The following is a 228,627-nucleotide window of genomic DNA, read 5'->3' as shown; positions in this document are numbered from 1 at the left end:
TGTCGACGACCTCGTCCACGGTGGTCGGAACGGGCAGGCCGAGGGTGCCGTAGGTGGCGTACTGCTGGACCTCGAACAGCTCCGCGACGGACCAGACGACCGCCTTGGGACGGCCGGTGGTGCCGCCGGTGTAGAGCAGGAGCTCGCCGTCGTCCGGCATCGGCTCTGGCCGGTGCTCCGGCGCCTCGGTCAGGGCGTGGAACGGCACCGCACCCGCAACGGCCGGTGCGTGGCCCGGCTCGTCGGCCCGGTCCTCGGGCATCCCGTCGGGCGTGTCGTCCGGGATCTCGAGGAGCAGCCGCAGGCTGGTCGCCCGCGGCTCGACCTCGCGCACCACCGCGGCGAGGGACCGCGGGTAGACCAGCGCGACGGCGCCGCAGTCCTCGAGCAGCGGCAGCGCCTCGTTGGACCGGTAGCGGAAGTTCACGGGGACCGGCGCCGCACCGAGCGTGAGGGCCGCGAACACGGTCACCAGGTACTCGGGGCAGTTGTAGGAGTAGATGGCGACCTTGTCCCCGTGTCCGACGCCGTGGTGACGGAGCAGTCCGGCGAGACGGGCGGCGTCACCCTCGAGCCGGCGGTAGCTCATCGGCCCAGCGGCGGAGACGACGGCGGTGCGCTCCGGGACAGCGGCAGCGACCTGCCGCCAGACCTCGCCGTACGTGCGCATCTACCGGTAGTACCGCAGGACGAGCCGGGCGACGCAGGCCGGTTTGGACCAGCCCTCGGTCTCGAAGGCGACGTCGGCGTGGAGCTGGTAGCCGCCGGAGACCTCCGTGACGTCTGCGACGGTGCCGCTCAGCCGGACGCGAGAGCCGACTGGGACGGGGGCGGGGAACCTGAGCTTGTCGATGCCGTAGTTGACACCGGTGCCGACCTCGTCGACGACGAGCACCTCCGCCATGAGGGGTACGACGAGGGCGAGGGTGAGGTAGCCGTGGACCACCGTCGTGCCGAAGGGGCTCGCCACGCCGGCGGCCTCGTCGGTGTGGATGGGGTTGTCGTCCCCGGTGAGGTCCGCGAACCGCTGCACCTCGTCCTGGGTGATCGTGCGCCACGCGGAGGGGCCGAACGGCTTCCCGACGAGCCGCGGCAGCTCGCCCACGCTCGCCCGCAGCACGTGCTCGGCCTCAGGTTCGGTCACGGCCATCGTCTCCTCCGTCAGCGTCGTCGTCAGCGTGAGCAGATTACTATCGAGCGCCGACTGGCCAGTTCTGCATGTCCGGCCCGCGCCTGCTCGTCGAACGTCGGATCGACGACACGCCCGGTCGGCCGGGTGCGCCTAGACCGCTCCCCTGTCGACCGCGACCGCGGCCGGTGCGTCACGCGGCGTGCCGTCTGGGTGCCACAGGCCCGAGGCGCCGCGCCGGTGAGAGCCGACGAGGTGCGTGTCGATGATGCCGATGGCCTCCATGAGGGCGTACATGGTCGTCGGGCCGACGAACGCGAACCCGCGCCGGCGCAGCTCCTTGGACAGCGCGACGGACTCTTCGCTCCTGCTCGGCACGTCCTCCGGGGTACGCGGCCTCGGTGTCCGCTCGGGCCGGTAGGACCAGACGAGCCGCTCCAGGCCGCCCTCCTCGCGCAGCGCGATGGTGGCACGGGCATTGGTGCGGGTCGCCTCGATCTTGCGGCGGTTCCGGATGATGCGGGCGTCCTGCATGAGGCGCTCGACGTCGTCGTCGGTGAGGGCGGCGACGGCATCGGCGTCGAAGTCGTGGAAGAGCTCCCGGAAGGCGGGCCGCTTGCGCAGGACGGCGGCCCAGGACAGGCCCGACTGGAACGCCTCGAGGCTGAGCCGTTCGAAGACGGCCCGCTCGCCGCGCACGGGCATGCCCCACTCGGAGTCGTAGTACTCGCGCAGCAGCGCGTCGGTAGCGGCCCATGCGGGACGAGCCAGGCCGTCCTCGCCGACGACAATCCCGTCACGCATGTGTCCCGCTCCAGCAACGGCGTGGGTCTGCTCGACATCGCCGGTGGTGCCGTCGGTCTCGGACGACGTCGTCATGGAGGCTCCGGAATCACGAGGGGCAGGGGTTCGATGATGCCACGGTGTCGATGCCCGTAGGCGCCCGCTCCGTCGCCTCACCGAGGGCAGCGTCGGCGTCCAGCAGCGCGCCGTCCGCCTCGTCCGCCGCCCATCGCAGCGGGTCGGACGCGGCACGGACCGGTGCGATCTGGGCCTCGAGGTAGACACGGTCCGGCTCGGTGATGGCGAGCTCCGCGCGCCGGCGCAGAGCTCGTGCCGCGCCGAGGAGCCGGGCGGCGCGGCGAGCCTGACCGCGCCGCGCGGCGATCGCGCAGGCGATCTCGAGGACGTCGACTACCAGCTCGTCGTCACCCAGCCCCAGGACCACCGAGCCTTGCTCGACGAGGCATTGCTCGGACGCGTCGAGGTGACCGGCCCGGAGGTACGTGGTGGCGATGTTGATATGGCCGGCCGTGATGCCCCACGCGTCACCGAGTCCCCGATCGAGCTCGAGACTCTCGCGGAACAGCGGAAGGGCGGCATCGTGGTTGCCGGCGTCGAGCTCGAGTGCGGCAAGGTTCGACACAGCTGTGGCCAGCGGACGCGTCATACCCGTGGCTCGAGCAGTGTCCGCTGCCTCGGTCCACAGGGCGCGGGCGCCCTCGGGGTCACCGAGTGCCCGGTGCGCACCTCCCAGGGCGTTGAGGGACCGGGCGACCCCGCGGGCATCCCCGCGTCGGCGGTGGTGGGCCAGAGTCCGCGTCAACAGCTCGCGGCTCCGGTCGGCGTCGCCGGTCTGCAGGGTGAGCACGGCCAAGCCATGGAGCACGTCCATGTGCTCGTCGGTGTCTCCCTCGGCGGCCGCGGCCGCAACGGAGAGCCACCTGCGTCCCTCGGTCCGGTGTCCGCAGCCATACCAGAACCAGGCGAGCTGCTGGCACAGCCGGAGTCCGGTCCGGATGTCGGCCGGTCGGTCGAGCCCGTCGGTGCCGAAGCACCACGTCAGGGCGCCGCGCAGGTTCGGCCCCGCGGCGACGAGCCGGTCGCGTCCCAGGAGGTGTGCCGACGAGCGCAGCTGCGGCCCGGCCGACTCGGCAAGGTCGAGGTAGTGGCCGGCGTGGCGTCGCCGGGTGTCGTGCTCTTCGCCCTCCTCCGCGAGTCGCTCACGACCGAACGCCGCCACGGTGCGCAGCACCCGCAGCCGCGGCTCTCCGTCCGGCGCTTCGCGCACCATGACGAGGCTGGCGTCGATCAGCTCCGCGATCAGATCCAGGGGCTCCGCGTCGTCGTCCAGGACGGCGGCAGCCGCCTCGAGGTCAAACTCACCGTCGAAGACGCCTAGCTGGCGGAAGGCACGCCGCACGGGTGGTGGCAGCAGGTCATAGCTCCACGCGATGGCGGCCCGCAGCGTGCGCTGCCGGTCCGGCACGCCGACAGCGGACGTCACCATCTCGAGACAGCGGCCGACCCGGGCGCGCATGGCTCGCGGACCGAACATCTTGGCGGCCGCGGCCACGAGCTCGATGGCGAGCGGCACTCCGTCGAGCTGGCGGCACACGGCCACCACGTCCGCGACGTTGTGATCGTCCAGCACGAACGTCGGCCGGACCAGCCGCGCGCGCTGGACGAAAAGATCGACGGCCGGGGCGAGCGACACGTCCGGCAGGCTCGCGCCCTCCGGAACCTCCAGAGGCGACAACGGGAACTCCTGCTCCCCGGTGATGTGGAGAGGTCGCCGGGACGTCGTGAGCACCCGCACGCTCGGGCCTGCCCGCACCAGCTGGTCGACGACGTCGGCCGCACCGTGGAGGTGCTCGAGGTTGTCGAGGAGCAGCAGGAGGTCACGCGTGGCCAGGTCCTCGAGTAGCTGCGCAGGATCGTCCAGCTGCTCCGCCATCCCGAGGGTCTCGGCCAGCGTGGACCACATGACGTCCGGCGACCGGATGGGCGCCAGCGGCACGAAGTGCACCCCGTCCCGGAACGCTCCGTCGAGATCCGTCGCGACCGCGGCCGCGAGACGGGTCTTTCCGACGCCGCCCGGCCCGGTGACGCTGACGAGTCGGCACCCCTGCTCGGTCAGGAAACCTTCGAGCGCACGGCGTTCGACGTCGCGACCGACCAGCGTGGTCGAGAACTGCGGGACGCTCGAGCCGCGACCGAGAGTCCGCGGAGGCGGGAAATCGGCGTCGAGCCCGTCGGCGAGCAGCTGGTACAGGCGGGTCGTGCCGGGCAGGTCCCGGAGCCGGTGCTCGCCGAGATCCTTCGCGCCGGTCCCGGGGACGTCACCGGCGAGCCGGCGGGTCGCCTCGGTGAGAAGGATCTGCCCGCCGTGCGCCGCGGCGGCGACCCGGGCCGCGCGGTGGACGTCCAGGCCGACGTAGCCGTCCTCGTGTCGACGTGGCTCACCGGTGTGCAGGCCGGTCCGGATCCGGACGGCCGCATCGCCCGGCCAACTGACCTCGGCGATGGCGCGTTGTGCCGTCAGGGCGGCGGCGACCGCCTCCTGAGCTCTGGAGAACGCGACGAAGAAGCTGTCACCCTCGGTCCCGAGCTCGTGCCCGCCGTGCCGCACGAAGGCATCGCGCTGGATCCGGCGCTGGAGCGTGACGACCTCGGCATACCGGTCGCCGAGACGCCTCAGCAGGGCTGTGGAGCCTTCCATGTCCGAGAAGAGCATGGTCACGGTGCCGTCGGGCAGCGCCCTGTAGTCGTGGGACGGTCCCGCCCGTGGCTCCGTCACGCCGGCCCGTCCTCGCGGTGGTGCAGCTCGGCGACGGCGCGCAGCTTGTCGAGGTCGACCGTGCCAGCGGCTGCGACAGCGAGCCTGACCGGAGTGGACGCCCGGACCGTCGAGGTGCGCAGGCCCCCTTCGAGCAGGGCCCGCTCCCCCAGGACGGCTCCCGGTCCGACCCGCCCGACGGTGCGGTCGTCGACATCGACGTCCAGCACCCCGTCCAAGACCAGGTAGAGGTCCTCGCCCGGTTCCCCCTGGACGGTCACCGTGGTGCCGGTCGGCAACCGGCGGATCTCCGGGCGCGTGCCGGCCCGCATGATGGTCGCCGAAAGCTCGCGCTCCAGGGCCGACTCGGCCTCGACGACGAGCGCCTCGGAGTCCTGGGCGCCCCAGGGCGTCCGCGCGCCGAAGGAGTGCGCCAGCCAGCGCTCGAGGTCGGTCAGGCCGCTCTTGAGGACGAGGTGGCCGTCCGGGCCGTACACCCAGTGTCTGGGGAAGGAGCTCGCGCCCGGCATGGCGATCTCCGCACTGCCGTTGGCGCGCAGCGTCAACGTCAACGTCGTCCACGCGATGGGTGCCTGCCACAGGAAGTACGGCGCGTGCGGCACCGGGCGGGGCAGCGGCACACCGGTCCGGCAGCCCACTGTCTGGGTGAACCGCACTGCCCCGGCGCGCTGATCGACGACGGGCTCGTGCCGCAGCACCGGCAGGGAGTACGCCGCGAAGGTCGCCCCAACGCCGGCGAGCCGGACCGTCGTCGCGCCGAGGATGATGTCGGAATCGGGCGTGTAGCCCGACTCGGTCGGATTGCCGTCGTCGTCGAATTCCGCCCATGCCTGCAGGTGGTTGACGAAACGGAACCGGTCCTCGGCGCGCAGACCGTGGACTGCGCCCAAGCCGGCCACGGTGTCGTCGGGCGGCGTGTCGTAGTGCGAGAGCCCCACATCGAAGCCCGCCTTGAGCCAGCCACGGACGGACTCTGAGGGGATCCAGGACAGCGACAGTGCCGCGGACTCGACGCGCATGGGGACCTCCGGTGGTGTGGACACCGAACAAGGCTCATTCAACACCTCCGCCCGGGCGGGCAGGCGCCGTTCTGTCAGCAATGTTCGAGCGGACTTGCGTCGGCAAAGACCCATGCAGAAAACGCCCGCGAACCGTTGGGCTCGCCGCTAGCCTGCCCTCACAGGGGAAAGCGGACAGGAGTTCCCATGCAGCTCACGATCAGTTCCGAGGACCCGCTCGAGCAGGTCCTGCGCGCTGTCGGTGCCATGTACGGCGTAGATCTCGTTCCCGTCGAAGACGTCGACGCTTCACCGGGTGAACATTCCGGCGCTCCCCCGGGCAAGGGCAAGGACGGCGAGCGCACGGTCAAGATCCGTTACGACTGACGGCTGTCCGGGACTGTCACATCAATGAGCCCGACGACGACCGCCAGGCGTCGACCTCGGCGCGCAGCTCGTTGCGTCGGGCGTCGTCGACCCAGGCGGACTCGACGGCGTTGCGGGCCAGTGCCCTCAGGTGGTGCGGCCCCAGGTCGAGCGCCTCGGTGGTCCGGTCGACGACCTCGTCGAGGTAGGCGCCGAAGTAGGCCGGGTCGTCCGAGTTGATGGTGACGACGAGGCCGGCGTCGAGCATCCGGCGCAGCGGGTGATCGGCGAGCGTCTCCACGCCCTTGAGGCGGACGTTGGACACCGGGCAGACCGTGAGCGGGACCCGCTCGTCGACGAGCCGCCGGACGAGGTCCGGGTCCTCCATCGCCCGCACGCCGTGGTCGACCCGCTCGACCCGGAGGATGTCGAGGACGTCGGCGACGTTCTGCGCGGGCCCCTCCTCGCCGGCGTGCGCCGTGCGGCGGAGCCCGTGGGCGCGGGCGAGCTGGAACGCGGGCGCGAAGTCGGCGGCGTGCGCGGTCAGCTCCGTGGAGCACATGCCGATGCCGAGGACCGGCGCGCCGAGGTCGATCACCTCGCGGACGGTCTCCAGCGCCTCCCGGCCGGGCAGGTGGCGCAGGACGGTGACGATGAGTCCGCTGGTCAGGTCGTGCTTCTCGCGGCTGGCGGCCAGGGCACTGGTGACACCGTCGAGAACCTCGGCGGCGCGCAGCCCGCGGCCGGTGTGCGCCTGGAGGTCGAGGAAGACCTCCGCGTGCCGGACGCCGGCCGCGGCCGCCCGGGACAGGTACGCGTCCGTCATCTCGTGGAAGTCCGCACCGGTGCGCAGGACCGCCATGTTGGCGTTGTACAGCTCGAGGAAGGACTGCAGGTCCGCGAACGCGAAGCGCGAGCGCAGGTCGTCGACGTCCGCGTACGGCAGGTCGACGCCGTTGCGCTCGGCAAGCGAGAAGACGAGCTCCGGTTCCAGGGTTCCCTCGAGATGGAGGTGCAGCTCGACGACAGGCATCTGCATGCCGTCCAGTATGGCCGCGCGCGGCGACACGGGACGCCGGGCGTCCACAGGCGCCGCCTCGCCATGACAATGGGAGCCATGGCTGCCTCCCCCGTCTCGTCCGTGATCGTCGTCGGCGCCGGGATCGCCGGTGCCTCCACCGCATTCGCGCTGGCCTCGCGCGGCGTCGCCGTCACCGTCGTGGACGACGCCGCCACCGGCCAGGCGACGGCCGCCGGTGCCGGCATCGTCGCGCCCTGGATGTCGGCCTCGACCGGCCGGTTCTACGACCTGTACGCGGCGGGCGGCGCCTACTACCCGACCTTGCTGGAACGGCTGGCCGCGACGGGCGTCACGACGGCGGACTACCGCCGGACCGGCGCGCTCGTCGTCCACCCCGACGACGGTGTGCTGGCCGAGGCCGCGGCCCGCATCAGCGAGCGGGTCGCCGCCGCCGGCGACGTCGCGGGCCACGTCGAGCGGCTCGACGGCGCCGACCTGCGCGAGCTGTTCCCGCCGCTGGCGCACGGGCTCGGCGGCTTCCTCCTCACCGGAGGCGGCCGGGTGGACGGCCGCTCGCTGCGGGACGCGCTGCTGACGGCGGCAATCCGTCACGGCGCCCGCCGCATCAAGGGCACCGTACGGCTGAGCACCGTCGGCGGGCGCACCACGGCCGAGGTCGACGCCACCGCGCTGGAGGCCGACGCCGTCGTGGTGACCGCGGGCGCGTGGAGCGCCCGGTTGCTGGCCGCGGTCGGCGCCGACCTGCCGGTGGAGCCGCAGCGCGGGCAGATCACGCACCTGCGGCTCGAGGGCGTCGACACCTCCAGATGGCCGACGGTCAATCCACTCTCGGACCACTACCTCGTGGCGTTCGACGCCGGCCGCGTGGTGGCCGGCGCCACCCGGGAGACCGGAAGCGGCTTCGACCCGCGCGTGACCGCGGCCGGCCAGCATCAGGTACTGCACGACGCGCTGTCGATCGCGCCGGGGCTGGCGGACGCCACGCTCGTCGAGACGCGGGTGGGGCTGCGTCCGCTCGCCGACGACCTGCCCGTGGTCGGCGAGGTCGACGACGGCGTGTGGGTCGCGACCGGCTACGGAGCGGGCGGCCTGACGATGGGGCCGCTGCTCGGTGACGCGCTCGGCCGGGCCGTGCTCGGCGAGGACACGCCGGAGATCTCCGGCCTCGCGCCCCGGCCGACCTGACACGGCGCGTCGACCGGCAAGCCGGATGGGACCGGCGGCCGCGCCGCCCGAGGTGAGCGCGAAGACGACGGGTCAGAGCGAGGACGTCTGCGGCGCGAAGATCTCGTCCAGCGCCTCCTCGTCCTCGGCCGTGGGAGTCCAGGCGGCGGCGTCGGCGTTCTGCCGGACCTGCTCCGGCGTCGTGGCGCCGGCGATGACGCTGGCGACGGCCGGCCGGGAGGCGAGCCAGGAGAACGCGACCTGCAGCTCGGCCACCCCACGCTCGCGGGCGAAGTCGCTGTAGGCGCGGACCTTGCCCATGAGGGCCTCGTTGGCCAGCAGTTCCTTCTTCGAACGGCTCAGGCGGCTCCCCTCCGGGGCGCTGCCCGAGGCGTACTTGCCGGTGAGCAGCCCGTTGGCGAGCGGGAAGAACGGGAGCAGTCCGAGACTGTAGTGCTCCGCCGCCGGGACCACCTCCCGCTCGGCGGACCGCGCGGCGAGGCTGTAGTGGTTCTGCGCGGACACGAACGGGGTGTACCTGCTCCGTTCGGCCACGTGCGCGGCCTCGGCGATCTGCCAGCCGGCGAAGTTCGAGTGCCCGACGTAGCGCACCTTCCCCGCCCGGACGAGGTCGTCGAGCGCGGAGAGGGTCTCCTCGATCGGGGTCTGCGGATCCGGGGCGTGGATCTGGTAGAGGTCGATGTGGTCGGTGCCGAGCCGCCTGAGGGACGCCTCCGCGGCCTTGACGATGTAGCGACGCGAGCCGCGGGCACCGAAGTCGGTGCCGTTGGCGCCGCGGGCGTCCATGCCGAACTTGGTGGCGACGATCGCCTCGTCGCGGCGCCCGCTCAGTGCCTGGCCGAGCAGCGTCTCGCTGAGCCCCGGCTCGCGGCCGTACGTGTCGGCGGTGTCGAACAAGGTGATGCCCGCGTCCAGGGCGGCGTGCACGACGGCGGCCGTGCCGTCGACGCTCTCGGTCACGGTTCCCGGCCGGCCCAGGTTGTTGCACCCGAGCCCGACGGTGGAGACGGTCAGTCCGGAACGGCCAAGTCGTACGTGGTCCATGCGCTCGAGCCTAGGACGCGCTCGCACCGCGCGCCGGGCAGGCCCGCATGCCGGGCCGCAGCTCAGCCATCCGGCTCAGCTCAGACGAGCTCGGTGAAGTACCCCGACATGGCCGGGTAGTAGTCGTCGAACTGCACGTCCTCGATCGGCTCGCCGCCGAGGTTCGCGGCCAAGCGGTCCAGGTAGTACTCCCAACCGGGACCGACGCTCGGGAGCACCTCGGGATCGGTGAGCTCCTGGACGAACTCGAGGTGCGTACCGTCCCCGTCCTCGGCGAGGGTGATCGCGAACGACCAGGAGTCGCCGCCGGTGGTGGCGGTCGGTCGTGGGCTCATGCGGTGCTCTCTCCTTCGCTCCTGCTCTGCTCGGCCCCCGGACGCCGTGCCGCGGCGGGCCGGCGGTCCCGCACTACTCGACGTACCTCGAGATCGAGGGCGTCGAGGGCGTGCTCGGGCACGGGCGGTGCCGCCCGGAAGCGGTCGGCCCAGTCCGTGACGGCGTCGAGGGCCTCGGCGCGCAGGACGTACCAACGCTCCCTCCCCCGGTCCTCGGCGCTGACCAGACCGGCGTCGGCGAGAATCCGGAGGTGCTTGCTGATCGCCGGCCGCGAGATCTCCTGCGAGGCCGTCAGGTCGACGACGCGCCTCGGTTCGCCGGCGAGCTGCTCGATGAGCGCGCGGCGGACCGGGTCGGCCACGGCTCGGAACACGTCCACCCGCAAATGGTAACCGTTGCGTTACCAATTGGCGAGCAGCGCACCGGCCGAACCTGTCCGACGGCGGCGCCGGGTCAGCCGGGATGGATGCCGAGGTAGTCGAGCTGGGCCCGGACGCTGTGCGCGGCGGCCCACCGGCGGTCCGCGGCGATGGGGCCGTACACGGCGTCCACGAGCCCCTCGATGCCGACCGCCCCGGCCTGGACGGCGGCTCGGATCTCCTCGAGCCGAGAGGTCCGGTGCTCCTGCAGACCCGTCAGGAACTCGTCCGGGTCGTCGACGGCGGGTCCGTGCCCGGGCGCGAGGCGCTCGACGGCTCCGTCACCGACCAGCGCGCGAAGTGCCGACAGCGAGCGCAGGTAGTCGCCGAGGTCGCCGTCGCCGGCGATGACGGTGGTGCCGCGGCCGAGGACGGTGTCGCCCGTCAGGAGCAGCCGGTCGGCCGCGACGAGGAACGAGACGGAGTCCGAGGTGTGCCCGGGTGTCGCGACCACCTCGACGGCGAGACCACCGACGGCGATCCGCTCGCCGTCGCGGAAGGCGTCCCCGTGCCCGCCGCCGCGCACGGGTGCCCCGCTGGCCTCGACCAGGCGTGCCACGCCGGCGGTGTGGTCGCGGTGGTGGTGCGTCAGCAGGACCTGGGTGACCCGGCCGCCCTCGGCGGTCGCCGCCTCGAGGACGGCGGCGAGGTGTCCGTCGTCGTCCGGCCCGGGGTCCACGACGGCAACGTCCGTGCTGCCCGGCTCGCGCAGCACCCAGGTGTTCGTGCCCTCCAGGGTCATCACGCCCGGGTTGGGGGCGAGGAGGCAGGTGGCGCGCTCGGTCAGCGGGCCCGACGTCCACGGATCGGTGGTCACGCGACGTCCACCTCGATCCGGTGCAGCCCGGTGGCGCCGTCGGGCACGGTGCCCTGGACCTCGGAGGTCTGCACCTCGCCGTCGTGGTTGGTCGCGCGGACCTCGAGGGTGTGCGAGCCGGGAGCGGCGTCCCAGCGGTAGACCCACTGGCGCCAGGTGTCGACGGTGACCTCGTCGGCGAGCTCGGCGGGCTGCCAATCTCCGCCGTCGACCCGGACCTCCACGGCCGCGATGCCGACGTGCTGGTCCCAGGCCACGCCGGCGACGATCACCTCGCCGGCATCCCGGGTGCGACCGGCGCGGGGGACGTCGATCCGGGAGGAGATCTTCACGGGGCCGCGCGGTGCCCAGCCGCGCTCGGTCCAGTAGGCGGTCTGGTCCTCGAAGCGGGTGACCTCGAGCTCGGACAGCCACTTGGTGGCTGAGACGTAGCCGTACAGACCGGGCACGACGACGCGGACCGGGTATCCGTGCTCGGGCGGGAGGTCGCTGCCGTTCATGCCGACGGCGAGCAGCGCGTCCCGGTCGTCCATGAGGACCTGGAGGGGTGTCGAGGCGCTGAAGCCGTCGACGCTGCGTGAGAGCACCATGTCAGCATCCTCGCGCACGCCGGCCCGTTCGAGAACGGTGCGCACGGGAAGGCCGAGCCAGAGGGCGTTGCCGATGAGATCACCGCCGACCTGGTTCGAGACGCAGCACAGGGTCACCCAGGACTCGACGAGGTCCTCGGCGAGGAGGTCGTCGAGTGTCAGGACGACCTCCTGCTCGACCATGCCGTGCACCCGCAGCGTCCACTCCTCGGGGTCCACACGCGGCACCACGAAGGCGGTGTCGATGCGGTAGAAGGTCTCGTTCGGCGTCCGGAAGGGCGCCAGCCCCTGGATGTCCAGGTCTGCGCCCGCCGGGAGGGTTGGGGCCGGCGTCGCGGGGGCGGGCAGGTCCAGCGGCGGTGCGCTGACCGGGCGGGCGCCGCCGGAGAACCGTGCGACCGTCCCACCGACGACGGCGAGCCCGCTGACCGTGCCGGCACCGAGCAGGAGGCGGCGGCGGTCGAGGACCTTCCGGTCGGCCATCGCACGCTCGGGGTCGACGGGCCTGGCCGGCGCGAGGAGACCCATGAGGGCGAGCGCGCCGGCCACGGCGGAGGCCAGCACGGGCCAGGTGGCCACGACTCCGCCGTCGGGGCGCGTGAGGGTGGCGCCGGCCGCGATGACGGCGAGCACGGCGAGGACCGCGGCGCCGCGACCGCGTGCGGCCCGTTCGGACAGGCCGGCCGCCACGGCGAGCGCGCCCATGACGACGGTGATCCCGATCCCGAGGGCGAGCTTGTCCGCGGTGCCGAACAGGTCGATCGCCAGGTCCTTGAGCCACGGCGGGGTCCGGTCGATGAACGCCTCGGCGACGGCCTCGACCGGTCCGGGCCCCGTCCCGCCGAGGTAGGCGACCAGCTCGGCGAGGCCCACGGAGGCCCCCGTGACGCCGAGACCGACGCGCGCCGCACCTCTGCTTGAAGCCATGTCTCGAGCGTACGGAGCCGAGGGCCCCGGAAGCGCCCTTCAGAGCGATCCGTAAGAAGTCCGTCATCCCAGGCGGAGCGGTCTCGGGGCCCTGCTTGGCATTCGGCGGGCGCTCGGCGGGTGCGCGGCGGGCGCTCGGCCGGCGCCCGGGGACGGCTCAGGCGCGGGCCAGCACGGCGCGGAGCGGCTCTGGTGCCCGCGCCGGCCCGGCCGCCTCGACGAGGCGGCGGGCGTAGGCCTCCTTGCGGCCGCTCGTGGTGCCGAGGAAGCGATGCAGCTGCTGGGTGACCGGCTGCTCGCGGTGTGCGGGCTGGCGCTGGAAGCGACGAAAGCGGGCGAGGTCCTGGTGCCGCTCGAGCACCTCTTCGACGGCGTCGGGCCCGAGGGCCCGGATGAGCTCGTCCTCGAGGTCGCGGACGCAGACGAAGAACCCGGCACGCTCCGTCTCGGCGCGGGTGGTGACGGTGGCGATCCCCGCCGCGGCGAGCGCCCGGTGCACGAACGGCACCTCGCGGGTGTCGCACAGCCCCACCACGGGGAGGTCGAGGCCGCGCGGTCCCAGCCGGAGGAGGAACCGGCCGACGCTGGTCGCCCCGCCCATGGGCACGATGGCGACACCGTCCGCGTCGAGGTCGCGCCCCTGGCAGATCGCCAGTGCCGCGAGGGCCGCCGCGTCGCTCGCGCCCTCGACGAGCACGACGGCTCGCGCACCGTCGATCAGTCCCGACGGTGCGAGTCCGGGTGCGGGGTGGACGTCCACAACGGGACCGACGATACGGCCAGCCGGGCGATGGACGCGATGATCGCTACCCGGAGAGCAGCACTCCCGCCGTCTTGGCGGCCGCCGCGGCACCGGTAGGGCACCTGCGGGTCAGTCGTTGCGCTCGCTCAGGCTTCGCAGGCCCGTCATGCGCCGGCGGTACTCCTCCTCGTCGATCTCTCCGGCGGCGTAGCGCTCCGCGAGACGGGCCTCGCCGGCACGCCGGCCGGCCAGCCGGTGACGGCGCCGGCTGCCGAGGACGACGGCGGTGATGCCGCCGGCGATGATGAGGAACCAGGCGATGGGGAACACGATCCACCAGCCCGGTCCCCCGGCGCCGGCGTGGTGGCCCCACCCTTCGGCGAGCACCGGGGCTGCCTGCAACATCTCGTTCATGGCGTTCTCCTTCGTCGTGCTTGTGGTGATCTCCGGTCACGTCCGGACGGGTCGCCGGCTCGTGCTTCCAGGCTGTTCCGCCCGGGCGCGTGGGTCGTCAGCACGTCGCTGATCTTTGGGCGCGTCCCGGGACGCAGCCGGTCCGCTGGTCCGTGCGCCGCCGGGCGTAGCGCGGTTGCGCCCGGTGCGGCCCCAGGGTTTGACGACCGACAGGACCATCGCGGCGAGGACGGCCGTGGTCGAGACGATGGGTGGGAAGATCAGCTGCCCGACGGCGAGGTCCGGCGCGCCACCGGCAAGGAAGTCACCGCCCCGGTCCGCCGCGTCGACGACGCCGGGCCGCAGGGCCACCACGGTCAGCGTCGTGAGCACGAGCGTGAGGACGAGCTTGGTCGCGACCCACCAGTACCGCAGGACGCCGTACTTACTTCCCAGGCCCAGCAGCACGCCGCTGATCAGCGTCAGCAACGCCACCGTGACCAGCGGTACAAGAGCGAACATCTCCAGGGCCCGGAACGCCACCGCTCGGGTCTGCAAGGACTCGGTCGTCGCGGCGGTGAGCACGAGCGCCCCCATGACGACGTCCATCCCGAGCCACGATCCGGCCGCGGCGATGTGCGTGATGAGCACGGCACGGCGCGAGCGCTTCCCCAGCCGCCGAGGTCGGCGTGCCGTCGCGAGCTGTTCCATGACGATCCTCCTTCCGTCCGGAGCAGCGTCGCCACCGCTGCTCCGATCGTCGTCACACGTGTCGCGTACCCCCGAGTACGTCAGCGGACGTACTGTGACGCCATGGAGACGGACGTCCTCGTCGTCGGAGCCGGACCCACCGGGCTGATGCTGTCGGCGTGGCTCACCCGTCTCGGCGTGGCGCACGAGCTGGTCGACGGCAAGGCCGAGCCGACCCGGCAGTCCCGGGCGTTGGGCGTGCACTCGCGCTCGATGGAGATCTACGCGCAGCTGGGGATGATCGACCCGGTGCGTGACCGCGTCACCTGGGCGCCGCGGGTCCGTCCCGGCTGGGAGTCCCGCGCCGCAGCCGGTGGCCTGCCGCTCGGCCGGCTCGGCAGCCGGCAGACGCCCTACCCGGGCGTGCACATCCTGGAGCAGTCGGTCAACGAGCGGCTGCTGCTGGCGCATCTGGAGTCTCTCGGCGGTCAGGTCAGCTGGCGGCACAGACTTGAGACGCTCACCGACCACGGCACCCACGTCGAGGCCGGGCTGGAGGGCCCCGACGGGCAGCGCACCGTCACGGCCCGCTGGTGCGTCGGCGCCGACGGTGCCGGCTCCCGCGTGCGCACGCTCAGCGGAATCGGCTTCGGCGGCGTGACCAACCCGCAGACGTTCTGGCTCGCCGACGCCCGCGGGGTGCGTGGCACCACCGAGGGCGCCATCAACATCCGAGCCGGCTCGGACCGGTTCCTGATCACCTTCCCGATGCCCGGACGGGGGCACCACCGCATCATCGGCATGGTCTCCGACACCCGGGGCGACGGGCCGGGCGGCGACGGGAGCGAGATCGCCGAGGACGACGTCCGGGGCCCGACGGCACGTCAGTTCGGCGTCGAGTACGACGTCGCCGACTGGTTCACCACGTACCGCATCCACCACCGGGTGGCCGAGCGCTTCCGGTCCGGGCGCGTGCTCCTGGCCGGCGACGCCGCCCACGTGCACTCACCGGTGGGTGCACAAGGCATGAACACCGGGCTGCAGGACGCCCACAACCTGGCCTTCAAGCTGGCCGACGTGGTGGCGGGCCGGGCGCACGAGCGACTGATGGACCGGTATGCCGCGGAGCGCGTTCCGGTCGCGCACCGCCTGGTCGGCACCACCGACCGGATCTTCCGGGCCGTGATCAGCCCCGCACCTGCAGCCGTGCGCGTGCGCCGGTTCGTGGTGCCCACCCTCGTCCCGCTGATCGGTGCCCTGCTGCCGCTGTTGCCGGGCAGCGAGCGGATCGCGCAGTACATCGGGCAGACCCGCATCCACTACTGGATGAGCGGAGCCGACCGCCGCCGCGGCAAGCGCGGCAAGGTCGTCGGTCGACGGCTGCCGTGGACCGGCGCCAACCACGACTGCCTCACCGCCGCCACGTGGCAGGTCCACGCCTACGGATCCCCGCTGCCGCCGCTGGAGGGCCTGCCCGTGCTGGTCGAGCAGACGCACCGGTTCGATCCGAGGCACGAGCTCGGGCTGACGCCGGAGCGCTGGCTGCTCGTCCGGCCCGACGGCTTCGTCGCCGCCGCGGCGGTCCCCGAGGAAGCAGGAACAGTCTTCGCCGAGGTGCTGCGCGAGCACGGTTACCACGACGAAGTCCTGGTGGCGCAAGGGTCCGTACGCAGTCGGACGTAGTCGGGAAGTCGACACCGGATGGACGCGCCGAGGTCGCCGGCGGCCCACAGTGGCCCCGTGAGCACGACGGGTGGGCGGCGCTGGGGAGCCACGGACGTGCTGCCCGCCGTCGTGCTGCTGCTCGTCGCCGTGCCCGGCACGTTCGGCGCCGGCCGGTTCGGTCCGGACAGCGGGCGACCGTCCGACGCGCTCGCGCTGATGCTCGTCGGAGCCGCCGCGGTGGCGTTGCTGTGGCGCCGGCGTCTGTCCCTGGTCGTGCTGGGCGTCGTCTCGGTCCTGACGTCGGCGTACCTGATCCTCGGGTACCCGTTCGGGCCGATCCTGCTCGCCTACATGGCTGCCGTGTACTCGGTGGCGCGGCACCAGCCGCTGCGGCGGGCGGTGCCCGCCGCCGTCGTCTCGCTCGTGGTGGTGCTCGCCCATGTGATCGTCGGCGACGGGCAGGAGCCCGGCCGCGCCGGCCTGGTGGCGGGCTCCGCATGGGCGGTCGTTCCCTTCGCCATCGGTGTGACCGTCCGCAACTCCGCCGAGGCCGCCGACCGGGCCCACGCGGCGGCGGTTCGGCAGGGCGTGGACTCCGAGCGCCTGCGCGTCGCCCAGGAGGTGCACGACGTCGTCGGGCACGGCCTCGCCGCGATCAAGATGCAGGCCGACGTGGCCCTGCACCTGATGGACCGCGACCCCGCGCAGGCGAACCGGGCGCTGCACGCGATCAGTGAGTCGAGCGGTGAGGCGCTGCGGGACCTGCGCGGCACGCTGGCCGCCGTGCGGGGCGGTGCCGACGCTCCTCGCGAACCCGGACCCGGCCTGGACCGGCTCGGTGAGCTGTGCGAACGGATGGAGGCCTCCGGGCTGATCGTGACGCTCACCGTGCCGGAGCGTCCGCCGCGGGTCGCGGGACCGGTCGACGTCGCCGCGTACCGGGTGGTGCAGGAGTCGCTGACGAACGTCCTCAAGCACGCCCGGGAGCGGGTGGCGCACGTGAACGTCGGGCACCGCGACGGCCACCTCCTCGTCAGGGTCTCCAGCCCCGTGCCGCCGGACGCCCCGACCGAGATCACGCCCGGTCTGGGTATCCCGGGCATGCGGGAACGGGTCACCGCGCTCGGCGGAGCCTTCCGGGCAGGAGCGGCGCACGGCATGTTCGAGGTCGAGGCCGTGATCCCGACAGGAGAGCTTCCATGACCGACCCGATCACCGTCCTGGTGGCAGACGACCAGGACCTCGTCCGGGTCGGGCTGCGCGCCCTGATCGACAGCGAGGACGACCTCGACCTCGTCGGCGAGGCCGCCGACGGCGTGGCTGCCGTCGCCGAGACCTCCCGGCTGCACCCGGACGTGGTGCTCATGGACATCCGCATGCCCGGCATCGACGGGCTCGAGGCCACCCGCCGCATCTGCAAGGACCCCGACGTGGGCGGAACGCGCGTGGTCGTGCTGACCACGTTCGAGATCGACTCCTACGTCTTCGAGGCGCTGCGGCACGGCGCCAGCGGCTTCCTGCTCAAGGACACCAGCCCGCCGGACCTGCTGGAGGCCATCCGGCTCGTGGCCGCCGGCGAGGCGCTCCTGTCCCCGTCCGTCACGCGCAAGGTGGTCGAGGAGTTCGCCGCGCACACCGGCCGGCCGACGACGCCGCACCCGTACCTGCACACCCTCACCGACCGCGAGCGCGAGGTGGTGACGCTGGTGGCGCAGGGGCTGAGCAACCAGGAGATCGCCGATCGGCTCTTCGTCTCCCCCGCCACCTCCCGCACGCACGTCTCGCGCGCCATGATCAAGCTCGGGGCACGGGACCGGGCCCAGCTGGTGGTCTTCGCCTACCAGTCGGGCCTGGCCTAGCGAGCTGTCCGGGACGCCCATGTCCCGAGCCCCCGGACACCCGCCCGGAGACTCGTCTCGCGGGTTCGAGAGGTCCAGGCCCGCTGAGAGGGAGGATATGGCTGCTGTCCACCGCCTTTTCCTCCCTCTCAGCAGGCCGGCTCGCCGGCTCGTCGGCTCACCGACTCTCAGCGCACCTGCTCCAGCCAGTGCGGGCTGTGCATCAGGCCGAGGACGTTGCCGAACGGGTCGAGCACCGCCGCGGTCACGAAGCCGGCCTCCCGCACGATGACCGGCTCCAGCTCGGTGGCGCCGAGCTCGAGCAGCCGTGCCTGGGCGGCCCCGACGTCGTCGACGTGCCAGTACGGGGTGGCTCGCCCCGGCCCGGCCGATTCCCGTGACTCCGGCAGGTAGCTGCTGTCGATGAGACCGAGCTCGTCCTCGTGGTCGCCGATCCGGAACTCGACGTACGCGGGTTCCTCGGCGCTCGGCCGGAGGAAGTACGGCTCGACGCCCAGCATCTCGGTGTACCAGGCGACGGCACCGCGCAGGTCGTCGACGTAGAAGGTCACGGTGGTCAGTCCTCGCAGCATGGATCTCTTCTCTCGTGGTCGTGTCCTGAGCTGTCGAGACCACTCTCCTCGTCAAAGTTCTCACGGCATGAGCACTTTCCCTGCGAGAATTCCCCCTGTGCGTGCGGAACGGATGGTCGCGACCCTGTTGCTCATGCAGTCCAGGGGACGCGTGACCGCGAGGGAGCTGGCGGCCGAGCTCGAGGTGTCGGTGGCGACGGCGCGGCGGGACCTGGAGGCGCTGGCGGGCGCCGGCATCCCGGTCTACCCGCAGCCCGGCCGTGGCGGTGGCTGGTCCCTCGTCGGCGGTGCCCGGACCAACCTCAGCGGTCTCACCTCCGAGGAGTCGCGGGCGCTGTTCCTGCTGCTCGGACCGGCGGCCTCGACATCCCCGCAGGTGAGCTCCGCGATCCGCAAGCTACTGCGCGCGCTGCCGGGAACGTTCCAGGCGGACGCCCAGGCCGCGGCCGCCGCCGTTCGGGTGGACGACGCCGGCTGGGGCGAGCTGAAACCGGGCCGGCCGACCGGGGTCGAAACCGTCGAACGGGCGATCGTCGATCGCACCAAGGTCACGCTCGACTACACCAACCGCACTGGGCGGAGCAGCCGGGTGACCGTCAGCCCGCTACGCCTCGTCGACAAGGACGAGACCTGGTACCTGCTGGCGCTGCGTGACAGGGACGGTGGCGACCCCGGTGCCCGCGGCACCGGGCGTCGAGGCGGGCGTGGAGGCGCGCATGGTCGAGGTACTCGTGGAAGCGCCCCTGGGGAACGATCGCTGCGGACCTACCGGATGGACCGGGTCGGCGCCGTCGAGCCGAGCGGCGAGTCCGCCGAGGTGCCCGCCGATCTCGATCTCGACGCCGAGTGGCAGCGCGTCGTCGACCACTCCGAGCGGCACCGCTCGCTCGTGACGGCGACCGTGACGGTGGACCCGCGGCACGTGTGGATCCTGCGCGACAACTTCGGACGGCACCTGCACGAGCTCGGGCCGGCCGACGACGGTGCGCACGTCGTCGTCCGGGTCGCCGCGCACACGCCGCGGTCGGTGGCCGAGCAGCTCGCCGGCTGGGGCGCCGCGATCGAGGTTCTCGAGCCGGACTCGGTCCGCACGGAGCTCGCCCGGATCGGCGCCGAGCTCACGGCGCGGTACGGCGAGCCGGGATGAACTGGGGGGCGTGACGACCGGCTCAGCCGGGCACGGACTCCGACCGCCGCGCCAGCGCCTCGACGACGCGAGTCATCGAACCGCCGAGGTTCCACCTCGTCGCCAGGTCCGCGGCGGCGTCGGGATCGACGGGGGCCGCCGGCAGCGCGTCGTCGACCTCGGGGACGGGCGCGTCCGGCGCGACCTTCACGACGGCGGGCGCCGCCTCGAGGTAGTCGCGCGCGGCCGCGAACTTCGCCTGGTGCCCGGCGCTGACCTTGCCGGCGTCGACGGCGGCGAGCACCCCGGCGAGGTCGCCGTACTTGGCCAGCAGCGAGGCGGCGGTCTTCTCCCCCACGCCAGCCACGCCGGGCAGTCCGTCGCTGGGGTCGCCGCGCATCGTTGCCATGTCCGCGTAGGCCTGCCCGGTGGCGACGCCGTACCGCTCTCGCAGCATCGCCTGGTCGACGAGCTGGAGGTTCTTCAGGCCGCGGATCGTGTAGAGCACACTGACGCCGGCGTCGTCGTCGACGAGCTGGAAGAGGTCACGGTCGCCGGTGACGACCTCCACGGGCGCGCGACCCGCGGCGACCTCGCGCGCCACGAGCGTGCCGATGACGTCGTCGGCCTCGTACCCGGGTGCGCCGACCCGGGCGACGCCCAGCGCGGCCAGGGCCTCGATGATGACTGGCACCTGGGCGGTCAGGGCGGGCGGGACCACCTCGGCGACGCCGTCGTCCGAGAGCCGGTGCTCCTTGTACGACGGGATGGCCGCGACGCGGAACGCCGGCCGCCAGTCCTCGTCCCAGCAGGCGACAAGCCGGCCCGGGGCGCGGTCGTTCACCAGCTGGGCGATCATGTCGAGGAAGCCGCGCACCGCGTTGACGGGAGTCCCGTCCGGGGCCGTGATGGAGTCCGGCACGCCGTAGAAGGCGCGGAAGTACAGGGACGCGCTGTCAAGCAGCAAGAGCGGCCTGCGCTGTTCACTCACCATGGTCTCCATCCCACTCCTGCTTGGTTGCGGGTCCTGCCGCACGTCCGATCATCTCCAACAGGTGACCGTGGAGCTGATCCAGTCCGTCCGCCAGCGGGTGTGCCGAGAGACCGGTCACCTGGGGGACGAGGTCATCCCGCCCGATGTCTCGAAGCAGCTCGTCGAGCCCGCACGTATCGAGCCGCACCTCCGCGAGGCGGGGCTTGCCACGGAGCCCCACAGTCACGTTGAAGTCTGTACAAGCCCCGGGATCGGCTCTTTCGATCCCCGGCGCTAACCGCGGAAACCTGGAGCGGAAATCCCGATACTTCGTGCAGAAGATGACGCTCACGTCATCGGCGCCAAAGCCCGGATGGCCGGATTGGAAACCGGCGACGGTCATCAGGGGATCCAGCCGTGCACATACGTCACGACCGACGGTGGCCGCTTCTTCGGAAGGCCTGACCGACATGGACACGGCGATCACCCCGGCGCCGCGGCGTCGCCTGGAGCTTCACTCGTCATGGTCGTCGTTCTCCTGGCTCGTCGGTGAGTCGTCTGTGATCTCGAGCAGCGCGCCGACGAACACGGCGAGCCGGTCGAGTGCCGCGTCGAGCGGGACCTCGTGAAGGCCCTCCAACCGCGGGAGCAGGTCTTCCCGGCGCACCTCGCGCAGCACGTCGCCGAAGACCTGACCGTCGAGATTGATCTCGGTGAGGCGCGGATCACTCACGGGAGCGGCCTCGACGGTGAGATCGGTGCAGGCACCGAGCCAGGCGTCGTCGTCCTCGTCCACGACCCCGGGGAACCGAGAGCTGAAATCGGCCTGGCTGGCGCAGTAGATGACGCTGACGCACGTCACCATGCCGCCCTCGACGCCGAAGCCCACCTGACCACGCTGGAAGCCACGCGCCGTCATGATGGGGTCCAGCCGCGCGCAGATGCGTGACCCGACGGCCACCGCGTCCTCCGGCGGTGGCGGCGTAGGCGCCAGGGCGGGTCGAGGCTCCATCGGCATGGCACCAGGATGCCGTATGCCCCCACCGGCGGACAGCACCATGCCGCTCACATCGCCCGGGCGAGGCTGCGGCGCAGCGTGATCGCGCCGAGCGCCAGCAGCACCGCCGCCATCGCGGCGAGCACGCCGAGCTGGGGCAGCACGTCGATCAGACTCGCGTCGTGGCGCTGGATCTCCGCGAAGGCCTCGTAGGCCCACGCGTGCGGGGTCACGTGGGCAACCGTCTGCAGCGAGTCGGGGAAGAGCTCGAGCGGCACCATGCAGCCGCCGAGCGCGGCGAGCACGAGCCCGAACCCGACACCGGCGCCGGAGGCGGCGCCCTCGTTGTCCATGACCGAACCGAGCACCATCGCGGCTCCGGCCGAGACGGCGGCGAACAGGAGGAGGACGAGCAGCGACAGGCCGAGGTTCCCCCAGTCGACACCGAAGGCGAGCGCGGTCACCGCCATGATGTAGACACCCTGGAACAGCGCGATGACGAGCCGTCCCAGCGCCTGACCGCCGAGCACCCGCCGCGCGGAGACCGGGGCCACCATCACTCGCCGGATCACGCCGAGACGGCGGGACTGGATCAGCGTGGCGCTGCCGGCGAGGGAGATCAGGAAGACGAAGAGCAGCAGCTGGGAGCCGGCTCCGACGTCGAACTGCCCGACACCCGAGAACTCCTGGGCGACCTCGGAGGTGTCCACCGTCTCGATGCGCAGCCGGCCGACCTCGGACTCGGCGTCGGCGATGGCCTCTCGCGCGGCGTCGGGACTCACGCCCGCCGACGTGAGCGCGACAACCTCCGCCTGCTCGAGCGCCACCTCCTGGACCGCGGTACGGACCACCTGCATGGCGGCCGACGACGACGCCTGGCTGCTGGGCACCACCGTCAGATCGACAGGGTCCCCGGCGCCGTAGGCGGCCGCGTCACCCCTGTCGATCACGAGCCCGGCGTCGGCGCGCCCACGGGCGACCTGTTCGAGCATCTCCTCTTCGCTCGCCCCGGCGACCGTCACACCGTCGTCCTCGAGCGCCCTCTCGACGGCGGAGTGCAGCGCACCGCCCGGCCCGACGACGACCACCCGCCCGGAGGAGGCGGCGTCACCGAACTGTGCCCCGATGACGAGCACGAGGAGCAGCGGGAAGATGAAGACGAAGAAGATGTTCGAGCGGTCCTTGAAGAACCGGCGCAGCTCCGCCCCCGCAATGGTCGATGCGGCCCTCACAGGGCACCTCCCCGGTCCGGCACCAGCCGTGAGGCGGCCAGGCAGACGACCGCGAAACCGAGCATGATGGCGACCGGTGCGCCGATGTCCGCGATGCCGCCACCACCGCCGGAGATGCCGAGGCCGCGCGTGAACGCCGCGATCGGGTTGAGGTCCAGCACCGTGCCCAGGGCGCCGGACGCCGTGATCGGAAAGAAGGACCCGCCGGCCGCGCCGAGCCCGACGGCGAGGATCGACTGCGCGATGTTGGCCTGCTCCTCCGTGCGGGCGACCTTGACGATGACGAACATCAGGGACGTCGCGGCCGCGACCACGCAGACCACGAGCACGCCGACCACGAGGGGCGAGCCGAACTCGGCGCCGAAGAGCAGCGAGCCGACCGTGAGCAGGACGGTCGTCGCCGCGACGCCGAGGATGAAGCTCACGAGCGCCTTCGACACGACGATGAGTCCGGGGCGGAGCGGGGCGGCACGCAGGCGTGCGAGCGTGCCCTGCTTGCGCTCGGTGAGCATGCCGAGGACCCCGAACCCGACGGTGAACAGCAGGAACAGGCCCGCCTGGCCGGCTACGAGGGCGGCTCCGGTGTCGAGCTGCTCGTCCGACGCCTCGCCCTGGGTGAGGGTGATCGACGTCGAGGCGGCCGCCACCTGGTGGGCGATCCGCTGGAGCTCGGCCGGCGGCAGACCGAGCTGGTCCCCCGCCGTCGAGGCGACGGTGCCGGCCCGGTACTGGTCGAGCACGGCCTCGGTGACGGAGCGCAGCACGTCCACCTCGACGCTGGCGTCGTCACCCTCGACCATCTCGACGACGAGGTCGTCTCCCGACGTGACGGCAAGCTCGAAGTCCTCGGGGACCAGGATGGCGAGCTGCGCCTCGCCGTCGGCGACCATGGCGCGCGCCTGGTCACTGCCGACCTTCTCGATCGTCACCTCCATGCCCTGGATCTGACCCAGTGTCTGCAGCAGCGCGCCCGCGAGCGGGTCGTCGGCGGGAGCCGAGGCGGCGACCGTGGTCTCCCCCAGATCGACGTCGTCCATCCCGCCGAAGACGAGGTTGAGGACGGATATCAGCGCCAGGGGCACGACGAGCCCGAAGATCAGGACGGACTTGTCACGGATTCGCTGCCGCAGGTCCGAGGCTGTCAGGGTCCATAAATTTCGCACGGCTCAGTCCCGCAGGGCCTTGCCGGTCAGGTGCAGGAAGACCGACTCGAGGTTCGGGCGGGTGATCTCGACGTCGCTGAGCGTCATCCCGGCGTTGCTCGCGCCGGTGACGAGCGCGGCGACGGCGGACGGAGCGTCCCGCACCGTCAGGACGAGGACGTTCGTGTCGACATCGACCCGTTCGACGGCGGGCAGGTCGCGGAGCGCGACGGCCGCGGTCTCGATCTCGCCGCCGCCCGTGAGACGGACCTGGTCGACGGCGCCGATGAGCCGGACGAGCTGCTCACGGGTGCCCTCCGCCTGGATCCGGCCCGAGTCGACGATGGCGATCCGGTCGCAGAGCCGTTCCGCCTCCTCCATGTAGTGGGTCGTGTACAGCACGGCCATGCCCTCGACCGAGAGCGCCTCGACCGACTCGAGAATCGCGTTCCGGGACTGCGGGTCCACGCCGACGGTCGGCTCGTCCAGGATCAGCAGCGAGGGCCGGTGGAGCAGCCCGACGCCGATGTTGAGCCGCCGCTTCATGCCGCCGGAGAACTCCTTGGTGGCGTCGTCGGCGCGGTCCCGAAGGCCGATGAGCTCGAGGACCCCGTCGACGCGGCGGGTCAGGTCCTGGCGGCGCAGGCCCTGCAGCCGCCCGAAGAAGGACAGGTTCTCCCGGGCGGTGAGCTCGGGGTAGATCGCCAGGTCCTGCGGGACGAGGCCGATGTGACGGCGGACCGCGACCTTCTGCTGCCCGACGGGTGATCCAGCGACCGTGACGGTTCCGGCGTCGGCGCGCACGAGCCCGGCGATCATCGAGATCGTCGTGGTCTTGCCGGCCCCGTTGGGACCGAGGAGACCGTACGTCTCGCCCGGGGCGACGCGGAAGGAGACGCCGTCGACCGCGGTCAGCTCGCCGAAGCGGCGCACCAGGTCGTCGACGACGAGGACGTCCGGCGGCTGTGCGCCTGCAGGCATGACTCTCCTTCAGCAATTCCGGGTGTGTTCACAGCATGCCGTCCGCGACCCGCTCGGCCTATGACATTTCGGTCACGATTCCGTCACCGAAGGTATGCCCCGGTCAGTCCTTTGGGCGACGAGCGAGAACGCCGCCGGGACGAGGTCGCGCTGCTCGGGCGGCAGCGCGTAGCCGGTGCCGGAGGGACGCATCTGCGGCAGAGCGGGCCACGGCAGCGTCCGGTGCTCGCCGAGTTCCACGAGGCGCAGGCCCGCGCCGAGGAGCGAGCCGACGACCTCCGAGAGCGGGTGCGGCCACTCGTAGTTGCGGGAGTTCTCGATGCGCGTGTGGTCGCCGTCGGTGTAGGTCACCTGCTCGTCGTAGGTCTGCGCCCAGCCGTCGCCGAAGTAGCGGTAGCCGACCCGTAGCTCGCCGGCGCCGTCGTCACCCGGGTCGGTGCTGTCGTCGAGCGTCGCGAGGAACGGGTGCTGGTCACGTAGGTAGAGGATCCCGCCGGGCCGCAGCAGATCGGCGACGGCGCGACCCCAGCCGGCGAGGTCGGCGATCCAGGTGAGCACGCCGGTGGAGGTGTAGACGACGTCGAACGTCTCCCCCACGGCCTGGGCCGCGGCGGTGACCTCCGCCTCGACGTACCGGATCGCGGTGCCGGTGTGCTCGGCGAGCTCGCGTGCGGCGGCCAGGCTCGCGGGCGAGATGTCCACACCGGTCATGCGGGCGCCGTAGCGCGCGAGGGAGAGGGTGTCGGTGCCGATGTGGCACTGCAGGTGCACGACGTCGAGACCCGTCAGGCCTTCCGGCGGCAGGTGCGGGGCGAGTAGCTCGATGTCCTCGCGGGCGACGTCGGAGACGTGCTCCGGGTCGGTCAGGTACCTGTCGACGCCGTAGGCCTGGCTGCTGACGTGCACGGCCGCGCGGTCGTCCCAGTTGGCCCGGTTGGCGGCGATGGCCTCCCCTGGGTCGACCCGCACGGGGCGCATGGGCTCCCACTGCTGCGACACGAGCACGGACCCTACTCGCAGCAGGTGCGGCGGGCGAGGGAATATCCAGGTGCGCATCGGCCGGACCTTCCCGGCGACGTCGCATCGAGCCGCACCCGCGCGCGAGGGGCACTTCCCTCAACTCCCGCGCGAGGGCTACTCGAAACACCGCGGGCTACAGTTGCGCCTGTCGCCTTCGACGCGGGGAGTAGCCCTCGCTCGATCGACGGGCCAGCGCGAGGCTCGAACGGCAGGCCGGCACGAGTGAGCCGGCCGGCCACGCGAAGCCCTCAGCCGGCGACCTTCGCGTCGTCGGACACCGTCCATTCGTCCCGCACCTGCCCGAGGTGCGCCGTCATGATCTCCTCGGCACGGTCGGCGTCCCCCGCTCGGAGGGCGTCGAGCAGCGCGGTGAGCTCGGCCGCCGAGGCGCGCAGCTGGTCCGCTCCCGCGAGGTTGAGCCCGTAGAGACGCGTCTGGTCACGCAGGGTCGCCACGAACTTCGCGAGCCGGTTGTTCCCCACCAGCTCCAGCAGGGCGAGGTGGAAGTCGCGATCGGCGGCGATGAAGGTCTTGACGTCGTGCTCGGCCGCGGCACGGGCGCACCGTTCCGCATGGGTACGCGCCTCGCCGTCGCGTCCGTGCGTGCCGCGCTCGGCCAGGCGGCGCATCGCCGGGACCTCGAGCATGAGCCGCAGCTCGTAGATCTCGTCGAGGTCGCCGTCGGTCAGCGGGGTGATCTGGAAACCGACGTTCGGCACCACCTGCATGATCCCCTGCTCGACGAGGGTGAGCATGGCCTCGCGCACCGGCCCGTTGGAGGTGCCGAGCTTGGCCGCCATGCCCGCGGCGCTGTAGGTCTCCCCCGGCCGAATCTCGCCGGAGACCATGGACTCGCGAATCACCGCGAGAGCCTGGTCCTTGAGCGTGGCGCGGGTCAGCTTCATGGCCGGCGCACCGCCTCGTCGTCCTCCTGGTCCTCGGGCGGGACATGCCCGAAGCGGTGCAGCGTCCGGGAGATGGCCTGCTCCCGCAGCACGGTGAGCATCTCCCGGCGGCCGGTGGCCAGCACGGGCCCGGCGAGGACGCTGACGGCCGGCGAGGTCAGCGCGTCGGCGATCTCCTCGGCCTCAAGGCCGACGCCGACGACGCGGACGCGGTCGACCGGCCGGCGTCGGATCCGCTCGACGAAGTCCTCGGTCGGCTCGGCGAGCGTGTCGAGCTCACCCAGGCGGCGCAGCCCGGCGCGGGCGTTCTCCCCCGACGGCGAGAGCGCCTTGAGCGCCGCCGACGTCTCCGGGTCCAGGCTCAGGCTCACCGGGCTGCCGGCGAGCTCCGCGGCCAGGAGGACCCGCACCAGCTCGACGACGGCGGCACCCGGCACGGTCCGCACGGTCACCGGCACGGGCCGGTACCGGAAGACATTCGCCTCGACCGACAGGCCCGACTCGTCGGCCTCGACGCCGAAGACGGCGTCCCAGGCGGCGGCGTCGGAGCCGACGGCGGCACGCAGCCACGACCGGTCGGCCTGGGAGGTGACCAGCCCGGTGTAGTCCGCCAGGGCGGCGCGCGTGACCCGGTCGAGGTCGGCCTGGTGCGTGGGTACGCCGTCGGGCGCGAAGCTGCCGAGCTGGGCGACGTAGTTCGGTCCGCCGGCCTTGGCGCCCGGCCCCACCGAGGAGGCCTTCCAGCCGCCGAAGGACTGCCGCCGGACGATGGCGCCGGTGATGTGCCGGTTGACGTAAGCGTTGCCGGCCTCGACGCGGTCGAGCCAGGTGTCGATCTCGCTCTCGTCGAGCGAGTGCAGCCCGCCGGTGAGGCCGTAGGCGACGGCGTTCTGCAGCACGAGGGCCTCGTCCAGGCTGTCCGCGTACATCAGGCCGAGGACCGGCCCGAAGGCCTCGGTGAGGTGGAACCACGAGCCCGGCTTGACGCCGTCCTTGAGACCCGGGGACCATAGGCGGCCCGTGTCGTCGAGCTGCTTCGGCTCGACCAGCCAGGTCTCCCCCGGCTCCAGCGTCGTCAGGGCGCGGCGCAGCTTGTCGCCGGGTGACTCGATGACCGGGCCCATGGTGGCGCCGATGTCGGTCGGCCACGCCACCCGCAGGGACGCGACGGCGTCGATCAGCTGGCGGCGCAGCCGCTCGGATGTGCCGGCGGAGCCGACGAGGATACCCAGCGACGCGGCGGAGCACTTCTGCCCGGCGTGGCCGAAGGCACTCTTGACGAGGTCGGCGACGGCGAGGTCGTAGTCCGCCGCCGGGGTGATGACCAGCGCGTTCTTGCCGGAGGTCTCGCCGAAGACGCGGGGGCCGCCGGCGCGGCCGGTGCGCCAGGAGATGAACAGCTCGGCGGTCTCGGCGGCGCCGGTCAGGATGACCGTATCGACGCCGTCGTGGGCGACGAGGGCCTTGCCGACGTCACCCTCGTCGCACCGGACCACCTGCAGCATCTCCTCGGGGACACCGGCGGCGTGCAGGGCCGCGACGGCGATCTCGGTGCAGCCGGGCACCGGGGGCGCGGGCTTGATGACGACGGCGGAGCCGGCGGCGAGCGAGGCGAGCACGCCGCCGATGGGGATGGCGATCGGGAAGTTCCACGGCGGGGTGACGAGGGTGAGGACATCCGACGTGAAGGAGGCGCCGTCGGTGTGCAGGGAGGCGCGGGGTTCCAGCTCGAGTGCCCGGTCCGCGTAGTAGCGGGCGAAGTCGATGGCCTCGGAGACCTCGGGGTCGGACTGGTCGATCGTCTTCCCGCCCTCGTGGACGGCCTGGGTGATGAGGGCGCCGCGGCGGGCCTCGAGCTCGTCGGCGGCGCGGCGCAGGATCGCGGCACGCTCGGCGGCGGGGCGGGCGGCCCAGGCCGGCTGGGCGTCGCGGCCGGTCCGCACGACGTCGTCGACCTCCTGCTTCGAGCCGAGGACCCGTGAGGTGAGCGGGGCGGGCTCGGCGTTCACGACGTCGTGGCCCCAGTCCCGGACGCTCGGCAATGCGGGGTCGGAGTCCGTGGCGTTGGTGAACGACTCGCCCGCGGGCTCGTGGTCGGGGCTACGGCGGGGCTGGTCCGGCGTCGTGGACATGGCGGGGACGGAGGCGCGGAAGCGGATCTCCTGGCCGCTCATCGCGCTTTCCCCGCCGGCGAAGAGGGCGTGCACGAAGTTCTGCGGCTGGGCGTTCTCCTCGAGCCGGCGCACGAGGTAGGAGACGGCGACGTCGAAGTCCTCGGGTGCCACGACCGGGGTGTAGAGGATGACGGTGCCGACGGTGTCGCGCACGGCGCGGGCCTGGCTGGGCGCCATGCCCTGGAGCATCTCGACATCGAGGGCCGCGGCCACGCCGCGACGCTCCGCGAGAAGGTGGGCCGCGGCGACGTCGTAGAGGTTGTGGGAGGCGACACCGAGACGCACGGCGCCGGCCAGCTCGGGGCGCAGCGCGCGGTCGACGAGACGCAGATAGTTGGCGTCGACGTCGGCTTTGGTGGTGTAGGGGGCCTGCTTCCAGCCGTGCAGCTCGGCCTCGACGTTCTCCATGGACAGGTTGGCGCCCTTGACGAGCCGGATCTTGATGCCGGCCCGGCCGGCAGCGACGCGCTCCTGGGCGAATGCGACGAGTCGCTCGAGGGCGTGGTTGGAGTCCGGCAGGTAGGCCTGGAGGACGACGCCGGCCTCGAGGTCATGGAACTCCGGCTCGGACATCAAGGTGGTGAAGGCCTCGATCGTCAGGTCGAGGTCGCGGTACTCCTCCATGTCCATGTTGACGAAGGAGTGCGGGCTGCGGGCCTTGGCGGCCCGGTAGATCGGCCGGAGCCGCTCGAGGACGCGGTTCACCGTGCCGGCCTCGTCCCAGGGCGAGATCTGGGAGACGAGCGAGGAGACCTTGATGGAGACGTAGTCGACGTCGTCGCGCTCGAGGAGGGCCAGGGTGCGCTCGGCGCGGGACTGGGCCTCGCCCTCGCCGAGCACTGCCTCGCCGAGGAGGTTGATGTTGAGGCGGAAGCCGTCCTCGCGGGCCTTCGCGAGACGCTGGGCGAGGGCCGGGTCGTGGGAGTCGACGACGAGGTGGCCGACGAGCTGGCGGAGGCGCTTGCGCGCCAGGGGGACGACGAGCCCGGGCGCGAGCCTGGCGGCCTTGGAGCCGACGGCGAGCAGGGCGCGGTCCGTGGGGGCGAGGAAGCCGGCCGCGCCGGCGGAGATCCCGGCGAGCTCGCGGGCGGCGACACGAGCGTCCTCGGGTCGGGCGACGCGGTCGACGAAGCGGACGGCGAGGTCGAGGCCCTCGGGGTCGCTGACCAGCGCGGCGAGCTGCTCGGAGGTGGCGCGCTCGGCGTTGTCCTGGCCGGCCTCGGTGGCCTCGAGCCACGCCTCGGCCACGGCGACGGCGTCGTCGGTGAGGTCTGCGAGGTCGCTGCTCAGGCCGGCGGGGCCGACCGTATCGGTGGGGGCAGCGGCGCCGGCGGCGTGCTGCGACGTCGTCTCGGCCGGCGGACCGGGCTCGTCGGGGTGGCTTGCGGCGGGTGCGGACATGTCTCGTCTCCGAAGGCCGATGAGTGATTAACTACCTGTTGGCGAACCTAAGTGCGCGCGGCCGGGCGGTCAAACCGACGCACGCGCGGATGTTCCCGGCGGCGCGTCTAGCGCCGGCCTGGAGGGCTCAGGTGGCCGGGTGAGGGCTCCAACTGGCCGCGTGAGGGCTCAGCTGGCGGGGGTGGCGGTCCAGGCGAGCAGGTCGTCCAGGCCGAGTGCGTTGACGATGCGTTCGCGCGCGATCCCCTGCCGCTGCACGCGCTCGCACCCGTGGTCGAGGAAGTCGAGCTGGCCCGGCGCGTGGGCGTCAGTGTCGATGGCGAACAGGCAGCCCATCTCGTCCGCAAGATCGAGCAGCCGTGTCGGCGGGTCACGACGCTCGGGCCGCGAGTTGACCTCGACGGCCACGTCGAAGCGCCGACACGCCTCGAAGACGATCTCGGCGTCGAACTGCGACTCGGGGCGGGTGCCGCGGCCGCCCAGGATGAGCCGGCCGGTGCAGTGGCCGAGCACGTCGACGTGCGGGTCGGCGATCGCGGTCACCATGCGTCGCGTCATGGCGGTGGCGTCCATCCGCAGCTTGGAGTGGACGCTGGCGACGACGACGTCGAGCTCGGCCAGGAGGTCCGCGTCCTGGTCGAGCGTCCCGTCCTCGAGGATGTCGACCTCGATGCCGGTGAGAATGTGGAACGGCGCCAGCTCCGCGTTGAGGTTCGCGACAGCCTCGAGCTGCTGGCGCAGCCGTTCGGCGCTCAGCCCGCGTGCGACCGTCAGGCGCGGCGAGTGGTCCGTCAGGGCGAGGTACGAGTGGCCTGCGGCTATGGCGACCTCGGCCATCTCACGGATGGGACTTCCGCCGTCGGACCAGTCCGAGTGGGCGTGCAGGTCGCCGCGCAGCCAGGATCGGACCGTCTCCCCGCCCTCGACGAGCGGGAACTGCGCACGGTCCTCGATCTCGGCGAGGTACGGCGGCGTGGTGCCCGAGGCGGCAGCCGAGGCGACGGCGGCGGTGCGGGGTCCGACGTCGGGCAGCGTGGCCAGGGTGCCGGCCGAAATGTGGTCCTCGAGCTCTGTCGGCTGAAGGGTTCCGAGCCGGCGGGCGGCCTTGCGGAAGGCCTTGACGCGGTGAGTCTCCGCGAGCTCACGTTCCAGCAGGTACGCCACGCGCTCGAGCGCCGAGACCGGATCCACGGAACGAGCCTACTGCGGGCAGTGAGCGAGGCGACGCCGCCAGGAGCCGACGTCGATCACGCATTAGTGCGGACCGGCGCCGCATCGGCGTGGGACACCTCGTCGTCGACGGTTTCGTCGGGAGCGCCCCTGGCTCTCTCCTGACCCCGGGCGGCGTCCCAGCCCGTTCGGACGCGGTTCGCCATGGCCCGCCACGTGACGTCGCGGATGAAGATGGCGTCGATGGCGATCATCGCGAGCGAGAACCAGGGAAGGCCCATCAGCACCGCGATGCCGACGTGGAAGCCCCCGATGCCCACCAGGGCGATCACCCGCGTGAAGCGCTGGAGCAGCATCATCGGGAAGAACATCTGCAGGATGATGGACGCCCACGACACGGCCGCCACCGCCGGTGCCCACGTCCCGAGCAGATCGCTGAGCTCCGGCCAGGTCCCGAAACGCTGCGTCTGCAAGGGGTTGTAGATGGCGTAGCCCTGCTGCCAGGGTGCACCGCTGGCTTTGTAGAGCGCGCCGGACGCATAGACGAAGGACACGTGGCAGGTGACGACGACCAGCACGAGGTTGTGGAACAGGTTCGTCAGCCACAGCGGCATCAACGCCTCGCCGCGCCACTTGCGCTGGAGCCAGCTGCCGGTGTGCGTGCTGGAGTCGGCCCGCCGACCGGCGTCGAAGGACCAGCGTGCTGCCGTGTCCGCGAAGAGCAGCGACATCAGCACGATCCGGTACATGTTATCGCCCTGGTCGCCCACCGAGGCGTTCATCTCGATGAAGCTGACCCACATGACGAAATAGACCGGCAGCACGATCTTGGTCCGCCACCCGAGCAGCAGGAGGACCGCGAGCCCGAACAGGGACAGGTAGGCCAGCGTGAAGGCGAGGTCGTTGAGCGCGAGGCGGTGGAAGAGGCTGAAGATCCAGATCTGTGGGAAGTCGCTGAGCGGCTGAGCTGCCTCGCCGTTCCAGGCGGAGCCGCTGCCGAAGGTGTACAGCCGGGTGCTGTAGTTGCTGATCAGCAGGCCCATGCCGGTCAGCGCCAGGAGGATGCGCGTGACGGCCAGGCCGTACAGCGCGTGTTTCGAACCGAGCAGCCAGTTCTCGACGAACCGCCCGCCCGCGACCAGGCCGTTCTTCGCTCCCCCGGCAAGGTCACGGACCAGGGCGGAGGTGAACCCTGCCGCTGCCCGCCCGTATCCCGCGGCAGCACCGCGCAGGTCGGCGCCGCTCACTGGCCCGACGCCTCTACCGCGGCGCGGAAGGTCCGGGCGAAGTTCTCCCGCGACTGGCCCGGCTCTTCGATGAGCCCCCGCCATCCCAGCGGCGCCGACTGCACCGGCGGCCGTTCGGCGTCCGGGTCGTTGCGCTCGCCGAACGGCACGACGTTCTGCCGGCTGGCGATGAACTGGATGTGGTCGACGTTCTCGCCCCACATCGCGTAGGCCACCTGGGTGGCGTAGGCGGTGGCGACGCGTTCCGCCGCCATGTAGTCCTCCACCGCGGCCTGGTTCCCGTGCGCATCGAGCCCGTCCTCGAGCCGGTCTCGCCAGTCATGACCTTCGTAGAACCCGAGTGCGGCGACCTCCTGCTGCTCCTCGCTGAGCGAGTCGAAGGCGCCCTTGAAGTCGGACGCGACGCCGCTCGCTTGGACGCCGGCGCGAGGCGGGGTCAGGTTGTGCGTCAGCATGGACAGCTCGGCGGCCGTGGCATCCACCCAGTCGGTCGTGCGCGTCACCCCGCCCTCGGTGACCTCGGCGCGCACCTGGAGGCGGTACTCGCCGTTGATCGGCTCCGGGGCGAAGACGCTCCAGCTCTGCCCCTGCATGGGAATCATGTATTCGTGCAGCAGGTTTCCGGGGACGATCTGCCGCAGGCCCGAGGCAGGGGCGATCCACAGGAACGTGGCGAATATCTGCCATGCCGCGAAGACCGACACCACGACGAGCACGGTGCGTCTGAGGAATGTCGATCCGGGTGGCAGATTTGTGGTCGATGTCGTGGATTCCGACATGGTCGATTCCTTTTTTCTTTCTCCGCGTCACTCCGACGCTCAAGTGAACCGAGGTCCGGCTCCGTGATCTCGTGGATCGCGGAACCGAACCCCGGTTCATCTAGCTGACGAGAAACTCAGCTCGTCATGTTCTTCCTGCTGCGCATGCGCTGCGTCATGAGCAGCGCGCCGCCGGCGAGGAGCAGCAGACCGGCAACGAGCGCGAGCCCGGTGCTCGAGCCGGCGCCGGTGTCGGGCAGCTGCCCGACACCGTTAGCGTCGGCGTCGTCCGAGGCGTCGTCGTCGGCCGTGGCGTCGCCCGCATCCACAACCACGAAATCCGTGTCGGAGTTCTCGTCCGAAACCTGCCCGGACTCTTCTCCGACGAGGACAACGTAGTGGTCGCCGAGCTCGAAGTCGCTGTCGACGGCGAACTGGAACGTGACGTTCCCGGACTCGTCAGCGGTGGCTTCGAGGTCGAACGGCGTCGAGTTGACGGTCGCGGTGACCGACTCGCCAGCGGCGAACCCGGTCCCGTAGACCTCCTGCTCGACACCGGTGCCACGGACGATGCGCTCGTGCTCAACCCTTGCCGTGAGCCCGTCGGCGCCGTCGTCGTCACCAGCAGCATCGGCCGAGGCGGTCGTCGACGAGTCAGCGGTCGACGCAGCCGAAGCCGCAGCAGCCGCGTTGCCGTCGGCAGCAGCCGTGGCGTCAGCGTTGGTGTCGTCGCTGGCGTCAGCGTTGGCAGCAGCCTGAGCAGCGGCCGCAGACGAGGCATTGGCGTCAGCAGTCACGTCAGCCGTGGCGTCCGAAGAGGCGTCCTCGTTCGCCGCAGCCTGAGCAGCCGCAGTCGCGTCGACGTCCGAGGCGGCCGAAGCCGTCGTGGAGGCGTCAGCGTTCGCCGCAGCCTGAGCAGCGGCCTGGGCCGCAGCGTTGCTGTCGTCGTCTGCGTTGGCCGAAGCCGCAGCCGCCGCCGCAGCGTTGGCGTTGGCGTCCGTGTCCACGTCAGCAGTCGCGTCCACGTCAGCAGTCGCGTCCACGTCAGCAGTCGCGTCCACGTCAGCAGTCGCGTCCACGTCAGCAGTCGCGTCCACGTCAGCAGTCGCGTCCACGTCAGCAGTCGCGTCCACGTCAGCAGTCGCGTCCACATCGGCAGTCGCGTCCACATCGGCAGTCGCGTCCACATCGGCAGTCGCGTCCACATCGGCAGTCGCGTCCACATCGGCAGTCGCGTCCACGTCAGCAGTCGCGTCCACGTCAGCAGTCGCGTCCACGTCAGCAGTCGCGTCCACATCGGCAGTCGCGTCCACATCGGCAGTCGCGTCCACATCGGCAGTCGCGTCCACATCGGCAGTCGCGTCCACATCGGCAGTCGCGTCCACATCGGCAGTCGCGTCCACATCGGCAGTCGCGTCCACGTCAGCAGTCGCGTCCACGTCAGCAGTCGCGTCAGCGTCAGCGTCCGGGTCGCTATCGTCCGGGTCCAGACGCACCGTCGCCGAGGCGAGATTCACATCCGCCGCCGACCCCGAGGGTCCCGGCAGCAGCGCGATGGCGACAGCGCGCTGGGTGAAGGAGCCTTCGTCCTGAGCGTCCGCAGTCGTGAAGTTGCCGGGAGTCTCCTGGACGTTCACCGTCACCGAGAGCGCCTCGTTGACCACGTCGAGAACCGGATCCAAGGCGGTCACGACGTCCTCCACCAGCGGACCGACGAGATCACCGAGAGCGGCGTCAGCGATCACCGGACTGATTGCCTCCTCGAGCAGCGGGAGGATGTTGCCGACAACGGCATTGGTGACCGGGTTGATCAAGTCTCCGATATCCAGATTAGCGACATTGGTGCCGTCGAGGTCGACCGTCGGGTCGTCTGAACCCTCCGCGCCGACGAACTCGGCGAGCGTTCCGTCGATGTTGACGTGGACGCCACCGACATCGAGGCCGCCAGCCAGATTCACGTCGCCAGTGATGTCGACCGTGAGCTCGGCCGCCGTAAGCGCGTCGCTCACGGCCTGGACCACGTCGGCCTCAAGCTCGTTGAGGATCTCCTCAACAGCGCCATCGACGGCAGTCTGGAGGACTGCCGAGCTCAGGAGGTCGGTGTTGACGGGAAGATCGTTCAGCGTCGCCACGCCGAGAAGGTTGGCCAGGTCGAGGCTTACCTCTCCCGTGCTGAGGTCGATCGTGACCGCGCCGTCTTCGCTGGTGAGGGGCTGGCCGAGCACAGGGTCGAGTGCGGCCTCGAGGTCGACGTCCAGGGTTGCATCGACACCGAGCTCGTCGACGCTACCGAGAGAAACGCCACCCAGACTGAGGACGTCGTTGATCGTAGTTTCGAGGTCACCAAGGAGCGGGTCGACGGTGCCGTTGACCACACCCGCCTCACCGTCAATGTCGTTGACAAGGCCAGAGGCGCCTTCAAGCGTGCCCAGGAGCGTACCGCTCAGGTCGCCGACCGCCGGGCTGGTGAAGACGAGCGTGCCGTCGGAGATCTGGTAGTCGCCGACGGGGTTACCGTCTTCGTCGTAGGTCGCCGACGCGGAGAGAGCACCAAGGTCGAGCCGGAGATCGCTGATGACTGCGCTGGCGTCGGGTGACTCGGCGAGAATCGGACCGAGATCGACGTAGGCGTTCTCGGTCGGGTCCTCGGGGGCGCCAATGTCAATTGCGCCTTCGGAGGTGATGGCGCCCGACGAGGCGAACGGGATCTCGCCGCTCTCGGCGCTGGAGTACTGACCCAGTGCGCCGACTCCGATGACGCCGTTCAGACCGAAGAGCTCGATGCCTTCGCCGAGCTCGATGTTCAGCGCCTCGATGACGCTGACCTCGAGCGGGCTGTTCGACGTTCCGGCAGCGCTCGGGTCGGCGTTGTACGCCGGCGCGAGCTCGACGACGTCGTCGAGGTTGACCGTTCCGCCGCCACTGAGGACCCTGCCCTCAGCCTCGGCCCGGTCGGACGGTAGCGCGGCCGCCGGGGCCATCGCGCCTGCGGCAGCGAGAGCACCCACCGCCCCCACTGCAATTCCTGCAGCCAGACGGCTGCGCCATTCTGAAAGAATTCTCACGCACTTCCCCCAATAAGAATTATGCGAGGCCGGATGACCCCCCTGCTGCCCATCCGATTCGCATGCCCGCACCCATCCGAAAACAGGCGTCGTCGGGTCTTTTGAGTCGCGCTGAAACGACTCTGCGACCTTACTCGATGGCCGAGGAGATCCGGCCGTCGTTACCGAACCGTTACCTTCCTTCTCGGCATATGGGATAAACGCTCAATCATCGGCGTCCGCCATACACCAGCTCACGCCGCAATGCAACCCTTGCTCACCGGGATGTCGGGCCCTTCTGTTCACCAGGACTTTCCGGTGAGTTCGACAGGGTCGCGCGCCGGCGAGCAATGGATGAAGTCGCCACGTTTCCCGGCGAAGACCGCGCCGAACCCGCCCGGTCGCGGAGCGGGCCTGTACCGAGCGAGCGTGACGCTTCGCCTATGGCACGATGCGGATCGCAGCTGGGCGGTCCAATCTCGAACGCACTTCAGGTCGTCGGCAGCGGAGGCTCTCCCGGGTAGGTCCCGAAGGACCACAGGTTGCCTTCTGGGTCGCGTACGACGAACTCCCGGCTGCTGTAGTCGGTCACGGCGAGCGGCCGCACGATGTCGGCGGCGCGGCTGACGACACGCTCGTAGAGGCTGTCGACATCACGAGTCACGATGTAGCCGCCGGCCGTCCCCGGTTCCCGCATCCACTGCCCGCCCGGACGGTACGTCCCGAGCATGAGGCCGCCCGCTCCGGTCACGCGAGCTGCGCGTGCTGGACCACACCGTCGTCCTCGTAGCGGGCCGCCACGACGAAGCCGAACGTGTTGACGTGGTAGTCGGTCAGTGCGGGCGCATCGGTCGCCTGCAGGGCGAGGTACACGGTGGGGTTCTGGGCCTTCCGGCGCGTCGTCGGTTCACTCATGGGCCCACCCTGACGCCGCGCGGTGGCCACCGTCTTCAAGGTTCCGGAACTCCTCCGCGACCCAGCCGAGCGGGGAGATCCCGGCGTAACGTGCGAATTCTCGGCTCAGATGCGCCTGGTCGCTGAAGCCGGTGTCGGCCGCAACCCCGGCGAGGTCTGCGTGTCCGTGCGTGCGAATCTGGTTGGCGATCCGCTTGGTGGCGTGTTCGAAACGCATCAGACCGGCGACGGCTTTGGGCGACCGACCGAGCTCGCGGTGGAACAGCGTGCCGAGGTGGCGGGGTGTCAGGCCCACGGTCCGAGCGACTGAAGCGACCGGCAGCGTGCCGCGGCTGCGTTCGAGCAGGTGCCAGGCATGAGCGACCTCCGGCCGGAGCCGATCACGCACGTCCGGGTCGTAGCGCCGGACGAGCTCGTCGGCGACCAGCCGGAACGCCTGACGCAGGTCCTGCGCGTCGGTGAGCCGCTCGTGGAGCCGGGTCCCCCAGCGGCCGAGGAACGACGTGCCGTCGAATTCGGTGACACTGAGCTCGGCGGCCCGGATGCCGAAGACCGCGCGGGCGGCGAGCGGATGCATCGCCAGCTGGACACCCGCCTGCGCCGGACGCTGGTGGACATAACTCGCCGTCGTGTGCAGGCCGCCCAGGATGATCGGGGCCGGGTGCACCGACGCGAGGGCGGGCTCGGTCGCCGCGGCTTCGACTCCGTCGTCGAGCGCGACGATGAAGGTCAGCCGGGACGAGGGAAGCCCGCGGTGAAGGGCGTCGGGCAGCGCATGCGCCCGGTACCCCACCATCGAGCTGGCGCCGGGCGCGCTGCGGGGCGGAGCCTGCACGAATTCCCACGCAGGCTCATGGTCACTCATGGCCCGAAGATACGCGGCGCGTCCTGTCAGGCAGAAGGAGCATCGTCGGCGAAGGCCAGGAATCCGTCGATCAGCAGGCGGCGAACCTGGGGCAGCAACGACTCTCGGAGCTCGGCAGCGTCGACGTCGAGCAGCGCGGCGATCGCAACGGTGAGCTGCCCGACGGCGAGCTCGCCGTCGCACGCGCCCACCAGTGCCGCGAGCGAGGGGTCGGCCGTGACGGTCCGCGCGAAGCCGCCACCCTGGCGGAGCTCGATGACGCTCGGCTCCGGCGTACCGGGCATGTGGTGGCGGGCCTCGGTCACGTCCCGCGCGACCGTGAGTACGGCGTCGGCAAGCGCGTCGTCGTCCATCGTCGTGAGCCGGTCGTGGGCGGCGAGCGCGGCGGCGAGACCCGTGCCGAGCGCGCTCTGGGTGCCGAGCGGCTGCGGGAGTCGCTCGTACCGCGACAAGGTGGGTCCGCCGTCGGCCCGCCGGAGGAGCACGTACCCGAGCCCGACGGCGGTCACGCCCCGGTCGGCGAAGTCGTCCAGCCAGGCCTCCAGCATCTCGGCGTGACGTGGCGTGCCGGGCCGCGTCCCGCCGTCGCGGATCCACAGCTCGGCGTACTCGATCGGGTTGAGCTGCTCACGCTCGACGACCCACGCGTCGAGGGGCACGGGCGACGACTCGACCCACTCACGAACCCTGTCGAGACCGTCGTGGCCCTCCCGCGACTCCCAGTTACCGAGCAGCTGGGCGACGCCTCCCGGTTCGAGATGTGTGCCGACGCCCGTGACGACCGCCTCGACGAGCGCGTCACCCATGAGACCGGCGTCGCGGTACTCGTAGGCGGGTACGCCGTCGGCCCGCGGTGTGATGACGAACGGCGGGTTGGAGACGATGCGGTCGAACGTCTCCCCCGCGACCGGTTCGAACAGACTCCCGTGACGAGTGCCGATGCCCTCGACGTCGTTGAGGAGCGCGTTGAGGTCGGCGTACCGCAGGGCGCGACGCGAGACATCGGTCGCGACGACCGCGTCGCCGTCACGTCGGGCGCGGAGTGCTTGGATGCCGCACCCGGTGCCCAGATCGAGCACGCGGCGCGCGGGTGTGGGCAGCTGCAGGCCGGCGAGCGTCAGGGAGGCTCCTCCTGCGCCGACCACGTGGTCGGCGGGCAGAGCGTCGCCAAGTGCCGCTTCGTCGAGGTCGCTCGCGATCCACCACTCGCCGTCGCCGGACCCGTCCGCGAACGACTGCGGGCGCACCAGGGCGAGCGGGACGACAAGATCGCGGTCGACCTTCGCGAGGCCCAACCCAGCCAGGCCGCGCGCACCGAGCCGCGGCAGCGCGTCGTCGACCGCGTCGACCGGCTGCGGGACACCGAGGGCGAGCTGCCGGCCGAGCGTGGCCAGCGCGTCGGTGCGCTCGCCGAGCGCGCGTTCGGCGGGTCTGCGCAGGCCTCGGCCGATCGCGTCGTCGGCCGCCTCGCCCCATGCCTCCCGCAGGGCGTCGGAGCGGAAACCGGACGCGCGAAGGTCCGCGGCCAGCGCCGCGCACAGCTCAGGATCTGGCGTCGGCAGTGACGAACCATCGGCTACGTCACCACGGTGGCTCCGCGACGGGGGTGCGTCGAGCGCATCATTCACGGGCCAAGGTTCCCATGGGCGTGAGCTACGGCCGCTCGACCGACTGTGCCAGTAGGCCAGTCTCCTGGGTCACCGAACGCCTCAGGGCCGAAGACGCCGAACGGTTCCCGCGCCGGAACGCGAGTCCTCGGCCTGCCCCAGGTTCGTCTCCCCCAGCCGTGGCGGGCCGACCCGGCAACGCGCCTGAAATCATCTCGCTTCTGCTCGTCTCGATCGATACGTTCGCGAGAATGTCCGCACCGCCGGGGCCCCCGAGATCCACGGCCCAGCAGGTCTCACACTGAAAGTAGGTTGCTTCAATGGCTTGTCGAATCAGTGAGCTTGTGCTCGATTGCCACGATCCAGAGGCGCTGGCGCGGTTCTGGTGCGAGGTTCTGGACTTCATCGTGCTCGATCGCGAGGACGACGGTTCGGTGGAGATCGGGCCGCGCGAAGGATTCGGGGGCCCTCAGCCGACGATCGTCCTCAGCCGCAACGACGAGCCGAAGAACGGGACGCTGCGGCTGCACATCGACGTCAACGCCACAGACCGCGATCAGAACGCCGAGCTCGAACGCCTTCTGAACCTTGGTGCGCGCCCGGCCGACGTCGGGCAGACAGGAGAGGAGCAGTGGCACGTCCTGGCCGACCCCGAAGGCAATGAGTTCTGTCTACTCAAGGCTCGGCTCGCACCACTCTGACGGCCCTCGTTCGCAACGAGGACGTCGCCCCGGCGCAACGAGGAGTCGCCCCGGGTTTCCGGGAGCGGTTCAGGCAGCGGCCTCCGGGTCCTAGCGTCTCGAGCCGCCCGCTACGACCGCGGGCCGGCACCGGCGTCGGCTAGCCAACGGCGCATCCGGGTTGCCCAGTCGTGATCGGACCGGTCCGGGGCCAGGGCTGCCGCGAGCAGCAACCTCGCCTGCCACGGAGACAGGTCGCCGGCCGGGACCGCACCAGCGGCGATCAGATCGGCTCCTCCCCCGGTGTACAGCCCCGACACGGCGCCCGAGCCGGTGCGCGAGGACATCACCACCGGGAAACCCCGGTCGAGCAGTCGAACGAGCGCCGACGTCACCGCGGGCGTCGTGTTGCCCGAACCGAAGGTGGCGACGACCAGGCCCTGTGCCCCGGACGCCACCGCCGCGTCGATCTCGGCCTCGTCCGCGCCGAGATACTGCGGCACGAGAGCCACGCGTGGAAGGTCCGTCGTGCCCGGCTCCAGCAGTGGGCCCGGCACCGGCGGCACGGCATGGCGGCGCACGCCGCTCTCGTCCACATGACCGATCGGGCCGCGGCCCGGCGCCGTGAAAGCCTCAGGGGCGAGGGTTGCGGACTTGTGGACACCGATCGCGGGGAGCACGAGGTCGGCGAACACGACGGTGACACCCGCGTCCGCCGCGGCGCGGTCGGACGCCCAGGCGAGCGCTGCGGCAAGGTTGCGTGGACCGTCCGGGGCGGAGTCGTCGAACGCGCGCTGCGAGCCGGTGACCGCCACGGGCGCGGGACCGAGTGCGAGCGAGAGCAGGAACGCCGTCTCCTCCATCGTGTCGGTCCCGTGCGTGATCACGACCCCGTCGGAACGAGTCAGAGCCGCACGCGCGGCCTCGACCAGGGCGAGCACGTCGGGCACGGTCAGCGCCGAAGAGCCCACGCCCGCCACATCCCGGACGTCGACCTCGCCTTCGAAGCCCCACACGGCCCTGGCCCTGTCGAGCACGTCCGCGCCCGGCACACCGTCCGAGGTGTTGCGGACACCGTCGCGGCTTCGTGCCGCGATGGTCCCTCCGGTCGCGAGCAGTGTCAGGCCCGGCATAGGTCCTCCAGTCAGGGCTCATGGGTGGCGGTGGGCCCAAGTATCGGCCCTGGCGCCCGTGACAGCCGAGTGGCGCGCGCGACGGCGAGGAAGCCGACCGTGGCGAAGACCGCGGGAACGGCGGCGACCACGGGCAGCACCTCGACCGACCACCGGTCCACCACCCCGCTGCCGAGCGCCGCGCCGACGGCGATCCCGAGGTTCATCGCCACGGGCATCAGGGTGCCGGCGGTCGACCGGTGCTCGGGCCCGGCGGCCCGCATCATCGCCACTTGCACCGCCGGACCGACCGCTCCGGTCGCCACACCCCACAGCACCACGAGACCGATGTCCACGCCGCCGTGCCGCCCGAGCAGGACAAGGCCGATCAGGCTCACGGCAACGACCGCTGCCATCACGACCGGCGTCCCGCTGGGGAAGCGATCGCTGGTGGCACCGACGAGGACGACACCCGACGCGCTCACGAGACCGAAGACGAGCAGCAGGGCCGGCGTCGGTACCGCACTCGGCAACACCAGCTCGGCAACGAAGGTGAAAGCCGCGAAGTGCGCCACCAGGATCAGCCCACCCAGGGCGCCGATCACGAACACCGGCCGCAGCTGTCGGCGCGGGGCGACGACGGTGCTGCCGGTCCCGGGCGTGCCCGGGGCCGACACGTCGACCACCCGGGTACGCCGGAGAACGACGTGGACGGCGAGCGCCGTAGCGAGCCCTAGCAGGGCCAGCACGACGAACGGCACGCGCCATCCCCACAGGGCCGCCGCGGCGTTCCCGGCGGGAACCGCTGCGACAGTGCCCAGCGTGCCACCGAAGAGCACGATCGCCGTCGCACGCGCGATCCGATGCTCGGGGACGATGGACGCGGCGTACGTGTTGACCGTGGACCACAGGAGCCCGGTCGCGGCCGCCGCGACGAGGCGTGACCCCATGGCCAGGCCGTACGTGCCGGCCCAGGCCGTCGCCAGGGTCGCGCCGGAGAAGACCACAAGTGCGACGGCGATCACCGTGGACCGGTCGAACCGGGCGGTCAGCCGTGCCAGTGGGAAGCTCGCGACCACGACGGTCGCTGCCCAGGCCGAGACGAGCAGTCCGGCCTGCGCCACCGAGACGTCGAGGTCGGCCGCGAGCACCGGCAGCACCGCGGTCGGCATCATCTCGCCGCTGACCACGACGAACACCGCCAGGGTGAGCGTCAGCAGGCCGCTCCAGGGCAGGGCTGCGGGCGCGTGCGAGCCGGCCGGTGGCGCGTCGAAGGCGGGAGCCTGGCCCCCGCGAGAGTGTGATGTCTGTTCCATACCGGAGACGCTAGAGTTTGACACTGATGTCAATGTCAAGGCCTGGGTCGAGGAGGTCTCGATGAAGATCGGCGAGCTGTCCCGGCGAACCGGCGTTGCCCCGCGGCTGCTGCGCTACTACGAGCAACAAGGCCTCATCACGGCGGGGCGTGCCGAGAACGGTTACCGCGAATACATCGAAGACGATGTCGCACGCGTCCAGCGGGTCGCCTCGCTCGTGCGCTCCGGCGTCCCGACCCGGCTCGTCCGGGCGATTCTCGACCTCGAGGGCATTCGCTCCGCCGAGCTGGCTCAGACGTGCACGCGCTCTCTCGCCGAGCAGCTGGCGACGGAGCTCACAGAGCTGGACGAGCGCATCGCGTGCCTGACGAAGAGCCGGAACACGATCCACGACTTTCTCACCAGCACACGGCACAGCGAGCTGGTGAAGACGCCGCGCTGACTCGAGCGCGGCGCCGGGCTCCGGGCCGGTCCGGCGCTACTCCTGTCCCACCAACGCCGCCACGTTCTCGACCACCTCGACCTCGGCGTCGAGGCGCGAGGCGTCGCGCACCGTGCGATCGCCGAGCGGCTCGGACAGGCGCACCGTGTCGATCATGCGGACCCCGACATCCGGGCATGCCTTGTCGTGACGGGTCGCCTCTCGGACGATGACCTCCGCGAGGAGAACCACCTCGTCGCCGTCCTGCTCCTCGACCGCCACCTGGTAGGGATCACCACAGCCGTCGCTACCGCCGATGTATTCGACCACCAGGTCGGTCCCGCCCTCGCCCATCGGCGCGACGCGCGAGACCGGCGCGTCCCTCAAGCGGTCGAAGCCGATGAACACCGTGTACAGCAGCAGGAGAGCACCGATCGTCAGCACACCGGTGACGAGCCACAGTGCCGAGGCCCGGATCCGGTCCCGTACCTCCTTCGGCAGTTCTCCCACGACCACATCCTGCCGCGCCACGCCACTGCGCGCTCACCGGCGCCCGCGCTCAGCCGGCATCCCGACGCTGCGGCGACCATCCCGGTCATCGGTTCCCCGTCGACCCGGCAGTGTTGGGCCACTTGTGGCAGTAATCGTTTTCTGATTGGCTCGGAAGCATGCGTGGCCACTACCAGCAGCAGATCCGAGGAAACCGATGAACCCATATGCCATGCCCACGCCCGTCGCACCGCGAACGGCACCGCCCCGGACCGCCTACCTGATCACCAGCGGCGACTTGCGCGAGTCGGCGAACGTCGCCGCCTGGCCCCTGCAGGTCGAGCTCGAGCGGCTCGTCACCGAGCAGGTCCGCGAGGCCGGCTGGGACGTCGTGCGCGGCTTCGAGCCCGACACGGCCGCCGGCCACGGCTTCATCTCGAACCAGCGCATAGGCCTCGAGGTGTTCCGCGACCTCCCGATCGACGCGCCGCTGATCGTCGCGATCGCGAACTGGCAGTACAGCCACCACGTCCTGGCGGGCCTGCGCTCCCACACCGGCCCGATTCTCACCGTCGCGAACTTCGAGCCCGCCTGGCCGGGACTCGTGGGCCTGCTCGGCCTCAACGGCTCGCTGACCAAGGCCGGCATCCGGTACTCGAGCCTCTGGACGGTCGACGGCACCGACGCCTGGTTCGGCAACAACCTTCGGCGCTGGCTCGAGACCGGCGAGATCACCCACGACGAGTCGCACGTCCGAGACCTTCCGGAGCTCCCCGGGACGGCGGAGACGGAGCTCGGACGGGCACTGGCCGACCAGCTGCTCACCGAGAAGGCGATCATCGGCGTCTTCGACGAGGGCTGCATGGGCATGTACAACGCCATCTTCGACGACGAGCTGCTCAACCAGCTCGGCATCTACAAGGAGCGGCTCTCGCAGTCCGAGCTCTGGGCGCAGATGCAGACCGTCAGCGACGAAGAGGCCGACGCGATCGGCCGGTGGCTCACGGACGCCGGCATGGCATTCCGCCTAGGTTCCGACCCGACGACGGAGCTGACCGAGGACCAGCTGCGCTGGCAGTACAAGATGTACATCGCGGCGCTGCGCATCAGCGACGACTTCGGCCTCGACGCCGTCGGCATCCAGTACCAGCAGGGCCTGAAGAACATCTGCCCGGCCTCGGACCTGCCCGAGGGACTGCTCAACAACGTTCAGCGACCCCCGGTGACCAGCCGCGACGGCTCCCGCGTCCTCTACGAGGGCAAGCCCCTCCCCCACTTCAACGAGGTGGACGAGGGTGTCGCCGTCGACGCGCTGGTGACCAACCGCGTCTGGACCGCGATGGATCTCGACCCCGCCACCACCCTGCACGACGTGCGCTGGGGCGAGGAGTACGACGGCCGCTACGTCTGGGTCTACGAGATCTCCGGCTCCGTCCCGGCGTCCCACCTCATCGGCGGGTACGCCGGCGCCGAGGGCTGGCGCCAGGGCCACGTCTTCTTCCCCGCCGGCGGCGCCACCATCAATGGTGTCTCCCGTCCGGGTGAGATCGTCTGGTCCCGCGTCTACATCGCGGACGGCGTGCTGCACGTCGACATCGGTCGCGGCAGCGTCGTCGAGCTGCCCGAGGAGGAGACCCGCCGACGCAAGGAGGCGACGAACCCCGAGTGGCCCATCGCCCACGTCGTGCTCCACGGTGTCACGCGCGACCAGTTCATGGGCCGGCACAAGGCCAACCACGCGCAGATGGTCTACGCGCCCGACGGCGAGACGGCCGACAAGGCCCTGGAGGCCAAGGCTGCGCTCTTCGAGCGCCTCGGCGTCCGGGTGCACCTGTGCGGCGACGTGGCCCTGTGAGGCGCGTCCTCTGAGCCCGCACACGGTGCCGATCAAGCCCTGATCGGCCATCCGCCCCGGTCGGGAGTCAGAGCTTGCTCGGCGGGCGTGGACGGATGAGGCGTCAGCCGGTGGGCAGGTGGCTGCGCGTCGGCATCCGGGGCCCGCGGCGCGGCTGGCGTATGCCCGCCACCTCGACGAGGCGCTGCACGCGGTACCGGTGGGGACGGAAGGGTTCGAGCAGCTCGGCCAGCCCGGCGTCGTCGACGTCGTAGCGGCCGGTCAGCGCCCAGCCGACGTCGCGGGCGACGTTGTAGTCACCGAAGCTGACCGCGTCCGCGTCCGCGTGTGTGCGCATCCGCACCTCTGCGGACGTCCACGTCCCGATCCCGGGCAAGGACTGGAGCCGCCGGTCGGCCTCCGCCGATTCGACGGCGGCCGCCCGCTCGAGCGAGGGCGCCACCTTCGCCGCACCGACCACCGCCCGCCAGCGGGCGGGCGTGATGCCGAGACGGAGCCACTCGTAGGACGGGATGCGGGCCATCGTCGCGGGTGCCGGCGGGAGCCACAGCTTCAGGTCGACACCCGGCCCCGGCGCGCGTTCGCCGAAGAAGCGGACCAGGCGCCGGTAGCCGGCGAAGGCCTCGGAACCGGTGACTTTCTGCTCGATGATCGCCGGCACGAGGGAGTCGATGATCAGCCCCGTGCGGGGCAGCCGCAGATCCGGGAAACGACGGGCCAGCTCCGCGACCGCCGGGTGCCGATCGGCGTCGAACCCCGACGTGTCGTCCTCTGCGCCCAGCAGCGCGGGTGCCGCACCGACCGCCCAGTCCGCGCCCTCGCCCCAAGCGCTGGCCCGGACCTCCTGGCCGAGGTCGAGGCGCAGGGTGGCCGGGCCGTCGGGCGTCCGCAGCGCCCGCCACCACACACCCGCGCCGCGACGGGAGGTGGGGTCGGCAGGGCCGTGGGTCAGGGACGCGAGGGTCGGTCCGGGCCGAAGCGGCCAGTCGGGCGCCCAGGCGCGCTCGGCGTCCGGCCGGTCGGTGGACTGCACCCGTTCAGCGTAGGCACGCGCGCCCACGTCGGCGGCACGCGCGCCCACGTCGGCGGCACGTGCCAGGATCGACGTGTGCTCCTCGCCGATCTCGTCGAGACCCACGCCGCACTGGCGGCGACCCGCTCCCGCCTGCGCAAGCGCGAGCTTCTCGCCGCGGCGCTGCGCGAGGCGGCCGCGGGCGAGCCGACCGAGGTCGAGGTGGTGGCCTCCTTCCTCTCCGGGCGTCCGCGGCAGCGGCGGACCGGCCTGGGTTGGCGCAGCCTCGCCCAGCTTCCCGAGCCGGCCAGCTCCCCCGCCCTGACGCCCACGGACGTGGACGCCTCGCTCGAGAAGCTCGGCGCGCTGGCCGGCGCGGGTTCCCACGCCGCCCGCGCCTCCGCCGTCGGGCGGCTGTTCTCGGCGGCGACGGCGGACGAGCAGCAGTTCCTGCGCGCGCTGATCCTCGGCGAGCTGCGGCAGGGTGCGCTGGACTCGCTGCTGCTCGACGCGATCGCCGCCGCGGCCGACGTGCCACTGAAGGCTGTCCGGCGCGCGGCCATGTTCAGCGCCCTGTCCGGGCCGATCGCCCGGGCGGCGCTGTCCGGCGGCGCCGCGGAGCTGGAGTCGTTCCGGCTGCAGGTGGGCCGGCCGGTGCGTCCGATGCTGGCCTCCTCGGCGCCGGACGTGGCGGCCGCGATGGACAAGCTGGGTGACGAGCGGGTCGCGGCGGACGCCAAGATCGACGGCATCCGGGTGCAGGTCCATCGCAAGGGCCGGGAAGTGACGGTCTTCACCCGTTCCCTCGACGACATCACCGACCGCGTCCCGGAGGTCGTCGAGGCGGCCCAGAGCCTGGCGAGCGACGCCGTCGTGCTCGACGGTGAGGCCGTCGCGCTCGACGCCGACGAACGCCCGCGCCCCTTCCAGGAGACGGGCTCACGGACGATGAGCCGCGACGGTGCCGCACTGCGCGAGCAGGTGCCGCTGACGGTGTTCTTCTTCGACGTCCTGCACCTCGACGGGACCGACCTCATCGACGCCCCGGCCGCCGAACGGTTCGCCGCACTCGATCGGGTGGTGCCCGAGGAGTCGCGGGTGCTCCGCCGGGTCACCGGCGAAACCCAGGAGGTCCAGGACTTCTTCACCGAGCTCGTCGCCGGCGGGCACGAAGGGCTCGTCCTGAAGGACCTTGGCGCGCCCTACGACGCCGGCCGCCGCGGCTCCGCATGGGTGAAGGTCAAACCGCGCCATACGCTCGACCTCGTCGTGCTCGCGGTCGAGTGGGGCAGCGGGCGGCGGCAGGGGTGGTTGTCCAACATCCACCTCGGAGCACGCGACGGCGACGGCTTCGTGATGCTCGGAAAGACGTTCAAGGGGATGACCGACGAGACGCTCCAGTGGCAGACCGAGCGGTTCCTGGAGCTGGAGACCACCCGCGACGGCCACGTGGTCCACGTCCGTCCCGAGCAGGTCGTCGAGATCGCGTTCGACGGCGTGCAGCGCTCCACGCGTTACCCGGGCGGGATGGCGCTGCGGTTCGCGCGGGTGCTGCGCTACCGCGACGACAAGACTCCGGCCGAGGCGGACACCGTCGAGACGGTGCGGGAGCTGGGGCGAGTCACCGGCGAGGCGGCGGGGTAGCGACCGAGCACCGGTCGGCGCCGCCAGCTGCCGGTGCGGTCGCGACGCGACCCCAGCCGGCGGCAAGGGCTCGGCGCGCGGACGAGCGAGGTGTGCGTCAGGCCGCCTTGAAGTCCTCCAGCTCGGCGTAGGTGACCCAGCGCTGCGCCGTCGAACCGAGCGGGTGGCAGGCGACGAGGGTCATCAGACGGCCCACGGCGGGTCCTTCGGGGTTGTGCGGGTCCTCCTCGACGACGCGCACCTGATCGGGCGTGACGATCTCGTACTCGCTCACCACGTACGTGTACTTGCCCTGGTCGGTCGTCACGACGATCTCGTCGCCGACCTCGAGCTCGTTGATGCGGTACAGCGGCCGGGAGTGCAGGGTGCGGTGCCCGGCCATCGCGAAGTTGCCCATCTCGCCGGGCATCTCGCTGGACGGGAACCGACCGAGGCCGAGGTTGTCGAGCACGTGGTCGGTGATGCCCTCGCTGATGGGGTACTCCTCGTCGCCCCAGCTGGGCACCCGCATCGTCGCGAAGGTCTCGCCCTCGGGCACCTCGTCCGGGACGATGACATCCTCGAGCGACTCGGCGGCCTCGGCGGAGGCGTCGTCACCCTTGTAGGGCACGTCCTCGGTGACCACGGGCTTGTCGACGGCTGCGTAGGCCCGCGGCGCCGCCTCGGGCTGGAGCGCGACGGCGGCGGCTCCTCCCCCGGCCGCGAGCACGAGGGCGACAAGGACGGCGATGAGGACTCTGGAGCGAGACTTGCCCTCGCCGGTGCTGCTCATGGCTCTCCCCCGGTGATGTGCGCGTGGGTCAACTATGACCCCAGCACAGGTCGGCTCGCCAGATCTGCAGGTGAAATCTCGGTGACCGCCGCGCGTACGAGAGCCGACGGACGAATCGATGTGCCTGCGAACACCGCTGCGTGCAGGGGCCCGCGTAGGCTCGTCCGCGGCCGTCTCTGTCGAACGAAGCGGATCTTTGGTTCTCATGCACGACGATGTCTCCCTGACCACCGAACGGGCCCGGCGGGTACTCACCGAGCGGGTCTGGCCCGCGATCCATTCCGAGTCGGCGCCCCTCGAGGTCTCCTGGCACGAGCTGCCCGGCGAGCCCATCGCGCCCTCCGAGGGGCTCGCCCTGGACTACACCCCGTACGAGGTGGGCACCCCGTGGGGCGCCGCCTGGGCCACGACATGGTTCCGGTTGCGTGGCACCGTCCCCGCGCAGTGGGCGGGGCGCGAGGTCGAGGCGGTCATCGACCTCGGGTTCGACAAGGACCGGCCCGGCTTCCAGTGCGAGGGCCTCGTCTACCGCGGCGACGGCAGCCCGGTGAAGTCGGTGAACCCGCGCAACCAGGTCGTGCCGCTCACGCAGTCCGCCAGCGGCGGCGAGGAGATCGAGCTCTACGTCGAGGGCGCTGCCAACCCTGTGATCCTCGACGCCCACCCCTTCCTGCCGACGGAGCAGGGTGACATCCAGACGTCCTCGGCGCGCAAGCTGTACGAGACGCGCCGGCTGGACCTGGCCGTTCTCGAGCGCGAGGTCCACGACCTCGCGCTCGACGTCCAGGTGTTGCTCGAGCTGCAGGCCGAGCTGCCGGCCGGGCCACGCCGGATGCGGATCCTGCAGGCGCTCGACGATGCCCTCGACGTCCTCGACCTCCAGCGCATCCCCGAGACGGCCGCCGACGCCCGCGCGCAGCTCGCCGACGTGCTCGCGAGTCCGGCCGAGCCGAGCGCCCACGTCATCTCGGCCGTCGGGCACGCGCACATCGACTCCGCGTGGTTGTGGCCGCTGCGGGAGACCATCCGCAAGGTGGCCAGGACGACGGCGTCCATGGCCGAGCTCATCGAGGGCACCGAGGATTTCGTGTACGGCATGTCCTCCGCCCAGCAGTACGCCTGGGTCAAGGAGCACCGCCCGGAGGTGTACGCCCGGATCAAGGAGGCCGTCGCCGCCGGACGCTTCCTGCCGCTCGGCGGCATGTGGGTCGAGTCCGACACCGTCATGCCGGCCGGCGAGGCACTGGTCCGCCAGTTCTCGCAGGGGCAGCGGTTCTTCGAGCGCGAGTTCGGGATCCGCTCCCACGGCGTGTGGCTGCCGGACAGCTTCGGCTACTCCCCGTCGCTGCCACAGCTGATCCGGCGCTCCGGTTTCGACTGGTTCTTCACCCAGAAGATCTCCTGGAACCAGGTCAACGTCTTCCCGCACCACACCTTCGAGTGGGAGGGCATCGACGGCTCCCGCGTGTTCACCCACTTCCCGCCGATGGACACGTACAACTCCGAGCTCTCCGGCGAGGAGGTCGCGCTGGCCTCCCGGCAGTTCCGCGAGTCGCGGCACGCCACCGGCTCCATCGCGCCGGTCGGGCACGGCGACGGCGGAGGCGGCACCACCCGCGAGATGGTCGGCAGGGCGAAGCGTCTCGCCGACCTCGAGGGCAGCGCGCAGGTTCGCTGGGAGCACCCCGACGAGTTCTTCGCCCGCGCCCGGCGCGAGCTGGAGACGCCACCGGTGTGGGTCGGCGAGCTCTACCTCGAGCTGCACCGCGCGACCCTGACCTCACAGCACAAGACCAAGCAGGGCAACCGCCGCAGCGAGCACCTGCTGATCGAGGCGGAGGTGTGGGCGGCGACCGCCGCGGCGCGCTCCACGGCGGACCGGCCCTTCGCCTATCCCTACGACGAGCTGGACGAGCTGTGGCAGCGGGTGCTGCTGCACCAGTTCCACGACATCCTGCCCGGCACGTCGATCGCGTGGGTGCACCGCGAGGCGGCGGCCGCGTACGAGGAGATCCGCTCGGGCGCCGAGGCCGTCATCGACCGCGCGCTGGGGGCGCTCGTCGGTACTGGTGACAGCTCCGTCGTCGTCAATCCGGCCACCGCGGCACGTGCCGGGGTGCCGCCGCTCGGCGCCGCCGTCGCCGGCGACCTCCCGACGGCGGAGCGGACCGGTCTGCACGAGACCGACACCGGATACGTGCTGGAGAACGACCTGGTCACCGTGACACTCTCCCGGGAAGGCCACGTCACCTCCGCCGTCGACAAGGCGTCCGGGCGCGACGCCGTCGCGCCCGGACGCGAGGCCGGGGTCCTGCAGCTGCACCAGGACTTCCCGAACAAGTGGGACGCCTGGGACGTCGACCGGTTCTACCAGAACAGTGTCACCGACCTGCGCGACGTCACGTCGATCTCCGCAGCGGAGCAGGACGACGGCGCCGCCGCCGTCACCGTCGAGCGCACCTTCGGCGGCTCCTCCGTCCGGCAGGTCATCTCCCTCGAGCCGGGCAGCCGAACCCTGCGGTTCGCCCAGACCACCGACTGGCACGAGACGGAGAAGTTCCTCAAGGTCGCCTTCCCGCTCGACGTGCGCGCCGAGCACACGGCCGCCGAGACCCAGTTCGGCTACCACAAGCGGGTCACCCACACGAACACCAGCTGGGAGGCCGCGAAGTTCGAGACGTCCATGCACCGGTTCGTCCTGGCCGAGGAGCCCGGCTTCGGCGCCGCCCTGGTCAACGACTCGGTGTACGGCTACGACGTGACTCGCACGGTCGGCGACGACGGTGCCGCCCCACAGGTGACCACCACGCTGCGGCTGTCGCTGCTGCGCGCGCCGCGCTTCCCCGACCCGGAGACCGACCAGGGCGCGCAGACCCACGTCTACGGGCTCGTCGTCGGGGCGGACGTGGCCGAGGCGACGGAGGCCGGCATCGCGATGAACCTGCCCGAGCGCACCGTGCGCGGCGACCACGGGTTCGACCCGCTTGTCACCGCGTCCGGCGAGGGCGTCGTCGTCTCCGGGGTCAAGCTCGCCGACGACCGGTCCGGTGACCTCGTCGTCCGGGTGTACGAGGGGCTCGGCCGGCGCGCCAAGGGCTCGGTGACGGTCGACGCGCCGGTCTCCCGGGCCCGCACCGTGAACCTCATCGAGGACGATCTCCAGCAGGACGCCGTCGAGCTCGACGGCGGCACCGCTGCGCTGGCACTGAGCCCGTTCGAGGTGCGCACGCTGCGGTTCACGCTCGCCTGACCCCGCCACCGCACCTTCGAAGGCCGACCCGGGCCCACTCCGGACGGCGAGGGCCGGAAATCTTGTCGCGCGACTCCCATTCCGCGACGGCGGCGTGCCCATCGGTGCCATCCTCGGAGGCATGCTTCTGGGAGACGAGGTGAGGACATCGCCGAGCACCTCACGATCCGCGCGCCCGGCCGCGCGGATCGGCCGCCTGGTGCCGCTCGAGGGCCCGGTCGAAGGCTGAGGGCGAGAAGCGGGGGGCGATGGGAACTCAGCGCGTGGGGCGGCCGACGATCACCGACATCGCCAAGCGGGTCGGTGTCTCCACCGCGGCGGTCTCGTTCGCCCTCAACGGCCGCCCAGGTGTCAGCGAGCACACCCGCAAGCGAATCCTCGAGGCCGTCGATGAGCTGAACTGGCACCCGAACCGGGCCGCTCGCGCGCTCAGCGGCAAGCTCGCGGACACGGTCGGGCTCGTGGTGGCCAGACCAGCGCGGACCATCAGCATCGAGCCGTTCTTCGCCCAGCTCCTCTCCGGCCTGCAGGCGCGCCTGTCCGCTGACATGGTGGCCCTGCAGCTGCTGGTCGTCGAGGACATGGCGGCCGAGATCGCCACCTACCGGCGATGGGCGGCCGAAGGGCGTGTCGACGGCTTGGTCCTCCTCGACCTGGAGGTCGACGATCCGCGACCGGAGATCGTTGCCGCCCTCGGCCCGCCGGCGGTGCTGGTCGGCGGCGCCGGTAGCCCCCAGCCGCTCCCTGCTGTGTCCACCGACGACTTCGACGCGATGCTGCAGATCATCGAGCACCTCGTCGGGCTCGGTCACCGCAGGGTGGGACACGTCGGCGGGATCCGAGACTTCGTGCACTCGGCACAACGCGTGGCCGCCCTGGAGGCCGCGGCGCGCGACCACGACCTGGACATCACCAGCATCCCGACGGACTTCTCTCATCAGGAGGCCGCGGCCGCCACCACACACCTGGTCCGGCAGCCCGACCCGCCGACCGCGATCGTCTTCGACTCCGACATCGAGGCTCTGGCCGGTGTGGCCGCGCTCCGCGACGCCGGCATGTCGATCCCCGACGACGTCTCGGTCGCCTCGTTCGACGACTCCGAGCTGGCTCGCCTCGTCGCACCGCCGCTGACCGCGATGACGCGCGACGCCTTCGCGCTGGGCGGGTTGGTCGCTGAGGTGCTGGTCGCCCGGATACGCGGCGCACAGGTGGACGACGTGGTGCGGGCCCCGGCGTCCGTCCTGACACCGCGAGCGAGCACCGGGCCGGTCCCCGCGTCATCGTGACGCACGCCTGGGTCGTGCAGTCCGTGCACGACGCGCGGTGCAAGCTGCCCTGACATCCACAGGGTGCGGCGGTGGCCGACGGCGGTCCCCAGCCTGAGAACCGGTGTCGGACCGACGTGCCACGATTGCTTCCGTCATGAACGTACTCGCGGCACTCACCGACGACCTGCTGGCCCACCACTTCGGGCCCAGGACGCTCGCCCGCGCACGCGGCTACGTCGACCGCCTGCACGGCCGGCCGTCGGTGAAGGATCTGACGAACGACGCCGTGACCGTCACGGCGTCGGTCCGCGGCACGGAGCCCGCGCCGTACCAGGTCGAGTTCCATGCCGACGTCGGCGAGCCGGGCAACGGCACGTCGCTCGACGGCGGATGGGTCGCCAGCGTCTGCAGCTGCCCGGTCGGCAGCCTGTGCAAGCACGGCGCCGCCGTCGCCCTGGTCCTGCGGCAGACCTTCGTGGGAACCAGCAGCGTGCCGGCATGGCAGCGCCAGCTCGACGCCCTCACCGGTGAGCTGGCGAGCCAGAACCAGCCCGTGGCGACCGACGAGCTCGCGCTGCAGTTCTCGGTCAGGCCGCCGTCGCGCTACAGCTACTCGGACGCCCCGAGCTTCGGCCTGCAGCCCGTACGCCGCGGTGCCAAGCGGAAATGGATCAAGACGGGCGCCGGCTGGTCCGACCTGCCGACCGCCATCGCGCAACGCCGGATCCACCCCGGCCAGGTCGACGCGCTCGAGGCGCTGTACCTGGCGTTCGACGCCCACGGCTACGGGATCGCCGGGAATCGGGCAGCGCCACTGCAGAGCTTCGGCCACCACCTTCCTCGCCTGCTGCGGGACGCCGAGCAGGCCGGCATCGAGTTCCTCACGACGGGCGCGCTGCGCTCGGTCACTGTCCGCGAGGAGCCGTTGACGCTCGCCGCCGACGCCACGTCGCGAGGTGCGACCACCCGGCTCGAGCTCGGCGTCGCGGTCGACGGCGAGGTCTGGCAGGGCGAGCGCCTGGTCCTGCTCGGCGGGCCCCGCCCCAGGACCGTGGCGCTGCTCGACGACGGGCACCTCCAGATCGCAGCCCTCGCAGCCCCGGTCCCGTCGTCCGCGCTGCGCCTGGTCGAGGGCGGCCCGATCGAGGTGCCCGCCGGTGATCTCGACGCGTTCCGCGACCGCCTCGCCGGACTGGTCCAGCACGTCGACGTCCGATCGCCGGACGGTTCGGTCGACGTGCCCCAACCGCTGCGCCCGATCCTGCGGGTCACCGTCACCTGGCGCAGCGCCACGGCGGCGGAGCTCGAGTGGAGCTGGTGCTACGGCGAGTCGCGGCACTGCACGCTGGACAGCGACGACAGCCTCGGCGGGGTGCGGGACCACACTGCCGAGTCGGTGATCGTCTCCTCCGTGCCGGCAGACGTCCGTGGCCGCGCCGTTGCCGCCGACGGCGACGCCCTCACCCTGGCGATCCACGACCTGCCGTACCTGCGCGAGCTGGACGACGTCGAGGTCACCGAGCGGCACCGGCCCGACTTCCGTGCGGCGACCGAGGCGCCCGAGGTGACCTTCGACGTCGTCGAGGCCTCCGAACCCACCGGGGACGACCCGGACTTCACCGACTGGCTCGACCTCGGCGTGACCATCACGGTCGCCGGTGAGTCGATCCCGCTCCCCCAGGTGCTCGCCGCCCTCACCCTCGGCGACGACTTCCTCGTGCTGCCGAGCGGGCTGTACCTGCCCACCGACATCCCCGAGCTCACCGACGTGCGCGAGGTGGTCGAGGCCGCCTCCCAGCTGCGCGAGCGCGACGGCGACCGGATCAGCGTCGGCAAGCACGATCTGGGCGTGTGGGCACAGCTGGCGGAGGTCGGCGTCGTCTCGCGGCAGGCGGCGCAGTGGGTGGAACGCGCGCAGGCGTTGCGCGACCTGACCGACATCCCACAGCCTGAGCCGGAGGGTCTGACCTGTGAGCTGCGCAGCTACCAGCTCGACGGCTTCTGGTGGCTCGCCTTCCTCTACGAGCACGGCCTCGGCGGCATCCTCGCCGACGACATGGGCCTGGGGAAGACGCTGCAGGTCCTCGCCCTGATCCAGCACGCACGCGGTCGGGGCACCGACGAGCCGTTCCTGGTGGTCGCGCCGACCAGCGTCGTCACCGCCTGGGAGCACGAGGCGAGCCGTCACGCGCCCAACCTGCGGGTCGGCGTGGTCCGCCGTCGTACCGACGACGTGGGCGCGATCGCCGCGAGCTCGGACGTCGTCCTCACCACCTACACCCTGCTGCGCCTCGACCAGGAGGCCTACGCCGCCGGCTCCTGGGCGGGGCTCGTCCTGGACGAGGCCCAGCAGGTGAAGAACCACCAGAGCAAGACCTACGCCGCCGCCCGCAAGATCGACGCGGAGTTCCGGCTCGCCGTCACCGGGACACCGTTCGAGAACCGGCTGATGGAGCTGTGGGCGTTGCTGTCGCTGACCGTGCCGGGCCTCTATCCCTGGCCGCGCCAGTTCACCGACCGCGTGGTCAAGCCGGTGGAGAAGGACGGCGACGAGGCGGTGCTACGCCGATTCCGGCAGCGCATCCGTCCGTTCATGCTGCGGCGCACCAAGGAGGTCGTCGCCAAGGACCTTCCGCCGAAGCAGGAGCAGATCCTCGACGTCACCCTCACGCCCAGGCACCGCAAGCTCTACGACGCCTGGCTGGCCAAGGAGCGCCAGCGGATCCTCGGACTCGTCGCCGACTTCGACCGCAACCGGATGGCGATCTTCAGCGCGCTCACCAAGCTGCGCCAGCTCGCGCTGGACCCCGCGCTGGTCGGCGAGGACAGCAAGGCCGGGTCGGCGAAGCTGGACCTCCTGCTCGAGCACGTGGCCGAGCTGACGGCCGAGGGACACCGGGCGCTCGTGTTCAGCCAGTTCACCTCGTATCTGGCGCGCGTGCGCGAAGGCCTCGAGGAGGCGGGCATCGCGTCGACGTATCTCGACGGCTCGACGCGCGACCGCGGCGCCGTGATCGAGGAGTTCCGTTCGGGCGCGGCGCCGGTGTTCCTCATCAGCCTCAAGGCGGGCGGCTCGGGACTGACCCTCACGGAGGCGGACTACGTCTTCGTCCTGGACCCGTGGTGGAACCCGGCCGCCGAGGCTCAGGCCGTCGACCGGGTGCACCGGATCGGCCAGCACAAGAACGTGCACGTCTACCGGCTCGTGGCCGCGGACACGATCGAGCAGAAGGTCATGCAGCTCAAGGCGCGCAAGGCCGAGCTGTTCGCGCAGGTGATCGACGGCGACGGCGCGGCCTCGACGGCGATCGACGCCAACGACATCCGTCAGCTCTTCGCGGAGTAGAGCAGGCCCTCAGGTCCCGGACGTCGGCGGCTACCGCAGCATGCCGTACGCACGGTCCGCCCGGATCCGCAGCGCCACCCGGCGCTCGCCGATCATCGCCCGGCGGAACGCGTCCCAGTCGGGGTGCTCGCCGCCGAGCGCGCGGTAGACCTCGACCAGCTCCTCGACCGTGTCGTCGTCCGGCGCGGCCGCGACGGGCGAGAGCTCGGCCGTCCCCTCGATGACGACGTAGGACCAGAAGGTCTCACCGTTGACGTGCAGGGCCGTCCACGGGTCACGCCGCAGGTTGTGGTACTTCGCCCGCTCGGCGGTGATCGAGATGTGGATGACGCCGTCGTCGTCCGTGTACTGCAGGACGTTGGACAGCTGGGGGCGGCCGCTGCGGCGGATCGTGGCCAGCGTGGCCTCGCTGCGCGCACGTGCCGCCTCGAGCGCCTGTGCGATCTCCATGCCGAGGCAAGTACCGTGCCGGCAGATCTATTCCGGAGGCCCTGAGACACCGTCCGGTCCTCGCACCGCCGGCGTAACGTGAGGCCGGCCGCCGGAGCGAGGCCGGCCGCGAGCGCAGGAGAGACATGACGACGGGGACATCCGAGCCGCTGTGGACCCGTGACTTCGTCCTCGCCACGATCGTCAACCTCAGCGCCTCGACGGTCTTCTACCTGCTGATGACGACCCTGGCGCGCTACGCGTCCGAGGAGTTCGGCGCCGGCGACAGTCTCGCCGGCCTGGCGGCGAGCATGTTCATCGTCGGGGCGATCTTCGCGCGCCTGCTCGGCGGGAACCTCATCGAGCTGGTCGGGCGGCGGCGGATGCTGGTCGCCGCGCAGGTGGTGTTCCTCGTCGCCTCGATCAGCTACCTGCCGACGACCTCCCTCCCGCTGCTCCTGATCGAGCGGTTCGTCCACGGCCTCGCCTTCGGGATCACCAGCACGGCCACCATCACGATCGCGCAGAGTCTCATCCCGCCGTTGCGGCGCGGCGAGGGGACCGGCTACTTCACGCTCAGCAACACCGTCGCGACGGCACTCGGCCCCTTCCTCGGTCTGACCCTGATCGACGTCTTCGGGTACCAGGGGCTGTTCTGGGGCGCGGTAGGGGTCTCCACCGTCGGCATCACCGTGGCGCTGGTGCTGCGGGTGCCGCCGGTCCACATCGCCTCCGAGGACCTCGCGAGGATGCGGCGGTTCCGGCCACGGGACCTCCTCTCGGCCGAGGTGCTGCCGATCGCCGTGTTCATGGGTGTCATCGCGACGGCGTACGCGGGCATCATCACCTTCCTCGACTCCTATGCCTCGTCGGCCGGCCTGAGCGCCGGAGCGGCCGCGTTCTTCCTCGTCTACGCGGGCGTGCTGTTCGTCTCCCGGCTCTTCGTCGGCCGCATCCAGGACCGTCGGGGCGACAACGTCGTGGTGTACCCGGCGATCCTCTCGCTCGCGCTGGGTCTCGCGGTCCTGTCCTTCGCGACCACGGACGCCATGGTCGTCGTCGCCGGCGCCCTCGTCGGGCTCGGTTTCGGCACGATCATCTCCTCGTGCCAGGCGATCGCCGTCGGCCTGACGGGTCCCGGGCGGCTCGGCGTCGCGGTCTCGAGCTTCTACTTCATGGTCGACGTCGGTACCGGTTTCGGCCCTGCTGGTCTCGGCGCGCTGGTCTCGGCGGTCGGCTACAGCGACATGTACCTCGTCCTGGCGTTCGTCGTCCTCGCCTCGTCCGGCCTCTACTTCCTGGTCCACGGACGCCGCGCACCCAGGTCGTCGGCCGGCCGCCGTCCGGCATGACGGCAGCGGCGCACCGTCCCGGCCGCGCGTGGTTTGATCGAACGAGACCCGTCCAGGCGAGGAGGAGCAACCATGCACGGTGAGCAGGAGACGCACGCGTGCTGCGCGCCGTCGTTCGAGCACGACGGCGCCGCCGCACCCGCCGCCGTCACGATCGAGACCGGCGTACGTCGGGCCGGGCGGCAGCCCGGCGACGGGCCGACCGACGACGCGAGCCGCCACACCGTCGAGCAGGTCGCCCTCCCGGGCGGCGTCTTCCGCATGGGCGACGCCCACGGCGACGGCCACCCAGGCGACGGGGAGGGCACGGTCCACGAGGTCGAGCTCGAGCCGTTCACCATCGACGCCACCTCGGTCACCAACGCCGACTTCGCCCGGTTCGTCGCGGACACGGGCTACCGCACCGAGGCCGAGCAGTTCGGGTTCTCGGCCGTCTTCCACCTGGCGCTGCAGGCCGACCGGAGGCAGGACGTCGTCGGCCGGCCCCCGGACGCACCGTGGTGGCTGGGCGTGCGAGAGGCCGGCTGGCGACGCCCGGGCGGGCGGCACTCGTCCGTCGAGGGCAAGGACGACCACCCCGTCGTGCACGTCAGCTGGAACGACGCCCAGGCCTACTGCGAGTGGGCGGGCCGACGGCTGCCGACCGAGGCCGAGTGGGAGTACGCCTCCCGCGGTGGGCTGACCTCAGCCCGCTATCCCTGGGGAGACGAGCTGGACGCCGACCACGGCTGGCGATGCAACATCTGGCAGGGACCCTTCCCGCGCTCGAACACCGAGGAGGACGGCTACCTCACGACGGCGCCCGTGCGCACCTACCGACCCAACGACTTCGGCCTGTGGCAGACCGTCGGAAACGTCTGGGAGTGGTGCGGTGACTGGTTCTCCCCGAACTACTACGACGAGTCCCCGAGGAAGGACCCGCAGGGCCCGGCCGAGGGAACGGCGCGGGTGATGCGCGGCGGCTCGTTCCTGTGCCACGACTCCTACTGCAACCGCTACCGCAACGCGGCGCGGTCCTCGAACACGCCGGACTCGTCCATGGTCAACGGCGGCTTCCGTACCGTGGCGGCCTGAGGGCCGCCGCGGCCGTCCGTCCCTTCACCGGCCCGAGGCCCCCCAGTGCTGCCCCTCAGCGCAGGCGCTTGCGGTAGGCGCCCGGTGAGCAGCCGCAGGTGCGTCTGAAGTGTTCGTAGAAGCTGCTCTGGGAGGCGAACCCGGCCTCGTGGGCCACCTCGCCAGTGGTCCGGGAGGTGGTGATGAGCAACCGCTGCGCCTCCGCCACCCGGCACCGTGTCAGGTACCCGCCCAACGTGATTCCCACCGTCTGCCGGAACAGCCCCATGGCGTAGGTCGGCGCGAGGTGCGCGGCGCGGGCGACGTCGAACGGCGCGATCGGGTCGCGGAAGTGGGCGGCCATGTACTGGGCCATCACGGCGACGTGCCGCACCCCCGTCGCCCGTTCGACGTCGTGCCCCTCGGCCTCCGGCTCGCGGCGGGGAGCCTCGACGGCGGCCGCTTCGCCCGGCCCGGCCGTCGCCGACTCGCGGTGGTGCTTCAGGGCCCGGCGCACGAAGGCCTGCGCCTCGAGCAGCGCGATCTCCGTGTGGTCACCGGTGAGCTCGTGGCGCCACGACTCGAACAGCGCCTCGGCGTCCCCCGGCACCGCGTCCACCGGCACGATCACCGGTGCCATGCGCAGGAGCGTGCACACGTCGTGGTCGGGCAGCGACCAGCTGAGGACGGTGCTCAGCGGGATGTGCACCCAGCACACGTCCCCGCTCCGCGGCTCGATCAGCCGGTGCGGCGTGGCCGCCCAGAACATGGCGATCTGTCCCGCGTGCACGCTGACGCGGGAGCCGCCGAACAGGTAGTCGAGCCGGCCGCGGAGCACGACGTTGATCTCGAGGTCGTCGTGGCGGTGCGGGCGCTCCATGGTCGGCGGGTCGCCGCGCCGGACCCACAGCGCGGAGTCGAGATCCTCCACGACGTCGGTGGGCGCATCGGTACGGGGCAGGGCGATGGAGGGCGCGTCGTCGAGCACACCGGCACCGTAACGGACGGACCTGAGGATCCTGGAATTGTGGCACCCGAACGCGGAGGTTCTGCCGGGTGCAGCGCTCCTAGCGTGGCCCTATGACGACGACGCATCCCAAGATCACCATCATCGGCGCCGGCGGGTTCGTGTTCCCCTTCCGCCTCATCGGGGACCTCGTGAGCTTCCCGGCGCTGCGCTCCGCCACCCTCTCCCTCATGGACATCGACGCCGGCCGGCTCGCGCGAGTGGCCGGCGCCACCCGCGAGCTCGTCACCCATCACGGGTTCGACACCGTCGTGGAGGAGACGACGGACCGCCGGCAGGCGCTGCAGGACGCGGACGTCGTCATCATCACCTTCCAGGTGGGCGGGGTCGAGTCCTACCGCCACGACGTCGAGATCCCGCGCCGCTACGGCGTCGACCAGACCGTCGGCGACACCGTCGGCCCCGGCGGCGTCTTCCGCTTCCTGCGCTCGGTCAACGCGTACGAGGCCATCGCCGCCGACGCGCGCGAGGTGTGCCCGGACGCGCAGGTCATCAACTACGCCAACCCGATGGCCATGGCGACCGCCTTCCTCAACGCCAAGGGCTTGCGCACCGTCGGGCTGTGCCACAGCGTCCAGGGCACCACCCGGATGCTCGCCCGCACCCTCGGCGTCCCGTACGACGAGGTCAGCTACAAGTGCGCCGGCATCAACCACCAGTCGTGGATCCTCGAGTTCCGCCACGGCACCGAGGACCTCTACCCGCGGCTGCGCGAGACCATGCGCGTCCGGCACCTGCCCGGGCAGGCCGCCGCCGGGCTCACCGTCGACGACGGCGACCACAGCGAGGCGGCCGAGGCCGCCAGCACCTACGAGGGCGGCAACGAGCAGGTGCGCACCACGATCATGGACGCGTTCGGCTACTTCCAGACCGAGTCCAGCCACCACGCCTCGGAGTACCTGCCGTACTTCCGCAAGAATCCGGAGCTCGTCACCGAGTACATCCCCGAGCGCTGGGACTACTACGAGATCTGCGCGAGCCACGACGAGAGCGGCGACGTGCATACGCAGCTCGCGAAGCTCAAGGACAACCTGGCGCCGTCCGTGGAGTACGGCGCGAGCATCGTCAACTCGATGGTGACCGGGAGGCCCTCGGTGATCTACGGCAACGTGCCGAACTCGCTCGGTTCTTCCAGCGGCTCCGGCGGTTCCAGCGGTTCCAGCGGGGCCGGCATCATCTCGAACCTGCCGTCGGACGCGTGCGTCGAGGTGCCCTGCCTGGTCGATCACAACGGCGTCCAGCCGACGGCCGTCGGAGACCTGCCACCGCAGCTCGCGGCGGTCAACCGGACCAACATCGGCGTGCAGACCCTCGCCGTGCAGGCTGCTCTCACGGGGAACCGGGAGAACGTCTACCACGCGGTCATGCTGGACCCGCTCACCAGCGCCCTGCTCACGGTCGAGCAGATCCGGCAGATGACCGACGAGCTCCTCGAGGCCCACGCCGAGCTGCTCCCGGAGGCGCTCAAGCCGGCGGCGCGCCCTGTGACCGTCTGACGCTCACCGGCTGACTGCCGGCGCTCGCCGGTGCCGGCGTTCGAACCTCGGTGCTCGATCGTCGGCACTCGACGAGTGGCCGCACCGACCCCCGGCCGCCGCGTCACACAGCAGCGCGGGGCCCCACGTCCGCCGCCGCTCGGCAAGGCACCTCGACGGAGAGGACCAACCATGCACACATCCCCCGCCACCGCCGACGTCTCCCGGCGCCGGTTCCTGGCGGTCGCCGGCATCTCGGTGGCCGGTGCGCTCGCCGCCTGCTCGGGTGCGCCGACCGAGACCAAGCACCTGCGGCTGTCCTCCTGGAACATCCCGCTGGACCTCGAGTCCTACCAGCGGATCGCCGACGAGTTCGTCGCCGACCATCCGGGCACCAGCGTCGCGGTGGAGGTGACCACCGGCAGCTTCCACCAGTGGTTCATCACCCGGCTCGCCGCCGACCTGGCGCCGGACATCATCCGGATCACACCGCAGCAGATCGGCCGGTACGCCGCCAACGGGAGCCTGATCGACATCTCGGCGGCCGTCCCGGACAGCTACCCGGAGGACTACTCCGACGCGTTCTGGGCGATCGGTGCCCGGGAGAACGGCCTCTTCGGCGTCTTCCAGCACACGGACAACTTCATCACCTACTACCGCCGATCGGTCATGGAGCAGATCGGCGTCACTCCCCCGGACTCGCTCGACACGGCCTGGCGCTGGGACGAGTTCCTCGAGGTCGCCGCCGAGGTGAAGAAGGTGACCGGCCAGTACGCGTTCGGCTACGGCTGGTCGGGTACCCAGACGGCCTACCGGTGGCTGCCGATCGTCTACCAGAACGGTGGCGCGTTCCTCGGCGAGGACGGTGAGACACCCAGCATGGACACCGAGGAGGCCATCGGGGCGCTCGAGTTCGGTCACCGCTGGTACGCGGACGGCCTCGTCTCCCCCTCCAACATGTGCAAGTCCGGGGGCGGCGACGTCGCCCGCAACCTGTTCCTCACCGGCCAGATCGGCATGATGCTCAACAACCCGGAGTCGATCGCCCAGCTCGACGAGGAGATGCCGGGCGAGTGGGGCACCTCCTACATGATCCGCAACGAGGACGAGGCTTCCGACCTCGGCGGCAACGCCCTGGCGGTGACGAAGTCGTCGAAGCACCCGGAGCTCGCGGCCGAGCTGGTCGCGTACATCACCAACCGCGAGAACGTCGTCCAGTTCTGCCACGACGGCAACTGGCTGCCCGCCCGGTCCTCGCTCACGGCGGAGGACATCGACTACGCGAGCAACGTCGACACGATGCAACGGTTCATCGACCAGGGCACGACCATCCCCATCGAGATGGTCCGCGCCGAGACCGGCCAGTACTTCAGCTCGTTGAACACGGTGTTCGCGGACTACGCCGACCTGTGCTTCCTCGGTGAGCTCACCCCCCGAGAGACGTCCGAGCAGATGATGGAGGCGATGCGCGATGTCACAGAGCAGTGACGTGACCACGCCGGAGATGGCGACCACCCGCACCGGCCGCACCACCCCCGGGAGCCCGACAGGCGACCCGGATGCGACTCCCCGGCGCCGCAGATTGGTCGCGCCGTACCTGTTCGTGAGCCCGGCGGCGCTGCTGTTCCTTGCCTTCTCGCTCGTGCCGATCGTCATCGCCGTCACGCTCAGCTTCCAGGAGACGGCGTCGCTCGGCGACGGCGAGTGGGTCGGGTTCGACAACTTCGAGACCATGACGGGCGACGGCCTGCTGCGCACCGCGTTGCTCAACACCCTCGTCTTCACCGTCGGGACCGTGCCGACGGCGATGCTGATCGGGCTCGGGCTCGCCGTCGCGCTGAACCGCCCGCTCCCGGGCCGGTCGCTGCTCCGAGCCGCGTTCTTCGTGCCCATGGTCGCGGCCGGCGTCGTGGTCGGCGTCGTCATGTCGTGGATCTTCAACGGCGACTACGGGGTGCTGAACAACTTTCTCCAGGTGTTCGGGCTCGAGCGCGTCCCGTGGCTGACCTCGCCCAGCATCGCGATGTTCACCCTCATCGCGGTGGTCGTCTGGACCCGGATCGGCTTCTGCATGGTCATCTACATGGGCGCACTGCAGTCCGTGCCGTCGGAGCTGCAGGAGGCGGCGGCGATCGACGGCGCCTCGCCCTGGACCCGGTTCCGCCGGGTGACCTGGCCGCTGCTCGGGCCGACGACGTCGATCCTCGTCATCCTCAACGTGGTCTTCTCGATCCAGGCCTTCGACGTCATCTACGTGATGACCGGCGGCGGTCCCGGCTTCTCCACCACGGTGCTCATCCAGTACGTCTTCCGGTCCGCCTTCGCCGACGCCCGGATGGGCTACGCCGCGGCCCTCGGCCTGCTGCTGGTGGCGATCCTGCTGGTCTTCACCCTGCTCAGGCAACGCGCGAACCGACGAGCGGAGGAGCTCCTGTGAACCCGCGTTCCCGCAGCCGACGCTGGCTGCTGACGGCGGCACTGACCGCCCTCGCCGCCCTGATGATCTTCCCGATCTACTGGATGGCCGTCTCCGCCCTCACACCGGGCGGCCAGTCGCAGAGCCGAGAGTTCTACCTCTGGCCGGACGACCCGACCACCGCCAACTTCGTGGAGGTCTTCTCGACCCAGCCGGTGTGGCAGTGGCTCGGAAACTCGCTGTTCGTGGCCGTCATCGGCACGGCGCTGAGCGTGTGCGTCTCGCTCGGCGCCGGCTACGCCCTGGCGAAGTTCCGCTTCTTCGGCCGAGGCCTCATCTACGCCGCCTTCCTGGTCACGATCATGATGCCGATCCAGGTGACCCTGGTCCCGGCCTTCCTCGTCGTCGCCCGGATCGGCCTCGTCGACTCGCCCTGGGCGGTGATCCTGCCGACCCTGTTCGACGTGGTCGGCATCTTCATCGCCCGCCAGTTCATGCTCGGCGTGCCCGACCCCCTCCTGGAGGCGGCACGGCTCGACGGCGCCGGCGAGCTGCGAACGTTCCTCAAGGTGGTGCTCCCGACCTGCGGCCCGCTCGTCGGGGTGCTGGTGATCCTCGGTTTCATGACCCGGTGGAACGACTTCCTGTGGCCGCTCGTGGTCCTGCAGGGCAACGAGAACTTCACGGTCCCGGTGGGGCTGTCGACGCTGACGAACAACCCGGCGTTCTCCTCGCCCTGGGGCGCGGTGATGGCGGTGGCAACGGTGACCGTGCTGCCGCTGCTGATGGTCTTCCTCGTCTTTCAGCGCCAGTTCGTGCAAGGCATCGCCAGCTCGGGGATCAAGTAGCGCCCGCCGCCCGTGCCCGACCCAGACCCAGGCCCCTACCCGACCCGGCACCGGCACCGGCCCAGAAATGTGCTGTTCTTGCTGCTCGCCGCGACAAGAACAGCACATTTCTGCGCACCAGGCCCGGCCCGGGCGAGTGACACGGTGGGCGCGTCACATCCCGAAGCGCCGCCGGAGCTCGCGGGCGTGCCGGCGGGAGACCTCGACCTTGCTGCGCTGCCGGTCATCCATGACGAGCACGAGCGCACCGCGGAAGTCCGGGACGAGCTCGCGGACGTGGTCGAGATTGACCAGGTAGGACCGGTGCGTGCGGAAGAAGTGGCCGCGCAGCCGCCGCTCGAGCTCGTTGAGCGAGAGGGTGACGAGGAGCCGCTCGTCGGCGAGCTTGAGGGAGGAGTAGCCGTGCGTCGCGCTGGCGTAGACGATCGAGGCGCCGTCGACCAGCACCGTGCGTCCGTCCCGCTGGACCGGGATGCGCACGAGCGGCTCGACGTCGGACCCCGCCCCGTGTCGCTGATCGTGCCCGTGCCCCTGCCCCGGCCCGTGCCCGTGCCCGGATGAGGCCCCGCCGTCGGCCCCGGAACGCTCGGCGCCGGCCGTGAGGGCACGATCGAGCGCCCGCCGGAGCCGGTCGCTGTCGAACGGTTTGACCAGGTAGTCCGCGGCCGAGAGGTCGAAGGCCTCGACGGCGTGGTCCGGGTAGGCGGTGGTGAAGATGACCTTCGGCCGGTGCGGCAGCTCGCGCAGGGCGGCGGCGACCTCGAGGCCGCTCCCGCCCGGCATCCGCACGTCGAGCAGCACGAGGTCGTACTCCAGCGACTGCAGCAGGAGCAGGGCCTCCTCGCCGTTGGTGGCCTCGCCCACCACCTGGACCTGGCCGATCTCCTCGAGCAGGTAGCGCAGCTCGGCCCTGGCCGGGGCTTCGTCGTCCACGATGAGGGCGCGGGGGCGCATCCGTTCAGACTAATGGGCACGCGCCAGGCCGGTCCGGGCACCTGGAGTCGAACCCCGACGGGCACCTGGAGCCCCCTCCCCCGACGGGGCACCTTGAGTCGGACCTCCGACGGCCACCTGGAGTCGAACCCCGACGGGCACCTGAAGTCCCCCCCCCCGACGACTACCTGGATTCGGACCCGCAGCGACCGGTGGCGAGCCCGGTCGACGCGTGCGCGTCCTGAGGGCTCTGCTGCCCGCATGTCACGGGCGGCGGGGCCGTCCTGTCTAGGGCTTCGACGAGGGTCCGCGACGGACGGGCCCCGTCCCACACCGAGGAAGGACGCCGCTCATGAACGACAAGACCACCCATCAGCGGGTCGCCCTGGTCACCGGGGCGAACAAGGGCATCGGCCGGGGCGCTGCCGAGCAGCTCGCGGGGCTGGGCATGACGGTCCTGGTCGCCGCCCGGGACACGGGCCGGGGCGAGGAGGCTGCCGCGGGCCTGCGGGCCGCGGGCGGCGAGGCACACGCGGTCACCCTGGACGTCACCGACCCGGCAACGATCGAGGCGGCCGCGAAGCAGATCGAGGAGACCTTCGGCCACCTCGACGTGCTGATCAACAACGCAGGCATCACCGGCTCCGGGCAGGTCTCGCCGGCCGACGCCGACGACCAGGTGCCGAGCTCCGTCGACCTCGACATGGTGCGAGCGGTGTTCGAGACGAACGTCTTCGGGGTGATCGCGGTGACCAACGCCATGCTGCCGTTGCTGCGGCGGTCACCGGCCCCGCGGATCGTCAACGTCAGCAGCCACGCCGCGTCGCTGACGATCTTCAGCGACCCCCACGGCCCGCTGGCCGCGCTGCTTCCGTCGGCGGCGTACTCGCCGTCCAAGACGGCGCTGGGCGCGCTGACGGTGCAGTACGCCAACGAGCTGCGCGACGACGGCATCCTCGTCAACGCCGTCGCCCCCGGCTTCGTCGCCACGGACAGCAACAACCACAGCGGGCACCTCACGGTCGCTCAGGGCGCTGCCGTCCTGGTTCGGCTGGCCACGGCTGGGCCGGACGGACCGACCGCCGGGTTCTTCGGCGAGGAAGGCCGGGTGCCGTGGTGACAGCGGACCGGCGCCACCGGCGACGGATCCCCAGGCCGGGTGATGTCACAACCGGGCGGCGCTGTCTTGTCTCAGTGTCAACAGGCAGCTGACCGAGGAGGAGCAACATCATGCACGTGTTCGTGGCAGGCGGGACCGGGGTGCTGGGCCGACGGCTGGTCCCACAGCTGGTGTCCCGGGGCCATCAGGTGACCGCGACGACGACGAACAAGGCCAAGCTGGGGGTCCTGGAACGGCTGGGTGCCGACGGCGTCGTGATGGACGGGCTGGACGCGGCGTCGGTCGGGGAGGCGGTGGCGGCCACCCGCCCGGACGCGATCGTCCACCAGATGACCGCGATCTCGATGGCGCATGCCGGAAAGCCCGACATGCGGCATCCCGACCGGTGGTTCGCCACCACCATCGAGCTGCGCACGAAGGGGACCGACCACCTCCTGGCCGCCGCCGAGGCGACCGGGGTGTCCCACGTCGTCGCGCAGAGCTATGCCAACTGGAACGGGATCCGGCAGGGCGGATGGGTCAAGACCGAGGAGGACCCGCTGGACCCCGAGGAAGGGACCAAGGCCCGTCCTGGGGCGATGGCGATCAACCACGTCGAGGACGCGGTCGTCAAGGCCGGCGGCGCGGCCCTGCGGTACGGCGGCCTGTACGGCCCCGGCGCCACCGAGGACCAGGTCGAGCTCGTGCGCAAGCGACAGTTCCCCCTGGTCGGGGGCGGCACCGGGTACGGCTCGTGGGTACATCTCGACGACGCGGCGAGCGCGACCGTCCTGGCGGTGGAGCAGCGAGCGCGGGGCGTCTTCAACATCGTCGACGACGAGCCGGCTCCGGTGAGTCAGTGGCTGCCCTATCTTGCTGAGTGCGCCGGTGCGCGGCCGCCGTGGCGGGTGCCCAGGTGGCTGGCACGGCTGCTGGCGGGAGAGGTCGCGGTGACGATGATGACCGAAGGACGGGGCTTCTCCAACGCGAAGGCCAAGCGGGAGCTCGGCTGGGAGCTGCGGTACCCGTCGTGGCGGCAGGGCTTCAGGGAGGAGCTGGGATGACCAGGACTCGGGAGTTCGAGGAGCTGCGGCCGCTGCTGTTCTCGATCGCCTACCGGATCCTGGGGAGCGTGAGCGAGGCCGAGGATGCGGTCCAGGAGACCTGGCTCCGGTGGGATGCCTCCGAGACGACGCCCGACTCTGCCAAGGCGTTCCTGTCCGCGGTGGTGACCCGTGTCTCGATCAATGTGCTGAAGTCGGCACGGGTCCGTCGCGAGGCGTACGTGGGGCCGTGGTTCCCGGAGCCGCTGCTCGAGGACCCGTACCGGGAGCCCGAGCGCTCGGCGGAGCTGGCCGACTCGATCTCCATGGCGGCGTTGGTCCTGCTCGAGCGGCTCAGCCCGCTGGAGCGAGCGGTCTTCGTCCTGCGGGAGGTGTTCGGCTTCGACTACGGCGAGGTCGCCGCCGCCGTGGGCCGTTCGGAGCCGGCGTGCCGCCAGCTCGCGGTCCGGGCGCGGCGCCACATGGATGCGGGCAGGCCCCGCTTCGAGGCTGACCGGGAGGAACGCAACGAGCTCGCCGGGAAGTTCTTCGACGCCTTCCGGGATGGACACGTCGACGCGCTTCGCGAGCTGCTCGCGGCGGACGTGAACATGATGAGCGACAGCGGCGGCAAGGCACCGCAGTGGGGCACGGGCATCTTCGGCGCCGAGAACGTGGCACGTCTGCTCGCCGCTCTGGTCGCACCCTTCGCCCGAATCGGCGGAACCGTGGAGCAGCACCCGGTGAACGGCCAACCCGGTGCGATCTTCCGCGACCATGACGGCAGGGTCCTCAACACCTTCGCTCTGGACATCGTCGACGGGCAGATCCAGACGATCCGCACGGTCATCAATCCGGACAAGCTCGGGCACGTGGGCCCGGTGGCGGACGCCTTCGCGGTGCTGCGCGAGACCCAGCGGGCTCGCCGGGACATGAGCTGACCGACGGTCCGCTCAGCGCAGCGGGACGCGCAGGTCGACGACGGTCCCGGACCGGGTCGACTGGATGCTCAGGTCGTACCGCTCGCCGAAGAGGGAGCCGAGCCGCTCGGAGATGTTGCGCAGGCCCACCCCGCCGCCGGCGCGGGTCTGGTCGGGTTCGCCGTCGTGCTCGACCGGGCCCGCCGGGGCGACGCCGCCGTCGCCGTTGGTCAGGCGGGCCAGCACCTCGGGTCGGATCCCCACGCCGTCGTCCGAGACGCGGATCGAGGTGGTGCGGGTCAGCGGGTCCACGCGGGCCTTGAGGTGGATGGTGCCGCCCTCGACCTTGTCGGCGATGCCGTGCTTGACGGCGTTCTCGACCAGCGGCTGGATCATCAGCACGGGCACCCGGCTGGTGAGCACCTGCGGGTCGATGTCGTAGCGCACCCGCAGCCGGTCCCCGTAGCGGGCCTGCTCGAGCGACAGATAGGTCCGGACGAAGAAGTACTCCTGCGCGAACTCGGCGAAGTGACCGTCCTGGCGCACGGCGTACCGGAAGAAGTCGGACAGACGCAGCAGCAGCTGGCGCGCCTCTTCGGGATCGGTGCGGGCCTTGGACGCGATGGTGTTGAGGATGTTGAACAGGAAGTGCGGGTTGATCTGGGCGCGTAGCGCGTCCAGCCGCGCGTGCGCGGACAGCCGGCGCTCCCGGTCCATCTCGGCAAGCTCGAGGTGCAGGGAGAGCATGCTGGCCATGTCCTCCACGAGCCCGCGCGGCGGCGGCTCGGGCTGGACCCGGTAGACCTTGAGCGCCCCGACCACGCGCGAACCGATCGCCAGCGGCGCGATGACCGCCGTCTGCAGGGGGCAGTCCGCCTCCGGGCAACCCATACCCGAACGGTCGCGGACCACGACGGTCCGCCCGCGCTCGATGGCGCGTGCCGTCACCTTCGTCTGCAGCGCGCCCCCGACCAGGTGGTGGTCGGCGCCCGGGCCGACGAACGCCAGCACCCGCTCGCGGTCGGCGATGGCGATCGCGTCCCCGCCGAGCAGCGGACGGATCAGCTCCGCGGTGCGCCGGGCGGCGTCGGGCGTCAGGCCGGAGCGCAACGGCATGGAGCGGCCGGCCGCGGCGATGGGGCGCACGCCCGGGTCCGGCTGCGGCCCCGCCAGCCGGCTCCCGCGCGGCCCCCGCAGCGCGGAGGGATAGCCCAGGACCGCCGCGACACTGAGCACGGTGCCCGCGGCCAGGGTCGGCAGGACGCTCAGCGCCGGGTCCACGAGCACCTGCGTGACGAGGTACACCAGCGCCCAGAGGCCGACGAGGACCGCGGCCAGGATCGTGCTACCGCCGCGCACCGCGCCACCCCCTCCCGAAGCGCCGTCCCGCGGCCCGCCGGTTCTCGACCGTCAGCCGCGCCAGGCGCTCCGCGTGCCGGTCGGCGGCCGTGCCGTGCATCCGTAGCCAGGCCTGCTCGACGTCGGGTGGAGCCGCGGTGCGCCGGGAGACGAGGATGGTCACCGCCGCGGCGACCGGCGCGACGACGAGGGTCGGGGTGACGAGCATCTCGCGGAGCACCGCGGTCTCCACGAAGTTGCCGACGGTGAACATCGAGACGGCGAGGACCGCGCCCGTGAGCATGCCCGCCGTGGCGCCGGCCGCCGTGGTCCCCCGCCACCAGATCGCCAGGAGGAACACCGGCGTGAAGGCCGACCCGGCGACGGCGAACGCCCACGTCACCATGGTCGCCACCATCGACGGCATGACCGGCGTGAACGAGTCCGGCCGGATCGCGAGCGCCAGCGCCGCCGCCGCGCACGCCGCCACCAGCGTGGTCAGCCGGCCGGCGTTGACGGCCTGGCGCTGGGTGGCGCGCGGGTTGATGTGGCGTTCGTACACGTCGTGGCCCCACGTCGCCGCCGAGGCGAGCAGCAGCCCGGCGATGGTGGACATGACGGCGACGAGGGCGCCGGCCGCGACGACGCCGAGTCCGGCGTCGCCGCCGTAGATGCGCCCGAGCACGGGCAGTGCGTGCTCGGGCACGCGGAGCACGCCCTCGACCGTGAGGTCGGCCAGCCACGGCCGGTCCGCCACCGCCGAAGGGATGAGCTCGCGCGCCGCGGTGCCCAGCATGACCGCGAGCGCATAGAAGAGGCTGGCCAGGCCGAGCACCCACACGGTCGTGGTGCGCGCGGCCTTGCCGGTCGGGGAGGTGAAGTACCGGTTCATCACGTGCGGCAGGCCGGCGGTCCCCATCGCGAGCGTGACGATGAGGGCGAACTGGCCGAGACGGCCGTAGCGGGACCCGGGCTCGCCGAAGGACGCCGCGGTTCCCGGCTCCGTCCGGCTCTGCTCGGTGGCCAGCTCCCAGCCGTCGGGGCCGTGGGTGGGATTCTGCAGCGGCTGGGCGCTGAGGTCGTCGATGGCCTCGCCGTAGCGGAAACCCTCCCCCACGACGGTGGCGGTGAGCCACACGAGCGCGGCCAGCAGCAGCAGGAACTGCACCGCCTGGGTCCAGGTGGTACCCCGCATCCCGCCGAGGGCCACGATGCCGGCCACCAGCGTGGTCGAGACGAGCACGCCGGTCGCGTACGGGGACAGCCCGGCGACGCCGGCACCGACGAGGAGCTGCCAGGTGATGCCGCCACCGACCGCCTGCGGGATGAGGTAGGACAGGATGACCAGCTGGACGACGCCGACGGCGACCAGCCGGACCCGCTCCGAAGCCAGCCGGCGGCCGAGGAAGTCGGGGATGGAGAACTCCCCGAACCGCCGCAGCGGAGCCGCGACGAACAGCAGCACCGGTACGAAGCCGGCCGCGAACCCGACGGCGTACCAGGCGCCGTCGAGCCCGGAGACGTAGACGGCGGCCGCGACCCCGAGGAACGAGGCTGCGGAGAAGTAGTCCCCGCAGATCGCCCACGCGTTCGTCACGACGCCGACGCGCTGGCCGGCCAGGTAGAAGTCCACCGTCGACGTGCCTCGCGGGCGCATCACCACGGAGACGCCCAGCACCACCGCGAGCACGATGGCGAGCGCGGCGATGCTCGCGCTGTTCACCGACTGCCGCCCGGCCGGTCGGCGTCCTCGTCATGTCCGCCGTCATGCCCGGTGCCGTTGTGCCCGGTGCCGGCGGGCCCCGCCTCCGCGGCCCCGGCTTCGGCCGGTCCGCCGAGCATGCGTGCCTCGACGGCGGTGGATAGCCTCGCGGCCGCGATGCCGAGCAGCGCGAAGAAGGCGTACAGGCCGAAGGCCGCCACGACGAACCCCGGGCTCATGCCGCCCACCGTCCGGCTGTGGGACCACCAGTCCAGGGTGAGGGAGAGCGCCGGGAACCCGCCGACGGCCACGAGGAAGACGACGAAGTACCCGACGGCGACCCGGCGCAGCGTCCGGAACGCCGCGTCCACCTCCGCGGGGGTGTCGCGGGCGTCGAGCTCGTCCACGACGTCGCCATCGAGGTCGGCCCGGACGCCGCCTGTGCCGTCAGCCATGGCGGGCACCCTATTGGCGGCGTGGGGTCGTGGCTACGTCCCCTGCCGAGCGGTCACCAGGCGGTAGCCGGTGCGCAGCAGGATCACGGCGCCGCCGGAGACCATCACGAGTCCGATGCCGGGCAGCATCTGGCCCCAGGCGTCGGTGATCGCGCTGAGGTAGACGAGCCTGCCCAGCTGCCACCCGGCGATCACGGCGACGGCGAGTCCCGCCGCCAGACAGTGCCCGATGGCGATCTTCCGGTAGGGCAGCAGGGCACCGGCGATGGCGATGAACGCGGCGCTCAGGGTCCACAGCCCGGGGCCGGCCAGGCCGGGCAGCGACCCGACCGGTGTCATCACCCACGGCAGCAACGAACCCACGAGAGCCAGGACGCCGCCGAGGAGCATCCCGAGGCTGCCGGGGTGGAAGACACGCTTGCGGACCGCCGGTGCGTTCGCGCTCGTCGTCGAGGCCATGCACGTGATGCTAGGCGACCCCACGCCGGGCACGGCCACGCGATCGGCGAACGGTCCCGCCGGATCAGTGAGCGGTCGTTCTCGCGGCACGAGCGGTCACGACGGTCGAAGCCTTCCGGTCAGTGCGCCAGAGCGACCGCTCGCAGACCCAGACCCGCCGTCCGGCGGGTGCCTCTTGTGCGCGCGTCGCCGGGTGCTGTTCCCTCCAGAACGAGGGCTGGACGTGCCTCTGGACAGAGTTGCCCAGAAGCAGATCGCGACGAAGGGAGCGTCCATGGCCGACACGGCGCACGAGAGCGACACGGGTGGCGTCTCTCCACCTCCGGACAACAGCTGGCGCAGGCGGTACTGGCGCCGGAACCTCCGGCTCATGGTGGTCCTGCTCGTGATCTGGTTCGTGGTCTCGTTCGGGTTCGGCATCTTGCTCATCGAGCCGCTGAACTCCATCGAGATACTCGGCTTCCCGCTCGGCCTCTGGTTCGCCCAGCAGGGATCCATCTACACCTTCGTGATCCTGATCCTCGTCTACGCGCTGCGGATGGACCGGCTCGACGACGAGTTCGGCGTGAGCGAGCGCGACGGGAACGGTGATCGGCTGCGAGCGACATCCAGGGCTGGACCCTCTTCTTCATCGTCCTGACGTTCGGTACCTACATCTTCATCGCCTGGCGCAGCCGGGTGAAGGAGACCGCCGGCTTCTACGTGGCCGGCCACGGCATCCCGACCGTGGCCAACGGTGCTGCCGTCGCGGCGGACTGGATGTCCGCGGCGTCGTTCATCTCGATGGCCGGCCTGCTCGCGTTCCTCGGGTCGGACGGGTCCGTCTACCTGATGGGCTGGACCGGCGGGTTCGTGCTGCTCGCGCTCCTGCTGGCGCCGTACCTGCGCAAGTGGGGGAAGTTCACGGTGCCCGAGTTCGTCGGGGACCGGTACTCGGAGGCCGTCCGCATCATCGCGGCGGTCGCGGCCATCGTCGTGTCCTTCACGTACGTCGTGGGCCAGATGAACGGTGGCGGCATCGTCTTCAGCCGGTTCCTCGGCCTGCCGATCGAGGGCGGCGTGGCGGTGGCCGCGGTCATCATCTTCACGTACGCGGTGCTCGGCGGGATGAAGGGCATCACCTGGACCCAGGTGGCGCAGTACACCGTGATGATCATCGCGTACCTGATCCCCGCATTCGCCGTCGCCCAGCAGATGACGGGCATCCCCGTCCCGCAGATCTCCTTCGGGCAGATCCTCGCCGAGCTCGACGCGCTGAGCGCGGACTTCGGGCTCTCGGCCTACACGGAGGCCTTCACCGCCCGTCCACAGATCGACGTCTTCCTCGTGACGATGTCCCTGATGATCGGCACGGCCGGCCTGCCGCACGTGATCATCCGCTTCTACACGACCAAGTCAGTCCGGGGCGCACGCTTCTCGGCGTTCTGGGCCCTGTTCTTCATCTCCCTGCTGTACACCACCGCTCCCGCGGTCGGCGCGTTCACGAAGCTGAACCTGCTGCGCGGCGTGCAGGGCGTCTCGGCCGACAACCTCCCGCAGTGGGTCGACAACTGGGCCGCGACCGGCCTGGTGACCGTGAAGGAGAACGCGGCGGCCATCACCTCGGTGAGCAACGACCCGGCGTCCGGGGCCGACCTCATCATCAACAACGACATCCTCGTGCTGGCCAGCCCGGAGATCGCCGGCCTGCCCGCGCCGATCGTCGGCCTGGTCGCGGCCGGCGGGATGGCGGCGGCCATGTCCACGGCCGCCGGACTGCTCCTGGTGATCTCCTCGTCGTTCTCGCACGACCTGTACTTCCGGGTGGTCAAGCGCGAGACGACGGACCGGCAGCGCCTGATGGCAGGCCGTATCGCCATGGGTCTGGCCGTCCTGGTCGCGATCTACTTCGGGATCAACCCCCCGGCGTTCGTGGCGCAGGTGGTCGCGTTCGCGTTCGGTCTCGCGGCGTCCACGTTCTTCCCGGTCCTGCTGCTGGGCATCTTCTGGAAACGGGCCAACGCCATCGGTGCCGGGACCGGCATGGTGGCCGGCCTGCTGTTCACCTCGACGTACATGATCTACACGCTCGAGGTGTTCGGCAGCCAGGCGCATGACCACATCATGGGCATCAGCCCGGAGGGCATCGGCGCCATCGGTGCGGTGGTCAACCTGGTCTTCACGGTCGTCGTGTCGAAGCTGACGCGCCCGCCGTCGGAGCACATCCAGGAGATGGTCGAGGGCATCCGGTACCCGGCCGCACTCGCGAGGAGGGAGAAGGGGGCGTAGTCACGCCGCCGGGTGCCCGCGGCCGACGGTCGCGGGCACCGGGCGGCCGGTGGCGGCCTGGGTCTCGGGGCCGCTAGGAGCGTCGCACGCGCAGCATGGACCACGAACCGGGCGGCAGCTCGACCGTCGGCTCGCCCTGTCGCAGCGGTACGGCCTCGTGCGTGGCCGGTGCCACGGCGTCCGGGCGGTCGGGACCGTTCGTGGCTCCGAGCTCGGGGCCGCTGAGGCACGTGTGCACGATCGTGCGGTCGCCCGCCGGCGCGCCCCGTAGGTCCAGCTCCGCCGCGACGGCCGTCTCGGTCGAGCGGTTGACCACGAACACGACGTGCTCGCCGTCGTCACCGCGCACGGCGGCGACGTCCAGGACGGGGACGTCGTCGTGCCCCGTGGTGGTGCTCCGCGGGCAGCTCACGCTGGGACGCAGCGACGTGCCGCGACCGTGACGCGCGGTGAGCGCGAACGGGTAGAACGTGGGCTGGCGCCACACCGTCCCGGCGCCCGGCTCGGTCCGGATGGGGGCGATGACGTTGACGAGCTGCGCGAGGCATGCCATGCGCACGCGGTCGCTCGCCCGCAGCATCGAGTTCAGGAAGCTGCCGACGACGACGGCGTCGGCGAGCGTGTAGGTGTCCTCGATGAGCCGCGGCGCGTGCGGCCAGTTCCCCAGGTCCCGGGGGCGGGAGTTGTACCAGACGTTCCACTCGTCGAAGGAGAGCGAGAGTCGCCGGTTGTGCCGCCCGGCCGCGCGGGCGTAGTCCACGCTGGCGACGACGGAGCCGATGTACTCGTCGATGTCGACGCCCGCGGCGAGGAAGTCCGCGGTGTCGGCGTACTTGTCCGGGTCTGCGTACATGTGCATGGAGACGTGGTCGACGTGCGGATAGGCGTGCTCCAGCACGGTCGCTTCCCAGCTGCCGAACGTCGGCATGATCGGCTTCGACGTCCCGCAGGCCACGACCTCGATCGACGGGTCCACCCGCTTCATGGCGACGGCGGTCTGCGCGGCCAGCTTGCCGTAGTCGTCGGCGCTCTTGTGCCCGAGCTGCCACGGACCGTCCATCTCGTTGCCCAGGCACCACACCTTGACCCCGTACGGGTCCTCGGTGCCGTGCCGCCGGCGCAGGTCGGAGGCCGGCGTGCCCCCCGGGATGTTGCAGTACTCCAGCAGCGCGACGGCCTCGGAGATCCCGCGGGTACCGAGGTTGACCGCCATCATCGGGTCCGCTCCGACCGTCCGGCAGTACCGGAGGAACTCGTCGGTGCCGACCTGGTTGGACTCGACGCTGCGCCACGCCAGGTCCAGCCGTTCCGGCCGCTCGGACCGCGGGCCGACGCCGTCCTCCCACTCGTAGCCGGAGACGAAGTTCCCGCCCGGGTAGCGCAGGATCGTCGGGCCGAGCTCACGGACGAGTTCGGCGACGTCGCCCCGGAAGCCGTCCGCGTCCGCCGACCCGTGCTCGGGGGCGTAGATCCCGTCGTACACGCAGCGGCCCATGTGCTCGACGAACGAGCCGTAGACCCTCGGGTCGACGTCGGCGATCTCGTAGTCGTCGTCGACGACGATGCGGGCGGGCGTGGTCATCCAGGGCTCTCCTTGTTTCGGCGGCGTGGTTCGACGGCGTGCTCCGTCGTCGTTGCGCAAGCGTGCTCAGCAGTCGTCCCGGCAGGTCACTGGCCGCCGAGCCCGGTCGTCGCCACGCTCTGCACGATCTGACGCTGGAACAGCATGAAGACGATGATGAGCGGCAGCCCAGCCAGCGTGGCCGCCGCCATCTCCTGCGAGTAGATCTGACCGTAGGCGCTGAGCACGTTCGGCAGGCCGACGGGCAGCGTCATCAGCTCGGGCTCGCTCGTCACGATGAACGGCCACAGGAAGTTGTTCCAGGCGTTGATGAACACGAAGATTCCGACGGCGGCCAGGATCGGGCGCGAGAGCGGCAGGACGATCGACATGAAGATCCGTAGCCGCGAGGCACCGTCGATCCGTGCGGCCTCCTCGAGCTCGACGGGGACGCCGTCGAAGAACTTCTTGAGGATGAAGACCATCACGGGTGCGATCACCTGGGGCAGCGCGATGCCCCAGTAGGTGTCGACCAGCCGCCAGCTGACCATCTGCTGGAACAGCGGCACCACGAGGATCTGCGGCGGCACCATGATCGAGCCGATCGTGAGGGCGAACAGCAGGTTCTTGCCCCGGAAGGTGGTGCGCGAGAACCCGTAGGCGGCGAGCGCCGAGACCACCATGGTCAGGACGGTGACCATCAGCGCGACGACGACGCTGTTGAGGAACCAGTTCTGGAGGTTCCCCGCGGCCAGCACGTCCCGGTACGAGTCGAGCGTGAAGCCGTCGGGCGGGATCCACGACAGGGGCAGCGCACCGGCGTCGGCCTCGGTCTTGAAGGAGGTGTTGACGGCCCAGGCCATGGGGATCAGCCACAGCACGGTCATGACGAGGAGGGCGCCCCAGGTCAGGACGCGCGGGCCCCAGGAAGTGCCGAGGAGGAGCCGTTCCTGCTCGGTCTGCGCGGTCAACCTCCGGAGTCTCCCCCTGCGCGGGCTCCCGGTGGTCAGCGGAGCTGCGGACGTGGCGGTCATGCGGGGGTCTCCCTCCGGCGGGCGATGAGCACCTGGGCGATCGAGACGATCACGATGAGCGCCAGGAACAGGTACGACAGCGCGGCCGCGTAGCCGAGGCGGTAGCCCGTGAACCCGGCGTCGTAGACGTAGAGCAGGAAGGACTGGGTGGCACCGTTCGGTCCGCCCTTGGTCATCAGGTAGATCTGGTCGAACACCTTCAACGAGGACAGGATCTGCAGGATCAGGACCACGCCGGTGATGCGCCCGAGCTGTGGCAACGTGATGTTCCACAGCCGGCGGAAGGGGCCGGCACCGTCGATGGAGGCCGCCTCGTACAGGTGGTTCGGGATCGCCTGCATCGCCGAGAGGTAGAGCAGGAAGTTGAACCCCACCGTCCACCACACCGTCGCCATGGTGACCGACCACATGGCTGCGTTCTCGTCGGAGAGCCAGCCGATGCTGCCGATGCCGAGCGAGGCGAGCGTTTGGTTCACCAGGCCGAGGTTCTCCTCGAGCAGCCAGCTCCAGATCATCGCCACGGTCGCGACGGGCAGCAGGTAGGGCGCGAAGAACGCCAGCCGCCAGAGCCACTGACCGCGCACGCCGGTGTAGACCACGATCGCCATCAACAGCGCGATCAGCACCAGCGGCACCGTGCTGATCAGGGTGAAGAACGCCGTGTGGCCCAGGGCTCGCCACGCGGTCGGGTCGGACAACGCATTGGCGTAGTTCGTGAGCCCGACGAAGTTCGGGGCGCCACCGACGAGCGACTGGTCGGTGAGGCTGAGCCAGATGCCGTAGACGATCGGCCAGATCATGAACAGCACGAAGAAGACCAGGAAGGGGAACACGAACCAGCCGGCGGACCAGGACCGCTTTCGCCGACGGCGGTCGTTGCCGCTGCCTCCACCGCCGCCACCGCCTTCACCCGGCGCCGGGGCTGCTGAGCTTTCGCGGGTCTTCGTCAGCGCATCCGTACTCACTGCACACCACCTGTGGTCGGGTTGGGTTCGGCGGCTCTCTGCTCGCAGTACCGGACGAGCTCATCTGCGGCGCGTGCCGGGTCGCCGCCGAGGATCGCGTTCTGGACCGGGAAGCCGGCCTCTCGCTGGAACTCGGACCCGGACCCGGTGAACCACGCCTGGGGGTCCAGCGCGGCGGTCTCGGACGCCTGGACGTAGTCGCGCTGCGGCTCGAGCTGCTGGTACTCGGAGGTCTGGGTCACGGGTGTGTAGGCGGGGATGTGGCCCGCCTCCGCCCACGTGATGCTGGCCTTGAGGAACTCGGCCACGAACTGGTGCGCCTCACGCCGCTTGGCCTCGTCGGCGGCCAGCTGGGCGGGCAGGACGAAGGAGTGGGAGTCGGCCGCGCCGGCCGGCTCTCCGAGGATCGTGGGGAACGGCGAAGCACCCAGGTCGGGGACCTCCGCGTCGCGGAACGTCGTGAGCTCCCACTCGCCGTTGAAGTGCATGGCGGAGCGGCCGTTGACGAAGGACGCCTCCGACGCCGCCGACTGCTGGTTGGGCAGGGCGCGGGTGCCGTCGAACAGCTGACCGAGGAAGGCCATCACCCGCTCCACGCCGTCGACGTCGATGTCCACGACCCCCTCGCCGAGCTCGAACTTCGTGCCCTGCTGACTGAGCAGCGACCAGAAGATCCGCCATGCCTGTGAGTCGTGGTTGATGTGCCCGAAGCTCACCGGCGTCAGGCCGCTGGTGGCGTGGAGCTCGTCGAGGGCGGCGAGGAAGTCGTCCCCGCCCTCGAACTCACGGAGCACGCCGTCGGTGGTCAACATCCCGGCAGCGTCGAGCGGCTCGCGCTGATAGAAGCTGATGAAGGGGTGGGTGTCCATGGGGATCGCGCGCTGCTCGCCGTCGAAGACGCCTCGGGACCACAGCTTCTGGTCGAAGTCCTCGGGCCGGATCCCGAACTCGGCGAGGAGGTCGAGGTCGAACGGCTCGAGCAGGCCGCCCGGCGCGTAGCCCGGCAGACGGGACAGGTGCAGGATCGCCAGGTCGGGGCCGCGCCCGCCGGTGGAGGCCATCGCGAGCTTGGTGTAGTACGGCTGCCCCCACTCGAGCACGGTCGAGTGGACCGAGCCGACGATCGGCGTGATCTCGGCGAGGATCTCCTCCAGGAGCACCCCGTCCCCGCCGGAGAAGAGGTTCCAGAACCGGACGCTCTGGCCGGAGGAGTAGTCGCCGGTGAACCGGGCGCAGGAGCCCAGGACGGGTGCGGCCAGGCCGAGCAGACCCGCTCCGAGCACGGTCCGCCTGCTGGGCCCTGGCTGATATGGGGTCATGCCGACGCTCCTCGAGAGCTGGTGGGTTCTTGCGCCGCCGACCCGCCGGCCGGCGCAACCGCCTGGGCGAGGGAGGACGGTGGGACACGGACGTCGGACGCCCGGATCGGCGTGCCGGCCGGGATCTCCCTGGTGACGACGGCGCCGTCCAGGAGGTAGAAGGGCACCACGTCACGCGGCGCCCGCCGGCCGAGTCGCGGCTCGACGCCGGCGATGTCGTGGTGGTGGCCGGCGACCGTCAGCCGTTCGCCGGCCGGCAGCCGGCCCCGCGCGACGCCGTACATCACCATCGGTTCGGGGTCCGACTGGTTGTCCGGCGCCGGCGCCGACCCCGACGCCATCGGTGAGGTGCGGCGAGCCGCCGCGACGATCGAGCGGACGGCCTCCAGGCCCATCAGGTGGTGCGGCCAGTAGACGCAGGCGTAGCGACGGTCCCGGCTGATCACGTGCCCCTTGGCGGCGAGGACGTCGAACGTGCCGGGGTCGTCGCCGCGGACGACGGCGAAGACCCCGCCGCCGAAGCTGGCCTCGTCGCTGCGTCGCAGGAGCGTGAAGACGTCGACGACGCCGTCGGTGCGGCGGATGCCGCCGTGCTCCCGCGCGGCGTAGACGTCCGCGAGCTCCGGGACGCGGACGAGCGGGTGGTGGAGCGTGTCGACGTCCGCGTCGAGGCCCAGCGCGTTGGCGGCGACGGTCATCTCGCACACGTCGGCGGCCGAGCGCAGGTCCACAGGCCCCAGCGCGTCGGCGCGCGCGGCGAGGACCTCCTCGACCGAACCCTCGAGCTGCCAGAGGCCGCGCAGCGAACCGTCGTCGACCTCGTTCTCCAGGTACCGGCCCCGGCCGGTCGCCGCGTCGAGGACGACGTCGTACTCGCCGGCCTTGCCGGCGGCGAGTACGTCCAGGCCGCACTCCCGGGCCCAGGTCACCAGAGCGACGAGGTTCGCTGGCTGGTCACCCTCGACGGGCAGCAGCCGGACCCCGGCCGCCGCCGCGGCCGCCTCGAGCTGCGGCCCGGCGGTGGCGTGCGCCTCCTTCGTGACCATGACGACGTGGCGGCCGGCGACGATCGCTGCGGACGCGACGTCGTAGCCGGTGGTGGCGCGGCCGGTGGCCTCGACGACGACGTCGTAGGCGGCCGGGTCGAGCAGCTCCGGGTCGGCGACGACGGCGATCCGGCCCGCGCCGACCGCGTCCCTGACCTCAGCGCGGTCGTGGCACTGGATCAGGTCCGCTTCGGCGTAGCCGGACGAACGGCAGGTCCGGCGCAGGGCGGCGATGTCGAGGTCGCACAGCACGGCGGGACGGATGCCGGGGTGCCGACGTGCCGAGGGCAGCAGCGTGCGGGCGAACCCGCCGGCCGCTCCGGTGAGAGCGAGACGAACGGCGTCGTCGTCGCCGTCCCGCTCTGGCCGCTGCGGAACCTTCATCGATCTCCCTGCGCCGTCGTCGCCGCTCGCTCAGCACACCCGAGGACCGGGTGTCGATACGGACGAACCTAGAGCGGTTTCACATGTGCGTCAACATCTGTATCGTCGTTTCACATGCCGGAAGAAGCGCTGCCCATCGGTGTCGTCGCCGACGACCTCACCGGAGCGACGGACCTCGCCCTGATGGCGTCCGAACGAGGGCTGCGGAGCGTCGTGTGCGTCGACGTCCCCGCGGCGGGCACGGTACCGCCGGACGCGGACGTGCTCGTCGTCGCGCTGCGGTCCCGGACGGCGCCCGTGGCCACCGCCGTGGACGCCAGCCGCCGGGCGCTCGGCTGGCTCCGCCAGCAGGGCGCCCGCCGCTTCCACCTCAAGTACTGCTCGACCTTCGACTCCACGCCGCGCGGGAACATCGGCCCCGTCCTGGAGGCGTTGCTCGACGATCTCGGCTCGCCGACGACGGTGGTCGTGCCCTCGTTCCCGGCGACGGGCCGAACGGTCTACCGCGGCTATCTCTTCGTCGGGAACGAGCTCCTCGCGGAGAGCTCGATGCGCGACCACCCGCTGACGCCCATGCGGGACTCCCACCTCGTCCGGCTCCTGCAGCCGCAGATGAGTGGCCGCGTCTCCGCCGTGGCGCTCGAGCACGTGCGCGGCGACCTGCCTGCTGCCTTGGACGCCGCCCGGCGCGGCGGCGTGCGCGCCGTCGTCCTCGACGCGATCGAGGACGGGGACCTGGCCGCGATCCACCGCGCGACGGCGGACCTGCCGCTGACGACCGGCGCGGCCGGGCTCGTCACCGCGTGGGGGCGTGGCGGCGAGTCGGCGGCCGTCGCCGTCGGCGCACCCGGGCCGTCGGTGAGCCTGGTCGGCAGCCAGTCCCGGGCGAGCCGCGAGCAGGTGGAGCGTGCCCGCGCTCACCAGCCGGTGCTGGCGATCTCTCCGCCGGCGGGTGAGGACGGCGTCGCGCCGGCGGCCGACCGGGCCGTCGGCTGGTGCCTGGAGCGCTGGTCCGAGGACGCCGAGCGGCCGGTGCTCGTCCACGCGGCGCCGCCGGACAGCGACGTCTCCCCGGACGAGGCCGCCCTGCTGGAACGCACGTTCGCGCGGACCGCGGCGACGCTGGCCGCCCGGGGCGTGCGCCGGTTCGTGGTCGGCGGCGGCGAGACATCGGGGAGCGTGATCGCCGCGCTCGACGTCCGGACCCTGGCGATCGGCCCGGCGATCAGCCCGGGGGTCTGCTGGGCGTCCGGGGAGTTGGCGCCCGGGGACCCGGGCACGGGACTCGCCGGCGAGGGCACGAGCACGAGGGCCGCCCCGGGGACGACCGGCGAGGTCTCCGCCACGTGCGCCCTCAGCCTCAAGTCGGGAAATTTCGGAGGCCCCGACTTCTTCGTCGACGCCTGGGAGATGCTGCGATGACGCCGGCCACCGGACCAGCCGGCGACCCGGCCGGGGACCTGGGCGCCGCCGGGCGGGCCGTGGTCGCCGCCGGGCGGGCCGCGGTGGCCGCCGGCCTCTCGCCGGGCACGTCGGGCAACATCAGCGTCCGCGACGGCGACGTCGTCCTCATGTCACCCACCGGCGCGCGCCTGGACGCCCTCACCGCCGACTCGCTGTCCGTGCTCGGCCTCGACGGTGAACCGGTCGCCGGGCCGGCCCCGTCGAAGGAACGCTGGCTGCACCGGGCGATGTACCGGCGCGACCCGGCGGCCCGTGCCGTCGTCCACGTCCACAGCCCCTACGCCGCCGCGGCGTCCTGCCTGCCACCGTGGAGCCCGACCAGCGCGCTGGCGCCCCTGACGCCGTACTTCGTCATGCGGGTGGGTCAGACGCCGCTGGTGCCGTACGCCGCTCCGGGTGATCGGCGCCAGGCCGACACGCTCGAATCGCTCGAGGTGCCGCTGCGCGCCGCGCTGCTGCAGAACCACGGCCCCGTGGTCGCCGGCGTGGACCTCGACGCGGCCGTCGACTCGGCGGTCGAGCTCGAGGAGGCAGCACGGCTGACCGTGCTGCTCTCCCCCGCCCGGCCGCGGACCTTGACGGAGGGCGAGGTCCTCGAGCTGGCGGAGCGCCACGGAAGCCCCTGGACGCCGTCGGCGGGCGGTCACACGTCATGAACGCCTGGCGGCGGCCTCTGTGATGACGCGTGATGATCTGTTAACGTCCGGACGATGACGGCCGGCGGCAGCAGTGCGGGGAGCGAGAGCGCGGAGAACCAGCCACCGCTCGCGCTGATCCCCGAGCAGCGCCGGCAACGGATGGTCACCCTGCTGGAGCAGGACGTCGTGCTGTCCGTCCGTGAGCTCACCACCAAGCTCGGCGTCTCGCACATGACGGTGCGCCGCGACATCGCCGCCCTGGAGGCGGAGGGGCGCGCCGTCTCGGTCACCGGCGGGGTGCGCCTGGCCCGTCACCTCCACTCCGAGCCCAGCTACGAGGTCAAGGCCGTCACCCACCTCGACCTCAAGGAGGCCATCGCGGCGGAGGCGGCCAGTCGGGTGAGCTCGGGTGCGGCCATCTACCTCGACGCCGGCACGACCGTCGCCGCGCTCGTGCCGGCGCTGCTCACGCTCACGGACCTGACGGTGGTCACCAACGACTTCACCACCTTGAGCCTGCTGATGGACCACGACCTCGAGCTGGTGCACGTCGGCGGCCACGTCGAGAACCGCAACCGGTCGAGCATCGGGCGCCTGGCCGCCGCGACCCTGCGCCAGATCAACGTCGACGTCGCGTTCCTGAGCGCCAGCTCGTGGGACGGCACCCGGGGGGTCACCACGCCGTCGGAGTCCAAGGTGGACGTCAAGCACGCGGCGATGGAGGTGGCCTCGACCTCGATCCTGCTCGCCGACGCGACCAAGTACGGCACCTTCGCGATGCACCGGGTTGCCCCGCTGACGGCCTTCGACGAGGTCATCACGGACACCGGGTTCTCCGGCGACGCGGCGAGCCAGCTGCGCGCCGGCGGCGTGCCGCTGACCCTGGCGGGGCCCGAGGGATAGTGTCGGCGACGCACGCTGCTCGTCCGATCGGCGGGACTACCGAAGGAAAAGCCTTCCGGATCGGCGCCCTACCCTTACGGACGCCGCCACCACGTCGATGGGCGTACCCGTCGACCGCGAGCGGGCGCCGTCCCGTCGGTGTGGTGGGGGCGTCGACGTGCGGAGCGGGCCGCTCTGCTGGCTGTCCGGCCCTAACCTCTCGGAACCTCGTTCGAACGAACCCTGAACGCTAGCCAAGAGTCGGTGCCGCCCGGCCACCGGGGAGCGGGATGATCGCACCGTGGTGATCCTCGGGTGGGTGGTACTGACGGTGCTCTTCGTCGCCGAGCTGGCGGCCATGGCGGCGTTCGGTGTGTGGGGCTGGCAACAGGAGCCGCGGTGGTTGCTGGTGTGGGTGCTGCCAGTGGCTGCCGCCGTCGCCTGGTACTTCTTCGCCGCGCCGCGGGCGCCATACGGCGGACACGGGGTCCGGCCGGCGGTGAAGGTGGGGGTGTTCGGGCTCGCGGTGCTTGCCCTGCACGGCGCGGGGCACACAGGCTGGGCGGTCGTGCTCGGGGTCACCGCCGTGGTGGTGCACCTGCTCGCCCTCCTGCCAGGCATCCGCGCACTCACCTCGGCTCCGGCAGCCCCGCCGAGCAAGCGGTAACTGCGCGTCTGCGCACTTGGACGAGCAGTTAGGGCTTGTTCGGCGGTCAGTGGCCGCCCTCGGGCAGGGCGACGGCGAGGCCGGCCGTGAGTCCGCCGTCGACCTTGAGCTCCGCGCCGGTGATGAAGGAAGCACGCGGGCTGAGCAGGAACTCGACGGCCTCGGCGACCTCCGCCGGCTGGGCGACCCGGCCGAGCGGGTGGGCACGTCCCCAGTCGGCGACCAGATCGTCCGGGTCGCCGCCCTCGCTGAACTGACCGGCCGCCCACCGCAACATCGGGGTGTCGACCGAGCCGGGGCACACGGCGTTCACGCGGATGCCCTCGCGGGCGTGGTCGACGGCCATCGCCTTGGTCAGGGACACCAGGGCGCCCTTGCTGGCGGAGTACGCGGCGACGCCGGTCTGCGTGGCGAAGGCCTGGACGGACGCGACGAGGACCACCGCCCCCCCCCCGCCACGCGCCCGCAGGAGCGGCACGCCGATGCGGCAGGCGTTGAACGCACCGCCGAGGTTGACGTCCATGACCTCGCGGTACAGGTCCGGCGACGTGGCCTCGACGGTGCCGTACCGCTGGATCCCGGCGGCGCACACCACGGCGTCGAGCCCGCCGTGGCGCGACTGGATGTCGGCCGCGACCTCGTCGAGCCGTTCCGTGTCCGTCAGCTCTGCGGCGATCGGTACGAAGTTGCCGGGTGCGCCGTCGAGCGCGGACCCCGTGGCTGCGAGCGCGGTCTCGTCACGGTCGATCCCGAGAACCACGCCGCCACGCGAGACCAGCGCCCTGGCGACGGCGGCGCCGATCCCGGCGGCCGCGCCGGTGACGAGCGCGACTTTGCCGTGCCAGCTCAGCGAGGACTGGTCGGCGCTTGCGGTCGGGTCCGTGGTCATGTGGCTCCTCGGGACGGTAGGGCTTTCTCGGTGGGGCGCTCAGGTCTTGGCCGGCGGGGCCGGCCGGACGAGGACGTCCTCGTGGTGCAGGGTCAGTGAGAGTGTGCCGGCGGCCACCTGGGCCAGGCGCCGGCGCCGGTAGGGCCCCGCGGCAGCGTCGAGCTCGGGTCGCTGCTCGCACGCCGCGCCCAGCCAGCCGGCGAACCATTGCGCGACCAGTTCCGCGTGCTCGGCGCCGAGCCTCCACGGGCTCGGCCAGACGATGACGTCACGGCCGAGTGCCGCGAAGCCGTCGGCCACGGCGCGCACGGCGTCGGGACCTGCGGTGGCGCGCCGCTGGTGGAGGTTGAACGCGTCGGCGACGTCGCCGTCGAGCGGGTCGGCCGGGGCGAGCTCGACGCCGCCGCTGACGCTGAGGGTGATCAGCACGGGGCATCCCACGCTTGCGCAGCTCGCGACGAGGCTGTCCAGCTCGTCGGCGGTCATCATGTCGAGCAGTGCGGACGCACAAATGAGGTCCGCGCTGGCCAGCTCCTCCGGCGCGAGCCAGGCGACGTCCTGGCGACGGGTCTCCACGGTGACCACGGAGCCGTCGGCCGCCTCCCCGGGCGGGTTCGCCGCGGCATGGAGCAGCAGGTCGGCGTCCCTGTCGTGCAGCACCCAGTGCTGGGGCCCGTCCAGCCGCGGGCCGAGCCAGCGGGCCATCGACCCCGTGCCGCAGCCGAGGTCGTGGATCTCCAGGCCGCCACCGCTGCCACCGACTCGGCCGGTGAGAGACGGGAGCGAGCGCCGCACCTCTTCGACGAGGTGGGCGGAGCGCGCGGCAGCGTCGGCCGGCTCGCGCAGCTCCAGCCAGCGGGAGCTGACCCGAACCGTCTCGATCGTCATGTTTCTCCCTGCCACGGGTGAACCGAACGCCGGCACCTTCCGTAGTAGAAGGTACGACGACTTCAAAGACGGAGGCGCGATGGTCACGGTTCAACGTGCCCTGGAGGCGGGCCTCGTCGGGCTCGCCGCACTCCTCGCCGTGCTGGCGACGACCGTCGGGCTCAGCATCCGGTCCGCCGGCATCGGGCTGGCGTGCGGCGTCGTCCTCGGCGTGGCGGTCATCCGGTACGTCCGCGGTAGGGCCGTGACGCTCGGACCGGCCGATCTGGTGACGTTCTTCCGCGCCACGTTGACCTGCGCGGTGGCGGCGCTGGTGGCGGACTCCTACCTCGGGCAGCCACCGGTGACGCTGCTGGTGGCGCTGGCCGGGGCCGCGCTCCTCCTCGACGCCGTCGACGGCATCGTCGCCCGGCTCACCGGCACGGCATCACGGTTCGGCGCCAAGATCGACGGCGAGGCCGACGCGTTCCTCCTCCTGGTCCTCAGCGTCTACGTCGCCCAGTCCGTCGGCGCGTGGGTCCTGGCCATCGGGGTGGTGCGCTACGTGTTCTCGGCGGCCGGGTGGGTGTGGCCGTGGATGTGGGCGCAGCTCCCCTACCGCTACTGGCGCAAGCCGGTGACCGCGGTCCAGGGTGTCGTGCTCGTGGTCGTGGCGGCCGAAGTCGTCGCCCCGTTGCCGATGTACGCCGCGCTGGGCGTGGCGCTGGTCCTCCTGACCGAGTCGTTCGCGCGCGACGTGCTGTGGTTGTGGCGCCATCGCCCCTCCGCACGCGTCGGCAGCCGCGCGGCCAGCGGCACGGCCAGCGGTGCCGGCAGCGGAGCAGCGGACAGCAACAGCACCGCTCCGGCCCGACGCCTGCACCCGGGGATGCCATGAGACAGGACGAGCGCGGGCATTTCGACCAGGCTCTCCGGGGCGCCCGGATGACGGCGCACGATCCCGACGAGTTCGTCGGCCAGGAAGGTCTCATGCGGGCCGGGGAGATCCTCGAGCTCGCCCGCCGCGCCGGTATCGGGCCGGGCGTCTCGGTGCTGGACCTGTGCTGCGGCGTCGCCGGGCCGGGACGCTTCCTCACCGCGGAGCTGGGCAACAGCTACCTGGGCGTGGACTACAGCGCGAGCGCCATCGACCTGGCGCGCGAACGCGCCGGCGACCTGCCCTGCCGCTTCGAGGTCTCGCACGTGCCGCCGGTCCCGCCCGGGCCGTTCGACGTGGTGCTGCTCCTCGAGACCATGCTGGCCTTCGCCGACAAGGAGGGGCTGGTGCGGGAGGTCTCCGCGGCGCTCCGCCCCGGCGGGCGGTTCGCCTTCACGGTCGAGGAGGGCCGTCCGCTGACGGACGCCGAGCGCGAGGCCATGCCGGACGCCGACACCGTGTGGCCGGTCGCCCTGCCGGATCTGCTCGCCTGCTTGGAGCGGGTCGGCCTCGAGGTGACCTGGATCCAGGAGTGCAGCCGCCACCACCAGGCGGTGGTCGAGTCCCTGCTCGCCGCGTTCGTCGCCGACGGCCGGTCCATCGCCGAGCGCGTGGGGCACCTCGCCCTGGAGGAGCTGCTCGTCGCGCACCGGTTGTGGAGCGGCTGGCTCAAAGACGGACGGGTGCGCAAGTTCGCCGTCGTCACCCGCCGGAGCTCCGGGCACGCACGCCGGAGCGCAAGACACGCGTCGATGAACCGCGTGGGGGTGCCACCTCGTCCTTGTACGTGACGGGCCGGTGCGCCCCGCGGCGCGGCCGGCGATCGAACGATGGGAGAACGTCATGACGATCCGGGTTCTGACCGCGCTGGCGGTCCTCGTCTCGGCGGCGGTGCACCTCTACCTCTGGTTCAGCTTTGCCAGCGGCGACGACGTGCTCGGCCCCGGCTTCATGCTCAACGCCGTCGGCGGGGTCGTCATCGCCCTGCTGCTGCTCGCCTGGCGGCACTGGCTCCCGCCGCTGCTCGCCATCGGGTTCGGGCTGGCGACACTCACCGCCTTCGTGCTCGCCACCCAGGGCATGCTCTTCGACGTGACCGCCAGCTGGGGAGGCTGGGAGGTCTGGACCGCCGCCGCGGCCGAGGTGGTGGCGATCGTCGGCGGCGTGCTGATCCTCGCGCGGCGCGGGCGCTCGGGCTCAGGTGCCCAGCGTCAGCACCACGCGACCCCCCGGCGTGCGCACCTCGACTGACTCGATGTCCTCGCGGCTCGCGGCGGTCCCGGCCGCGAGCCGCATCGTCGCGCCATCGACCGACTTCCAGCTGCCGACCTGCTCCGTCTCCCCGTCGCGCGTGCGCACCACCAGGACGTAGTCCACCTCTGGCGGAAGCTCGTACTCCACCGAGTCCGGCTCGTAGGAGCAGGAGAGACGGAGCCGGGTCCCCCACGCCACGTCCTCCATCAGGACCGTCGCCTCCACCGGGACCTCGCCCACTGGTTCCATGGCCTCCGGCTCGGCAGTCGCCGTGACGCTCGGTTCCGGGGTTCCTACGCCGTCGTCCGCTACCTGCGACACGGTCACCGGCACGGCGACCGCCGCGGCGGCAGCAGCGGCGAGCCCGGCCACGGCGAGGGTGCGCCGGCGCCGGCGACGGCGAACGGCGCGCACCAACGACGGCACCAGGTCAGGCGCCGGCTCGTCCAGCGGGCGGGTCTCCAGCAGCGTGGCGTCGACGCGGCCCAGCAGGGCCGGGATGCCGGCGAAGTCGCGCACGGCGCTCGTGCACTCCTCGCAGCCGTCCAGGTGCCGCTCGAAGGCGAGCCGCTCGGCGGGCGAGAGTGCGCCGAGGACGTACGCTCCGGCGTCGTGGGCGAAACGGCAGCTCATGCGCTCACCCCCATCTCTTCCAGGGCCAGCTTCAAGGCACGCAGGGCGTAGTGCGTGCGGGACTTCACCGTGCCCTCGGGGACCCCGAGGCGCCGCGCGGCGTCGGCAACCGGACGCCCCCGGTAGTAGCACTCCAGCAGCACGGCCTGGTGCTCCGCCGAGAGCTGGGTGAGTGCCTCGGCCACGACCCAGGACAGGAGCAGCCGGTCGCTCTCGTCGTCCTGCGGGCCCTCCTCGGGGATGTCTGCGACCGGGATCTCGTTGTGCGAGCGGCGGCTGCGCCACTGGTCGATCACGATGTTGCGGGCCACGGTGAACAGCCACGCACGCACCGCCGGCGGCGGCGCCTCGAGGATGGTGCGGTGCCGCCAGGCGCGGAGCATCGTCTCCTGGACGACGTCCTCGGCCCGCGCTCGGTCGTTGCTCACCTGGCGGAGGCAGAAGTGCCAGAGGGCGGCGGCGTGCTCGTCGTGCAGCTGCTGCATGAGCGCGCCCTCGTCCTCAGGCATTCCACCCTCCTCGCCCGTGAAGAGATACGTGCCTGCAGCGGCTGGGGTTCATCGCCGCCCGGTCCCATTGTGCGTCTCGGGACCGTAGGCGCCGAGGAACCGGTCGCGGAAGGCGTCCATCCGCCACACGGGGGCGTCCGGGTCCGGGCACAGCCCGTGGCCCCAGCCCCACCCGGAGATTCGTTCGAGGACCGCGGGATCTCGGGCCAGGATCGCGACCGGGACGTCGTGGCCGGCGCCCTCGCCCGAAACGATCGTGGTCGGCTGGTGGTCGCCGAGGAGCACGATCACCGTGTCGTCGTCGCCGTGGGTGGCCACGAAGGAGACGACGGCGTCGAGCGCGTACTCGACGGAATCGGCGTAGGCGTCCTGGACCCGTCGCGGTGAGGTCCAGATGTCGCTCCGGGACGGCAGCCGCTCGGGCATGCCGTCGTAGACCGAGCCGTCGCCGACGCTCTGCGGGTCGATCATCGGTGGTGTGGGGACCCAGGGTGCGTGGCTGCTGATCAGGTCGATCTCGGCCATCACCGGCGGCCGGTCGTCCTCCGCCAGCTCGCGGCGCGCGAAGGTCTCGAGGGTGTACTGGTCCGGCATCGTGGCGTAGCCGAACTCCGGGCCCTCGTAGCCGAGGTTGCGTGAGTCGTAGATGTGGTCGTAGCCGTAGAAGGCGCCCTGCGGCCAGTCGCGGTTGTTGGCCGGGACGGCGGCCACCGTGCGCCAGCCGGCTCGTCCGAACAGGCGGCTGAGGGTGAGACGTTCGCTGGTGACGAGCACGTCGTAACGCTGCTGGGTGTCGGTCCACATCCCCGACTGGAGGGTGCCGTGCGCCAGCCAGCTCTTCCCGCCGAAGGTGGGTGAGGTCAGGAACGCACTCCGGCCGGCGAAGCCCTCCTCCGCCAGGCGCGCGGTGGCGTCGTCGAGGGCCGAGTCGAGCCGGTCGGAGAACCAGGCCCCCTCGACGGAGACCCGGCCGAGGCTCTCCACGAACACGAACAGCACGTCCTTGCCCCGCAGGCCAGTCAGCAGATCGGCCGGATCGGTGTCGCGGTACGGGTCCTGCTGGGCGGCCTCGGCGAACTCCCGGCGGTCACGCAGCTCGGAGGGGATGTGGCTGATCTGGCCGTAGAGGTAGCCGGCTCCCTCCCGCGACGCCACCGGTCCCGCGGCGCCGCGCACGTCCAGCACCGCGAGCACGACCCACACCGCCAGCAGGGTGGCTACCACCTTCGTGGCCGGCCGTCGGTGACGGGCCGCGACCCGCGTCAGCCGCCGCACCGAGAGCGGCACCAGGACCAGGAGCGCGAGAGCGAGCACTGCCGCCGCGACCAGCAGGACCGTGCCGAGCAGCCCGCCGAACAGGTCCCGGACGAGCGCGTTCAGGTCGCCGGCGTAGCGCCAGTCGATCATCGGGTCGAACGGCCGGTTGAGCGCGTGCCACATCGCCATGTCGAGCAGCTTGAAGACGGCGGTCAGGCCGAGCACGATCCCGACGGCGACGGCGATCGCCCGTCGTAGGCGAGCCGTCCGCGGGCGTAGGGCGAGTGCGACCGCGAGCAACGCCAGGAGCACGATCGGCAACCGCACGAACGCGGCGAGCTCCAGGTCGCTGACCCGGTTCGGCACGGTGAGCACCACGAGGACCAGCAGGGCCGCCAGCACCGTCAGGACCCACGCACCGACGGCACGCCTCGTCGGTCCGGGACCCGCACCGACGGCGCGCGTCGCCGGTTCGGGACCGCGGTGAACCCGGCGCACACCAGCTCCGTTCTTCACGGGTGACAGGGAGTTACACGTGCTACGAACGAGACGGCCGCGGCTGCGGTTCACTCGACGCCGGTGAGGTGGTGCGATGCGGGAGGGCACACCTGGCCGCACGACCGGCCGCGCGACGGCGGTCCCGTGGCGGTGGGTCCGCACGATCGTCGGCGCGGTGGTGCTCGGCGTCGTCGTCTGGCAGACGGGCCTGGCCCCGTTCGCCGACGGTGTCCGGGCGCTCGACGTGGTGACGCTGGCGGCCGCCGCTGCCGTCGCCGTGGTGACCACGGCGGCGTGCGCGTGGCGGTGGCACCTGGTGGCTCGAGGGCTGGGCGTCGACGTCGCCATGGGCCCGGCGGTGGCCTCCTGCTACCGCGCACAGTTCCTCAACGTGACGCTGCCGGCCGGGGTGCTCGGTGACGTCCACCGCGGTGTCCGGCACGGCCGTCTCGCCGGGTCCACGAGCCGCGGGTTGCGCTCGGTCGCGTGGGAGCGGTTCGCCGGCCAGGTGGTCCTGGTCCTCATCGTGGTGGCGACGCTGCTGCTCGTCCCCTCCCCGGTCCGCCTCGCCGCGCCGGCGTTGCTCGCGGTCCTGGTCGCCGCCGCGGCGGTGGCGGCGCTAGCCCTCCGGCTCGTTCCGTCGACGGCCACCGCGTCTCGCTTCGGCAGGCTGCTGCGCGGACTCGGTGACGACGTGCGCCACGGGCTCCTGGCACGTGCGGCGTGGCCCGGCGTTGTGGTCACCTCGGTGGTGGCCGTCGCGGGCCACGTCGCGACGTACCTCCTCGCCGCCCGGGCCGTCGGGGTGACGGCGCCGCTGCTGACTCTGGTGCCCCTCGCACTGCTGGTGCTCCTGGCGGCGGGGCTACCGCTGAACGTCGCGGGATGGGGCCCGCGCGAGGGCATGGCGGCCTGGGTGTTCGGCGTCGCAGGACTCGGCGCCGAGCAGGGAGTCGCGACGGCCGTCGCGTACGGGGTGATGGTGGTGTTCGCCAGCCTGCCGGGCGTCGTCGTGCTGGCGGTGGGCTCCGCCCCGCGTGCTCGGGGTCGGGCGGTGCAGCCCTCGACGCGCGCCGGCGGACCGCTTCACAGGTCGCCGACGTAGGTCCACAGATCGCCGCTGAACGTCACCGCCCACAGACCTGGCGCGCCAGCCGGAACGACGCGGCACACCACCGCGTCGACGGTCTCGCCCGGTAGGACAGGACGCGCGAGCTCCTCGACCTCGTTGTCGTACGCCTTGCACCGCGTGCTCTCGACGGTGCCGTCGAACCGCTGGAACGCGAAGGCCGCCTCCGCGCCGATCGCTCGGGGCTCCGAGCTCGTGTTGGTCACCGCAACCGGCACACCCCACAGCTCGTAACCGTCACCGCGCGGATCGTAGAACCCTTGGGCGACAACCTCCTCGGTCACCTCGACCGGCTCGTGGAAGGCGATCTCCCAGACGCCGTTCGTGATCGCACTTCCCCACCCCATCGGGTTCTCCCACGCGCCGTGGTGGCCGTCGGGGTTTCGCTCGTGCGGGACGACGGGTTCCCTGAGCGGCTCGCCGTCACCCGGTGGCGGACCGGTCAGCGGCTCGGCGGCGGCGGGCGGCTCGGTGAGCTGTTCGTTGTTCGATGTCGGTTCGGTCCGCTGACCGGCCGAGACTTCCCACGTCGCTGTCGAATCCGCGGCGGACTGTCCCTCACCGCGGCCCGCCACCGGGTCGGACGCCACCTTCCACAGAAGGACGCCGAGCACCAGAACCACGGCGGTTCCGGTGACGACTGCGGGCACCATTCCACGGCGCGACGACGTCGCAGATCGTTGCGGCGTGCTCATCCGTCCTCGTTTCCTCGGCCGCACCACCCCGCGCGGCGCGAACTGACGTCAGCTTGGCAAGCCGGCGAGATCCGCCGTCGGGAGGTTGTGGACAACGTGCGACCACGCAGCTGTCAACAGGCGCCGTCTCGGTAGGTGTGATTCTCAGAAGCAACCGCGCCGAGGGTTTATCGTTTCTCAATGTCGTCTACAAGCGGTGCCAAGTGGTTTGGCATGACGAAGCGGAACCAAACTCTGAAGGACCGGCGATCAGAGGCCGGTCTGGCCAAGAGCCTCGTCACCGTCATCGGTGGCCTCGCCGTACTGAACGGCCTTGCCGGAGTCTTCGTCCTCCTGTCCGGTCATTGGCTCTTCACCAACGGTGACGCCCGACGGCCGACGATCGCCGAGCTGCCGCAGTCTGACTTCACCTTTGTCGAGGGCCAGACGGTCTACCTGACCGATCTGCCCCTGTGGATCCGGCTGGTCTTCGCACTTCCGGGCAGCCTCCTCACCCTGATCTATCTGGTTTCCGCGCTGTCTGTACGACGACTGGTCATCCAGATAGGTCGGGGCGAACCCTTCAGCGTGCGGGCGCGCCGGTCGCTCGCCGCGTTGAGCCTGACTCTTCTCAGCGGCAGCCTCCTGGACCTGATCATCACGTTCACCTTGGAACATTCGATGCCTGAACAGATCACCGCGCATCTGCATGGTCAGGGCATCCAGCTGGCCAGCTTCTCCCACGGTCCGAACTGGCACGTCATGCTGCTCGTCCTCGGCGCCATCTCCTCAGCCCTGCTCGCTGCCTTCTCCGACGGCGCTCGCCTGCGCGAGGAGGCCGAAGGTGTCGTCTGAGCGCGCGCTCTCGAGACCGCACCGCATCCGCTGCCATCTCGACGACGTCCTGCGCGCCCGGGGCATGACCCTCACCGAGCTGTCGGAGCGGACAGGCATCACGATGGCGAACCTGTCGATCCTCAAGACCAACAAGGCGCGCGCGGTCCGCTTCACGACGTTGACGATCCTGTGCGACGTCCTCCGGACGACGCCCGCAGAGCTGTTCAGCGTCGAGCCGCGGGATGGCTGAGGTCGCTGCCCGCGCCACGCAGATCTGCACCACGTCGTCCAGGGCGAACAAGCCGGAAGTGCCCGTCTGGTGCGGTGAATGGGACCTTAGGGCTTGTTCGGCATGGACCCGACAGCGGATGACCGATCGAGCGGCGCGATGCGGTCGGGGCGGGTCCCGGTCACTTCTCGGCCGAGAAGCTGTGCTCGATCATCCAGGACGGGAACTGCGGGATCTTGAGGTCGACGACGAGCGGTGCGCGGCGCTCGCCGTCGACCCATCCCCGGACGCCGGCCAGGTCTTCCACGCTGCGGACCGTCACGGCCGCGCAGCCGAACCCGCGCGCGACGGCGGCGACGTCGGTCTCCGGGAACGTCACGGTGGCCAGGTCGTCCGTCTCGGGGGCGAAGTGGTGCACCTCGGCCCCGTAGGCGGCGTCGTTGTAGACGACGATCACCACGGGCAAGGACTCGCGCACGGCGGTGTCGAGCTCGGTGAGGCTCATCATGAACCCGCCGTCGCCCACGCCGGCGATGGCGATCCGGTCGCGGCGGGCGACGGCCGCGCCGACGGCGGCACCGATCGCCAGGCCGATGGACTGGAAGGCGAGCGGCAGGCAGTACCCGTCGGCGTCGGGGATGGAGAAGAACATCGCCGGGTAGCCGTTGAAGTTCCCGCCGTCGGGCACGACGATCCGGTTGTCGGGCAGCATCTCGTCCAGCGCGATGGTCGCGGTGCGCGGATCGATCGTCGTGTCCGTCCCCATGTCTTCGAACGGCTGGTCCTGCCACCGCACGCCGGAGACGATCCGGTCGCGCACCTCCGGCGTCCGGTAGCCCTCGTCCGGCCGCGCGCTCAGGCGGCCGGTGGCCGCCGCGGCCACCGGCGCCGCCTCTCCGAGGACGCCGTGATCGGGTTTCGCGTGCCGGCCGATCGCCTCGCGCTCGACGTCGACCTGGACGACGCGGGAGCCGGCCAGCAGCGTCCCGTCCCGGGTGGTCCACGTGTTCAGGCTCGCGCCGAAGGCGACAACGGCGTCCGCGTCCGTGATGAGGTCGACCACGTCCGGCGGCGAGAAGCCGCCCATGGTGTCGAGGTACCAGGGATTGCCCGCGAACAGGCCCCTCGCGACGCCGGATGTGGCCAGCAACGCGCCCGACGCCTCCGCGAGCGCCTCGATCTCCTCGCGGGCGTACCGGGCACCGCGCCCGCCGACGATCAAGGGCCGGCGTGCCTCCGACAGCACCCGCGCGACCACCTCTGCGCCGTCCTCGGACGTGCCCGACGGCGCGACGGGGACGGCCGCTGGGATGCTCTCGGGCGAGAAGTCGATCTCCCGCTCCTGGACGTCGAGCGCCATGTTGAGCACCACGGTGCGCCGCTCGCCCGCCGCTCGGTGGAACGCGCGAGCAGTGTCCGCGACGGCGGTGCTGCCCTTGTGCACCCGCTCGACCTCCGCGCCGAGCGCCGTGATCGCGCTCTCCTGGTCGATCCAGAAGTTCGACGTCTTCGTCGTCGGCGGGGTGTCGCCGGTGACGACGACGATGGGCGTGCGGCTCTTGGCCGCCTCCGTGATGGCGGTCATCGCGTTCGTCAGCCCGCAGCCCTGGTGGAGGCTCACCACCGAGACCTCGCCGGTCATCCGCGAGTACGCGTCGGCCATCATGGTGGCGCCGTGCTCGTGCCGGGCGGCCACGTACCTCGCGCCCTGATCCGTCATGGCCCGGGTGGCCCAGAAGTTGCCGCTGCCGACCACCCCGAAGACCTGGCCGACCCCGAGCGAGACGAGCGTCCGTCCCACCGCTTCCGCTACGCGCATCTGATGTCTCCTCTGACTGACGACTCGCTCTCAGACTACGGAAGGTTCGCCACGTCTCCGGTCAGCTCGTCGGCGACGCCGGTGACCAGCTCCGCGGCCCGCTCGAGCGCACCGTACTCGTGCCCGCTGAGCGACCACTCCTCGACCCCGACCACCCCGCTGCGGCCGAGCCGTGCCGGCAGACCGAGGAACGACGAGCCCGGCGCGTAGCCGGTGCCGTCGGTCGCGATCGATGTCGGCAGGACGCCACCGTCGCGCATGCCATGCAGCATCCGCGCGACCCCCTTGGGGCTGCTCCAGCCGCTGGTGCGTCCGGACTGGAGGGCGGACCACCGCGCGAAGAAGCCCTCGATGTCTTCCACGACCCGACGGCGGGCCGCCTCGTCGAGGGCGACGTGCGCGCCGTCGACCCGGATCTGGCTGAAGATCGGTACCTGGGCGTCGCCGTGCTGGCCCAGCACCCAGGCCTCGACCCGCTCGACGCCGACACCCAGCTCTCGCGCCACGGCGGACCGGAAGCGGGTGCTGTCGTTGAGGCTGTACCCGAGGACCTGGTGCGCCGCGAGGCTCGAGGTGCGGCGAAGGCACTCGGCCAGGATGTCGATGGGGTTGCTCAGGAGCAGCAGGGTCCCGTCGTCGCCGACGCTGTGCTCGACGGCGGGCACCAACGTGCGCAGCAGCTCCCAGTTCACGGTCGCGAAGGTGAGTCGCGAGCGACCGGGCTCCTCGGGCCTGGAGGCGGCGACGACGGTGACGTCGGCGGGCGGGAGCTCCTCCGCGGGCACGACGTCGATGCGTGGCGCCGACAGGCCAGCGGTGACGGCGGCCTCGGTGACATCCCAGGCGTGGGCGCGAACGAGGCCCTCTCGCGGGTCGCTGACGGTGACGTGCCGGCACAGCCCCGACGTCACGATCTCGTACAGGACACCGGAACCGATGAGCCCGCCCGCGCCGAGGATGGCCACGCTCGCGGGCCAGGGCGTGTCCGAGTCCCTTGTCTGTTCCGACATCAGTGGTCGCCCCTCTCGTCGAATTGATATCCACTCTTCCATCGATCGGGAACCAACCTCTGGAAGCATGCGCCCGTGCCCAGACTCGTCGTCATCACCGGCCCGGTCCTGGCGCGCTGGCTGGACTAGGTCACCGGGCTGTGGCTCGACACGACGGGTCAGAGTCCCGAGGAGACCGTGGAGGCGATTATGGCCGACGGCATGGTGGCCTCGCGCTCCTAGCCGAAGGTCGCGGTACTAGCCGAAGCACTCAACGCCCCAGGATCTCCTGGCCGCAACCGCCGGTCACGAAAAGGCGGGGCCCGATGTCGCCAGCACACGCCCCGTCCAGGTTCTCGAGCATCCGGCGCATGGGCGCCTGCGTGAGAGGACGTGTGCGGGAGCGGACCGAGCCAGTGTCCGGTGCTCCGGCCCGTACCGCATGAGGATTGGCTGCCCGGCGTGCATGAATGGCAAGCGCAGCAGTTCGCCAGGAAATCAGAATCCGGGACGCCCGAATAGTTGTCCGCTGGCGAGGCAATACGACTCCTGCATTACCTCTTCATCAGTCAAGCTCGTTGAAGGCCGGTATCGCCCTGATTTGATCGGTCAGCAGGCCGTTGGTGTAGACACCGCCGGCCGCGTCGAAACGCGCGCCCCCGAACCGGTCGTAGTAGCAGCCGCCCGCCTCGGTCACGAGCAGCACCTGTGGGGCGTGGTCCCACGCGCCACCAGCGGGAGCGATCACGGCATCCACGCGTCCCCCGACCAGCGCGATGATGTCGCCGAGCGAATCCGCCGACCAGCGGGCGTGCAGAGCGATCGCCTTGGCCAAATGCGAACCACTTGCGACGAACCCACCTATCCGCGCGTGAGCTAGGCGAGCCGTCCGCGAGACCTGCATCCGCTGAGCGTTCTCGGGCGACTCTTCGGCGTGACCGCGCCATGCTCCTTCGCCGCGGATGGCCCACCATCGGATTCCCTCGGTCGGCCGAGTGATGATGCCTAACGCGAGCTCGCCACCAATCGTCAGCGCAACATGAGTCCCCCACGACCGGCGGCCGGCCAAGAAGGGCTCCGTCCCGTCGATGGGGTCGATAATCCATTGCCGGTGCCGTTGCCCCGGACTTCCGCCACCCTCCTCGCTCAGCACACCGTCACCTGGACGCTGCTCGCGAAGAATCTTGATGAGAGCGGCCTCCACCGCGACGTCTGCCGCACTGACGATTGTGCCGTCGTCCTTGACCGAGGTGCTGACAATGCGACGGAAATAGCGAAGGCTCACGGCGTCGGCAGCGTGCGCCAGCCGATGGAGCAGCTCCAGATCATCGCAGCTCATGAAACCGATCAAGGCTCGAGGCCGAGCGTGCCCTCATCGTCATGACCCCACTCGCACTGCTCCGACGCCTCGTCGAGAACCCAAGATCTCGGATGTCTCGCACGTGTTGTCAGTGTCCGGAGTCGAGTGGGCCCTGTGTCCACCCGGGGCGCGTCGCGGGCACAAGGTCGCCGACCACGCGGACCAGCGCCACCGCCTGCTGGACGATCGCGCGGCGGGTGACGTCGAACGTGTCGTCGCTGATCGCGAAGTCGCTCCCGAAGTGCTGCATGTCGGGCGTGTGGATGTGTCCCGCGGGGATGTCCAGACCCATCCGGTCGCGCAGGAGCGTGTTGCGGTAGGCGCTCTCGTTGGAGAGGTAGTTGCCTCCCCCGCCTCGGTACGACGCCGACCCTGCCGAGGGTTCGACCGGCGCCTCGGGTGGTGGGTACTCGTGCGGGACCGGGTCGTTGCGTGCGACGCGCTCGCTCGAGCTCGGCTCGGGGAACTCCGTGAAGCGGGTGTTCCAGACGACGCCGTACGCGACGGTCCCGTCGGGCCAGGTCGAGCGCGGCGGGCGGGTTACGTCCGCTCCGCTGCTCGCGGCGATCATCTGCTCGACGGGCAGGCTCGCGCGCGTCCACTGGGGCGGGTCGTGGAGGTCGAACGTCTCACGTCCGCCCAAGCGAACCGGGATCTGGATGTTGGCGTCGGGGTTGTCGGTCGCGAGCTGCGGCCGGCCGTCGACCGGAGCCGCCGGGGTGACGCCCTCGTTGTCGGCACGGGCGCCGCGGTAGCGCGCGTTGAACTCCTCGAGGTGGAACTCCGACCCGCCGCCCTGGCTGAGGGTGAGAGACGCGTGCACCTGTTTCGGCCCGGACCGCATCCACGGGCCGACCGTGTCCTCGAGGTAGCCGCGGTCGAAGGCCGTGTACCTGACGGGCAGGATGTACGCCTCGATCCGAGCCTCGGTGCCGTCGGGTCGGGTGTGGCTGGTGCCGTCGAGCGCGAGCGCCGCGGCACCGGAGGGGTTGCCGTGGCGGAGGTTGTTGCCGGCGGCGTCGGCAGTGGTGCCGGTGTCTCCGCCGTCGAGCGTGTACGGGTCGAAGCCGCCGACGAGCACGCGGGCGCGCCCGTCGGGGAAGTCGATGTCGGTCATGCCGCGCGAGGCGCGGTCGAAGGCGTCGCGCAGGTGGTCACGCTCCTGCGCGGTCAGGTCCGGTCCCGGCCACAGGCGGATCGTCAGCAACGCGAGCACGCGGGTCCAGTAGAGCGGCCGGTCGTCGCTCGCGGGCAGGTTGCCGCGCTCGACCCGCCCCTGGGCGCGGTCGACCGCGGCACGCCAGAGCCTGCTGCCGTGCTCGGCGGCCACCTGGCCGGCCTCCTCGGCGGAGGTCGTCGTGTCCAGGGCCGCGCGCAGGATCGGCACGACGTCCTCGAAACCGCCGCCGTGGATCATCAGCTCCGCGAACGGGACCGACTGCGGCAGGGAGGCGTCGTCGTCGTCCGGAAGCCGCAGCTCCAGCCTGTCCTCCTCCACCGTCATCCCTGCGACGCTACCGAACGAAGCCGCCCTTCTTGTGCGCATCGACGACGAGAGCGTCACGCTTGTGCCGTGACGAAGGAGAAAACGTGAACGAGACGACACCGCGGACCGTGGTGCTGACCGGCGCGGCGGGCCGGATCGGCGGACACCTGCGCCGGGTCGACGGCGGGCTCGGTGGCCGCGGGTGGCGCCTCCGCCTGCTCGACGCCGGGCCGATCGACGACGCCGCCGGGGGCGAGGAGCCGTTCGTCGCCGATGTCGGCGTCGAGGAGTCGACCGAGGTCCTCGTCGAGGCCATGACCGGTGCGGACGCCGTCGTACATCTGGCCGGCATCGCGAGCGAGGACGTGTGGACGCGCCTCCGGCGCACGAATGTCGACGGCACCTACCGGGTGCTGGAGGCGGCGCGACGTGCCGGGGTGCGTCGCGTGGTGCTCGCCAGCTCGAACCACGCCGTCGGCTTCTACCCGAGCCACGAGGTCGCACGTACCGACCAGACCGTGCGGCCCGACTCCTTCTACGGAGTCTCCAAGGCGGCGGTGGAGGCGCTCGGCAGCCTGTACGCCGACCGGTACGGCCTCGAGGTCGTCTCGCTGCGCATCGGCCTCTGCGCCGAGCGACCACGCTCGACGTTCGACCTGGGCATCTGGCTGAGCCCTGCCGATGCCGTCCGCCTCGTCGACGCCGCCCTGTCTGGTCCGGTGGAAGGCCACGTCATCGCCTTCGGCGTCTCCGCGAACAGCCGAGGGTGGTGGGACCTGTCCTCGGCGCTCGCGCTCGGTTACGAGCCGAGAGACGACGCCGAGACGTTCGCCCAGGACGTCGAGGAGTACGCGGGACCGCAGCTGCTCGGGAACGGCATGACCCGCAAGGAGCCGACGCCGTAGCCAGACCTCCGCAACCTCGGACTCATCTCGCGGACTGTGCCTGGCTTGTAACCGGAATTGCTGTCCGCTACCGTTCCGGAGGACGCCTTCTCCGTCGATGCTCGGAGACCCCTCTCAGTACGTCCGCATCCTGTGCGTCCGACGGAACCTTCCCGCCGGCGACGACGGCGCAAGCCCGGGCTCACCTACCCCTCGGGTCCGAAGAGCCGAGCGTGTGGTTGGGCGCTCCGCGAGCGGCAGAACGACGGATGGGATGACCATGACGCAAGGACCCGAACGCGGCCAGACGGTGCCGGCCCGGAGCGGGCGCGCACCGATGGCCGGTGAGGACATGACCACCCGCGAGCGGGTGCGGCTCGTCCTCGTGCTCGGGTTCCTGATCGCGATCGGTCCGTTGACGATCGACATGTACCTCCCGGCGCTGCCGTCCATCACCGAGGACCTGATGACCACGGAGGCCGCGGTCCAGCTCACGCTGACCGGCACACTCGCTGGGCTCGCCCTGGGGCAGCTGTTCCTCGGTCCGCTCGCGGACGCGTTCGGGCGCCGCAGGCCGCTCCTGGCCGGCGTCGCCGTGCACATCCTCGCCTCGATTGGCTGCGTCATCGCACCGAACCTGGCCACCCTCGGCACGCTACGGGTGCTGCAGGGCCTGGGCGCCGCCGCCGCGACGGTGGTCGCCATGGCGGTCGTGCGTGACCTGTTCTCCGGTCTGGCAGCGGCCAAGCTCCTGTCCCGGCTGATGCTGGTGATGGGCGCCGCGCCGATCCTCGCGCCGACCCTCGGTGGCCTGGTCCTCGGCGTGACGTCCTGGCGGGGCGTCTTCGTGGTGCTCGCGGTGCTGGGGATGGCGATCCTGACCGTCGTCGCGCTCCTGCTGCCCGAGACCCTGCCGGTCGCCAGGCGCCGAACCGGCGGCGTGCTGGACACCGTCCGCGACTACGGCCGGCTGCTGACCGACCGCACCTACGTCGGCCTGATCCTGGTGGCCGGGTTGGCCATGGCGGGCATGTTCGCCTACGTCTCCGGCTCCTCGTTCGTCTTCCAGGAGCAATACGGCCTCAGCGAGCAGCAGTTCGGATTCGTCTTCGGCGCCGGTGCGATCGGCCTGGTCGCCGCCACCCAGTTCAACGTGCGCCTGCTGAGCCGGTGGAGCCCGTCGCAGATCCTGACGACCGCCCTGGGGTGCGGTGCTGTTGCCGGGCTGGTTCTGCTGCTTCTTGCGGCCACCGGCTTCGGCGGCATGTTCGGCATCCTGGTCCCGCTGTGGCTGGTGCTCGCCTCGGCCGGCCTGGCGCTGCCGAACGCACCAGCGTTGGCGCTGTCGCGGCACGGCGAGGCCGCCGGCACCGCCGCGGCACTGCTCGGCGCCGTGCAGTTCGGCGTCGGCGCCCTCGCCGCTCCGTTGGTCGGCATCCTGGGCGCCGGCGCGATCGGCATGGCGCTGACGATCGCTGGCGGCATGGTGGCGGCCAACGTGGTCCTGTGGCTCGTGGTGCAGCCGTGGCGGCTGCGGAAGGAGCCGACCGCGCACACCGTGACGGCTCGGCCGGGCGAGTGAAGTAGCAAAAGGCGTAGCGCTCGGACCGCTCCCCAGGATTGCATGGCCACCATGCCCACACCCCAGCTCGTTCTCGGCACGATGTACTTCGGCACGCGTCTGGACGACGCCGAATCCTTCGCCCTCCTCGACCGTTTCGTCGAGGCGGGCGGCCGCTGGCTCGACACCGCCGACTGCTACTGCTTCTGGGAGGCCGAGTCCGGGCACGGTGGTCAGAGCGAAGCGGTGATCGGCCGCTGGCTCGCCGCCAACCCGTCGATGCGCAGTGAGGTCCGCATCTCCACCAAGATCGGCGCCGAGCCACAGTTCCCCGGCGGCTTCCCCGAGCACGTCGGCGGCCTCTCGGCGCAGGCAATCCGCGATGCCTTCCTCGGCAGCCGCGACCGGCTCGGCGTCGACTCGGTCGACCTGCTCTGGGCACACATCGAGGACCGGTCGGCGCGCCTGGAGGAGACGGTCGAGGCGATGACCGACCTCGTCACCGCGGGAGCCACGCAGGCGACCGGATTCTCCAACCACCCGACCTGGATCGTCGAGCGCGCCCAGCACCTGGCCCGCGGACTCGGACGACCGGCCTTCACGGCATTGCAGCACAGCTACTCGTACCTGCAGCCCCGCCCGTACGCCCCGATCGACGGGCAGGACCACCGGTTCGGCATGCTGACCGACGAGCACCGCGACTACGCCCGGTCCAACGGCCTGGACGTCTGGGCGTACAGCCCGCTCCTGCAGGGGCGGTACGACCGCGACGACCGGGACTTCACGTCCGCGTACGAGCACATCGGCAACGAGCGGCGGCTGGCCGCCCTGCGTCAGGTGGCGGATGAGCTCGGCGTCTCCCCCGGCCAGGTGGTCCTCGCCTGGCTGGTCGGCTCGACGCCGTCAATCACACCCATGCTCGGCGGCAGCACGGTCGAGCAGCTCGATGCCGCCCTGGTCGGAGTCCAGCTGACGCTCGCCCAGGAGCAGCGCGGGCTGCTCGACGCCGCGAGCTGAGCCCCGCTCGACAGGCCGAGCCGAGCTGCGCTGGATCAGAACAGGGAGAGCTGGGTCGGCTCGGCAGCAGCTGGCGGTGCCGCGTCCGGCTCCTCCGCCGTCGGGTCCCGCGCCCAGCGCCGTGACGGGCGTATGTCAAAGCCGTGTCGGCGGCGCAGCCGGCCCGACCGCTCTCCCAGCCACTGCCGATACTCCTTCGACGCGTACGAGCCGCCGCCGTAGAGGCGGCGATACTGCGGCACGAGTGCCGGGAACTCGCGGGCGAGCCAATCCATGAACCACTCACGCGCGCCGGGACGCAGGTGCAGCGCACCGGTGGTCACGTCGGAGGCGCCGGCGTCCGCGAGCGCGGAGTACAGCGCGTCGAGCTGCTCCTCGGAGTCCGTCAGCCACGGCAGGATCGGCATCGCGAGGACGGTGCACTCGAGGCCCGCGTTCGTGATCGCCCGGACGAGGTCGAGGCGCGCCTTCGGGTTCGGCGTGCCTGGTTCGACCCGCTGCTGCAGCTGCGGGTCGACCATCGCCAGCGACACGGCGACGGACACCGGCACCGTGCGCGCCGCCTCCTCGAGCAGTGGCAGGTCACGTCGCAGCAGCGGTCCCTTGGTCAGGATCGAGAACGGGGTCCCGGACTCCGCGAGGGCCGTGATGATGCCGGGCATCAGCTGGTAGCGGCCCTCGGCCCGCATGTACGGGTCGGAGTTCGTGCCGAGTGCCACGTGCTCCCGTTTCCAGGACGGCCGGGCGAGCTCCTTGCGCAGCACGTCGACCACGTTGGTCTTGACGATGATCTGGGTGTCGAAGTCCTGGCCCGAGTCGAGGTCGAGGTACTCGTGCGTCTTCCGAGCGAAGCAATAAACACACCGGTGCAGGCAGCCGCGCGTCGGGTTGATGGTCCAGCTGAACGGCATCGCCGACTGCTCGGGCACGCGGTTGAGCGCGCTCTTGGACAGGACCTCGTGGAACGTGACGCCGTCGAAGTCGGGCGTGCGGATGCTGCGAACCAGACCCTTGAGCGGCAGCAGTGCCGCCTGGTCCGTGCCGTCGATCCGCTGGGCTTCCCATCGCATGCCGCCATTCGAACACACATTCGATGCTCGGTCCACGTCTTGCCACGGGCGTCTCGCTCCACTCCCGAAATCCTTCTGGCGGGCGACAAAACTCCCCCTGGGGGCGGACGCTCTTTCGACAGGCCCTGTGGCATTCTGAGGTCGTCTATCACGGTCGCTACGAGGGGGTCACCATGTCGCAGGATCAGAATCCGTACGGGCAGCGGGGTAATCAGCCCGAACAACCGCAATACGGGCAGCCGCAGTCCGGCCCGCCGCAATACGGCCAGCAGCAGCCACCGCAGTACGGCCAGCAGCCGCCCGCGGCGCCTCAGTACGGTGCGGAGCCGTACGGCCAGCCGACTGCACCGCCCGAGCGGCCGCGGAGCATCGACCTCGCCGTCAAGCTGATGTACGTCGGTGCGGTCCTGAGTGCGCTCGGTGCGATCCTCGGCTTCGCCTCCATGGACGAGATGCGCGCGATGGCCGAAGAGACGGCCCAGCAAGCGGGTACTCCGGAGATGGTCGACACCATCATGGCCATCTCGACCGGGACGATCATCGTGACCTCGTTGATCGCCGTCCTGCTGTGGATCTGGATGGCGATCAAGAACGGCCAGGGCAGGTCTTGGGCACGGATCGTCGCCACGATCCTCGGCGGGATCTCCATCCTCAGCTTCCTGTTCACCATGGGTCAGGGAGCGACGACCACGCTGCAGCTCGTGCTCGGTGTCGTCCAGCTGGCGCTCGCCATCGCGATCCTGGTGCTCCTGTGGCAGCGCACCTCGTCGCAGTACTACGCGGCGAGGTCGCAGAAGAACTTCTGAGGGCCGCGCCGCGTCCCGTCCCCCAGGGACAGCACGGCACACCTGGCGGACGGGATCCGTGCGACTGACGGACGAGATCCGTGCGACGGCGGGACGCCCGGTCAGCCGCGGCTCTCCCCCGCCCGCACCAGCCCCGACTCGTACGCGAGCACCGCGAGCTGGACCCGGTCGCGCAGGCCGAGCTTGATCAGCAGCCGCGAGACATAGGTCTTCACCGTCGCCTCGCTGAGGAAGAGCCGTGCCGCGATCTCGCCGTTCGACAGGCCGCGGGCGACCAGGCGCAGCACCTCCGCCTCCCGGTCGGTGAGCGCGGGCAGGCTCGCCGAGGGCACCGGGGCGGCAGCGAACCGGTCGAGCAGCCGGCGGGTGAGCCGCGGGGCGAGCATCGCGTCGCCGCGGGCCACCACCTCGACGGCCCGCACCAGGTCGGACGGGGCGAGGTCCTTGAGCAGGAATCCGCTGGCACCGGCCCGCACCGACTCGAAGACGTACTCGTCGAGGTCGAACGTCGTCAGCGCGAGGACCTTCACGGACGGCTGTCGGGCGATGATCCTGCGCGTTGCCTCGATGCCGTCCAGGCGCGGCATCCGCACATCCATGAGGACGACGTCGGGCCGGGTGCGGGCCGCCTCGGCCACCGCCGCCAGCCCGTCGCCCGCCTCGCCGACGACGTCGAGCCCGCCGTGCTCGAGGATCAGCCGGAAGCCACCGCGCAGCAGCTCCTGGTCGTCGACGATCAGCACGCGGGTCATGCGGGCTCCAGTGGGAGTTCGGCCTCGACGGCGTACCCCCGCCCGGGCAGCGCCCCGGTGCGTAGCCGGCCACCGTAGAGGCTCACGCGCTCGTGCATCCCGATGAGGCCGTGCCCGGACCCGCCGGTCGACGGGTCGCCGTGCCCGTCGTCGCGGACGTCGATGCGCAGCTCGGCGCCGGCGAAGTCGAGGACGACGGCGACGTCGGTCACCGACGTGGCGTGCCGGCGGGCGTTGGTGAGCGCCTCCTGGACAATGCGGTACGCCGCGAGGTCGAGCCCAGCGGGCAGGTCACGCACGTCGCCGCGGACCTCGAGCCGGACCGGCAGGCCGGCGGCACGTGCGTCGGCGATCAGGGACTCCAGGGCGGCGACGCCGGGCTGCGGTCCGCGCAGGGCCGCGTCGTCCGGGTCGCGCAGCATCGTCACCACCCGGCGCATCTCCCCCATCGCCTCGGTGCCGGTGCTGCGGATGGCGCCGAGCGCGCGGCGCACCTCCTCGGGACGGTCGGCCACGAGCTCGGCCGCGCCGGCCTGGACCACCATCACGCTCATCGCGTGCGCGACGACGTCGTGCAGCTCGCGCGCGATGCGGGTGCGTTCCTCCAGGACGGCCGCGAGCGCCCGCTCGGCTGCCTCGACCTCGGCCTCGATCGCACGCCGCTGTGCGGCCTCCGCACGGGCGGCGGTGACCCGCTGCCAGGTGCCGAGCGAGTAGGCGACGACCAGCAGGCTCCAGTGGAAGATCAGCTCGCCCGCCCCGCCGAGCCCCGGGATCGTGAGGTCGGCGTAGATCATCACGGCGGCGATCAGTCCGCCGCCGAGGTATGCCCGCTTGCCCTCGCCGTAGCGCGCGACGGCGAAGCTGAGCAGGACCAGCGGCAGCAGCTGGCCGTAGAACAGCAGGTGCACCACGTCCGCCGCATGGAAGGCCACCATGGCCACGGACCCCACCGCGACTGCCGTCAGCGGACGCTTGCGCCGGAACCAGACGGCTGCGGCGAGCGCCGCGACCTGCAGCGTGCTCGCGACCAGGTGCCCGTCGCCGGTGCGGGAGCTGAACGGCACCCAGATCTCCGCCAGACCGCTCAGCAGGACGACGGCGGCGACCAGCGCGTCGACGAGTCGCGGCCACCAGCGCACCATGGATCAACGGTAGGGAACAACCACCCTCCGCGACGTCATACCAGGGATGACATCTGAGACCACCTCCGGCCGACGACGCCGGTGGCGGCCCGGCGGTTCGCTGGAGCCATGACTCAACACCTTCGCATCCTGACCGCGGTTGCCCTCGTCGCCACCGCCCTCCTCAGCCTCCTCTGGACGCTCCTCGAGCCCCCGCTCCCCGCGGAGGGCCTCCTGACCGCGCTGGCCGACGGCGGCACCTCCGTCGCGGCCAGCGGTCTCCTGTTCGCGTTCGCGCAGCTGCTCTTCGCCGTCGGCATGGTGGGCCTGGGCTGCTGGTTGCGCTCCGCCAGTCCCCGACTGGCCGCCACCGGAGCGAGCTTCGGCGTCCTCGGCGCCTTCGGCCACACGCTGTGGGCCGGCGTCATGCTGGTGCAGATCGTCATGGCCGCCGACGCGGCGAACCACGACGTGCACGCGGCACTGGTCGCGGATCTGGAGGCGTCACTGTTGTTCCTACCGTTCTCGATGCTCGGTCTGGCCGGGACCGTCCTCGGCGTGCTGCTGCTCTCGATCGCCTTGTGGCGCTCCCGCCGGGCACCGCGGTGGGCGGCGCCGGCGCTCTGGGCCTTCCTGCTGGTGGAGTTCGTCGGCACCAGCCTCAGCGACTGGGCAACCTACGTCTCCGGAGTCCTCTACCTCGCCGCGTTCGCGGCCCTCGCCGCCCGCATCGCCACCGAGCGCGCGGACGTACCGACCCCGGCGCCTACCGCCTAGCCCGGCACGTGCCGCGACCCCGACGAGATCGTCGTCGGGGTCGTCGATGACCGTGGCCGTGACCGGTGCGACGCGCGGCGCGCGGCGCGGATGTCTACCCGAATCAACCTCACCGCCCTGGTCCGGAGACGTTCGATAGCGTGTGCAGTCCGCGACCCGGGCAGGCCGTTCTCACGGACGAGCCCAGCTCGGCAGACGAAGGAGTGGTTCATGCCCGCGGCCTCCACGCCGTCAGGTGTCATCGCGATCATCCGGCTCCGTGAGCAACGAGCGGTCGACGAGATCTTCCAGGCGCTGCTCGACGGAGGCGTCCGGGCGGTCGAGGTCACTGCCGACACCCCGGGTGCCTTCGAGGCGGTGACTCGGTGGCGCGGGAAGGGCTCCGCCCTGGTGGGCGTCGGCACGGTGCGCACGCCGGCGATGACCCGGCGGGCCATCGACGCCGGTGCCGAGTTCCTGGTGACCCCCACCACCATGCCCGAGGTCCTCGAGATCGCCGGCGCGGCCGGCGTCCCGGTGGCGGCCGGCGCGCTGAGCCCCACCGAGATCGACACCGCCTGGCACCACGGCGCCGCTGCGGTCAAGGTATTCCCGGTCGACACCGTGGGCGGACCGGCCTACATCCGGGCCGTCCAAGCTCCCCTGTCCGACGTCCCCCTGGTGCCGACCGGCGGTGTGGACGCGAGCGCCGCCCGCACCTATGCGGGCATGGGTTGTGTGGGCGTCGGTGTGGGCAGTGCCCTCGTCGACGAACGGATCGTCGCGGCCGGGGACTGGTCCGAGCTGCAGTCACGCGCCGCGGCACTGGCGGCCGCGTGGTCCCAGGGCCTGGCGGGCTGACATGGCGTGGCCACCCCTCGCACGCCCGCTCGGCGAGACCCTCGACGTCGCCGGCGTCGGCGAGGCCATGCTCCTGTTGCAGGCCACCCCGCCCGAGACGGTCGCGGACGCGTCCTCGATGCTGGTCGACGTCGCGGGCGCGGAGCTCAACATGTCCGCCGCCGTCGCTCGCCTCGGCGGAACCGCCGCGCTCCTGACCCGGCTCGGCGCGGACTCCCCCGGCACGCGCATCCGGCACGCCATGAGCTCGCTCGGCATCGACACCGCCATGGTCACCGCTGACGACTCCCGGCCCACCGGGCTCTTCCTGCGCGAGACTCCGCCCGACGGCAGCCGTCGGGTGACGTACTACCGCGCGGGCTCCGCCGCCTCGGCGATGGACCGCTCGGACGCCGAGCGGCTCTGGACGACGCCGCCGCGCGCCGTCGTCCTGTCCGGTCTGACGGCCGCGCTGGGCACCGGGCCGCGAGAGCTGGTCACGGCGATCGCGGAGGCCGCGGCGGACCACGGCACGAGCGTCGTCGTCGACGTGAACCTGCGGCAGGGCTTCGGCGATCTGGACGCCGTCGTCGCCGCCCTCGGGAGGGTCCTGCCTCGCACCGACCTGCTCGTCCTGGGCGACGACGAGTCCGAGCCGGTCCTCGGGGTTACGGAGCCGGAAGCGGTCTTCGCCGCCGCCCGCGAGCACGGCATCGGCGAGGTCGTGCTCAAGGGCGGTCCGCGTGGGTGCTGGTTCCAGGATGACGACGGAACGCCGCGACACCTCCCCACTCGGGCCGTGGAGGTCGTCGATCCCGTCGGCGCCGGCGACGCCTTCCTCGGCGGATATCTCGCGGCCCGCCTCGCCGGCGCCCCGACCGGCGCCGCGGCGGAGCTCGGGTCCGAGCTGGCCGCCGGCGTCATCGGCGCGTTCGGGGACACAGCGGGACTGCCGGATCCACCCGCCGCACGCGCGGCCCTCGCCGCGGCGGTACAGCGGGGGATGCGGGCCTAGCCCCCGCGGACGCCCCGAGCGTCGTCGAGGACCCACGGTCACGACGACGTCGGCCGAACGGCGACCGGCAGCCGAACCCGTTGCGCCGCACCGTCTCCGCTCGGACCGAGCAGCCCGACGAGCAGGTCCATCGCCGTGCGGCCCAGCTCAGCACCGTCGACATCGATCGCCGGGGCGGTCTGCATGCCGAGGGCGTCGACGACGTCGGACTCCAGGCTCACCGTCACGTCGCCCGGCACGCTCTTGCCCCGGGCGGTCAGGGCGAACATGGCACCGAGCCCGATCGCGGTGGCGTACGGGACGACGGCGGACGCACCGGCCGCCAGCACCGGTTCGACGGCCTCGACCCCCGCCGAGAACGTCGCCGGGTACGGGCCCAGCACCGTCAGCTCGGCATCGCCTTCCGTCGCCGCCGCCCGCACGGCCGTCGTGCGCTGGCCGTTCTGCCAGGACCCGTCCGGCCCGCCGAGGTAGGCGATCCGCTCGTGCCCCTCGTCCACCAGCGCCTCGACCAGAGCCCCGAAGGCACGTGCGGTGTCGGCCACCACGGAGGCGAGGCCGTCGAGCTCGCGGTCGACGAGCACGGTCGGCTTGAAGGAGCCGGCGGCACGGACCACGGCATCGTCCGCACGCGGCGCGATCACGAGGAAGCCGTCCACCTGACCGGCGAGCCGCTCGAGCGCGTCCAGGTCGCCGGCGTCGTCGAGCTCGTAGACCGAGATGGTCAGGTGCAGGTCGGAGTGGGCCGCCCGCTCCTGCGCCCCGCCGATGATCGGGGCGAAGAAGAGGTTCTCCAGCGTCGGGACGACGACGGCGACGATCCCCGTGCGGCCGCGCGCCAGCGACCGCGCGGCGCGGTTCGGCACGAAACCGAGTCTCTCGGTGGCGTCCACCACTCGCGCCACCGTGTCCGGGGCCACCAGCTCCGGACGCCCGAGCGCACGGGACGCGGTCGCCTTGGAGACACCCGCGAGCGCCGCGACGTCCGACAGCGTGGCCACATCAACCGCCTCTCGCAACGGTCAGGTCGGGCCCGGCCCAAGACGTTCCACAAGATGAACCGGGAGTGACGGGCGCGACAACGACCCGCTAGTGTCCCACCGTAACCGGTTCCACAACCGGTTACATCCGACCGAGTACGCAGATGTGTGCGCGGGAGCTTGCGCACGTCGTGCGTCGGCCTGCCGCACTCCTCAGAGAGGTTCCGGAGGCGACGGCGTGGGTTCTCGACGGCAAGGGCTGCTCATCGTGCCCGGCCTCGCCGTGCTCCTGGCAGGGTTCTTGATCCCGTCGGTGATCATGCTGCTCGCGCCGCCGGGCGTCACCACTGGCGAGGTGCTCGCGCGGCTCGGCCGAATGCTCACCGACCCCTTCGACCTGACCATCATCGGCCGCACGATCGGGCTCGGGCTGATCGTCACGGTCCTGTGCCTCACGCTCGGGTTCCCGCTTGCCTACCTGCTGGCTCGCTCCCGGTCGCGCTGGGCCGGTCTCCTCCTCGCGCTGGCGATCTTCCCGCTGCTGCTCTCCAACGTCGTGCGCACGTTCGGGTGGCTGGTCATCCTCGGCTCCAACGGCGTCATCGGCCAGGCGCTCACCGCGCTGGGGCTGGTCGAGGACGCGCCGCAGCTGCTCTACACGCCCGTGGCGATCGTCCTGGGCCTGACCCAGCTGTTCATGCCGCTCGCGATCATCGCCACGTACTCCGCCGTCGCGCAGGTCCCCGCCGGTCTCGACGAGGCCGCCCGCGGGCTCGGTGCCGGCCGCGCCAGAACCTTCTGGGACGTCGTCGTCCCGCTGTCCTGGCCTGGCGTCGTCGTCGCCGCGACCCTCGTCTTCGCCGGCTCGATCACCGCCTACACCACGCCCTACCTGCTCGGTGGGTCGCGCCAGCGGATGCTCTCCACACAGCTGTACTCGTACTCGACGGCCACCCTCGACTGGGCGGCGGCCTCCGCCACGGCGCTGATCATGACGGTCCTGGTGTTCGCCGTCTCGGGCTTCTCCACGCTGGCCGGCCGCAGAGGAGCGACCACGTGAGCACCAAGCATCCCGTCATGGCGACCATGGCGGTCCTCGCCTACATCATCATGATCGTCCCGATCTTCTTCGTCGTGACGACGGCGTTCACGGCCGGCAGCACGCTCGAGTTCCCGCCGCAGGGGTTCTCCCTGCGGTGGTTCGAGGAGGCGGCGACGTACGAACCGTTCACCTCCGCGCTGGTCTCCAGCGTGGAGCTGGCGCTCATCGCCACCGCGGTGTCGCTCGCGCTCGGCGTCCCGGTCGCCCTCGGCATCCACCGCGGCCGCATCCCGGGGAAGAACCTGGTCGAGGGCCTGTTCCTCTCGCCGTTGATCGTGCCCGAGCTGGTGGTCGGCCTCGCGCTGTTCCAGCAGCTGATGGTCGGGCTGGACATGGCGAACTTCCCGACGCTGGTCATCGGGCACACCGTCCTGATGTTCCCCTACGCCGTTCGGGTGACCGGGGCCTCGCTCGCCATGGCGGACCCGGCGCTCGAGGAGGCGGCGCGCGGCCTGGGCGCCTCCCCCGTACGCACGTTCTGGACCATCACGCTGCCGCTGCTGCGTCCCGGGATCTTCTCGGCCGGGCTGCTGAGCTTCGTGACCTCTTTCAACAACGTACCGCTGTCACTGCTGCTGCAGACCCGGCACTTCCGCACGCTGCCGGTGACGATGCTCGACTACGTCCAGCAGCGCTACGACCCGATGGTCGCCGCCATGTCGACCCTGCTGCTCGCCCTGACCGTCGTCATCGCGCTCGTCGCGGAACGGACTGTGGGCTTCGCCAAGATCTTCGGAGGGATCAACCGATGACCGTCGCTGCCGAGCTGGTCGACGTCAGTCAGGTCTTCGGCGACTTCGCCGCCGTCGACCACGTGGACCTGACTATCGAGGAGGGCAGGTTCACCACGCTCCTCGGGCCGAGCGGCTGCGGGAAGACGACGACGCTGCGGATGCTCGCCGGATATCTCATGCCCACCTCCGGACGCATCCGTATCGGCGGCGTGGACGCGACCCGGACACCGCCGGAGAAGCGTGACCTGGGCATGGTGTTCCAGTCCTACGCGCTCTTCCCGCACATGAGCGTGGCCGAGAACGTCGGGTACGGCCTCAAGCTGCGCCGAGTGCCCCGGGCTGCGCGGCGCGAGCGCGTGGCCGAGACTCTCGACCTGGTCGGGCTCAGGCACCTGGCGACCGCGAAGCCGGGCAAGCTCTCCGGCGGGCAGCAGCAGCGCGTCGCACTGGCTCGAGCCATCGCCATCCGGCCGAGGCTCATGCTGCTCGACGAGCCGCTGTCCAACCTCGACGCCCGCCTGCGCCTGCAGATGCGTGCCGAGCTGCGCCGCATCCAGGCCGAGACCGGCCTGACGATTGTGCTGGTGACCCACGACCAGGACGAGGCGCTCGAGCTCTCCGACGAGATGGTTCTCATGCAGGACGGCCACGTCATGCAGCACGGGTCCCCGCGAGAGGTCTTCCCCGCGCCCGCCAACCGGTTCGCCGCCGAGTTCCTCGGCTACGAGAACTTCCTGACCACCGCGGACGGCGCCACCCTGACGGTGCGGCCGGAGCATGTGGACCTGGCCACCGAGGTGGCCGACGCCCCCGCCGGCGCCCTCACCGTGCCGGCCACCGTCGTCGACGTCGCCTACCGGGGCGTCGACATGCTCGTCACGCTCGCCGCGGTCGACCCGAGCGGCGCCGACGTCAAGCTCCTCGCCGACGTCCGCGCGGGCGCCGCCGGGCCGTTGGCCGCGGGTGACCGCGCCGTCGCCACGATCTCCGCATCCCGCCTCGTCACCCTGCCCGCCTGACCCACTGCGTCCCGCCCGCCCGAGCTCGCCCGTCCCGGAAGGAACCGACCATGACCCGAACCGCACACCCCCGCAGCCGCGCTGCCGCCGTCGGCCTGACCGCCGCGTCCCTGGTCCTCGCCGGTTGCTCCGGCGGCACGGACGACGGCGGGCAGGACGGTAACGGCGCCAGCGACACGGTCGTCCTGAGCACCTTCCCGTTCGGGGTCGAGGAGTTCCAGGAAGCGGTGATCGACCCGTTCACCGAGAAGACGGGCATCGAGGTGGTGGTGGAGACCGGTTCGAACGCGGACCGCGTCTCCCAGCTCCAGCTCGCCGACGGCGACCCGGGCATCGACGTCATGCTGATCTCGGACTACTACGCCGCGTTGGCCCAGGACAAGGGCCTCTTCCAGGAGCTCGACGCCGGTCAGGTGCCGAACCTGGAGACGATCGCCGACTTCGCCGTCGAGGACGCGTACCACGGCCCGGCGTACAGCTACCAGCTCAACGGCACGATGTACCGCACCGACGAGCTCGACGCCGAGACCGCGGCGGACTGGGAGCTCTACGGCGACGAGCAGTACGCCGGCCGGGTGGCGCTGCCGGACATCTCCGTCACCGCGGGCCAGCTGATGATCTCCGGCGTCGCCGAGACCTACGGCGACGGCCCGTACGACATCGACACCGCTTACGCCAAGCTCGGCGAGTGGGCGCCCGGGATCCTGCAGTTCTACAGCTCCACGACGGAGGTCACGAACCTGCTCACCCAGGGCGAGATCATCGCCGCCGACACCATCAGCGGCTTCGCCACCGACCTGGTGGCCTCCGACGAGCCGATCGCCTGGACCGCTCCGGCCGAAGGCCGGTTCATGGCGACGAACCGGGCGATGATCCCCGACGGTGCCCCGAACGCCGAGGGCGCGCACGCCTTCGTCGACTACCTGCTCTCCGCCGAGGCGCAGACCTCGTCGGCCGAGCTCGTCGGCGACCTGCCGGTCAACCCCGAGGCCACCGTCCCGACCGAGGTCACCGACGTCGTCGGCGACATCGCGGACGACCCGGTGGCCGCCGGCTACCAGACCCTGGACCCGACCCAGCTGGTGCCCAACCGCGACGAGTGGGTCGAGCGGTTCGCGCGCGAGGTGTCGGGCGCCTGATGGTCCAGCCGCGAGTCCAGGAGCTCATCGACCGGCTGCCGAAGGTGGATCTGCACTGCCACCTCATCGGCACCACCCGGGCCTCGACGTTCGCCGAGCTGACCCGGCGGGAGAAGCTGGCGCTGCCCGCGTCCCCCGAGCAGATCTACGCGAGCGTCAACTCCAAGCCGCCGGACCCGACGCTGTACAGCGACACCCGCGTGCCGGTGCCGCAGGGCCCGAGCGCGGACGAGCCGGCGGTGTCCTACCCGCTGTTCCAGGTCTCCAGCTGGGTCAACGACGCGCTGCGCGACGGTGACGACTACACCCGCCTGGCCTACGAGGCGTTCGAAGCGGCGCACCGTCAGAGCGGCACCGCGCACCTCGAGGTCTCCTTCGACACCCTCCCCGAGCAGCTGACCTCCCTGGGCTACACGGGCATGGTCGAGGCGATCGCCGAGGGGGTGCGGATGGCCGAGCGGGAGTTCGGCATGACTGGCCGGCTGATCGCGGCGATCGACCGCTCCGGCACCGCTGAGCAGGCGCTCGAACGGGTCCGGGAGGTGGTGGCGATGCCGCACGAGTATGTCGTGGGCATCGGGTTGGACAACCTCGAGACGAAGGGCCCGCCCGAGCGGTTCGCGGAGGCGTACCGGCTCGCCGGCGAGGCGGGTCTGCGGCGCACGGCGCACTCCTCCGAGCACGCCCCGGTGGCCGCGAACACCATCACCTGCCTCGACCTGCTCGGCTGCGACCGGATCGACCACGGCTACTTCGTCCTCGAGGACGACGCCGTCGTCGCGCGGGTCCGCGAGGAGCAGGTGCCGTTCACGGTCGTCTCGACGACGTCGCGCCGGTCCTGGCGGCCGTGGCGCCGCGCATCGATCGCCGCGATGCTCGAGGCGGGCCTGAACCTCGTCCCGGCGTCCGACGACCCGGGCATGTTCCCGACCACGCTGGCGGGCGAGTACCGGATCCTGGCCGACCAGCTGGAGGTGCCGGCCGAGCGGCTGGGTGCGATGGCGCTGGCCGGCGTCGAGGCGTGCTGGCTGCCGGAGGAGCAGAAGGCACCGCTGCGCGAGCGCGTCCAGGCAGAGGTGGCGCGGTTCGCCGCCCAGGTCTGAGGAAGGTCCGAGGGCTGCCCGCTCGCTCCCCGCGTCGGCAGTTCCCGGCGCGGGGGGACGTCGGCGGCTCAGCCGCGGCGCGGCTGGTGCCCGAACCGCCTGGGCGCCCGGCTCGAGCCGTGCACGTGGGGATCGACACGCCGTTGGCCCGCCATGGCACCGGCCGGGTGCCGGTCGATCACCGGCTTCTCCTCCCCCGCCTCGACCATCCGCTCGAGCAGGCGTTCACAGAGCTCGTCGGCGATCTCCCGGTGCGACGGCAGGCCGATGAGGTTGTCGAGCTCGTACGGGTCGTGGTCCAGGTCGTACAGCTCGGCCTCGACGTAGCGGTCGCTCGACGCGGCGTGCCAGGGGTCGGCGTCGGGCGCCGTCACGAAGTACTTCCACCGTGACGTCCGGACGGCACGCCCCACCACGGACTCGCTGACCTGGATGAAGGCCTCCTGCGGCCAGTCGGCGGCCGCCTCGCCGTCGGGCTCGGCGAGCAGCGGCAGCATCGAGCGACCCTGCATCTGCGGGGGCACGTCCAGGCCCGCGGCGTCGAGCAGGGTCGGCGGAAGGTCGATGGTGCTGACCGGGCGGTCGATCCGGCGTCCGCCGTCGAATCCTGGTCCGCTCAGCGCCATGGGCACGCGCACCGAGCCGTCGTGGCAGGAGCGCTTGTACTCGCTGTTGCGGGTCTTGAAGTGGCACCCGTGGTCGGAGGTGAACGCGATGATGGTGTTGTCCAGCTGATCCATGCTGCGCAGGGCGTCGAGCAGCCGGCCGAACCCCTCGTCGACACGGCGGATCTGGCCGTAGTAGCCCCCGATGTGTCGGTGCACGGTGGTGTCCTCGGCCGCGGCGAGCGTCGCCAGGTCGGGCGGGAGCCACCGACCCTGGTAGCGCTCCTCGTACCCGGTGGGCGCGGGGTAGGAGTCCGTCTCGTTCTGGTGGTGCGGCTCGATCAGCGAGCAGAACAGGAAGAACGGCTGCCGCTCCTCACCGTCCTGCCCCTCCGCGGCCTGCTTGTCATCGACCGAGCCGCCGGCCGGGTCGGCGTGATCGCCGACGAAGCGGATCGCGGCGTCGAACAGCGCGTCCGAGCGGTACCCCGGCAGCATGACCGGCTCGCCGTCGTCGTCGAACACGACGACGCGGTAGGCGTCGGAGGTGAACTCGAGGACGTTGGCTCCCAGCCACGACTGGTAGCCGCCGCGCTGGTCCCGCGGCACGGGCTCGGTGTCCGAGAGGTGCCACTTGCCGATGTACCCGGTGGCGTAGCCGGCGCCACCGAAGTGGTCGGCCAGGGTGCGGCAGTCCTCGGGCAGCGGGATGCCGTTGCGGAAGCAGCCCGTGGTCGTCGGGTACTGCCCCGTCTGGATCGCCGCCCGTGCGGGCGCGCACACGGGCTGGGGCGTGACGGCCTGCACCGCGTGGGTGCCCGATCGGGCGACGCGGTCGAAGGTGGGCGTGAGATCCAGCGGGTTCCCGTGCACCCCTGTGCTGTCCCAGCGCTGCTGATCGGTGAAGACCACAATGACGTTCGGCCGCTCGGCCCGATGACCAGACATCCATCTCCTCTGTATTGGTCCTGCTCGACTGCTCGATACCGCGCCACTACTTGATGCCGCTCAAGGTGATGCCACGGACGAAGTAGCGCTGCGTGAGCAGGAAGATGAGAGCGGTCGGCAGGAACAGCAGCACAGAGCCGGCGGCCGTCAGGTGCCACAGCGTGAAGTATTCCTGGTTGAACAACGTCAGCCCGACCGGGATGGTGCGCATCTCCTCCGTGGTGGTCGCGACCAGCGGCCACAGGAACTCGTTCCACTGGAACACGAACGTGAACAGGCCGAGCACCGCGAGCGCGGGCTTGACCTGCGGCAGAATAACCTTGACGTAGATCCGCAGCTCGGACGCGCCGTCGATCCGCGCGGCGTGCATCAGGTCGTCCGGGATCGGCTGGATGAACTGCCGCATCAGGAAGATGCCGAACGCGTCCATCAGGAACGGCGCGATGAGTCCCTGGTGGGTATTGATCCAGCCGATGTTCGACATCATCGTGTAGAGCGGGATCATCCGGACGAACAGCGGCACCATCAGCGTGACCAGCAGCAGCAGGAACAGCGTGTTGCGCAACGGGAACCGGAACTTCGCGAAAACGTACCCGACGAGCGGGTCGAAGATCATGTGCGCCAGCGTGATCCCGCCGGCGACGATGATGCTGTTCAGGATGAAGTGGCCGAACGGTGCCCGCTCGAACAGCTCGGCGTAGTTCTGCCACTGCAGCGCCTCCGGCCAGAGCACCGGATCGGCGGACATCGTCTCCGTCCGGGTCTGCAGGGACAGCGACAGCATGTAGATCAGCGGCAGCACGGTCGCGACCGCGGCGAGGGTGAGCAGGACGTAGCAGGCGATCCGCGCCGCCGGGCTCATGCGCTGAAGCATCAGTACTGCACCTCCCCCCGGCGGCCCGCCCGTAGCTGCAGCACCGTGAACGCGATGATGACGAGCAGCAGCAGGAAGGACAGCGCCGACGCGTAGCCGAAGTCGCGGGACGTGAACGCGACGTTGAAGACGTGAAAGATGTAGAGGTCGGTCTCGTTCGCCGGCCCGCCGCCGGTGATGATGTAGGCCTGCGCGAACGCCTGCAGACCGCTGATGACGGACATGACGGAGACGAACAGCGTGGTCGGGGCGAGGAGCGGCAGGGTGATCTTCCAGAAACGCTGCCACGAGCTCGCGCCGTCGATGGTCGCGGCCTCGTGATACATGTCGGGGATCCCCTGCAGGCCGGCCAGGAACAGCACCATGGTGTAGCCGACGTTCATCCACAGCGTGACACCGATGATCGTGGCCAGCGGGTGGGTGGTGAGCCACATCTGCGTCGGCATCCCCAGGCTGTCCAGCAAACGGTTCAGGATGCCGAGCTGGGGGTCGAGGATGTTGCGCCACAGCAGGCCGACGATGGCGACGGACGTCAGGTACGGCACCAGCAGCGCCGCCCGGAAGACGACCCGGCCCCGCAGCGGTTTGTCGACCAGCAGAGCGAGGGCCAGCCCGATGACGAGGGCCCCGAGCGTCGTTCCGGCACCAAAGATCAGGGTGACGACGAAGGAGTTGTGCACGGCCCGGTCGGAGATGACCCGGACGAAGTTCTCCAGGCCGGCGAACTGGTCCGCCTGCGGGCCCGTGTGGAACGAGTTCCCGAGGATGTTGATGATCGGGCCGTAGTACATGAGCCCGAAGAAGATGAAGGCCGGGATCAGGAACAGATACGCCGTCAGCGCGTACCGGCGCGACATCGTCATGCGCCATCTGCTCGGCGGCCCTGTCGATCCCGGACCGGTTGCTGTGGGGTCGGCCGTGCCGGCGGCAGGGCCGCCCGCACGTGGTCCGACCCGTGTGTCGGGTCGGTTCATGAGTCAGCTCGCCAGGACCCTCTCGCCGGCCGTGACGAAGGTCTGCACGGCCTGTTCCGCGGGCGTGTTGTTGATGACGACGTCCTGGTAGAGCGTCTTGAACAGCTCGGTGATCTCGCCGCTCTTACCGGTCAGGCGCAGGTTCGACGAGTAGTCCACCGCGTACGGGAAGGCGTCGGCGAACACCGAGAAGCGCTCGTTGTTCTGCACCATCTCGGACTGGGCCCACGACTTGCGCGGCATGAGCATGCCCGCCTCCTCGGTGACCTGCTTCTCGACCTCCAGCGAGGTGAGCCGCTTGATCAGGTCCCATGCGGCGTCGGGATGCGCCGCGTTGGCCGGAATGAACATGCTGCTCCCGGCCTGCACACAGGCCTGCTCCACGTTGCGGAAGGCGGGCGCGATGCCGAGGGGCAGGTCCGGACTCGTCTCCTCGATCGGAAGGAGGTCCCACGGCCCGGTCAGGATCATCGCCGCGCGGTTCGCCGAGAGCAGCTTCTGCGGACCCGAGTAGTCGGTCCCGGGCGTCGGGATGGGTGCGACCTTGTGCTTGTGCACCAGATCGGCCTGGAACTGCAGGGCTTCGATCGCCTTGTCCCGCGGCGCCAGCAGCTCCTGCGTGTCGGGGTCGTAGTACCGCACGCCGTTCTGGAGCAGCCAGGACCACGCGTAGCTGTGGTCCTGGTTGAGGGCGATGCCGTGCACGTCGTCGGTGGTGAGCTCCTGCGCCGCCGCGAGGACGTCGTCCCAGGTCTGCGGCACCTCGACGCCGGCGTCGTCGAGCATCGCCGTGTTGTAGAACGGCAGGACGCACGTCAGGTGCAGCTGGATGCCGTAAGTCTCGCCCTCGTAGGAGACCCGGTCGAGGGTGGTCGGCTGCCAGTCGTCGGGATAGCCCATCTCCTCGCCGTCCCGATCGATGTACGACTGCAGCGACATCGCCTCGCCGCTGATCGCGAACTCCTGCACCCAGCTGGTGTCCTCGACCAGGTCCGGGGCGTTGCCCGAGGCGAAGTCCGAGAGCAGGCGGGTGCGCAGGTCAGGCCACTGGTACTTCTGGAAGTTGATGCTGAGGTCCTTCTCCTCGCCGAACTCCGCCAGCACCTCCTCGTACGTCTGGTACGCGTGTCCGGCGTTCCAGTAGACGGTGAACGCGTTGCCGGACCCTTCACCGCCACCTCCGCCGGTTCCGCCGGGTTGCTCGGGCGCACCGGAGCCGCATGCTGTGAGCGACCCGGTCAGGCCGGCGACTGCGCCGACGCCCGTCCACTGGAGAAGCTGGCGACGGGTGGGTTGTACAGCCATGGTGGTTCTCCTTCTCGCGACGTTGCGAACACGGGTCAGGTCGACCCGCGCGGGACGAATGCCCACGGGTTGGTGATCTCGCGCTCCGGGAGGCGCTCCTTCGCCAGGAGTCGATCGAAGAGCAGGCGGGACACCTCGGTGAAGTCCTCGGTCGTGGGCGGACCGACGGTGCTCAGGCGGGGACGGGTGATCTCGGTCTCGGGAAGGTTGCCGCAGCCGACGACGGCGACGTCGTCGGGAATGGCGAGACCGGCGTCGCGCGCCGCCCAGATGGCACTGATCGCCGAGCGGGCGGAGGCAGCGAAGATGGCTTCCGGCCGGTCCGGCCGCTGCAACAGCTCCGTGGCCGCCCGGTAGCCGGCGACGCGCTCGTCGGCGCCCTCGACGATGAGGCTCTCGTCGGCGTCGATGCCGTGCCGTGCCAGTGCCCACAGGTACGCGCCCATCCTCGCCGACTCGGCGCGCGTAGTCGGGTTCGTGACCTCTTCGTGGTGGCCGAGGAACGCGACCCTCCGCCGGCCGCTGGAGAGCAGGTGGTCCATCGCCTCCCCGCACGCCTCCCGCTCGGGCGCCCGGACGACGTCGAAGCCCGCCGGCCGCACGGTGTTGTTCATGACGACGAGCGGGAGGCCGCCGCGGGCGAGGTCGCCCAGGCTCTCCTCACGGAACCGGAACACGTTCGACGGCGCGATCACGGCGCCGTCCGCGATCCGCTGGTGCAGCAGCCTGGTGGCCTTCTCGCCACGCTCGTCCGAGCCGACGACGATGGTGATCAGTCCGTAGCCGATGTCGTCGGCCGCGGCGTGCAGGTCCCGTGCCAGCTGGTCGATGACCGGGACACCGATCGAGTCGACCACCAGGCAGATCTGCTCGGTCTTCTGCCGGCGCAGGCTCTGGGCGGCGCGGTTGGGCGAGTAGTCGAGCTGTCGAGCGGCGGAGAGCACCTTCTCCCGCGTCGGAGCCGGGATTCGGTCGATCATGCGCCCGTTCATCACGTAGGACACCGTCGCCACCGACACCCCGGCCAGCGCGGCGACGTCCTGAGATGTCCAACGGCGAGCCATGCTTAAACCTTTATACGCACGTCGCCGGACGTCAAGAGGCACGAGCAAATACGCAGGCCATCGCTTTGCTGCGGCGAGTTGTGGCAGCGCTTAAACGATGCTGGACCCTACACGTACACGGGCAACGCCGGCCGAGTGGTGCACGCTGCACCATCCGGCAGGTGCGGCACGGCCAGGTCCGCGACACGGATCACGCTCGACAGGTTCGGCGGCCCTGCGAGGAAAAGAACGTCGCGATCACGACACGACCTTCTGACCACACGAGCCACCTCGGACCGCAGTGCGGCGCCGTGCGGCGGCGTCAGGCAGCGTCGGTCCGTCGCTGTCGACGGTCTTCGGATGCGCTCGGCTCTGGTGCTGCCCGACTTTGTCGGGGTGCGCCCGGCGGTGCGGGAGGTCGGGAGGTGTAGGTGTGCCCGGTGGGGGTGACGATGGTGACCGGTGGCCCGGTCGAGCCTGGCGATCCCGTCGAGCCTGCCGCGCCGTCGGAGCTGGCTCGGGTGGACCACCAGGGTGCTTCTTTGGCGTAGTTGCACGCCTCGCAAAGTCCTTCGAGGTTGTCGGCTTCGGTAGCTCCACCGCGGGTGTGCGGTTGCACGTGGTCGATGTGGCGGATCGGGGCGTCGCACCACGGGGTCCGACAGGTCTGGTCCCGAGTGGTGATGTAGCGGGCCAGGCCGGCGGGTGCGCGCCGGGCGGCGGATTCCATTGCGACCAGGGCGCTACCGCTCGGGTCGGTGAACAGGCGCCGCAGCCAAACCCCGACAGACCCGCTACCGGCTTTTGTCGACGTACTGGTACCGGTGCTGGAGAGGTCCGTGCCGGTCGTCGAGGTCCCCGTCGTGCCGGTCGCGGTACTGCTGGCGGTGTCTTTGTGGTCGGTCTGGAGGGCCGTGGTGACCAGGTCGCGGGCCCAGCCGGCGGGCACGGTGCCGTGACCGGGGATCACGGCGGGCTCGGTATCGGCGCCGAGGAGGGACCGGTCGGTCATGATGAGGTTGACCTGGACCGGGACGTCCTCGGCGCGGGACTGTCCTGTCACGCGTTCGACGAGGGTGTCGGCCATGACCTGCCCTCGGGTGCGCTCGTCACCCCTGGAGCGCGCGGCGTCGGCCTCGCCCTTGAGCGCGGCGTAGACGGCGACACCTTCGCCGACGGGCAGCAGTCCGGAGAGCTGGCTCATGGTGTCCGGGGCCGGCCGCAGGGTGACCCGCCGGTCCGCTTCGGCGCGTTTGGCGCGGTTGACCAGGGCTTCGGGCTCGAGATCGGCACCGAGCCGGCGGACCTCGGCGACCAGCTGCCGGTCTCCCCACCCCTCCAGACCAGCCGGGTCGGCGCAGAGCTCTTCGTCGATCTCCTCACGATGCTCCCGGGTCAGGCACGCGGTCTCCTTGACGAGCAATGTGGCGCGCCACTCGCTGAGCTGCCCGCCCGCCAGGGCGGCGATGGTGTGCGGCATCTCCGCGGTCAGGGCCTTCGCCAGTCCGAGCTGGACCACACCACGCGAGGGCGAGACCCGCCGGGCCAGGGCCACCTGGGCCGCGACGCCCGCGCCACGCCGGGCCGCCGGCACCCCCGCGGCCCTTTGTGCTTCCCGCACCGACGCATCCAGGTCCGCGGCCAGCGTGGCCTGCGCGGCGGCGATCGAGCCGGTGACCTCTTCCAGGGCGCGCAACAGATCGACCCGTTCGGCGTCGGTCATATCCCGATCCATCGCGGTCAGACCCTCACGGAACTCCACGAGCTGGCCCACACTCAACCGCATCGGAGCCTCTGTGGCGGCCGATCTCCTCGGCGTCGCCATCTCGGCGCTCTCCGCTGGCTTCGTTGCCTCCACGTTCCTCGTAGCCTTCGGGTTCCTCGTCGCCTTCGGGCGCTTGGGGCCCCTGCCGCCCTTGCCGCGCCTCGGCTCTGCCGGCTTGGTGAACCTGGTCGGCGAGGCGGCCTCGCCGGACGCGGCAGTAGCCGTCACCCGGGATGCCTCTCCCGAGCTAGCGGCGGCTGCTGCGTCGTTGACCATGAGTCGAACACTAGTACGACCCACTGACATGGCGGACCTTCCGCGGAATCTCGCCGCTCGGAGCCACCCTGCGACGACACCCAGTGATCGCAGCCACCGGCAGGCCATCGCCCTGCCGGTCCGCTCGCAGGGCACAACTCGCGGACGACTCCAATGACATGCACCGAACAACTGACATCTCACCGCGACGAGGACCCGGCGACCCGCTGATCGGGGGTTGCCCCTGTCCGACGAGCAAGTGACGTCTCACCGAAGCAGCGACGTTTCCCCCGTTGGCGGAGAAGGGCGGTGCGGCAGTCAGTAACCGGCGGCCTTGTCTACCACGTTGCGCAGGGGCTCGCCCGTCAGGAAGCGGCGGACGTTGTCGAGGTAGATGTCGACGCCACGTGCCTTGGTCTGTGGCGTCGTCGCCCCGTTGTGCGGCGTGACGATGACGTTGGGCAGGGACCAGAACGGGCTGTCGGCCGGCAGGGGCTCGACGCCGTGCGCGTCGAGGCCGGCGCCGGCGATCCGCCCGTCCTGCAGAGCGGCCAGGAGGGCGTCGTCGTCGGCGATCTGCCCGCGGGAGATGCAGATGAAGTGGGCCGTGGCCTTCATCGCGGCGAAGGCCGCGGCATCGAACATCCCGCGGGTCTGCGCGGTCAGCGGAGCGGTGACGACGACGAAGTCGGCGGCGGCCAGGAAGGTGTGCAGCTCGGCGGGGGTGTACTCCCGGTCGACCCCGGGCACCGGTTCCCGTGCTGCCCGGCGCAGCCCGAGCACCCGCATGTGGAAGGCCCGCGCCTTGGCCGCGAGGTCGGCGCCGCTGTGCCCCAGCCCGACGATGCCGACGGTCGCGCCGGCCAGCTCCCCGTGCGGGAACCGGTCCCAGCGCGCCTCGTGCTGCGCCCGCTGCCAGCGCGGGGCGTCCCGGCTGAGCATGAGCATCAGCAGCATCGCGTGCTCGGCGAGGGGGACCGCGCCGTTGCCGGTAGCCGAGGTGAGGGCCACCGGGCTGTCGAGCATCTCGGGGAACAGCAGCCCGTCGGCTCCCGCCGCCCAGCTGTGCACCCAACGCAGGTCGTGAGCACGCCCGAACAGCTCGGGGCTGACGGCGCCGGCGATCGCCGTCGCGCGCTCAACGAGGGCTCCGGCATCCGCCAGGGACGGGACGTGGTCGATCGCCGTGTCCGGGGCGAGATCGGTGACGAGACCGGCGAGGCGGGCGCGATCGTCGTCGGACAGGCCGCCGGTGACGAGCAGCCGGTCGGGGGCGCTCACGAGCCGTCCTCGACGACGAGCACCTCGAAGAGCTCGAGCGTGGGCAGCTCCACGGTCGGGCCGTCCGGTCCGCCGGTGACGGGGAGGTCGACGCCGGTCACCAGCGCGCGCACCCGCGAACCGTCCCGCAGCCACGGCAGCCACAACCGCGCGCCGTGGATCGGCAGCGGGGCGCCGAACCGCTGGGGCGCGGCGCCGGACATGTTGATCAGGTGCACCACCTCCCCGGCGGCTGAGCGGCCGGCGATGACGTCGACCTGGTCGGGCAGGTCGGTGCGGGCGGCGACCGGGCTCGGGGCGACGCGCAGCAGGAGGTCGACGATGAGGTCGCGGTGGGCGCTGAGTCCCACCTCTCGGTAGCCGTGGCCGACGGTCCAGGGCACGACGGCGACGGTTCCGGGCCCGTGGTGGCCGACGAGGTAGCCGGGGTGATCGAGCTCGAGGTGGCCGTAGCACTTCTCCGGCGGGCCGTAGGGCGCGCGGGACATGGCGGCCATGTGGCGGTCCGCGCCGTCGGCGGGCTCCACCACGTGATAGGCCCCGATGACGGGTACCGGGAACCCGTCGGCGGTCTCTGGCCGCAGGTGCATCGAGCGGGTCGCCTCCACGGTGTCCAGCACGGCGAGGCGACCGGCTGCCGGCGACCCGGCCAACTGGGCGGAGTCGCCGTCGAAGCTGGTGGAGCCGGTGGCGACCACCGTGCCGCCGTCGGCGGTGAAGGAGTCCAGGACGTCCCGCGCCGCAGGCGCCAGAGGCCCGAGGTCGGGCAGCACCACGACGGCGTACCGGCCCAACCGTTCGACGTCGGCCTGCCGGTCCTCGGCAGTCCCGTCAGGGTGGGCGAGCCGGTGCTCGGGCAGCACGTCGAAGGGGACGTGCCGCTCCTGCAGTGCCACGTACAGCCCCTGGAACTCGGCCGTGCGCAGCCGGTGGTCGCCACGCTTGAGCGGGTCGGGTCGCGCGAGCAGCGTGCGGGCGGCGGGGACGAGCCCGGAGTAGACGTCTCGGTGGTCGCGGTGGTGCCGGGTGATCCGTGCGGCCACGTCCAGGCACTCGTAGCGGCCGACGTCCGGGGTGCCCATGATGTAGGTGGACGGGTTGGCCCCGCGTGCGATGGCCTGCACCAGGTGCTGGGCCATGTGGTGCGGCTCCTCGCCGGCCCACCGGTAGGGCATGTCCACGAACGACACGGCGTTGGTGAGCACCGGCTTGCGGGGCCGGAAGGTCTTGGCCGCGCTGACCTGCTCGGCGGTGCGGTAGTGCCACAGCGGCCGGCCCACCTGGTTGTTGGCCTCGTGGAAGACGATGTCGGAGGTGTCGCCCATGATCAGCGGCGCCTCCGGTCGCCGGGCGGCGATCAGGTCGCGCATCCGGGCGCCGAGGTCGGCGATCGTGCCCGCCGCGAACTCCTGCCACTCCGGGTAGTCCGGGTGCTCGGGCCCGGCGGGCAGCGCCCGCCCGACCCGTCCCGATCGAGTGGACCAGGCGGTGAAGGCTCGTGCGCACGCCTGGCAGTGGCACACGCCCCAGTAGGTGCCGGAGTAGTCCACCTCGTTGTACGAGGCCCAGTTGAAGAAGAACCCGTCGACGTCGTAGCGGTCGAGGACCTCCTCGACCACCGCGAAGCTCTGCTGCTGGTAGTACGGCGCGCTCGGGCACACGCTGGTGAGCCCGTTGTAGACCTGACGGCTCCCGGTGGGGCTGACGAAGCACCACTCCGGGTGCTGCTCGGCGCGCCGGCGATCCACCTTGGAGAAGTCCATCCGGGCGAGCAGCCGCACGCCTCGGGCGTGGGCGGCGCGCACGGCGTCGCCCACGAGATCACCGCCGGCCCGCTCGTCCAGGGCCGGGTTCGGGGTCTGTGCCGACAGCTCGCTGGGGTAGTTGGCGATGATGCCACCGACGTTGAGCAGCCAGGCGTTGGCCCCGAACTCCTCGATGTGGTCGAGCACCCGCTCGACGCCCAGGCTCGCGTCGATCTCGCGCAGGTTGGTCTGGAACATCTGGAACGGTTCCTGCCACCACAGCGGCCCGGCGGAGGTCATGCCGAGGGGGCGTCGCCGTCGGCGTCACCGTCGATGCCGGAGAGGTGCTCGACGGCGCGGACGAGGGCGGAGTGGTCGGCGTCGCCGTCGCCGCGCGCCAGCGCGGCGTTCATCAGCTGGGCCGCGCCGGCCGTGGCGGGCAGCGCCAGGTCGAGGCTCGAGGCGGACTCCAGCGCCAGGCCGAGGTCCTTGCGGTGGAGCCGCATGCGGAAACCGGGCGTGAACTCCCGGTCGATCATCCGCTGCCCGTGCACCTGCAGGATCTTGGAGGAGGCGAACCCGCCGAGCAGGGCCTCGCGCACGACGGCGGGGTCGGCCCCGGCGCGCCGGGTGAAGGTGAGCGCCTCGCCCACCGCCTCGATGGTCAGGGCGACGACGATCTGGTTGGCGACCTTGGCGGTCTGGCCGCTGCCGACGTCACCGATGCGGGTGACCGTGCCGCCGAGCACGTCCAGCAGGGGCCGCGCCCGCGCGAAGGACTCGGCGGTGCCGCCGGCCATGATCGTCAGGGTGCCGTCCCGGGCGCCGGCCTCGCCGCCGGAGACCGGGGCGTCGACGTACTCTCCGCCCAGCTCGGTGATGCGGCGGGCGAAGTCCTTGGTGGCCACCGGGGAGATCGAGCTCATGTCGATCACGAGGGTGCCGGGTGCGAGACCGGCCGCCACGCCGTCCTCACCGAAGAGGACCTCCTCGACGTCGGGGGTGTCGGGCACCATGAGGATGACGACGTCAGCGCCCTGCGTCACCTCCCGCGGCGAGGCTCCCGGTGTCCCGCCGGCGTCGACGAGCGGCTGGGAGATCTCCTTGACGCGGTGCAGGCGCAGGGCGTGCCCGGCGTCGATGAGGTTGTGCGCCATGGGGCGTCCCATGACGCCCAGGCCGATGAATCCGATCTGCATGGTGCTCCGTCTTCAGTGGGCGGTCTCGGTCAAGCGGGCGGTCTCGGTCGTCGGGATGATCTCGGTCAGCCAGGAGGGTCCGGCTGGGTCGGTCGGCACGTACTCGCACCCGATCCAGCCGGTGTAGCCGGCCGCGTAGAGGGCGGACAGCAGGAAGGCGTAGTTGATCTCGCCCGTGCCGGGCTCGTGCCGGCCGGGGTGGTCGGCGATCTGGATGTGCTGGATGTGCTCGGCGTGCCGCAGGTAGGTGGGCAACAGGTCCCCGTGCATGATCTGCGCGTGGTACAGGTCGTACTGCAGGGCCAGGTCGGGCGAGCCCACCCGCTGCCGCAGGCGCTCGGCGTCGGCGATGGTGGGGACCGCGAAGCCGGGCACGTCGCGGGTGTTGACCGCCTCCACCAGCAGTGTGATCCCGGCGTCGGCCAGCAGCGGCGCGGCGTGCTGCAGGTTGGCGACCAGGGTGCTCTCCGCCTCGGCGGGGCTGACGCCGGCCGGCGCGATCCCGGCCAGGCAGTTCAGCCGGCTGCAGCCCAGCGCGTGGGCGTACTCGATGGCGCGCTGGACGCCGTCGCGGAACTCCGCGACCCGGTCGGGCAGGCAGGCGATGCCCCGCTCCCCCGCCGCCCAGTCCCCGGCGGGCAGGTTGAACAGGACCTGGGTCAGGCCGGCCTCGCGCAGCGCGGCGGCGACGGCGGCCGCGGGCTGCTCGTAGGGGCTGACGAACTCCGCGCCGGTGAAGCCGTCTGCCGCGGCGGCGGCGAACCGGTCGAGGAAAGGCCGGTCGGTGTACAGCATGGACAGGTTCGCGGCGAAGCGCGGCCGGGCCGCCGCGTCGTCGTCGTCGCGCGAGGTCATGGGGTGCCTCCGTCCCAGGTGAGGTGCGCAACCTCGAGGAGCTCGAGGCTCGGCACGGTGCTGGTGGCCTGACCGTCCTGGACGGTCACCGGTTGGTCCTGCCCCGCCACCAGGAGGGTGGCGGCGGTCGGCCGCGCGTGGGGCGGCAGGGTGACCGAGACGGTGAGCGGGCCGACCGGCATGGTTTCCCGGATGGGGCCGCGCATGGTCATCGGGTTGGTGAGGTTGACCAGGGCGACCGCGATCTCGGAGGTACCCTCGTACACGGCGATGTCGAAGAGCCCGACGCCGTCCACGCGCACCCGAGGCTCGGTGCCCAGCGCCCAGTCCACGGTGTTGCCGATGAGTCGGCCGTGGTCCTGCTGCAGGGCCTCCCAGAACAGCGAGCCGATGTTGAAGGCGAGGTAGGCCACGCGACCGCCGCCGGGGTGCTGCCGGGTGACGACGGCCGGGTCGCGGGCGGGCTCACGCACGTACAGCTCTTCCATGGGCAGGTCGGGGTAGTCCGGGATGAACCGGAACGGCACGTCGGCGTCCTCGTGCGCCGATACCCCGACCAGCTGGGTCCCGCCGATGATGCGCTTGGCCCCCTCGAAGCCGCGGTGGACCGGGTGCTCGCCGGTCAGCTCGGCGTAGTTGTTGCGCACCGGGCCGCGGACGGGTTCCTGCAGGTCCACGCCGAGCACGTCGCTCAGCCCGAAGTTGGACCTTGGCTCGCCCCGCTCGGTCAGCAGCGAGGTCTGGTGGGCCGCCACCAGGGAGCCGCCGGCCCGGACGAAGTCGGCGATGAGCCCGCACTGCGCCTCGCTCAGCCGCTCGGCGTTGGCCAGCACGAGCACCTTGAAGCGGGCGAGCTCCTCGGCGGTGAGCGCCTTGTCCGAGATGAACTCGAACGGCACCCGCGCCTCGAGCAGCGCGTGGTAGAAGCCGTCCTCGTGGCTGAACCGCTCGCCGTCCTGCTTGAGATGGCTGGGCCCGGTGCTGGTGGGGTCGAGCAGCGCGACGTCGGCGGTGATCCGCAGCCGGGACAGCACCGGTTCCACGGTGGCATGGAGCGCGAAGGCCTCGGCGACCGGTTCGATCCACCGGTTATCGGAGATGGTGCCGTTGAACTTGGTGAACCAGGGGAAGGCGCCCTGGGCGAAGCCGTCGACGATCCAGGTCTTCATCTCGGCGCCGGTGGTGACGGAGTCCTTCCACCGGTGGGTGGCGTTCTCCGGACCCACCGAGGAGATCAGTCCCACGGGACGGTCTCGGAACACGCCGCGGCTGCGCTTGGCGTTGCGGCCGGCCGACCACGGCGCGTCGATCCCGTCGCGCCCCTGCCGGTCGATGAAGAACAGCGGGTAGTGCTTGTCGATCAGGTCCCGCTCGAGCTCGTGCGCCGCGAACGAGCCGAGGTTCGGGATGAAGCGGGCGTGCGGGCGCACGTCGCGGATCGCGGTGTCCCAGAAGGCGACGAGGTCGCTGAGCTGCTGGCGCCGCCAGCCCGGGTACGCGCGCCAGGCGGGGTCGTCGGCGTCGTAGGGGCCGGTGGGCAGGTGCAGGCCGGTGTCGTCGCGGAAGGTGCGGCGGGCGTGCTCGCTGTAGGAGATGCCGTGGCCCTGCCAGCGGTTGGCGAAGACGGCGTCGATGTCGTAGTCGCGCACCAGCTCCCGGGCGACGTCGGTGATGAACTCCCGGTTGTACGGGCCGAAGGGGCAGGTGACCCAGATGCCCGGGAAGGCCCAGTGCTCGTAGGGCTCGCCGTCCTCGTCCAGCGCCGCCCACTCCGGGTGGGCCCGCAGCGCGTCGGCGTGGATCGCGTGGGAGTCCACCCTGGCCATGACGTGCATGTCCAGGCTGCGGGCGCCCTCCACGAGAGCGCCGAAGGGGTCGGAGTCGCCGAGGTACTTGCTGCGGTAGTGGAACGGGACCTGCGAGGGGTAGAAGGCCATGTATCCGCCGGCGCTCAGGCAGGCGGCGTTTGACCGGTTCTCTCGCATGATGTCGACCCAGACCTGCGGGTCGAAGTGCAGCGGGTCGCTCTCGGTCAGCGTCAGCTGGGTCCACCGGGTCGCGGTGCGGTACCACTCCTCGGTACGTAAGCCGCGTCGGTCGTCGAGTCCCAGCGTCGGTTCGGCCTGCACGTTGTCTCCCTTAGGTCGGTCAGCGTTGAGGTGTTGGCGGGGCGGGCAGGCGCGGGCGCCTACTTGATCCCCGTGGTGGCGATCCCGCGGATGAGGTACTTCTGCGCGACGACGAAGAACACCAGGATCGGGATCAGGGACAGCAGGGACATCGCGAAGAGGATCCCGATGCCTTGCTGGGTCTGGGAGTCCACCAACGACTTCAGCGCCACCGGCGCGGTGAACATCTCCGTGGACGTGAGATAGATCAGCGGGGTGAAGAAGTCGTTCCACGTCCAGATGAAGGTGAAGATCGTCGTGGTGATCAGCGCCGGCTTCAGCAGGGGCAGGATGATCGACCAGAAGGTGCGGAACGGGCCCGCGCCGTCGATGGCGGCCGCCTGGTCCAGCTCGCGGGGCAGCGTCCGGATGAACTGCACCATGAGGAAGGTGAAGAACGCGTCGGTCGCCAGGAACTTCGGCAGCAGCAACGGGAAGTACGTGTTCACCATGCCCAGCTCGGAGAACACGATGTACTGCGGCACCACGAGCACGTGCAGCGGCAGCATCACCGACGCCAGGGTGATGGCGAAGTACAGCCGGCGCGCCCGGAACTCCAGCCGTGCCAGCGCGTAGGCCGCGAGCGAGCAGGAGAAGAGGTTGCCGAGGATGGCCCCCACGCTGACGAACAGCGAGTTCAGGAAGAACCGCGAGAACGGGTAGTTGAGGGCGTTCCAGCCGTCGCGGTAGTTCTCGAAGGTCACGTCGCTGGGGATCAGGCCCGGCTCGGAGAGCACGAGCTCGCCTGGCTTGAACGAGCTGGCGACCATCCACAGCAGCGGATAGATCATCAGCAGGACGAAGAACCCCAGCACCAGGTGCTTCAGGGCCGGACGCCCCGGACGACGGCGGCGCGGACCTCGGTGGGCCAGCTCGGTAGCGGTTGCGGTAGCCATCAGTTATCCCCGTAGAAGACCCAGTACTTGGACAGCAGGAAGTGCCCCGCGGTGACGAGCCCGATCGCCACCAGCAGCACCCAGGCCATCGCCGAGGCGTAGCCCATGCTGAAGTTCACGAAACCCTGCTGGTACAGGTAGAGCGTGTAGAACAGCGTGGAGTCGAGCGGGCCGCCGGTGCCGCCGCTGATGATGTGCGCCTGCGTGAAGGCCTGGAAGGCGCCGATCGTCTGCAGGATCAGGTTGAAGAAGATGATCGGCGTCAGCAGCGGCGCGGTGATCATCGTGAACTGCCGCACCGGCCCGGCGCCGTCCACCCGCGCGGCCTCGTACAGGTCTGCGGGGATCTGCCGCAGCCCGGCGAGGAAGATGATCATCGGTGAGCCGAAGGTCCACACGTTGAGCACCACGAGGGTCGACAGGGCGGTGTCGGGGTTCTGCAGCCAGCTGGAGCCCTCGACGCCGAACAGTGCCAGCGCCTGGTTGATCAGGCCCTCGTGGCCGAAGAGCTGACGCCACAGGATGGCGACGGCGACGCTGCTGCCGAGCAGCGACGGCAGATAGAAGGCGCTGCGGTAGAACGGCAGCCCCTTGATGCCCTTGTCGAGGATGACGGCGAGCAGCAGGGCGAAGCCGAGCTGCACGGGCACCGAGACCAGCACGTACCGCAGGGTGACCCCCACGGCGGCCCAGAACCGTTCGTCGTCGAGCATCTGCCGGAAGTTCTCCAGCCCGACGAACTCCGGCTCGGTGAGGAGGCTGTAGTCGGTGAACGCCAGGTACAACGAGGCCAGGAGCGGTACGGCGGTAATGAGCACCAGTCCCAGCAGCCACGGCAGGAGGAAGATGTGGGCCGCGCCGCCCTGGCGCCGGTAGGAAGCGGTCTTCGGCCTCTTCCTGGTCTGCCGGGACTCGGACACGGCCTCCGCGGGCGCTTCGTGACGCAGGGCCGTGTTCGTCATCGTGCTTCGGCGAGCGCGGCTCGGATGTCCTCGACCACGCGGGTGGCGGCGTCGGAGATGCTGGACCGCTCCAGCGCCACCTCCTCCACGCCGCGGGTCATGATGATGCGCCAGGTGCTCGAGCCGGCCGGCGACTCGTAGCGCGGACGCCGCTCCGCGGCCTGCTCCTCCTCGATGATGGCGAGCATCTTCTCCTCGTCCGGGGTCGCCGTCTCGTACGCCTCCTGGAGCAGGCGCGGGTTGGGCGGGGCGCCGGCGGAGAGGCCGACGATCTGCAGCATGTCCGAGGCGTTGATGTTGAAGTCGATGAGTTTGGCGGTCGCCTCGATGCGGGAGTCCTCGGTGTCCTGGTACATCGCCAGGCGGCTGAGGTAGATGAACCGGTGGCCGGCCTCGGCGTCCGGCAGCACGGGCATCCGGCGGAGCAGGAACTCGTAGTCCGGGTACATCGCGGCCTCGTCGGCGATGTGGTTCGAGTTGCCGAAGGTGGCGAGCACCTTGTCCCCGACCACCGGCCACTCCGGAGCGGGGCCCTCCTGCTCGCTGAGGCTCGTCGCGGCGCCGGCCTTGCGCAGCGTCTCCCACCACTCGAACCAGCCGGCGACGCCGTCGACGTCGAAGCCGGCCTCTCCGTCGGCGGTCCACAGCTGCTGACCGTGCTGGCGCAGCCAGGCTTCGAAGCACAGGTCCGTCTGGGCGTTGTAGGTGGTGCCCTTACGGCCCTGGGCGTTGTTGTTGGTGTAGTCGATGAGGTACTCCGACAGCGCGTCCCAGGTCCAGCCCTCGTCGTCGGGCAGCATTTCGAGGCCCTCGTCCTCGAGGAAGGTCTGGTTGTAGCGCAGCGCCGGGCTGGACAGCGACTTGGGCATGGTGTTGAGCTCGCCGTGGAGCTTGAACGACTCCAGGTCGGCCTCGCTGAAGTCGGACAGGTCCAGCGCCTCGAGGTCGTCCAGCGGCCGGTACAGCCCGGCGGCGTGATAAGTGAGGACCTGGGCCGAGGGGATCCAGAAGACCTCCGGCACGTCGCCGGCCGCCATCTGGGTGACCATGCGCTCCTGGTAGGCGTCGTAGTCGGCGAACTCGGGAAGGACCGTGATCCCGGAGTTCTGCTTCTCGAAGAGGTCCAGGGCGTCGTTGTACATCTGCTGGCGTTCGGTGCCGCCCCACCAGGCGAACCGCACCTCCGTGGTGCCGCCGCCCTGCGCCGAGGAGCTGCCCTCCCCGCAGGCGGCCAGCACCGAGGCGCCCAGCACTCCCAGCCCCGTGGTCTTCATGAAGCTGCGTCGGTTCATGTCGTTCATGTGATGCTCCTGACCTCTCAGCGGTACGTCGACCCGCGCAGCCGTGCGCAGGGTCGTGTGGTGAAGCTCGTGAGCCGGCTGGTCCGGGTGTGTCCGTGCCAGTGGCCAAGACCGGGTGCCCTCGTTCGTCGTCGTCCCGAAGGCTGGCCGGATGTCCTCATGCCCCGGCGGTGAGGGGCTGGTGTGTCGAGGACTCTTCCATGCACCAGATTGTCAGTCAAGTCTTACACGTGTCCTTGTCTAACAATCAGTCAGTTCGGTAGGGTGTGTGCATGACCGATACCGAACCGAGGTACACCCTGGCGCCGTCCTCCATGATCGACGCGCTGTACGAGTCGATGCGCAAGCGCATCATCAACGGGGACCTCGGTCCGGGCGAGAAGGTGACCGAGGCGCGGCTGTCCAGCGACTACAAGGTCGCGCGGACCACCGCCAAGGCCTGCCTCGAGCGCCTCACGGCGGCGGGGCTGCTGCGCCGGAGCGCGCACCGCAGCGCCACGGTCCCCGAGTTCGACGAGCAGGAGATCCTCGACCTGTACTTCACCCGTGGTGCCATCGAGTCCGCCGCCGTCGTGCGACTGGCCGAGGACGCGGCGGTGCCCGCCGAGGCGCGCCGTGCCCAGGAGGGCGTCGAGCGGGCGGCCGAGTCGATGGTGTTCGAGGAGCAGGTCGAGGCGGACATCGCCTTCCACGCCGCGCTGGTCGATGCCGTGGGCAGCAAACGGCTGTCCCGCATGCACGAGCTGATCATGGGCGAGGTGCACCTGACCATGGGCCAGTTCCAGGCCCATCGCACGGCGCGACCCACCACCGTGGCCGCGGAGCATGCCGCCATCCTGCAGGCGATCGACGACGGCGACGTCGACCGGGTCGCGCACGACCTCTCCGCCCACCTGACCGCCGCGCGCGACCGGCTCATCGACCGGCGCCGGGCGGCCAACGGGGCCTGAGCAGCCACGGAGGCACGAGGGCGTGTCTCCCGAACTTGGGTGCTCGCCACCGTCTACCGCGGCGGAGCCGTCCCGGCCGCCATTCTTCGCTGCCTCCGAACTCGTCAGGACACCTGTCCCAGTCCGGCGCGGATAGCCGCGGCATCTGCGTCGAGCTCTGAGCGTTGGGGGTTCGAGCCCCACCTGGCACTGATCGCGAAGCCGTCACCGGCATAGCGCGGGAAGACGTGCAGGTGGGAGTGGAACACCTCTTGGAAGGCAGCCTCCCCGTCGGCATAGAACAAGTTGATGCCCTCGCACCGCAGTGACGACCCCCGCAGGGCCGCTGCCACCGATCGAGCGACAGCGAACATCTCGGCGGCGAGATCGTCACCGAGATCCGCCAGGCGCGGCAGATGCGCCTTGGGCAGCACGAGGACGTGGCCAGCAACAACCGGGTCCACGTCCATGATCGCCATGACCGTCGCGGACTCGAGCACGATCGAGGCGTCGAGCTCCCCGGCGGCGATCCGGCAGAAGATACAGTCATCAGTCGTCATCGACCCATGGTCGCAGCGGCGTCAGAGCGCAACGGCACCATCGAACTCGCCTGCCGGCTACCCGTGTCGCGGCCGAACACACCGCTGAAGTGCGCATCGCGACACACCCTGGGCCATGGCCGCACCTCAGGCGCGGGACAGCTCCGTGCGGACGGCGGGCAGCACCGACGAGCCGAGCAGCGCGATCCCCCCGGCGCCGGTCAGGCCGTGGGGCGTACCGAACTCCACCCGGCTCGCGCCGGCGTCGAACAGCCGCATCGCGTGCCCGACCAGCTGTTCCGGCGTGCCGGCCATGGCGAACCGGTCGAGCAGGTCGTCGTCGAGCAGGGCCCCGGCGTCGTCGGGGCGACCCTGGGCGAGCAGCGCTCGGAGCCGCGCCAGGCGGTCTTCGTCGATCTGCACGGTCGGGTCGAGGGCCGCCACGACGTCCACGTACATCGCCACCTCCCTGCGGGCCAGGGCGCGCGCGGCGTCACCGTCGCTGTCCACCACGGTGACCGCGCCGGCGGTGACGCCCACCGCGCCGGCTCCGCGCCCGGCCGCCACCGACGACTCGTCCAGCCAGCTGCGCATCTGCCCCACCATGTCGGGATTCGCCGACCCGCCGATCTTCACCTCGTCCGCGCATCGTCCCGCCAGCGCCGCGCCCCGAGGTCCCCACACGCCGAGCAGCACGTCCACGGCGGGCCGCACGGGTGCGTACTGCAGCCGGAAACCGGGCTCGAGCGAGAAGACCGTGCCGGCGTAGCCGGAGTCGTCGCCGGTGAGTAGCCGGCGGACGATCTCGACGGTGTCCTTCAGGTGCGCCAGCGGCCGGTCCTGCCGCACGCCGACCTGCTGGAGCCACGAGCCGCGGGACAGGCCGAGGTAGGCGCGCCCGCCGGAGGCCTCGTCGAGGGCGGCGATCTGCCCGGCGATCTCCACGGGGTGCAGCAGGTAGGGGTTCAGGCAGGACGGTCCGAGCCGCAGCCGGCTCGTCACGCCGGCCGCCACCATCAGCGGCACCATGGGCGGCTGGAAGCCGAGGTCGGAGTAGACCGACAGGCCGTCGAACCCGTGCCCCTCCACGGCCGAAGCCAGTGCCGCATACTCGGCGGCGGCCTTGTCGGACTGCAGGGCGACGCTCAGCCGCCCCCTCACGTGAGCTCGTCCGTGGGGGTGCTGCTTCTCCCCGTGCGCTCGATGCGCATGATGAGCCGCTCCTCCGGGTCCGGGCAGGCGACCTCGTTGTCGGTGGCGAGCCAGTCACCGGGGTCGACGGCGCGCTGCGCGGCAGGCAGCAGCGGCAGGACCGCGGAGAGCGCGTAGAGGCACACGTGACCGCCGTCGGGGATGGACAGGCGGCTCGAGCACGTCACCTCGAACGAGTCGCCGGGGCGCATCCCGCACACCGAGCGCCCCTCGATCCGGTCCACCACGACTCGCAGGTCGTACAGCTCGGTCCGCCGCTCGCTCATCGGGCTCCTCCGGTCCGCGCATCCACCAGCCCGCGGTCGTCGCGGCCACCCTGCACCAAGGCCGCCACCTTGCACCAGGCGGGGCGCGGGGCGCAAAGCGAAGGTGTCGCCGCGTGCACGGACGGCGGCACCGTCCGCCGTCCACATCGTGCTCACGATCTTCGCGCATGCGCCGGCGTGTGTACGGTTCCGGAGCACCGCCGCTCGTCGAGGCGCGGCCGGTTGTCCCACGAGGTGAGGTGAACCCGATGAGCGATGGACCCGCGCTGACCTTCCGCGGCGGGTGGACGATGGCATTCGTCCCGGTCGCGATCTTCCTGGCTTTCTGCGTCCTGTACTTCGTGGTGCTGGACGCCTTCGACATGACGGCGTTGGCCACGGGCGGCTTCCTCGCCCTCCTCGTCGGGGCGCTGCTGGCGCGCGGGTACTCGAGGTACTGGGACGCCGTCATGTCGGGGATCGGGAGCCCGACCTCGGTCTCGATCGTCGTGGTGCTGCTCATCGTCGGGATGCTCGCCCAGCTCATCAAGGACTCGGACGTCTCCGGCGGATTCGTGTGGATCGCCGAGCTGGCCGGGCTCAGCGGCTCGCTGCTGACCCTGTTCACGTTTCTGACCTGCTGCGTCGTCGCGATGGCGACCGGGTCCTCGATCGGCACGATGTTCACGGCGTTCCCGATCTTCTATCCGGCCGGCGTGCTGCTCGGGGCGGATCCCACGTTGCTCGCCGGCGCGATCGTCTCCGGCGCGATCTTCGGTGACAACCTGGCCCCGATCTCGGACACCACGATCATCTCGGCGTCCACGCAGCGCTTCCGTCGGCGCGACGGTGCCGCCGACATCGGCGGTGTGGTCACCAGTCGGGCCCGGTACGCCCTGGTCGCCGCGGCGTTGTGTGCGCTCGGGTACCTGATGCTCGGGGGCGCGGGCGGGTCCGGCCCGGTCGACGAGGCCCTGCTGGCCGAGAGCGCGAACCCGCTCGGCCTGGTGATGTTGGCGCCCATGGCGGTGATGGTGCTGGTCGCCTTCTTCAGCCGGGATATCTTCAAGGCCGTGACGGTCGGGCTCGTGCTGGGGACCGCGACGGCGCTGGCCACGGGCCTGCTGGAGCCGTCGGGAGTGATCGGCGTGAGCGACGGAGCTCCGACGGGCTACCTCGTGGCCGGGGTCTCCGCCCTGCTGCCGACGGTCTGCCTGGTGATCGCCGTCTTCGGGATCATGGGCGTCCTGCGGGCCGGTGGCGTCCTGGACCGGATCGTCGACGGGCTCGCCCGGGGCCGGCTGGCCGGCACGCCCCGCGGCGCGGAGACCGCCATCGGACTGGGCATCAGTGCCACGACGGTACTCTTCGGCGGCGTGAACTCGGCCTCGATGCTCACCTTCGGTCCGGTCGCCGACGAGATCGGCGCGCGGCAAGGCCTGCATCCCTACCGTCGCACGAACGTGATGGACTGCTTCGCGATGGGCGTGTCCTGCGTCGTCCCGGTGTTCAGCGCCTTCCTGTTCATCGGCGCGCTGCTCACCGACGGGCACGAGAGCGCGCCCGCGCTCTCGACCACCCAGCTCTTCGGTGCGGCCTGGTACCCGCTGTGCCTGACCGTCGTGATGATCGTGGCGGTGGCGACCGGCTGGGGCAGGACCTTCGAGGGCCCGGACGGCCAGCTGGTCCGGCGGCGTGAGGCGGCGGCCGAGCCGGCAGCCGCGTGACGAGCACGCCGCGATCGGACATGCGGTCACCGGTGAGCTCGGGCTGAGCGGGTCGGCGGTATTCCCCGGTCCGGTGGGAAAGGAGTGCAATTCCCGCACCGCGTTGTGGACCGACCGTTAACGTGCTGCGGTACGGGAATGAGCGAAGCCACCAAGGAGCCGCGCGAGCGCAGCGAAGAGCTCCACATGACCCGGATCGTCCTCCGCCCCACCGGCAACCCCCTGCCACTGGCCTTCATGTCGCTGGCCATAGCCACAACAGGTTTCAGCTGTCTGCAGCTGGGCATCCTCAGCACCGGTGAGGAGAGCACCGTCGCTCTGGCCGTCCTGGTGCTGACGGTGCCGCTGCAGCTGTTCTCCGCAATCGTGGGCTTCGGCGCCCGTGACCCGATCGCCGGCACCGGGATGGCCATGGTCTCCGGAGTCTGGGCCATGCTCGCAGTGTCCACGCTCACCTCGCCGCCTGGCGCATCAAGCCCCGCCCTGGGCGTGCTGCTGCTGACTGCGGCGGTAGCGGTCATGGTGCCGGCCGCGGCGGGGCACGGAAAACCCCTCGCGGCGGCGGTCGTCGTCGGCTCGGGGGTCCGTTTCGCCGTGACGGGCGTCGCCGAACTCACCGGTGTCGGCGGGTGGGAGGTCGCCGCCGGTGGTCTCGGACTGCTTCTCGCCTTCCTGGCCCTGTACGCAGCACTCGGCTTCGAGCTCGAAGAAGCCGATCACCCGATCCAGCTACCGGTTCTGCGCCGGGGAGCCGGGGTCAAGCCGTTGCAGGACGATCTGGAGACACAGGTCGAGGGCATCGCTCGCGAGGCGGGGGTGCGCCAGCAGCTCTGAACCGATGACGCAGGTGCACGCGCGGTCCGGTGCCGCCCGCTAGGCGACGGCGGCGCCGAACCACCTCGGTAGGTGGTCGAGCAGGTCCTGCTGGTCCTGACCGACCCACACCACGTAACCGTCCGGCCGCAGCAGCACGGCGGGGGCGTCCAGCTCCGCACTGACGTCGACGACGTGGTCGACCCGATCGGTCCAGCCCTCCACCGAGAGCCGGCCGGTCTGGTCGAGGAGGAGCCCGCGGCCGCCGTGCATCAGCTCGTAGAGGCGCCCTCGCTCCAGCTTCACGTCGCGCAGGCGCCGGCCGAGCAGCTCGTGCCCGTCGCCGACCCGTTCGTCGACGTCGTAGCGGATGCCGATCGCGGTGATCTTCTCGATCAAGTGCCGGTTCACGTCCTCGAAGTCCATCAGCTCCGACACGAGCCGGCGAACGGCCTGGGGACCCGGCTCGGTGGACATCAGCTCGCTCTGCACGCGTGTGTTGTCGAGGACATCGGCGGCCACCGGGTGCCGTTCGGTCTCGTAGCTGTCCAGCAGCCCCTGCGGTGCCCGGCCGCCCACCTCGGCGGCCAGCTTCCAGCCGAGGTTGAACGCGTCCTGAATGCCGAGGTTGAGGCCCTGACCGCCCAGCGGCGGGTGGACGTGCGCCGCGTCGCCGGCCAGCAGCACCCGGCCGACCCGGTACCGCTCGGCCTGCCGGGTGGCGTCGCCGAACCGGGAGATCCAGCGCGGCGAGTGCACGCCGAAGTCGGTGCCGGCGAAAGCCCGCAGTTGCTGCTTGAATTCCTCGAGGGTGGGCCCGGTCGTGCGGTCCTGCGCCACCCCTGCCGCGGGCACGACGGCGCGGAACACGCCCTCCCCGGAAGGTCCGACGCCGAAGCCCTTCTGGGTCTTGCGGACCTCGGTCACCACGGCCGCCAGCCTCTCCGGATCCGCGGTCAGCTCCATCTCGCCCAGCAGCCACTCGGCCTTGGCCGGCTCGCCGGGAAAGCCCACGCCGAGGAGCTTGCGCACCGCGCTGCGGCCGCCGTCGCAGCCGACGAGGTAGCGCGAGCGCAGATGCGTGCCGTCGGCCAGCTCGACGGTCACCCCGCCCTCGTCCTGCCTCAGCCCGGTCAGCTCAGCTCCGCGCCTGATCTCGGCGCCGACCTCGACGGCATGCTCGGCCAGCAGACGCTCGGTGACGGGCTGCGGGATGGCGAGGATGTAAGGATGCGCCGTGTCCAGCCCGCCGGGCCACGGCTTGTCGATGGCAGCGAAACTGTGGGGGTACTCGCTGAGCGCGTACCGCCGGCCGTGCGCCAAGAACCGCTCCAGCAGACCGCGCTGGTCCATCACCTCGATGCTGCGCACATGCAGGCCGAGCGACCGGACGTGGCTGGTCGGCTCCGCCGCCTTCTCCAGCACGAGCACGTCCGCGCCGTGCAGCCGCAGCTCGCCGGCCAACATCGCGCCGGTCGGTCCGCCGCCGGCGATGATCACGTCAATCATGAGTCGTCCATTCGCTGAGGTCACGTCGCAGCCAGCTGCTCGGCGCGCCGTCGGCCGACAGCGGAGAGGGCGCGTTCATCTCGAATCTCGGGCCTTCCGCCATTTCTGGCTACGGCGGTGATTCTGCGGCAGCACGGGGGTCTTGCGGCAAGCCCCCCGGTGAGCTATATGTTGAAAGTGGCGAGGAGCTCTACGACTTCTCCTGGCGCCTCGACACCCGGAACCTGTCCGGCAAAGGTTTCTTGATTGCGGTCAGTATGTGTCCGCAGCCGTCTCTAACGTCGGTTGTATGACACATCGCACACGGGCCCCGAGCCCGCAGGAGAGAACACCGTCAACAACTTCGTCATCGTCGACGGCGCAGCGGACCTCATCGCCTTCCTCACCGAGGTCTTCGACGCCACCGAGAACACCGACGCCCGCAGCCCCGACTTTTTCGCCGATGACGGGACCCTCATCCATGCCGAGGTGCGGATCGGCAGCTCGACCGTCATGCTCGCGGACCGGAAGTCCGACTGGCCGTTCACGCCCGCCTTCACACAGGTCTACGTCGCCGACGCGACCGAGACCCTGCGCCGTGCGGTCGGTCGCGGCGCGGCGATCGTCACAGAGCCGTCCCCGTTCTACGGCGGCTACGACATCAGCCGGTTCATCGACCCGTGGCACAACGTCTGGTGGCTCTTCTCCCCTGCCGCGGACCTCGAGGCCTCGTCCCAGGAATGGGACGAGGAGCCGTGGGAGACACCATCGGAGCCGGACGCCGTGTACACGACCCTGCTCGAGACGATGCGCGGCCTGGCCGACCCGAGGAGGGATCCCGCTTCGGAGACGAGCAAGCCGTAGGTCTCACGGCATGTCTCCGAGGAGACAGTTGCTCTGCGCGCCCAGCAGTGAGTCAAGCCCGCTGCTCGAGAATCGCCGCCGCCAGCTCGGCCAGGCCGGCCGTCCGGTAGTCGAACGAGTCGTTGGCGAGAGGTGGGTCTCCGACCGGCCGTTGGACGTAGGCGGTGCGAAGGCCCACTTCTTGTGCGCCACGGAGGTCCCAGGCGTGAGCGGCGACCATGAGCACGCGCTCGGGTGCACCTCCGGCGAGCTCGACAGCGATCCTGTAGACGTCAGGAGCCGGTTTGTAGCTTCGGGCGTCCTCCGCCGAGAGCAGATAGTGCCATCGCAGCCGGGCGTGGGCGTTGAGACGGATCAGCGTCGCCCGGCTGGGTGACGCCGCACCGGGTCGCCACGAATTCAGCTGCTTCACGGTCGACGACGTCGCTGTTGGCGTAGGGCCGCCGACCGTCGAGCATCTCCCGTTGCTGGTGGGCGACGTGGCTCTGCCACACCTCGACGAGATCGTCGACGCGGTCGTTGCCGACGTCCGGAGCGACCTCCCGGATGCTGCTGCGGAGCCCGCCGGGCTCGTCGACGAGGGTGCCCAGGACGTCGAGCACGACGAGATCGATGTCAGGGTGCGTGGGCATTCTGCTTCCGCCTTCCCTGCCTGCTGGTTCTGGTTCCGCTCGAACGGGTTGACGGTGTCAGCTTGGTCGACGACGTCCATTGCCGAGCGCACATGGCAACGACGCGACTGAGCATTCTTCTCGACCCAACAACCGAGACCGCGCCGTCCCCCTGCAGAATCCGGCGCGATCTCGGTCGATGGGTTCAGTGGACGCTCAGAGCGGCAGACCGCCAAGCAGGGCCTGGAGCAGACCCGTAACCAGTCCGAGCAGGTCGCCAAGGGGTAGGTCAGGCATAAAAACCTCCGATAGTCGGCTTTCCATTTCTGGGCCACACACTCTCTGCGCGGCAAAAGTCATTCTTGTGCGACCAGAGTCATGGGTCAAGGCATCGCGCGTGAATTCCACGTGACGTCGTCACTACCAAGCTCAGCGCGCACGTTCAGCATGCGCAGGCCCGAATTCTATCGCCGCCGCCGGGCATTTCTCTTGCACTTCTCACGGTCCGGCCTGACAGGAACCTGCCATGGCACGTACCTGCCACATCTCAGATCGATCGTCGAGACGCGTGCTGCCGACAACCAGTACTGCATGCTTGGTACGTGTCGGCATGGGTCGGCCGGTCGTTGAGCTAGGTGCTGACCGTCATCCGTTCGATACCGGTGACCCGCAGCATGTCGAGGGCGGAGGCGTCGCGCGTGCCTGCGGCGGCCGAGTAGACGATCATCGACTGGTCGGTGTCCGGCAGCAGCAAGGTGTCGCAGTCCAGGACGAGGGGCCCGACGTCGGGGTGGTTGATCGTCTTGTGCATCGATCGCCACACCGTTGAGCGACCTTCCTCCCACATCCGACGGAAACGCTCGCTGCCGGCCATCAGCTCGTCGATCAGCGAGCGCAGCTCCTGGTCACCCGGGTAGCGCGAGAGCGCGGTGCGCAACGATCCGACCGACTGCCGCGCCGTCGCCTCGTCCTCCTCCGGAGTGAGCGCCACACGACCGCCGTCGCCGAGAAACCGCTGCCACACGATGTTGCGCTGTCCCGCCGGCCAGCGGCTCAGGTCCCCGAGCAACGCCCGAGACATGTCATTCTGCGCCAGCACGTCCCCCTTCGCGGAGATCACCATCGCCGGCAGGTCGGTGAAGCGCTGCAGCAGCCGCTGCACGCTCGGCCGGATCGACATCTCAACCCGGCCCGCCAGCGGCGGCGAGCTGCCCGCGAGCCGGAACACCTGGTCGCGCTCGTCGCGCTCGAGCCGCAGGGCCCGGGTCAGCGCCGTCAGCACCTGGGTGGACGGGCGCGACCCACGGCCCTGCTCGAGGCGGACGACGTAGTCGACGCTCACCCCGGCCAGCTGGGCCACCTCTTCGCGGCGCAGGCCGACCACGCGCCGCCGAGATCCGGTCGGCAGGCCGACCTCCTCGGGCGCGATGCGCGCCCGCGCGGCCTTGAGGACGTGGGCGAGCTCGAGACGATCCATGCCGGACAGTCTCCTCCTCTCCGCGCCGGACATCCTGGGACGGGCGCTCCCAGCCTCAGGCCTCTCTGGATAGGTTCCTGGCCGGGAAGCATCGTCGAGGCATGAGCGATACGCAGAACACCCACAGCAGCACGACCACTGTCCTCATCACCGGTGCCAACAAGGGCCTGGGCTACGAGACCGCCCGCCGTCTCGGTGAGCTCGACTGGCAGATCTTTCTCGGGGCGCGCGACGAGGTTCGCGGCCGCGAGGCGGCCGAGCGCCTCGCCGACGACGGCGCCGACGTCACCTTCGTGCCCCTGGACGTCACCTCTGACGAGTCCGTCGACGCGGCCGTCCAAGCTGTCCGCGAGCGCACCGACCGGCTGGACGTCCTCATCAACAACGCCGGCGTCATCGGCGAGCCGGTCGCACCCGCGGAGACGCTGCCCCGGCACTTCCTGCCCGTCTTCGGGGTCAACGTGCTCGGCCCGGTGCGCGTCACGCACGCGTTCCTGCCCCTGTTGCGTGCCGGCCACGACCCGCGGGTCGTGAATGTCAGCAGCGGCAACGGGTCCATGACGATCGTGACGGATCCCGAACGGCTCGAGTCGACCATCGACCACCTGATGTACCCGTCCTCCAAGGCGGCCCTCAACATGGTCACCACCCAGTACGCCAAGGCCGTCCCCGAGATCCGGTTCAACCTGGCCGACCCGGGCTTCACCGCCACCGACCTCAACGGACACCAGGGCACCCAGACGATCACCGAGGGCACCGACGCGATCTTCGAGCTGGCCACCAGCTCACCCGGCCCGACCGGGCACTACCGCGACCGCGAGGGCGCCCTCCCCTGGTGACGGCCGGCCCGGCGGCGATACCAGACGCCGAAGAGCAGCAGCGCAAGGAGGATCTCGGCGACGTCGCCGCCGTAGTACATCAGCCGCGCGGCCGCCTCCAGCCCCACCACGTCGGCGCCGGCGGCCGTGCCATGGCCCGGGTGCGCGCCCGCGAGCTCACCGGCGCGGGCGTAGAGCAACTTGGCCAGGAACGCGTGGGCCCCGGCGGCGGCGACGAGGACGGCGGCGCGCACCACGAGGGACGGGCGGTGCGGCGCCGGGTCCGGGCCGGCGATGGCCCAGGTGTACAGGTACCCGGCGAGGATGAAGTGCCCGATCACGAGCAGATGGAGGCCGGCATGCTCGGCGCTCGCGGCGTACAGCGGACTGAGGTACAGCACGAACATCCCGCCCACGTTCAGCACCGCCGCCATGACGGGGTGCGATAGCGCACGCACGACGCCGCTGGCGAGGAGCGCCGTGACGCGCAGCCGCGACGCGTGGCCCAGCGAGCCGAGCAGCAGCCGTACCGGCGCCCCGAGGACGAGTGCCAGCGGTGCGTACATGCCGAGTGCCAGGTGCGCCGCCATGTGCACCCGGTGATCGCCGGCGCCCGAGCCGGCCAGGACGAGCCCGACGGCGATGACCGCCGTACCGGTCAACCACGCCCCGGTGCGCCACGTCGGCCACGTCCGTAGAGCAGTCGGTCGGCGCCGCAGCAGGACCAGATACCCACCGGCCAGCCCGGCGGCCACCACGGAGGCCCAGACCGGTGCCGTCGTCACGGCGCCCTCCCGTTGGCGTGCCGAGACCGCCGGACGAGGACGGCGCCGGCGACGAGGAGCACGACCCCGGCGAGGTTCCAGGCGAGGTCGTAGGGCAGCAGATCGACGCCGTAGCGGATCTCGTGCAGCGAGAGGACCTTGTGGTTCACCGTGCCGTCGAAGATCTGGAACCCTCCGGCGCCGAGCAGGAACCCGCCCCAGGCCGCAACACGGACCAGATGGGCGCCGCGGACGAGGTCGGCCAGCACGAAGAAGCCGGCCACCATCGCGACGAGCTCCGCCGCGTGCAGCACGCCGTCGGACAGCAGGGCGATCTCCGTCGTTCCGCGATCGTAGAAGTGGTGCCACGACAGGATCTGGTGGAAGACGATCTCGTCGACGGCGGCCATCGACCCGACGCCGACGAGAGCCGCGCCCCACGCGCTGCGGCGACGGCCGCGGTCAGCCTCGTCCCGCTCGTCCGCCCTCTGCGGCATGTGGCTGCCTCCTCGCAGTTGTGAATTCCCGGGCCGGACGCGGCCCTACCCCCCGGCACGAACCGGCCCGCGCACCGGGCTCGAACGGGTGGCACGCGACGCCAAGCCGTTGTGGTTACGCGGGACCGGCAGCTCTCGCCTCGGAGGCCGCGGCTGCGGCTCCGCCGTGCCAGGGCTCTCCGTGGCCGGGCAGCACCGTTCGGGCCTGCGTGGCGGCGAGCGCGTCCAGGGAGCGCAGAGCCATGGCCGAGTCGGCGGTCGCGGCGCCAGCGACGATGCGCGGTCCGGTGCGCGCGGTGTACGGGTCGAGGGTAACCAACGCGTCCCCGCTCAGCAGGGCGTCGCGGTCGGGCAGGTGGAGAGCGCAGTGCCCGAACGTATGACCCGGGCTGAAGACCACCCGCGGGCGGCCCGGGACCTCGAGCACGCTTCCGCCTTCGAAGGAGGCCACACCGGTGACTCCCTTGACCGTCAACGCCCCGGCCTTGGTCATCGCGCCGAGTATGGGAACGGCACGCGGGTAGCGCAGGGGGTAGATCCCGCGCACGTTCTCGTGGGCGTACCGGTACGGGTGCCTCGCGAGATCATGCTCCTTCTCGTGCCCACTGACGGGTACCCCGTAGCGGTCCTGCAGCCGCCGCGCCACCCCGAGGTGATCGAAGTGCGCATGGGTGAGCACCAGAGCCGCGAGGGCGTCCGGCCGGCGGCCCAGCTCACGCAGCGCTCGTCCCAGCAACGGCCAGAATGCCGGTAGGCCGGCATCGACGAGCGTGAGCTGATCGCCATCGCCCTCGATCAGGTAGCAGTTGACGTTCGCATGCCCAAGCCGGTGCACGCCCGGCGCGACGTCTCGTTCCAACATCCTTCACCTCCAGGCGCCTTCTGCATGCTCACCTCGACCATCGCCCCAACTATTCGCGCACCTCTCGGGGCGTGCACCTCGAGCCCTGTGGCCCGGGCCCGCTGCGGCTTCGGGACGCCGTACGCCGCTAGGGTCGAGGACGAGCTCTGGATCGGCTGCCGGGAGGGAAGCATGGGCCGCACCAGCACCGCGATGGAGCGGGCGACCGCGCAATGACGAGGATCCGCGGCGACGACGCCCGGCTGACCTGGGATGGCGTGATCTCCGTCGAGCACACGCCGTCCGGGACCCGTGGGTGGCGCCTGCCGCACGAGCGGATCGACCTCTTCCCCGACGGCGATCTGGCCCAGCGTGCCGCGATGCAGGCCGGCGTGCGCGTCCGGCTCGGGACGGATGCCCGAACGGTCGTCGGCCGCGCCACCGTCGCAGGCCTCGCCGACGAGGCACGCGTCGACGCCGTCGTCGGGAATGAGCTGGTCGCGTCGGCGAGCGTGACGCCGCAGGGCGACTTCGTCCTCGACGACCTGCCCGCCGGCGACGAGTCGATCGAGGTGTGGCTCCCGCAGTTCGGTGAGTTCCGCCTACGGGAGCTGACGGTCGACGACGACGCGCGGGTCTGGCGGGCGCCCCCGCTCGCGCAACGACGCCTCGTCACCTACGGAAGCTCGATCACGCAGTGCCGTACCGCGGCCTCGCCGGCGCAGACGTGGCCGGCACTCTTGGCGCGCCGGTTCGACCTCGACCTCACGTGCCTCGGGTTCGGCGGCCAGTGCCATCTCGACCCGCTCGTGGCCCACGAGATCGGCGCCCTCGCCCCGGACGTCGTGACCATGTGCGTGGGGATCAACATCTACGGGAGTGCCACGTTCAGCGCTCGTTCGTTGCTGCCCGCGATCCTCGGGTTCGTCACCACTGTCCGGGAATCCTCGCCCACCGTGCCGATCCTGATGATCTCGCCGATCGGGTCGCCGGAGCGAGAGACGACCCCGAACGCGGTAGGACTCACCTTGGTGCAGATCCGTTCCCAGGTCGCCGAGGCGGTCCGACTCCTGCGCAAGCACGGCGACGAGAACCTGCACCTTCTCGACGGGCTCGACGTCCTGCCTCTCGAGCGTGCCGACCGCCTGGACGACGGGCTGCATCCCGACGCCGAGGGTTACCGCCTCATGGCTGAGGCGATCGGCCCGAGGGTCGAGTCGTTGCTTCAGACCTCCTGAGCGTGACGATGTGCGCGTCGTCCGGTCGACGTCTCGTCGATGAGCGGCACTGTGGCAGGACTCACCGTGCATGGGTCCGGGCCCTGCCCCGCGGGTGACAGGATGAGCCCGTGAACTTGGCGGCACCGTTCCGGCGGTTGATGCACGGTCGGACCGCACTCCCCCGCAGCGTGTTCGTCCTCGCGTCGATCTCGTTCACCGTCGCCGTCGGGTTCGGGGTGATGCTGCCCGTCCTGCCGGTGTTCGCCAAGAGCTTCGGCGTCGGGACGTTCGCGGCCTCGGCCGTGGTCTCGGCCTTCGCCTTCGCGCGGCTCGTGGCCGCCCCGGGAGTCGGTCCGCTGCTGAGCAGGACCGGTGAGAAACCGATCCTGGTGGCCGGCATCCTGATCGTCGCCGTCTCGACCGCGGCGAGCGCCCTGGCGGCGAGCTACGTGCAGTTCCTGATCTTTCGCGGTGTCGGCGGCATCGGGTCGGCGATGTTCTCGGTGTCGGGCATGACCTTGCTGCTCAACACGGTCGCCCCCGATCTGCGCGGCCGCGCCTCCAGCTTCTACATGGGCGGCTTCCTGCTCGGCGGCATGGCGGGCCCGGCGATCGGCGGGCTCCTCGCGGCGATCTCGCTCAGGGCACCGTTCTTCTTCTACGCCGGTGCGCTCGTCGTCGCCGGCGCGATCGGCATCGTCGTGCTGCGGTCGTCGGACCGGCACCGCTCCCCCGACGCCGCCGAGGTGCGGCCGCTGCGCGCGGTGCTGCGCGACCCGCGTTTCCAGGCCGCGGCGGTCGCCGGCCTCGGCCAGGGCTGGACCTCGTTCGGCGTCCGGTCCGCGCTCGTGCCGATCATGGTGGTCGAGGTGCTGCACCGAGAGCCGTCCTGGACGGCGGTGGCCTTCACCGTCTCCTCGGTCGTGCAGGCGCTGCTGCTGGGACCGGCCGGCAGGTTCGTCGACGTCGTCGGGCGCCGGCCGGCGATGATCGCGGCCGGCCTGGTCGGTGCCGGCGCGATCGTCGGCGCCTCGTTCGCCACCAACATCTGGGTGCTGACCATCGCGCTGTCGGTCTACGGGGCGGGCGCGGCCTTCCTCAGCACCGCACCGCCGGCGGCGGTCGGCGACGCGGCCGGCGCACGGTCCGGCACGCCCGTCGCACTGTTCTCGATGATCACCGACCTCGGTGCCATCATCGGCCCGCTGGCGGCGGGCTGGATCGCCGGGCACGGCTCCTACCCGCTCGCCTTCGGCGTCGGCGCGGTGATCATGGTCGGGGGATCGCTGCTCGCCGTCCGGATGCCCGGCGGACCGCCCGGACGGCTCGACACCGCGGACGACACAGATCCGGCGCGTTCGGGCCCGCCGAACACCGGCGAGGGTCGAACCGGGCCGGGCCGACGGTCTTGACCGCGACCTGCCGGTCGTCACACGGCCAGGTGTCGATGGTTACGGACACCGCCCCCTGAGCCCAAGAGGGGACGGTGCCGCTCAGGGCAGGCGCGCCTGGTCCGGTACGAGCGCGTCGAGCTCGGACCAGAGCTCCTCCGGGATCGCGACCTCCAACTGGTCGAAGGAGTCCCGGACCGACGTCGCCCGACCGGCCCCGATGACGACCGACGACACAGCGGGGTGCCGGGCCGGGGCCTGCAGCGCGGCCGCTCGCAGCGGTACTGCGCGTCGCTCGCACGCCTCGGCCATGCGGCGCGCCGCCGCGACGAGCCACTCCGGAGCGGGCTCGTAGTTGAAGCGGGCACCGGGCTGCGGATCGACGAGCAGGCCCGAGTTGAACACCGCCGCGACCAGCACGCGGACACCGTGTTCCTGGCACAGCGGCAGCAACCCGTCCTCGGCCCGTCGGTCCAGCAACGAGTAGCGGCCGGCGATCATGATGGTGTCTGCCTCGGTCTCGCTCGCGAACCGTTCTGCCGTGGCGGTGACGTTGGTGCCGACGCCGAAGGAACGGATCACGCCCTCGTCCCGGAGCCGCGCCAGCGCCGGGACGGCCTCCCCGATCGCCTGGTCCATGAACTCCTCGGGATCGTGCACCAGCGCGACGTCGACTCGGTCGAGCCCGAGTCGCGACAAGGATTCCTCGAGAGATCGGAGGACACCGTCCGAGGAGTAGTCCCGACGACGCGAGCGAGCGGGTGTCCCGTAGAACTCGTCCGTGCCGTCGACCGCGTCCGGATCGTCGACGAGGAGGCGACCGACCTTGGTCGAGAGCGTGAACTCGTCGCGGGGCTTCGTCCGCAGAAAGCGGCCGAGCCGCTCCTCGGACAGGCCCACGCCGTAGTGCGGTGCGGTGTCGAAGGTGCGCACCCCCCGCTCCCACGCCGCCTCGAGGGCGGCGTGAGCCTCCTCGTCAGAGCTGGGCCGGTACAGGCCTCCGAAGCTGGCGCAGCCGAGGACGACGTTCACGAGCCGTCCCCGTTCAGGTGCCACACCACGGGCAGCCCGGCGCCGGCTCCCTCGTCGGAATAGTCGTGGGTGACCTCTTGCAGCTCGGCCATCCGCACCTGCCAGGCAACATTGACGGGTAGCTCCTCGAGCTTCGCCAGCATCGCCGCGTAGTCGTCGCAGTCGATAAGCTGGAACAGGTCCTGACCGCTACGCCAGATGGTCCAGTCGTTGACCCCGGCGTCGCGGATCGCCTGGACGAGCTCGGCAGGGACCTCGCGATGAGAGGCGTCGTACTCCGCTTCGCGACCGGCCTTGACCCGCAGGTGCAGCGCGACACGCATGCTGTCGCTCACCGTGCCCTCAGCACGGCGGGGCCGGGGCGCCCGGCTACCAGCTCGACGACGACGGAGCCGTCATCGCGCGCGGTGACACTCCCCCACGACTCCTCCACGGTTGACAGGTCGAGCCGCTCGGTGCCGGTGACGACGACCGTGCCGGCGTCGCCGTCGGGCCGGTCGACGAAGACGACGGTTCCGCCGTCGATGTCGACGCTGCGGACCCATCCGTCCTGCGCGTCGAGGACGAGGTCGGACGGCGCGGCGCCGGCGAGCGCAGGCTTGGCGACGCTCATCCACCGTCCCATCTCGACCAGCGCACGACGCTGGTTGTCCGGAACGGTCCCGTCCGCCTTCGGGCCGATGTTGAGGAGGAAGTGCCCACCGCGGGCGACGACGTCGGTGAGGTGGCGCGCGATGGCCGGTCCGTCGAGGCAGTGCTCGGGCCCCTCCACCTGGTTGTACCCGAACGATAGGCCGACCCCGCGGCAGTTCTCCCACTGTTCCTCGGCCTCGGAGTCCAGCATGTACTGGTACTCGCTGGTGGCGTAGTCGTGGTGGGTGTCGCCGTACCGGTCGTTCACCAGGCCGTCGGCGTTGCGGGCGTAGAAGTACTCGAACAGCTCACCGAGTCCGTGCTCGCCGAAGTGCTTGCCTGCGTCGGGCCAGTTGATGTCGTTCCACAGGATGTCCGGATCGAACTTGTCCACCAGGTCGCGGAAGTGTCGGTACGCGTACCGGGCGTACCCGGCGTCCTTCGGTCGTCCGGTGTCGTTGACGCTCTCGTCGCTGACGTGCGGCGGCATGGGACGGTAGTGCCAGTCCAGTCCTCCGGAATAGTACAGGCCGAGGCGGAGCCCGTTGCTCCTGGCGGCCTCCGCGATCTCGCCGACCAGGTCGCGGCGGGGGCCGCGGTGCACGGTGTTTCGCGTTCCTGTCTCCGGGGCGTCCCACAGGGCGATGCCGTCATGGTGCTTCGTCGTCGGGACGACGTAGTCAGCTCCCGCGTCGGCGATGAGCTGCATCATCTCGTCGGCGGCGAAGTTCTCGGCCTTCCACATGTCAAGGAGGTCGTCGTAGTCGGCGTCGCCGTAGACCTCCCGATGGTGGCGCTGAGCGGGGCTGCCGTCGATACGGATGGTGTTGAAGTACCACTCTGCGTAGGCGTTGTGCGTGAACCACTCTCGGTCGTCCACCACGGTGCCCAGCTCACCCGTCGGCTCGGCCCACGCGGGTACCGAGTAGGCACCCCAGTGGATGAAGATGCCGAAGGGCGACTTCCGGAACCATTCGGGCGTGGGTCGGCGAAGCTCCTGCCAGCGGGCGCGGTCATTCATCGGTTCGGTCCCTCCGTCGCGGTCTGATCGTGTCTCTTTCGGGTCAGCGGCCGCCGAAGCCGCCGAGGTTGACGCCGTTGGCGAGCTGCTTCTGCATGGCCACGACGATGAGGAGACTGGGTACGACGGCGAGCGTGGCAGCGGCCATGAGCGGGCCCCAGTCGGTGCCCCGCTCGCCGGAGAACATCTGCAGTCCCAGCGGCAACGTCGCCATGTCCTGGTCGTTGATGACGATGAGTGGCCAGAGGAAGCTGTTCCAGTACTCGATGAACAAGAACGCCCCGACCACCGCGAGCGGTGCGCGCAGCAGCGGCGCGATGACGTGCACCAGGATCCGAAGCTGGCCCGCGCCGTCGATCCGGGCCGCCTCCTCGTAGTCCCGCGGGAGGGTGAGGAGGAACTGACGCAGCATGAAGGCGCCGAAGGCACCGAACGCGAACGGCAGGATGAGCGCGGCGTAGGTGTCGACCATCTGGGCACGGCTCGCCATGATGTAGAGAGGGATGACGAGCACCTCCTGCGGCAGCACGAGCGTGCCGAGGAAGACGAGGAACAGTCGGTCTCGGTAACGGAACTGCAGCCGCGAGAACGCGTAGGCGGAGAGCAGCGAGACCGTCACGGCGAGGAGGGCGCCGGCCGCGGCGACGAGGAACGAGTTGACGAGGATTCGTGCGAACGGCACGGCTGTCCAGACGCTGGAGTAGTTCGACCACTCCAGTCGTGAACCCAGGAGGCTGCCGCCGCTGGAGAACACCTCGAGGCTCGGCTTCAGGGAGCTCGCGAACATCCAGATGAATGGGAAGAAGAACACGATTCCCACGAGGATGATCCCGACCTTGCTGATCAACCCCGGGCCGGCGGGCCGCCTGGCGCGAGTTCCGGTCTCAGCTCTCATAGTTCACCCACCGCTTCTGCCCCGCGAACTGCAGGGCCGTGACGAGCATGACGAAGACGAAGAGGACCCAGGCCAGCGCGGACGCGTAGCCGAGGTCGTGGTAGGAGAAGCCCTGGCGGTACAGGTAGAGCACGAGCGTGCTGGTCGCCTCGCCCGGTCCGCCGTTGGTGAGCATGTAGGGCTGCGTGAACACCTTGAACGCTCCGATGACCGTCATGATGGTGCAGAAGAAGATCGACGGGGAGAGCAGCGGGAAGACCACGCGCGAGAACCGTTTCCAGCCGGTCGCGCCATCGACCGTCGCGGCCTCGAGCACGAGAGGGCTGATGTTGGCCAGGCCGGCGCTGAGCACGACGATGTTGTAGCCGATGCCCTGCCAGATCGACATGGCGACGAGAGACACCATGGCCAGGCGCGGTTGGCCCAGCCACGAGGGGCCATCGATCCCCACGACCGAGAGGGCGGAGTTCAGGACTCCGGTGTCGTCGAGCATGAGCCGCCAGACGAGGGCGTTGGCCACCATCGGGACCACGACGGGGATGAAGAACAGGACGCGGAAGAACGGCGCCCACGAACCCAGACGTTGCAGCCAGACCGCCAGCGCTGTCGCGAGGACGAGGTTCAGGGCGGTGAACGTGACCGTGAACAGCGCCGTGTTCCCGAGGACCCTCCAGAACATCGGATCGGACGTCAGCATCTCGCGGTAGTTCTCGAGCCCGAGGAACTCCGCGGCGCCGAACAGCGGCCAGTCGAAGAGGCTGATGGTCAACGACGCCGCCAGGGGCAGCACGATGAACAGCAGGAACCCGGTCATTCCCGGCGCGAGGTAGCGCAGCGCGAGCCGGCCGTCGCTGCTGCGGCCGGCGCCACGACGGCGCCCGGGACGCTCCGGCGTCGGCCGTTCTCGCTCGGCCGTGACGGGGGCGGTGGCCGTCATCGCACCGAGTTCTGCATGGTCGTCAGGATCTCCTCGGCGGTCCGGTTGCCGCGGTACCCGTTCGAGGAGTGCTGAGAGAAGACGGTCTCCAGCTGGTTCCAGGTTGGCGTCGTCTCCAGCGCGACGCCCGACTCGAGCAGCGCCTCGACGACGGCGACGTCCTCCTCAGGCTTGCCCTCGGCCCAGGCGTCGACGGAGCCCGCGATCGACGGCACCGTGCCCCGCTCGCGGCCGACCTGGCCGACGACGTCCGGTGTCGTGATCTTCATGATGTTGGCGAAGGCTGCCTCGGGGTCGTCGCAGGTCTGCGAGATGCCGAAGCCCGAACCCTGGATCATCCCTTGGGGCTCTCCGGTGGCGGAGGGCACGACCGCGATGCCGACCTCACCCTCCGTCTCCGATGTCAGGGTCTCGTAGAACCACGGGCCGTCGATGATCATGGCCGCATTGCCGGAGGTGAACTCTTGGAGATGGACGTCCGAGGCGTCACCGGACTGCGGCGCACTGGCGACGTCGTGCTCGGCGACGAGGTCGAACGCCCACTGCATGTCCTCGACGAAGCGGGGGCCGGTCAGATTGAGCTCACCGTTCTCGACGGGCACATTGCCGTTGGCGAAGGCGACGGGCATGCCGGGGCCTCCGGTGAAGACTGGTGGGACGGCGACGCCGTACTGCCCATCACCGGTCAGAGCCTTGGCGTCGGAGAGGAACTGCTCCTGCGTGTAGTCCAGCCCGGGCTCTTCCAGTCCGGCCTCGGCAAAGAGGTCCTTGTTGTAGTACAGGACCACGGGCTCGGCGTCGTACGGGACGGCCCGCACGGTGCCGTCCACAGTCATCGCCTGCATCATCGCGTCGTTGTAGGCGCTGAGGTCGAGGCCTTGCTCCTCGGCCAGGTCGTCGAGCGGTATGAGGAGGTCCGCCAGCTCCTGGGTCCGGGCGGCCTGTGTCGTCAGGATGCACGGGGCGTCGGAAGCACCGATGCGGGTGTGCACGGTGGTCCAGTAGTCGGCGAAGCTGGGCCCCTCCAGCGCGAGCGTGAACTCGGGGTCCTCCTCCTGCGCCGCCGTGATGAACGCCTCCCACTGGGCGCGGTCGCTCTCGTTGCTGATCCAGGTGTACATGGACGCGGCCTGCGAGGAGCCGTCGTCGGAGCCGTCGTTGCCGCAGGCGGTGAGCAGCGCGAGGGCCAGAGTGGCTGTGACGGCCATGGTCTTCCGGGGGATCATCTTTGGTCCTTTCAGCGGTGTCATCAGGGGTGGTCCGAGGCAGAGCCTCGAGGAGCGGCAACGCTGCGGCTCGCGCTCATGTGCGAGGGCGCAGCCGTAGTCCCTGCATGCCGCCGTCGACGGCCAGGGATGTGCCGGTCGTGGAGCCTGCCTGCGGTGACGCCAGGTAGGCGATGGCGGAGGCGACCTCGTCGGCGGAGACGAGGCGCCCGTGCGGTTGACGGTCTTCCAGGGCGGCCCGCTCGGCGATGGGGTCGGGTGCGGACTCGAGCAGGCGACCGACCCATGGGGTGTCCGCCGTGCCCGGACTGACGCAGTTGACTCGAATCCCTTCGCGGATGTGGTCGGCAGCCATGGCGAGGGTGAGGGAGTAGACGGCGCCCTTGGCCGCCGAGTACAGGGCGCGCCGGGGCAGTCCCGCGGTTGCGGCGATGGAGCTGGTGTTGACCACGGCGGCGTGGGAGGAGCGGCGCAGATGAGGTAGCGCCGCGCGGGCAACCCTGACCATGCCGACGACATTGACGTCGAGGACGCGGGCCCACTCGGTGTCGGCGTTGTCCTCGATCGTTCCCTGTGCACCGATGCCGGCGTTGTTGACGACGACGTCGATCCCCCCGAACCGGTCGGCAGCGGCCGCCACTGCTGCACGGACGGAGCGGTCGTCGGCCACGTCAGCGGACAGGCCGACGAACTGTTCGGGCACTCCGGCGGCGACGGCCTGCGGAAGGTCGAGGACCGCGACATCGGCGCCTCGTGCTGCGAGGAGGTGTGCCGTCGCCAGTCCGATGCCCGAAGCGCCCCCGGTCACGACGGCGCTGAGGCCGTCGAAGTCGTTCATGACAGGACTCCTTCCAGCTCGGTCCCCGCGGCGGTGGGCGCGTCGGCGCACCAGACGGAACCGCCGGGATAGGTGTGGTCGACGACCGAACGATCCTTCATACGGGCGCCCATGCCCGGCGCGGTAGGAGCGACGTAGCGCCCTCCGGAGATCTGGACCGGGTCGGTGAAGTGCTCGTGGAGGTGGTCGACGTACTCGACGGCTCGGTCCTCCATGGAGCCAGAGATGGCGACGTAGTCGGCCATCGCCAGATGCTGGACCAACTCGCACAGGCCTACGCCACCCGCATGGGGAAAGACGGGGATCTCGAACTTACGGGCGAGCAGCAGGATGGCGAGGTTCTCGTCGACGCCCCCGACGCGGGTGGCGTCGATCTGGATGAGATCCACCGCGCCGGCCTGCATGAGCTGTTTGAAGACGACGCGGTTCTGCGTGTGTTCCCCGGTGGAGACCGGTGTGGAAACGGCCGCGCGGATGGCGGCATGCCCGAGGATGTCGTCGGGACTCGTCGGCTCCTCCACCCAGGCGAGGTCGAACTCGCCGAGTGCGGACAGCCATTTCACAGCGTCCGCGACGTCCCAGCGCTGGTTGGCGTCCACGGCGAGACGCACGTCCGGACCGACCGCGTCGCGGGCGATGCGCAGGCGGCGCACGTCGTCCTCGACATCGTTGCCGACCTTGAGCTTGATCGTGCGGTAGCCGCCGGCAACCGCATCGCGGCACAGCGACGCGAGCTTCTCGTCCGAGTAGCCGAGCCATCCCGGCGACGTCGTGTAGGCGGGGTAGCCTCGCGCCTCCAGGTCGCCGCGGCGCCTCTCACGGCCCTCGTTGGCTTCCTCCAGGAGCTTGAGCGCCTCCTCACGGGTGAGAGCGTCGGAGAGATATCGCCAGTCGATGCATGCGACAAGCTGTTCCGGCGTCATGTCGGAGATGAATCGCCACAACGGCTTACCGGCGCGCCGAGAGGCGAGATCCCACGCGGCGTTGACCACACCCCCGATCGCCATGTGCATGACGCCCTTCTCCGGACCCAGCCACCGCAGTTGCGAGTCACCGGTCAGGCGCCGGGCGAAGCCGCCCAGGTCTGCGCACAGCTCGTCGATGTCGAGGCCCTCGACGTGCTCGCGGAGCGCCTCGATGGCGGCCGTCTGGACATCGTTGCCTCGGCCGATGGTGAAGACGAGGCCGTAGCCGGTGAGCCGCTCTCCGCCCGGAAGCCACTCGTCGGTCTCGAGGACGACATAGGCGGCCGAGTAGTCGGGATCGGGATTCATCGCGTCCGAGCCGTCCAGGTGCCGCGAGGTCGGGAACCTCACGTCCCCGGCCTCGAGGCGGCTGATCGTTGCCATGCGGTGCGTGACCTCCGAGGGGTGTGCCTCGTACCGAGCCGCGTTGCTGCATGGCACGAGAAACATCGGATGTTTAGACATCGGATGTATAGCACGCGCCTAGGGAGGCCCGTCAACCTGAGCGAACAGCAGCGGGGGCGCCACGCGGGCGGCATTGCTGGCGTCTCGACCCGTTGCTGCCCAGGTCGCAGTGCACGCGTCGCGCGAGACGCACACTACCCATGTCGTGGTGGGCGGACCTATCGTCTGCGAGCGACTCAGGTCCGGGAGCCGCACAGACCTCCCATCACTGCCCGATCGACACTGTGGATCTAGCTCACGTCGCCAACCGCCCGCAGGCGACGGGCCTCCGTTCGAGCACCGGCGTCTCCACGATTGCGCAAACGTCGGAGGTATCGACCTGCAGCCCGTAACCTACTCGCAGAACCGAGCACCGAAGGAGATGCCGTGTCCGTCACAGACGACGCGATCAAGAAGATCAAGTCCATGATCCGATCGGGCGAGCTCGCGCCCGGGGACAGACTCCCGCGCGAGGCCGACCTCGCCACGGCGATCGGCGTCTCGCGGAACTCGTTGCGTGAAGCGGTCCGGGCACTGAGCATCGTCCGGATCCTCGACGTGCGCCAGGGCGACGGGACGTATGTGTCGCGGATGAGTACCGACGACCTGCTCGAGTCCCTCAACTTCCTCCTCGAGTTCCGGCAGGACACCGGAGTGGTCGAGTTCTTGGAGGTACGCAGGATCCTGGAGCCCGCTGCGGCCGCGATGGCGGCTCGCACGATGGTGGAGGACCAGATCACCAAGTTGCACGGAATCGTCCAGGAGTCGAAAGCGACCACCGACGTGCCTGATCTCGTCCGCCACGACCTCGCGTTCCACACGGCCATCGCGGCCGGCACAGGCAATTCCGTCCTGGCGTCGATGATCGACTCGGTCTCGATGCCGACCGAACGGGCGCGAATCTGGCGGGGCCTCACCCAGGAGGACGCGGTCACCAGGACCATCACCGAACACCAGGCGATCGTCGGAGCCATCGAAGCGCGTGACCCGGACCTGGCGGCCGCGCGCACGCTCGTGCACATTTCGGGCGTTCTCCAGTGGCTTCGTCAGGCCGATTCAGTCACCTCCGCCGCCGACGCCTGACGCGCCGCGGTCGTGGCGCAGCCATCGAGGTGGCGATCACAAGTACGGCTGCCCACCGGTTCTGCCGAGGACGAGGCGGACTCCGGGCGGCGGGTACCTACGATCGGGGCAAGGGCTCACGTGCCCGCGTGAGCACCGCCGGAGGTGTATGCGATTGGCACAGCCGCAGAGGCCGGACCCTGCTGAGATCTGGACCATCGGGCACTGGACCTGCCCGGAGCCGGAGTTCCTGCGACCGCTGCACGAGCAGGCCGTCGAGCTGATCACCGACGTGCGGGCTCAGCCGGGCTCGCGGCGGAGCCCGCAGTTCGACCAGGAGCAGCTGCCGCAGTGGTTGGACCGTGCCGGGATCGACTACGTCCATCTCTCGGAGCTGGGAGGCCGGCGGCGCCGGCAACGACAGGTGGATCCGAGCGTCAACGCGGGCTGGCAGAACACCAGCTTCAAGAACTACGCCGACTACACCCTGACGCCGGAGTACCAGGAGGGTCTCGCCCGGCTGATCGGGCTTGCTGAGAGCAGGCGGGTCGCGATCCTGTGCGGTGAGCCGATGCCCTGGCGCTGCCATCGGCTGCTGATCGCCAACACTCTCGCTGCCCGCGGCTGGACGGTGTGGCACCTCATCGGTGACGACGCGCCGCGGCGTCACGAGCTGGGCCGGTGGGGCGCGGACCCCTCGGTCGACGCGGACGGGCAGGTGACCTATCCGTCGCCATGAGACACGGCGCTCACAGCCGCGCGCACCGGTAGCGTGCTCGGCGTGACGATCTGGCTCGGTGTGCACGGTCCTGTCGCGGCCGGTGGCGGCGTCTGGCGGACTGCGCTCGAGGACGAGACCCTCGCCCCGCCCACGCAGGCCGCCGAGCTACCGAACGCCTCCTTCGTCGCCACGCACCCCACGCTGCCGGTCCTCTACGCGGTGGCCGAGGACGAGCCCGGAGCGGTCGCGACCTTCACCGTCGGCGACGACGGCGGGCTCACGCCGCTTGGGGATTCCGCCGCTGTCGGCGACAACCCGTGTCATCTATGGGTCGGCGACGGCTGGATCTACGTCTCCTGCTACGGCGACGGGACGCTGTGGGCCGTCCCGCTCGCCGCCGACGGCGCCCTGACCTCCGACGTCGTCAGGCTGCCGCACCACGGAAGCGGCCCCACGGCACGCCAAGAGGGTCCGCACGTGCACTCGAGCGCAGTGGTCGGTGACCGGCTCGTCGTGGCGGACCTCGGGACCGACTCGCTGTGGTCGTACCGGCTCGACGGCGGACGCCCGGGGGGTCGGGCTGCCCGGACGGCGATGCCCGCCGGGTTCGGCCCGCGCCACCTGCTCGTCCGCGACGGCGTCCTCCTGGTGACGGGTGAGCTGTCCGGCGAGGTCGCGGCGGTCGAGTGGGACGGGAGCGGCGTCGGGACGGTGGTCACCACGATCGCCGCGGGGACCCGACCGAGCGTCGACGAACGTCCGCCTCGCCAGCTCTCGCACCTGACCGAGGTGGCCGGGCCGCACGGCCTCCGGCACGTCCTCGTCGGCGTGCGGGGCTCGGACACGATCTCGACCCTTCGCCTCACGGGAGACCGCGCACCCGTCGCCCTCGAGCTGGTGGCTGAGGTCGCCACCGTCGCGTCCCCCCGTCATTTCGCGGTCGTCGGCGAACGACTGCTCGTCGCGGGTGCGCTCTCCGGCGACGTCGGCGTTCACCGGGTGACTGACGGCCTGCCGGGACCGGTCGAGGCGCGCGTGCCGCTTCCCGGCGTCATGTCTGTGCTCGGCCCGCCCTAGCGCCGAACATCGGCGCGTCGAAAGAGCCGTCGACGCAGCGCTCCATCGGTGCTGCGGCATGTCTGCGGTATGTCTGCAGGTTGTCCGCCAGTTGGTCATCGAGCAGGACAGAGTGAACGGCCGATGTCGCTGCCCGTAACCTTCAACACAGGCCCATGGGTGCTCCGTATCGCGGAAGGAACGACCGATGAATGCTCCACCTGCGCGCGGTCATCGCACCAGGCCCGCGGTCGCCGTCGTCCTCGGTGTGCTCCTGGCCGCGCTGATGGTCTATCCCTGGCCCGAGGGCACGGCCGAACCGATCGTGCTCGGTGTGGTGCCGGCGCCGTTCCTCTTCTGGATGATCTGGACCGGGCTCTTCATCCTCTATGTCGCCTGGATGGCCTATCGCTGGGACCCGTATGCGGCCGTGGTGCGCCGGGCGAACGCGGAGCACCAGCGCACGACCTCCGCCGGCTCCGGACCTTCCCGGGCGGCCGAGACGGGCAACGAGGAGGAGGATCGCTGATGCCGGTCACCACCATGTGGATCGGGCTCGGCGCCTTCGCGGTCCTGCTCGTCTACCTCGGCTACCTCAGCAACCGGCGCACCACGAAGACGATGGAAGACTTCGTCCTCGGGAACCGGAAGCTCAACAAGCTGCCCGCGTTCTTCACCGTCACGGCCACGCTCTTCAGCGCCTTCAGCTACTTCGGGATCACCGGGCAGTTCTACACGAACGGGATCGGTGCGTGGATCCAGGTGGCGACCACGGCCGCCGTCGGACCGATCATCTACTTCGCCGGCACCCGCATCTGGCTGGTGGCCCGCCGCTACGGACTGGTCAACGTCACCGAATATCTCTCCGACCGGTACGCCTCCCGGTCGGTTGGCCTGGTGGCCGGCGTGATCGTCATCGTCGCGCTGGTGCCGTACATGGGGGCGCAGTTCCGCGGCAGCGGCCTGACCCTGGAAGCAGTCACCAACGGGGGCATCCCCTACTGGGCCGGGGCGGTCTTCCTGGCGGTCGTGGTCACCCTGTACGTGATGAGCGGCGGGTTCCGGTCGGTCGTGTGGACCGACGTGATCCAGGGAGCACTGATGTACGTGCTCCTCGCCGTCGCCATGCTGGTCCTGGTGTTCACCCAGACCGGCGGGTTCAGGAACCTGATGGACACCGTCCAGGAGCAGCAGTCCGAGCTGCTCTCCAACCCCGGTGGAGGCGGGCTCTTCGGTCTGCCGTACCTGATCTCGGTGCTGGTGATCTTCGCCGCCGCGCACTTCACCATGCCGCAGCTGCAGCAGCGCTGGATGGCCGCGCGCAGTCACTCCACCCTGAAGTTCATCGCGATCTCGCTGCCCATCGGCACGGGGCTCATCTACGTCTGCTGCTTCTACATCGCCATGGTGGGCGTGGCGACCCGGCCCGGCTTTCCCACCCCCGAGGCGATCTACCCGGCCATGATCGTGGAGGTCCTGCCCCAGTGGCTCCTCCTGATCGCGATCCTCGCGATCGTCGCCGCCACCGGCAGCACGGCGAACTCCATCGTCCTGACCCTCAGCTCCATCGTCGCCAAGGAGCACGTCCGCCCCGTGCTGGCGCGGCGCGGCGCCTCTGAGCAGGCCCTGGACCGCACGGTCACGGTCACCACGCGGGTGATGCTGCCGGTCCTGGTCGGCGGCGGCCTGCTCGTGGCGTTCTTCGGCCCGGAGAGCATCATCGGGATCATCGTCTCGATCACCTGGCCCGCGGTGTTCCTGATCTTCCCCTCCCTGCTCGCGGGCCTGTATTGGCGCAGGGCGACGGCGCCCGGTGCGGTGGCCTCGATGATCGTGTCCGAGGCGGCGTTCCTCAGTCTCGACCAGGGATGGCTGCCGATCCCGCTGGCCGGGTGGCACCCGGCCATGCCGTCGGCGATCCTCGGCGTCGCGGTCCTCGTCGTGGTCAGCCTGCTCACCCGCCCGCCGGAGAAGGCGCACCTCGACCGGCACTTTGACCTGTTCGAGGAACCGTCGACGGTGCCGGACGCGCGCGGTTAGATCTCCGGGCAGACGCGGGTGCTCGACGTCCTCCCGGCCGACGCGCGTCCGGCTCCCTCTTGGTCGACGGTGGGTTCTGCTGCTGGTGAGCCCGCCGCGCCGCTGACTTCTTACGTACCACCCAGCCCCGACGAGGTGATGCCCTCGAGGAACCGCCGCTGCAGCGCCAGGAACGCGAGGATCATCGGCGCCGCCATGATCACTCCTGCCGCCGCGATCAGCGTGTAGTCCTGCGTGAAGCCCTGACGGAACTGGAACAGGGCGCTGGAGGCCGGCAGGTACTCGTCGGACTGGATGAACGTCACGGCGAGCAGGAACTCGTTGTACGAGAGCAGCGTCGTCGTCAGCGCGACCGTCAGCAGGCCTGGCCACGCCATCGGCATGACCACCCGGGCGAAGACCGTGAGCTCGCTCGCGCCGTCGATCCGGGCGGCGTTCTCGTAGTCCCGGGGCAGTCCCACCATGAACGAGCGCAGCAGCAGCGTCGCGAACGGCGAGAACACCGCCGCATGGATGAGGATCAGCCCGAGGTGGGTGTCGTACAGCTGCAGCCTGGCCCACAGGTAGAACAGCGGCACGAGGAAGAGCTGGATGGGCAGGGACGACGTCACCAGCAGGTAGACGACGACCGTGCCGTTGCCGGGCACCTCGAGCCGCGCGAGGGCGTACGCACCGCAGCTGGCGACCACGCACACGAGCAGCACCGTGCCAGCCACGATGATCGCGGAGTTCATCAGCCCGGTCCCGATCCGGCCCGTGGTCCAGGCCTCAACGAGGTTGGACCAGAGCCACTCGCGGGGCAGCCCCAGCGGGTTCTCGGCCAGCTCGGCCTGCGACTTCAGGGCCGAGGTCACGAACAGGTACAGCGGTGCCAGCGAGACGATGCCCAGCACGGCCAGGGCCGTGTGGCGGGCCACGTGGCTGCCGCGGATGCGCGGCACGTTCTGCGCAGGAGCGTCCGCGCGCGTCGTCACGGCGGTCATACCTCCCACCCCCTCCACCGGCGGAGCCCGAGGTACCCGCCGACCATCACCACGCTGATCAGGGCCAGGACGATCCCCATCGCCGCCGCGTACCCGGCCTCGTAGGTCGAGAAGGCGGTGGTGTACAAGAGCGTCCCGACGACCTCCGTGGCGCCGGCCGGTCCGCCGCCGGTCATGATGTAGATGTAGTCGAAGACCAGGAACGACCAGATCACGGTCATCAGGGCCATGAAGACCAGGGTCGGCCGGATGCCCGGGATCGTGATGTGGACGAACTGCTGCCAGCCGCTCGCGCCGTCGAGGCGGGCCGCCTCGTACAGGCTCGGGTTCACGCTCGACATGGCAGACAGGAAGATGACCATCAGGTAGCCCCACCACTGCCACGTGTTCGCGACCGCGACCGAGGCGAGGGCCGTGTCGGGGTCACCGAGCAGGTTGATGTCGAGCCCCAGGACGGCCGTCAGCCCGTACTCCGGCGAGTAGATGTTCGACCAGATGCTGGCGACGACGATGGTCGCGAGCGTGTACGGCACGAAGAAGACGACCCGGTAGATCACCTGGCCGCGTGTCGTGCGCGAGAGCAGGAACGCGCCGGCCAGCGCGATCGAGATCGGCACGAGCAGGAAGAAGACTGTCCACCAGAGGTTGTTCAGCAGCGCCTGGAGGAACGCGCCGTCGGAGAACAGCCGGAGATAGTTGTCCATGCCGACGAACTGGGCCGGTCCGATGCCGGACCAGTCGGTGAACGAGTAGTAGACGCTCATCAGCCCCGGCGCACCGATCACCAGGGCGTTCAGGGCGAGCAGCGGCAGCAGGAACAGCCAGCCGCGGGCGGCTCGGCGCCGTGACGGGCCGACCGCTCGTGCCGGGGCCGTGTCTGTGGCAGCCGCTCGTGACCGCGCCGTCGAGGTCAGGGTGCTCATGCGATCACCGGCTCCGGTGTCGGCGGGACCTTGCCCTGCTCGGCCTCGGTGCGGAAGAGCTCGTCGAGCCCGGCGCAGTACGCCTCCGGGGTGAGCTGGCCGGTGATCACGCGGTCCATCTCCTCGTAGATGTAGACGTCGCTACGCGGAGGCCAGAAGGTCCACGTCAGGTAGCCGATGCGCTCGGCCTCGGTGACGCCGTCGTAGAGACGGCGGATCCGAGGATCCATGCCCCCTGGGTAGTCGTCCGGCCGGTACTCCAGCGGAATCGGCTGGCTCTGGACCTCCGCGACGGCCTGCATCTGGGCGGCCCGGTCGCTGAGCAGGAAGTCGATGTAGGCCGCGGCGTCGTCCTGGCGAGGCGAGTCGGCGTTGATCGAGTAGGTCGAGCCGACGCCGATCGCGTACAGGTCGCGGGTGGTCTCGTCGCCGAAGGCCGGGATGGGCGCCCAGTCCCAGTCGTCGTAGTTGCCGGCCTCGGTGCTGAAGTACGGCGCCATCGACGTGAACGCCCAGCTGCCGACGAAGTAGACGCCGGCCGAGCCGTCGACGAGCTTGGCCCACAGCTGGGCCTCACGGTTGGTGAAGTACGCCTGCGTCCCGCCGCCCATCCAACCGCGGTCGAAGTAGTCCTTCAGGAGGGCGACGGCGTCGACGATGCGCTGATCCGTCCACGGGATCTCGCCGGTCAGGGCCTGGTGGATCACCTCCGGCCCGGCCGCGTGGTTGAAGAAGATGCTGACGAGCCACTCGGTGGTGGCCGCCCAGTCCGCGTTGCCGATCGCGACCGGCATGACGCCGGCCGCCGCGGCGGCCGAGGCGTACTCCTCGAACTCGGCACGCGTGGTGGGGACCGTCCAGCCGTGCTCCTCGAACGTGCGGGCGTTGTAGACCATGATCATCGTCTCGTAGGACGTCGGGATCATGTAGCTGGTCCCGCCGAGGACGCCGGCGCCGTACGCCCACGGCTGGAGCACCTCTTCCCACCCGTACTGCCGGCTGTACTCGTCCAGCGCGCGGAACTTGCCCGCCTGGACGAACTCCAGCCCGTAGGACGGCCCGGCGGTGTAGATCAGGTCGGGCCCCGACCCGGAGGCGATGGCGGTGCGTTGCAGCCGCTGGAGGCTGTCGCCGTCGCCGCGGATGGTCAGGCGCAGCGGAGCGCCGTCGTGCTGGGTGTTGAACGCGTCGACGAAGGTGCGCCGGAAGTAGTCACGCTGGGTGCTCGAGCTGAAGGTCATCCACAGCGAGAGTCCGTCGCCGCTGCTGCGGGTGGCCGAGCCCTGCACACAGCCGCCGAGGGCACCGAGCCCGAGCCCGCCGGCCCCGGCGAGCAGCGCCCGGCGCGAGATGGTCACCGGGCGGGTCATGAGGACCCCCGGGCCGTCGCGAGCGACTCGGTCCGGCGGGCGAGATCGCTGATGGTGACGCCGTCGAAGCCGAAGACCGCGGAGCGGACGGTGTCGCGCAGCGGATCCGTCCAGTGGGCCGGGATCCCGCCGGTGCCCACGACCGCCCCGACGACGGAGCCCACCGTGGCCCCGTTGGAGTCGGTGTCGAGGCCGCCCTGGACGGTCAGCGCGATGCTGCGGGTGAAGTCGCCCTCGCCCCACAGCAGCGCGGCCGCGATGACGGCGGCGTTGTTGACGGTGTGGACCCAGTGGTAGCCGTGCCAGCGGCGGTCGGCGTCCTCGAGGGCCTCTTCCCAGGTCCCGCCCCGCTCGTAGCAGGCGGTCACGGCATCGATGGCCTCGGCGGTCCGGCTCTGCCGCGGGACGTAGCGGCGGGCGCGGTCGTAGGCTTCGCGGACGTCATCGGCGACGAGCGCCGCTGCGGTCAGGGCCGCGGCCCACTGCTCGCCGTAGATGCCGTTGCCGGTGTGTGACAGGCGGGCGTCGCGGTAGGCCTGGCGCACCGCGAGGTCGGGACGGCCGGGATTGACGTACCCGAAGATGTCGGCGCGGATCAGGGCGCCGATCCACTCCCGGTAGGGGTTGCGGTGCCGCGCCGCCTGCGACGGCGGGATCTCCTCGATCAGGTTCCGGTAGGCGGCGCGCTCGGCCGTGTAGGTCTGGTGGTACGGGAGCCGGAGCTGCCACTCCTCGGCGACGTCCTCGGTGGTGAAGTCGAGGCCGTACTTCTCCAGCAGGTGGAGCCCGAGCACCGTGTAGTCGACGTCGTCGTCCCGGCAGGAGCCGTCCACGCGCCCGCGGGTGGTCATGTCCCAGTTGTCCGGCCGCAGCTCGTACTGCTGGCGCAGGCCGTCCGGGGCCGGGACGTAGTCCGTCAGGGGGTAGGCGTCGGCCGCCACGAGGTACTCGCGCAGCCGGGCGCGCGTCCAGTACTCCCCCTGCTCGACGGGCTTGCCGAGCATGTTCCCGGCCACCCGGCCGCGCCAGGCGGCGAGCATGCGGTCGGAGAACGCCTCCGGCAGGGCGGCGCGCTGCGGCGTCGTGCCGTCGGTCTCGTGCGCATCGGTCTCGGCGAGGATGTCGTCCAGCTCGTCGGGCTCGACGTAGCGGAACTCGCCTCGGGGCGCCGCCTCGATCCGCTCGAGGAGGTCGGCGAGGGCCGTCGTGTCGAGGTCTGTGCGGCGCGCCTCGGCGCGCAGCTCCTCGACGTCGTGCCCGGTCTGCTCACGCTGGTCGAGCTCGCTGTCGACGTAGTCACGCATGGTGGCGTCGTTGGCCATGTGTCACTTCCTTTCGTCGCGGACCGCGGTCCGCGTTGTTACGGCACGGCGGGTGCCGTGCCGGCTTGCAGGAAGGCGTGCACCTCCTCCGCGGTCGGCATGGCTTCCTGGCCTCCCGGTCGGGAGACGGCGATCGAGGCCGCGTGCACGGCGAACCGTGCGGCCTCGACCATGTCGGCGCCCTCCACGAGGGCGACGGCGAGCGCTCCGCAGAACGTGTCGCCGGCGCCGACCGTGTCGTGGCTCGGCACGGAGGGCGCCGCCAGGTGGCGGGTGTCGCCGTGGTGGCGGATGACCGCTCCCCCGGCGCCGAGCGTCGTGACGACGGTCGGGACGGCATCCAGGGCAGCGACGGCATCGGCGGCCGCGGCGGCGTCGCGCGGGACAGGGCGGCCGGTGAGCTCGGCGAGCTCGGTCGCGTTCACGACGAGCACGTCGACCCGTGACAGGGTCTCGGCGGCGACGGGCCGCCAGGGCGCCGGGTTGAGGATGGTCAGCCCGTCGGCTGCCAGCAGCGCCCGGTCGATCACGGTGGCGGGGACCTCGTGCTGCAGGAGCAGCGCGCCGGTGATCCGGCGCGGGAGGTCCTCGGGTCGGATCCGGCCGTTGGCGCCGGCGTCGATGACGACCATGTTCTCGCCGGAGTCCTCGACGAAGACCAGCGCTGTGCCGGTGCGCACGTCCTCGACCCGGACGGCCGAGCCGACGTCGATGCCGTGCGCCTCGAGGGCTGCCAGGACGTCAGCGCCGTCGTGCCCGACGGCGCCGACCCAGCAGGTGCGGGCACCGAGACGGGCCGCGGCGACCGCCTGGTTCGCGCCCTTGCCGCCGATGCGCTCGCTGGTGCCGCGGGCGGCGAGGGTCTCACCGGGCCGGGGCAGCTGCGGCACCCGCACGACGACGTCGCGGTTGACGGACCCGACGACGGTGACCTGCGGCGTCGGCTCGGTAACGCTGCTCACCGGGCGGACATCTCCGCGAGCTGGCCGGCGGCGGGGCGGGAGAGCTCGGAGAGCAGGAGCGCGACGAGGCAATCATTGTCGACGCCGGTGACGACGTCGATCTCCGGCGTCTCGGGCAGGTCGATCCCGGTGGCGAGCTTGACGCCGTCGCGGTGCCAGCGCACGGGGCGGCTGCGCACGAGACCGGTGAGCTGGACGTCGACGGAGCAGCGTTCGGTGCTGACGAGGTCCGGCTCGAGCAGGACGGCGGCAGCCAGCGGGTCGTGCAGCCGGCAGCCGACCATCTCGCGGGCGGACTCACAGTAGCGGATCCAGGGCGCCGTCGTGGTGGCGAGGTACTGGGCGAGCGGGGTCTGCGTGGCGGCGAGTCTGTCGACGTCCTCCAGGCGCAGCGTCGTGGTGATCGTGACGTCGAGCGGCACGAGGGTGATGTCGGCGCCGCTGGCGAGCACGATGCGGGCGGCCTCGGGGTCGACGCCGAAGTTGAGCTCCTGCAGGAAGCCGGGCACGTCGAAGCCGCCACCCATGATGACGATCCGCTTCGCGTCGCGGGCCAGGCCCGGGTGCAGCGCCATGGCGTGCGCGATGTTGGTCAGCGGGCCGACGGCGACGAGCGTGATCTCGCCCGGCTCTGCGGCGACCCGGTGCGCGATCTCGGCGGGGCCCGAGTAGTCGTGGCCGTCGTCGTACTCGCGGGGTGCGTCGACGCCCGCCCACAGGGCGGCCGCGTCGTCACCGCCGCGGGCGGCATCGCGCCGGGTGGCCCACGGCGCCGGCGGCTCCACCAGCGCGGTCGCCGCCCCGGCGTAGACGGGCACGTCCGAGCCGAGGTCGTCGAGCATGGTGCGTGCCACCCGGTAGCCGACGTCGCGGTGGGTGTTGCCGGTGACGATGGTGACCGCCTCGACCTGGACCCGCGGGCTGGCCAGCAGGAGACCGAGCGCGAGCCCGTCGTCGATGTCGGTGGCGGGCACACCGTTGCCCGGGTCGCAGTCGAGGATGACGCGGTGGTCGGACGTGGTGCTGGTGATCATTCCTTGCTCCCTGATGAGGCGGTGGATCCGGTGAAGTGACGCTGGAAGAACAGCAGGAGGAGTAGCGGGACGGCGGACGTCAGGATGGCCGCGGCGAACATCTGGCCGAAGTCGACGCCGGTCTGCTGTGCGAAGTCGGCGATGGCCACGGGGGCGACGCGCACGTCCGGCGCCGGGGCGATCAGCAGGGGCCACAGGAAGGACTGCCACTGGAAGACGAACAAGATCAGTCCGGCGCCGATGAGCGGGCCGCGCGAGAGCGGCAGGTAAATGCGCCAGAAGACGCCGAACCAGGTCAGCCCGTCCAGGCGAGCGGCCTCGCCGAGCGAGGTGGGCACGCCCATGAAGAACTGGCGGAGCAGGAAGATCGACAGGCCGTTGCCCAGCGCCGGGAGGATGAGGCCGACGTAGCTGTTCGCCAGGCCGAGGTCGCGGAACGTCGTCGAGAGCGGGATGGCGATGGCCTCGAAGGGCACGAGGAAGCACATCACCATCAGCGCGAAGACCACGGAGCGTCCCCGAAACTCCAGGCACGCGAGCGCGAACGCGGCGAGGGCGGCGACGGCGAGGCCGAGCACGACGCTGAAGAACGCGACGATCACGGAGTTCGCCAGCGCGAGCGCGAACGGGCTGTCGAGCACGGAGACGAAGTTGGCGAGCGTGACCTGCTCGGGGAAGAAGGTCTGCCACACCAGCGGCGACAGGTAGCGGAAGATCTCCTCCCCCGGCCGCACCGAGGAGATCAGGGCCCACAGGAGCGGGGCGATCGAGACGAGGGCGATCGGCACGGCCAGGAAGAGCGCCCGGCGGCCCGTCCGGCGTTCACGAGTGGTGGCTGCGGTGCTGCTCATGGCTCAGTCCTTCCCCGGCAGGAGGCGGAACTGGACCGCGACCACCGCCACGACGATGACGATCAGGACGAGCGTCGCGGCGGACGCGGCCTGGGTGTCGCCGAGCGTGTAGGCACGGTCCGAGATGTTGTACATGATCAGATCGGTGCTCCCCTGCGGACCGCCCTGGGTCAGGACCCGCACCGGGGCGAAGACCAGGAAGTTCGAGACCGTGTCGGCCACGAGCACGAACAGCAGCGGGCGGCGCAGGCTCGGCAGCGTGATGCTCCAGAACTGGCGCCAGCCACCGGCACCGTCCAGCGAGGACGCCTCGTAGAGGCTGTCGGGGATCTCGCGGATGCCGGTGACGAGGAAGGTCATCCAGTAGCCGACGCCGACCCAGGAGCAGACGATCATGATCGACGTCAGCGCCCATGCCGGCTCGGTCAGCCACGGGACCGGCGGCAGACCCAGAGCCGTGGCGACGCCGTTCAGCGGCCCGTCGGGACGCAGCAGCACGAGCCACACGATGGCGGAGACGACCTGCGGGACGGCGATCGGCAGCAGGATCAGCGTGCGCCAGAGCCCGACGAACGGCAGCCGCTTGGTCAGCAGCACCGCGAGCGCGAGGGCGAGGGCGATCTGGATCGGGTTGATGATCACGGCGAACAGGAGCGTCACGCGCACCGCGTTCCAGAACGACGGGTCGGAGAAGATGTAGGCGAAGTTCGACCACGGCGAGCGCTCGCCGCCCACCGGCACGGCCTCGGAGATCGCCGCGACGGTCGGCACGAGCCGCAGCAGGAGCAGCAGCACGATCGCGGGCAGCAGGAAGGGGATCGCGACCCGCCATCCGCCGGTGCGGCTGCGCGGGCGCGACCGGTCCGGTGGCGTCGCGGCGCGGCTCTTGCGGGTGGCTGGGTCGCCCGTCTGGACGGTCCCGGGCGCGGGGGCGCTCATGGAGGAACTCCTTCGTTCGGCGGGTCTCACTCGTCGCGGGCGAGCTCGCGACGCCGGTCGAGCTGACGGTCGAGCGTCGCTTGCGCCGACTCGAGCACCTGGGTGACGTCGGCGCCGGCGTTGAGGTCGGAGAAGGCGCTGTTCATGGTGGTCTCGAACTGCACGTAGCCGACGCTGGTGGGCCGGTGGCTGGCGTGCTTCTCGCTGTCGGTGCGGAACAGCTCCGCGAAGTGCTCGGTCTGCCGCGGCGCGACCTCGTGCAGGGTCTCGACGTACCCGTCGAACGCGGCCGTGTTGACCGGCGGCAGGCTGAGGACGCTGGAGGAGAGCTCGGCGCCCTCCGGGTCGAGGGTGGCGAACTGGACGAACTCGCGGGCGATCTCCTGGTGCTCGCTGGTGGCGCTGATGCCGATGGCCCACGAGTCGGTGGGCGTGACCACCGGGCCGTCCTCGAAGTGGGGCATCGGGGCCATGCCCCACTTGTCGGCGAAGTCGCCCTCCTGCAGCGTGGTGATGTTCGAGGCGCTGCCGAGCAGGAACGCGGACTGGCCGGACCGGAACACGTCGAGCATCTGCGCCGGGTCCACGCCGCGCGGGACGACGCCGCTGGCGAAGAGGTCGGCGTACCACTGCCCGAACTCGATCCACTCCGGGGTGCTGACCTCGGGCCGGAGGTTGCCCTCGCCGGTCAGCCCGGGGCCCGCGCCGGAGGACTCGATCATGGGCTGCAGCTGGTAGTAGCGATCGACCTGGTCCATCGCGAGGCCGTAGCGGGTCTCGCCGGCGGCGGTGACCTGCTCGGCCTTGTCGCGGACCTGCTCCCAGGTGAGGCGGTCCCCCGCCTCGGGGCCCGGTGGCTCGACGCCGGCACGCTCCAGGACCTGACGGTTGTAGTAGAGGAAGTTGTCGCTCGTCCACAGCGGGTAGGACCACTGGCGACCGTCCGCGGTGATGGACCGGATGCCGACGTCGCTGAGGTTCTCGCGCATGGCGTCCAGGTGGGCGCTCTCGTCGGTGAGGAAGCCCTGCTCGACCATGTTCGCCAGCCGGGGCGGGTCGACGGTGAGCAGGTCGATGCTGGTGTCGCCGGAGGCGAGTCGTGCCTGGGTCTGCTCGACCATGGCGTCGAACGGGACGCTCTGCAGCTCGATGTTGACGTCGGGGTGGGTCTTCTCGAATGCGTCGACGACGTTGACGAAGGCGCCCGAGTGGGCGTTGAGGAAGGTGAGGGTGACCTCGTCGTCGGCGGGGTCGGCCTGGCAGCCGGCGACGATCAGCGCTGCGGCGATCGCCGAGGCGGCGGCGGTGCGGCGTGTGCTCATTCTCAGGTCCTCGGTCGGCTCTGGGGGGACTCGCACCCGCACGAGCTGCGCAGCACGAGGTCGAAGTCGCAGACGGCGGTCCGCGACGTTCCGGCGGGTTGACCGACGAGCTCGATCGCACGGCGGGCGAGCTCGTCGAAGGGCTGGGCGATGGTGGTCAGGGAGGGCACGCAGTACTCGGCCGCCTCGGTGCCGTCGATGGCGACGACGGCGACGGTGTCGGGGACGGCGGTCCGCGCCTCGTGGGCCGCGCGGAGCAGGCCGACCGCCTGCTGCTCGCTCGCCACAAAGACGGCGTCCGGGGCATGCTCCAGGCGGAACAGGTCGGTGCCGGCCTCGTAGCCCCCGCTGCGGTTGAAGCCGGTGCGCCGCACGAGGGAGGGGTCGGGCTCCAGGCCGGCCGCCTCGAGGGCGTCGCGCCACCCGCGCTCGCGGGCCACGGCGGTCGGCAGCCAGTCGGGTCCGGTGACCAGGGCGATCCGGCGGCGGCCGTGCTCGAGGAGGTGCTCGGTGGCGGCGCCGGCGGCGGCCTGGTTGTCGATGCCCACGGCGCTGGCGTCGGCGTCGCCCAGGATGCGGTCGAGCACCACGACCGGGAGGCCGGCCTGACGGGCCGGCTCGAGGTCGAGGTCGTCGTCCACGCCGACGACGACGAGCCCGTCGACGCGCCGGGTGACGAAGCTGTCGATGAGCTCGTGCTGGCGCTCGCGATGCTCGGCGGCGTCCCCGAGGAGGAAGACGAGGCCGTGCCGGGAGGCCTCGTCCTCCAGGGCGTGGGCGAGGGCGGCGAAGAAGGGGTTCGCGATGTCCGGGACGACGAGCCCGAGCGTGCGGGTGGCGCCGGAGGCGAGGGCGCGGGCGATTGAGTCGGGCCGGTAGCCGATCGCCTCGACGGCCTCGAGCACCCGGCGCCGGGTGGCCTGGGCGACCGGCCGCGGACCGTCGTTGAGGACGTAGCTGACCACGGCCGTGGACGTGCCGGCGGCGCGGGCGACGTCGGCGCGCGTGACCCGGCGCTGCCGCTGCCCCGCGATCCGCATGGGGACGTCCATGCCCTCTCCCGTCGTGCACGGTCCTCGTGCAGTCATCGTTCGGTTCGCGCTCTACGCGGGTAGACAACCCGCGTAGACGGGAAGGTAGCGGACGACCGACGTTGGAATCAAGGACCGCCCGTCTGGCCGCACCTCCGTCGCGGGCCGGCGCTCGTCGGGACCCGGGCAGTAGATATTGCCTACTTGAAGGTGTCGAAACTGTCGACCAGCCGGCGTCGAAGCTGTCGGTCAAGCTCACGGCCGACCGCCGCGCTACTGGTTATCTAGCGGAGTTCAGCTCGAGCCGCGGTCCAGGGCCCGAACTGCTTGCGCAGCTCGAGCTCGCCAGTCCGGACCGCGCGACGGATCATCCGGCACCAGATGACGCGGGCGTCGCCGACGTCGTCCTCCAGTAGGGCAGCGCCCAGATGACCACACCGCCTCGGCGGTCGACTCGCTCAGGGCTTTGAGGATCCCGCGCGTCTGAATGCCGACATCGGGTTTGCCACCTTCGCCCAGTGCTGCCAGGCCGCGGCGATCTCTCCAACGTACCGACGTCATCGAGCGAGTGACCGACGGCCAGTGCCTGAAGAATGAGGATTGCCATGCTCGTGTCGCACGCAGCTGGCGCGGAAAGCGCTCGCGGCGGCCCTGATCCGCGGCCGGGGCCGATCCGGAAACGCCCGGCCCGAGGGGCCTTGCACGGCTGGGCGACGGCGGCAGTAGGCGACGCCCCAGCGCATGGTTACAGTGGCAGGGCCCTACTCCCCGTGGTCCGGCCCAGGCCGGACCTGATCACCGGTGCGGCTGGTCCGATCCGTCGGAGGTCGTGACCGCCCCCGTGCGTGGGAGTCCGCCACCCGAACGGAGCTGTTCTGTGATGACCGAGGACGAATCTGCCGCTGGCAGGAGAGGGCCCACCGGCTCAGGACGAACGGATCGTCGCGGTGGGGATCGCCTGCCCAGCCTGGACTACGCACGTCCGAAGTACCCGCACAACATCCACCCCGCTCTGGTGCCGGGCATCGGCATCGACGACCAGCGTCGCCTCTACCACGTCGACAAGATCGTCTTCGGGGCGGCAGGCGTCCTCACCGTCGCCTTCGTGATCTGGGGCATCGTCGATCCGGCGAGCGTCGGCACCGTCGCCGACGCGGCCTATGGCTGGACGATGAGCCATCTGGGCTGGATGTTCAATGCCGTCGCCACCGTGGTGCTGGTCGCGATGATCATCCTCAGCCTCTCCCGCTACGGAAAGATCCCGTTGGGCAAGGACGGGGAGAAGCCGGAGTTCTCCACCTTCTCCTGGGTGGCGATGCTGTTCGCCGCCGGGCTGGGCATCGGCGTGATGTTCTGGGGCCCGGCCGAGCCGCTCACCTACTTTCTCTCGCCGCCGCCGCTGACGAACGAGGCGGAGTCCGTCGAGGCTATGCACTACGCCATGGCCCAGACGTACTACCACTGGGGCTTTCACGCCTGGGCGATGTACGCGCTGGTCGGCGGCGCCGTCGCCTACGCGGCCTACCGCCGCGGGCGCTCGCTGCTGATGTCCTCGATCTTCCAGCACCTGTTCGGCAAGCGGCGCACCGAAGGCTGGGCCGGGCAGCTGGTGGACACCTTCGCGATCATCGCGACCCTCTTCGGCACCGCCGCCGCCCTCGGCATCGCGGCGCTGCAGATCGGCCAGGGCGTCGTCATCGTCTCCGGCGCCTCGGAGCTGACCAACACCGTCCTGCTGCTGGTCATCGCCGTGCTGGCCGTCGGGTTCGTGATCTCCGCCGTCTCGGGCGTCTCCCGCGGCATCCGCTACCTCTCCAGCTTCAACATCGTGCTCACCATCGGCTTCACCGGCCTGGTGTTCCTGCTGGGGCCGACCCTGTTCCTGCTGAACCTGCTCCCGTCGGGGGTCATGGAGTACGTCGGTTCGCTGTTCGACCTGATGGCGCGCTCGGCCTCCTGGGGCCAGGAGACGCTCGACTTCCAGTCCGCGTGGACCGTGTACTACTGGGCGTGGTGGATCTCCTGGTCGCCCTTCGTCGGCATCTTCATCGCCCGCATCTCGCGGGGACGCAGCATCCGCCAGTTCGTCCTCGGCGTCATCCTGATCCCCTCGTCGCTGCTGTTCATCGCCTACGGGATCATGGGCGGGACCGCCATCTCGATGTACCGAGAGGGCGGGCTGGGTGTGATCGAGGAGGTCAACGCCCCCGAGGTCCTCTTCTCCATCGTGGACAACCTGCCCTTCGCCAGCGTGATGCCGCTGCTGATCATGGTGATCCTGGCGATCTTCTTCATCACCGCCGCCGACTCCGCCTCGGTGGTGATGGGCATCCTCACCACCCGGGGAAGCTTCGACCCGCCCAAGGTGCTGGTGGTCTTCTGGGGTCTGGTGATGGCCGGCATCGCCGTGGTCATGCTGCTGCTGGGCAACGAATCCGCCCTCCAGGGCCTGCAGTCACTGGTGATCGTCACCGCCGTGCCTTTCGCCCTCGTGATGCTCCTGATCGTCGTGGCGTGGTTCCGTGAGCTGCGCACGGACCCGCACACCCTGCGCCAGCAGTACGCGGAGGCCGCCGTCAGCAACGCCGTCGTGGACGGCGTGGACAAGTACGACGACGACTTCAGTCTGCAGGTCGTCCGAGCCGAGCCCGGAGAGGGCGCCGGCGCCGGGGTCGACTCAACCCACGCCGACTACACCGAGTGGTACCAGCGCACCGACGAGCACGGTGAGCCCGTCGGCTACGACTTCGAGACCGGAGAATGGGCCGACGGCTGGACCCCGGAGACCGAGGAGGACGACAGCGCCTCGACGTCGCCGGAGGTCACCGACACCCCGAGCAGGCGAGAGGACACGCCATGAAACCGAACATCGTCGTCATCCAGGCTGACCAGATGGCCGCGCAGGCGCTCGGCGCCTACGGGGACAAAGCCGCTCTGACCCCGAACATCGACGCCCTCGCGGCGGACGGCGCGGTGTTCGACCGCGCGTACTGCAACACCCCGCTGTGCGCCCCCTCCCGGGCGTCGATGATGACCGGCCGCATGCCCTCCGAGATCGGCTGCTACGACAACGGAGACGACTTCGGTGCCTCGACGCCGACGTTCGCCCACCACCTGCGCGCGGCCGACTACCACACGGCGCTGGTGGGCCGCATGCACTTCATCGGCCCTGACCAGCACCACGGGTTCGAGCAGCGGCTGACCACCGACGTCTACCCGGCGGACATGGACATGGTCCCGGACTGGCAGCGGGATCTCGGCGACCGGCTGCAGTGGTACCACGACGCCGACGCCGTCTTCACCGCCGGAGTCTCGAAGGCCACCGTCCAGCAGGACTTCGACGATGAGGTGGGCTTCCATACGCTGCGCCATCTCAACGACCGGGTCAGAGCGAACCGGGCCGCGGGGGAGGACATCCCCTTCCTCATGGTCACCAGCTTCATCCATCCCCACGACCCGTACGAGCCCCCCCAGGAGCACTGGGACCGGTTCGCCGACGTCGACATCCCCGATCCCGCGCACCCGCAGGTGCCGAGCCCGGAGGAGGATCCGCACAGCCACCGCCTGCGCGCGATGAGCGGATTCGACCGGCGCGAGCCGACCCTCGACGAGGTCCGGCGCGCCCGGCGCTCCTACTACGCCGCGGTGAGCTACATCGACGATCACGTGGGCCGGATCCGTGAGCGCCTGGAGACCCTTGGGCTGCTCGAGAACACGGTCATCATCGTCACCAGCGATCACGGCGACATGCTGGGCGAGAAGGGCCTGTGGTACAAGATGTCGCCGTACGAGGAATCCTCCCGCGTGCCGATGATCGTCTACGGACCGGAGCACCTGGTGCCCCGTGGCCGGTACACGAACCCGGTCTCGCTGCTCGACCTCATGCCGACCCTGCTGGAACTGGCCGGAGCGCCCGGTGACCCGGCCGCCGCCCGCGACCAGGATCCAGCGCCGGGCGGTGAACGGACGACCGGCGAGGGCGACCTCCCGCGCTACGGCATGTCACTGCTGGAATCCGCTCGCCGCGAGGCCGACGGGAGGGCCGGCCCCGAGGACCGCGACGTCGTCATCGAGTACCTCGCCGAGGGGACGCTGCGCCCGCAGCTGAGCCTGGTGCGCGGCCAGTACAAGTACGTGATCTGCCCGGGCGATCCCGACCAGCTGTTCGACCTGGCCGCCGACCCGAAGGAGCTGACCAACGTCGCCGAGCGTCCCGAGCACGCCGAGCTCGTCAGCCGCCTGCGCGGCGTGCTGGAGAACCAGTACGATCTCGCCGCCCTGGAGGAGGACGTCCTGGCCAGCCAGGCACGGCGCCGCCTGGTGGCCGGGGCGCTGCAGCACGGCACGGCACGACCCTGGGACTTCGTCCCGGACGCCACGCAGCGCTACGTGCGCGGTGACTTCTGGGGCGCGCTCCAGTTCGGGCAGATCCGCGACGCGGCCCCGATGGAGGAGACCTCCTGAGCCGTTGACCGAGCCCGTTGACGGAACGGCTCACGGATGCGTGGGGTCAGGACTCGTGAGCCCGCCGAGCCGTGGTCAGGAGTCCTGTGCGCCCCGGATCAGGTCTGCGGCGCGCTCACCGATCAGCATCGTGGTGATGTTGGGGTTCACCGCGACCAGCTGAGGCATCACCGAACCGTCGACCACGCGCAGTCCCGTGACGCCCTTGACCCGCAGCTGCGGATCCAGCGGCGAGGCGTCGTCATCGGCCGGTCCCATCCGGCAGGAGCCGGCCGGGTGGTAGACGGTGTTGTGCGTCCGGGCGACGTAGTCGGCGATCTCCTCGTCACTCTGGACGTCCTCGCCCGGGTACAGCTCGCGGCCCCGGAACGCGTCCATACCGGGCTGGGAGACGATCTCTCGGGCCTTGCGGATACCGGCGACGGCGACGGCCATGTCGTGGCCGTCCTCGTCGGTGAAGTAGCGCGGGTCGACCTTCGGCTTGTCCCGGAAGTCGATCGAGCGCAGCCGCACCGTGCCGCGGGAGCGGGCGTGGGTGATGTTCGGCGTCAGCGCGAAGGACTCCGGGGAGGTCGGGTATCCCTGCCGGCGGGTGTGCATGTCGAAGGGCACCGAGCCGTAGTGCATCATCAGATCCGGCAGGTCCAGGCCCTCCTGGGTGTGCGTGAAGATCCCGATCTCCCACCACTGCGTCGCATCGCGCGTCATCTTCTGCGTGGATTCCCAGGAGATCACGGCCTCCGGGTGGTCCTGCAGGTTCGAGCCGACGCCGGGGGATCCCACGCGCACGTCGATGCCGATCTCGCGCAGGTGATCGGCCGGACCGATGCCGGAGAGCATCAGCAGCTTGGGCGAGTCGATCGCGCCGGCGGAGAGGATCACCTCGCGGCGTACGTGCATCACCGAGGAGCGGCCGAAGGCATTGTCGACGTACTCGACGCCGGTCGCCCGCTGGTCGGCGTCGAAGAGGACCTGCGCCACGTGGTGACCGGTGAGGATGTGCAGGTTCTCCCGCTCCATGACCGGGTGCAGGTAGGACACGGAGGACGACGAACGGGTGCCGTCGGCCTTGCGGTTGACCTGGAACCAGTTCGCACCGTTGACCACGGTCTCGAAGTCGTTGAACGTGGCCTTGGGGATGCCGGCCTGCTCGCACGCCTCCAGCAGGGCGACCCCCAGCGGATCCTCGGCGGGGACGTCCATGAGGTGGACCGGACCGTCGGTGCCGTGCCCCTCGCCGCTGCGGGAGCTGTTGGTCTCCAGGCGCTCGATGAGCGGCAGGACCGTCTCGGCGTTCCAGCCCTCGGCGCCCAGCTTCTCCCACAGGTCCATGTCCTCGGCCGGAGGGTAGAAGGCGATGCAGGAGTTGTGCGAGGAGCAGCCTCCCAGCACCTTCCCACGCGCATGGCGCATGAAGGAGTTGCCGTTCTCCTGCGGCTCGATCGGGTAGTCCCAGTCGAGCCCGGATTCGAGCAGCTCGGGCCAGCGCTGGAGGTCCAGGACCTCGGCGTGGTCGAGGTCGGAGTCGCCGGCCTCGAGGAGGGCGACCTCGACGCTCGGGTCCTCGCTCAGGCGTGCGGCGACCACCGCGCCCGCGGACCCGCCGCCGACCACGATGTAGTCGTACTCGGTGACGGGGTTCTCGGAGGGCAGGTCCTGTACGGACATCGTGTCTTCTTCCTGTCGTTCCGTGTGAATGGGGAGGCCGATCAACTGAGCTTGCTGGGCTGATCTCCTACCGCTCGCAAGTTCGCAGTACGTCGATCAGCCTTTACGCGGGAACCAGCCGGAGACCGCGGGCTCGGTGTTCTCGTAGATGTGCTTGGCCTCGGTGTACTCCTCGAGGCCGGAGGGGCCGAGCTCGCGGCCGACGCCGGACTTCTTGAAGCCGCCCCACTCCGCCTGCGGCAGGTAGGGGTGGAAGTCGTTGATCCAGATGGTGCCGTGGCGCAGGCGCCGGGAGACCCGGTTGGCGGTGCCGGAGTTCGAGGTCCACACCGCACCGGCCAGGCCGTACTCGGTGTCGTTGGCGATCGCGATCGCCTCCTCCTCGGTGGAGAAGGTCTCCACGGTGATCACCGGGCCGAAGCCCTCCTCGATCACGGCCGGGTTCTCGGCGGTGCACTGGTCCAGGACCGTCGGAGAGTAGAAGAAGCCCTGCTCGTGCTCGGGGCCGCCCCAGTTCCCCCCGGTGCGCAGGCGGGCACCGGCCTCGATGCCGCGAGTGACGTAGTCGGTGACCTTGTCGCGGTGTTCGGCGGAGACCAGCGGGCCGGTCTCCGCGTCCTCGTCGAGCGGGCCGCCCATCACGATGCCCTCGGCGCGCTGGACGAGGTCGTCGACGAACTGCTCGGCGATGGTGTCCTGGATGATCAGACGCGTGCCCGCGGAGCAGACCAGGCCCGAATCGAGGAACCCGGCGTTCAGTGCGTTGTCCAGCGCCGCCTCGTAGTCGGCGTCGGCGAAGACCAAGTTGGGGTTCTTGCCACCGAGCTCGAGGGCGACCTTCTTGATGCCGGTGGCGGCGGACTCGGCGATCTTGCGGCCGGTGGCCAGACCGCCGGTGAAGGAGATGAGGTCGATATCCGGGTGGGAGGACAGAGGAGCACCGACGACGCCTCCCGCGCCGAGCACGAGGTTGGCGACCCCGGCAGGAAGGCCGAGCTTGTCCAGCACGTCCAGGATCAGGATCGTGGTGTGCGGGGTCAGCTCGGCCGGCTTGATGATGAAGGAGTTGCCTGCGGCCAGTGCCGGGGCGATCTTCCACGAGGCCTGCAGCAGCGGGAAGTTCCAAGGGGTGATCATCCCGCACACGCCGACGGGCTCGTGGACCACGCGGGAGATGACGCTGCCGTCGCCGGCGTCGACGAGTCGCCCGGGATTCTGGTCGGCGATCTTCCCGAAGTAGCGGAAGCAGGCGGTGATGTCGTCCATGTCGCCCTCGGCCTCAACCAGGCGCTTGCCGGTGTCGAGCGCCTCGGCGCGGGCGAACTCGTCCTTGCGGGCCTGCAGCGCGTCGGCGACCTGCAGCAGGAAGTCGCCACGCTCGGAGGCCGGCTTGTCGGCCCAGACGCGGGATTCGAAGGCCGCTCGCGCCGCGAGGATGGCGCGCTCGACGTCCTCGGCGGTCGCCTCGCTGACCACGCCGACCTCGCTCTGATCGGCCGGGCAGGTCACGGTGCGGGTCTCGCCGGAGGAGGAGGGGACCCACTCTCCGTCGATGTACAGCGTGGCGGTCTGGTCAGTCATGACGCTCATTCTCCTCCGTCGTGGGTGCGCCCAGGACATCGGCGATGACCTGATCCTTCGTGTACCCCATGATGTCGCGTCCCCGCGAGCCGAGGGTCGAGAAGATCTCGATGCGGTAGTCGGTGTCCTTCACGGCGGCCCGGTTCGCCGCGAAGTTCGGCACGGAGTACGCCACGGTAGGCGAACAGGCCGAAGGCCATCCCCATCAGGGCGTACATCGCCCAGCCTGGGATGCCGTAGTGGAAGATCGTCCAGATCGTTGCCATCCGCGCGGACCGGCTGTGTCGCCGCACCGCCGCCACGGGTCGGCTCGTGGCGGCGATGGCCGTCGATCTTGCCTTGTTGAAGGTGTCGAAACTGTCGACTAGCTGGCGTCGAAATTGTAGGTTTGACCCATGGTCACCTACCAGCGCCGCATCGTCGACGACACGCTCGATGCGCTCACCGGCGGCCTGCCCGCGGTGGCGCTGGAGGGCGCCAAGGGCGTCGGCAAGACCGCGTCCGCCGTCGAGCGCGCCGACGACGTGGTCCGCTTCGACGTCCCGGCGGAACTGAGCGCATTCTCCGCCGCGCCCTTCGACCTCTCCGCCAGCGGCACCCTGCTGCTCGACGAGTGGCACCTCTACCCCGAGTGCTGGGACCAGGTGCGCCGCGCAGTCGACGCCGGCGCTCCCCCAGGGTCGTTCATCCTGGCCGGATCAACTGCTCCGGTCGGTACGCGCATCCACTCCGGCGCAGGGCGAATCGTTCCGCTCAGGATGCGCCCACTCTCCCTCGCCGAGCGTGGCACGGCCACGCCCGCGGTGTCGCTGACCAACCTTCTCGACGGCGGACGTGAGCCCGTCAGGGCACGCACCGACGTCGTGCTGGCGGACTACGTCGACGAGATCTTCCGATCGGGCTACCCCGGGATCAGGAATCAGCCCGACGGGTTCCGGAACCGCGCGCTCGACGGATACCTGACGCACACGATCGAGCGCGAATTCGTCGAGCAGGGCACGGCCGTCCGCCGTCCGCAGACACTCGCCGCATGGTTGCGTGCCTACGCGGCCGCCACCGCGACGAACACCTCGTACTCCAACCTTCTCGACGCCGCGACGGCCGGCCTGCCGAACAAGCCGAGCCGTGACACCACGACCGTCTACCGGGACGTCCTGTCGCGGACCTTCGTCCTCGACCCGATCGACGCGTGGATCCCGGTGTTCAATCCCCTGAAGCAGCTGGCGCAGGCACCGAAACACTTCTTGGCCGATCCCGCGCTCGCCGCACGCCTGCTGGAGCTCGACCAGGCAGCGGTGGCGGCGGGACGCGACGACGTCCGCCTCGACCCGCGCGGCGGCTCGATGCTCGGGCCCCTGTTCGAGCATCTTGTCGCGCAATCGGTGCTCGTGTACGCGCAGGCGTCCGACGCACGCGTGCATCACCTGCGACAGCATCACGGTCGCCACGAGGTGGACCTCATCGTGGAGCGTGGCCGCCGTGTCGTCGCCATGGAGGTCAAGCTCGCGGCCGACGTGGACGACACAGACGTGAAGCATCTCGTGTGGCTGCGCGCGCAGCTCGGCGAGGACCTGGCGGATGCCCTGGTGATCACCACCGGAACACGTGCCTACCGCCGACCCGACGGCATCGCTGTCGTACCCGCCGCGCTCCTGGGGGTCTAGCGGGGTTCGGCTCGAACCGCACGCCTCCTCGAACCGTCGCTGACGCTGCCCCGAGTCGCGGCCGGGAGCACGTTCAGAACCTCGCACCGAGGGGTTGACCCACCGCCTGCGTGCGTCTACCTTCAATAGTAAGCGGTTTCTATCTAGCGCATTAGTTGCATTGTTTGTAGTAGCCGGTTACTACAACCACCGGTTACACATCGCACCCGACGGTGGGTGCGACTCCCCCAGCCATCCGGACCGACGCATCGACGCGGAGGAGGCAGCAGTGGTCGTGACGATCCGAGACGTGGCCGAGGCCGCCGGTGTGTCCGTCGCGACCGTGTCCCGCATCGCCTCCGGCTCCGACTACCCGGTCGGCGCCCGCACCCGCGAACGCGTCGAGGCCGTCATCTCGGCCCTGGACTATCGCCCGAACCAGAGCGCGACCGACCTGAGTCGCCGCGACACGCATCTCGTCGGCGTCCTCGCGCCGGACATGGCGAACCAGTACTACGCCGAGGTCACCCGCGGCATCGAGGACGCCGCCCAGACGGCCGGCTACCAGGTCCTCTTCTCCAGCACCGACCGGCGCAAGGGACGAGCGGAGAGCGCCCTGGAGGCGCTGCTGCGCCGTCGGGTGGCCGCCCTGGTGATCCTCGGCGGCGGCGACGAGGTCAGCCTCACCCGCAAGCAGGTCACCGCCTACGGCACCGAGGTCGTGCTGGTCGGGCGCCCCTCGGACGAGTTCCCCACCATCCAGACCGACGGCGAGAGCGCCGGCCAGGAGATGGCCAGCCACTTCGTCGGCCTCGGCCACGAGCGCATCGCCTTCATCGCCGGCTCCCGCGGCTCCACCGCCACGCGCCTGCGCCTGGCCGGCGTGCGCAAGACCCTGCGCGGCGCCGGCCTGGCGAACCCGGCCACGGCCAGGGGCGGATACACCGAGGAGGGCGGCTACCGCGCCGCGCGCGAGCTCCTCGAGCAGGCCGCCCCGGGCGAGCGCCCCACCGCGATCATCGCCGCCAACGACCGCATGGCCATCGGCGCCATGGCCGCGGCGAACGACCTCGGCCTACGCGTGCCGGACGACGTCGCCCTCGCGGGGTTCGACGACACCCCGATCTCGGCGTACGTGCGGCCGGCGCTCACCACATTCTCGCTCCACTCCGCCCAGCTCGGGGCGGAGGCCATGCAGCAGATCTTGGACAGAGAGGAAGGGGACACCGCCATCCGCCACCGGACGGTGGAGGGCGAGATCGTCGTGCGGGCCAGCTGCGGAGCGCGACCCGCCTGACACGAACGCCACAGGTTCGACGAGACGAAGGAGTTCTCAGACATGTCGGTGAAGGACTACGCGAAGACCGATGCCGCGACAGACCGCAAGCACAACATCCTCGGGATGTCGTTCTCGGAGGTCGCCGAGCGTCTGAAGGAGAACGGGCAGGACACCGTCCTCGTCCCGATGGGCAGCACCGAGAAGCACGGCGCGCACATCCCGCTCGGCACGGACAGCTACGTGACGATGGAGGTCGTCTACCGCGCCGCCGAGGCGGTGGACGTGCTGCACACACCCCTGCAGCCCTTCGGCTACTCGCCCCACCACATGGGCCGCAACGAGGAGGGCGCCGGCACCATCACCCTGCAGGCCGAGACCTACCGGCGGGTCCTGCACGACGTCGCCCGGAGCCTGATCTACCACGGCGTCAAGAAGATCGTCTTCGTCTCCCACCACGGCTCCAACACCAAGCCGATCGACGAGATCATGCGCCGGCTGCGCTACGACACCGGTGCCTACATCTCCTTCTACAAGACGCCCACCGAGCGCGAGGCGAACGTCGTCCAGCACCTCTTCGACAACCCGCCCGAGGAGACCCCGGGCTGGCACTCCTCGGAGCTGGAGACCGCCTGCCTCATGGCGACGGCGGACAACCTGGTCCACATGGACCGCGCGGTCGACGACCGTGCCCACGCGCCCGCCTACATGGGTCCGGCGTTCTCCAAGATCGACGGCACCGGGACCGTGAAGTTCCAGAACTCGGAGAACATCTGGGTGCCGATGGAGCACCACGAGTACTCGGACACCGCCACCATCGGCAACCCGTTCCGGGCCACGAAGGAGAAGGGCCTGGCGATCTTCGACGCCATGGCCGAGCACCTCGCCGCGTACGTCCAAGAGGTCCGCAAGTTCGAGGTCGGCGAGGTCTCCAGCGACTACCCCGAGCGGGCCTGAACGCACCACGACACCACCTCGGAGGTGGTCAGATGATCGGCGTCGAGCCGACGGACGAGCTCCGTGAGGAGCTGGCCCGCCTGTCCCGCCGCAGCTTCGAGCGCGGACTCGTGCCCGGGGTCAGCGGGAACAACTCCATCCGCCGCCCCGGCACGGACACGATGGTCATCAAGACGTCGGGCTGCTGCCAGGGGGACATGACCGCCGAGGACACGGTGGTGATGACCTTCGACGGCGAGGTGCTGGACGAGGACCGGCGGCCGAGCAAGGAGTGGCAGTTCCACGCGGCCATCTACCGGAGCCGGCCCGAGGTGGGCGCGATCGCGCACCTGCACCCGCCGCTGTCGGTGGCGTACTCCGTGGCGGGCCAGATCCCGCCGCTGGTGACCGCCGCCGCCCGCGGGCACGTCCGCGAGATCGCCGAGGTGCCGCTGCTGCCGGCCGGCTCGAAGGAGCTGGCGGACGCCGTCGAGGGCGTCATGGCGGGCACCGAGGTGCGGGTGGTCCTCATGCGCGAGCACGGCACCATCGCCGTCGGGCCGGACCTCGACACGGCCGTGCACCGCACGGACTACATGGAGGACAACGCCCGCGTGGCGCTGGCGGCCGGGATCCTCACGTCCCGGCCGCCCGGGGACATCGAGCTCGCCCACGACCCGGACCCGACGGCGGAAGGCGCCTGATGCCGAGCCCGGGAGCGCCGACGATCGCCGTCCTGGCCACGGTGGACACCAAGGCCGCCGAGGCGCGCTACCTCGCGGCCGAGATCGTGGCCCGCGGGGGCGCGGCCCGCGTCGTCGACATCGGCCTGGACGCCTCGCACGGCGAACCGGTCGCCGTCACGGCGGACGACCTCGCCGGCCGGGCGGGCCGGAGGGTTGTCGACCTGCGGGCCGGCCCGCGGCACGAGGCGATGACCACCGTGGGCGAGGCGGCCGGCGCGGTACTGAGCGAGTGGTTCGCCGCCGGTGAGCTGCACGGCAGCATCGCGGTGGGCGGCAACCAGGGCACCGCCGTCGCCGCCATCGCGATGCGGCACCTGCCGATCGGGCCGCCCAAGCTCATCGTCTCCACGGTCGCGTCCGGCAACGTGCGCGACTACGTGCGGGACTCCGACATCACCATGCAGTTCTCCGTCGGGGACCTGCTCGGCGGGCCGAACCGGGTCACCGGGATGATCCTGCGCCGCTCGGCCGCGGCGGTCGTCGCCATGGCCACCTCGGCCGCCACTACCGACCCGTCCGAGGACGACGGCGCCCCCACCGTCGGGATCACGGCGTTCGGCAACACCGAGCCCGCCGTCGTCGCCGCCATCGCCCACCTGCGCGAGGGCGGCGTCGCCTGCGTGCCGTTCCACGCCTCCGGCGCCTGCGGCTCGGCGATGGAACGCCTGCTCGACGACGGCGTCCTCACCGGCGTCCTGGACCTCACCACCCACGAGGTCCTCGGCGAGATCGAGCCGGCCGACATCTACGCACCGGTGCGTCCCGGACGGCTCACCGCCGCCGGGCGGCGCGGGGCGCCGCAGGTGGTCGTGCCCGGCGGGCTGGAGTACTTCTGCTTCGGCGCGCCGGAGACCATCCCGGCGGCCTACCGCGACCGCCCGGTCCACGTGCACAACCCCTACAACACGAACGTGCGGACCTCGGCGGACGACCTGTCCGCCGTCGGGCGCCTCGTCGCCGAGCGTCTCAACGCCGCCCGCGGCCCGGTGGCCGTGCTCGTGCCCACCAAGGGCTGGTCCGGCGTCGGCAGCCCCGGCGGCGTGCTGCACGACCCGGACGCCAACCAGGCGTTCGTCGACGTGCTCGAGCGCGAACTGGACCCGCGGGTCCGGCTCGAGCTGCACGACACCACCATCAACGACCCCGCGTTCGCATCGGCAGCGGCGTCGACCCTGCTGGAGCTGATGCCGGCGCCGCACTAGCGGCCTGACCGCGCCGCCCGGCGGCGCGCGGACGACTCGAAGCGAAGGAGCATCGAATGGTTGCGGAACACGTGGCGACCGACCCACGACCGGCGAACGACCTCCCCGAGACGATGCGGGCGGCGGTGATGTTCGGCCCCGGCGACATCCGGGTGGTCGACAAGCCGGTGCCGCGCCCCGGCCCCGGCGAGGTCCTCGTCAAGGTCTCCGTCTGCGGCATGTGCGGCACGGACCTGAAGATCTACGACGGCCACTTCCCCGGCACTCCCCCGTACGGCACCTACACGCCCGGGCACGAGTGGGCCGGCACGGTCGTCGAGGTCGGCGAGACCGTCGACGAGGTGGAGACCGGCGATCGCGTCTGCATCGAGGCGCACCACGGGTGCGGGCGGTGCGAGAACTGCATGGCCGGCCAGTACACGGCGTGCCTGAACTACGGCGACGTCGCCAAGGGGCACAAGGCCTCCGGGATGACGGTCGACGGCGGGTTCGCCGAGTACGCGATCCACCACGTCGCGGCGCTGTCGAAGATGCCGGACAACGTCTCGGACCTCGACGCCGTGCTCATCACCACGGCGGGCACGGGCCTGTTCGGCATCGACATGATCGGCGGCTACCTGCTCGGCAAGGACGTCGTGATCTTCGGGCCCGGCCCGGTGGGCCTGATGACCGTGCAGGCCGCGAAGCAGCTCGGCGCGCGGCGGGTCATCCTCGTCGGCACCCGCGCGAGCCGGCTCGCCAAGGGCAAGGACCTCGGCGCCGACCACGTGATCGACGCCAATGAGACCGACCCCGTCGCCGAGATCCGGCGGCTCACCGGCGAGGGCGCCGACGTCGTCATCGAGTCCTCCGGGAACGTGCGCACGCCCCAGCAGTGCGTCGAGTCCGTGCGGCGCGGCGGGACCATCCTCGTCGTCGCCTTCTACCCCGAGCCGGTCACGATCGACCTGGCCGCGGTCGTGCGCCAGGGCGTCCAGCTGCACACCACGCGCGGCGAGGGCGGCAACAACGTCCGCCGTGCCCTGGCGCTGGCCGAGATGGGCCGGCTGCGCGGCGAGGAGCTCGTCACGCACGAGTTCCCCCTCGAGGACATCGCGGAGGCACTGCGCGTGGTCCGCGAGCGCGACGGCGACCCCCTCAAGGCCGTCATCCGCCTCTGAGCCGTGCCTCCCAGCTACCCCGCCACCACGAAGGAGTGAATGCACATGACGCAGAGTCTCTGCGTGGAGGACGTCCACGTGACGTTCAAGAACGCCACGATCATCGACGGCCTGTCCCTGACGGTGGACGACGACGAGTTCGTCAGCATCGTGGGCACCTCCGGCTGCGGAAAGACCACCTTCCTCCGGGCGCTCGGCGGGCTGCTGCCGAACAGCGCGCGGATCGGCCGGGCCGACCTGCACGGCCAGCCGCTGCAGGCGCCCGAGCCGCGGGTCACGATGGTCTTCCAGCACTTCGGGCTGTTCCCGTGGAAGACGGTCGAGGAGAACATCCTCTACGGGGTGCGGGTCCAGGGCCGCGAGGCACCGACCGAGCGGATGCAGCACCTGCTGGACGTGATGCACCTGGACGACGCGCGGCAGAAGTATCCGCGCCAGCTCTCCGGCGGGATGAAGCAGCGCACCGGCATCGCGCGGGCGCTCGTGCTCGAGCCGGAGCTGCTGCTGCTCGACGAGCCGCTCAGCGCCGTCGACGCCATCACCCGCGAGGTGATGCAGCAGGAGGTCATCCACCTCATCGAGTCCGAGTCCCGGACCGCGCTGCTGGTCACGCACGACCTGGACGAGGCGATCATCATGTCCGACCGGATCGTGGTGCTCGGCGGGCCGCCCGCGCGGATCCTGCTCGACGTCCGCTCCCCCATCGAGCGGCCCCGGACACTGGAGTCGGTGCGCAGCCACCCCGACTACCTGACGCTTCGCCAGGAGCTGTGGGGCGCGCTGGAGACCGGGAGGTCGGCAGCATGACGACCTCCCCCACGTCGCCGAACATCCAGCCCGGCCGCGTCGACCCGCTCGCGACCACGGCCTCCCAGGAGGAGGTCCGGCAGCGGCGCTCGATGAAGATCAGCCAGCCCACCCCGAGAAAGCGGGTCGTGGTGCGCTACCTCTCGCTGGCCGTGCTGCTCCTTGCGTGGGAGCTGTACGGGCGCAGCGTCAACCCGGTGCTGTTCACCTATCCGGTGGCGATCGTCCAGGCCGCGGTCGACATGATCGCCGACGGCACCTGGCAGACCGCCATGTGGGAGACGACGTCGGTGCTCGCCATCGGCGCCGTCTCCGGCACGGTGCTCGGGATCCTCGTCGGCCTGGCGGCCGGCCGGTTCTGGGTGGCCAAGGAGGTCGTGGACATCCCGATCAACGCCCTCTACGCGCTGCCGGCCGTGGCGCTGATCCCGGTGATCGTGCTGTGGTTCGGCTTCGGCAGCTCGGCGAAGGTCTTCATCGTCGCGTTCTTCGTGTTCTTCCCCGTGGTCATCAACACCACCCGCGGCGTCCAGGAGGTCGAGTCCGAGCTCATCGAGGTGACGCGGTCCTTCTGCTCGCCCGAGCGGGCGGTCTGGCGGGACCTCCTGATCCCGGCGTCGCTGCCCTACGTGTTCACCGGCATCAAGCTCGCCATCGGGCGCGGGCTGGTCGGCGTCATCGTGGCCGAGTTCTTCACCGCGATCTCCGGCCTCGGCAACCTCATCGTCACGAGCGCGAACACGTTCCAGACGGCACGGACCTTCGTGCCCATCGTGACGCTGTCCCTCATCGGCGTGGGCCTGACGGCGCTGCTCGGCGTGGCCGAGCGCCGCCTGGCGCCCTGGCGCCGCGACACCTGACGAATTGGAAGTGACAACGATGTCGACAACACCCATCACGGGCGGACCCACCCGCCGTACCGTCCTGGCTCGCTGCGCAGTCGCCGCGACGGCCGCACTCGCCCTCGGCGCCCTCGCCGCCTGCTCCGACGGCGGTGGAGGCGGCGGTGGCGGCGACGGCGGCGACGGCGGAACCACCGAGATTCGCCTCGCCCTGCCCACCGGGGTGACGAGCTTCGTCAACAGCGATATCGCCGTGGCGCGGGAGCTCGGTTACTTCGAGGAGGCCGGCCTGTCCGTCGAGACCTCCAACCTGCGCTCCGGCACGTCGGTGACCAACGGCGTGGTCGGCGGCGACTTCGAAGTCGGCGGCGCCAGCATCGAGCCCGTCATCAACGCCTTCGCCGGCGGCGCCGAGCTGGCCATCTTCGCCAGCTACGCCGACCGCCTCGAGGTCGAGATGGTGGTCCCCGAGGAGATCCAGAGCGTGGAGGACCTCGCCGGCCAGGACCTCGGCATCCAGGAGATCGGCGCGTTCCGCGAGGTCATGACCCGCATGGTGCTCGAGAGCGCCGGCATGACACCCGACGACGTCAACTACGTCTCCACCTCGACCGACGCCTACGTCTCGGGGCTGGTGCAGCGGCAGATCACCTCGGCCATCCTGCACCCGGAGCAGGCGATCCAGGCCAGGCAGCTCGATCCCGCCCTGCACAGCATCGTCAACCTGTACGAGGTGGAGCCGGACTACTACTACGGCACCTACTTCACCAACGCCTCGTGGATCGAGGAGAACCCGGAGGCGGCCCAGGGGTTCGCCGAGGCCATCACCCGCGCGCACCGCACCATGTACGAGGACCGCGAGACCGTGGTCCCGATCATCGCCGAGACCACCGGCATCGAGGAGTCGATCATCGACGAGGCCTGGACGGTCCACATGGAGGAGGTCCAGTCCTTCCCCCGCAACGTCGGCCTGGCCGAGGACCGCATCCAGTACACGCTCGAGCGGATGGAAGAGCTCGAGACGCTCGCGCCCGGCGCCGAGGTGGACCTGTCGCAGCTGGTGAACCGGGAGCCGATCGAGGCGGCTGTCGAGGAGCTGGGCGAGGTGGAGGAGCGTTAGCCCTCAGCCTCCTGCTGGTCGAGGCGAGCCGCAGGTGGCCGCTGCGAGACCGGACGGTGAACCTTGGTGCGGAGCCTCGGCGGCGGACAGGACGGCGCCGTGCGCACCCGCCCACACACCGAGCTCGGCCAGACGCATGTCCGGCAGCCGGTGGAAGGTGGCGTCCCTGCGCGCCTTCTCGAACGCCGGCACGACGGTCCACCGCGGAGAGCGCGCCACACCACCCCCGATCACGATCACGCCCGGGTCCAGGAGGGCGGAGATCTGCAGGAGGGCGCGCGCGAGGGCGTCGCTCGCCTGAGCGAGCGCGTCCTCGGCCCCTTGGTTGCCGGACTCGGCCGCCAGGACGACGTCCCGCGCCGTCGCGGCCGGGTCGCCGGTCGCCGGGCTCAGCTCCGCCCATCGGCGGCCCAGCTGCGCTCCCCCGATCAGGGTCTCCAGGCAGCCGATCTGCCCGCAGGAGCACCGGTGCGTGCCGCCGATCACGATGTGGCCGACCTCGCCGGCGCCCCCGTGGGCACCGGCGCGCACCTCACCGGCCACGATGTGTGCCCCGGCGATCCCGGTGCCCAGTGCGATCACGAAGACGTCCTCGACGCCGCGCCCTGCCCCCAGGGCCGCTTCCGCAGCGGCCGTGGCGACGCCGTCCTGCACGGCCACTCCCGGGATGCCGACGAGGTCGGTGAGCGTCCGCGCCGGTGAGACGCCGTCGAGCCACGGCATGTTGGCGCTGCGTCCGACCACGCCCGAGCGCTCGTCCAGAGTGCCCGCGACGGTGATCCCGAACCGCGCGACCGCCCGGCCGGCCGTGAACGTGCGGACCGACTCGGCCAGCTCCTCGAGCTTCCCGGTCCGTACGGACTCCCGCGCGACGACCGGCCCGTCACCGTGCGCGCCGTCGACGAGCAGCATCTTGGTGTGCGTGGCGCCGTAGTCGATCCCGAGCAGCGCGCTCAACGAGCCTGCCCCTGCCTCAGTGCGGTCAGAATCTCGCGCGCCGCCTCCTCGTCGGTGGTCTCGTACCCGGCCTCGTCCGCGGAGCCGAGGGCGAACGGCATCGTTCCCGCGACCCGGTGCTTCGCCGAGCCGTGCACGGACGGCACGCCGGTGGCGGCCACCCGCAGGGCGTTCGCTGGTGTGATGCCCGAGCCCGCCATCACCTCCAGCGCGCCGCCCGCGTAGCGGACGAGGTGTGCCAGCTCGTCCAGCGCCTCGACGGCCCGTGCGGCACCCCCGGAGGTCAGGACGCGTCGCACCCCCAGCTCGATCAGCACCTCGAGGGCCCGGTCGCGGTCGGCCACCGTGTCGAAGGCGCGGTGGAACGTCACCTCGGGTGCGACATCGAGCACCGCTCGCACGAAGTCTGCGTCCACGACGTCGCCGCAGGTGGCCCCGACGACGACCCCCTGCGCACCGGCGTCCACGGCGACCCGGGCGTCCGCGACGATGAGGCGCTGCTCCTCGGCGCTGTAGCTGAAGTCCCCCGCGCGAGGACGGATCAGCACGTGCACCGGCGTGCCGGCGGCGACCGCCGCGTCGATCAGCGCGCGGGAAGGGGTGAGCCCACCCGTGCCGAGCGCCGTGCAGAGCTCGATCCGGTCCACGCCCAACGCCCGGGCGATCCGGACGCCTGCGACGTCCTGGACGGCCAGCTCGAACGCGGTCACGCGCCGCCGCCGATGACGTCGCGCCCACGCAGCACGGTCGCCCGGAGCGAGGGCTCGGTCCGGAACTCGTCGAAGGGAAACATCGGGCGCCGGATCCTCTCGTGCCCGAGCCGCTCGAGATCCTGGTCCACCGGACCGGGCGTCAGGGCGAGGGTCCACCCCTGCGCGATGTCGTACAGCGTGGGTTCGAGGTAGCCGATCTTCGTCACGATGATGTCGGCCTCCTCCGGGGGAAGCCCGATCGCGGCGAAGTCGTCGACTCCGTGGAATGCCTTCCGGAACTCGGTGACGACGACGCGCAGGCCACCGACCCGGATGACCGCGATCCGCCCGGCTGCCGGGTCGTTCTCGTACCGGCCGTGCAGCACTCCCCTGATCCGGGCCGGAGGACTGACCCGGTCGTCCACGCGCGCTCCGGCGGTCACGTCGACCGGGTCGCCCACGGCAGCGGCGAACAGCTCCTCGATGGCACCGGCGTCGAAGACGGAGGCGACGTAGGTGACGGGAGCGTCGGGACCGGTCAGCTCGGGTCGCCGCAGCACCTGTCGCAGCGTCCAGGTCACGTCCCCCGAGCCGCCGGCTCCCGGGTTGTCACCCGAGTCGCTGATCAGGTACGGCCGCGCGCCACCACCTGCGCGGTGCGCGAGCGCGGCCTCGATCCCCTCCTCCAGGCTGCCCGGTGGACCCACGAAGGCGAACTGCTCGCGCACCCGCCACAGCTCCGCGGCCAGCGTCTCGGCCGCCGCGGTGATCGCGTCCTCTCGGTCGCCGGTGACCACGACGCTCGCGTGGCAGCGCGGTTCGTCCGCCCACGCGTACCCGATCCAGATCGCGGCGTCCGTGACCCCGTCCTCGCGGGTGACGCCGGGGATCCGTGCGTACAGGCTCCGGGCGGGCTCGACACGCGTGGACGTCATCTCGCCGGCCAGCAGGATCGGGACCCGGACCCACGCCCGGGCGGGGCGCGTGTCACGACCGATCCAGGCGAGGAGGTCGCGCGCCGAACGCTCCCGGGTCTCCCACGCGTCCTCGTGCGGAGCCATCCGGTAGCAGGTGGGCAGGTCCACCGCCGCGGCGAGGACCTCCGAGACGTTCCCGTGCAGGTCCATCGGTGCGGCGATGAGCGTGTCGGGCCCGACGACGTCGCGGACGGCCGTGACGAGGTCGCCCTCCGCGTCGTCCATGCCGACCACGCTCATCGCACCGTGGATGTCGAGGTACACGCCGTCGAGCGGGCCGTCCTCGACGGCCCGGGCGAGCCCGGAGACGATCCTGTGCCGGAAGTCGGCGTAGACCTCGGCACGGACCTGTCCGCCCGGGATGGCCTTGGTGACGAACACCCCGATCCACTCGGCCTGCTGCCGCAGCGCGGCTCCCTCGGCGAGGAACGGGTAGCGGTCCAGCACGGCCGGGCCCTCCAGCACGGGGAAGTCCCGGTAGCCGGCGCGGTGCTGGGCGTAGGCGCTCGACTCGATCGCCATGCCGACCACCGCGATGCGGGGCGACGAACCTCTTGCGGTCATGCGTTCCTCCTGTTCATCGCCCGGCGATCCCTGCGGTGGCGATGCCCTTGACGAGGTGCTTCTGCAGCGCGATCACCAGGATCGCCGTGGGCACCATGGAGATGACCGAGGCGGCCATCTGCAGGTCCCAGCGGGTGCCGAACTGACCGGAGAACGTGGCCAGCCCGATGGGCAGGGTGCCGAGGTAGCCGTAGTCGTTCACCACGATCAGCGGCCACAGGTAGCTGTTCCAGAAGCTGATGAACGTGAACACGGTGAGCACCGCTACCGCCGACCGGGCCAGCGGCAGGATGATCGAGAAGAAGGTGCGCAGCGGTCCCGCGCCGTCGACGCGGGCGGCCTCCTCCAGGTCGTACGGGATGCCACGGAAGAACTGGCGCATCAGGAACGTCCCGAACGCGGTGAACGCGAACGGCAGGATCAGCGCCTGCGGGGTGTTCACCCAGCCGAACCACTGCATGAGCTGGAACATCGGGACCACCAGCACCTCCTGCGGCACCATCAGCGTCACGAGGAAGAGCACGAAGACGGCGTCCCTTCCCCGCCAGCGCAGCCGCCCGAACGCGTAGCCCGCCGTGGTGGAGACGATGTTGACCACGAGGGTCCCGGCGATCGCCACGAAGAACGAGTTGCCGATGTAGGTCCAGAACGGCCCGAACCGGAACACCGCAGCGAAGTTCTCCCATCTCAGCTCGTCGCCCACCAGGGTCGGGGGCACGGCGAAGATCTGGTCGTTCGGTTTCAGCGCCGAGAACAGCGCATAGATCAGCGGGACGGCGAACACGATGGAGGCCAGCACCACGCACACGTAGGCGACCACCAGTCCCGGGGTGACCCGCCGCTTCTGCGGCGTCGAGGTGGGGGGACGGGCAGGTGCGGCCTGCACGCCGTGGTCCGGGACGGCGTCGAGCATCACGTCAGACCTCATAGTGCACCCACCTCTTCTGCGCGGAGAACTGCAGGGCCGTCAGGCCGATGATGATCGTGAACAAGATCCAGGCGGCGGCCGCGGCCAGACCCATCTGCTGGAACGTGAAGGCCTGGTCGTAGATGAACATCACGAGCGGGATGGTGGCGTTGCCGGGGCCGCCACCGGTGAGCAGCTGCGGCTGCACGAACACCTGCATCGAGGTGATCATCGTCATCACCGTGGTGAAGAAGATCGCCGGGCTCAGCAGCGGCAGCGTGATCCGGGAGAGCATCCGCCATCCCTTCGCCCCGTCGATCCGGGCGGCTTCCAGCACCGGTTCGGGCAGCTGCTCCAGGGCCGCGCTGAAGATGAGCATGTTGTAGCCCATCCCCTGCCAGACCGACATGACCACCACCATGACCATCGCCCACTGCGGGTGGCTGAGGAAGCTCGGCAGCTCGATGCCGAACACTGACGTGGAGATCCCGTTGAACAGCCCGTTCGGCTGCAGGAGCATCTTCCACACCAGCACGTTCGCCACCATCGGGGTGACCACCGGGATGAAGAACAGCACCCGGAACGCCGCCCGGCCCCTGATCCGGGGACTGAGCAGCAGCGCCAGGGCGAGGGAGACCACCAGGTTCAGCGGCACGGAGAGGACGGTGAAGATCGCCGAGTTGCGCAGCGCCGGCCAGAAGTCCGGGTGCTCGGTGAACAGCTCGACGTAGTTGCCGACGCCGACGAAGGTCCGCTCGCCCCAGGCGGGCCAGTCGTACAGGCTCATCACGATCGAGAGGATCACCGGCGCCACCGTGAAGACGCTCAGCCCCACCAGGGCCGGGGAGATGAACCCCAGCGCCTGGCGGGACTCGATCCGTCGGAGCCTGCTGCGCCGGGACCTCGGCGCGACAGGTGTGCGGGTCGCGGTCATCGATCAGTCGCCGTACTGGCTCTGCGTCTGCTCGAGCAGGTCCGTCATCGTCGACTGCCCCGTGTACACGTTCACCAGGTTGGGCTGGATCGCCTCGTTCACCTGCGCCCAGTCGTCGGTGGAACGCTGCCCCTCGAGATCGGTGAACACCGCCTCGAACGCGGTCTGCACCTCGTCGCGCACGCCCTCGTCGAGGGACTCGAAGTACAGCGGCTGCGAGCTCACGCGCGCCGGGTAGCTGCGCCCGGAGGAGGCGATCTGGTCCTGCGCGGCCTCACCCACGAGGGAACCGAGCACGCGCAGCGCCTCCTCGGGGTTCTCGCAGTCGGCGGAGATCCCGTAGCCGGAGCCCAGCACCAGACCCAGGCGCTCCCCGTCGGCGGAGGGCAGGTCGACCATCCCGGCCGCGAAGCCGGCCTCGTTGTTCAGGTAGCTGACGGCGTTCCACGTCCCGTCCACCGCCATGGCGACGTTGCCCGCCTGGTACTCCTGCTCGCCCCAACCGGTGTCGGAGGCCGAGGGCGGCAGGGACCCGTGGCCGTCCTCGGTGATCGAGGCGTACCACTGTGACGCCTCCACGAAGTCGGGGTTCGTCAGGTCGAGCGCGCCGGAGGTGTCCACCGGCTGCACCCCGGCCCGGGCGATCGGCAGCGCCATCCACTGGAACTCGCCCATGCCCATGCCGAACGCCGTGCCGTCGGTGCCCAGCGCGTCGAGCGTCGAGTCGAAGTCCTCGAACGTCCAGCCCGCCGTGGGCTCGGACACGCCGGCCTGCTCGAACATGTCCTTGTTGTAGTAGATGAGCATCGCGGCCACGTCGTACGGGATGCCGTAGAGCGTCCCGTCGTAGCTCATGATGCCCAGCGACCCGTCGGTGAAGTCGGCCGGGTCGATCCCGGCGGTCTCCAGCTCCTCCTCGCCGAGCGGCATGAACGCCTCGTGGTATCCGGAGAGGCGCTGGCCGTTCATCGAGGTCACGCAGGCGACGTTGCCGGACGCGAGGTTGGTGGTCAGCTTCGTGAAGTAGTCGTTCCACGGGGCATGCTGGAGGGAGATGTCGAGGTCCGGGTTCGCCTCCTGGGCGATCGCGAGCTGCGCCTCCAGGGCTGCGATGTCGGACTCGCTGGCCGCCCACATGTCCCATGTGATCGAGGTGCCCTCGGCGTCGGAGCCGCCGCCGCTGCTGTCCTCGGTTCCCGACGGCGTCCCGCAGGCGGCCAGGGTCAGTGCCGTGCCGACGGCGGTCGCCGCCGCCAGAGATCTGGTGATCTTCATCGTTCGTCCAATCTCGATGGGGATGGACCTCACGCGTCCGGCGTGAGGAAGAGCTCGACGACCGGGATGGCCACGTCGGGCCGAGCCGTCGGGACATGGAGGGTGAGGGTGCCGGGCGGCTGGCCACCCGGTTCGGTGTTCCAGGCCTGCTGGTCCGGGTCGATCTGGCTGGCGAGCACCTGCGAGCCGTCGTGCAGGAACCGCGCGAACACGACCTTGTCGGCCAGGTCGGCCAGGTGGATGTGGCCGAATGGCCAGGTGAGCAGGTGCAGGTAGAGGCGGTCCCCGTTGCGCGTGAGCACGGTGCCCGACGGCGCCCGGTAGCCGGTAGCGCCGGCGCCGATCACGGCTCGCTCGTGCAGGCGCATCCACTCGCCAAACGCCCGCAGCGAGGTCTGGTCGCGCGGCGCGATCCCGCCTCGCCCGTCCGGGCCGATGTTGAGCAGCAGGTTGCCGTTCTTGGAGACCGTGTCCACCAGCATCCGCAGCAGCAGGTCGGGAGACTTGACGTCGAGGTTGTCGCGGTCGTAGCCCCAGGAGCCGTTCAGGGTCTGGCAGGCCTCCCACATGACCTCCTCGCCGTCGCGGGTCATGGGGCCGTCGGGCTGGTACTGCTCCGGGGTGACGACGTCGCCGGGGATCCAGAGCCGGTCGTTGACGACGATGTCCGGCTGCAGCTCGCGCGTCGTCGCCAGCAGGGCTTCGGAGTCCCAGTCCTGCGGCCCCTTCCCGGCCCACCCGTCGCGGTCGTCCACGTAGGTGAAGTCGTAGAAGAGGTAGTCGATGCGGCCGTAGTTCGTCAGCAGCTCACGCACCTGGCCGTGCAGGTACTCCCGGTAGCGGGCCATGTCGCGGCCCTCGTTCAGCTCGCGGGCGTCGGGGCGGTCGCGCAACGGGTGGTGGTAGTCGATGGTGAAGTCCGGGTGGTGCCAGTCGAGCAGCGAGTAGTACAGCCCCACCTTCAGGCCCTCGGCGCGGAAAGCCTCGACGTACTCGCCCACGATGTCGCGCCCGAAGGTGGCCACGGAGCTGTAGTCGGACAGGGCGGTGTCGTACATGGCGAAGCCTTCGTGGTGCTTCGCGGTCAGGACGGCGTAGCGCATCCCGGCCTGCTTCGCCGCCTTCGCCGTGGCCGCCGCGTCGAACTGGTCGGGGTCGAAGAACTCCGCGTACCGCTCGTAGTCCTCGGGTGAGGTGCGCTCGTGGGTCATCACCCACTCGTGCCGGCCGAGGAGGCTGTAGAGGCCGAAGTGGATGAAGAGACCGAAGCGGTCGTGGGTGAACCAGTCGTGCGGGGTGGTCATGGGTGTCGGTGCTCCTTTGCGTGGCCGCGGACTTCATACGCTAGTCGTCCGATGTTCTTCCTGTCCAAGCATGATGTGTGACGAAGAAGTTACTTTTGTTTCGCATGAAGTTGCTGTTGGCGATATTGTGGCTCCATGTCCAGACGAAAGAGCACGGCCACCACCGAGGACGAGATGCTGATGCTCATCGGCTCCGGCCGTGCTCGATCGCGACGCGAGCTCGCCGAGGCTCTCGATCTGTCGGCCTCGACCGTCTCCCAGCACGTGCAGGTACTGCTCTCGGCGGGACGACTGGTGGAAGGGCCGGCCGCGGAGTCCAGCGGTGGCCGCCGGCCCCGTGAGCTGCGCCTGACCGCACGCGACGAGTACCTCGGAGCGATCGACCTCGGAGGTGCCCACGCGCGCATCGGACTGGTGCGGCGCGGCGCCGGCATCGTCGCCACGAACGAGATCCCGGTGGACCTCACGGCGGGCGCCCCGACGGTGATCGACGCCGTCGCCGAGGGGCTCGCCACCCTGACGGCGACGCCGTCGTTCGAGGGACGCCTGGTCGGTGTGGGTATCGCCCTGCCGGGCCCGGTGGACGTGACCCGCAGGACGGTCGAGAGCCCGTCCCGGATGCCCGGGTGGCCGGGCCACGACATCGGCGACCTGCTCGAGCAGGCGACCGGGGTGCCGGCCGTCGTCGAGAACGATGCGAACGCCATGGCCCTCGGCGAGCACTTCGCCCGCACTGAACGGGTCGACCACTCGGTCACCGTCAAGGCCGGGACCGCGATCGGGTCCGGCATCGTCGTCCGCGGGACCGTCTACCACGGGGCCGGTGGCGTGGCCGGGGACATCACCCACACCCGGGTGAGCGCGGCAGGCGAGACCCCGTGCTCCTGCGGGAACCACGGCTGCCTGGAGACCGTGGCCTCCGGTGCTGCCCTGGTACGGCTGCTGCGCGAGCAGGGCTGCGACGTTCGCACGACGGCGGACGTGCTCGCTCTGGTCCGCGACGCCGACCCGGTGGCGACCACCATGGCCCGCACGGCGGGACGCCACCTCGGAGAGGTCCTGTGCGCCGTCGTGAACTTCTTCAACCCTGGCGCGGTCTACCTCGGTGGCGCACTGGCCACCCTGGAGCCGTTCGTCTCGGCGATCCGCAGCCAGCTCTACGCCGGCTCACATCCGATGATGACCCGCTCGCTGGCGATCGAGCCGGCCCGCCTCGGGGCTGACGCCACGCTCACCGGCGTGGTGCGCATGCTCGACGAGTCGCTGTTCCGGCTCGGCCGATGATTCTCGCGTCGGCGGGTCGCGGTGGAGACTTGGTTCATTGCGGGTGACGCCGCGCACAGCCACCCGCCCTCGGCGGTTACGGCTTCAACACGGGCAGGGGTGGGCTCCGGAGGCCTTTTTGGACAACTACGATTTCGAGCGGCGCCCGGTCGTCCAGTCCACGTCGCGCGACTTCATCGCTCGATCTATCGAAGCGGACCGGACTTTTCTCGCCCGCTTCGACCCCGAGGCCGACCGGTCTGCCTCCGAGGACGAGTGGCAACGCCGGATCGGTGGGACGACGGAGGAGGTCACCTCGGTCGAGCAGCACTACACCGGCTCACCCACCGTCCTCGGCCCCGAGGCCGGCGACGTGAGCGCGTTGGGGGCGCACGAGTTCGCGGCGCGCCCCAGCCACCACCTGGCGCCGCACCTGCTTCCTGACGGCCGGGACGTTTACGAGCACTTCGAAACTGCTTTCTCCCTGGTCGTGGCAGACCTCGGCGACTCGCAACGCTTTTCGGCCGCGGCCGAGTGCATGGGCGTCCCCCAGGAGGTCTCCGATGTCCCGGCCTGAACGCCGTCCCATCACTAGAGTTGCGCCTGTGATCACCGGGGACTTCAAGAGCAAGATCGACCGCGTCTGGGACGCCTTCTGGTCCGGCGGCATCAGCAATCCGCTGGAAGTCATCGAGCAGATCACCTACCTGCTGTTCATCCGACGACTCGACGACATCCAGACGCTGGCGGAGAAGAAGGCCCGCATCACTAGGACCGACGTCGAGAATCCCGTGTTCCTGCCGGGCCAGGCGTACCTGCGCTGGAGCCAGTTCAAGAACGCCTACCCCGAGGTCATGCACAAGACCGTCGCCGACGAGGTCTTCCCGTTCCTTCGCGGCCTGGGCGATGGCACGACCTACAGCGAGCACATGAAGGATGCCCGTTTCACCATCCCGACCCCGGCGCTGCTGTCGAAGGTCGTCGACATGCTCGACGACATTCCGATGGCCGACCGCGACACCAACGGCGACCTGTACGAGTACCTGCTCTCCAAGATCGCCTCCGCCGGCGTCAACGGCCAGTTCCGCACGCCGCGCCACATCATCGAGCTCATGGTCAAGATGACGGCCCCGCAGCCGTCCGACGAAATCTGCGACCCGGCCTGCGGCACGGGCGGCTTCCTGGTCGCTGCGAGTGAGTACGTCCGCGAGACCCACGCCGACGCGCTACTCGACTCGGCGCAGCGCAAGCACTTCCACGCCTCCATGTTCCACGGCTATGACTTCGACTCCACCATGCTCCGCATCGGCAGCATGAACATGCTGCTGCACGGCATCGAGTCCCCCGACATCCGCTACCGTGACTCGCTGTCCGAGGGCGCGGCCGGGGACGCGGACAAGTACACGCTGATTCTGGCCAATCCACCGTTCGCAGGCTCGCTCGACTACGAGTCCACCGCCAAGGACCTCCAGCGCATCGTCAAGACCAAGAAGACGGAGCTCCTCTTCCTGGCGTTGTTCCTGAAGCTCCTCAAGCCTGCCGGCCGCGCGGCCGTCATCGTCCCCGACGGCGTGCTCTTCGGATCGAGCACGGCGCACAAGGCACTGCGTCAGACCCTCGTGGAGGACCAGAAGCTCGACGCAGTCGTGAAGCTCCCGTCGGGCGTCTTCCGCCCCTACGCCGGCGTCTCGACCGCAATCGTGTTCTTCACCAAGACCAACTCCGGCGGCACGGACGACGTGTGGTTCTACGACGTCCTCGCCGACGGGTTCAGCCTGGATGACAAGCGCAACTCGGTCGAGGCCAACGACCTCCCCGACGTCCTCGCCCGCTGGCAGCACCTCGCCGACGAGAAGGACCGCGCCCGCACCGAGCAGTCCTTCCTCGTGCCCAAGGCCGACATCGTCGCCCAGGGCTACGACCTGTCGCTGAACCGGTACAAGGAGATCGTCCACGACGAGATCGAGCACCGGGCCCCACTGGAGATCATCGCCGATATCGAGGCTCTCGAGGACGAGATCGCCAAGGGACTCGCCGAACTGAAGGCGATGCTCTCGTGAAGACGGCCCAACTCAGCGAAGTTGCCCAACTCGATTACGGGTTCGCCTTCGACTCCAAACTGTTCAACACCGAGGGACGCGGCTTACCACTCGTGCGCATTCGTGACGTAGTGCGGGGCTGGTCCGACACCTACTACTCGGGCGACTACACCGATCGTTACATCGTGAACGACGGCGATTATCTGATCGGGATGGACGGCCAGTTCAACCTCGCACGCTGGCGTGGAGGCAAGGCTCTCCTCAACCAGCGAGTTTGCCGCATCGGCGCGCTCGATGCCTCGCTCGACCGGACCTATCTCGCCCGTTTCATGCCACGCGCACTCAAGGCAATCGAGGACTCGACCCCATTCGTCACCGTCAAGCATTTATCGGCAAAGGCACTCAACGCAATTCGAGTCCCGCTCCCACCCCTCCCCGAACAACGCCGCATCGCGGCGATCCTCGACCAGGCCGACGCTCTCCGCGCCAAGCGCCGCCAGGTCCTCACCCACCTCGAAGAGGCGCTGCCGTCCCTTTTCGCTGAGACTCTCGCCGGATCCGATCACAACAGCGTGCCGCTGGCAGAGGCGGCAGAGATCTGGGATTGCCCACACTCGACGCCCAAGTGGACCGAATCAGGCGCCGTGTGCCTTCGCACTCCGAACCTGACGGCAGGGGGCTGGAACTGGGAGGACACGCGGTTCGTAGACGAGGAGCAGTTCGGGAGACGCTCGAAGGGAGGCGGTGCGCAACCTGGCGACATCATCCTCAGCAGAGAAGGCACCGTCGGCATCGCTGCAATCGTGCAGCCAGGCATGCGCGTTTGTATGGGCCAACGGCTCGTTCAGGTCCGTCCCCGCACTGACTCGCTCCTGCCGGAGTGGGCACTCGCTTACCTACTCACCGCCCTGCACCCATCCCGAATCGCGCAGGCGATGGTCGGCTCAACGGCACAACACCTCAATGTCAAGGACCTGCGTGCGTTGCCCGTTCCGATCCCATCCCTCAAGGTCCAGCGTGGCTTCGCAGATCGAGCTGCCCAAGTTGCGCGAGGGCGCGCGACGGTAGCGCGGGCACACACCGCGGACGACGAGCTCTTCAGTTCCCTCCAATCCCGCGCCTTCCGAGGGGAACTTTGACCGATGCCCGTTGAGATGAGAATGTGGCGGATCGATGGCGCCGACCCAAAGCCGCTGACGACGTCTGTCCTCCCTGCAGAGAAGGACTTGCACGAGTTCCTCAAGCGCGACCCGTCGCTGCTTGGCGACCGCCTGCTGGTCATCGGCAGCGAGGTAACCACGCCATACGGTCCGCGTCTGGACCTGCTGGCGATCGACGCCGAGGGCAATCTCAACCTGCTGGAGCTCAAGCGCGACAAGACTCCACGCGAGGTTGTCGCCCAGGTGCTCGATTACGGCTCGTGGGCCTCGACGCTGTCCCGCGACGCCATCATCGACATCGCCACCAAGCACCTCGACCAGTCGTTCGAGGCCGCGTTCGAGGACGTCTTCGGCAGCGCCCCGCCCGACGACCTCAACGGCGACCTCAGCCTCATCATCGTGGCTGCCGAGCTCGACGCCAGTTCGGAGCGCATCGTCAACTACCTGCGTTATTTCGGGGTCCCGGTCAACGCGGTCTTCTTCTCCTATCTCGAGGACGACGGGCGTCGCTACCTCGCCCGCTCATGGCTCACGGCCTCGGACGACGAGACCCCGCAGGCAACCACGGGAAACAAGAAGAGCAAGCGCGCAGCGTGGAACGGGAAGGACTGGTACATCTCCTTCGGTGGCGGCGACCGCGTGTGGGAGGACGCCCGCCAGTATGGCTTCGTCTCGGGTGGCGGCGGGAAGATGTGGTCGCAGGACATGCGGGCTTTGCCGAAGGACGCCCGCATCTGGGTCAACGTGCCGCCGATGCGTTACGTGGCGGTGGGACGAGTCCTGGCGCCGGCGGCACGTTTCGAGGACGCCCAGGTCCGCATCGGCGGCAACTGGGTGCCGCTAAGCGCCCAAGCGTTGCAAGGCACCTACCCTGGCGATCCGGCGACCGCCGACGACAACGCCGAGTGGGTCGTGCCCGTCGAGTGGATCGACGCCCGTCCGCTCGACGCTGGCTTCTGGGAGAAGGGCATGTTCGCCAGCCAGCACAGCGCCTGCAAGCTGCGCCAGGAGTTCACCCTCGGGCGCTTGGCCGACCACTTCAACATCGACGACGGCGAGTAGATGACTGCGATGGGGAACTTCGACTTCGTCCGCCAGACGCTGCCGTCACTCCATGACGACTGCGCCCGGGCGGAGTCGTACCTGTCGTCGGATCCTCGCTCCGCGTGCTTCTACAGCCGCCGCGTCGTCGAGGAGCTCGTCGGCTACCTCTACGACGTCATGTCGCTGCGGACGCCGTACCGCAACGACCTCGCCGCCAAGATCGGTGACCCCGCATTCAAGTCGAAGGTGCCGCAGGGCATCGCGCAGAAGCTGACCGCGATCCGTCGCATCGCAAACATGGCGGTGCACGAGAACCGCCAGATCCGCCCCGACGTGTCGCTCGCGGTGCTGCGCGAGCTGTTCAACGTCGTGGTGTGGACGTCGTACCACCACTCACCGTCCCCCGACGTGGTGCCGTTGCAGGCGCAGTTCGACCCTGCACTCGCCGTCAAGGCCGCACCGCTGTCGCGCGAGGAGGTCGCTCGGCTGGCCGCGAAGTTCAGGGAGCAGGACGAGGCCCACGCCCGCGAGCTTGCGGAGAAGGACGAACGTCTCGCTCAGCACGAGGCCGAGATCGCGCACCTGAAAGCGCAGATCGCCGCGGCCCAGGCGGCAGCCGCGCCAGACACCCGCGACTACGACGAGACCGCGGCACGCGATCTGTTCATCGACGTCCTGCTGAACGAAGCCGGCTGGGAGCTGACCGAGGAACGCGACCGCGAGTACGAGGTCACGGGCATGCCGAACGCCGAGGGCAAGGGCTTCGTCGACTACGTCCTGTGGGGCGCCGACGGCCTGCCGCTGGCCGTGGTGGAGGCCAAGCGCACTGCGAAGTCACCGGAGGTGGGCCAGCAGCAGGCCAAACTGTACGCTGACTGTCTCGAGAAGCAGTTCGGCCGGCGGCCGGTGATCTTCTACACTAACGGCTACGAGCACCGGATCTGGGACGACGCCGGCGGCTACCCGCCCCGCGAGACCCAGGGCTTCTACACCCGCGACGAGCTCGAGCTGCTCATCCAGCGCCGTCGGACCAAGCTGCCACTGTCGAGCGCTCCGGTGAACACCGACATTGCCGGTCGGCCCTACCAGGTCCGGGCGATCAAGGCGGTCAGCGACGCGTTCGACCGCAAGCAGCGCGAGGCGCTGCTGGTGATGGCGACAGGGTCGGGCAAGACCCGCACCACCATCGCACTCGTCGACCTGCTGCAGAAGGCGAACTGGGTCAAGCGGGTGCTCTTCCTCGCGGACCGCACCGCGTTGGTCAACCAGGCCGCGAACGCGTTCAAGGAGCACCTGCCGGGCTCGACCACGGTGAACCTCGTGACGGAGAAGGCCGTCGAGGGCCGCGTCTACGTGTCGACGTACCCGACGATAATGAACCTGATCAACGAGGTCGACGGCGGCGTGCGCAGGTTCGGTCCCGGCTACTTCGGCCTGATCGTCATCGACGAGGCCCACCGCTCGGTCTATGCCAAGTACGGCGCAATCTTCGACTACTTCGACGCCATGCTCGTCGGCCTGACCGCGACCCCGAAGGACGAGGTCGACCACAACACCTACCGGCTGTTCCATCTCGAGGACGGCGTCCCCACCGACAACTACTCGCTGGACGAGGCCGTCGATGCCGGCTATCTCGTGCCCCCGAAGGGCATCAGCGTGGGCACTCAGTTTCTCCGCTCGGGCATCAAGTACGACGACCTCACCGAGGAGGAGAAGGACCAGTGGGATGCGCTGGACTGGGGTGAGGACGGCCCGCCCGACGAGGTCGGTGCCGAGGAGCTCAACCGGTTCCTGTTCAACGAGGACACCGTCGACAAGGTCCTCGAGACCCTGATGATGCAGGGCTACAAGGTCGCGGGCGGCGATCGGCTGGGCAAAACGATCATCTTCGCCAAGAACCAGAAGCACGCGGAGTTCATCGAGAAGCGCTTCAACCTCGCCTACCCCGAGCTCGCCGGCCGCTTCGCCCGCGTCATCACCCACGGCGCGCCGTACGCCCAGTCCCTGATCGATGACTTCTCGATAAGGGACAAGGCACCGCACATCGCGATCAGCGTCGACATGCTCGACACCGGCATCGACGTACCCGAGGTCGTGAACCTCGTGTTCTTCAAGATGGTGCGGTCGAAGTCGAAGTTCTGGCAGATGATCGGCCGCGGCACGCGCCTGTGTCCCGACCTCTTCGGCCCCGGCGAGGACAAGCAGGACTTCCTCGTCTTCGACTTCTGCGGCAACCTCGATTACTTCAGCCAGGACCTGCCCGGCGCGCAGGGCCAGATCCAGAAGTCACTCTCCCAGCGACTGTTCGAGGCGCGACTCGGGCTCGTCACCGCGCTTGGCGGTGATGAACCCGACCTCCGGTCGTCCACCGTGAAGACGCTGCACGAGGTCGTGGTGGGGATGAACCTCGACAACTTCGTCGTCCGGCCCCACCGCAGGGCCGTCGAGAAGTACGCATCGGTGGAGGCGTGGCGCAAGCTCGGTCCGGAGGACTTCGAATCGCTCCTCACGCTCGCCGGGCTGCCGTCCTCGGTCCACGACGACGACGAGGACGCCAAGCGGTTCGACCTCCTCATCTTGCGCCGCCAACTTGCTCAGCTCGACGGCGACGCGGTCCTGGCCGAGCGGCTGCGCGAGACCGTTCAGCGAATCGCCTCGGCGCTGCTCGGCAAGACCACGATCCCGAGCGTCGCCGAACAGGCCGTCCTGTTGGAGTCGGTTGCCGGTGACGAGTGGTGGATGGATGTCACCCTGCCGATGCTGGAACTCGCACGACTACGCATCCGCGGACTCGCCCGGTTCATCGAGAAGACGACCCGCAACCCGATCTACACCCACTTCGAGGACATCCTCGGCGAAGGAGTCGAGGTCGTGCTCCCAAGCGTCACGCCCGGCACCAACTTCGAGCGCTTCCGCGCCAAGGCCGAAGCCTACCTACGCGAGCACCTCGACAACCTCGCCCTCCAGCGCCTTCGCCGCAACAGGCAACTCACCGCCGAGGACCTGAGCGAGTTGGAGGAAATGCTCGTGGCTTCTGGCGGCCAACACGTCGACATCGCCTGGGCGACCGAGCAGGGCGGAGGCCTGGGCATCTTCGTCCGCAGTCTCGTGGGCCTCGACCGCTCCGCGGCCATCGAGGCCTTTGAGGACTACCTGGACGGCGCGAGGTTCTCGGCCGACCAGATCCGATTCGTGAACCTCATCGTCGACGAGCTCACTAGGAACGGCGTCATGGAGCCGGCCCGCCTCTTCGAGTCTCCTTACACCGATCACGCGCCCACCGGCCCCGACTACTTCTTCCCCGACGCCGACGTCGAAGTAATTGTCGACACCCTCCGCCACTTCAGGCAGACCGCCGTTCCCGAGGACGTTGCGTGATCGCGCGACTTGGCGGTGCAGATTTTCGCTCCGGGTCCTCGTCGACCTGGCGTCGAACTTTAAGTAGGGGCCCGGCCTCCCGACTGGCCGTGTGTGACGTAACGAGCGCTACGTACCAGACATCTGACAAGGCCATTCGGCGGAAGTCGTCATCATCCAACTCGGTGCTCCGGTGCAAACCCGGTGCTCAACCACACGACGTCGTGGGTTTCGTCCCCGCCGCGTAGGTCGGGATCTGCCCGAGGTGGGAGTGGTCGGACGTGTCGAGCTGGTTCTCGACGATCACGGTCTGACAGGTGGACTCGTCGCGTCGGAGCAGGTCGAGCGAGAACCCCCGACCGGGTGTCCGGCGACATCGAGCGCTCAAGTCCGAGCCTCGGTCGCAGGCGCTGCATGTCGCCCATTATTGACGCGGTGGTCACGGCTGCTCGTCACGCTAGTTAGCGCGTATCCGCCTGAAACGCACGCAACCGCTCGATAATCTTCTCGGCAAAGATCCGACATTGCGTCCGCTGTTCCTCACTGAGGACTTCCGGTCGCCCGTGCGCCAGGGGTGCCCGATATTGAGCGAGTCCGACAATTATTGTTCTCCAGTAGGCTTTATCGCGCGTGTTGAATACTGGTTCAAAGACAGCCCACTCCGCTTGTACGATGGTCCACAAATCTCCGGGATATGTATAAGAAAGCCAGGGTGACGAACGACCGAACGATCGCTCATCTCGCTCAAGTTTTTCTGTCGCCTCGTCTTTGAGTCGCCTAATTCCGGAATGCCTCTTCGCCATTTCGTCTGCCCAGACTTGCCCATACGCGTCCCGCATAACAATGTCGACTATGCCGCGCAACTGCACCTCGGCGGCTCCCAAAACACCCCACGGATTCATGCTCCGCGTTCTCATGCGCAGAGCATCACGAAAGGTTCCTTGCCCAGCCAGCGTCTCCTCCACCGGTTGATCCGAGGCACTCGACGGAAGAACGCCTAGCAACTGCAACTCCTGTCGCTCGAACAGGAACTCGTCGATGACCGGTCCTAGCACCGTCTGCGCCGCCGCATCCACCAGGTCAACATCGGCAAGGTGGTCGAGCACTCGAAGCACTGTTCTTATACGCTCAAGCTCAGACGCTGGATCAGGCTGCCTGTCGGGTCGAGTCGACAGCCAGTACTTCGCGAGGGCGGGGTGCCCTCCCGACCACTCCAGGCACTCGTGACGTTTGCGTATAGAGAGCCCCTTCGCTCCTGGACCCAATGCGCTGAGGTCCTCCAACCGTGCGCTCCCGAGGAACTCGGTGTAGAAAACGCTGGCAAGAGTGGATATCCCTCGGACGCCCGCTTCAATTGCCTGTAGGGAGCGCCGAGAACCGACCAGGGCCGTGCAGCAAATGGACTCCGGGCGGTGCACGAGTTCTCGAAGCAACAGTAAGAACTCCTGGCCGTCACCAAACCGCAGAACGCGATCAAATTGGTCCAAGACCAAGACAACATGGCCCTGAAACCCCATCAGGCCAGCCCGTATTCCCCGCCACTCCACGTGAACATTGGAAGACTCGTATGAGGCTGCGGCGGTATCGGGTTCCAGCTGCCTACGGACTTCTTCGAAGACGGCCGCGCCCGACATGGTGGTACTTAGGTCGACTCGAATGACGGAAGTGGTCGGGTCAGTAGTGAGAAGGCCCACGACCTTGTCGCTGATAAACGACTTCCCTGACCCTGGGCTCCCGTGTAGTGCAACATTGGCCGGAGCGCGCAATAGCGTTGCCACCTTGCCCGGAAGTTTTGCCCGCTCTGTCATTACGTCACTGTCTCCGCAGGTAGTCGGCATAAAGAAGAACCCGGATGACGACGCCGGCATCGGACTTTCGGACGACACCCCGCATGAGCAGGTCGTCCAACGCGAGCTCGTGTCGAGAGTCGAGCTGGAGCCGCTCGATTGGAACCGCCTCATTCAGGCTTCCTGAGACGGCTGCTATTCGCCTCAATACCGCTAGGGCGTCCCGCGATCCGTCTACCTCCTTTTCTCCACCCTCGCCGGTCATGTCGACAAGCAGCGCGTGCGTGTTGTCGGCGGTCACAAGACAGTCAAACTTATGAAACTCGATGCAATCCTGGCCAGCAATCAAGCTCTCGACCGCCTCCTCCACGTCGCTTTGAGTAATCTCGACTCGAGATTTCGAGTTGACTGTTGAGATGACACGATCACAAACGATTTGAGTGAAGAAGGGGTGGCCGTCTGTGTATGTCGCGATCGTGCTGAGCGCATAGCCCGAGTAGCGACTTTGTCCGTCACGGGTCCGCACCGGCTCGTCTGCAAGGGCCTGAGTCTCGTCATGGCGCAAGTAGTCCAGTTTACGTGTCGCCATAACACTAAACTCGTTCGGGTACGCATCCAAGAATCGAGGCATTGTATCTTGACCAACCAGGAGCGCCGAAAACAGTCTTCCTTCGAGAAGGCCCTTCAATTGGCGCATAAAGTCCCGTAACTCGTTGTGTTCGCTCGGTTCAATGCCGCGCCTCCTGAGGATTTCATGTAAATATGTGAACTCGTCCACAACAACGACAAAGGGGATCGCGGTGTGACCAGCGGAACGAAGAATCGCAGCAGCAGCAGCGCGGGCACGCTGGAAACTCCTTAGTGGCCGCTTCTCGATCGCGGCCGAGTCGGGCCATCGGGACAAGAGAGTGCTGGAAAGCTCCTTTGGCAGCCGACCGTGCACTTGAACACGAAACTGATCGAGAACTTCCTCTATGAAGTCGATCGTCATGCTCTTGCGATCGATAGTCCCGATAGAGAGAGCCGCGACGATTGCCCCTCGCTCTCGAAGTCTGCTACGCACTTGCGCTAGCACTGACGACTTTCCGGTCCGTTGCTGGCCGTACAGCGCGTAACACATCCCACCTGAAGCTTTGCTCAACTCCTTGACGAACTCCGCAACCAAATCCCGGCGTCCGAAGAACATCTCTTCGCTCTCGATTGGGAGGCCACCAGCGTAAGCTCTGAATGGGTTCGGAATCTCCTCACGGATCTCTCTGCTGACTATGCGTAGGTCCAAGGTTTGGCGCGGCGACTCTCGCCGCCTGCCTGCAAGGTCTTCGAACGCAAGATGGGCATCGATGCGGATGTCGGCCCTCGCACCCTGCTTCCGATTGTCTCGCATTTGCGTGCGAAGAATAGCCGAATCGCCAGGCTTGAGAACGTCGATCTTTGGTGCAGCTCCAATGATCTTGAGGTTGCGAAACTTGTCCAGACGCACTCTGACGTCATGAACTTCTGCGGCGCTTGAGTCTAGGGTGACACGAATTGGCAATTCAAACTCGTTGGCGCTATCTCGACTGACGTTGATTCGATCTCTAGTTATGATTCGTGGAGGCGCGTAGTGTAGGGCAGCAAACGTGTCCCAGTGCTCGGTTTCAACCCCATAGAGCCAGCCAAGAGCAGCATCGATTTCTGCAGCTAGGGAAGTGGGTTTGTAACGCGGACCGCGGCCCACACGTGCCGACTTTACGACGGAGAGAATCTGCTGGCGTATACGCGAAGCCCGCCTGAGATCTCTGCTAAGCACATGTCGCTCCACCAGGTTGCTCAACTCAATCGCGCTTTCGATCCTGGCCCGATTGGCCGCTGAGGTGACACGTGGGGCTATCTCGCGCATCGTTTCCCGAACAAGCTTCACGCCTTGTATCGGGTCCTCGTCCTTAGCGGCTTCTTCACGTGACCGCTTGATTGCTCGTCCGAGGTCCCGCTGGGATGGATCTGCTTCCGTGATACCACGCGGGCCATCGAGGGCCCGAGCGAACGTCACCGCTCGGAGTGGAATCGTGAGGCTTCGGCCCTCGTCTGTGTCGAAGCGAATCGAGGTGTCAGAGATCTCCCGTAGGCGGCCAGTGAGGGTGTATGCGGATCGCTGGCCCTGCAGGTCGAGTGTGTAGCGAGCGCCCGCAGTGAACTCGATCCCGATAGAAGCCACCTTGCTTAACCCCCCTTGGCCTGGGCGCGAAAGCGATCGACTCGAGCCTATACATCAACCACCGCTTGACGGTGCGGTTCGGTGAGCCTTGGTTGTCTATCTCGCCGTTGCCGGCGCGCCCCGCATCTGACACTCAACGGTGTGACTTCCCAAGCAACTTCCGCACTCTTCGGAGCAACTCGGTTAGCAACCGCCGCCCTCACTATGGCCAGTCATGTCATACCGCCGCGAATGGCAGACGAGGACCGCCCCCGTAGATCGGGTCGAACTCCAAGATGTGTGCTGGCAGAGACAGGAGCCGCGTCGGCACGACGCCACCCCTAGCTACGTGCACTGCGAGATCACCGACATCTAACACGAGACCGCCAGCATGCTGTACGTCGACCGCACCATCAAGGACCTGGGCGGATGCGTGCGGGCCGACGTGCACGCGGAGACGGTGCTGATCTTCGACCTGGTGCAGGTTCCAGGCCGGCGCGGACATCCCGGTCCCGAAGCGGCCCGACGCAGCTCGGCGCCCGCGTGTCGCACCACGGGACCGGCGGGGTCACCGGGCGGCTGGCGGCCGGGTGGGGTCTGCGGGCACGCCGACGTCGGCGGGCTGCGCGCGGCGACCGGGCTCAGGGCCGAGATGACGGTCGAGCCGTTCCGGGTGAGCGATGCGATCACACTGGGCGTGCCCCCGCCACCGTCGGCCGGACCGGGCCCGGCTGGTGGTGTGACTCGACGACGGCGACTCCGTACGCGCGTGGTTGAGGCCAGGCTGAGCGGGGCCAACCGCCACCGCCCTTGACACCATCCCGTCAAACCGGTTTGATGACATACGTCAAACCGGTTTAACGAGGAACGGGGTGACAGGTGCCCAGGGCAACGATCGACGACGTCGCGGCGCGGGCCGGGGTCAGCAAGGGCACGGTCTCGCTGGTCTACAGCGGCAAGCGCACGATCTCCGAGGAGACCCGGGAGCGCGTGCTGCGGGCCGCCGCCGACCTGGACTGGGTGCCGAGCTCCCGCGCCCGCGCGCTCGCCACGCGACGCAGCAGCACTATCGGCCTCGTCCTCGCTCGTGACCCGGACGTCATCGCGACCGACACGTTCTTCGCCGGCTTCCTGGCCGGCGTCGAGGCCGTCCTGTCGACCGTGGACATGGGCGTGCTCATGCAGGTCGTGCCCGACCACGACCGCGAGCGGGACGCCTACCGCTCCCTCGCACGCGGGCGGGTCGACGGCGTCCTGCTGCTCGACCTCGAGATCGACGACGCCAGGCTCGACATCGTCCGATCGCTCTCGCTCCCGGCGGTGATCGTCGGCGCCCATCCGAACCCCGCCGGCCTCCCCCAGGCCCATGTCGACGACGGGCGCGGCATGGTCGCCCTGCTGGACCACCTCATCGAGCTCGGGCACAGCCGCATCGCGCACGTCAGCGGCCCGGTGGGCTACGTGCACGCACGCCACCGGCTCGACACGTTCCGGTCTTCCCTGCGCGAGCGCGGCCTGGACCCTTCCCTGGTCGTCGAGGGCGACTTCACCGCACAGTCGGGGCGCTCCGCCACCGCGGAGCTCCTTGCAGCCGAGACTCCGCCCACGGCCATCACCTTCGCGAACGACGTCATGGCCATGGCGGGCCTGAGCTACGCCCAGTCGATCGGAGTCGCGGTACCCGACGACCTGTCGGTCACCGGCTTCGACGACAGCGAGCTCGCCGCCCATCTCACCCCGTCCCTGACGACCGTCCACACCGACGTCGTCGCGTGGGGCCGGCGCGCAGCCGAATCACTCCTGGGCCACATCGCCGGCGACGACGTGGCCGACGCCGTTCTCGACGGGCCTCATCTCGTCAACCGCAACAGCACCGGCCCGGCGGCGTCCTGACCGACCCGGCAGGGCTGCCGGGCCCACCTACTCAACGAGGAGCAGACATGAAGAAGCACTTGATCGCCACGACCGCGGCCCTCAGCCTCACCCTGGCCGCGTGCTCGTCCGGAGGCGGCGGCGAGACCGACGACGGCGCGGACGGTGGCGCTCCGCCCACCGGCCCGATCACCGTCTGGTTCTCGAACAACGAGTTCGAGCTCGAGTGGGGCAACGCGTTGGTCGAAGAGTGGAACGCCGACCACCCGGACGCCCAGGTCGAGGCCCAGGAGATCCCCGCTGGATCCAGCTCCGAGGAGGCCATCACCGCAGCCATCACGGCCGGCACCGCACCGTGCCTGGTCTACAACATCTCGCCGGCAGCGGCACCCCAGTGGCAGGCGCAGGGCGGGCTCGTGGACCTCAGCCAGTTCGACGGCGCGGAGCAGTACCTCAGCGAGCGCAGCGGCGACGACACCCTCGGGCAGTACCGAGGACAGGACGGCGGGATCTACCAGGTGCCGTGGAAGTCGAACCCCGTGATGGTCATGTACAACAAGGAGGTCTTCCAGCAGGCCGGTCTCGACCCCGAGAACCCGGACATGAACACGTTCGACTCGTTCCTCGACGGGGCCCGGGACATCGTGTCCTCCGGCGCCGCCGAGACCGCGATCTGGCCCTCGCCGACCACCGAGTTCTACCAACCGTGGTTCGACTTCTACCCCACCTACCTCGCCACCACGGGCGGCACCAGCCTCGTCGAGGACGGGGCCGCGACCTTCGACGACGACAACGGCATGGCCGTCTGGGAGTTCTGGCGGACGTTCTACGAGGAGGGCCTGACGTCGCAGGAGGCCGCCACCGAGGACGCGATGACCGCCGGCACCACGGCGATGCAGATGGCCGGGCCGTGGGCCATCGCCTCCTACGAGGGGCAGGTGGACTACGGGTTCATGCCGGTCCCGACCGAGGACGGCGTGGCACCCGAGGAGACCTACACCTTCGCCGACGCCAAGAACGTCTCGATGTTCACCAGCTGCGAGAACACCGGCACCGCCTGGGAGTTCCTCCAGTTGAGCACGAGTGAGGCCGCCGACGGCGACCTGCTCGAGGCCACGGGTCAGATGCCGCTGCGGACCGGGCTGACGGACGCGTACCCCGACTACTTCGAGGCGAACCCGAACTACGTCGCGTTCGCGGACCAGGCCGAGCGCACGGTCGACGTGCCGAACATCCCGAACTCTGTCGAGGCGTGGCAGACGTTCCGCGAGGAGTGGTCACGGTCGGTCATCTTCGACGAGGTGCCCGTCGCCGACGGCCTGCAGGCGGCCGCCGACGCGGTCAACGGGCTCGTGCAGGAGTAAGCCATGTCCACCGCCACGACCACGCCCGTTCGCGGACCCGAGAACCGGGCGAGGCGGCCATGGTGGGAACGGGTGCTGGGCAAGCATCCGATGGGCACCGCGTTCTCGCTGCCCTATGTGGTGTTCCTCGTCGTCGTCTTCGCCTACCCGTTCGGCATGGCCATCTGGATGTCCTTCCACGACTACATGTTCACCGCGCCGGGCGTGACCATCGAGCACCCGTTCGTCGGACTGGACAACTACGTCGCCGCACTGACCGACCCGGACGTGCGTCAGTCGTTCGTGAACACCGGGATCTTCCTGGCGATCTATGTCCCACTCACCGTGGTCGGCTCCATCGTCCTCGCGTCGATCCTGAACACCGCCGTGCGCTGGGCGGCCGGCTTCCGGGTGGCGTTCTACGTGCCGTACGTGACCGCCAGCGTCTCGCTCGTCGGTGTCTGGCTGCTGCTGTTCTCGCAGAACGGCCTGGTCAACACGGTCCTCGGACCGCTGGCCCCGGACCCGTCCTGGCTTATCAACTCGGGCCTCGCGATGCCGACCATCGCGCTGTACGTCACGTGGAAGCAGCTCGGCTTCTTCATCCTGCTCTACCTGGCCGCGCTGCAGGGCATCCCCCGGGACCTGTACGAGGCCGCCTCCCTGGAGGGCGCCGGTGCCGTGCGCAAGTTCTGGCACATCACCGTCCCGGGCGTGCGCACGGTGAGCGTGCTCGTCCTCATCCTCGCCGTCATCATCGGCGCCGGCTTGTTCACGGAGCCGTACCTGCTCACCAACGGCGGCGGCCCGAACGGCGCCTCGACGACGCCCGTCCTCCTCATCTACCAGAAGGGCATACAACAGACGAACCCCGACGTCGCGTCGGCCATCGGCCTGATCCTCGTCATCCTCGTCGGACTGCTGGCGCTGATCGCCAACCGCGTCGGGAAGGAGCGCTGACATGAGACGTTCGAAGAACGTGCTCCTGCACGTCATGCTGGGCCTGGCGGCCCTGGCGTTCGTGTTCCCGTTCTACTTCATGCTCATCGGGGCATTCCAGACCGAGCCGACCACCGAGGTCGGCGAGCTCGTCCCCAGCGGCGGACTCACCCTCGAGAACTTCTCCGACATCAACTCGCGCATCGACCTCGTCGGGTCCTTGATCAACTCGGCCATCTTCACGATCGGGGTGCTGCTCGGCACCGTCACGTTCGGGCTGCTCGCCGGCTACGCCACGGCCCGGCTGCGTTTCCGCGGCCGCGGCGCCGTCTTCGCGATGATGCTGCTCGTCCAGATGGTGCCGTTCCAGCTCCTCATGGTGCCGCTGTACGTCTTGCTCACCAGGACCTACGGGTTGGGAGACACCTACCTCGGGATGATCCTGCCGTTCCTCATCAACACCACGGCGGTGTTCATCTTCCGGCAGTTCTTCCTCCAGCTCCCCGAGACCCTGTTCGAAGCCGCGCGTCTCGACGGCGCCAGCGAGCTGCGCACCCTGTGGTCCGTGGCGCTCCCCCTCGTCCGGCCGGCGCTGGTCACCGTGATCCTGGTGACCTTCATCGGGCCCTGGAACGAGTTCCTGTGGCCGTTCCTCATCACGAAGGAGGCCGGGATGCAACCGCTCGCGGTCGCCCTGGCGAACTACATCTCCTCGGTCGCCCAGAGCGCCACGAACCCCACCGGAGCCATCCTCGCGGGCGCAAGCGTGCTGGCGTTCCCCGTCGTCGTCCTGTTCTGCCTCTTCCAGCGCTACTTCACCTCGACCGACGTCGCGTCCGGCGTCAAGGGCTGAGAAGCCGCGATCCCCAAGGAGAAACCCCTCGTGACCGTCTCGATCTTCGAGAATGCCCACTTCCCCCTCGGCCCGTTCGTGCCGTACGAGCACAACCCGATCCTGCGCCCGAAGGGCGACAGCTGGGAGTCGGCCAACCTGTACAACCCGGCCGCGCTCGTCGTCGACGACGAGGTCATCCTGCTCTACCGCGCGCACGCCGAGGACATCATCTCCCACGTCGGCATCGCGCGGAGCGAGGACGGCTTCCACTTCGAACGCGAGGACGCCCCGATCCTCTCCCCGGAGCACGACTACGAGCGATACGGCTGCGAAGACCCCCGTGTCGCCTTCATCGACGGCACCTACTACCTGACCTACACCGGGTGGGACCGCACCGTCGCCAAGCTGTGCCTCGCGACGTCGACCGACCTGCGCACGTGGACGAAGCACGGGCCGCTCTTCGACAACTTCGACACCTTCGCCGCCACCGACGACCCGCGCGGCGGCACCTGGAGCAAGGCCGGCGTCATCGTGCCCTTCCAGATGCAGGGCAAGTGGTGGATGTACTTCGGCGAGGGCGGGGTCTACTGGGCAACGAGCGACGACCTTATCCACTGGACGCCCGGCACACCGGACGCGGAGCCGATGTACGCCCCGGCGCCCGGAACCTTCGAGGAGGATCTGGTCGAGATCGGCACCTCACCGGTGCTGACGGAGAACGGCCTGCTCCTCATGCTCGTCAACGGCGCGCGCCGCAACGTGCTCGGCGAAGGGCACGGCGTCGACTACCGGTGCGGGCAGATCGTCATCGACCCGGACAAACCCACCGAGCTGCTGGCCCGCATGCAGGTGCCGTGGCTCAAGCCCCAGACCTTCGAGGAGACCAACGGCCTGGTCTCCAACGTCACCTTCGTCGAAGGACTGGTCAAGTTCCGCGGGCAGTGGCTCGCCTACTACGGCCAGAGCGACACGACGCTCGCCGTCGCGATCCACGACCCGGCGCACACCTGGGGCTCCAGCGTGCGCGCCGCCTCTAGACACCTGGAGCACTCATCATGATCGCCACGACCCGACGAAGCTTCCTCGGCCTCGCACTCGCCGCACCCGCCGTCGTCGCCGCAGGCCCTCCGGCCGCGGCGGCCCCACAGGTGCCTCAGCTGACCAACCTCGACCATCTGACGTTCCTGCTCGACGAGGTGCCACTCCCCTCGCTCGAGCACCACTCGACCTACGACGGCGCCGCGCACCCGACCGCTCTCGCGCCCTGGACCTACGCGGACTTCGACGGCACCACGTTCACCCGGGTAGGCGGCGGCACGCTCGACCCGACGACGGGCCACTACTCCCAGGGCGCGTTCAACGCCGACGACATCTCACGGGCCGCCGTCGTCTATCTCCGCGCCTGGCAGGCCACGAGCGACGGCGACGCACGCGAGCGGGCACGCCAGCTCCTCCGATCGCTGACCTACCTGCAGAACGACGGCGGCCCGAACGCCGGACGCGTTGTGCTGTGGCAGCAGGCCGACGGCACGTTGAACCCCAGCGCGGAGCCCGTCGAGCTCCCGGACCCCTCGGACTCCGCCGAGTCCTACTGGTTGGCCCGCACCGTGTGGGCGCTCGGCGAGGGGTACGCGGCGTTCGGGCAGGTGGAGCCGGCGTTCGCCGGCTTCCTGCGCGACCGGCTCGACCTGGCGCTCACCGCGCTCGAGCAGGAGTCCCTCTCCCGCGTCGGCACCTTCGTCACCAGCGACGGCGTCGATCTGCCGGCCTGGCTCATCGTCGGCGGCGCCGACGCGACCGCGGAGGCGGTCCTCGGCCTGGTCGCCGCGCACGCGACCGATCCGCAGGATCGGCGCGTCGCGGACGCGCTGGACGCCTATGCGTCCGGCATCAAGGCGATGGGCACCACGGCGTCCGCGTGGCCCTTCGGCGCGATCCTCCCCTGGACCGGGTCGCTCGGCTTCTGGCACGCGTGGGGCGGCGCGGCACCCGAGGCGCTCGCGCGCGCCGGCGCACTGCTCGGCCGTGAGGATCTGGTGGACGTCGCCGTCGCCGACGCGGGCTCGTTCACCCCGCTGGTGCTCGCGAGCGGCGGGCCGCACAACGCCTGGGCGCCCGTGCCCGGCGAGGCGCAGATCGCCTACGGCGCGCACGGCCGCGTCGCGGGCGCGCTGGCGACCGCCGAGGCCACCGGCGGGCCCGGGCTGCGCGAGATCGTCGGCCTCGCCGCCGGCTGGTTCTTCGGCGCGAACCCTGCGAACGAGCAGGTCTACGACCCGGCGACCGGTGTCACGGTGGACGGCATCGAGACCGACGGCCGCATCAACCGGAACAGCGGCGCCGAGTCCACCATCCACGCCCAGCTGACGATGATGCTCCTCGACGACAATCCCGACCTGGCCGCGCTGGCGACGTCGTTGACGGGGATCGTGGACCACGACCGCGTGCGGGTGCTCGAAGCGGAGTCGGCGCGGCGGAGCCCGGGCTGCACGCTCGAGCGCCCCGAGACCGGGGCCTGGACCGGCGAGGGCAATCTCTCCGGAGGTGCCTACCTGAACGTCCCGCCCGGTGAGTGGGTGGAGTTCGACGTCAGCAGCGACGATGGCGACGAGCTCCACCCGATCGTCTGGCTGCATGCGCAGACCGCCGGCCGGGCGCGCTGGGAGGTCGTCTCGGGGCCTGAGCTCGGCACGACCGAGGCCGGAGGGACGGGCGACGCCGGACTGACGGAGGCCCCCGGCGCCCTGCTGCCGCTTCCGCTGAAGCGTCCGCTGCCGGCCGGCGACCTGCGCGTGCGGTGCACGAGCGAGGGCGACCTCCGCCTCGACGGCCTCCTCGTCCGACCCGCCGTCGCCACGGCGCACTACCGGACGAACGCCGGTTCTGCCGTGCTCTACGCCAACGCGGGCGAGCGCCTGACCCGCTCCCCCGCGCTGGCGGACGGCTCCGGGCGCGCATACACCGTCTCCGGTGCGGCACGGGGACAAGCCGTCGCCGGGGATCGAGTCAGGCTCGTCGGCGGAGGATTCTCCGTCACGACCTGACGGCCACGCGATCGGCGCAGCCACGCTTCGAGCTGAGTCTAGAGACGCGATTTAGGGCCCGACCGCAGCGATGTCGTCCCACCGGACCCGTGCTACCGGAGTATGCCGCAAGGCTGGATCTTGGTACTCGAGGGTGCGCTATTGCTCCACGCCGCGGGGGTGACGGTGAGGTAGGAGCCAGCCGGAGGTCGTCAGAGTCGGTAGCGACCAGTTGACTGGAGCACCTCCTCACACGAGGCGAACGGCCCGTCCCGATTGCGCCCCTCTTGCAGTGCAACCGGTGTGACACGTCGGCTCGTCGATCGCCGCACACTTCGACCCCACTCGTGCCGATGTGGGGGCCAACCTGTAGGCGAAATTGCTCTTCGGAACTGGGTCGGAAGTACTTCCATCCAATTGCTAGTGGGAGTACATTCGCTTACATGGTACAAGTGCGACGGAACCCTGACGGTACCGTGACCGTGGTCCATGAAACACAAGACTTCAATGAACTGACTGGTGGGATGGATCACGACGTCCACGGGACAATAACTATGCCTTTGACCGAATGGATGGAGGTATGCGAGACAGTCACTCGAATGGCCCATGATGGTATTTAGAAACGCCGTCGACCGCACGAAACCGAGTGACGCCGCCCCGGCGTCACGAGGCGACGCCTTTGGCTTCCACGGTCCACTAGCTGCGAGTATTCGCGGCGTTTCAAACTAGCTCGACCAACTGAGGAGCCCGCCCGTCCCGGGCGCTACAGGCGTACGTCAGTATCGCCGCCCGCTCGTTGAATCCCACCAGGTGTCAAATCGGGTGGGTCCAGCGCCCAAACGCCACTCGTCGTAATGGTTCGGCCACCGCTTCGACCGAACCATCATGACGACGACCACGCTGGGCGTCACGGCGACTGCGCTTTGCGGTACCAATGCTCCCGCAGCGGTCCACCGCCACCCCTGCCGTTCAACGCCCGTCGCGTCCGGCTCCGGCGACGTCGCCGACAGGCCATTCTCATGACCTCTGAGGAAATCGCCCGGAAGTCCGCCCAGCTTGACGCCGCCCGCCAGCGAGAACTAACACTCGCTTGGGTCGAGGACCGGCATGCGACGCCGGCCCTCCACCTGGAGGCGAGAGCCGCCCCCACTGCGGACATGTCAGGGTAGACGGATTCGCTATCCTGGCCCGCCCGGGACGCTGACAGTCAAGGAACTAGTTTGTGGCACTCCCTCCTCTTGCCATTCGAGGTCGATCCGGACATCACCACTGCGTAATGGTATAAGCGTCCAACTGCGTTCAGATCGCGGCCCCAACTCAAAGGTGTCAGGCGGACCGTCAAACATTACCTCCGTATCGTCTAAACCTTCGACACTGACATGCACTTCTTCCGCGGACCGCGTCGCGCTCTCATTCTTAAGCACGAGTCGATTTGTCGTGGTCCTGTACTGAGGCCTTCCCCTCTTGTCGTGGCCCCGGACTTCTCTTCGATGCTCGTGGTGTGCCACTAGCACGGCTCCGTTGGTTTGAGGCCGCGACGGCACCTGTCCACTTCCCCAGTTCATCTCCTCGAGATCCAATTCGAGCGCGCGGCGAGCGCTATCTGCAAGGTCGTCGGGTCCTTCATATGTTCCCAGTAGACCGCGAGGCTCGAGAGAAGTGCGGAACTCCTGAAGGGCAGCGAACTGCTCGGCATCAAATTCGTCTCGGCGAATATCGGCATTGGAGAAGTAGACGTGGACGCGCTTACCGGCGGCGATTGCACTTTCAATCTCGCCAGCGGTGCCTGAAACTGCGTCAGCCGTTCGCGTGCCTAGGCGCGCATCGAACAGCGCGATCACAACATCGGCCTTGTCCACAGCCTGGGCGTTAATGATGCTTTGAGGATTTCCACCCATGAGCGGTACCGCGTGTCGCTCATACAGCCACGGCACGAAGACTACGCCGTCACGTCGAGCACGCATTGCGTTCCAATGGTTGAGTGCGCCAGCAATCGCTGCCCGCTCCTCCCTTGTATCGCCAGGGGAAGCGATCAATACCAGGACGGCCTCAGCAATGAAGGTCATCCCATGATGCTCCCACCGCGTGCGTCAATCGCGCTGCCATTCGAAGCGCCCACTTCTCTCCGACCTGTGCCCAACTATGTTCAGCCGGACACTGCCGTGATGCCGATACAGAGGATCCGACCACACCCACGACGACATCACCGCCGACGCCGTCGCCGCGGCCTTCGGCGTCGGGATCGACGTGCGCGAGGACGCCCGCGAGCTCTTGGAGGCCGCCCTCGCGGCCCGCGGCCGGAGCGCCACCGCGGACCAGCTCCGGATGGCGCGCATCCCCGAGGGCGCCACCCTCATCGTCAACGACCGCTCCGGCGCACCGGGCTTCACCATCGGCAACGTGCACGTCATGGCCGGGGTGCCCAGCATCTTCGACGCCATGGTGGACACCGTCCTGCCCACGCTCGACGGCGGAGCCCCGCGACTGTCCCGCGAGGTGCGCTTAGAGGTGGGCGAGGGACGGGTCGCCACCCCGCTGCGTGAGCTCGCCGCGACCATGCCACAGCTCAGCTTCGGGTCCTACCCGTTCCGCGCCGGCAACGCCCACGGCACCGACGTCGTCGTGCGCGCCACCGACGCGGCCCTGCTGGACGAGGCCGTGACGCGGCTCGAAACGTTGCGGGCCCAGTTCCGCGCGGCAAGGCCACGCTGACGCTCAAGACCGCTCAGCTCGCCGACGTCACCGCGCCCTCGGCACTCGTCCGTCGCCAGGCACCGCGGCGCGCCTCCTCCACGAAATGGCAGGCGGCCTGGTGGGCCGGCGGGGCACCGACGATCGGTTCGAGCGGAGGCACCTGATCAGCGCAGCGGTCCGAGGCGAGCGGGCATCGCGTCCGGAACCTGCATCCCGAGGGCGGGTCGATCGGGGAGGGCAGCTCCCCGGTCTCCGGCAGGCGTGCCGCCTGGCGCCCCGACTCCCACGGGAAGAGATCGGGCACCGACTCGAGCAGCATCTGCGTGTAGGGGTGGCTCGGCTCGGCGAAGACGTCGGCAGTCTTGCCCGACTCCACGATCTTCCCGAGGTACATCACCGCCACCCGGTCACAGAGATGCCGCACGACGGAGAGATCGTGCGAGATGAACAAGATTCCCAGGCCGAGTCGTTCGCGCAGGTCGTCGAGCAGATTCAGGACCTGAGCCTGGACCGAGACGTCCAGCGCCGAGACCGCTTCGTCGGCGATGAGCAGGCGCGGCTCGACGCTCAGGGCACGGGCGATCGAGATGCGCTGCAGCTGGCCGCCCGAGAACTCGCGCGGCTTGCGGTCGGCGTGACGCGGACTGAGGCCGACCATCTCGAGCAGCTCGGCCACCCGCCCGTCCCACCGGGACGGAGCGAGGATGCCGGGATGCGCCCGCCAGCCTTCGCACAGCAGGTCCCGCACGGTCATGTCGGGATTCAGGGACGAGTACGGGTCCTGGAAGATCAGCTGAACCTGGCGACGGGCGTCCCTCCGGGCGCGAGGGGGCAAGGTCGTGATGTCCTGGCCACAGACCTCGATGGTCCCGCTCGTGGTCGGCTCCAGCCCGACGATCGCCCGAGCGATGGTGGACTTGCCGCAACCGGACTCGCCGACGAGGCCGACGGCCTCCCCCGGACGGACCTCGAGGCTGACGCCGGCCACGGCCTGGACCTCGTGGTTCCCGCGCTGGAACAGGCGACCACCCAGTCGGAAGGTGCACGTCACGTCACTCGCTCGCAGCACGAAGTCGTTCGTCGTGGACACCCTGGTACACCTCCTCCGCGTAGTGGCAGGCCGCGGCGCGTTCGCCGTCGACCGGGTTCATCGCCGGTGTCTCGTCGCGGCATCGGTCGGTCGCGAGCGGACATCTCGGATGGAACGGGCAGCCCGTGATCTGCTCCGCCGGGTGCGGTGGGCTGCCGGGGATCGGCTGCAGCTCGCGCTGCGCACCGGAGACCCGTGGCACCGACTCGAGCAGACCGACCGTGTACGGATGCGCCGGCCGTTCGTAGATCGGCCGGATCGGCCCGCGCTCCATGACCTGACCCGCGTACAGGATGTAAACCCGGCGAGCGTGCGAGGCAACCACGCCCAGGTCGTGCGTGATCAGCAACGTCCCGGCGTCGGTCTCCTTCGCGAGATCCTCGAGCAACGACATGATGTGGGCCTGGACCGTGACGTCCAGCGCCGTCGTCGGCTCGTCGGCGATAACCATTCTGGGTCCGAGCGCCAGTGCCATGGCGATGACCACGCGCTGGCGCATCCCGCCGGAGAGCTGCTGCGGATACTGGCGTGCCCGGCGCTCCGGATCGGGGATGCGCACCGTACGAAGCAGCTCGACCGCCCTACGCCAGGCCTCACGCCGACCGGCCTTCTGGTGGTGCACGAACAGCTCGGCCAGTTGCTTGCCGATGGTGAGCACGGGGTTGAGCGCGGTCAGCGGGTCCTGGAAGACCATCGACATCTGCCGTCCACGGATCGCGGCCAGCTCCGCCTCGGAGGTGACGTCCAGGTCATCGCCCAAGAACTGGACCCTGCCGCTGGTCACCTCCCCGACGCCGTCCGGCAGCAGACCGAGCAGGGCGAACCCGATGGTGCTCTTCCCACTGCCGGACTCGCCGACGAGGCCGACCGTCTCTCCGCGTCCGACATGGAATGACACGTCTCGCACGGCGTTGAGGACCTCCTCGCCGCTGCGATAGGCGACGGCGAGCCTGTCGACCTCGAGCGCCGCCGTCCACTCCTCGTGCACCGCCTCGCCACCCGTTGACGTCACCGTACCCGTGGTCACGCCGGCGAGACCGGCACGAAGTCCGGCTGGTTGTTGGGCGCGGGCTCGAGCCCTTCGACGCCCTCGCGGATGCCGTATGTCGCGAGCACCTGCAACGGGAAGATCCCGACGGCGTCGTCCCAGATGATCCGGCAGGCCTCGGCGTACAGCTCGGCGCGCTTCTCCTGGTCGGTCAGGCTCCGGGCGTCCTTCAAGATCTCGTCCAGCTCCGGATTCGAGTAGCCCATGCGGTTGGCGTCCGTGGTGTACAGGCGACCGAGGGTGTAGTCGGCGTCACCCGTCGCGTTGGCAGCGTTCTGCAGGTCCATGTCCCAGTCGAGCGCCAGCAGCCGGTCGAGCCACGCGGCCTGCTCGAGCTCCTGGAGCTCGACGGTCACGCCGATCTCGCTCCAGTAGGAGGCGAACGACTCGGCGAGGGGACGGACCTGCGGCGCGACTCCCTGCGCCCACATCACGTGAGTCGAGAACCCGTCTGCCAGGCCGGCGTCCGCGAGCAGCTGACGAGCCTGGTCCGGGTCGTACGGGTACGGGTCCTGCTCGCCGTACCCGAAGACGGCGGACGGGATCGGTGCCGTCGCCACCTCCGCCGTGTCACCGAAGAGGTCGCCGACCACGCGCTCGACGTCGATGGCCATCCACATCGCGCGGCGAACGCGTACGTCGTCGAAGGGCTTGCGGCTGGAGTTGAACCAGTTGAAGTAGTTGATGAAGCTCGGTGCCGACACGACCTCGAGGCCCGGTTCGGCCATCGCCTCGATCTGGTCCGGCGGGATGGACCAGGTGACGTCCACCTCCCCCGTCTTCAGCGCCGTCAGGCGCGTGGAGTTCTCCGGGATGTACGGCAGCTCGAGCCGCGACGACGCCGGAGCGCCCGCCCAGTAGTCCTCCACCGCGTCGAGGTTGAGGTGGTCGGAGGCGGTGAACGAGTCGACCTGGAAGGGGCCGCTGCCGGTGGGCTTGCTGGCGAAGAATTGCGCGTCGCCGACCTTGTCGGCCGGCACGATGGATACGAGTGACAGGTTGGACAGCATCGTGCCCAGCGGCGACGTCGTGGTGATGGTGACGGTCTTGTCGTCCGTCGCTTCGACGGTGTCCAGTGCGCCCCACAGCGCAGCCTGCGGGGTGGTGCCCTGTGCGATGCTCTCGACGCACGCCTTGACGTCTTTCGCGGTGACCGGGGCGCCGTCGTGGAACGAGATCTCGTCGAGCGTGAAGATCCAGGTGTTCTCGTCGGGCTGGGACCACTCGGTGGCCAGGTGCGGCTCGAAGCCGTCGCCGGCCCGCACCACGAGCGAGTCGAAGATGAGCGCCGCGGCCATCAGGGTCGCCTGCTCGACGTTGGCGGAGCCGAACGGGTTCAGGTCGAGGACGGGCCGGTCGAAGGCCGCCCTGAGAACCGCCGATCCACTGTCTCCTTCTGCGCCGTCGCCGGACTGCATGCCGCACGAGCTGAGCGCCACGGCGCCGGCACCTGCACCGACGAACCCGAAGAACGCTCGGCGATCGAACCTGGTCGACATGACGCGGGTGAGTGGGGTTTCAGACATCTCTCTCTCCTTCGAGTGAGGGTGATGAGGCGAGTGAGGGTGATGGGCTTTGCGTCCGGGGACGCGCTACATGGTTTGGTTGGGTTCCGATCGGTTGCTGTCGGTCGCCATCCCGGTCGCGACGACCAGGAGGACGAGGGCGAGGCCGGGAAATGCGGCGATCCACCAGGCGGAGGAGAGGTAGTCCCGCCCGTTGGCGATGATGGAGCCCCAGGACGCCTGGTCCAGCGGGACGCCGAGGCCGAGGAAGCTGAGGGACGCCTCGGCGATGACCATCAGTCCGATCTGGACCGTCGCGGCCACCGCCAACGGTCCTCGGACCCGCGGCACGATGTACCGCACGATGATCCAGAAGTTGCTGACCCCGAGAACTCGGGCCCCTTCGACTGCTTCGCTCTTGCTCGCCACGAGGGTCGACGCCCGGACGACGCGCGCGAAGATGACCCATCGCGTGATGGCCAGGGTAACGATGACGTTGGTGACGCTGGGGCCGAGCACACCGGCGATCAGGATGGCCAGGAGGATGCTCGGGAAGGCGAGCTGGATGTCGCCTAGCCGCATGATCAGCGACTCGGCCCAGCGCCCGAAGTAGCCGGCGATCAGGCCGAGCACCAGCCCCAGGGCGCCGGCAATGACGACCGTGGCAGCGGCGATCAGCATCGACACCCGGGAGCCGGCGACGACCTGGGCGGCGATGGAACGGCCGACCTGGTCGGTACCGAGCCAGCTCACCGAGCCGTCGGTGAGCGTCGCCCCAGGAGGCTGCAGGCGGTCGCTCGTGCTCGTCGCGGTCGCGTCGTAGGGGATGAGGAACGGGCCGACCAGTGCGACGAGCACGTACAGCGCGATGACGGCGCGCGCGACCCATCGCGCGTCCACCGATCGACGGACGCTTCGCCGTCGTGCGGCAGGAAGTGCGACTGCAGTCATGGCTGCCTCCTCATGCGTTCCCGAACCTGACGCGCGGGTCCAGATAGCTGTAGAGCAGGTCGACGGCGAGGTTCATCACGACGTAGAAGGCGGTGATGACCAGGACGGACGCCTGGACGACCGAGTAGTCGCGGTAGGTGATGGCCTCGACCATCAGCCGGCCGACGCCCGGCCAGGCGAAGACCTGCTCGACGATCACCGCGCTGCCGATGAAGACACCGAGCAGCAGGCCGATGACCGTGATGACAGGGATGAGCGTGTTCCGCACGACGTGCCCGTAGAAGATCCGTCGCGCCGGCAGGCCGTTTGCTCGCGCCGTGCGCACGTAGTGCTGGCCGAGCTCGGCCATCACCGAGTTGCGGACCGATCGGGTCAGCCAGCCGATGTAGGGCAGTGCCAGCGCGACCGCCGGCATCACCAGGCTCTGCGGCGAGGTGAATCCGGAGGACGGCAGCAGCCGGAGAGTCGCCGAGAAGACGATCACGAGCATGATCCCGACCCAGAACTGCGGCATCCCTTGGAAGGCGAGGGAGACGGTCGCGACGACCCGGCCGACGAGGCTCTTCGGCCTGCGGGCCGCGACCACGCCCAGGGGGAACCCGACGGCGATCGTCACCACCATGGCGCTGATGGCCAGGGTCGTGGTGGCGGGCAGCCGTGCCAGCGCCGCCTCCATGGCCGGCACGTGGAGCCGGTTGGAGACTCCGAAGTCCAGCCGTACGGCGTCGACCAGGTAGGTCAGGTACTGGACGATCAGCGGCTCGTCATAGCCGAGCTCGGTGTTCAGCGCACTGACCTGCTCGGCGGTTGCCGAGGGTCCGAGCAGCAGAGCGGCCGGGTCGCCGGGGACCAGGCGGACGACGATGAAGACGATCGTCAGCGCGCCCCACAGCACGAGCACCGCTTGCCCGACACGTCGCAGAACGAGCGGCCCCATGGTCAGCCGACCGTCTGCGGAACCCGCTCAGGCCCCAGGTAGGCGTGGTCCTCCAGGAGCTGGTCCTGCAAGGTGTCGACGTCGATCGCACGCGGCTGCACGCCGGTCGCCACGGCCAATGCCGCGGCGGTCCCGACGGCCTGGCCCATCGCGAAGGACGGTGGCATGACG

Annotated in this window: 204 protein-coding genes and 5 pseudogenes (2 of these 209 running past the window's edge); 84 read left to right on the top strand and 125 right to left on the bottom strand. The window is 70.4% G+C overall.

Annotation, left to right across the window (positions count from 1 at the left end; translation table 11 throughout):
• The 5 genes from ABD907_RS19010 to ABD907_RS18990 form a co-directional block, all read right to left on the bottom strand.
• Positions 1-670, bottom strand: the 5' portion of a protein-coding gene (locus ABD907_RS19010; RefSeq protein WP_345218479.1) for an AMP-binding protein. Its footprint begins 956 nt before the window's first position; the window shows 670 of its 1,626 coding nt (coding positions 1-670); its start codon is at positions 668-670; its stop codon lies off the left edge, out of view.
• On the bottom strand, positions 671-1,150 hold the full coding sequence (locus ABD907_RS19005) for a MaoC family dehydratase (RefSeq protein WP_425555792.1): 480 nt from the start codon (positions 1,148-1,150) through the stop codon (positions 671-673).
• 132 nt (positions 1,151-1,282) lie between these two features.
• Entirely contained in the window at positions 1,283-1,933 is a 651-nt protein-coding gene (locus tag ABD907_RS19000; protein ID WP_345218917.1) for a DNA-3-methyladenine glycosylase I, read from the bottom strand.
• 88 nt (positions 1,934-2,021) lie between these two features.
• Complete coding sequence (locus ABD907_RS18995) at positions 2,022-4,709, bottom strand: ATP-binding protein (RefSeq protein ID WP_345218475.1); 2,688 nt, start codon at positions 4,707-4,709, stop codon at positions 2,022-2,024.
• Complete coding sequence (locus ABD907_RS18990) at positions 4,706-5,752, bottom strand: cyclic nucleotide-binding domain-containing protein (protein ID WP_345218473.1); 1,047 nt, start codon at positions 5,750-5,752, stop codon at positions 4,706-4,708. The genes ABD907_RS18995 and ABD907_RS18990 overlap by 4 nt, the downstream gene beginning before the upstream one ends.
• A 162-nt stretch (positions 5,753-5,914) precedes the next feature.
• On the opposite strand from ABD907_RS18990, the gene ABD907_RS18985 reads away from it, so the two are divergent.
• Positions 5,915-6,094, top strand: a complete 180-nt coding sequence (locus ABD907_RS18985) for a hypothetical protein (protein ID WP_345218471.1) — start codon at positions 5,915-5,917, stop codon at positions 6,092-6,094.
• Between the two features lie 16 nt (positions 6,095-6,110).
• On the opposite strand, the gene add is transcribed toward ABD907_RS18985, so the two are convergent.
• Positions 6,111-7,112, bottom strand: a complete 1,002-nt coding sequence (add, locus tag ABD907_RS18980; protein ID WP_345218468.1) for an adenosine deaminase — start codon at positions 7,110-7,112, stop codon at positions 6,111-6,113.
• Between the two features lie 78 nt (positions 7,113-7,190).
• Here add and ABD907_RS18975 point away from each other — a divergent pair, with 78 nt between their 5' ends.
• The gene (locus ABD907_RS18975) at positions 7,191-8,300 is read left to right on the top strand and encodes an NAD(P)/FAD-dependent oxidoreductase (RefSeq protein ID WP_345218467.1); all 1,110 of its coding nucleotides are present in this window, start codon (positions 7,191-7,193) and stop codon (positions 8,298-8,300) included.
• A gap of 72 nt (positions 8,301-8,372) precedes the next feature.
• Here the strand turns inward: ABD907_RS18975 and ABD907_RS18970 are convergent, their stop codons facing one another.
• From ABD907_RS18970 to ABD907_RS18935, 8 genes are all read right to left on the bottom strand, one after another.
• Positions 8,373-9,344: an aldo/keto reductase gene (locus ABD907_RS18970; protein WP_345218465.1), complete on the bottom strand. Its 972-nt coding sequence runs from the start codon at positions 9,342-9,344 to the stop codon at positions 8,373-8,375.
• A gap of 80 nt (positions 9,345-9,424) precedes the next feature.
• The gene (locus ABD907_RS18965) at positions 9,425-9,679 is read right to left on the bottom strand and encodes an SRPBCC family protein (protein WP_345218463.1); all 255 of its coding nucleotides are present in this window, start codon (positions 9,677-9,679) and stop codon (positions 9,425-9,427) included.
• On the bottom strand, positions 9,676-10,059 hold the full coding sequence (locus ABD907_RS18960; protein ID WP_345218462.1) for an ArsR/SmtB family transcription factor: 384 nt from the start codon (positions 10,057-10,059) through the stop codon (positions 9,676-9,678). The genes ABD907_RS18965 and ABD907_RS18960 overlap by 4 nt, the downstream gene beginning before the upstream one ends.
• A 74-nt stretch (positions 10,060-10,133) precedes the next feature.
• Complete coding sequence (locus ABD907_RS18955; RefSeq protein ID WP_345218460.1) at positions 10,134-10,916, bottom strand: MBL fold metallo-hydrolase; 783 nt, start codon at positions 10,914-10,916, stop codon at positions 10,134-10,136.
• Positions 10,913-12,433 carry a molybdopterin-dependent oxidoreductase gene (locus ABD907_RS18950; RefSeq protein ID WP_345218458.1) on the bottom strand — a complete coding sequence of 507 codons (1,521 nt, stop codon included), beginning with the start codon at positions 12,431-12,433 and terminating at the stop codon, positions 10,913-10,915. The genes ABD907_RS18955 and ABD907_RS18950 overlap by 4 nt, the downstream gene beginning before the upstream one ends.
• 157 nt (positions 12,434-12,590) lie before the next feature.
• A complete protein-coding gene (locus ABD907_RS18945) occupies positions 12,591-13,193 on the bottom strand; it encodes a TOPRIM nucleotidyl transferase/hydrolase domain-containing protein (protein ID WP_345218456.1) in 603 nt (200 codons plus the stop codon).
• Between the two features lie 111 nt (positions 13,194-13,304).
• Complete coding sequence (locus tag ABD907_RS18940) at positions 13,305-13,589, bottom strand: SHOCT domain-containing protein (RefSeq protein ID WP_345218454.1); 285 nt, start codon at positions 13,587-13,589, stop codon at positions 13,305-13,307.
• Between the two features lie 36 nt (positions 13,590-13,625).
• Positions 13,626-14,279, bottom strand: a complete 654-nt coding sequence (locus tag ABD907_RS18935; protein WP_345218452.1) for a hypothetical protein — start codon at positions 14,277-14,279, stop codon at positions 13,626-13,628.
• 102 nt (positions 14,280-14,381) lie between these two features.
• Between ABD907_RS18935 and ABD907_RS18930 the strand changes: the two genes are divergently transcribed.
• The 3 genes from ABD907_RS18930 to ABD907_RS18920 are packed head-to-tail and all read left to right on the top strand — an operon-like array spanning position 14,382 to position 17,782.
• Positions 14,382-15,941, top strand: coding sequence for an FAD-dependent monooxygenase (locus ABD907_RS18930; RefSeq protein ID WP_345218450.1), 1,560 nt, complete (start codon positions 14,382-14,384; stop codon positions 15,939-15,941).
• 57 nt (positions 15,942-15,998) lie between these two features.
• Positions 15,999-17,126 carry a sensor histidine kinase gene (locus tag ABD907_RS18925; protein WP_345218447.1) on the top strand — a complete coding sequence of 376 codons (1,128 nt, stop codon included), beginning with the start codon at positions 15,999-16,001 and terminating at the stop codon, positions 17,124-17,126.
• A complete protein-coding gene (locus ABD907_RS18920; protein ID WP_345218446.1) occupies positions 17,123-17,782 on the top strand; it encodes a response regulator in 660 nt (219 codons plus the stop codon). Before ABD907_RS18925 ends, ABD907_RS18920 begins: the two co-directional genes overlap by 4 nt.
• 167 nt (positions 17,783-17,949) lie before the next feature.
• On the opposite strand, the gene ABD907_RS18915 is transcribed toward ABD907_RS18920, so the two are convergent.
• Positions 17,950-18,354, bottom strand: a complete 405-nt coding sequence (locus ABD907_RS18915; RefSeq protein WP_345218444.1) for a VOC family protein — start codon at positions 18,352-18,354, stop codon at positions 17,950-17,952.
• Between the two features lie 97 nt (positions 18,355-18,451).
• Here ABD907_RS18915 and ABD907_RS18910 point away from each other — a divergent pair, with 97 nt between their 5' ends.
• A complete protein-coding gene (locus tag ABD907_RS18910; RefSeq protein WP_345218441.1) occupies positions 18,452-19,501 on the top strand; it encodes a helix-turn-helix transcriptional regulator in 1,050 nt (349 codons plus the stop codon).
• 22 nt (positions 19,502-19,523) lie between these two features.
• Here the strand turns inward: ABD907_RS18910 and ABD907_RS18905 are convergent, their stop codons facing one another.
• The 13 genes from ABD907_RS18905 to ABD907_RS21180 form a co-directional block, all read right to left on the bottom strand.
• Positions 19,524-20,471, bottom strand: a complete 948-nt coding sequence (locus ABD907_RS18905; RefSeq protein WP_345218438.1) for a 5'-3' exonuclease — start codon at positions 20,469-20,471, stop codon at positions 19,524-19,526.
• Positions 20,464-20,856: a hypothetical protein gene (locus tag ABD907_RS18900; RefSeq protein WP_345218436.1), complete on the bottom strand. Its 393-nt coding sequence runs from the start codon at positions 20,854-20,856 to the stop codon at positions 20,464-20,466. Before ABD907_RS18900 ends, ABD907_RS18905 begins: the two co-directional genes overlap by 8 nt.
• Before the next feature lie 111 nt (positions 20,857-20,967).
• Positions 20,968-21,471 (bottom strand): hypothetical protein, encoded by a 504-nt coding sequence (locus ABD907_RS18895; RefSeq protein ID WP_345218434.1) that lies wholly within the window; start codon positions 21,469-21,471, stop codon positions 20,968-20,970.
• Positions 21,472-21,518: 47 nt separating this feature from the next.
• Positions 21,519-22,682: an ABC transporter permease gene (locus ABD907_RS18890; protein WP_345218432.1), complete on the bottom strand. Its 1,164-nt coding sequence runs from the start codon at positions 22,680-22,682 to the stop codon at positions 21,519-21,521.
• Positions 22,679-23,845, bottom strand: coding sequence for an ABC transporter permease (locus ABD907_RS18885; protein WP_345218430.1), 1,167 nt, complete (start codon positions 23,843-23,845; stop codon positions 22,679-22,681). The genes ABD907_RS18890 and ABD907_RS18885 overlap by 4 nt, the downstream gene beginning before the upstream one ends.
• Before the next feature lie 3 nt (positions 23,846-23,848).
• Entirely contained in the window at positions 23,849-24,805 is a 957-nt protein-coding gene (locus tag ABD907_RS18880) for an ABC transporter ATP-binding protein (protein ID WP_345218427.1), read from the bottom strand.
• A 72-nt stretch (positions 24,806-24,877) separates the two neighbouring features.
• Positions 24,878-25,861 (bottom strand): class I SAM-dependent methyltransferase, encoded by a 984-nt coding sequence (locus ABD907_RS18875; RefSeq protein ID WP_345218425.1) that lies wholly within the window; start codon positions 25,859-25,861, stop codon positions 24,878-24,880.
• 212 nt (positions 25,862-26,073) lie between these two features.
• Positions 26,074-26,730 carry a GntR family transcriptional regulator gene (locus ABD907_RS18870; RefSeq protein ID WP_345218423.1) on the bottom strand — a complete coding sequence of 219 codons (657 nt, stop codon included), beginning with the start codon at positions 26,728-26,730 and terminating at the stop codon, positions 26,074-26,076.
• Positions 26,727-30,305, bottom strand: a complete 3,579-nt coding sequence (locus tag ABD907_RS18865) for a bifunctional proline dehydrogenase/L-glutamate gamma-semialdehyde dehydrogenase (RefSeq protein ID WP_345218421.1) — start codon at positions 30,303-30,305, stop codon at positions 26,727-26,729. The genes ABD907_RS18870 and ABD907_RS18865 overlap by 4 nt, the downstream gene beginning before the upstream one ends.
• A 168-nt stretch (positions 30,306-30,473) precedes the next feature.
• On the bottom strand, positions 30,474-31,496 hold the full coding sequence (locus ABD907_RS18860; protein ID WP_345218418.1) for a PHP domain-containing protein: 1,023 nt from the start codon (positions 31,494-31,496) through the stop codon (positions 30,474-30,476).
• A 56-nt stretch (positions 31,497-31,552) separates the two neighbouring features.
• A complete protein-coding gene (locus ABD907_RS18855) occupies positions 31,553-32,722 on the bottom strand; it encodes an HTTM domain-containing protein (protein WP_345218416.1) in 1,170 nt (389 codons plus the stop codon).
• On the bottom strand, positions 32,719-33,501 hold the full coding sequence (locus ABD907_RS18850; RefSeq protein WP_345218415.1) for a DUF5819 family protein: 783 nt from the start codon (positions 33,499-33,501) through the stop codon (positions 32,719-32,721). The genes ABD907_RS18855 and ABD907_RS18850 overlap by 4 nt, the downstream gene beginning before the upstream one ends.
• A 116-nt stretch (positions 33,502-33,617) precedes the next feature.
• Positions 33,618-33,809, bottom strand: coding sequence for an LPXTG cell wall anchor domain-containing protein (locus tag ABD907_RS21180; protein ID WP_425555802.1), 192 nt, complete (start codon positions 33,807-33,809; stop codon positions 33,618-33,620).
• A gap of 69 nt (positions 33,810-33,878) precedes the next feature.
• On the opposite strand from ABD907_RS21180, the gene ABD907_RS21175 reads away from it, so the two are divergent.
• Positions 33,879-35,354 carry a hypothetical protein gene (locus tag ABD907_RS21175; RefSeq protein ID WP_425555801.1) on the top strand — a complete coding sequence of 492 codons (1,476 nt, stop codon included), beginning with the start codon at positions 33,879-33,881 and terminating at the stop codon, positions 35,352-35,354.
• A 231-nt stretch (positions 35,355-35,585) separates the two neighbouring features.
• Here the strand turns inward: ABD907_RS21175 and ABD907_RS21170 are convergent.
• The 4 genes and pseudogenes from ABD907_RS21170 to ABD907_RS18825 all read right to left on the bottom strand — a co-directional run.
• Positions 35,586-36,461: pseudogene (locus ABD907_RS21170) on the bottom strand (choice-of-anchor G family protein); the annotation flags it as partial.
• 553 nt (positions 36,462-37,014) lie between these two features.
• A pseudogene (locus ABD907_RS21310) lies at positions 37,015-37,439 on the bottom strand (VOC family protein).
• The gene (locus ABD907_RS18830; protein WP_486334139.1) at positions 37,432-38,235 is read right to left on the bottom strand and encodes an AraC family transcriptional regulator; all 804 of its coding nucleotides are present in this window, start codon (positions 38,233-38,235) and stop codon (positions 37,432-37,434) included. The pseudogene ABD907_RS21310 and the gene ABD907_RS18830 overlap by 8 nt, the downstream one beginning before the upstream one ends.
• Before the next feature lie 95 nt (positions 38,236-38,330).
• Positions 38,331-39,866 carry a DUF7059 domain-containing protein gene (locus ABD907_RS18825; RefSeq protein WP_345218912.1) on the bottom strand — a complete coding sequence of 512 codons (1,536 nt, stop codon included), beginning with the start codon at positions 39,864-39,866 and terminating at the stop codon, positions 38,331-38,333.
• 365 nt (positions 39,867-40,231) lie between these two features.
• Here ABD907_RS18825 and ABD907_RS18820 point away from each other — a divergent pair, with 365 nt between their 5' ends.
• Positions 40,232-40,612 carry a VOC family protein gene (locus ABD907_RS18820; RefSeq protein ID WP_345218405.1) on the top strand — a complete coding sequence of 127 codons (381 nt, stop codon included), beginning with the start codon at positions 40,232-40,234 and terminating at the stop codon, positions 40,610-40,612.
• 110 nt (positions 40,613-40,722) lie between these two features.
• On the opposite strand, the gene ABD907_RS18815 is transcribed toward ABD907_RS18820, so the two are convergent.
• A complete protein-coding gene (locus ABD907_RS18815) occupies positions 40,723-41,724 on the bottom strand; it encodes an asparaginase (RefSeq protein WP_345218403.1) in 1,002 nt (333 codons plus the stop codon).
• Between the two features lie 11 nt (positions 41,725-41,735).
• Positions 41,736-43,019, bottom strand: a complete 1,284-nt coding sequence (locus tag ABD907_RS18810; RefSeq protein ID WP_345218401.1) for an MFS transporter — start codon at positions 43,017-43,019, stop codon at positions 41,736-41,738.
• A 61-nt stretch (positions 43,020-43,080) separates the two neighbouring features.
• On the opposite strand from ABD907_RS18810, the gene ABD907_RS18805 reads away from it, so the two are divergent.
• A complete protein-coding gene (locus ABD907_RS18805; RefSeq protein WP_345218398.1) occupies positions 43,081-43,461 on the top strand; it encodes a MerR family transcriptional regulator in 381 nt (126 codons plus the stop codon).
• 36 nt (positions 43,462-43,497) lie between these two features.
• Here ABD907_RS18805 and ABD907_RS18800 read toward each other — a convergent pair whose 3' ends face one another.
• Positions 43,498-43,950: a hypothetical protein gene (locus ABD907_RS18800; RefSeq protein ID WP_345218396.1), complete on the bottom strand. Its 453-nt coding sequence runs from the start codon at positions 43,948-43,950 to the stop codon at positions 43,498-43,500.
• 196 nt (positions 43,951-44,146) lie between these two features.
• On the opposite strand from ABD907_RS18800, the gene ABD907_RS18795 reads away from it, so the two are divergent.
• Complete coding sequence (locus tag ABD907_RS18795) at positions 44,147-45,784, top strand: fucose isomerase (protein ID WP_345218395.1); 1,638 nt, start codon at positions 44,147-44,149, stop codon at positions 45,782-45,784.
• A 103-nt stretch (positions 45,785-45,887) separates the two neighbouring features.
• Here the strand turns inward: ABD907_RS18795 and ABD907_RS18790 are convergent, their stop codons facing one another.
• Entirely contained in the window at positions 45,888-46,922 is a 1,035-nt protein-coding gene (locus ABD907_RS18790) for a DNA-3-methyladenine glycosylase family protein (RefSeq protein ID WP_345218393.1), read from the bottom strand.
• On the opposite strand from ABD907_RS18790, the gene ABD907_RS18785 reads away from it, so the two are divergent.
• The gene (locus tag ABD907_RS18785) at positions 46,893-48,440 is read left to right on the top strand and encodes an ATP-dependent DNA ligase (protein WP_345218391.1); all 1,548 of its coding nucleotides are present in this window, start codon (positions 46,893-46,895) and stop codon (positions 48,438-48,440) included. The genes ABD907_RS18790 and ABD907_RS18785 overlap by 30 nt on opposite strands.
• A 97-nt stretch (positions 48,441-48,537) precedes the next feature.
• On the opposite strand, the gene ABD907_RS18780 is transcribed toward ABD907_RS18785, so the two are convergent.
• Complete coding sequence (locus ABD907_RS18780; RefSeq protein ID WP_345218390.1) at positions 48,538-49,212, bottom strand: class E sortase; 675 nt, start codon at positions 49,210-49,212, stop codon at positions 48,538-48,540.
• 205 nt (positions 49,213-49,417) lie between these two features.
• Between ABD907_RS18780 and ABD907_RS18775 the strand changes: the two genes are divergently transcribed.
• The 3 genes from ABD907_RS18775 (at position 49,418) to ABD907_RS18765 (ending at position 57,076) form a co-directional block, all read left to right on the top strand.
• The gene (locus tag ABD907_RS18775; protein WP_345218387.1) at positions 49,418-52,462 is read left to right on the top strand and encodes an alpha-mannosidase; all 3,045 of its coding nucleotides are present in this window, start codon (positions 49,418-49,420) and stop codon (positions 52,460-52,462) included.
• A gap of 263 nt (positions 52,463-52,725) precedes the next feature.
• Positions 52,726-53,748 (top strand): LacI family DNA-binding transcriptional regulator, encoded by a 1,023-nt coding sequence (locus ABD907_RS18770; RefSeq protein ID WP_486334138.1) that lies wholly within the window; start codon positions 52,726-52,728, stop codon positions 53,746-53,748.
• Between the two features lie 136 nt (positions 53,749-53,884).
• Positions 53,885-57,076, top strand: coding sequence for a DEAD/DEAH box helicase (locus tag ABD907_RS18765; protein ID WP_345218382.1), 3,192 nt, complete (start codon positions 53,885-53,887; stop codon positions 57,074-57,076).
• A gap of 30 nt (positions 57,077-57,106) precedes the next feature.
• Here ABD907_RS18765 and ABD907_RS18760 read toward each other — a convergent pair whose 3' ends face one another.
• Positions 57,107-57,526: a PPOX class F420-dependent oxidoreductase gene (locus ABD907_RS18760; protein WP_345218380.1), complete on the bottom strand. Its 420-nt coding sequence runs from the start codon at positions 57,524-57,526 to the stop codon at positions 57,107-57,109.
• A gap of 125 nt (positions 57,527-57,651) precedes the next feature.
• On the opposite strand from ABD907_RS18760, the gene ABD907_RS18755 reads away from it, so the two are divergent.
• Positions 57,652-58,857: an MFS transporter gene (locus ABD907_RS18755; protein WP_345218378.1), complete on the top strand. Its 1,206-nt coding sequence runs from the start codon at positions 57,652-57,654 to the stop codon at positions 58,855-58,857.
• A gap of 72 nt (positions 58,858-58,929) precedes the next feature.
• Positions 58,930-59,931 carry a formylglycine-generating enzyme family protein gene (locus ABD907_RS18750; RefSeq protein ID WP_345218376.1) on the top strand — a complete coding sequence of 334 codons (1,002 nt, stop codon included), beginning with the start codon at positions 58,930-58,932 and terminating at the stop codon, positions 59,929-59,931.
• 55 nt (positions 59,932-59,986) lie between these two features.
• Here the strand turns inward: ABD907_RS18750 and ABD907_RS18745 are convergent, their stop codons facing one another.
• Complete coding sequence (locus ABD907_RS18745) at positions 59,987-60,898, bottom strand: helix-turn-helix domain-containing protein (protein WP_345218374.1); 912 nt, start codon at positions 60,896-60,898, stop codon at positions 59,987-59,989.
• A 92-nt stretch (positions 60,899-60,990) separates the two neighbouring features.
• On the opposite strand from ABD907_RS18745, the gene melA reads away from it, so the two are divergent.
• From melA to ABD907_RS18725, 4 genes are all read left to right on the top strand, one after another.
• Positions 60,991-62,433 carry an alpha-galactosidase gene (gene melA / locus ABD907_RS18740; RefSeq protein ID WP_345218372.1) on the top strand — a complete coding sequence of 481 codons (1,443 nt, stop codon included), beginning with the start codon at positions 60,991-60,993 and terminating at the stop codon, positions 62,431-62,433.
• Positions 62,434-62,604: 171 nt separating this feature from the next.
• Positions 62,605-63,900 (top strand): ABC transporter substrate-binding protein, encoded by a 1,296-nt coding sequence (locus tag ABD907_RS18735; RefSeq protein ID WP_345218370.1) that lies wholly within the window; start codon positions 62,605-62,607, stop codon positions 63,898-63,900.
• Positions 63,884-64,849, top strand: coding sequence for a carbohydrate ABC transporter permease (locus ABD907_RS18730; protein WP_345218367.1), 966 nt, complete (start codon positions 63,884-63,886; stop codon positions 64,847-64,849). Before ABD907_RS18735 ends, ABD907_RS18730 begins: the two co-directional genes overlap by 17 nt.
• On the top strand, positions 64,846-65,676 hold the full coding sequence (locus ABD907_RS18725) for a carbohydrate ABC transporter permease (protein WP_345218365.1): 831 nt from the start codon (positions 64,846-64,848) through the stop codon (positions 65,674-65,676). Before ABD907_RS18730 ends, ABD907_RS18725 begins: the two co-directional genes overlap by 4 nt.
• Before the next feature lie 153 nt (positions 65,677-65,829).
• Here the strand turns inward: ABD907_RS18725 and ABD907_RS18720 are convergent, their stop codons facing one another.
• Positions 65,830-66,630, bottom strand: a complete 801-nt coding sequence (locus ABD907_RS18720; RefSeq protein ID WP_345218364.1) for a LytR/AlgR family response regulator transcription factor — start codon at positions 66,628-66,630, stop codon at positions 65,830-65,832.
• A 331-nt stretch (positions 66,631-66,961) separates the two neighbouring features.
• Between ABD907_RS18720 and ABD907_RS18715 the strand changes: the two genes are divergently transcribed.
• From ABD907_RS18715 to ABD907_RS18705, 3 genes are all read left to right on the top strand, one after another.
• Positions 66,962-67,729 carry an SDR family NAD(P)-dependent oxidoreductase gene (locus ABD907_RS18715; RefSeq protein WP_345218362.1) on the top strand — a complete coding sequence of 256 codons (768 nt, stop codon included), beginning with the start codon at positions 66,962-66,964 and terminating at the stop codon, positions 67,727-67,729.
• Between the two features lie 110 nt (positions 67,730-67,839).
• The gene (locus ABD907_RS18710) at positions 67,840-68,772 is read left to right on the top strand and encodes an NAD-dependent epimerase/dehydratase family protein (RefSeq protein WP_345218360.1); all 933 of its coding nucleotides are present in this window, start codon (positions 67,840-67,842) and stop codon (positions 68,770-68,772) included.
• Complete coding sequence (locus tag ABD907_RS18705) at positions 68,769-69,692, top strand: RNA polymerase sigma-70 factor (RefSeq protein ID WP_345218357.1); 924 nt, start codon at positions 68,769-68,771, stop codon at positions 69,690-69,692. Before ABD907_RS18710 ends, ABD907_RS18705 begins: the two co-directional genes overlap by 4 nt.
• Before the next feature lie 12 nt (positions 69,693-69,704).
• On the opposite strand, the gene ABD907_RS18700 is transcribed toward ABD907_RS18705, so the two are convergent.
• From ABD907_RS18700 to ABD907_RS18685, 4 genes are read right to left on the bottom strand one after another with little or no spacing between them, the layout of a single operon-like run.
• Positions 69,705-71,030: a histidine kinase gene (locus ABD907_RS18700; RefSeq protein WP_345218355.1), complete on the bottom strand. Its 1,326-nt coding sequence runs from the start codon at positions 71,028-71,030 to the stop codon at positions 69,705-69,707.
• The gene (locus ABD907_RS18695; RefSeq protein WP_345218353.1) at positions 71,017-72,732 is read right to left on the bottom strand and encodes a sodium/solute symporter; all 1,716 of its coding nucleotides are present in this window, start codon (positions 72,730-72,732) and stop codon (positions 71,017-71,019) included. The genes ABD907_RS18700 and ABD907_RS18695 overlap by 14 nt, the downstream gene beginning before the upstream one ends.
• Entirely contained in the window at positions 72,729-73,166 is a 438-nt protein-coding gene (locus ABD907_RS18690; RefSeq protein WP_345218351.1) for a hypothetical protein, read from the bottom strand. The genes ABD907_RS18695 and ABD907_RS18690 overlap by 4 nt, the downstream gene beginning before the upstream one ends.
• Positions 73,167-73,199: 33 nt before the next feature.
• Positions 73,200-73,625, bottom strand: a complete 426-nt coding sequence (locus tag ABD907_RS18685) for a hypothetical protein (RefSeq protein WP_345218350.1) — start codon at positions 73,623-73,625, stop codon at positions 73,200-73,202.
• Between the two features lie 274 nt (positions 73,626-73,899).
• Here ABD907_RS18685 and ABD907_RS18680 point away from each other — a divergent pair, with 274 nt between their 5' ends.
• Both ABD907_RS18680 and ABD907_RS18675 read left to right on the top strand, forming a co-directional pair.
• Positions 73,900-74,265, top strand: coding sequence for a DUF4212 domain-containing protein (locus tag ABD907_RS18680; RefSeq protein WP_345218348.1), 366 nt, complete (start codon positions 73,900-73,902; stop codon positions 74,263-74,265).
• A complete protein-coding gene (locus ABD907_RS18675; RefSeq protein ID WP_486334137.1) occupies positions 74,232-75,893 on the top strand; it encodes a sodium:solute symporter family protein in 1,662 nt (553 codons plus the stop codon). The genes ABD907_RS18680 and ABD907_RS18675 overlap by 34 nt, the downstream gene beginning before the upstream one ends.
• Before the next feature lie 73 nt (positions 75,894-75,966).
• Here the strand turns inward: ABD907_RS18675 and arfA are convergent, their stop codons facing one another.
• From arfA to ABD907_RS18650, 5 genes are all read right to left on the bottom strand, one after another.
• On the bottom strand, positions 75,967-77,475 hold the full coding sequence (gene arfA / locus ABD907_RS18670) for an arabinosylfuranosidase ArfA (RefSeq protein ID WP_345218344.1): 1,509 nt from the start codon (positions 77,473-77,475) through the stop codon (positions 75,967-75,969).
• An 86-nt stretch (positions 77,476-77,561) separates the two neighbouring features.
• On the bottom strand, positions 77,562-78,488 hold the full coding sequence (locus tag ABD907_RS18665; protein WP_486334119.1) for a carbohydrate ABC transporter permease: 927 nt from the start codon (positions 78,486-78,488) through the stop codon (positions 77,562-77,564).
• The gene (locus ABD907_RS18660) at positions 78,485-79,453 is read right to left on the bottom strand and encodes a carbohydrate ABC transporter permease (protein WP_345218340.1); all 969 of its coding nucleotides are present in this window, start codon (positions 79,451-79,453) and stop codon (positions 78,485-78,487) included. Before ABD907_RS18660 ends, ABD907_RS18665 begins: the two co-directional genes overlap by 4 nt.
• Positions 79,450-80,772, bottom strand: coding sequence for an extracellular solute-binding protein (locus ABD907_RS18655; RefSeq protein WP_345218336.1), 1,323 nt, complete (start codon positions 80,770-80,772; stop codon positions 79,450-79,452). The genes ABD907_RS18660 and ABD907_RS18655 overlap by 4 nt, the downstream gene beginning before the upstream one ends.
• The gene (locus ABD907_RS18650) at positions 80,769-82,202 is read right to left on the bottom strand and encodes an SAF domain-containing protein (protein WP_345218335.1); all 1,434 of its coding nucleotides are present in this window, start codon (positions 82,200-82,202) and stop codon (positions 80,769-80,771) included. Before ABD907_RS18650 ends, ABD907_RS18655 begins: the two co-directional genes overlap by 4 nt.
• A gap of 114 nt (positions 82,203-82,316) precedes the next feature.
• On the opposite strand from ABD907_RS18650, the gene otnK reads away from it, so the two are divergent.
• The 4 genes from otnK to ABD907_RS18630 all read left to right on the top strand — a co-directional run bounded on the left by otnK (position 82,317) and on the right by ABD907_RS18630 (position 85,853).
• A complete protein-coding gene (gene otnK / locus ABD907_RS18645) occupies positions 82,317-83,624 on the top strand; it encodes a 3-oxo-tetronate kinase (protein ID WP_345218333.1) in 1,308 nt (435 codons plus the stop codon).
• The gene (locus tag ABD907_RS18640; RefSeq protein ID WP_345218330.1) at positions 83,621-84,322 is read left to right on the top strand and encodes a class II aldolase/adducin family protein; all 702 of its coding nucleotides are present in this window, start codon (positions 83,621-83,623) and stop codon (positions 84,320-84,322) included. The genes otnK and ABD907_RS18640 overlap by 4 nt, the downstream gene beginning before the upstream one ends.
• Before the next feature lie 54 nt (positions 84,323-84,376).
• A complete protein-coding gene (locus tag ABD907_RS18635; protein WP_345218328.1) occupies positions 84,377-85,207 on the top strand; it encodes a DeoR/GlpR family DNA-binding transcription regulator in 831 nt (276 codons plus the stop codon).
• 280 nt (positions 85,208-85,487) lie between these two features.
• Positions 85,488-85,853, top strand: coding sequence for a YrdB family protein (locus ABD907_RS18630; protein ID WP_345218326.1), 366 nt, complete (start codon positions 85,488-85,490; stop codon positions 85,851-85,853).
• A 46-nt stretch (positions 85,854-85,899) separates the two neighbouring features.
• Here ABD907_RS18630 and ABD907_RS18625 read toward each other — a convergent pair whose 3' ends face one another.
• Positions 85,900-86,742: an SDR family NAD(P)-dependent oxidoreductase gene (locus ABD907_RS18625; RefSeq protein ID WP_345218324.1), complete on the bottom strand. Its 843-nt coding sequence runs from the start codon at positions 86,740-86,742 to the stop codon at positions 85,900-85,902.
• Between the two features lie 39 nt (positions 86,743-86,781).
• On the bottom strand, positions 86,782-87,630 hold the full coding sequence (locus ABD907_RS18620; RefSeq protein WP_345218323.1) for a class I SAM-dependent methyltransferase: 849 nt from the start codon (positions 87,628-87,630) through the stop codon (positions 86,782-86,784).
• Between the two features lie 79 nt (positions 87,631-87,709).
• On the opposite strand from ABD907_RS18620, the gene ABD907_RS18615 reads away from it, so the two are divergent.
• The 3 genes from ABD907_RS18615 to ABD907_RS18605 are packed head-to-tail and all read left to right on the top strand — an operon-like array spanning position 87,710 to position 89,797.
• Positions 87,710-88,507, top strand: a complete 798-nt coding sequence (locus ABD907_RS18615; protein WP_345218321.1) for a CDP-alcohol phosphatidyltransferase family protein — start codon at positions 87,710-87,712, stop codon at positions 88,505-88,507.
• Positions 88,504-89,337 carry a class I SAM-dependent methyltransferase gene (locus ABD907_RS18610; protein ID WP_345218319.1) on the top strand — a complete coding sequence of 278 codons (834 nt, stop codon included), beginning with the start codon at positions 88,504-88,506 and terminating at the stop codon, positions 89,335-89,337. The genes ABD907_RS18615 and ABD907_RS18610 overlap by 4 nt, the downstream gene beginning before the upstream one ends.
• Before the next feature lie 52 nt (positions 89,338-89,389).
• Positions 89,390-89,797, top strand: a complete 408-nt coding sequence (locus ABD907_RS18605; protein WP_345218317.1) for a hypothetical protein — start codon at positions 89,390-89,392, stop codon at positions 89,795-89,797.
• Here the strand turns inward: ABD907_RS18605 and ABD907_RS18600 are convergent.
• From ABD907_RS18600 to ABD907_RS18590, 3 genes are read right to left on the bottom strand one after another with little or no spacing between them, the layout of a single operon-like run.
• Positions 89,744-90,433: an anti-sigma factor family protein gene (locus ABD907_RS18600; RefSeq protein WP_345218315.1), complete on the bottom strand. Its 690-nt coding sequence runs from the start codon at positions 90,431-90,433 to the stop codon at positions 89,744-89,746. The genes ABD907_RS18605 and ABD907_RS18600 overlap by 54 nt on opposite strands.
• The gene (locus ABD907_RS18595) at positions 90,430-90,942 is read right to left on the bottom strand and encodes a sigma-70 family RNA polymerase sigma factor (protein WP_345218313.1); all 513 of its coding nucleotides are present in this window, start codon (positions 90,940-90,942) and stop codon (positions 90,430-90,432) included. The genes ABD907_RS18600 and ABD907_RS18595 overlap by 4 nt, the downstream gene beginning before the upstream one ends.
• Positions 90,943-90,990: 48 nt before the next feature.
• A complete protein-coding gene (locus ABD907_RS18590; RefSeq protein WP_345218311.1) occupies positions 90,991-92,697 on the bottom strand; it encodes a sulfatase-like hydrolase/transferase in 1,707 nt (568 codons plus the stop codon).
• Between the two features lie 94 nt (positions 92,698-92,791).
• On the opposite strand from ABD907_RS18590, the gene ABD907_RS18585 reads away from it, so the two are divergent.
• Complete coding sequence (locus ABD907_RS18585; RefSeq protein WP_345218309.1) at positions 92,792-93,802, top strand: lysylphosphatidylglycerol synthase transmembrane domain-containing protein; 1,011 nt, start codon at positions 92,792-92,794, stop codon at positions 93,800-93,802.
• Here the strand turns inward: ABD907_RS18585 and ABD907_RS18580 are convergent.
• On the bottom strand, positions 93,784-94,521 hold the full coding sequence (locus ABD907_RS18580; protein ID WP_345218307.1) for a hypothetical protein: 738 nt from the start codon (positions 94,519-94,521) through the stop codon (positions 93,784-93,786). The genes ABD907_RS18585 and ABD907_RS18580 overlap by 19 nt on opposite strands.
• A 213-nt stretch (positions 94,522-94,734) precedes the next feature.
• Between ABD907_RS18580 and ABD907_RS18575 the strand changes: the two genes are divergently transcribed.
• Together ABD907_RS18575 and ABD907_RS18570 are read left to right on the top strand one after the other, a co-directional pair.
• Entirely contained in the window at positions 94,735-95,355 is a 621-nt protein-coding gene (locus tag ABD907_RS18575) for a hypothetical protein (RefSeq protein ID WP_345218305.1), read from the top strand.
• Positions 95,345-95,587: a helix-turn-helix domain-containing protein gene (locus ABD907_RS18570; RefSeq protein ID WP_345218303.1), complete on the top strand. Its 243-nt coding sequence runs from the start codon at positions 95,345-95,347 to the stop codon at positions 95,585-95,587. Before ABD907_RS18575 ends, ABD907_RS18570 begins: the two co-directional genes overlap by 11 nt.
• 160 nt (positions 95,588-95,747) lie before the next feature.
• Here the strand turns inward: ABD907_RS18570 and ABD907_RS18565 are convergent, their stop codons facing one another.
• The 4 genes from ABD907_RS18565 to ABD907_RS18550 form a co-directional block, all read right to left on the bottom strand.
• A complete protein-coding gene (locus tag ABD907_RS18565) occupies positions 95,748-97,385 on the bottom strand; it encodes a thiamine pyrophosphate-binding protein (protein ID WP_345218301.1) in 1,638 nt (545 codons plus the stop codon).
• A 35-nt stretch (positions 97,386-97,420) separates the two neighbouring features.
• Positions 97,421-98,395: a lactate/malate family dehydrogenase gene (locus tag ABD907_RS18560; RefSeq protein WP_345218299.1), complete on the bottom strand. Its 975-nt coding sequence runs from the start codon at positions 98,393-98,395 to the stop codon at positions 97,421-97,423.
• A 544-nt stretch (positions 98,396-98,939) separates the two neighbouring features.
• On the bottom strand, positions 98,940-99,725 hold the full coding sequence (locus ABD907_RS18555) for an inositol monophosphatase family protein (protein ID WP_345218296.1): 786 nt from the start codon (positions 99,723-99,725) through the stop codon (positions 98,940-98,942).
• A 97-nt stretch (positions 99,726-99,822) separates the two neighbouring features.
• Positions 99,823-101,238: a hypothetical protein gene (locus tag ABD907_RS18550; RefSeq protein WP_345218294.1), complete on the bottom strand. Its 1,416-nt coding sequence runs from the start codon at positions 101,236-101,238 to the stop codon at positions 99,823-99,825.
• An 86-nt stretch (positions 101,239-101,324) separates the two neighbouring features.
• Here ABD907_RS18550 and ABD907_RS18545 point away from each other — a divergent pair, with 86 nt between their 5' ends.
• The 3 genes from ABD907_RS18545 (at position 101,325) to ABD907_RS18535 (ending at position 104,682) form a co-directional block, all read left to right on the top strand.
• Positions 101,325-102,125: an NAD-dependent epimerase/dehydratase family protein gene (locus ABD907_RS18545; protein ID WP_345218292.1), complete on the top strand. Its 801-nt coding sequence runs from the start codon at positions 101,325-101,327 to the stop codon at positions 102,123-102,125.
• A 259-nt stretch (positions 102,126-102,384) separates the two neighbouring features.
• Positions 102,385-103,686, top strand: a complete 1,302-nt coding sequence (locus tag ABD907_RS18540) for a multidrug effflux MFS transporter (RefSeq protein WP_486334136.1) — start codon at positions 102,385-102,387, stop codon at positions 103,684-103,686.
• Between the two features lie 51 nt (positions 103,687-103,737).
• Positions 103,738-104,682 carry an aldo/keto reductase gene (locus tag ABD907_RS18535; RefSeq protein WP_345218288.1) on the top strand — a complete coding sequence of 315 codons (945 nt, stop codon included), beginning with the start codon at positions 103,738-103,740 and terminating at the stop codon, positions 104,680-104,682.
• A 35-nt stretch (positions 104,683-104,717) separates the two neighbouring features.
• On the opposite strand, the gene ABD907_RS18530 is transcribed toward ABD907_RS18535, so the two are convergent.
• On the bottom strand, positions 104,718-105,752 hold the full coding sequence (locus tag ABD907_RS18530; RefSeq protein WP_345218287.1) for an Rv2578c family radical SAM protein: 1,035 nt from the start codon (positions 105,750-105,752) through the stop codon (positions 104,718-104,720).
• A gap of 173 nt (positions 105,753-105,925) precedes the next feature.
• On the opposite strand from ABD907_RS18530, the gene ABD907_RS18525 reads away from it, so the two are divergent.
• Positions 105,926-106,558, top strand: a complete 633-nt coding sequence (locus ABD907_RS18525) for a hypothetical protein (protein ID WP_345218285.1) — start codon at positions 105,926-105,928, stop codon at positions 106,556-106,558.
• 101 nt (positions 106,559-106,659) lie between these two features.
• On the opposite strand, the gene ABD907_RS18520 is transcribed toward ABD907_RS18525, so the two are convergent.
• Entirely contained in the window at positions 106,660-107,310 is a 651-nt protein-coding gene (locus ABD907_RS18520) for a response regulator (RefSeq protein ID WP_345218283.1), read from the bottom strand.
• Positions 107,307-108,455, bottom strand: a complete 1,149-nt coding sequence (locus tag ABD907_RS18515; RefSeq protein ID WP_345218281.1) for a sensor histidine kinase — start codon at positions 108,453-108,455, stop codon at positions 107,307-107,309. Before ABD907_RS18515 ends, ABD907_RS18520 begins: the two co-directional genes overlap by 4 nt.
• A 108-nt stretch (positions 108,456-108,563) precedes the next feature.
• On the opposite strand from ABD907_RS18515, the gene ABD907_RS18510 reads away from it, so the two are divergent.
• From ABD907_RS18510 to ABD907_RS18500, 3 genes are all read left to right on the top strand, one after another.
• Positions 108,564-109,211 (top strand): hypothetical protein, encoded by a 648-nt coding sequence (locus ABD907_RS18510; RefSeq protein WP_345218279.1) that lies wholly within the window; start codon positions 108,564-108,566, stop codon positions 109,209-109,211.
• A gap of 210 nt (positions 109,212-109,421) precedes the next feature.
• The gene (locus ABD907_RS18505; RefSeq protein WP_345218278.1) at positions 109,422-110,051 is read left to right on the top strand and encodes a bifunctional 4-hydroxy-2-oxoglutarate aldolase/2-dehydro-3-deoxy-phosphogluconate aldolase; all 630 of its coding nucleotides are present in this window, start codon (positions 109,422-109,424) and stop codon (positions 110,049-110,051) included.
• A gap of 1 nt (position 110,052) precedes the next feature.
• Complete coding sequence (locus ABD907_RS18500; protein ID WP_345218276.1) at positions 110,053-111,045, top strand: sugar kinase; 993 nt, start codon at positions 110,053-110,055, stop codon at positions 111,043-111,045.
• Between the two features lie 38 nt (positions 111,046-111,083).
• Here ABD907_RS18500 and ABD907_RS18495 read toward each other — a convergent pair whose 3' ends face one another.
• Complete coding sequence (locus ABD907_RS18495; protein WP_345218275.1) at positions 111,084-112,046, bottom strand: LacI family DNA-binding transcriptional regulator; 963 nt, start codon at positions 112,044-112,046, stop codon at positions 111,084-111,086.
• Positions 112,047-112,263: 217 nt separating this feature from the next.
• On the opposite strand from ABD907_RS18495, the gene ABD907_RS18490 reads away from it, so the two are divergent.
• Genes ABD907_RS18490 through ABD907_RS18470 form a run of 5 tightly spaced genes read left to right on the top strand, consistent with a single transcriptional unit; the run spans position 112,264 to position 117,122 of the window.
• Positions 112,264-113,085 carry an ABC transporter permease gene (locus tag ABD907_RS18490; protein WP_345218272.1) on the top strand — a complete coding sequence of 274 codons (822 nt, stop codon included), beginning with the start codon at positions 112,264-112,266 and terminating at the stop codon, positions 113,083-113,085.
• Positions 113,082-113,879 (top strand): ABC transporter permease, encoded by a 798-nt coding sequence (locus ABD907_RS18485; RefSeq protein WP_345218268.1) that lies wholly within the window; start codon positions 113,082-113,084, stop codon positions 113,877-113,879. Before ABD907_RS18490 ends, ABD907_RS18485 begins: the two co-directional genes overlap by 4 nt.
• Positions 113,876-114,880, top strand: coding sequence for an ABC transporter ATP-binding protein (locus ABD907_RS18480; RefSeq protein ID WP_345218265.1), 1,005 nt, complete (start codon positions 113,876-113,878; stop codon positions 114,878-114,880). The genes ABD907_RS18485 and ABD907_RS18480 overlap by 4 nt, the downstream gene beginning before the upstream one ends.
• 50 nt (positions 114,881-114,930) lie before the next feature.
• Positions 114,931-116,019 (top strand): ABC transporter substrate-binding protein, encoded by a 1,089-nt coding sequence (locus ABD907_RS18475; protein ID WP_345218262.1) that lies wholly within the window; start codon positions 114,931-114,933, stop codon positions 116,017-116,019.
• Positions 116,019-117,122 (top strand): adenosine deaminase family protein, encoded by a 1,104-nt coding sequence (locus tag ABD907_RS18470; RefSeq protein WP_345218260.1) that lies wholly within the window; start codon positions 116,019-116,021, stop codon positions 117,120-117,122. The genes ABD907_RS18475 and ABD907_RS18470 overlap by 1 nt, the downstream gene beginning before the upstream one ends.
• Before the next feature lie 68 nt (positions 117,123-117,190).
• Here ABD907_RS18470 and ABD907_RS18465 read toward each other — a convergent pair whose 3' ends face one another.
• The 14 genes from ABD907_RS18465 to ABD907_RS18400 all read right to left on the bottom strand — a co-directional run bounded on the left by ABD907_RS18465 (position 117,191) and on the right by ABD907_RS18400 (position 135,298).
• The gene (locus tag ABD907_RS18465) at positions 117,191-118,675 is read right to left on the bottom strand and encodes a sulfatase family protein (protein ID WP_345218258.1); all 1,485 of its coding nucleotides are present in this window, start codon (positions 118,673-118,675) and stop codon (positions 117,191-117,193) included.
• Positions 118,676-118,721: 46 nt separating this feature from the next.
• Positions 118,722-119,549 carry a carbohydrate ABC transporter permease gene (locus tag ABD907_RS18460; protein WP_345218254.1) on the bottom strand — a complete coding sequence of 276 codons (828 nt, stop codon included), beginning with the start codon at positions 119,547-119,549 and terminating at the stop codon, positions 118,722-118,724.
• A complete protein-coding gene (locus ABD907_RS18455; protein WP_345218252.1) occupies positions 119,549-120,412 on the bottom strand; it encodes a carbohydrate ABC transporter permease in 864 nt (287 codons plus the stop codon). The genes ABD907_RS18460 and ABD907_RS18455 overlap by 1 nt, the downstream gene beginning before the upstream one ends.
• Positions 120,413-120,526: 114 nt before the next feature.
• On the bottom strand, positions 120,527-121,828 hold the full coding sequence (locus ABD907_RS18450) for an ABC transporter substrate-binding protein (RefSeq protein ID WP_345218250.1): 1,302 nt from the start codon (positions 121,826-121,828) through the stop codon (positions 120,527-120,529).
• Between the two features lie 35 nt (positions 121,829-121,863).
• Positions 121,864-122,892: a LacI family DNA-binding transcriptional regulator gene (locus tag ABD907_RS18445; protein ID WP_345218248.1), complete on the bottom strand. Its 1,029-nt coding sequence runs from the start codon at positions 122,890-122,892 to the stop codon at positions 121,864-121,866.
• A gap of 301 nt (positions 122,893-123,193) precedes the next feature.
• Entirely contained in the window at positions 123,194-124,657 is a 1,464-nt protein-coding gene (locus ABD907_RS18440) for an HNH endonuclease (RefSeq protein ID WP_345218245.1), read from the bottom strand.
• A 552-nt stretch (positions 124,658-125,209) separates the two neighbouring features.
• Entirely contained in the window at positions 125,210-126,172 is a 963-nt protein-coding gene (locus ABD907_RS18435; protein ID WP_345218244.1) for a D-2-hydroxyacid dehydrogenase, read from the bottom strand.
• Positions 126,169-128,217 carry a beta-galactosidase gene (locus ABD907_RS18430; protein WP_345218243.1) on the bottom strand — a complete coding sequence of 683 codons (2,049 nt, stop codon included), beginning with the start codon at positions 128,215-128,217 and terminating at the stop codon, positions 126,169-126,171. Before ABD907_RS18430 ends, ABD907_RS18435 begins: the two co-directional genes overlap by 4 nt.
• Positions 128,214-129,116: a 2-hydroxy-3-oxopropionate reductase gene (locus ABD907_RS18425; protein WP_345218240.1), complete on the bottom strand. Its 903-nt coding sequence runs from the start codon at positions 129,114-129,116 to the stop codon at positions 128,214-128,216. The genes ABD907_RS18430 and ABD907_RS18425 overlap by 4 nt, the downstream gene beginning before the upstream one ends.
• A gap of 12 nt (positions 129,117-129,128) precedes the next feature.
• Positions 129,129-129,971 carry a 2-oxo-tetronate isomerase gene (gene otnI, locus ABD907_RS18420; protein ID WP_345218238.1) on the bottom strand — a complete coding sequence of 281 codons (843 nt, stop codon included), beginning with the start codon at positions 129,969-129,971 and terminating at the stop codon, positions 129,129-129,131.
• A complete protein-coding gene (locus ABD907_RS18415) occupies positions 129,968-132,100 on the bottom strand; it encodes a family 10 glycosylhydrolase (RefSeq protein WP_345218236.1) in 2,133 nt (710 codons plus the stop codon). The genes otnI and ABD907_RS18415 overlap by 4 nt, the downstream gene beginning before the upstream one ends.
• A gap of 59 nt (positions 132,101-132,159) precedes the next feature.
• Positions 132,160-133,035, bottom strand: coding sequence for a carbohydrate ABC transporter permease (locus ABD907_RS18410; RefSeq protein WP_345218234.1), 876 nt, complete (start codon positions 133,033-133,035; stop codon positions 132,160-132,162).
• Entirely contained in the window at positions 133,035-133,997 is a 963-nt protein-coding gene (locus ABD907_RS18405) for a carbohydrate ABC transporter permease (protein WP_345218232.1), read from the bottom strand. Before ABD907_RS18405 ends, ABD907_RS18410 begins: the two co-directional genes overlap by 1 nt.
• Positions 133,994-135,298 (bottom strand): ABC transporter substrate-binding protein, encoded by a 1,305-nt coding sequence (locus ABD907_RS18400; protein WP_345218229.1) that lies wholly within the window; start codon positions 135,296-135,298, stop codon positions 133,994-133,996. The genes ABD907_RS18405 and ABD907_RS18400 overlap by 4 nt, the downstream gene beginning before the upstream one ends.
• Before the next feature lie 272 nt (positions 135,299-135,570).
• Between ABD907_RS18400 and ABD907_RS18395 the strand changes: the two genes are divergently transcribed.
• Positions 135,571-136,248 carry a GntR family transcriptional regulator gene (locus ABD907_RS18395; RefSeq protein ID WP_345218227.1) on the top strand — a complete coding sequence of 226 codons (678 nt, stop codon included), beginning with the start codon at positions 135,571-135,573 and terminating at the stop codon, positions 136,246-136,248.
• A gap of 104 nt (positions 136,249-136,352) precedes the next feature.
• On the opposite strand, the gene ABD907_RS18390 is transcribed toward ABD907_RS18395, so the two are convergent.
• The 3 genes from ABD907_RS18390 to ABD907_RS18380 form a co-directional block, all read right to left on the bottom strand.
• Entirely contained in the window at positions 136,353-136,787 is a 435-nt protein-coding gene (locus ABD907_RS18390; protein WP_345218225.1) for an HIT family protein, read from the bottom strand.
• A gap of 126 nt (positions 136,788-136,913) precedes the next feature.
• Complete coding sequence (locus ABD907_RS18385) at positions 136,914-137,927, bottom strand: LLM class flavin-dependent oxidoreductase (protein WP_345218224.1); 1,014 nt, start codon at positions 137,925-137,927, stop codon at positions 136,914-136,916.
• Positions 137,924-138,244, bottom strand: coding sequence for a TIGR04076 family protein (locus ABD907_RS18380; RefSeq protein WP_345218222.1), 321 nt, complete (start codon positions 138,242-138,244; stop codon positions 137,924-137,926). Before ABD907_RS18380 ends, ABD907_RS18385 begins: the two co-directional genes overlap by 4 nt.
• Positions 138,245-138,492: 248 nt before the next feature.
• On the opposite strand from ABD907_RS18380, the gene ABD907_RS18375 reads away from it, so the two are divergent.
• Both ABD907_RS18375 and ABD907_RS18370 read left to right on the top strand, forming a co-directional pair.
• Positions 138,493-139,950, top strand: a complete 1,458-nt coding sequence (locus ABD907_RS18375) for a Na+/H+ antiporter NhaC family protein (protein ID WP_345218220.1) — start codon at positions 138,493-138,495, stop codon at positions 139,948-139,950.
• A 138-nt stretch (positions 139,951-140,088) separates the two neighbouring features.
• Positions 140,089-140,784: a hypothetical protein gene (locus ABD907_RS18370; protein ID WP_345218217.1), complete on the top strand. Its 696-nt coding sequence runs from the start codon at positions 140,089-140,091 to the stop codon at positions 140,782-140,784.
• Between the two features lie 39 nt (positions 140,785-140,823).
• Here the strand turns inward: ABD907_RS18370 and rox are convergent, their stop codons facing one another.
• Positions 140,824-142,272 carry a rifampin monooxygenase gene (gene rox, locus ABD907_RS18365; protein ID WP_345218215.1) on the bottom strand — a complete coding sequence of 483 codons (1,449 nt, stop codon included), beginning with the start codon at positions 142,270-142,272 and terminating at the stop codon, positions 140,824-140,826.
• 285 nt (positions 142,273-142,557) lie between these two features.
• Between rox and ABD907_RS18360 the strand changes: the two genes are divergently transcribed.
• Positions 142,558-143,115, top strand: coding sequence for a VOC family protein (locus ABD907_RS18360; RefSeq protein ID WP_345218213.1), 558 nt, complete (start codon positions 142,558-142,560; stop codon positions 143,113-143,115).
• Positions 143,116-143,167: 52 nt separating this feature from the next.
• On the opposite strand, the pseudogene ABD907_RS18355 reads toward ABD907_RS18360, so the two are convergent.
• Positions 143,168-143,705: pseudogene (locus ABD907_RS18355) on the bottom strand (HAD-IA family hydrolase).
• Between ABD907_RS18355 and ABD907_RS18350 the strand changes: the two are divergent.
• Positions 143,595-143,858: a hypothetical protein gene (locus tag ABD907_RS18350; protein ID WP_345218208.1), complete on the top strand. Its 264-nt coding sequence runs from the start codon at positions 143,595-143,597 to the stop codon at positions 143,856-143,858. The pseudogene ABD907_RS18355 and the gene ABD907_RS18350 sit on opposite strands and share 111 nt — an antisense overlap.
• A gap of 499 nt (positions 143,859-144,357) precedes the next feature.
• Here ABD907_RS18350 and ABD907_RS18345 read toward each other — a convergent pair whose 3' ends face one another.
• Positions 144,358-145,203 carry a helix-turn-helix transcriptional regulator gene (locus ABD907_RS18345; protein ID WP_345218206.1) on the bottom strand — a complete coding sequence of 282 codons (846 nt, stop codon included), beginning with the start codon at positions 145,201-145,203 and terminating at the stop codon, positions 144,358-144,360.
• A 101-nt stretch (positions 145,204-145,304) separates the two neighbouring features.
• Here ABD907_RS18345 and ABD907_RS18340 point away from each other — a divergent pair, with 101 nt between their 5' ends.
• Positions 145,305-146,042 carry an SDR family NAD(P)-dependent oxidoreductase gene (locus ABD907_RS18340; protein ID WP_345218205.1) on the top strand — a complete coding sequence of 246 codons (738 nt, stop codon included), beginning with the start codon at positions 145,305-145,307 and terminating at the stop codon, positions 146,040-146,042.
• Here the strand turns inward: ABD907_RS18340 and ABD907_RS18335 are convergent.
• From ABD907_RS18335 to ABD907_RS18325, 3 genes are all read right to left on the bottom strand, one after another.
• Positions 146,009-146,806, bottom strand: a complete 798-nt coding sequence (locus ABD907_RS18335; protein ID WP_345218202.1) for a cytochrome c oxidase assembly protein — start codon at positions 146,804-146,806, stop codon at positions 146,009-146,011. The genes ABD907_RS18340 and ABD907_RS18335 overlap by 34 nt on opposite strands.
• On the bottom strand, positions 146,803-147,282 hold the full coding sequence (locus ABD907_RS18330) for a DUF2243 domain-containing protein (RefSeq protein ID WP_345218200.1): 480 nt from the start codon (positions 147,280-147,282) through the stop codon (positions 146,803-146,805). Before ABD907_RS18330 ends, ABD907_RS18335 begins: the two co-directional genes overlap by 4 nt.
• 115 nt (positions 147,283-147,397) lie before the next feature.
• Entirely contained in the window at positions 147,398-148,144 is a 747-nt protein-coding gene (locus tag ABD907_RS18325) for an MBL fold metallo-hydrolase (protein ID WP_345218198.1), read from the bottom strand.
• Between the two features lie 212 nt (positions 148,145-148,356).
• Here ABD907_RS18325 and ABD907_RS18320 point away from each other — a divergent pair, with 212 nt between their 5' ends.
• Positions 148,357-149,361, top strand: coding sequence for a GDSL-type esterase/lipase family protein (locus ABD907_RS18320; RefSeq protein ID WP_345218197.1), 1,005 nt, complete (start codon positions 148,357-148,359; stop codon positions 149,359-149,361).
• A 110-nt stretch (positions 149,362-149,471) separates the two neighbouring features.
• A complete protein-coding gene (locus ABD907_RS18315) occupies positions 149,472-150,755 on the top strand; it encodes an MFS transporter (protein WP_345218193.1) in 1,284 nt (427 codons plus the stop codon).
• Positions 150,756-150,836: 81 nt separating this feature from the next.
• Here the strand turns inward: ABD907_RS18315 and ABD907_RS18310 are convergent, their stop codons facing one another.
• The 8 genes from ABD907_RS18310 to ABD907_RS18275 form a co-directional block, all read right to left on the bottom strand.
• Complete coding sequence (locus ABD907_RS18310; RefSeq protein WP_345218191.1) at positions 150,837-151,766, bottom strand: aldo/keto reductase; 930 nt, start codon at positions 151,764-151,766, stop codon at positions 150,837-150,839.
• Positions 151,763-152,089 carry an L-rhamnose mutarotase gene (locus tag ABD907_RS18305; protein WP_486334135.1) on the bottom strand — a complete coding sequence of 109 codons (327 nt, stop codon included), beginning with the start codon at positions 152,087-152,089 and terminating at the stop codon, positions 151,763-151,765. Before ABD907_RS18305 ends, ABD907_RS18310 begins: the two co-directional genes overlap by 4 nt.
• 8 nt (positions 152,090-152,097) lie before the next feature.
• Entirely contained in the window at positions 152,098-153,420 is a 1,323-nt protein-coding gene (locus ABD907_RS18300; RefSeq protein ID WP_345218187.1) for an alpha-L-fucosidase, read from the bottom strand.
• Between the two features lie 43 nt (positions 153,421-153,463).
• The gene (locus ABD907_RS18295) at positions 153,464-154,315 is read right to left on the bottom strand and encodes a carbohydrate ABC transporter permease (protein ID WP_345218185.1); all 852 of its coding nucleotides are present in this window, start codon (positions 154,313-154,315) and stop codon (positions 153,464-153,466) included.
• Positions 154,305-155,252, bottom strand: coding sequence for a carbohydrate ABC transporter permease (locus ABD907_RS18290; RefSeq protein ID WP_345218182.1), 948 nt, complete (start codon positions 155,250-155,252; stop codon positions 154,305-154,307). Before ABD907_RS18290 ends, ABD907_RS18295 begins: the two co-directional genes overlap by 11 nt.
• Positions 155,249-156,478, bottom strand: a complete 1,230-nt coding sequence (locus tag ABD907_RS18285; protein ID WP_345218180.1) for an ABC transporter substrate-binding protein — start codon at positions 156,476-156,478, stop codon at positions 155,249-155,251. Before ABD907_RS18285 ends, ABD907_RS18290 begins: the two co-directional genes overlap by 4 nt.
• A gap of 76 nt (positions 156,479-156,554) precedes the next feature.
• Positions 156,555-157,316 carry an SDR family NAD(P)-dependent oxidoreductase gene (locus tag ABD907_RS18280; RefSeq protein ID WP_345218177.1) on the bottom strand — a complete coding sequence of 254 codons (762 nt, stop codon included), beginning with the start codon at positions 157,314-157,316 and terminating at the stop codon, positions 156,555-156,557.
• Positions 157,313-158,665, bottom strand: a complete 1,353-nt coding sequence (locus ABD907_RS18275) for an enolase C-terminal domain-like protein (RefSeq protein ID WP_345218174.1) — start codon at positions 158,663-158,665, stop codon at positions 157,313-157,315. Before ABD907_RS18275 ends, ABD907_RS18280 begins: the two co-directional genes overlap by 4 nt.
• Positions 158,666-159,112: 447 nt before the next feature.
• Here ABD907_RS18275 and ABD907_RS18270 point away from each other — a divergent pair, with 447 nt between their 5' ends.
• From ABD907_RS18270 to ABD907_RS18250, 5 genes are all read left to right on the top strand, one after another.
• Complete coding sequence (locus ABD907_RS18270; protein ID WP_345218171.1) at positions 159,113-159,808, top strand: FadR/GntR family transcriptional regulator; 696 nt, start codon at positions 159,113-159,115, stop codon at positions 159,806-159,808.
• A gap of 154 nt (positions 159,809-159,962) precedes the next feature.
• Complete coding sequence (locus ABD907_RS18265; RefSeq protein WP_345218168.1) at positions 159,963-160,526, top strand: DUF488 domain-containing protein; 564 nt, start codon at positions 159,963-159,965, stop codon at positions 160,524-160,526.
• 42 nt (positions 160,527-160,568) lie between these two features.
• The gene (locus ABD907_RS18260; RefSeq protein ID WP_345218166.1) at positions 160,569-161,585 is read left to right on the top strand and encodes a lactonase family protein; all 1,017 of its coding nucleotides are present in this window, start codon (positions 160,569-160,571) and stop codon (positions 161,583-161,585) included.
• Positions 161,586-161,772: 187 nt separating this feature from the next.
• Positions 161,773-162,093 (top strand): hypothetical protein, encoded by a 321-nt coding sequence (locus ABD907_RS18255; RefSeq protein ID WP_345218164.1) that lies wholly within the window; start codon positions 161,773-161,775, stop codon positions 162,091-162,093.
• On the top strand, positions 162,093-163,604 hold the full coding sequence (locus ABD907_RS18250; RefSeq protein ID WP_345218162.1) for a sodium:solute symporter family protein: 1,512 nt from the start codon (positions 162,093-162,095) through the stop codon (positions 163,602-163,604). Before ABD907_RS18255 ends, ABD907_RS18250 begins: the two co-directional genes overlap by 1 nt.
• 110 nt (positions 163,605-163,714) lie before the next feature.
• Here the strand turns inward: ABD907_RS18250 and ABD907_RS18245 are convergent, their stop codons facing one another.
• The 10 genes from ABD907_RS18245 to ABD907_RS18200 form a co-directional block, all read right to left on the bottom strand.
• A complete protein-coding gene (locus ABD907_RS18245) occupies positions 163,715-164,587 on the bottom strand; it encodes a carbohydrate ABC transporter permease (protein ID WP_345218160.1) in 873 nt (290 codons plus the stop codon).
• Complete coding sequence (locus ABD907_RS18240) at positions 164,584-165,510, bottom strand: carbohydrate ABC transporter permease (RefSeq protein ID WP_345218158.1); 927 nt, start codon at positions 165,508-165,510, stop codon at positions 164,584-164,586. The genes ABD907_RS18245 and ABD907_RS18240 overlap by 4 nt, the downstream gene beginning before the upstream one ends.
• Positions 165,507-166,880, bottom strand: coding sequence for an ABC transporter substrate-binding protein (locus ABD907_RS18235; RefSeq protein WP_345218155.1), 1,374 nt, complete (start codon positions 166,878-166,880; stop codon positions 165,507-165,509). Before ABD907_RS18235 ends, ABD907_RS18240 begins: the two co-directional genes overlap by 4 nt.
• On the bottom strand, positions 166,877-167,920 hold the full coding sequence (locus ABD907_RS18230) for an ADP-ribosylglycohydrolase family protein (protein WP_486334134.1): 1,044 nt from the start codon (positions 167,918-167,920) through the stop codon (positions 166,877-166,879). The genes ABD907_RS18235 and ABD907_RS18230 overlap by 4 nt, the downstream gene beginning before the upstream one ends.
• Before the next feature lie 320 nt (positions 167,921-168,240).
• Complete coding sequence (locus ABD907_RS18225) at positions 168,241-169,164, bottom strand: ribokinase (RefSeq protein ID WP_345218150.1); 924 nt, start codon at positions 169,162-169,164, stop codon at positions 168,241-168,243.
• On the bottom strand, positions 169,161-170,198 hold the full coding sequence (locus ABD907_RS18220) for a nucleoside hydrolase (protein ID WP_345218148.1): 1,038 nt from the start codon (positions 170,196-170,198) through the stop codon (positions 169,161-169,163). The genes ABD907_RS18225 and ABD907_RS18220 overlap by 4 nt, the downstream gene beginning before the upstream one ends.
• The gene (locus tag ABD907_RS18215) at positions 170,195-171,049 is read right to left on the bottom strand and encodes a carbohydrate ABC transporter permease (RefSeq protein ID WP_345218146.1); all 855 of its coding nucleotides are present in this window, start codon (positions 171,047-171,049) and stop codon (positions 170,195-170,197) included. Before ABD907_RS18215 ends, ABD907_RS18220 begins: the two co-directional genes overlap by 4 nt.
• A gap of 3 nt (positions 171,050-171,052) precedes the next feature.
• Complete coding sequence (locus ABD907_RS18210) at positions 171,053-171,988, bottom strand: carbohydrate ABC transporter permease (protein ID WP_345218144.1); 936 nt, start codon at positions 171,986-171,988, stop codon at positions 171,053-171,055.
• A 26-nt stretch (positions 171,989-172,014) separates the two neighbouring features.
• Entirely contained in the window at positions 172,015-173,310 is a 1,296-nt protein-coding gene (locus tag ABD907_RS18205; protein WP_345218142.1) for an ABC transporter substrate-binding protein, read from the bottom strand.
• A gap of 2 nt (positions 173,311-173,312) precedes the next feature.
• On the bottom strand, positions 173,313-174,362 hold the full coding sequence (locus ABD907_RS18200) for a LacI family DNA-binding transcriptional regulator (protein WP_345218139.1): 1,050 nt from the start codon (positions 174,360-174,362) through the stop codon (positions 173,313-173,315).
• 859 nt (positions 174,363-175,221) lie between these two features.
• Between ABD907_RS18200 and ABD907_RS18195 the strand changes: the two genes are divergently transcribed.
• Positions 175,222-177,201, top strand: a complete 1,980-nt coding sequence (locus ABD907_RS18195) for a BCCT family transporter (protein WP_345218136.1) — start codon at positions 175,222-175,224, stop codon at positions 177,199-177,201.
• Positions 177,198-178,805, top strand: coding sequence for a choline-sulfatase (gene betC, locus ABD907_RS18190; protein WP_345218134.1), 1,608 nt, complete (start codon positions 177,198-177,200; stop codon positions 178,803-178,805). Before ABD907_RS18195 ends, betC begins: the two co-directional genes overlap by 4 nt.
• 75 nt (positions 178,806-178,880) lie before the next feature.
• Here the strand turns inward: betC and ABD907_RS18185 are convergent, their stop codons facing one another.
• The 4 genes and pseudogenes from ABD907_RS18185 to ABD907_RS21305 all read right to left on the bottom strand — a co-directional run.
• Positions 178,881-180,473: a GMC family oxidoreductase gene (locus ABD907_RS18185; protein ID WP_345218132.1), complete on the bottom strand. Its 1,593-nt coding sequence runs from the start codon at positions 180,471-180,473 to the stop codon at positions 178,881-178,883.
• Between the two features lie 96 nt (positions 180,474-180,569).
• On the bottom strand, positions 180,570-182,054 hold the full coding sequence (locus ABD907_RS18180) for an aldehyde dehydrogenase family protein (protein WP_345218130.1): 1,485 nt from the start codon (positions 182,052-182,054) through the stop codon (positions 180,570-180,572).
• The gene (locus tag ABD907_RS18175) at positions 182,047-182,217 is read right to left on the bottom strand and encodes a hypothetical protein (RefSeq protein ID WP_345218945.1); all 171 of its coding nucleotides are present in this window, start codon (positions 182,215-182,217) and stop codon (positions 182,047-182,049) included. Before ABD907_RS18175 ends, ABD907_RS18180 begins: the two co-directional genes overlap by 8 nt.
• 6 nt (positions 182,218-182,223) lie before the next feature.
• A pseudogene (locus ABD907_RS21305) lies at positions 182,224-182,329 on the bottom strand (BCCT family transporter); the annotation flags it as partial.
• A 120-nt stretch (positions 182,330-182,449) separates the two neighbouring features.
• On the opposite strand from ABD907_RS21305, the gene ABD907_RS18165 reads away from it, so the two are divergent.
• The 9 genes from ABD907_RS18165 (at position 182,450) to ABD907_RS18125 (ending at position 191,786) form a co-directional block, all read left to right on the top strand.
• Positions 182,450-183,718 (top strand): ATP-binding protein, encoded by a 1,269-nt coding sequence (locus ABD907_RS18165; protein ID WP_345218128.1) that lies wholly within the window; start codon positions 182,450-182,452, stop codon positions 183,716-183,718.
• 274 nt (positions 183,719-183,992) lie between these two features.
• On the top strand, positions 183,993-184,994 hold the full coding sequence (locus ABD907_RS18160; RefSeq protein WP_345218126.1) for a LacI family DNA-binding transcriptional regulator: 1,002 nt from the start codon (positions 183,993-183,995) through the stop codon (positions 184,992-184,994).
• Positions 184,995-185,036: 42 nt separating this feature from the next.
• Positions 185,037-185,930 carry a creatininase family protein gene (locus ABD907_RS18155; protein WP_345218123.1) on the top strand — a complete coding sequence of 298 codons (894 nt, stop codon included), beginning with the start codon at positions 185,037-185,039 and terminating at the stop codon, positions 185,928-185,930.
• 32 nt (positions 185,931-185,962) lie between these two features.
• Entirely contained in the window at positions 185,963-186,613 is a 651-nt protein-coding gene (locus ABD907_RS18150; protein WP_345218121.1) for a class II aldolase/adducin family protein, read from the top strand.
• Positions 186,613-187,857 carry a Tm-1-like ATP-binding domain-containing protein gene (locus tag ABD907_RS18145; RefSeq protein WP_345218120.1) on the top strand — a complete coding sequence of 415 codons (1,245 nt, stop codon included), beginning with the start codon at positions 186,613-186,615 and terminating at the stop codon, positions 187,855-187,857. The genes ABD907_RS18150 and ABD907_RS18145 overlap by 1 nt, the downstream gene beginning before the upstream one ends.
• Positions 187,858-187,913: 56 nt before the next feature.
• Entirely contained in the window at positions 187,914-189,017 is a 1,104-nt protein-coding gene (locus tag ABD907_RS18140) for a zinc-dependent alcohol dehydrogenase (protein WP_345218118.1), read from the top strand.
• A 45-nt stretch (positions 189,018-189,062) separates the two neighbouring features.
• Positions 189,063-189,824 carry an ABC transporter ATP-binding protein gene (locus tag ABD907_RS18135; protein ID WP_345218117.1) on the top strand — a complete coding sequence of 254 codons (762 nt, stop codon included), beginning with the start codon at positions 189,063-189,065 and terminating at the stop codon, positions 189,822-189,824.
• Positions 189,821-190,684: an ABC transporter permease gene (locus ABD907_RS18130; RefSeq protein ID WP_345218115.1), complete on the top strand. Its 864-nt coding sequence runs from the start codon at positions 189,821-189,823 to the stop codon at positions 190,682-190,684. The genes ABD907_RS18135 and ABD907_RS18130 overlap by 4 nt, the downstream gene beginning before the upstream one ends.
• Before the next feature lie 19 nt (positions 190,685-190,703).
• Positions 190,704-191,786 carry an ABC transporter substrate-binding protein gene (locus ABD907_RS18125; RefSeq protein WP_345218114.1) on the top strand — a complete coding sequence of 361 codons (1,083 nt, stop codon included), beginning with the start codon at positions 190,704-190,706 and terminating at the stop codon, positions 191,784-191,786.
• A 3-nt stretch (positions 191,787-191,789) separates the two neighbouring features.
• On the opposite strand, the gene ABD907_RS18120 is transcribed toward ABD907_RS18125, so the two are convergent.
• Genes ABD907_RS18120 through ABD907_RS18090 form a run of 7 tightly spaced genes read right to left on the bottom strand, consistent with a single transcriptional unit; the run spans position 191,790 to position 199,396 of the window.
• Positions 191,790-192,743 (bottom strand): ROK family protein, encoded by a 954-nt coding sequence (locus tag ABD907_RS18120; RefSeq protein WP_345218112.1) that lies wholly within the window; start codon positions 192,741-192,743, stop codon positions 191,790-191,792.
• Complete coding sequence (locus ABD907_RS18115; RefSeq protein ID WP_345218111.1) at positions 192,740-193,453, bottom strand: copper homeostasis protein CutC; 714 nt, start codon at positions 193,451-193,453, stop codon at positions 192,740-192,742. The genes ABD907_RS18120 and ABD907_RS18115 overlap by 4 nt, the downstream gene beginning before the upstream one ends.
• On the bottom strand, positions 193,450-194,976 hold the full coding sequence (locus tag ABD907_RS18110) for a M81 family metallopeptidase (protein ID WP_345218108.1): 1,527 nt from the start codon (positions 194,974-194,976) through the stop codon (positions 193,450-193,452). Before ABD907_RS18110 ends, ABD907_RS18115 begins: the two co-directional genes overlap by 4 nt.
• Positions 194,977-194,989: 13 nt before the next feature.
• A complete protein-coding gene (locus ABD907_RS18105; RefSeq protein WP_345218106.1) occupies positions 194,990-195,904 on the bottom strand; it encodes a carbohydrate ABC transporter permease in 915 nt (304 codons plus the stop codon).
• Positions 195,894-196,817 (bottom strand): carbohydrate ABC transporter permease, encoded by a 924-nt coding sequence (locus tag ABD907_RS18100; protein ID WP_345218104.1) that lies wholly within the window; start codon positions 196,815-196,817, stop codon positions 195,894-195,896. The genes ABD907_RS18105 and ABD907_RS18100 overlap by 11 nt, the downstream gene beginning before the upstream one ends.
• Before the next feature lie 3 nt (positions 196,818-196,820).
• Positions 196,821-198,092, bottom strand: a complete 1,272-nt coding sequence (locus tag ABD907_RS18095; RefSeq protein WP_345218103.1) for an ABC transporter substrate-binding protein — start codon at positions 198,090-198,092, stop codon at positions 196,821-196,823.
• 29 nt (positions 198,093-198,121) lie between these two features.
• Positions 198,122-199,396: an alpha-L-fucosidase gene (locus ABD907_RS18090; RefSeq protein WP_345218101.1), complete on the bottom strand. Its 1,275-nt coding sequence runs from the start codon at positions 199,394-199,396 to the stop codon at positions 198,122-198,124.
• Between the two features lie 135 nt (positions 199,397-199,531).
• Here ABD907_RS18090 and ABD907_RS18085 point away from each other — a divergent pair, with 135 nt between their 5' ends.
• The 6 genes from ABD907_RS18085 (at position 199,532) to ABD907_RS18060 (ending at position 208,280) form a co-directional block, all read left to right on the top strand.
• On the top strand, positions 199,532-200,680 hold the full coding sequence (locus tag ABD907_RS18085) for an ROK family transcriptional regulator (RefSeq protein ID WP_345218099.1): 1,149 nt from the start codon (positions 199,532-199,534) through the stop codon (positions 200,678-200,680).
• A 118-nt stretch (positions 200,681-200,798) separates the two neighbouring features.
• Positions 200,799-201,236: an FAD-dependent monooxygenase gene (locus ABD907_RS18080; RefSeq protein ID WP_345218097.1), complete on the top strand. Its 438-nt coding sequence runs from the start codon at positions 200,799-200,801 to the stop codon at positions 201,234-201,236.
• Between the two features lie 28 nt (positions 201,237-201,264).
• Entirely contained in the window at positions 201,265-202,719 is a 1,455-nt protein-coding gene (locus ABD907_RS18075; protein WP_345218095.1) for a type I restriction-modification system subunit M, read from the top strand.
• A complete protein-coding gene (locus ABD907_RS18070) occupies positions 202,716-203,837 on the top strand; it encodes a restriction endonuclease subunit S (protein WP_345218094.1) in 1,122 nt (373 codons plus the stop codon). The genes ABD907_RS18075 and ABD907_RS18070 overlap by 4 nt, the downstream gene beginning before the upstream one ends.
• Before the next feature lie 3 nt (positions 203,838-203,840).
• On the top strand, positions 203,841-204,920 hold the full coding sequence (locus ABD907_RS18065; RefSeq protein WP_486334118.1) for a hypothetical protein: 1,080 nt from the start codon (positions 203,841-203,843) through the stop codon (positions 204,918-204,920).
• Positions 204,921-204,929: 9 nt separating this feature from the next.
• Positions 204,930-208,280, top strand: coding sequence for a DEAD/DEAH box helicase family protein (locus ABD907_RS18060; RefSeq protein ID WP_486334133.1), 3,351 nt, complete (start codon positions 204,930-204,932; stop codon positions 208,278-208,280).
• Positions 208,281-208,720: 440 nt separating this feature from the next.
• Here the strand turns inward: ABD907_RS18060 and ABD907_RS18055 are convergent, their stop codons facing one another.
• From ABD907_RS18055 to ABD907_RS18050, 3 genes and pseudogenes are all read right to left on the bottom strand, one after another.
• A complete protein-coding gene (locus ABD907_RS18055) occupies positions 208,721-209,365 on the bottom strand; it encodes a hypothetical protein (RefSeq protein WP_345218090.1) in 645 nt (214 codons plus the stop codon).
• Positions 209,366-209,632: 267 nt separating this feature from the next.
• A pseudogene (locus ABD907_RS21165) lies at positions 209,633-210,067 on the bottom strand (ATP-binding protein); the annotation flags it as partial.
• 4 nt (positions 210,068-210,071) lie between these two features.
• A complete protein-coding gene (locus ABD907_RS18050) occupies positions 210,072-212,240 on the bottom strand; it encodes an ATP-binding protein (RefSeq protein WP_345218088.1) in 2,169 nt (722 codons plus the stop codon).
• 858 nt (positions 212,241-213,098) lie between these two features.
• Between ABD907_RS18050 and ABD907_RS18045 the strand changes: the two genes are divergently transcribed.
• The 6 genes from ABD907_RS18045 to ABD907_RS18020 are packed head-to-tail and all read left to right on the top strand — an operon-like array spanning position 213,099 to position 220,252.
• Complete coding sequence (locus ABD907_RS18045) at positions 213,099-214,112, top strand: LacI family DNA-binding transcriptional regulator (protein WP_345218086.1); 1,014 nt, start codon at positions 213,099-213,101, stop codon at positions 214,110-214,112.
• A gap of 47 nt (positions 214,113-214,159) precedes the next feature.
• Positions 214,160-215,455, top strand: a complete 1,296-nt coding sequence (locus tag ABD907_RS18040) for an extracellular solute-binding protein (RefSeq protein ID WP_345218084.1) — start codon at positions 214,160-214,162, stop codon at positions 215,453-215,455.
• A gap of 3 nt (positions 215,456-215,458) precedes the next feature.
• A complete protein-coding gene (locus ABD907_RS18035; RefSeq protein WP_425555790.1) occupies positions 215,459-216,394 on the top strand; it encodes a carbohydrate ABC transporter permease in 936 nt (311 codons plus the stop codon).
• Position 216,395: 1 nt separating this feature from the next.
• A complete protein-coding gene (locus tag ABD907_RS18030) occupies positions 216,396-217,226 on the top strand; it encodes a carbohydrate ABC transporter permease (protein ID WP_345218083.1) in 831 nt (276 codons plus the stop codon).
• A gap of 30 nt (positions 217,227-217,256) precedes the next feature.
• The gene (locus ABD907_RS18025) at positions 217,257-218,267 is read left to right on the top strand and encodes a glycoside hydrolase family 130 protein (protein WP_345218081.1); all 1,011 of its coding nucleotides are present in this window, start codon (positions 217,257-217,259) and stop codon (positions 218,265-218,267) included.
• On the top strand, positions 218,264-220,252 hold the full coding sequence (locus ABD907_RS18020) for a hypothetical protein (protein ID WP_345218080.1): 1,989 nt from the start codon (positions 218,264-218,266) through the stop codon (positions 220,250-220,252). Before ABD907_RS18025 ends, ABD907_RS18020 begins: the two co-directional genes overlap by 4 nt.
• Positions 220,253-221,409: 1,157 nt before the next feature.
• Here ABD907_RS18020 and ABD907_RS18015 read toward each other — a convergent pair.
• Positions 221,410-222,297 (bottom strand): hypothetical protein, encoded by an 888-nt coding sequence (locus tag ABD907_RS18015; protein ID WP_345218079.1) that lies wholly within the window; start codon positions 222,295-222,297, stop codon positions 221,410-221,412.
• Between the two features lie 181 nt (positions 222,298-222,478).
• Between ABD907_RS18015 and ABD907_RS18010 the strand changes: the two genes are divergently transcribed.
• Complete coding sequence (locus ABD907_RS18010; protein WP_345218078.1) at positions 222,479-222,943, top strand: molybdopterin-binding protein; 465 nt, start codon at positions 222,479-222,481, stop codon at positions 222,941-222,943.
• 13 nt (positions 222,944-222,956) lie between these two features.
• Here ABD907_RS18010 and ABD907_RS18005 read toward each other — a convergent pair whose 3' ends face one another.
• The 6 genes from ABD907_RS18005 to ABD907_RS17980 all read right to left on the bottom strand — a co-directional run.
• A complete protein-coding gene (locus ABD907_RS18005; protein WP_345218076.1) occupies positions 222,957-224,015 on the bottom strand; it encodes an ABC transporter ATP-binding protein in 1,059 nt (352 codons plus the stop codon).
• Positions 223,978-225,027 (bottom strand): ABC transporter ATP-binding protein, encoded by a 1,050-nt coding sequence (locus ABD907_RS18000; protein WP_345218074.1) that lies wholly within the window; start codon positions 225,025-225,027, stop codon positions 223,978-223,980. The genes ABD907_RS18005 and ABD907_RS18000 overlap by 38 nt, the downstream gene beginning before the upstream one ends.
• Positions 225,028-225,038: 11 nt before the next feature.
• Positions 225,039-226,589: an ABC transporter substrate-binding protein gene (locus ABD907_RS17995; RefSeq protein WP_345218072.1), complete on the bottom strand. Its 1,551-nt coding sequence runs from the start codon at positions 226,587-226,589 to the stop codon at positions 225,039-225,041.
• Positions 226,590-226,655: 66 nt separating this feature from the next.
• Complete coding sequence (locus ABD907_RS17990) at positions 226,656-227,519, bottom strand: ABC transporter permease (RefSeq protein WP_345218070.1); 864 nt, start codon at positions 227,517-227,519, stop codon at positions 226,656-226,658.
• Between the two features lie 10 nt (positions 227,520-227,529).
• Complete coding sequence (locus ABD907_RS17985; RefSeq protein WP_345218069.1) at positions 227,530-228,456, bottom strand: ABC transporter permease; 927 nt, start codon at positions 228,454-228,456, stop codon at positions 227,530-227,532.
• Between the two features lie 2 nt (positions 228,457-228,458).
• A protein-coding gene (locus ABD907_RS17980) for an FAD-dependent oxidoreductase (RefSeq protein WP_345218067.1) crosses the window boundary here: on the bottom strand, positions 228,459-228,627 show its 3' end. 1,220 nt of this gene lie beyond the right edge of the window; 169 of the gene's 1,389 nt are visible here — the last part of the coding sequence; its start codon lies off the right edge, out of view — the gene reads right to left on this strand; the stop codon is at positions 228,459-228,461.

Source organism: Georgenia halophila, assembly GCF_039541595.1.
The sequence above is the reverse complement of the archived record's forward strand: the minus strand, read 5'-3'. Positions and strand labels throughout refer to the sequence as shown.

What these genes read in the sequence shown, in the direction of transcription:
- ABD907_RS19005 (WP_425555792.1), bottom strand. Translation starts at nt 1,150, where the DNA reads ATGGCCGTGACCGAACCTGAGGCCGAGCACGTGCTGCGGGCGAGCGTG.
- ABD907_RS19000 (WP_345218917.1), bottom strand. Translation starts at nt 1,933, where the DNA reads ATGCGTGACGGGATTGTCGTCGGCGAGGACGGCCTGGCTCGTCCCGCA.
- ABD907_RS18985 (WP_345218471.1), top strand. Translation starts at nt 5,915, where the DNA reads ATGCAGCTCACGATCAGTTCCGAGGACCCGCTCGAGCAGGTCCTGCGC.
- add (WP_345218468.1), bottom strand. Translation starts at nt 7,112, where the DNA reads ATGCAGATGCCTGTCGTCGAGCTGCACCTCCATCTCGAGGGAACCCTG.
- ABD907_RS18975 (WP_345218467.1), top strand. Translation starts at nt 7,191, where the DNA reads ATGGCTGCCTCCCCCGTCTCGTCCGTGATCGTCGTCGGCGCCGGGATC.
- ABD907_RS18970 (WP_345218465.1), bottom strand. Translation starts at nt 9,344, where the DNA reads ATGGACCACGTACGACTTGGCCGTTCCGGACTGACCGTCTCCACCGTC.
- ABD907_RS18965 (WP_345218463.1), bottom strand. Translation starts at nt 9,679, where the DNA reads ATGAGCCCACGACCGACCGCCACCACCGGCGGCGACTCCTGGTCGTTC.
- ABD907_RS18950 (WP_345218458.1), bottom strand. Translation starts at nt 12,433, where the DNA reads ATGGCTTCAAGCAGAGGTGCGGCGCGCGTCGGTCTCGGCGTCACGGGG.
- ABD907_RS18940 (WP_345218454.1), bottom strand. Translation starts at nt 13,589, where the DNA reads ATGAACGAGATGTTGCAGGCAGCCCCGGTGCTCGCCGAAGGGTGGGGC.
- ABD907_RS18935 (WP_345218452.1), bottom strand. Translation starts at nt 14,279, where the DNA reads ATGGAACAGCTCGCGACGGCACGCCGACCTCGGCGGCTGGGGAAGCGC.
- ABD907_RS18930 (WP_345218450.1), top strand. Translation starts at nt 14,382, where the DNA reads ATGGAGACGGACGTCCTCGTCGTCGGAGCCGGACCCACCGGGCTGATG.
- ABD907_RS18920 (WP_345218446.1), top strand. Translation starts at nt 17,123, where the DNA reads ATGACCGACCCGATCACCGTCCTGGTGGCAGACGACCAGGACCTCGTC.
- ABD907_RS18915 (WP_345218444.1), bottom strand. Translation starts at nt 18,354, where the DNA reads ATGCTGCGAGGACTGACCACCGTGACCTTCTACGTCGACGACCTGCGC.
- ABD907_RS18900 (WP_345218436.1), bottom strand. Translation starts at nt 20,856, where the DNA reads ATGACCGTCGCCGGTTTCCAATCCGGCCATCCGGGCTTTGGCGCCGAT.
- ABD907_RS18895 (WP_345218434.1), bottom strand. Translation starts at nt 21,471, where the DNA reads ATGCCGATGGAGCCTCGACCCGCCCTGGCGCCTACGCCGCCACCGCCG.
- ABD907_RS18880 (WP_345218427.1), bottom strand. Translation starts at nt 24,805, where the DNA reads ATGCCTGCAGGCGCACAGCCGCCGGACGTCCTCGTCGTCGACGACCTG.
- ABD907_RS18875 (WP_345218425.1), bottom strand. Translation starts at nt 25,861, where the DNA reads ATGCGCACCTGGATATTCCCTCGCCCGCCGCACCTGCTGCGAGTAGGG.
- ABD907_RS18870 (WP_345218423.1), bottom strand. Translation starts at nt 26,730, where the DNA reads ATGAAGCTGACCCGCGCCACGCTCAAGGACCAGGCTCTCGCGGTGATT.
- ABD907_RS18865 (WP_345218421.1), bottom strand. Translation starts at nt 30,305, where the DNA reads ATGTCCGCACCCGCCGCAAGCCACCCCGACGAGCCCGGTCCGCCGGCC.
- ABD907_RS18850 (WP_345218415.1), bottom strand. Translation starts at nt 33,501, where the DNA reads ATGTCGGAATCCACGACATCGACCACAAATCTGCCACCCGGATCGACA.
- ABD907_RS18830 (WP_486334139.1), bottom strand. Translation starts at nt 38,235, where the DNA reads ATGGTGGGGTACCGGGCGCATGCGCTGCCCGACGCCCTTCACCGCGGG.
- ABD907_RS18820 (WP_345218405.1), top strand. Translation starts at nt 40,232, where the DNA reads ATGGCTTGTCGAATCAGTGAGCTTGTGCTCGATTGCCACGATCCAGAG.
- ABD907_RS18815 (WP_345218403.1), bottom strand. Translation starts at nt 41,724, where the DNA reads ATGCCGGGCCTGACACTGCTCGCGACCGGAGGGACCATCGCGGCACGA.
- ABD907_RS18810 (WP_345218401.1), bottom strand. Translation starts at nt 43,019, where the DNA reads ATGGAACAGACATCACACTCTCGCGGGGGCCAGGCTCCCGCCTTCGAC.
- ABD907_RS18805 (WP_345218398.1), top strand. Translation starts at nt 43,081, where the DNA reads ATGAAGATCGGCGAGCTGTCCCGGCGAACCGGCGTTGCCCCGCGGCTG.
- ABD907_RS18795 (WP_345218395.1), top strand. Translation starts at nt 44,147, where the DNA reads ATGAACCCATATGCCATGCCCACGCCCGTCGCACCGCGAACGGCACCG.
- ABD907_RS18780 (WP_345218390.1), bottom strand. Translation starts at nt 49,212, where the DNA reads ATGAGCAGCACCGGCGAGGGCAAGTCTCGCTCCAGAGTCCTCATCGCC.
- ABD907_RS18775 (WP_345218387.1), top strand. Translation starts at nt 49,418, where the DNA reads ATGCACGACGATGTCTCCCTGACCACCGAACGGGCCCGGCGGGTACTC.
- ABD907_RS18765 (WP_345218382.1), top strand. Translation starts at nt 53,885, where the DNA reads ATGAACGTACTCGCGGCACTCACCGACGACCTGCTGGCCCACCACTTC.
- ABD907_RS18760 (WP_345218380.1), bottom strand. Translation starts at nt 57,526, where the DNA reads ATGGAGATCGCACAGGCGCTCGAGGCGGCACGTGCGCGCAGCGAGGCC.
- ABD907_RS18755 (WP_345218378.1), top strand. Translation starts at nt 57,652, where the DNA reads ATGACGACGGGGACATCCGAGCCGCTGTGGACCCGTGACTTCGTCCTC.
- ABD907_RS18750 (WP_345218376.1), top strand. Translation starts at nt 58,930, where the DNA reads ATGCACGGTGAGCAGGAGACGCACGCGTGCTGCGCGCCGTCGTTCGAG.
- melA (WP_345218372.1), top strand. Translation starts at nt 60,991, where the DNA reads ATGACGACGACGCATCCCAAGATCACCATCATCGGCGCCGGCGGGTTC.
- ABD907_RS18735 (WP_345218370.1), top strand. Translation starts at nt 62,605, where the DNA reads ATGCACACATCCCCCGCCACCGCCGACGTCTCCCGGCGCCGGTTCCTG.
- ABD907_RS18730 (WP_345218367.1), top strand. Translation starts at nt 63,884, where the DNA reads ATGTCACAGAGCAGTGACGTGACCACGCCGGAGATGGCGACCACCCGC.
- ABD907_RS18720 (WP_345218364.1), bottom strand. Translation starts at nt 66,630, where the DNA reads ATGCGCCCCCGCGCCCTCATCGTGGACGACGAAGCCCCGGCCAGGGCC.
- ABD907_RS18715 (WP_345218362.1), top strand. Translation starts at nt 66,962, where the DNA reads ATGAACGACAAGACCACCCATCAGCGGGTCGCCCTGGTCACCGGGGCG.
- ABD907_RS18710 (WP_345218360.1), top strand. Translation starts at nt 67,840, where the DNA reads ATGCACGTGTTCGTGGCAGGCGGGACCGGGGTGCTGGGCCGACGGCTG.
- ABD907_RS18705 (WP_345218357.1), top strand. Translation starts at nt 68,769, where the DNA reads ATGACCAGGACTCGGGAGTTCGAGGAGCTGCGGCCGCTGCTGTTCTCG.
- ABD907_RS18690 (WP_345218351.1), bottom strand. Translation starts at nt 73,166, where the DNA reads ATGGCTGACGGCACAGGCGGCGTCCGGGCCGACCTCGATGGCGACGTC.
- ABD907_RS18685 (WP_345218350.1), bottom strand. Translation starts at nt 73,625, where the DNA reads ATGGCCTCGACGACGAGCGCGAACGCACCGGCGGTCCGCAAGCGTGTC.
- ABD907_RS18680 (WP_345218348.1), top strand. Translation starts at nt 73,900, where the DNA reads ATGGCCGACACGGCGCACGAGAGCGACACGGGTGGCGTCTCTCCACCT.
- arfA (WP_345218344.1), bottom strand. Translation starts at nt 77,475, where the DNA reads ATGACCACGCCCGCCCGCATCGTCGTCGACGACGACTACGAGATCGCC.
- ABD907_RS18665 (WP_486334119.1), bottom strand. Translation starts at nt 78,488, where the DNA reads ATGACCGCCACGTCCGCAGCTCCGCTGACCACCGGGAGCCCGCGCAGG.
- ABD907_RS18655 (WP_345218336.1), bottom strand. Translation starts at nt 80,772, where the DNA reads ATGACCCCATATCAGCCAGGGCCCAGCAGGCGGACCGTGCTCGGAGCG.
- ABD907_RS18650 (WP_345218335.1), bottom strand. Translation starts at nt 82,202, where the DNA reads ATGAAGGTTCCGCAGCGGCCAGAGCGGGACGGCGACGACGACGCCGTT.
- otnK (WP_345218333.1), top strand. Translation starts at nt 82,317, where the DNA reads ATGCCGGAAGAAGCGCTGCCCATCGGTGTCGTCGCCGACGACCTCACC.
- ABD907_RS18640 (WP_345218330.1), top strand. Translation starts at nt 83,621, where the DNA reads ATGACGCCGGCCACCGGACCAGCCGGCGACCCGGCCGGGGACCTGGGC.
- ABD907_RS18635 (WP_345218328.1), top strand. Translation starts at nt 84,377, where the DNA reads ATGACGGCCGGCGGCAGCAGTGCGGGGAGCGAGAGCGCGGAGAACCAG.
- ABD907_RS18625 (WP_345218324.1), bottom strand. Translation starts at nt 86,742, where the DNA reads ATGACCACGGACCCGACCGCAAGCGCCGACCAGTCCTCGCTGAGCTGG.
- ABD907_RS18620 (WP_345218323.1), bottom strand. Translation starts at nt 87,630, where the DNA reads ATGACGATCGAGACGGTTCGGGTCAGCTCCCGCTGGCTGGAGCTGCGC.
- ABD907_RS18615 (WP_345218321.1), top strand. Translation starts at nt 87,710, where the DNA reads ATGGTCACGGTTCAACGTGCCCTGGAGGCGGGCCTCGTCGGGCTCGCC.
- ABD907_RS18610 (WP_345218319.1), top strand. Translation starts at nt 88,504, where the DNA reads ATGAGACAGGACGAGCGCGGGCATTTCGACCAGGCTCTCCGGGGCGCC.
- ABD907_RS18605 (WP_345218317.1), top strand. Translation starts at nt 89,390, where the DNA reads ATGACGATCCGGGTTCTGACCGCGCTGGCGGTCCTCGTCTCGGCGGCG.
- ABD907_RS18600 (WP_345218315.1), bottom strand. Translation starts at nt 90,433, where the DNA reads ATGAGCTGCCGTTTCGCCCACGACGCCGGAGCGTACGTCCTCGGCGCA.
- ABD907_RS18595 (WP_345218313.1), bottom strand. Translation starts at nt 90,942, where the DNA reads ATGCCTGAGGACGAGGGCGCGCTCATGCAGCAGCTGCACGACGAGCAC.
- ABD907_RS18585 (WP_345218309.1), top strand. Translation starts at nt 92,792, where the DNA reads ATGCGGGAGGGCACACCTGGCCGCACGACCGGCCGCGCGACGGCGGTC.
- ABD907_RS18580 (WP_345218307.1), bottom strand. Translation starts at nt 94,521, where the DNA reads ATGAGCACGCCGCAACGATCTGCGACGTCGTCGCGCCGTGGAATGGTG.
- ABD907_RS18575 (WP_345218305.1), top strand. Translation starts at nt 94,735, where the DNA reads ATGACGAAGCGGAACCAAACTCTGAAGGACCGGCGATCAGAGGCCGGT.
- ABD907_RS18565 (WP_345218301.1), bottom strand. Translation starts at nt 97,385, where the DNA reads ATGCGCGTAGCGGAAGCGGTGGGACGGACGCTCGTCTCGCTCGGGGTC.
- ABD907_RS18560 (WP_345218299.1), bottom strand. Translation starts at nt 98,395, where the DNA reads ATGTCGGAACAGACAAGGGACTCGGACACGCCCTGGCCCGCGAGCGTG.
- ABD907_RS18550 (WP_345218294.1), bottom strand. Translation starts at nt 101,238, where the DNA reads ATGACGGTGGAGGAGGACAGGCTGGAGCTGCGGCTTCCGGACGACGAC.
- ABD907_RS18540 (WP_486334136.1), top strand. Translation starts at nt 102,385, where the DNA reads ATGACGCAAGGACCCGAACGCGGCCAGACGGTGCCGGCCCGGAGCGGG.
- ABD907_RS18535 (WP_345218288.1), top strand. Translation starts at nt 103,738, where the DNA reads ATGCCCACACCCCAGCTCGTTCTCGGCACGATGTACTTCGGCACGCGT.
- ABD907_RS18530 (WP_345218287.1), bottom strand. Translation starts at nt 105,752, where the DNA reads ATGCGATGGGAAGCCCAGCGGATCGACGGCACGGACCAGGCGGCACTG.
- ABD907_RS18525 (WP_345218285.1), top strand. Translation starts at nt 105,926, where the DNA reads ATGTCGCAGGATCAGAATCCGTACGGGCAGCGGGGTAATCAGCCCGAA.
- ABD907_RS18520 (WP_345218283.1), bottom strand. Translation starts at nt 107,310, where the DNA reads ATGACCCGCGTGCTGATCGTCGACGACCAGGAGCTGCTGCGCGGTGGC.
- ABD907_RS18515 (WP_345218281.1), bottom strand. Translation starts at nt 108,455, where the DNA reads ATGGTGCGCTGGTGGCCGCGACTCGTCGACGCGCTGGTCGCCGCCGTC.
- ABD907_RS18510 (WP_345218279.1), top strand. Translation starts at nt 108,564, where the DNA reads ATGACTCAACACCTTCGCATCCTGACCGCGGTTGCCCTCGTCGCCACC.
- ABD907_RS18505 (WP_345218278.1), top strand. Translation starts at nt 109,422, where the DNA reads ATGCCCGCGGCCTCCACGCCGTCAGGTGTCATCGCGATCATCCGGCTC.
- ABD907_RS18500 (WP_345218276.1), top strand. Translation starts at nt 110,053, where the DNA reads ATGGCGTGGCCACCCCTCGCACGCCCGCTCGGCGAGACCCTCGACGTC.
- ABD907_RS18480 (WP_345218265.1), top strand. Translation starts at nt 113,876, where the DNA reads ATGACCGTCGCTGCCGAGCTGGTCGACGTCAGTCAGGTCTTCGGCGAC.
- ABD907_RS18475 (WP_345218262.1), top strand. Translation starts at nt 114,931, where the DNA reads ATGACCCGAACCGCACACCCCCGCAGCCGCGCTGCCGCCGTCGGCCTG.
- ABD907_RS18470 (WP_345218260.1), top strand. Translation starts at nt 116,019, where the DNA reads ATGGTCCAGCCGCGAGTCCAGGAGCTCATCGACCGGCTGCCGAAGGTG.
- ABD907_RS18465 (WP_345218258.1), bottom strand. Translation starts at nt 118,675, where the DNA reads ATGTCTGGTCATCGGGCCGAGCGGCCGAACGTCATTGTGGTCTTCACC.
- ABD907_RS18460 (WP_345218254.1), bottom strand. Translation starts at nt 119,549, where the DNA reads ATGCTTCAGCGCATGAGCCCGGCGGCGCGGATCGCCTGCTACGTCCTG.
- ABD907_RS18455 (WP_345218252.1), bottom strand. Translation starts at nt 120,412, where the DNA reads ATGACGATGTCGCGCCGGTACGCGCTGACGGCGTATCTGTTCCTGATC.
- ABD907_RS18450 (WP_345218250.1), bottom strand. Translation starts at nt 121,828, where the DNA reads ATGGCTGTACAACCCACCCGTCGCCAGCTTCTCCAGTGGACGGGCGTC.
- ABD907_RS18445 (WP_345218248.1), bottom strand. Translation starts at nt 122,892, where the DNA reads ATGGCTCGCCGTTGGACATCTCAGGACGTCGCCGCGCTGGCCGGGGTG.
- ABD907_RS18440 (WP_345218245.1), bottom strand. Translation starts at nt 124,657, where the DNA reads ATGCGGTTGAGTGTGGGCCAGCTCGTGGAGTTCCGTGAGGGTCTGACC.
- ABD907_RS18430 (WP_345218243.1), bottom strand. Translation starts at nt 128,217, where the DNA reads ATGACCTCCGCCGGGCCGCTGTGGTGGCAGGAACCGTTCCAGATGTTC.
- ABD907_RS18425 (WP_345218240.1), bottom strand. Translation starts at nt 129,116, where the DNA reads ATGCAGATCGGATTCATCGGCCTGGGCGTCATGGGACGCCCCATGGCG.
- otnI (WP_345218238.1), bottom strand. Translation starts at nt 129,971, where the DNA reads ATGACCTCGCGCGACGACGACGACGCGGCGGCCCGGCCGCGCTTCGCC.
- ABD907_RS18410 (WP_345218234.1), bottom strand. Translation starts at nt 133,035, where the DNA reads ATGGCTACCGCAACCGCTACCGAGCTGGCCCACCGAGGTCCGCGCCGC.
- ABD907_RS18405 (WP_345218232.1), bottom strand. Translation starts at nt 133,997, where the DNA reads ATGACGAACACGGCCCTGCGTCACGAAGCGCCCGCGGAGGCCGTGTCC.
- ABD907_RS18400 (WP_345218229.1), bottom strand. Translation starts at nt 135,298, where the DNA reads ATGAACGACATGAACCGACGCAGCTTCATGAAGACCACGGGGCTGGGA.
- ABD907_RS18395 (WP_345218227.1), top strand. Translation starts at nt 135,571, where the DNA reads ATGACCGATACCGAACCGAGGTACACCCTGGCGCCGTCCTCCATGATC.
- ABD907_RS18390 (WP_345218225.1), bottom strand. Translation starts at nt 136,787, where the DNA reads ATGACGACTGATGACTGTATCTTCTGCCGGATCGCCGCCGGGGAGCTC.
- ABD907_RS18380 (WP_345218222.1), bottom strand. Translation starts at nt 138,244, where the DNA reads ATGAGCGAGCGGCGGACCGAGCTGTACGACCTGCGAGTCGTGGTGGAC.
- ABD907_RS18375 (WP_345218220.1), top strand. Translation starts at nt 138,493, where the DNA reads ATGAGCGATGGACCCGCGCTGACCTTCCGCGGCGGGTGGACGATGGCA.
- ABD907_RS18370 (WP_345218217.1), top strand. Translation starts at nt 140,089, where the DNA reads ATGAGCGAAGCCACCAAGGAGCCGCGCGAGCGCAGCGAAGAGCTCCAC.
- rox (WP_345218215.1), bottom strand. Translation starts at nt 142,272, where the DNA reads ATGATTGACGTGATCATCGCCGGCGGCGGACCGACCGGCGCGATGTTG.
- ABD907_RS18345 (WP_345218206.1), bottom strand. Translation starts at nt 145,203, where the DNA reads ATGGATCGTCTCGAGCTCGCCCACGTCCTCAAGGCCGCGCGGGCGCGC.
- ABD907_RS18340 (WP_345218205.1), top strand. Translation starts at nt 145,305, where the DNA reads ATGAGCGATACGCAGAACACCCACAGCAGCACGACCACTGTCCTCATC.
- ABD907_RS18330 (WP_345218200.1), bottom strand. Translation starts at nt 147,282, where the DNA reads ATGCCGCAGAGGGCGGACGAGCGGGACGAGGCTGACCGCGGCCGTCGC.
- ABD907_RS18325 (WP_345218198.1), bottom strand. Translation starts at nt 148,144, where the DNA reads ATGTTGGAACGAGACGTCGCGCCGGGCGTGCACCGGCTTGGGCATGCG.
- ABD907_RS18320 (WP_345218197.1), top strand. Translation starts at nt 148,357, where the DNA reads ATGACGAGGATCCGCGGCGACGACGCCCGGCTGACCTGGGATGGCGTG.
- ABD907_RS18305 (WP_486334135.1), bottom strand. Translation starts at nt 152,089, where the DNA reads ATGCGTGTCGCGCTGCACCTGCGGGTCAAGGCCGGTCGCGAAGCGGAG.
- ABD907_RS18300 (WP_345218187.1), bottom strand. Translation starts at nt 153,420, where the DNA reads ATGAATGACCGCGCCCGCTGGCAGGAGCTTCGCCGACCCACGCCCGAA.
- ABD907_RS18295 (WP_345218185.1), bottom strand. Translation starts at nt 154,315, where the DNA reads ATGAGAGCTGAGACCGGAACTCGCGCCAGGCGGCCCGCCGGCCCGGGG.
- ABD907_RS18290 (WP_345218182.1), bottom strand. Translation starts at nt 155,252, where the DNA reads ATGACGGCCACCGCCCCCGTCACGGCCGAGCGAGAACGGCCGACGCCG.
- ABD907_RS18285 (WP_345218180.1), bottom strand. Translation starts at nt 156,478, where the DNA reads ATGATCCCCCGGAAGACCATGGCCGTCACAGCCACTCTGGCCCTCGCG.
- ABD907_RS18280 (WP_345218177.1), bottom strand. Translation starts at nt 157,316, where the DNA reads ATGAACGACTTCGACGGCCTCAGCGCCGTCGTGACCGGGGGCGCTTCG.
- ABD907_RS18275 (WP_345218174.1), bottom strand. Translation starts at nt 158,665, where the DNA reads ATGGCAACGATCAGCCGCCTCGAGGCCGGGGACGTGAGGTTCCCGACC.
- ABD907_RS18255 (WP_345218164.1), top strand. Translation starts at nt 161,773, where the DNA reads ATGAATGCTCCACCTGCGCGCGGTCATCGCACCAGGCCCGCGGTCGCC.
- ABD907_RS18250 (WP_345218162.1), top strand. Translation starts at nt 162,093, where the DNA reads ATGCCGGTCACCACCATGTGGATCGGGCTCGGCGCCTTCGCGGTCCTG.
- ABD907_RS18245 (WP_345218160.1), bottom strand. Translation starts at nt 164,587, where the DNA reads ATGACCGCCGTGACGACGCGCGCGGACGCTCCTGCGCAGAACGTGCCG.
- ABD907_RS18240 (WP_345218158.1), bottom strand. Translation starts at nt 165,510, where the DNA reads ATGAGCACCCTGACCTCGACGGCGCGGTCACGAGCGGCTGCCACAGAC.
- ABD907_RS18235 (WP_345218155.1), bottom strand. Translation starts at nt 166,880, where the DNA reads ATGACCCGCCCGGTGACCATCTCGCGCCGGGCGCTGCTCGCCGGGGCC.
- ABD907_RS18230 (WP_486334134.1), bottom strand. Translation starts at nt 167,920, where the DNA reads ATGCTCGCCGCCTGGCGCGGCCGGGTGGCCGGGAACATGCTCGGCAAG.
- ABD907_RS18220 (WP_345218148.1), bottom strand. Translation starts at nt 170,198, where the DNA reads ATGATCACCAGCACCACGTCCGACCACCGCGTCATCCTCGACTGCGAC.
- ABD907_RS18215 (WP_345218146.1), bottom strand. Translation starts at nt 171,049, where the DNA reads ATGAGCAGCACCGCAGCCACCACTCGTGAACGCCGGACGGGCCGCCGG.
- ABD907_RS18210 (WP_345218144.1), bottom strand. Translation starts at nt 171,988, where the DNA reads ATGAGCGCCCCCGCGCCCGGGACCGTCCAGACGGGCGACCCAGCCACC.
- ABD907_RS18205 (WP_345218142.1), bottom strand. Translation starts at nt 173,310, where the DNA reads ATGAGCACACGCCGCACCGCCGCCGCCTCGGCGATCGCCGCAGCGCTG.
- ABD907_RS18200 (WP_345218139.1), bottom strand. Translation starts at nt 174,362, where the DNA reads ATGGACGTCCCCATGCGGATCGCGGGGCAGCGGCAGCGCCGGGTCACG.
- ABD907_RS18195 (WP_345218136.1), top strand. Translation starts at nt 175,222, where the DNA reads ATGACCGAGGACGAATCTGCCGCTGGCAGGAGAGGGCCCACCGGCTCA.
- betC (WP_345218134.1), top strand. Translation starts at nt 177,198, where the DNA reads ATGAAACCGAACATCGTCGTCATCCAGGCTGACCAGATGGCCGCGCAG.
- ABD907_RS18185 (WP_345218132.1), bottom strand. Translation starts at nt 180,473, where the DNA reads ATGTCCGTACAGGACCTGCCCTCCGAGAACCCCGTCACCGAGTACGAC.
- ABD907_RS18180 (WP_345218130.1), bottom strand. Translation starts at nt 182,054, where the DNA reads ATGACTGACCAGACCGCCACGCTGTACATCGACGGAGAGTGGGTCCCC.
- ABD907_RS18165 (WP_345218128.1), top strand. Translation starts at nt 182,450, where the DNA reads ATGGTCACCTACCAGCGCCGCATCGTCGACGACACGCTCGATGCGCTC.
- ABD907_RS18155 (WP_345218123.1), top strand. Translation starts at nt 185,037, where the DNA reads ATGTCGGTGAAGGACTACGCGAAGACCGATGCCGCGACAGACCGCAAG.
- ABD907_RS18150 (WP_345218121.1), top strand. Translation starts at nt 185,963, where the DNA reads ATGATCGGCGTCGAGCCGACGGACGAGCTCCGTGAGGAGCTGGCCCGC.
- ABD907_RS18145 (WP_345218120.1), top strand. Translation starts at nt 186,613, where the DNA reads ATGCCGAGCCCGGGAGCGCCGACGATCGCCGTCCTGGCCACGGTGGAC.
- ABD907_RS18140 (WP_345218118.1), top strand. Translation starts at nt 187,914, where the DNA reads ATGGTTGCGGAACACGTGGCGACCGACCCACGACCGGCGAACGACCTC.
- ABD907_RS18135 (WP_345218117.1), top strand. Translation starts at nt 189,063, where the DNA reads ATGACGCAGAGTCTCTGCGTGGAGGACGTCCACGTGACGTTCAAGAAC.
- ABD907_RS18130 (WP_345218115.1), top strand. Translation starts at nt 189,821, where the DNA reads ATGACGACCTCCCCCACGTCGCCGAACATCCAGCCCGGCCGCGTCGAC.
- ABD907_RS18125 (WP_345218114.1), top strand. Translation starts at nt 190,704, where the DNA reads ATGTCGACAACACCCATCACGGGCGGACCCACCCGCCGTACCGTCCTG.
- ABD907_RS18110 (WP_345218108.1), bottom strand. Translation starts at nt 194,976, where the DNA reads ATGACCGCAAGAGGTTCGTCGCCCCGCATCGCGGTGGTCGGCATGGCG.
- ABD907_RS18105 (WP_345218106.1), bottom strand. Translation starts at nt 195,904, where the DNA reads ATGAGGTCTGACGTGATGCTCGACGCCGTCCCGGACCACGGCGTGCAG.
- ABD907_RS18100 (WP_345218104.1), bottom strand. Translation starts at nt 196,817, where the DNA reads ATGACCGCGACCCGCACACCTGTCGCGCCGAGGTCCCGGCGCAGCAGG.
- ABD907_RS18095 (WP_345218103.1), bottom strand. Translation starts at nt 198,092, where the DNA reads ATGAAGATCACCAGATCTCTGGCGGCGGCGACCGCCGTCGGCACGGCA.
- ABD907_RS18090 (WP_345218101.1), bottom strand. Translation starts at nt 199,396, where the DNA reads ATGACCACCCCGCACGACTGGTTCACCCACGACCGCTTCGGTCTCTTC.
- ABD907_RS18085 (WP_345218099.1), top strand. Translation starts at nt 199,532, where the DNA reads ATGTCCAGACGAAAGAGCACGGCCACCACCGAGGACGAGATGCTGATG.
- ABD907_RS18065 (WP_486334118.1), top strand. Translation starts at nt 203,841, where the DNA reads ATGCCCGTTGAGATGAGAATGTGGCGGATCGATGGCGCCGACCCAAAG.
- ABD907_RS18060 (WP_486334133.1), top strand. Translation starts at nt 204,930, where the DNA reads ATGGGGAACTTCGACTTCGTCCGCCAGACGCTGCCGTCACTCCATGAC.
- ABD907_RS18040 (WP_345218084.1), top strand. Translation starts at nt 214,160, where the DNA reads ATGAAGAAGCACTTGATCGCCACGACCGCGGCCCTCAGCCTCACCCTG.
- ABD907_RS18035 (WP_425555790.1), top strand. Translation starts at nt 215,459, where the DNA reads ATGTCCACCGCCACGACCACGCCCGTTCGCGGACCCGAGAACCGGGCG.
- ABD907_RS18030 (WP_345218083.1), top strand. Translation starts at nt 216,396, where the DNA reads ATGAGACGTTCGAAGAACGTGCTCCTGCACGTCATGCTGGGCCTGGCG.
- ABD907_RS18020 (WP_345218080.1), top strand. Translation starts at nt 218,264, where the DNA reads ATGATCGCCACGACCCGACGAAGCTTCCTCGGCCTCGCACTCGCCGCA.
- ABD907_RS18015 (WP_345218079.1), bottom strand. Translation starts at nt 222,297, where the DNA reads ATGACCTTCATTGCTGAGGCCGTCCTGGTATTGATCGCTTCCCCTGGC.
- ABD907_RS17995 (WP_345218072.1), bottom strand. Translation starts at nt 226,589, where the DNA reads ATGTCTGAAACCCCACTCACCCGCGTCATGTCGACCAGGTTCGATCGC.
- ABD907_RS17990 (WP_345218070.1), bottom strand. Translation starts at nt 227,519, where the DNA reads ATGACTGCAGTCGCACTTCCTGCCGCACGACGGCGAAGCGTCCGTCGA.
- ABD907_RS17985 (WP_345218069.1), bottom strand. Translation starts at nt 228,456, where the DNA reads ATGGGGCCGCTCGTTCTGCGACGTGTCGGGCAAGCGGTGCTCGTGCTG.